The 230,686-nt window shown below is 41.8% G+C and carries 199 protein-coding genes, 3 tRNA genes and 1 riboswitch (2 of these 203 running past the window's edge); of the genes, 85 read left to right on the top strand and 117 right to left on the bottom strand.

Annotated elements, in window-relative coordinates; all coding sequences use genetic code 11:
* Both IQ13_RS07755 and kbl read right to left on the bottom strand, forming a co-directional pair.
* Nucleotides 1-474, bottom strand: partial view of a hypothetical protein gene (locus IQ13_RS07755; protein ID WP_144885654.1) — the 5' portion only. Its footprint begins 48 nt before the window's first position; the window shows 474 of its 522 coding nt (coding positions 1-474); it begins with the start codon at nt 472-474; the stop codon falls past the left edge of the window.
* Nucleotides 474-1,673, bottom strand: a complete 1,200-nt coding sequence (gene kbl / locus IQ13_RS07750; RefSeq protein WP_144885652.1) for a glycine C-acetyltransferase — start codon at nt 1,671-1,673, stop codon at nt 474-476. The genes IQ13_RS07755 and kbl overlap by 1 nt, the downstream gene beginning before the upstream one ends.
* 484 nt (nt 1,674-2,157) lie before the next feature.
* Between kbl and IQ13_RS07745 the strand changes: the two genes are divergently transcribed.
* The 6 genes from IQ13_RS07745 (at nt 2,158) to IQ13_RS07720 (ending at nt 7,668) form a co-directional block, all read left to right on the top strand.
* Nucleotides 2,158-2,643 carry an RNA polymerase sigma factor gene (locus IQ13_RS07745; RefSeq protein WP_144885650.1) on the top strand — a complete coding sequence of 162 codons (486 nt, stop codon included), beginning with the start codon at nt 2,158-2,160 and terminating at the stop codon, nt 2,641-2,643.
* A 97-nt stretch (nt 2,644-2,740) separates the two neighbouring features.
* Complete coding sequence (locus tag IQ13_RS07740) at nt 2,741-3,820, top strand: anti-sigma factor (protein ID WP_144885648.1); 1,080 nt, start codon at nt 2,741-2,743, stop codon at nt 3,818-3,820.
* A 24-nt stretch (nt 3,821-3,844) separates the two neighbouring features.
* Nucleotides 3,845-4,699 (top strand): outer membrane beta-barrel protein, encoded by an 855-nt coding sequence (locus IQ13_RS07735; protein WP_144885645.1) that lies wholly within the window; start codon nt 3,845-3,847, stop codon nt 4,697-4,699.
* A 118-nt stretch (nt 4,700-4,817) separates the two neighbouring features.
* Nucleotides 4,818-5,225, top strand: coding sequence for a DUF4332 domain-containing protein (locus IQ13_RS07730; RefSeq protein WP_144885644.1), 408 nt, complete (start codon nt 4,818-4,820; stop codon nt 5,223-5,225).
* Between the two features lie 172 nt (nt 5,226-5,397).
* Nucleotides 5,398-5,958, top strand: coding sequence for a L,D-transpeptidase family protein (locus IQ13_RS07725; protein WP_144885642.1), 561 nt, complete (start codon nt 5,398-5,400; stop codon nt 5,956-5,958).
* Between the two features lie 66 nt (nt 5,959-6,024).
* Nucleotides 6,025-7,668 (top strand): hypothetical protein, encoded by a 1,644-nt coding sequence (locus tag IQ13_RS07720; RefSeq protein ID WP_144885640.1) that lies wholly within the window; start codon nt 6,025-6,027, stop codon nt 7,666-7,668.
* A 72-nt stretch (nt 7,669-7,740) separates the two neighbouring features.
* Here the strand turns inward: IQ13_RS07720 and acs are convergent, their stop codons facing one another.
* Complete coding sequence (gene acs / locus IQ13_RS07715; RefSeq protein WP_144885638.1) at nt 7,741-9,681, bottom strand: acetate--CoA ligase; 1,941 nt, start codon at nt 9,679-9,681, stop codon at nt 7,741-7,743.
* A gap of 230 nt (nt 9,682-9,911) precedes the next feature.
* Between acs and IQ13_RS07710 the strand changes: the two genes are divergently transcribed.
* The 5 genes from IQ13_RS07710 to IQ13_RS07690 all read left to right on the top strand — a co-directional run bounded on the left by IQ13_RS07710 (nt 9,912) and on the right by IQ13_RS07690 (nt 15,262).
* On the top strand, nt 9,912-11,441 hold the full coding sequence (locus tag IQ13_RS07710; protein WP_144885636.1) for an MFS transporter: 1,530 nt from the start codon (nt 9,912-9,914) through the stop codon (nt 11,439-11,441).
* A gap of 44 nt (nt 11,442-11,485) precedes the next feature.
* Nucleotides 11,486-11,731, top strand: a complete 246-nt coding sequence (locus tag IQ13_RS07705) for a DUF6814 family protein (RefSeq protein ID WP_144885635.1) — start codon at nt 11,486-11,488, stop codon at nt 11,729-11,731.
* Nucleotides 11,732-11,926: 195 nt separating this feature from the next.
* Complete coding sequence (locus tag IQ13_RS07700) at nt 11,927-13,837, top strand: T9SS type B sorting domain-containing protein (protein WP_144885633.1); 1,911 nt, start codon at nt 11,927-11,929, stop codon at nt 13,835-13,837.
* A gap of 47 nt (nt 13,838-13,884) precedes the next feature.
* Nucleotides 13,885-14,778 (top strand): gliding motility-associated ABC transporter ATP-binding subunit GldA, encoded by an 894-nt coding sequence (gene gldA / locus IQ13_RS07695; RefSeq protein WP_144885631.1) that lies wholly within the window; start codon nt 13,885-13,887, stop codon nt 14,776-14,778.
* Between the two features lie 55 nt (nt 14,779-14,833).
* Nucleotides 14,834-15,262, top strand: coding sequence for a DUF3592 domain-containing protein (locus IQ13_RS07690; RefSeq protein WP_144885630.1), 429 nt, complete (start codon nt 14,834-14,836; stop codon nt 15,260-15,262).
* A 5-nt stretch (nt 15,263-15,267) separates the two neighbouring features.
* Here the strand turns inward: IQ13_RS07690 and IQ13_RS07685 are convergent, their stop codons facing one another.
* Entirely contained in the window at nt 15,268-15,834 is a 567-nt protein-coding gene (locus tag IQ13_RS07685) for a DUF4126 domain-containing protein (protein WP_144885628.1), read from the bottom strand.
* Nucleotides 15,835-16,061: 227 nt separating this feature from the next.
* Between IQ13_RS07685 and eno the strand changes: the two genes are divergently transcribed.
* The 4 genes from eno to nth all read left to right on the top strand — a co-directional run bounded on the left by eno (nt 16,062) and on the right by nth (nt 18,739).
* Entirely contained in the window at nt 16,062-17,354 is a 1,293-nt protein-coding gene (gene eno, locus IQ13_RS07680; protein ID WP_144885626.1) for a phosphopyruvate hydratase, read from the top strand.
* 70 nt (nt 17,355-17,424) lie between these two features.
* Nucleotides 17,425-17,718: an FtsB family cell division protein gene (locus IQ13_RS07675; RefSeq protein ID WP_144885624.1), complete on the top strand. Its 294-nt coding sequence runs from the start codon at nt 17,425-17,427 to the stop codon at nt 17,716-17,718.
* A gap of 58 nt (nt 17,719-17,776) precedes the next feature.
* Entirely contained in the window at nt 17,777-18,055 is a 279-nt protein-coding gene (locus tag IQ13_RS07670; protein ID WP_242009498.1) for an anti-sigma factor, read from the top strand.
* 39 nt (nt 18,056-18,094) lie between these two features.
* A complete protein-coding gene (gene nth / locus IQ13_RS07665; protein ID WP_144885622.1) occupies nt 18,095-18,739 on the top strand; it encodes an endonuclease III in 645 nt (214 codons plus the stop codon).
* A 26-nt stretch (nt 18,740-18,765) separates the two neighbouring features.
* Here nth and IQ13_RS07660 read toward each other — a convergent pair whose 3' ends face one another.
* Nucleotides 18,766-19,212: a RidA family protein gene (locus IQ13_RS07660; RefSeq protein WP_144885620.1), complete on the bottom strand. Its 447-nt coding sequence runs from the start codon at nt 19,210-19,212 to the stop codon at nt 18,766-18,768.
* Between the two features lie 103 nt (nt 19,213-19,315).
* On the bottom strand, nt 19,316-21,160 hold the full coding sequence (locus IQ13_RS07655) for a 2-oxoacid:acceptor oxidoreductase subunit alpha (protein WP_144885618.1): 1,845 nt from the start codon (nt 21,158-21,160) through the stop codon (nt 19,316-19,318).
* A 197-nt stretch (nt 21,161-21,357) separates the two neighbouring features.
* On the opposite strand from IQ13_RS07655, the gene IQ13_RS07650 reads away from it, so the two are divergent.
* The 4 genes from IQ13_RS07650 to IQ13_RS07635 all read left to right on the top strand — a co-directional run bounded on the left by IQ13_RS07650 (nt 21,358) and on the right by IQ13_RS07635 (nt 25,662).
* Complete coding sequence (locus tag IQ13_RS07650; protein ID WP_144885616.1) at nt 21,358-21,654, top strand: YtxH domain-containing protein; 297 nt, start codon at nt 21,358-21,360, stop codon at nt 21,652-21,654.
* A 172-nt stretch (nt 21,655-21,826) separates the two neighbouring features.
* Nucleotides 21,827-22,684 carry a polysaccharide deacetylase family protein gene (locus tag IQ13_RS07645; RefSeq protein ID WP_144885613.1) on the top strand — a complete coding sequence of 286 codons (858 nt, stop codon included), beginning with the start codon at nt 21,827-21,829 and terminating at the stop codon, nt 22,682-22,684.
* A gap of 41 nt (nt 22,685-22,725) precedes the next feature.
* Entirely contained in the window at nt 22,726-23,484 is a 759-nt protein-coding gene (locus tag IQ13_RS07640; RefSeq protein WP_144885611.1) for a Bax inhibitor-1/YccA family protein, read from the top strand.
* 120 nt (nt 23,485-23,604) lie between these two features.
* A complete protein-coding gene (locus tag IQ13_RS07635) occupies nt 23,605-25,662 on the top strand; it encodes an OPT family oligopeptide transporter (protein ID WP_144885609.1) in 2,058 nt (685 codons plus the stop codon).
* 89 nt (nt 25,663-25,751) lie between these two features.
* On the opposite strand, the gene IQ13_RS07630 is transcribed toward IQ13_RS07635, so the two are convergent.
* The 3 genes from IQ13_RS07630 to IQ13_RS07620 all read right to left on the bottom strand — a co-directional run bounded on the left by IQ13_RS07630 (nt 25,752) and on the right by IQ13_RS07620 (nt 29,639).
* Nucleotides 25,752-26,804: a glycosyltransferase family 4 protein gene (locus IQ13_RS07630; RefSeq protein WP_144885608.1), complete on the bottom strand. Its 1,053-nt coding sequence runs from the start codon at nt 26,802-26,804 to the stop codon at nt 25,752-25,754.
* A 135-nt stretch (nt 26,805-26,939) separates the two neighbouring features.
* Nucleotides 26,940-28,139, bottom strand: a complete 1,200-nt coding sequence (locus IQ13_RS07625; RefSeq protein ID WP_144885606.1) for a DUF1501 domain-containing protein — start codon at nt 28,137-28,139, stop codon at nt 26,940-26,942.
* 75 nt (nt 28,140-28,214) lie between these two features.
* Nucleotides 28,215-29,639, bottom strand: coding sequence for a DUF1800 domain-containing protein (locus IQ13_RS07620; protein ID WP_144885604.1), 1,425 nt, complete (start codon nt 29,637-29,639; stop codon nt 28,215-28,217).
* A gap of 107 nt (nt 29,640-29,746) precedes the next feature.
* Between IQ13_RS07620 and IQ13_RS07615 the strand changes: the two genes are divergently transcribed.
* Entirely contained in the window at nt 29,747-30,811 is a 1,065-nt protein-coding gene (locus IQ13_RS07615; RefSeq protein WP_144885602.1) for an alkane 1-monooxygenase, read from the top strand.
* 22 nt (nt 30,812-30,833) lie between these two features.
* Here the strand turns inward: IQ13_RS07615 and IQ13_RS07610 are convergent, their stop codons facing one another.
* Nucleotides 30,834-31,487 carry a hypothetical protein gene (locus tag IQ13_RS07610; RefSeq protein WP_144885600.1) on the bottom strand — a complete coding sequence of 218 codons (654 nt, stop codon included), beginning with the start codon at nt 31,485-31,487 and terminating at the stop codon, nt 30,834-30,836.
* A gap of 363 nt (nt 31,488-31,850) precedes the next feature.
* Between IQ13_RS07610 and IQ13_RS07605 the strand changes: the two genes are divergently transcribed.
* Together IQ13_RS07605 and IQ13_RS07600 are read left to right on the top strand one after the other, a co-directional pair.
* Nucleotides 31,851-32,840, top strand: a complete 990-nt coding sequence (locus tag IQ13_RS07605) for a zinc metalloprotease (RefSeq protein WP_144885598.1) — start codon at nt 31,851-31,853, stop codon at nt 32,838-32,840.
* 154 nt (nt 32,841-32,994) lie between these two features.
* Entirely contained in the window at nt 32,995-34,077 is a 1,083-nt protein-coding gene (locus IQ13_RS07600) for a M12 family metallo-peptidase (protein WP_144885596.1), read from the top strand.
* Here the strand turns inward: IQ13_RS07600 and serS are convergent.
* From serS to IQ13_RS07585, 3 genes are all read right to left on the bottom strand, one after another.
* Nucleotides 34,042-35,313 (bottom strand): serine--tRNA ligase, encoded by a 1,272-nt coding sequence (gene serS, locus IQ13_RS07595; protein ID WP_144885594.1) that lies wholly within the window; start codon nt 35,311-35,313, stop codon nt 34,042-34,044. The genes IQ13_RS07600 and serS overlap by 36 nt on opposite strands.
* Nucleotides 35,314-35,465: 152 nt before the next feature.
* Nucleotides 35,466-35,903, bottom strand: coding sequence for a GNAT family N-acetyltransferase (locus IQ13_RS07590; RefSeq protein WP_144885592.1), 438 nt, complete (start codon nt 35,901-35,903; stop codon nt 35,466-35,468).
* A gap of 68 nt (nt 35,904-35,971) precedes the next feature.
* Nucleotides 35,972-37,654 carry an NAD+ synthase gene (locus IQ13_RS07585; RefSeq protein WP_144885590.1) on the bottom strand — a complete coding sequence of 561 codons (1,683 nt, stop codon included), beginning with the start codon at nt 37,652-37,654 and terminating at the stop codon, nt 35,972-35,974.
* Nucleotides 37,655-37,745: 91 nt separating this feature from the next.
* Here IQ13_RS07585 and gldB point away from each other — a divergent pair, with 91 nt between their 5' ends.
* Nucleotides 37,746-38,789, top strand: a complete 1,044-nt coding sequence (gldB, locus tag IQ13_RS07580) for a gliding motility lipoprotein GldB (RefSeq protein ID WP_144885588.1) — start codon at nt 37,746-37,748, stop codon at nt 38,787-38,789.
* Here gldB and IQ13_RS07575 read toward each other — a convergent pair.
* Nucleotides 38,786-39,868, bottom strand: a complete 1,083-nt coding sequence (locus IQ13_RS07575) for a fatty acid desaturase family protein (RefSeq protein WP_144885586.1) — start codon at nt 39,866-39,868, stop codon at nt 38,786-38,788. The genes gldB and IQ13_RS07575 overlap by 4 nt on opposite strands.
* Nucleotides 39,869-39,979: 111 nt before the next feature.
* Nucleotides 39,980-40,366, bottom strand: coding sequence for a Co2+/Mg2+ efflux facilitator ApaG/CorD (gene apaG, locus IQ13_RS07570; protein ID WP_144885584.1), 387 nt, complete (start codon nt 40,364-40,366; stop codon nt 39,980-39,982).
* A gap of 48 nt (nt 40,367-40,414) precedes the next feature.
* Here apaG and IQ13_RS07565 point away from each other — a divergent pair, with 48 nt between their 5' ends.
* Complete coding sequence (locus tag IQ13_RS07565) at nt 40,415-40,693, top strand: (4Fe-4S)-binding protein (protein ID WP_242009497.1); 279 nt, start codon at nt 40,415-40,417, stop codon at nt 40,691-40,693.
* On the opposite strand, the gene IQ13_RS07560 is transcribed toward IQ13_RS07565, so the two are convergent.
* The 4 genes from IQ13_RS07560 to IQ13_RS07545 form a co-directional block, all read right to left on the bottom strand.
* Entirely contained in the window at nt 40,683-40,931 is a 249-nt protein-coding gene (locus IQ13_RS07560; protein ID WP_144885582.1) for a hypothetical protein, read from the bottom strand. The genes IQ13_RS07565 and IQ13_RS07560 overlap by 11 nt on opposite strands.
* 62 nt (nt 40,932-40,993) lie before the next feature.
* Nucleotides 40,994-41,338, bottom strand: coding sequence for a translation initiation factor (locus tag IQ13_RS07555; protein WP_144885579.1), 345 nt, complete (start codon nt 41,336-41,338; stop codon nt 40,994-40,996).
* Nucleotides 41,339-41,341: 3 nt separating this feature from the next.
* A complete protein-coding gene (gene nadC, locus IQ13_RS07550; protein ID WP_144885577.1) occupies nt 41,342-42,202 on the bottom strand; it encodes a carboxylating nicotinate-nucleotide diphosphorylase in 861 nt (286 codons plus the stop codon).
* A gap of 90 nt (nt 42,203-42,292) precedes the next feature.
* A complete protein-coding gene (locus IQ13_RS07545) occupies nt 42,293-42,673 on the bottom strand; it encodes a DUF4783 domain-containing protein (RefSeq protein WP_158637348.1) in 381 nt (126 codons plus the stop codon).
* Nucleotides 42,674-42,852: 179 nt separating this feature from the next.
* Between IQ13_RS07545 and gpmI the strand changes: the two genes are divergently transcribed.
* The 7 genes from gpmI (at nt 42,853) to uvrC (ending at nt 51,765) form a co-directional block, all read left to right on the top strand.
* Complete coding sequence (gpmI, locus tag IQ13_RS07540) at nt 42,853-44,370, top strand: 2,3-bisphosphoglycerate-independent phosphoglycerate mutase (protein ID WP_144885574.1); 1,518 nt, start codon at nt 42,853-42,855, stop codon at nt 44,368-44,370.
* Nucleotide 44,371: 1 nt separating this feature from the next.
* Nucleotides 44,372-44,869: a hypothetical protein gene (locus tag IQ13_RS07535; protein ID WP_144885572.1), complete on the top strand. Its 498-nt coding sequence runs from the start codon at nt 44,372-44,374 to the stop codon at nt 44,867-44,869.
* A 93-nt stretch (nt 44,870-44,962) separates the two neighbouring features.
* On the top strand, nt 44,963-47,236 hold the full coding sequence (locus IQ13_RS07530) for a TonB-dependent receptor (protein ID WP_144885570.1): 2,274 nt from the start codon (nt 44,963-44,965) through the stop codon (nt 47,234-47,236).
* Nucleotides 47,237-47,346: 110 nt separating this feature from the next.
* Nucleotides 47,347-47,931 (top strand): RNA polymerase sigma factor, encoded by a 585-nt coding sequence (locus IQ13_RS07525; RefSeq protein ID WP_144885568.1) that lies wholly within the window; start codon nt 47,347-47,349, stop codon nt 47,929-47,931.
* A gap of 30 nt (nt 47,932-47,961) precedes the next feature.
* Nucleotides 47,962-49,323, top strand: a complete 1,362-nt coding sequence (locus IQ13_RS07520) for a hypothetical protein (protein WP_144885566.1) — start codon at nt 47,962-47,964, stop codon at nt 49,321-49,323.
* 58 nt (nt 49,324-49,381) lie between these two features.
* Complete coding sequence (locus IQ13_RS07515; protein WP_144885564.1) at nt 49,382-49,951, top strand: hypothetical protein; 570 nt, start codon at nt 49,382-49,384, stop codon at nt 49,949-49,951.
* Nucleotides 49,952-49,953: 2 nt separating this feature from the next.
* Entirely contained in the window at nt 49,954-51,765 is a 1,812-nt protein-coding gene (gene uvrC / locus IQ13_RS07510) for an excinuclease ABC subunit UvrC (RefSeq protein ID WP_144885562.1), read from the top strand.
* A gap of 268 nt (nt 51,766-52,033) precedes the next feature.
* Here uvrC and porN read toward each other — a convergent pair whose 3' ends face one another.
* The 8 genes from porN to IQ13_RS07470 form a co-directional block, all read right to left on the bottom strand.
* Nucleotides 52,034-53,119, bottom strand: a complete 1,086-nt coding sequence (gene porN, locus IQ13_RS07505; RefSeq protein ID WP_144885560.1) for a type IX secretion system ring subunit PorN/GldN — start codon at nt 53,117-53,119, stop codon at nt 52,034-52,036.
* Between the two features lie 59 nt (nt 53,120-53,178).
* Nucleotides 53,179-54,702 (bottom strand): type IX secretion system motor protein PorM/GldM, encoded by a 1,524-nt coding sequence (gene porM / locus IQ13_RS07500; RefSeq protein WP_242009496.1) that lies wholly within the window; start codon nt 54,700-54,702, stop codon nt 53,179-53,181.
* Between the two features lie 59 nt (nt 54,703-54,761).
* On the bottom strand, nt 54,762-55,511 hold the full coding sequence (gene porL, locus IQ13_RS07495) for a type IX secretion system motor protein PorL/GldL (protein WP_144885558.1): 750 nt from the start codon (nt 55,509-55,511) through the stop codon (nt 54,762-54,764).
* Nucleotides 55,512-55,619: 108 nt separating this feature from the next.
* Nucleotides 55,620-56,888, bottom strand: a complete 1,269-nt coding sequence (gene porK, locus IQ13_RS07490; protein ID WP_144885556.1) for a T9SS ring complex lipoprotein PorK/GldK — start codon at nt 56,886-56,888, stop codon at nt 55,620-55,622.
* A gap of 165 nt (nt 56,889-57,053) precedes the next feature.
* The gene (locus IQ13_RS07485) at nt 57,054-59,114 is read right to left on the bottom strand and encodes a thioredoxin domain-containing protein (RefSeq protein WP_144885553.1); all 2,061 of its coding nucleotides are present in this window, start codon (nt 59,112-59,114) and stop codon (nt 57,054-57,056) included.
* Between the two features lie 61 nt (nt 59,115-59,175).
* Entirely contained in the window at nt 59,176-59,946 is a 771-nt protein-coding gene (locus IQ13_RS07480) for a uroporphyrinogen-III synthase (RefSeq protein WP_144885551.1), read from the bottom strand.
* Nucleotides 59,947-60,000: 54 nt separating this feature from the next.
* Entirely contained in the window at nt 60,001-60,885 is an 885-nt protein-coding gene (locus IQ13_RS07475) for a DUF4271 domain-containing protein (protein ID WP_158637347.1), read from the bottom strand.
* A gap of 36 nt (nt 60,886-60,921) precedes the next feature.
* On the bottom strand, nt 60,922-62,727 hold the full coding sequence (locus IQ13_RS07470) for a BamA/TamA family outer membrane protein (protein WP_144885547.1): 1,806 nt from the start codon (nt 62,725-62,727) through the stop codon (nt 60,922-60,924).
* 42 nt (nt 62,728-62,769) lie between these two features.
* Here IQ13_RS07470 and hemW point away from each other — a divergent pair, with 42 nt between their 5' ends.
* A complete protein-coding gene (hemW, locus tag IQ13_RS07465; protein ID WP_317129338.1) occupies nt 62,770-63,903 on the top strand; it encodes a radical SAM family heme chaperone HemW in 1,134 nt (377 codons plus the stop codon).
* Between the two features lie 79 nt (nt 63,904-63,982).
* Nucleotides 63,983-64,705, top strand: coding sequence for a DUF6962 family protein (locus IQ13_RS07460; protein WP_144885545.1), 723 nt, complete (start codon nt 63,983-63,985; stop codon nt 64,703-64,705).
* A gap of 199 nt (nt 64,706-64,904) precedes the next feature.
* Here the strand turns inward: IQ13_RS07460 and IQ13_RS07455 are convergent, their stop codons facing one another.
* The 7 genes from IQ13_RS07455 to IQ13_RS07425 form a co-directional block, all read right to left on the bottom strand.
* Nucleotides 64,905-67,394 carry a prolyl oligopeptidase family serine peptidase gene (locus IQ13_RS07455; protein WP_144885543.1) on the bottom strand — a complete coding sequence of 830 codons (2,490 nt, stop codon included), beginning with the start codon at nt 67,392-67,394 and terminating at the stop codon, nt 64,905-64,907.
* Between the two features lie 93 nt (nt 67,395-67,487).
* Complete coding sequence (locus tag IQ13_RS07450; protein WP_242009495.1) at nt 67,488-68,567, bottom strand: NAD(P)H-dependent glycerol-3-phosphate dehydrogenase; 1,080 nt, start codon at nt 68,565-68,567, stop codon at nt 67,488-67,490.
* Between the two features lie 172 nt (nt 68,568-68,739).
* The gene (locus tag IQ13_RS07445; RefSeq protein ID WP_144885541.1) at nt 68,740-70,122 is read right to left on the bottom strand and encodes an efflux RND transporter periplasmic adaptor subunit; all 1,383 of its coding nucleotides are present in this window, start codon (nt 70,120-70,122) and stop codon (nt 68,740-68,742) included.
* Nucleotides 70,123-70,156: 34 nt separating this feature from the next.
* A complete protein-coding gene (locus IQ13_RS07440; protein WP_144885539.1) occupies nt 70,157-71,614 on the bottom strand; it encodes a TolC family protein in 1,458 nt (485 codons plus the stop codon).
* Between the two features lie 97 nt (nt 71,615-71,711).
* Entirely contained in the window at nt 71,712-72,881 is a 1,170-nt protein-coding gene (locus tag IQ13_RS07435) for a trans-sulfuration enzyme family protein (protein WP_144885537.1), read from the bottom strand.
* A gap of 4 nt (nt 72,882-72,885) precedes the next feature.
* Nucleotides 72,886-73,233: a VOC family protein gene (locus IQ13_RS07430; protein WP_144885535.1), complete on the bottom strand. Its 348-nt coding sequence runs from the start codon at nt 73,231-73,233 to the stop codon at nt 72,886-72,888.
* 4 nt (nt 73,234-73,237) lie between these two features.
* Nucleotides 73,238-74,557: an APC family permease gene (locus IQ13_RS07425; RefSeq protein WP_144885533.1), complete on the bottom strand. Its 1,320-nt coding sequence runs from the start codon at nt 74,555-74,557 to the stop codon at nt 73,238-73,240.
* Between the two features lie 206 nt (nt 74,558-74,763).
* On the opposite strand from IQ13_RS07425, the gene IQ13_RS07420 reads away from it, so the two are divergent.
* Together IQ13_RS07420 and IQ13_RS07415 are read left to right on the top strand one after the other, a co-directional pair.
* The gene (locus IQ13_RS07420) at nt 74,764-76,830 is read left to right on the top strand and encodes a TonB-dependent receptor family protein (RefSeq protein WP_144885532.1); all 2,067 of its coding nucleotides are present in this window, start codon (nt 74,764-74,766) and stop codon (nt 76,828-76,830) included.
* Nucleotides 76,831-76,843: 13 nt separating this feature from the next.
* Nucleotides 76,844-77,413, top strand: coding sequence for a hypothetical protein (locus tag IQ13_RS07415; RefSeq protein ID WP_144885529.1), 570 nt, complete (start codon nt 76,844-76,846; stop codon nt 77,411-77,413).
* A 198-nt stretch (nt 77,414-77,611) separates the two neighbouring features.
* Here IQ13_RS07415 and IQ13_RS07410 read toward each other — a convergent pair whose 3' ends face one another.
* From IQ13_RS07410 to IQ13_RS07375, 8 genes are all read right to left on the bottom strand, one after another.
* Complete coding sequence (locus IQ13_RS07410) at nt 77,612-79,048, bottom strand: Gfo/Idh/MocA family protein (protein WP_144885527.1); 1,437 nt, start codon at nt 79,046-79,048, stop codon at nt 77,612-77,614.
* Between the two features lie 175 nt (nt 79,049-79,223).
* A complete protein-coding gene (locus IQ13_RS07405; protein WP_144885525.1) occupies nt 79,224-79,679 on the bottom strand; it encodes a 6-pyruvoyl trahydropterin synthase family protein in 456 nt (151 codons plus the stop codon).
* A 301-nt stretch (nt 79,680-79,980) separates the two neighbouring features.
* Nucleotides 79,981-80,676: a pirin family protein gene (locus IQ13_RS07400; protein ID WP_144885523.1), complete on the bottom strand. Its 696-nt coding sequence runs from the start codon at nt 80,674-80,676 to the stop codon at nt 79,981-79,983.
* On the bottom strand, nt 80,673-81,182 hold the full coding sequence (locus IQ13_RS07395) for a hypothetical protein (RefSeq protein WP_144885522.1): 510 nt from the start codon (nt 81,180-81,182) through the stop codon (nt 80,673-80,675). Before IQ13_RS07395 ends, IQ13_RS07400 begins: the two co-directional genes overlap by 4 nt.
* A 108-nt stretch (nt 81,183-81,290) precedes the next feature.
* Complete coding sequence (locus IQ13_RS07390; protein ID WP_144885520.1) at nt 81,291-82,025, bottom strand: dioxygenase family protein; 735 nt, start codon at nt 82,023-82,025, stop codon at nt 81,291-81,293.
* Between the two features lie 127 nt (nt 82,026-82,152).
* The gene (locus IQ13_RS07385) at nt 82,153-82,905 is read right to left on the bottom strand and encodes a DUF6089 family protein (protein WP_144885518.1); all 753 of its coding nucleotides are present in this window, start codon (nt 82,903-82,905) and stop codon (nt 82,153-82,155) included.
* A gap of 255 nt (nt 82,906-83,160) precedes the next feature.
* Complete coding sequence (locus tag IQ13_RS07380; protein WP_144885517.1) at nt 83,161-83,856, bottom strand: LytR/AlgR family response regulator transcription factor; 696 nt, start codon at nt 83,854-83,856, stop codon at nt 83,161-83,163.
* Between the two features lie 19 nt (nt 83,857-83,875).
* A complete protein-coding gene (locus IQ13_RS07375; RefSeq protein ID WP_144885515.1) occupies nt 83,876-84,961 on the bottom strand; it encodes a sensor histidine kinase in 1,086 nt (361 codons plus the stop codon).
* A 135-nt stretch (nt 84,962-85,096) separates the two neighbouring features.
* Nucleotides 85,097-85,376: riboswitch (cobalamin riboswitch) on the top strand.
* 144 nt (nt 85,377-85,520) lie between these two features.
* Here IQ13_RS07375 and IQ13_RS07370 point away from each other — a divergent pair.
* The 7 genes from IQ13_RS07370 to IQ13_RS21355 all read left to right on the top strand — a co-directional run bounded on the left by IQ13_RS07370 (nt 85,521) and on the right by IQ13_RS21355 (nt 90,999).
* Nucleotides 85,521-87,455: a TonB-dependent receptor plug domain-containing protein gene (locus IQ13_RS07370; RefSeq protein WP_144885513.1), complete on the top strand. Its 1,935-nt coding sequence runs from the start codon at nt 85,521-85,523 to the stop codon at nt 87,453-87,455.
* A gap of 41 nt (nt 87,456-87,496) precedes the next feature.
* A complete protein-coding gene (locus tag IQ13_RS07365) occupies nt 87,497-87,721 on the top strand; it encodes a cysteine-rich CWC family protein (RefSeq protein WP_144885511.1) in 225 nt (74 codons plus the stop codon).
* Nucleotides 87,721-88,746 carry a nicotinate-nucleotide--dimethylbenzimidazole phosphoribosyltransferase gene (gene cobT, locus IQ13_RS07360; RefSeq protein WP_144885509.1) on the top strand — a complete coding sequence of 342 codons (1,026 nt, stop codon included), beginning with the start codon at nt 87,721-87,723 and terminating at the stop codon, nt 88,744-88,746. The genes IQ13_RS07365 and cobT overlap by 1 nt, the downstream gene beginning before the upstream one ends.
* 52 nt (nt 88,747-88,798) lie before the next feature.
* The gene (locus IQ13_RS07355) at nt 88,799-89,575 is read left to right on the top strand and encodes an adenosylcobinamide-GDP ribazoletransferase (protein ID WP_144885507.1); all 777 of its coding nucleotides are present in this window, start codon (nt 88,799-88,801) and stop codon (nt 89,573-89,575) included.
* A gap of 18 nt (nt 89,576-89,593) precedes the next feature.
* Nucleotides 89,594-90,208 carry an alpha-ribazole phosphatase family protein gene (gene cobC / locus IQ13_RS07350; RefSeq protein ID WP_144885505.1) on the top strand — a complete coding sequence of 205 codons (615 nt, stop codon included), beginning with the start codon at nt 89,594-89,596 and terminating at the stop codon, nt 90,206-90,208.
* Nucleotides 90,209-90,258: 50 nt separating this feature from the next.
* Entirely contained in the window at nt 90,259-90,843 is a 585-nt protein-coding gene (locus IQ13_RS07345) for a MarC family protein (RefSeq protein WP_144885503.1), read from the top strand.
* Nucleotides 90,844-90,927: 84 nt separating this feature from the next.
* Nucleotides 90,928-90,999: transfer RNA gene (locus tag IQ13_RS21355), tRNA-Arg, on the top strand.
* Nucleotides 91,000-91,100: 101 nt separating this feature from the next.
* Here the strand turns inward: IQ13_RS21355 and ygiD are convergent.
* The 8 genes from ygiD to IQ13_RS07305 all read right to left on the bottom strand — a co-directional run bounded on the left by ygiD (nt 91,101) and on the right by IQ13_RS07305 (nt 96,988).
* Nucleotides 91,101-91,982, bottom strand: coding sequence for a 4,5-DOPA-extradiol-dioxygenase (gene ygiD, locus IQ13_RS07340; protein ID WP_242009494.1), 882 nt, complete (start codon nt 91,980-91,982; stop codon nt 91,101-91,103).
* Nucleotides 91,983-92,018: 36 nt separating this feature from the next.
* Nucleotides 92,019-92,462: a DoxX family protein gene (locus IQ13_RS07335; RefSeq protein ID WP_144885501.1), complete on the bottom strand. Its 444-nt coding sequence runs from the start codon at nt 92,460-92,462 to the stop codon at nt 92,019-92,021.
* Between the two features lie 21 nt (nt 92,463-92,483).
* Nucleotides 92,484-93,053, bottom strand: coding sequence for a YceI family protein (locus IQ13_RS07330; protein ID WP_144885499.1), 570 nt, complete (start codon nt 93,051-93,053; stop codon nt 92,484-92,486).
* A gap of 39 nt (nt 93,054-93,092) precedes the next feature.
* On the bottom strand, nt 93,093-93,755 hold the full coding sequence (locus IQ13_RS07325) for an NADPH-dependent F420 reductase (protein WP_144885497.1): 663 nt from the start codon (nt 93,753-93,755) through the stop codon (nt 93,093-93,095).
* 117 nt (nt 93,756-93,872) lie between these two features.
* A complete protein-coding gene (locus IQ13_RS07320; protein ID WP_144885495.1) occupies nt 93,873-94,451 on the bottom strand; it encodes a Crp/Fnr family transcriptional regulator in 579 nt (192 codons plus the stop codon).
* A 94-nt stretch (nt 94,452-94,545) separates the two neighbouring features.
* On the bottom strand, nt 94,546-95,262 hold the full coding sequence (locus tag IQ13_RS07315; RefSeq protein ID WP_144885493.1) for a 3-ketoacyl-ACP reductase: 717 nt from the start codon (nt 95,260-95,262) through the stop codon (nt 94,546-94,548).
* Nucleotides 95,263-95,366: 104 nt separating this feature from the next.
* On the bottom strand, nt 95,367-96,332 hold the full coding sequence (locus IQ13_RS07310) for a zinc dependent phospholipase C family protein (RefSeq protein ID WP_144885491.1): 966 nt from the start codon (nt 96,330-96,332) through the stop codon (nt 95,367-95,369).
* Between the two features lie 8 nt (nt 96,333-96,340).
* Nucleotides 96,341-96,988: a DUF502 domain-containing protein gene (locus tag IQ13_RS07305; RefSeq protein ID WP_242009493.1), complete on the bottom strand. Its 648-nt coding sequence runs from the start codon at nt 96,986-96,988 to the stop codon at nt 96,341-96,343.
* Nucleotides 96,989-97,129: 141 nt separating this feature from the next.
* Between IQ13_RS07305 and IQ13_RS07300 the strand changes: the two genes are divergently transcribed.
* The 7 genes from IQ13_RS07300 to IQ13_RS07270 all read left to right on the top strand — a co-directional run bounded on the left by IQ13_RS07300 (nt 97,130) and on the right by IQ13_RS07270 (nt 106,474).
* Nucleotides 97,130-97,759, top strand: a complete 630-nt coding sequence (locus tag IQ13_RS07300; protein WP_158637346.1) for a TetR/AcrR family transcriptional regulator — start codon at nt 97,130-97,132, stop codon at nt 97,757-97,759.
* A gap of 87 nt (nt 97,760-97,846) precedes the next feature.
* Entirely contained in the window at nt 97,847-99,262 is a 1,416-nt protein-coding gene (locus IQ13_RS07295; protein ID WP_144885485.1) for a TolC family protein, read from the top strand.
* A gap of 30 nt (nt 99,263-99,292) precedes the next feature.
* Nucleotides 99,293-100,459, top strand: coding sequence for an efflux RND transporter periplasmic adaptor subunit (locus tag IQ13_RS07290; protein ID WP_144885483.1), 1,167 nt, complete (start codon nt 99,293-99,295; stop codon nt 100,457-100,459).
* Between the two features lie 92 nt (nt 100,460-100,551).
* Nucleotides 100,552-104,121 carry an efflux RND transporter permease subunit gene (locus IQ13_RS07285; RefSeq protein WP_144885481.1) on the top strand — a complete coding sequence of 1,190 codons (3,570 nt, stop codon included), beginning with the start codon at nt 100,552-100,554 and terminating at the stop codon, nt 104,119-104,121.
* Between the two features lie 121 nt (nt 104,122-104,242).
* Nucleotides 104,243-105,040, top strand: coding sequence for a TIGR00266 family protein (locus tag IQ13_RS07280; protein WP_144885479.1), 798 nt, complete (start codon nt 104,243-104,245; stop codon nt 105,038-105,040).
* Nucleotides 105,041-105,272: 232 nt separating this feature from the next.
* On the top strand, nt 105,273-105,605 hold the full coding sequence (locus IQ13_RS07275) for an ArsR/SmtB family transcription factor (RefSeq protein ID WP_144885478.1): 333 nt from the start codon (nt 105,273-105,275) through the stop codon (nt 105,603-105,605).
* A 32-nt stretch (nt 105,606-105,637) separates the two neighbouring features.
* Nucleotides 105,638-106,474 carry an arsenite methyltransferase gene (locus tag IQ13_RS07270; protein ID WP_144885476.1) on the top strand — a complete coding sequence of 279 codons (837 nt, stop codon included), beginning with the start codon at nt 105,638-105,640 and terminating at the stop codon, nt 106,472-106,474.
* A gap of 131 nt (nt 106,475-106,605) precedes the next feature.
* Here the strand turns inward: IQ13_RS07270 and IQ13_RS07265 are convergent, their stop codons facing one another.
* From IQ13_RS07265 to IQ13_RS07255, 3 genes are all read right to left on the bottom strand, one after another.
* Nucleotides 106,606-107,376 (bottom strand): SDR family oxidoreductase, encoded by a 771-nt coding sequence (locus IQ13_RS07265; protein WP_144885474.1) that lies wholly within the window; start codon nt 107,374-107,376, stop codon nt 106,606-106,608.
* Nucleotides 107,377-107,429: 53 nt separating this feature from the next.
* On the bottom strand, nt 107,430-107,870 hold the full coding sequence (locus tag IQ13_RS07260) for a nuclear transport factor 2 family protein (protein WP_144885472.1): 441 nt from the start codon (nt 107,868-107,870) through the stop codon (nt 107,430-107,432).
* A 76-nt stretch (nt 107,871-107,946) separates the two neighbouring features.
* Complete coding sequence (locus IQ13_RS07255; protein ID WP_144885470.1) at nt 107,947-108,528, bottom strand: adenylate kinase; 582 nt, start codon at nt 108,526-108,528, stop codon at nt 107,947-107,949.
* Nucleotides 108,529-108,712: 184 nt separating this feature from the next.
* Between IQ13_RS07255 and msrB the strand changes: the two genes are divergently transcribed.
* The 4 genes from msrB (at nt 108,713) to IQ13_RS07235 (ending at nt 113,306) form a co-directional block, all read left to right on the top strand.
* Nucleotides 108,713-109,282 carry a peptide-methionine (R)-S-oxide reductase MsrB gene (msrB, locus tag IQ13_RS07250; protein WP_144885469.1) on the top strand — a complete coding sequence of 190 codons (570 nt, stop codon included), beginning with the start codon at nt 108,713-108,715 and terminating at the stop codon, nt 109,280-109,282.
* Nucleotides 109,283-109,428: 146 nt separating this feature from the next.
* Nucleotides 109,429-109,677, top strand: coding sequence for a hypothetical protein (locus IQ13_RS07245; RefSeq protein WP_144885467.1), 249 nt, complete (start codon nt 109,429-109,431; stop codon nt 109,675-109,677).
* A complete protein-coding gene (locus IQ13_RS07240; protein ID WP_144885466.1) occupies nt 109,661-109,984 on the top strand; it encodes a type II toxin-antitoxin system RelE/ParE family toxin in 324 nt (107 codons plus the stop codon). The genes IQ13_RS07245 and IQ13_RS07240 overlap by 17 nt, the downstream gene beginning before the upstream one ends.
* A 121-nt stretch (nt 109,985-110,105) precedes the next feature.
* The gene (locus IQ13_RS07235) at nt 110,106-113,306 is read left to right on the top strand and encodes a S41 family peptidase (RefSeq protein ID WP_144885464.1); all 3,201 of its coding nucleotides are present in this window, start codon (nt 110,106-110,108) and stop codon (nt 113,304-113,306) included.
* An 82-nt stretch (nt 113,307-113,388) separates the two neighbouring features.
* Here IQ13_RS07235 and IQ13_RS07230 read toward each other — a convergent pair whose 3' ends face one another.
* On the bottom strand, nt 113,389-117,546 hold the full coding sequence (locus tag IQ13_RS07230; RefSeq protein WP_158637345.1) for a sensor histidine kinase: 4,158 nt from the start codon (nt 117,544-117,546) through the stop codon (nt 113,389-113,391).
* A 435-nt stretch (nt 117,547-117,981) separates the two neighbouring features.
* Between IQ13_RS07230 and IQ13_RS07225 the strand changes: the two genes are divergently transcribed.
* Nucleotides 117,982-119,598: an amidase gene (locus IQ13_RS07225; RefSeq protein WP_144885460.1), complete on the top strand. Its 1,617-nt coding sequence runs from the start codon at nt 117,982-117,984 to the stop codon at nt 119,596-119,598.
* A 79-nt stretch (nt 119,599-119,677) separates the two neighbouring features.
* On the opposite strand, the gene IQ13_RS07220 is transcribed toward IQ13_RS07225, so the two are convergent.
* Nucleotides 119,678-120,850 carry a vWA domain-containing protein gene (locus IQ13_RS07220; RefSeq protein ID WP_144885458.1) on the bottom strand — a complete coding sequence of 391 codons (1,173 nt, stop codon included), beginning with the start codon at nt 120,848-120,850 and terminating at the stop codon, nt 119,678-119,680.
* Between the two features lie 1,076 nt (nt 120,851-121,926).
* Here IQ13_RS07220 and IQ13_RS07215 point away from each other — a divergent pair.
* The 4 genes from IQ13_RS07215 (at nt 121,927) to IQ13_RS07200 (ending at nt 125,991) form a co-directional block, all read left to right on the top strand.
* Nucleotides 121,927-122,898: a M23 family metallopeptidase gene (locus IQ13_RS07215; RefSeq protein WP_144885456.1), complete on the top strand. Its 972-nt coding sequence runs from the start codon at nt 121,927-121,929 to the stop codon at nt 122,896-122,898.
* A 173-nt stretch (nt 122,899-123,071) separates the two neighbouring features.
* A complete protein-coding gene (locus IQ13_RS07210) occupies nt 123,072-123,566 on the top strand; it encodes a hypothetical protein (RefSeq protein WP_144885454.1) in 495 nt (164 codons plus the stop codon).
* Nucleotides 123,532-123,795, top strand: coding sequence for a hypothetical protein (locus tag IQ13_RS07205; protein ID WP_158637344.1), 264 nt, complete (start codon nt 123,532-123,534; stop codon nt 123,793-123,795). Before IQ13_RS07210 ends, IQ13_RS07205 begins: the two co-directional genes overlap by 35 nt.
* Before the next feature lie 42 nt (nt 123,796-123,837).
* Entirely contained in the window at nt 123,838-125,991 is a 2,154-nt protein-coding gene (locus tag IQ13_RS07200; RefSeq protein ID WP_144885450.1) for a TonB-dependent receptor, read from the top strand.
* Between the two features lie 95 nt (nt 125,992-126,086).
* Here IQ13_RS07200 and IQ13_RS07195 read toward each other — a convergent pair whose 3' ends face one another.
* On the bottom strand, nt 126,087-127,913 hold the full coding sequence (locus IQ13_RS07195) for a phosphoenolpyruvate carboxykinase (GTP) (protein ID WP_144885448.1): 1,827 nt from the start codon (nt 127,911-127,913) through the stop codon (nt 126,087-126,089).
* Between the two features lie 300 nt (nt 127,914-128,213).
* On the opposite strand from IQ13_RS07195, the gene IQ13_RS07190 reads away from it, so the two are divergent.
* The 4 genes from IQ13_RS07190 to IQ13_RS07175 all read left to right on the top strand — a co-directional run bounded on the left by IQ13_RS07190 (nt 128,214) and on the right by IQ13_RS07175 (nt 131,159).
* Nucleotides 128,214-128,555 carry a hypothetical protein gene (locus IQ13_RS07190; protein WP_144885447.1) on the top strand — a complete coding sequence of 114 codons (342 nt, stop codon included), beginning with the start codon at nt 128,214-128,216 and terminating at the stop codon, nt 128,553-128,555.
* A 114-nt stretch (nt 128,556-128,669) separates the two neighbouring features.
* Nucleotides 128,670-129,830: a sensor histidine kinase gene (locus IQ13_RS07185; protein WP_199758206.1), complete on the top strand. Its 1,161-nt coding sequence runs from the start codon at nt 128,670-128,672 to the stop codon at nt 129,828-129,830.
* Entirely contained in the window at nt 129,823-130,542 is a 720-nt protein-coding gene (locus IQ13_RS07180) for a LytR/AlgR family response regulator transcription factor (RefSeq protein ID WP_144885445.1), read from the top strand. Before IQ13_RS07185 ends, IQ13_RS07180 begins: the two co-directional genes overlap by 8 nt.
* 56 nt (nt 130,543-130,598) lie before the next feature.
* On the top strand, nt 130,599-131,159 hold the full coding sequence (locus IQ13_RS07175; protein WP_144885443.1) for a 1-acyl-sn-glycerol-3-phosphate acyltransferase: 561 nt from the start codon (nt 130,599-130,601) through the stop codon (nt 131,157-131,159).
* A 56-nt stretch (nt 131,160-131,215) separates the two neighbouring features.
* Here the strand turns inward: IQ13_RS07175 and IQ13_RS07170 are convergent, their stop codons facing one another.
* Nucleotides 131,216-131,716: a DinB family protein gene (locus tag IQ13_RS07170; protein ID WP_144885441.1), complete on the bottom strand. Its 501-nt coding sequence runs from the start codon at nt 131,714-131,716 to the stop codon at nt 131,216-131,218.
* 81 nt (nt 131,717-131,797) lie between these two features.
* Nucleotides 131,798-132,487 carry a helix-turn-helix transcriptional regulator gene (locus IQ13_RS07165; protein ID WP_144885439.1) on the bottom strand — a complete coding sequence of 230 codons (690 nt, stop codon included), beginning with the start codon at nt 132,485-132,487 and terminating at the stop codon, nt 131,798-131,800.
* Nucleotides 132,488-132,582: 95 nt separating this feature from the next.
* Here IQ13_RS07165 and IQ13_RS07160 point away from each other — a divergent pair, with 95 nt between their 5' ends.
* Nucleotides 132,583-134,190, top strand: a complete 1,608-nt coding sequence (locus tag IQ13_RS07160) for an amidohydrolase (protein ID WP_144885437.1) — start codon at nt 132,583-132,585, stop codon at nt 134,188-134,190.
* A gap of 7 nt (nt 134,191-134,197) precedes the next feature.
* Here the strand turns inward: IQ13_RS07160 and IQ13_RS07155 are convergent, their stop codons facing one another.
* The 3 genes from IQ13_RS07155 to IQ13_RS07145 all read right to left on the bottom strand — a co-directional run bounded on the left by IQ13_RS07155 (nt 134,198) and on the right by IQ13_RS07145 (nt 138,835).
* Entirely contained in the window at nt 134,198-134,686 is a 489-nt protein-coding gene (locus IQ13_RS07155; RefSeq protein ID WP_144885435.1) for an asparaginase domain-containing protein, read from the bottom strand.
* A 67-nt stretch (nt 134,687-134,753) separates the two neighbouring features.
* On the bottom strand, nt 134,754-135,389 hold the full coding sequence (locus IQ13_RS07150; RefSeq protein WP_144885434.1) for a response regulator transcription factor: 636 nt from the start codon (nt 135,387-135,389) through the stop codon (nt 134,754-134,756).
* Between the two features lie 17 nt (nt 135,390-135,406).
* On the bottom strand, nt 135,407-138,835 hold the full coding sequence (locus tag IQ13_RS07145) for a PAS domain S-box protein (RefSeq protein WP_144885432.1): 3,429 nt from the start codon (nt 138,833-138,835) through the stop codon (nt 135,407-135,409).
* Nucleotides 138,836-139,118: 283 nt separating this feature from the next.
* On the opposite strand from IQ13_RS07145, the gene IQ13_RS07140 reads away from it, so the two are divergent.
* The 3 genes from IQ13_RS07140 (at nt 139,119) to IQ13_RS07130 (ending at nt 143,997) form a co-directional block, all read left to right on the top strand.
* Nucleotides 139,119-142,163 carry an amidohydrolase family protein gene (locus tag IQ13_RS07140; protein WP_144885430.1) on the top strand — a complete coding sequence of 1,015 codons (3,045 nt, stop codon included), beginning with the start codon at nt 139,119-139,121 and terminating at the stop codon, nt 142,161-142,163.
* A gap of 11 nt (nt 142,164-142,174) precedes the next feature.
* Nucleotides 142,175-143,482 carry an amidohydrolase family protein gene (locus tag IQ13_RS07135; RefSeq protein WP_144885428.1) on the top strand — a complete coding sequence of 436 codons (1,308 nt, stop codon included), beginning with the start codon at nt 142,175-142,177 and terminating at the stop codon, nt 143,480-143,482.
* Nucleotides 143,483-143,598: 116 nt separating this feature from the next.
* Nucleotides 143,599-143,997: a hypothetical protein gene (locus IQ13_RS07130; protein ID WP_144885426.1), complete on the top strand. Its 399-nt coding sequence runs from the start codon at nt 143,599-143,601 to the stop codon at nt 143,995-143,997.
* 5 nt (nt 143,998-144,002) lie between these two features.
* Here IQ13_RS07130 and IQ13_RS07125 read toward each other — a convergent pair whose 3' ends face one another.
* The 11 genes from IQ13_RS07125 to IQ13_RS07075 form a co-directional block, all read right to left on the bottom strand.
* Entirely contained in the window at nt 144,003-144,497 is a 495-nt protein-coding gene (locus IQ13_RS07125) for a SixA phosphatase family protein (protein WP_144885424.1), read from the bottom strand.
* A gap of 156 nt (nt 144,498-144,653) precedes the next feature.
* Nucleotides 144,654-146,501 (bottom strand): amidophosphoribosyltransferase, encoded by a 1,848-nt coding sequence (locus IQ13_RS07120; RefSeq protein ID WP_144885422.1) that lies wholly within the window; start codon nt 146,499-146,501, stop codon nt 144,654-144,656.
* 86 nt (nt 146,502-146,587) lie between these two features.
* A complete protein-coding gene (locus IQ13_RS07115) occupies nt 146,588-147,145 on the bottom strand; it encodes an NADPH-dependent FMN reductase (protein WP_144885420.1) in 558 nt (185 codons plus the stop codon).
* Between the two features lie 57 nt (nt 147,146-147,202).
* On the bottom strand, nt 147,203-148,063 hold the full coding sequence (locus IQ13_RS07110) for a pirin family protein (protein ID WP_144885418.1): 861 nt from the start codon (nt 148,061-148,063) through the stop codon (nt 147,203-147,205).
* A 37-nt stretch (nt 148,064-148,100) separates the two neighbouring features.
* Entirely contained in the window at nt 148,101-148,622 is a 522-nt protein-coding gene (locus IQ13_RS07105; protein ID WP_144885417.1) for a YceI family protein, read from the bottom strand.
* Nucleotides 148,623-148,669: 47 nt separating this feature from the next.
* Nucleotides 148,670-149,383 carry a pirin family protein gene (locus tag IQ13_RS07100; protein WP_144885415.1) on the bottom strand — a complete coding sequence of 238 codons (714 nt, stop codon included), beginning with the start codon at nt 149,381-149,383 and terminating at the stop codon, nt 148,670-148,672.
* Nucleotides 149,384-149,434: 51 nt separating this feature from the next.
* Entirely contained in the window at nt 149,435-149,893 is a 459-nt protein-coding gene (locus IQ13_RS07095; protein ID WP_144885413.1) for a MarR family winged helix-turn-helix transcriptional regulator, read from the bottom strand.
* A gap of 82 nt (nt 149,894-149,975) precedes the next feature.
* Nucleotides 149,976-151,331 (bottom strand): peptidylprolyl isomerase, encoded by a 1,356-nt coding sequence (locus IQ13_RS07090; protein ID WP_144885411.1) that lies wholly within the window; start codon nt 151,329-151,331, stop codon nt 149,976-149,978.
* 95 nt (nt 151,332-151,426) lie between these two features.
* A complete protein-coding gene (gene infB, locus IQ13_RS07085; RefSeq protein ID WP_144885408.1) occupies nt 151,427-154,330 on the bottom strand; it encodes a translation initiation factor IF-2 in 2,904 nt (967 codons plus the stop codon).
* An 85-nt stretch (nt 154,331-154,415) separates the two neighbouring features.
* Nucleotides 154,416-155,663: a transcription termination factor NusA gene (gene nusA / locus IQ13_RS07080; RefSeq protein WP_144885406.1), complete on the bottom strand. Its 1,248-nt coding sequence runs from the start codon at nt 155,661-155,663 to the stop codon at nt 154,416-154,418.
* Between the two features lie 49 nt (nt 155,664-155,712).
* On the bottom strand, nt 155,713-156,186 hold the full coding sequence (locus tag IQ13_RS07075) for an LSm family protein (protein ID WP_144885404.1): 474 nt from the start codon (nt 156,184-156,186) through the stop codon (nt 155,713-155,715).
* A gap of 168 nt (nt 156,187-156,354) precedes the next feature.
* On the opposite strand from IQ13_RS07075, the gene IQ13_RS07070 reads away from it, so the two are divergent.
* Complete coding sequence (locus IQ13_RS07070; RefSeq protein ID WP_144885403.1) at nt 156,355-156,585, top strand: hypothetical protein; 231 nt, start codon at nt 156,355-156,357, stop codon at nt 156,583-156,585.
* Between the two features lie 72 nt (nt 156,586-156,657).
* Here the strand turns inward: IQ13_RS07070 and IQ13_RS07065 are convergent, their stop codons facing one another.
* Nucleotides 156,658-157,269 carry an HAD family hydrolase gene (locus IQ13_RS07065; protein WP_144885402.1) on the bottom strand — a complete coding sequence of 204 codons (612 nt, stop codon included), beginning with the start codon at nt 157,267-157,269 and terminating at the stop codon, nt 156,658-156,660.
* Between the two features lie 124 nt (nt 157,270-157,393).
* Here IQ13_RS07065 and IQ13_RS07060 point away from each other — a divergent pair.
* From IQ13_RS07060 to IQ13_RS07025, 8 genes are all read left to right on the top strand, one after another.
* Nucleotides 157,394-157,467, top strand: a tRNA-Ile gene (locus tag IQ13_RS07060).
* A 147-nt stretch (nt 157,468-157,614) separates the two neighbouring features.
* Entirely contained in the window at nt 157,615-158,361 is a 747-nt protein-coding gene (locus tag IQ13_RS07055; RefSeq protein WP_144885401.1) for a hypothetical protein, read from the top strand.
* A gap of 103 nt (nt 158,362-158,464) precedes the next feature.
* Complete coding sequence (gene hflX, locus IQ13_RS07050; protein ID WP_144885400.1) at nt 158,465-159,655, top strand: GTPase HflX; 1,191 nt, start codon at nt 158,465-158,467, stop codon at nt 159,653-159,655.
* Entirely contained in the window at nt 159,655-160,017 is a 363-nt protein-coding gene (locus IQ13_RS07045) for a Rieske (2Fe-2S) protein (protein WP_144885399.1), read from the top strand. The genes hflX and IQ13_RS07045 overlap by 1 nt, the downstream gene beginning before the upstream one ends.
* Nucleotides 160,018-160,087: 70 nt before the next feature.
* Nucleotides 160,088-160,161, top strand: a tRNA-Asn gene (locus tag IQ13_RS07040).
* A gap of 264 nt (nt 160,162-160,425) precedes the next feature.
* Nucleotides 160,426-160,917, top strand: coding sequence for an RbsD/FucU domain-containing protein (locus IQ13_RS07035; protein ID WP_158637343.1), 492 nt, complete (start codon nt 160,426-160,428; stop codon nt 160,915-160,917).
* Between the two features lie 132 nt (nt 160,918-161,049).
* A complete protein-coding gene (locus tag IQ13_RS07030; protein WP_199758205.1) occupies nt 161,050-163,641 on the top strand; it encodes a GH116 family glycosyl-hydrolase in 2,592 nt (863 codons plus the stop codon).
* Between the two features lie 118 nt (nt 163,642-163,759).
* On the top strand, nt 163,760-164,776 hold the full coding sequence (locus IQ13_RS07025; RefSeq protein WP_144885396.1) for a helix-turn-helix transcriptional regulator: 1,017 nt from the start codon (nt 163,760-163,762) through the stop codon (nt 164,774-164,776).
* Between the two features lie 69 nt (nt 164,777-164,845).
* On the opposite strand, the gene IQ13_RS07020 is transcribed toward IQ13_RS07025, so the two are convergent.
* The 28 genes from IQ13_RS07020 to IQ13_RS06885 form a co-directional block, all read right to left on the bottom strand.
* Nucleotides 164,846-165,349 (bottom strand): thermonuclease family protein, encoded by a 504-nt coding sequence (locus tag IQ13_RS07020; RefSeq protein WP_144885395.1) that lies wholly within the window; start codon nt 165,347-165,349, stop codon nt 164,846-164,848.
* Nucleotides 165,349-165,786 carry a hypothetical protein gene (locus tag IQ13_RS07015; RefSeq protein ID WP_144885394.1) on the bottom strand — a complete coding sequence of 146 codons (438 nt, stop codon included), beginning with the start codon at nt 165,784-165,786 and terminating at the stop codon, nt 165,349-165,351. Before IQ13_RS07015 ends, IQ13_RS07020 begins: the two co-directional genes overlap by 1 nt.
* Before the next feature lie 143 nt (nt 165,787-165,929).
* Complete coding sequence (locus tag IQ13_RS07010) at nt 165,930-167,357, bottom strand: MFS transporter (RefSeq protein ID WP_144885393.1); 1,428 nt, start codon at nt 167,355-167,357, stop codon at nt 165,930-165,932.
* 27 nt (nt 167,358-167,384) lie between these two features.
* Entirely contained in the window at nt 167,385-168,047 is a 663-nt protein-coding gene (locus IQ13_RS07005; protein ID WP_144885392.1) for a beta/alpha barrel domain-containing protein, read from the bottom strand.
* Between the two features lie 127 nt (nt 168,048-168,174).
* Entirely contained in the window at nt 168,175-168,624 is a 450-nt protein-coding gene (locus IQ13_RS07000; RefSeq protein ID WP_144885391.1) for a NanQ anomerase/TabA/YiaL family protein, read from the bottom strand.
* A 77-nt stretch (nt 168,625-168,701) separates the two neighbouring features.
* A complete protein-coding gene (locus IQ13_RS06995) occupies nt 168,702-169,727 on the bottom strand; it encodes a sugar kinase (RefSeq protein WP_144885390.1) in 1,026 nt (341 codons plus the stop codon).
* Nucleotides 169,728-169,767: 40 nt separating this feature from the next.
* Complete coding sequence (gene kduI, locus IQ13_RS06990; protein WP_242009492.1) at nt 169,768-170,673, bottom strand: 5-dehydro-4-deoxy-D-glucuronate isomerase; 906 nt, start codon at nt 170,671-170,673, stop codon at nt 169,768-169,770.
* A gap of 48 nt (nt 170,674-170,721) precedes the next feature.
* Complete coding sequence (gene kduD / locus IQ13_RS06985) at nt 170,722-171,486, bottom strand: 2-dehydro-3-deoxy-D-gluconate 5-dehydrogenase KduD (RefSeq protein ID WP_144885389.1); 765 nt, start codon at nt 171,484-171,486, stop codon at nt 170,722-170,724.
* A gap of 8 nt (nt 171,487-171,494) precedes the next feature.
* The gene (uxaC, locus tag IQ13_RS06980) at nt 171,495-172,937 is read right to left on the bottom strand and encodes a glucuronate isomerase (RefSeq protein WP_144885388.1); all 1,443 of its coding nucleotides are present in this window, start codon (nt 172,935-172,937) and stop codon (nt 171,495-171,497) included.
* A 41-nt stretch (nt 172,938-172,978) separates the two neighbouring features.
* Nucleotides 172,979-174,496 (bottom strand): tagaturonate reductase, encoded by a 1,518-nt coding sequence (locus tag IQ13_RS06975; protein ID WP_144885387.1) that lies wholly within the window; start codon nt 174,494-174,496, stop codon nt 172,979-172,981.
* 54 nt (nt 174,497-174,550) lie between these two features.
* Entirely contained in the window at nt 174,551-175,585 is a 1,035-nt protein-coding gene (locus tag IQ13_RS06970; RefSeq protein ID WP_199758204.1) for a pectinesterase family protein, read from the bottom strand.
* Nucleotides 175,555-177,459: a DUF4350 domain-containing protein gene (locus tag IQ13_RS06965; RefSeq protein WP_144885386.1), complete on the bottom strand. Its 1,905-nt coding sequence runs from the start codon at nt 177,457-177,459 to the stop codon at nt 175,555-175,557. The genes IQ13_RS06970 and IQ13_RS06965 overlap by 31 nt, the downstream gene beginning before the upstream one ends.
* A gap of 5 nt (nt 177,460-177,464) precedes the next feature.
* Nucleotides 177,465-179,117, bottom strand: a complete 1,653-nt coding sequence (locus IQ13_RS06960) for a glycoside hydrolase family 28 protein (protein WP_144885385.1) — start codon at nt 179,115-179,117, stop codon at nt 177,465-177,467.
* A gap of 107 nt (nt 179,118-179,224) precedes the next feature.
* Nucleotides 179,225-179,659: a nuclear transport factor 2 family protein gene (locus IQ13_RS06955; RefSeq protein WP_144885384.1), complete on the bottom strand. Its 435-nt coding sequence runs from the start codon at nt 179,657-179,659 to the stop codon at nt 179,225-179,227.
* 89 nt (nt 179,660-179,748) lie between these two features.
* Nucleotides 179,749-181,149, bottom strand: coding sequence for a Gfo/Idh/MocA family oxidoreductase (locus tag IQ13_RS06950; protein WP_144885383.1), 1,401 nt, complete (start codon nt 181,147-181,149; stop codon nt 179,749-179,751).
* A 26-nt stretch (nt 181,150-181,175) separates the two neighbouring features.
* A complete protein-coding gene (locus IQ13_RS06945; protein WP_144885382.1) occupies nt 181,176-182,780 on the bottom strand; it encodes a glycoside hydrolase family 43 protein in 1,605 nt (534 codons plus the stop codon).
* Nucleotides 182,777-183,820, bottom strand: a complete 1,044-nt coding sequence (locus tag IQ13_RS06940; RefSeq protein WP_144885381.1) for a Gfo/Idh/MocA family oxidoreductase — start codon at nt 183,818-183,820, stop codon at nt 182,777-182,779. The genes IQ13_RS06945 and IQ13_RS06940 overlap by 4 nt, the downstream gene beginning before the upstream one ends.
* A gap of 72 nt (nt 183,821-183,892) precedes the next feature.
* Nucleotides 183,893-184,786, bottom strand: coding sequence for an alpha/beta hydrolase (locus IQ13_RS06935; RefSeq protein WP_144885380.1), 894 nt, complete (start codon nt 184,784-184,786; stop codon nt 183,893-183,895).
* A gap of 18 nt (nt 184,787-184,804) precedes the next feature.
* Nucleotides 184,805-186,103 (bottom strand): nucleoside hydrolase-like domain-containing protein, encoded by a 1,299-nt coding sequence (locus tag IQ13_RS06930; protein WP_144885379.1) that lies wholly within the window; start codon nt 186,101-186,103, stop codon nt 184,805-184,807.
* A gap of 7 nt (nt 186,104-186,110) precedes the next feature.
* A complete protein-coding gene (locus tag IQ13_RS06925) occupies nt 186,111-187,040 on the bottom strand; it encodes an alpha/beta hydrolase (protein ID WP_144885378.1) in 930 nt (309 codons plus the stop codon).
* Nucleotides 187,027-188,019: an alpha/beta hydrolase gene (locus tag IQ13_RS06920; RefSeq protein ID WP_144885377.1), complete on the bottom strand. Its 993-nt coding sequence runs from the start codon at nt 188,017-188,019 to the stop codon at nt 187,027-187,029. Before IQ13_RS06920 ends, IQ13_RS06925 begins: the two co-directional genes overlap by 14 nt.
* Before the next feature lie 36 nt (nt 188,020-188,055).
* Nucleotides 188,056-189,078 carry a pectinesterase family protein gene (locus IQ13_RS06915; protein WP_144885376.1) on the bottom strand — a complete coding sequence of 341 codons (1,023 nt, stop codon included), beginning with the start codon at nt 189,076-189,078 and terminating at the stop codon, nt 188,056-188,058.
* Between the two features lie 5 nt (nt 189,079-189,083).
* Nucleotides 189,084-194,666, bottom strand: coding sequence for a pectinesterase family protein (locus IQ13_RS06910; RefSeq protein ID WP_144885375.1), 5,583 nt, complete (start codon nt 194,664-194,666; stop codon nt 189,084-189,086).
* 35 nt (nt 194,667-194,701) lie between these two features.
* Nucleotides 194,702-195,445 (bottom strand): rhamnogalacturonan acetylesterase, encoded by a 744-nt coding sequence (locus tag IQ13_RS06905; protein WP_144885374.1) that lies wholly within the window; start codon nt 195,443-195,445, stop codon nt 194,702-194,704.
* A gap of 112 nt (nt 195,446-195,557) precedes the next feature.
* On the bottom strand, nt 195,558-196,994 hold the full coding sequence (locus IQ13_RS06900; RefSeq protein WP_144885373.1) for a pectate lyase family protein: 1,437 nt from the start codon (nt 196,992-196,994) through the stop codon (nt 195,558-195,560).
* A 141-nt stretch (nt 196,995-197,135) separates the two neighbouring features.
* Nucleotides 197,136-198,710 carry a DUF5123 domain-containing protein gene (locus IQ13_RS06895; RefSeq protein WP_144885372.1) on the bottom strand — a complete coding sequence of 525 codons (1,575 nt, stop codon included), beginning with the start codon at nt 198,708-198,710 and terminating at the stop codon, nt 197,136-197,138.
* 33 nt (nt 198,711-198,743) lie between these two features.
* On the bottom strand, nt 198,744-200,573 hold the full coding sequence (locus IQ13_RS06890; protein ID WP_144885371.1) for a RagB/SusD family nutrient uptake outer membrane protein: 1,830 nt from the start codon (nt 200,571-200,573) through the stop codon (nt 198,744-198,746).
* 29 nt (nt 200,574-200,602) lie between these two features.
* Nucleotides 200,603-203,824 carry a SusC/RagA family TonB-linked outer membrane protein gene (locus IQ13_RS06885; protein ID WP_144885370.1) on the bottom strand — a complete coding sequence of 1,074 codons (3,222 nt, stop codon included), beginning with the start codon at nt 203,822-203,824 and terminating at the stop codon, nt 200,603-200,605.
* Between the two features lie 375 nt (nt 203,825-204,199).
* Here IQ13_RS06885 and IQ13_RS06880 point away from each other — a divergent pair, with 375 nt between their 5' ends.
* A complete protein-coding gene (locus IQ13_RS06880) occupies nt 204,200-205,231 on the top strand; it encodes a LacI family DNA-binding transcriptional regulator (protein ID WP_144885369.1) in 1,032 nt (343 codons plus the stop codon).
* A gap of 2 nt (nt 205,232-205,233) precedes the next feature.
* Here IQ13_RS06880 and IQ13_RS06875 read toward each other — a convergent pair whose 3' ends face one another.
* From IQ13_RS06875 to IQ13_RS06850, 6 genes are all read right to left on the bottom strand, one after another.
* Nucleotides 205,234-205,611 carry a DUF2116 family Zn-ribbon domain-containing protein gene (locus IQ13_RS06875; RefSeq protein WP_199758203.1) on the bottom strand — a complete coding sequence of 126 codons (378 nt, stop codon included), beginning with the start codon at nt 205,609-205,611 and terminating at the stop codon, nt 205,234-205,236.
* Between the two features lie 289 nt (nt 205,612-205,900).
* On the bottom strand, nt 205,901-206,872 hold the full coding sequence (locus IQ13_RS06870) for an Abi family protein (RefSeq protein WP_144885368.1): 972 nt from the start codon (nt 206,870-206,872) through the stop codon (nt 205,901-205,903).
* A 163-nt stretch (nt 206,873-207,035) separates the two neighbouring features.
* Nucleotides 207,036-208,154, bottom strand: coding sequence for a virulence RhuM family protein (locus IQ13_RS06865; RefSeq protein WP_144885367.1), 1,119 nt, complete (start codon nt 208,152-208,154; stop codon nt 207,036-207,038).
* 1 nt (nt 208,155) lies between these two features.
* Nucleotides 208,156-209,073, bottom strand: a complete 918-nt coding sequence (locus tag IQ13_RS06860; RefSeq protein WP_144885366.1) for an IS1595 family transposase — start codon at nt 209,071-209,073, stop codon at nt 208,156-208,158.
* 94 nt (nt 209,074-209,167) lie between these two features.
* Nucleotides 209,168-209,806 (bottom strand): hypothetical protein, encoded by a 639-nt coding sequence (locus IQ13_RS06855; protein ID WP_144885365.1) that lies wholly within the window; start codon nt 209,804-209,806, stop codon nt 209,168-209,170.
* Nucleotides 209,803-210,456, bottom strand: a complete 654-nt coding sequence (locus tag IQ13_RS06850) for a DNA-processing protein DprA (RefSeq protein WP_144885364.1) — start codon at nt 210,454-210,456, stop codon at nt 209,803-209,805. Before IQ13_RS06850 ends, IQ13_RS06855 begins: the two co-directional genes overlap by 4 nt.
* 320 nt (nt 210,457-210,776) lie before the next feature.
* Here IQ13_RS06850 and IQ13_RS06845 point away from each other — a divergent pair, with 320 nt between their 5' ends.
* The 5 genes from IQ13_RS06845 to IQ13_RS06825 all read left to right on the top strand — a co-directional run bounded on the left by IQ13_RS06845 (nt 210,777) and on the right by IQ13_RS06825 (nt 216,637).
* Nucleotides 210,777-211,121 carry a single-stranded DNA-binding protein gene (locus tag IQ13_RS06845; RefSeq protein ID WP_144885363.1) on the top strand — a complete coding sequence of 115 codons (345 nt, stop codon included), beginning with the start codon at nt 210,777-210,779 and terminating at the stop codon, nt 211,119-211,121.
* An 80-nt stretch (nt 211,122-211,201) separates the two neighbouring features.
* Nucleotides 211,202-211,579, top strand: coding sequence for a GxxExxY protein (locus IQ13_RS06840; RefSeq protein ID WP_144885362.1), 378 nt, complete (start codon nt 211,202-211,204; stop codon nt 211,577-211,579).
* A gap of 9 nt (nt 211,580-211,588) precedes the next feature.
* Nucleotides 211,589-214,063, top strand: a complete 2,475-nt coding sequence (locus tag IQ13_RS06835) for a helix-turn-helix domain-containing protein (protein WP_144885361.1) — start codon at nt 211,589-211,591, stop codon at nt 214,061-214,063.
* 393 nt (nt 214,064-214,456) lie between these two features.
* Nucleotides 214,457-215,953 (top strand): RNA polymerase factor sigma-54, encoded by a 1,497-nt coding sequence (gene rpoN, locus IQ13_RS06830; protein ID WP_144885360.1) that lies wholly within the window; start codon nt 214,457-214,459, stop codon nt 215,951-215,953.
* Between the two features lie 6 nt (nt 215,954-215,959).
* Entirely contained in the window at nt 215,960-216,637 is a 678-nt protein-coding gene (locus IQ13_RS06825; RefSeq protein ID WP_144885359.1) for a hypothetical protein, read from the top strand.
* Between the two features lie 76 nt (nt 216,638-216,713).
* On the opposite strand, the gene IQ13_RS06820 is transcribed toward IQ13_RS06825, so the two are convergent.
* On the bottom strand, nt 216,714-217,487 hold the full coding sequence (locus IQ13_RS06820; RefSeq protein WP_144885358.1) for a murein L,D-transpeptidase catalytic domain family protein: 774 nt from the start codon (nt 217,485-217,487) through the stop codon (nt 216,714-216,716).
* Nucleotides 217,488-217,978: 491 nt separating this feature from the next.
* Here IQ13_RS06820 and IQ13_RS06815 point away from each other — a divergent pair, with 491 nt between their 5' ends.
* A complete protein-coding gene (locus IQ13_RS06815) occupies nt 217,979-219,118 on the top strand; it encodes a cysteine desulfurase family protein (RefSeq protein ID WP_199758202.1) in 1,140 nt (379 codons plus the stop codon).
* A gap of 220 nt (nt 219,119-219,338) precedes the next feature.
* On the opposite strand, the gene IQ13_RS06810 is transcribed toward IQ13_RS06815, so the two are convergent.
* From IQ13_RS06810 to IQ13_RS06800, 3 genes are read right to left on the bottom strand one after another with little or no spacing between them, the layout of a single operon-like run.
* Nucleotides 219,339-220,256, bottom strand: a complete 918-nt coding sequence (locus IQ13_RS06810) for a hypothetical protein (protein ID WP_144885357.1) — start codon at nt 220,254-220,256, stop codon at nt 219,339-219,341.
* A complete protein-coding gene (locus tag IQ13_RS06805; RefSeq protein WP_144885356.1) occupies nt 220,253-221,329 on the bottom strand; it encodes a polymorphic toxin type 23 domain-containing protein in 1,077 nt (358 codons plus the stop codon). Before IQ13_RS06805 ends, IQ13_RS06810 begins: the two co-directional genes overlap by 4 nt.
* A gap of 26 nt (nt 221,330-221,355) precedes the next feature.
* Nucleotides 221,356-222,744, bottom strand: a complete 1,389-nt coding sequence (locus IQ13_RS06800) for an alpha/beta hydrolase (RefSeq protein ID WP_158637342.1) — start codon at nt 222,742-222,744, stop codon at nt 221,356-221,358.
* Between the two features lie 331 nt (nt 222,745-223,075).
* Here IQ13_RS06800 and IQ13_RS06795 point away from each other — a divergent pair, with 331 nt between their 5' ends.
* The 3 genes from IQ13_RS06795 to IQ13_RS06785 all read left to right on the top strand — a co-directional run bounded on the left by IQ13_RS06795 (nt 223,076) and on the right by IQ13_RS06785 (nt 224,841).
* Nucleotides 223,076-223,807 carry an SOS response-associated peptidase gene (locus tag IQ13_RS06795; RefSeq protein WP_158637341.1) on the top strand — a complete coding sequence of 244 codons (732 nt, stop codon included), beginning with the start codon at nt 223,076-223,078 and terminating at the stop codon, nt 223,805-223,807.
* Nucleotides 223,804-224,094 carry a hypothetical protein gene (locus tag IQ13_RS06790; protein WP_144885353.1) on the top strand — a complete coding sequence of 97 codons (291 nt, stop codon included), beginning with the start codon at nt 223,804-223,806 and terminating at the stop codon, nt 224,092-224,094. Before IQ13_RS06795 ends, IQ13_RS06790 begins: the two co-directional genes overlap by 4 nt.
* A 207-nt stretch (nt 224,095-224,301) precedes the next feature.
* A complete protein-coding gene (locus IQ13_RS06785) occupies nt 224,302-224,841 on the top strand; it encodes an RNA 2'-phosphotransferase (protein WP_144885352.1) in 540 nt (179 codons plus the stop codon).
* Between the two features lie 109 nt (nt 224,842-224,950).
* On the opposite strand, the gene IQ13_RS06780 is transcribed toward IQ13_RS06785, so the two are convergent.
* The 6 genes from IQ13_RS06780 to IQ13_RS06755 form a co-directional block, all read right to left on the bottom strand.
* A complete protein-coding gene (locus tag IQ13_RS06780; RefSeq protein WP_158637340.1) occupies nt 224,951-226,036 on the bottom strand; it encodes a nuclease-related domain-containing protein in 1,086 nt (361 codons plus the stop codon).
* Between the two features lie 156 nt (nt 226,037-226,192).
* Nucleotides 226,193-227,293: a PD-(D/E)XK nuclease family protein gene (locus IQ13_RS06775; protein WP_144885350.1), complete on the bottom strand. Its 1,101-nt coding sequence runs from the start codon at nt 227,291-227,293 to the stop codon at nt 226,193-226,195.
* Between the two features lie 48 nt (nt 227,294-227,341).
* A complete protein-coding gene (locus IQ13_RS06770) occupies nt 227,342-227,737 on the bottom strand; it encodes a hypothetical protein (RefSeq protein WP_144885349.1) in 396 nt (131 codons plus the stop codon).
* 16 nt (nt 227,738-227,753) lie between these two features.
* Nucleotides 227,754-228,410, bottom strand: coding sequence for an HNH endonuclease (locus IQ13_RS06765; RefSeq protein WP_144885348.1), 657 nt, complete (start codon nt 228,408-228,410; stop codon nt 227,754-227,756).
* Nucleotides 228,411-228,419: 9 nt separating this feature from the next.
* The gene (locus IQ13_RS06760; RefSeq protein ID WP_144885347.1) at nt 228,420-229,274 is read right to left on the bottom strand and encodes a GIY-YIG nuclease family protein; all 855 of its coding nucleotides are present in this window, start codon (nt 229,272-229,274) and stop codon (nt 228,420-228,422) included.
* Nucleotides 229,271-230,686, bottom strand: partial view of an RNA-directed DNA polymerase gene (locus IQ13_RS06755; RefSeq protein WP_144885346.1) — the 3' portion only. Its footprint extends 1,611 nt past the window's final position; the window shows 1,416 of its 3,027 coding nt (coding positions 1,612-3,027); the start codon falls outside the window, past its right edge; the stop codon is at nt 229,271-229,273. The genes IQ13_RS06760 and IQ13_RS06755 overlap by 4 nt, the downstream gene beginning before the upstream one ends.

Here is a 230,686-nt window from a genome sequence, read left to right as displayed (position 1 = left end):
GTAACTATCGACAGGTGGCATTTCGGCTGAAGTCCCTCCTGTTATTGTAACAGGCTTCGTTGCAAACGTGGTAAAACTAACGAGCAGTCCTTTATCCGTTAATTCGTATTTACTTACAATGGTGCTGCCCGATACAGAAAAAACAGAAGAGAATACATTGCCAATAACATAACTGTCGAGCACAATTGTATTTCGCTCATCTACTTGCCAGTGACCTTTTGCTGTATCAACAGGCTGTAACAAATATGGACGGTTGTCTTGCTGGTTATCGCCATAAACAATTTGCCAGGTGTACCTGCCACTGTCTACGGGCTGAATGTTTAACCGCATTGTAAACTCCTGCGGTTGTTTGCCCGGCCTGATCCAGGTGAGCGTTCCTTTCCAGTTACCAACAAAAGATGCAGGAAAAGAAGATGGTTGTGCAAATGAACACACAACCATCAACAAAAAATATACTGTAAACAGAATACGCATTATGCAGTTACTTCTTTTAATACGCCTAATTCTTTGCCCACTTTTGTAAAGGCAGCGATGGCTTTATCTAAATGTTGCTGATCGTGTGCCGCACTTAACTGTACACGGATGCGTGCCTGGCCTTTTGGTACAACCGGGAAGAAGAAGCCGATGACGTAAATGCCTTCGCTCAGCAATTTCGCTGCAAAGTTTTGTGCCACTACCGCATCGTACAACATAATCGGTACAATCGGGTGATCGCCGGGTTTAATATCAAAACCTGCTGCTGTCATTTTTGTACGGAAGTATTTGGTGTTGGCTTCCAGTTTATCACGCAGCTCAGTTGTTTCGCTCAACAAGTCCATTACAGCAATGGATGCACCCACAATACTTGGCGCCAAGGTATTGCTGAAAAGGTATGGGCGTGAACGCTGGCGCAGCATTTCAATTACTTCTTTACTGCCGCTGGTAAAACCACCGCTGGCACCGCCAAGCGCTTTACCCAATGTGCCGGTAATAATATCAATCTTACCCATCACCCCTCGGTATTCGTGTGTACCACGACCTGTTTTACCTAAGAAGCCGCTGCTGTGGCATTCATCTACCATTATGGCTGCATCATATTTTTCTGCCAGCTCCACTATTTTATCCAGCTGGGCAATGGTGCCATCCATGCTAAAGCTGCCATCGGTTACAATAATTCGGTTACGGGCACCGGCTGCTTCCTGCAGTTTGGCTTCCAGGTCGGCCATGTTGTTATGTTCGTAACGGAAGCGCTGGGCTTTGCACAAACGAACCCCGTCGATAATACTGGCATGGTTCAACGCATCGCTGATGATGGCATCCTGTTCGCCAAACAAAGGCTCGAACACACCACCGTTGGCATCGAAAGCGGCTGCATATAAAATAGTATCTTCTGTACCGAGGAATTTAGAAATTTTTGCTTCCAGTTCTTTATGAATATCCTGCGTACCGCAGATGAAGCGTACACTGCTCATACCAAAGCCCCGCAGGTCGATGTATTTTTTTGCCGCCTCAATTACTTTGGGGTGCGATGACAGGCCGAGGTAGTTATTGGCGCAGAAATTGAGCACAATTTTTCCGTTTACCATGATCTCCGGGCCTTGCGCACTTTCAATGATGCGTTCGGTCTTAAACAGCCCGTTGGCTTTTATCTCATCCAGTTCATTTGCAATTCGTTGCACAAGTTTCGCATTCATACGTCAATAGTTTAGGCGACAAATTTAGGGCGATTCGCCACTCCTTTTATGTGTAACCGATTGCACCTTGGGGATTTTCACATAAATATGTGGGCTAATTGTAACATTTTAGCTCTAACTTCGTCCAACTTCATTAAACAGCTGTTATGCCGCAGGGCCGCAGTACTTGTAAATGAAAAAAGCAACGAACAATCAGATGAAGAAGCAATTAATACTTTTGGCCGCTGTTATTCTTATAACGGTATCTTCTTGGGCTTTGCTTTCGGGTACATCTGCATACAAGAAAATGGCACCTGCATCTCCGGCATGCAAAGAAGCCTGCCAGGAAAAACCTGCCAATACCAACGCTCCCCAAACCGGGTTCTTTATTTTAGATTCGTTTTCAGGATCTCTTTAAAAAATAATTTCATTTCGCTGTAACTTTTAATTCCTGTGTACGTAACACATGTAGTTAAACTTATCATCACGGATCACTAACTGATTTATGACCGCCAGAGAATATAATGATTGTGTGACCCGGTATGCCGATAACGTATACCGTTTTATCCTCAAAAATTTGGGGCACGAGGAAGATGCACGGGATGTTGTGCAGAGTGCTTTCGAAAAATTGTGGGTGAATAAGGACAATGTGGACACCGAAAGGAGCAAATCGTACCTGTTTACGATTGCGTACAATCAAATGATTGACCATATACGCAAACACAAACGGATGACATTGAGAGACGAGTTTGCAGAAGAAGTGCGTATACAGGACCGTCCACAGCACAATATGAAGAAAGTACTGGAAGAAGCCCTGGCCCGGTTAAGTGAAACAGCCCGCAGCCTGGTATTGCTGAAAGATTACGAAGGATACAGTTACGAAGAGATAGGCGAAATAACGGGATTGAACGAGAGCCAGGTAAAAGTGTACTTGCACAGGGCGAGATTGCAATTGAAGAATTACCTAGTGAGTATTGAAAATGTGATGTAGTTAGAAGTTATTAGTCGGAAAGTCAGAAAGAACAATGCTGACAGATGAATAATCTTCCGGACTTCGGTCTTACCGACTTTCGGACAAAAAATAAAAAATGAATATTAACCGCCATAATTACGAAGAATTTTTCCTCCTGTATGTCGACAATGAGTTGACAGCCGGGCAACGGGAAATTGTGGAAGCTTTTGTGGCGGCCAATCCCGACCTGCAGGAAGAGTTCGCTCTCATCAATCAATCTACGTTTACAGCTGATGCCAAACTGGATGATGCATTTATGCAGTCGCTGTTGAAACCGGTTGAAGAAAGCAGTGTAAACGAAGAGCAACTTTTATTGTATGTTGATGAAGAATTACCTGCTGCTGAAAAAGCGAACGTAGAAAAAGAACTGCTTACAAATACCAGCCTGCAAAAAGAGTTGCTTTGGTTACGCCGCAGCCAGGTTAAACCAGATACGTCGATTGTATTTCCTGATAAACAATTACTGTACAAACAAGCCGAACCTGCCCGTGTGTTTTCATTAAGTGCATCGGCAAGGCGCTGGAGTGCAGCTGCAGCTGTGGTTGTATTGCTCGGCAGTGCAATGTGGTTAATGATGGATAAAGAGTATACTCCTGATGCAACAAAAGTTGCAGTAGCTGAACGTACAAATGGACAACAAAAAGCAACGCAATCGCCAAAAACAGTTATAGAAATTTTAGAAGAGGAAAAAAAGAAACAAGATGCAGAAAACGGTTCTGTTGCCGTAAATGAAACAATTAATGCACAAAACAACACGCAAACAAATACGGTTACTGTATCAACAACTGTGGTAAATAACAATACAGGTAACACAACAACCACAACAAAACCAAATGTAGAGGTAGAACCTGTTACTACAACACAACCAGATGTTGCAAAAAATAATTTTGATGTTCCCAGTAACAATTCTGCAACACCAACCGTACAACCTATAGAAACAAGCACAGCAACCAACGCCGCTTATACACTTTACAACAACGATGTAGCTGCAGTTGACAACGAAGAAGACAATGAGCTTCTTACCGAAGAAAGACAACGCAGAAGTGGTATAGCAGGGTTACTTAAAAAAGCAAAACGGACGTTTGAACGTAAAACCGGTATTCAGTCAGGCAGCTCCGAAGTACGCTTTGCTGTGTTTGCAGTAAACACCCAATAACAAAAAACTTTAAACGGAAATTTTATGAAGCAGTCTTTATTCGCATTGCTTGGTCTCATCGTATGCCTTGGCGTTAATGCACAAACCGACACCACCAAACCACAAAGCGCCGACACCATTAAGATCGGCAACATGGTCATCATTAAAAAGAATGATGGCAAAGAAAAAAAAGAAGAGAAGAAAGATGATAACAACGAAGATGGCGGTACAACCGTAGAAATTAAAAAGCGTAAAGAGTACAAAAAGTCGAACGTGAGTACCAACTGGTTGATTGTTGATCTTGGTTTTTCCAATGTAAATGATCAAACCAATTATGCAGCACCTGCAACACAGGCCTTCTTCCCCGGCGGCACCAAAGAACAACTGGATTTACGCAACGGCCGTTCCATTAACGTAAACGTTTGGTTCTTTATGCAGCGTGTAAACATCATTCAACACGTGGTAAACCTGAAATATGGTTTAGGTGTTGAAATGAACAACTACAGTTTCGAAAAAAGTGTGCGTTACAATACCGAGCCAACAACCAACATTACCATCGACAACATCAAGTACCGCAAAAACAAACTGGCTGCCGATTATTTAACGGTGCCGGTTATGCTCGATTTCAACTTTGCACCCAAACGCAAAAGAGGTTATGGCTTTAGTGCAGGTGTAAGCGCAGGTTACCTGTATGCAGCCCGCCAGAAAATGAAAAGCGAACAGAACGGTAAAGAAAAAGTAAGAAGCGACTTTAACCTGGAACCATGGAAGCTTTCTGCAATCGGCGAATTGAACCTTGGTGCAGTACGTCTCTACGGAAGCTATGCGTTGAACGATTTACATAAAAACGGATTACAACAAACACCTTACAACATTGGTATCCGGCTTAGCAGCTGGTAATACAGCTAACGCTGTATTCTCTGGCTGGCCGCTCTCGAAAGGGAGCGGCTTTTTTTATCCCCTCCCGGGAGGGGTTGGGGAGGGTATTTTCCTTAATTTGCTCACTCAAAAAAAACAGATGAGTTATAAAGTAATCGATATTGAAGGTATTGGCCCTAACTATGCAGCAAGGCTTGAAACCATGGCCATTTTTACTACCGATGATTTGCTGGCGCAAGGAAGTACAAAAAAAGGTAGAGTTGGCATAAGTGAAGTGACCGGTATACCCGAAAACCTGATTCTTACCTGGGTCAACCATGCCGATCTGCATCGTATTACCGGTGTTGCCGGACAAACAGCAGAACTGCTGGAAGCTGCCGGTGTAGATACCGTAAAAGAACTGGCGCACCGCAATGCCGAAAACCTGCACGCAAAGCTTGTTGAAACAAATGAACAGTTTGGCTTAACCGGCAAAGTGCCTTCTGCCGAATCGTTAGCAGAGATGATTGCACAGGCAAAAACACTGGAGCAAAAAGTTTTTCACTAAGCATTTTTTCGATCAATAATAAAAAGCCGCCTGATAAAGAGCGGCTTTTTTTATTCCTGTTCAAACACGAATTATCCCCATTGGCATCAATAGTTTGTTAATTAGATTTACCACAGAAAATATGGAATAATTTTTCGTCGTTATATACGTACCATCGAAAACAACGTGTAAAATGAAAAGCCAATCAACCTTGCTGGTTATTTGCAGTGCAGTAATGCTGGCCCTGTCGGGTTTCAGCTTTTTTCATCGAAATAAAACAGCGCAGGTATACAAAAAGCCTGTGCGTACTACTTCTACCTACCGGATTGTAATTGATAAAAGTCATTACGAATTAAAATTATACGATGAAGAAGGATGGGTGTCAACTTACCCGGTTGTTTTCGGCACCAGCGAAATGACCGATAAGATGATGGAAGGAGACCGCCGCACACCCGAAGGCCAGTATAAAATCATTGCAAAGAAGTTGCACCCCGAGTGGGGACATTTTCTTTTGCTCGACTATCCCACACAAACCGATTTAGAAAAATTCAATGCCCGTAAATCGCAAGGCATCATACCTTCCAATGCAAAACCAGGTGGCGGTATCGGCATCCACGCCACACGCCGTAACGAAGACAGGTTTGTTGATTATTATTATAACTGGACACTCGGCTGCATTTCAACCAAACGGGAATATGCAAAAGAACTGTACGACCTGTTACCTGTTGGAACAGAAGTAACTATCCTTCATTAAAATACCCGCTGCACGGTATAGTAAGGCGAAGCAGAAAAAAGTTTCTTTGGTTTCAAACTCCACAACATGAAACCGAAACTCAGCCTGATGCTGGTATTTATCTGCAGCAGCGTCAGTTTAACTGCCCAAAAACTTTCGAAAGAAGGCACACACGAAATTTCCAAAAAAGCAAACAAAGGTTATTTGTATGAGCCCGTTATTGACGAAGGCAAGAACGAGCTTACGATGACTTACGTTACCAAAGCCACGAACAAAAAGGCAAAGTTTGAAACCTATCGCTTCGATCTCGATTTCAACTTTAAAGGAATGGAAGAGAGCGAACAGCCGATGGAAAAAGTGAAAGGATACAAAGTTGATAAAGGGGAGGAATATACCCTCAACTCGCTCACTGTTGAAACAAACTTCATGGGCACATTGGTGCTTCGCCGTAAAATTATTAAACGCAAATGGAACTGGTTCTGGGGTGGCTACGATTCAAAAATTTCTTTGGCCGATAAACTGAAGCCTAAAACAGATGACGGAGAAAAACTGTTTTACTTTGCTCATACCGAACAGGATGAACTGGAAAGCATTTTGGTTATTGCCGGAGCTAAAGGTCCAATGACAAAGGATCCCATGCGCCAGTACAAAGAAATACATGTAATGCGGTTTGATACAGAGATGAACCGCATCGGCGATCAAACCATCAACTTCGATACACCACAATCAATAGCCGGCATCAGCAGTGCCGATAATGATGAAGATGCCAATGCAGAAGATGATATCCTCATCCTCTTTGCACCTATGGGTGGCAAGGGTATGAAGAACATTGCTGACCCCGACCCTACCAATTACACATTTGTGCGTTTGGGTTACGATGGTAAAATAAAAGAACGCATTGCTGTTAAATCAAAGACAGGCATTTTTAACGGCAACATGTTTGTACAAACAAACGATGGCGTATTAATTCTTGGAGCAACAGGCAGCGATGATGATTATTACAATGAAAAATTCACCACGCCACAACCTGCTTCAGATGCAAGGGAAGGACAAAACGATGAGTTTAAAGCAAAAGGTTTCCAGGTAGTGAAAATCAGTAATGGTAAAGTAGACTTTGTTACCAACAATACATTGGATGATTTTGAAGCCAAAGCAAAATCGCCTGCATCACAAAAGAAAAAACCGGAATACACCGGTAAAAAATTCCGAATTGCCGATTTAAAAGTTTCACCCAATGGCGATATTTTTCTTACCGGTCAGAAGTATAAAAAAACAAACGGCCCAAAACTGTTAGGTGGCAGCGGCGGTGCATCCATTAAGTATGAAGATATTATTATGATGCATTTTGGCAGCACCGGTTCGTTAAAAGCAGCCTATGGCGTACGCAGAGAAGAAAATGATAAAGAAGCAAGTATGTCTCCCAACAGCCAGACACTTGTGTTCAGCAACGATGGCAACAAACTCTATTGGATGATTATGGAAATGGCCGGTGTTAAAACCGAACGTGAACTGGGCGAAAGCAAATACAAATTCTTAGTTTATCCCAGTGTAAGTGTAATTGATATTAACAATGCGGCTATTGGAGAGTTTGCACAATTTGGGCAAGGTAAAAGCGATTATTATGTAAATAACAAATACCCCTTCCTGCCAATTGGTAAAGGACAACTTGTTTTTCTTGGCGAAAACAAAAGCGGTAAAACACTGTGGTTTGCTAAAATGCCTTTAGAATAAAAATTTGCAACAGGAGTTTACCCAAAATCCCGTGTTGTAAAAAAGAACCCCGCTTCGGCGGGGTTTACTTTTTTATAATTTACCTTTTACAATTTCATCTACAACACCGGGATCGAGCAGTGTACTTGTATCGCCCAGGCTACCGGTTTCTCCTTCTGCAATTTTGCGTAAGATGCGGCGCATAATTTTTCCACTGCGTGTTTTCGGTAAGCCGCTTACAAACTGAATTTTGTCGGGCTTTGCAATAGGGCCAATTACACGTGTTACTGTTTGCAGAATATCTTTTCGTGTAAGCTCTTCATCGTTGTTGTGCATGTGGCCATAAATCACATACGCATAAATACCTTGCCCTTTTACATCGTGCGGATAACCTACTACTGCACTCTCTACAACACCTGCGTGCATGTTAATGGCGTTTTCCACTTCAGCCGTACCAATACGATGACCGCTTACATTCAACACATCATCTACACGACCGGTAATACGGAAATTGCCATCTGCATCTTTCAACGCACCATCGCCGGTAAAATATAAATTCTCATATGTTGCAAAATAGTTTTGTCTGCAACGTTCATGATCGCCATAGGTTGTACGCAGTATTGCAGGCCATGGAGCTTTTATACACAGATTGCCTTTAATAATACCATCTTCATCGGCCTTTGTTACTTCCTCGCCTTTTTCATCAACTAAGATCGGTTGCACACCCGGCATGGGCAATGTAGCCCAACTTGGTTTTGCTGGTGTAACACCTGCCATGTTTGAAATTAAGCAACCGCCTGTTTCTGTTTGCCACCAGGTATCAACAATGGGGCATTTGCCTTTACCCACATGCTCATCGTACCAATGCCAAGCTTCTTCATTGATTGGTTCTCCAACAGTGCCGAGTATTTTTAAGGAGGAGAGATCTTTTCCTTTCAATGGTTCCAAACCAAAACCCATTAAGCTGCGGATGGCTGTTGGTGCAGTATAAAGAATATTTACTTTATGTTTCTCAACAATATCCCAGAAACGTCCTGCATCGGGCCATGTAGGAATACCTTCGAACATTAACGAAGTACCACCTGCACTCAATGGACCGTAAAGGATATAACTATGACCGGTGATCCAGCCAATATCGGCTGTACAAAAATGTACATCGCCGGGTTTGTATTGAAATACATTTACAAATGTGTAGTTGGTCCACAACATATAACCTGCACTGCTGTGCACCACACCTTTAGGTTTACCGGTTGAACCGCTGGTATATAAAATAAACAGCGGATCTTCTGCATCCATTTCTTCTGCAGGAAATGATACCACACCGTTTTGTTCTACCTGGTGTTCTGCATGTTCCATTTCATCTTCCCACCAAACATCTCTTCCTTTTAACATTGATACAGGCGTACGTGTACGTGTATAAACAATTACTTTCTTCACTGTACGGTTACCGATTAACGCATCATCAATTACACTCTTGAGTGGAATATCTTTATTGCCACGGTAAGCACCATCGCAGGTAACAATGAACTCGGCCTGCGCATCATATAAACGATCGGCAATACTTTGTGCACTGAAGCCACCAAAGATCACACTGTGTATTGCACCAATACGTGCACAACCTAATACGGCATATGCCAGTTCGGGTACCATGCCCATGTAAATACAAACACGATCTCCTTTTTTTACCCCGTTGTTTTTTAACACCTGTGCAAACTGACAAACACGTTTATGCAAACGGTTATAAGTTACAATGCGTACACGATCTTCGGGATTGTTGGGTTCCCATATAATGGCAGGCTTATCGCCCATCGTTGCAAGATGACGGTCGATACAGTTTTCCGTGATGTTGAGCTTTGCGCCGGCAAACCACTCAACTTTTGGTTCTTTAAAATTCCAGTTGAGCACTTTGTCCCACTTTTTGCGCCACTGAAAATTTTCAGCTATATCGCCCCAGAAACCATCAGGGTCATCAACACTTCGCTTATAATCTGCTTTGTACTGTTCGAGAGATGTAATTTGGTAAGGATAACTCATAGCAAACGATCTGTAAAATTTAAGGGTCACAAGTTAGCAAAAATAGCCGTACAGGTTGTTTGGGAACGTTTGCATAGTAAAATTCAAAAAACGAACACCTGTCATCAAAGAGATGACTTATATTTCAAACTCGATACGATTGATCTTGCCGGAGCTGAACTAAGTTTATCTGCTGCATGCAATGATCGGTATGTATTGTTTACAATCACTAACTCAACTACACGAATTGCATGAAGCCTCAGAACAAAGGTATCTGGAAGATTATCGGCGCATCATCGCTGGGTACACTCATTGAGTGGTACGACTTTTATATTTTCGGAAGTCTTGCCACTGTAATTGCCAACCAGTTTTTCCCTAAAACAAATCCAACTGCTGCGTTACTTTCTACACTTGCCACATTTGCTGCAGGTTTTATTGTTCGTCCGTTTGGTGCGTTGGTATTTGGCCGACTTGGCGATATGATTGGCCGTAAGTACACGTTCCTTTTAACATTGGTATTAATGGGTGGTGCTACGTTTGGTATTGGCCTTGTACCTGGTTACGAAAAAATTGGTTTTGCTGCACCCATCATTGTGTTGCTGCTGCGCTTATTACAAGGTCTTGCATTAGGTGGCGAATACGGTGGTGCTGCAACATATGTTGCAGAGCATGCACCTGCAGATAAGAGAGGTTATTTTACTTCGTGGATACAAACAACCGCAACATTGGGTTTATTTGTGTCGCTGGGTGTTATTCTTTTAACCAGACATGGCCTTGACAGCGATCCTGCAAAATCCATTGCCAAGTTTAACGATTGGGGTTGGCGTATTCCGTTTCTTGTTTCGATTTTGTTAGTTGGTGTATCCATCTACATCCGTTTAAAAATGAGCGAATCACCGTTATATGCCAAGTTAAAATCAGAAGGCAAAACATCGGTGAACCCATTAAAGGAAAGCTTTGCGCATAAAGGAAATCTGAAGATGGTGTTGCTGGCATTATTTGGTGCAACCATGGGACAAGGTGTTATCTGGTACACCGGCCAGTTTTATGCACAATCGTTTTTAGAAAATGTATGTAAACTCGATTTTGATCAGAGCCGGACTATTTTAATATGGGCCATTGTTTTTGCCACACCATTCTTTGTGGTGTTCGGCAGCCTGAGTGATAAGATTGGCAGAAAGTGGATTATGATTATTGGTATGCTGGCAGGAGTGTTGTTGTATCGCCCCATCTTCAACATCTTTAAACAGGATACGAATGTAAAAGAATGGTTGCAGCAGGATCTTACGGTGGTAAAGCAAGACAGCAGTACAACAGTTCTCACAGATAAGACATTAGCTGTTACAAAAACAGTTTTTCAAAATCAGGCCAACATGCAGTTTACCGAAATAAAAACCGATACACTGCACACAAACAATATTCGTATTGCAGATACAAAACCTGTGTACACAGCTGTTACATTAAATACATCAACGTACATCAAATTTGCAGCATTGGTTTTCCTGCTCATTCTATTTGTTACAATGGTGTACGGGCCAATAGCTGCATTCCTGGTTGAATTATTTCCAACGAAGATCCGTTACACATCCATGAGCTTGCCTTACCATATCGGCAATGGAGTGTTCGGAGGTTTAACGCCGTTTATTGCAACCTTGCTGACTACTATTTATACCAATGATGCATTGGTTGGTTTATGGTATCCGATTATTGTTGCAGCAGTTTGTATGATCATTGGCGCATTGTACATCAATAATAAAATTGATCCGAACGTAAACGACTAACCCTACAACAACAAATTATTTACTTACGCTTAACAGTAGATGTTATGAATAAATTAAAACGATATGCCGGTATTCTGTGGATAGTACTCGGGCCGTTAACCTGTTACTTCCTCATCAGCACAGCCATTGCCGAAATAAAAAGTAAACCCGTTATTGATACAAAAATTCAATGGGCCGTATTTGTCATTGTGTTTATTCCCATTGCTATTGGTATGATCATTTTCGGATGGTATGCGTTGAAAGGCGAATACGATCACCTGCCGGAAAATTCCGACGAGGTAACCGATTAAAAATTACTGTAACAGTGCAGCGAACTGGTAGGGTTTGTGGTCTAAGTTTTTGAAAGAACGAACGATCCCCTATTGATTCTGTTCGATGTCTGTTCATATGGTTGGTTTTTTTAAGCCCCCTGATCTTCATCAGGGGGCTTTTCTTTCACAGAAAATACAACTGAATAATGGTTACATTTGAGCTTGCTTGAACGTATGGCTACAATTATTCGACTTCTTGTTAAAACAATTTTCTCATTTCTGCTTCTCCTCTGCTACAAAACAGCTACAGCACAATGTACAGGCAACGTATTGTTTTATGAAAATTTTGGCGGAGGCATCAGCTCACCGTTAACAGGCTCGCCACTTGCACCCGGTGTTACAAGCTATGCATTTGATTCACTCGGTGTAATCAACGATGGTGAATACGGCATCCGTAAAACAACAGCCGATATTGTAACGGGAGGCAGACAGTTTAATACCTGGCATATTGGTAACGATCGCTCATCGGGCGGCAATATGATGATTGTAAATGCCGATTATACAGCAGGTAAATTTTACGAAACAAGAGTGAATAATTTATGCTCCGGTTCTCAGCTGTACTTTTCTGCTTGGATTGCCAATCTTATGCCACTTGGTTCCAGCAATCCTTTAGATCCCATCATCCGTTTCGAAATAAGCAGCGCCACTTCGGGTAATGTGCTGGCAAGTTTTCTTACACCAACCATTCCCCGCTTCAGCAATTTTACATGGGATAAGTATGGGTTTCCGTTTTCCTTACCTGCAGGCGAAACTTCGGTTATTCTCCGCATTTTCAATAACCAGGTTGGTGGTTTAGGGAACGATCTTGCATTGGATGATATTGAATTTACATTATGCGGACCGGACATGACAACCACTATAAGCGGCGGTTATCAAAACAGCAGCGATGCATGTATTGGCAGTAATCTGCAATTAAATGTAAATGTGGCAAATGGATTTTATGCTACCCCTGCGTACCAATGGCAGTTTAATAACGGTAACGGTTGGGCGAACATTCCTTTTGCAACAACTACCAGTCTCAATATTACCAATGCACAAACGAGCGACAGTGGTTCGTACCGTTTACTTGTTGCCGAAGCTGTAAACATCAACTCTACCAACTGCAGGGCTATTTCGCCTGTAATGAATGTTAACATTTACCGGCCACAGCCTCCGCAATTACGCAGCAATGCACCTGTGTGCGAACAATTACCGCTGCATATTTCAACACCGGTAACAGCATTGCAATACAATTGGTCCAAGGGTGCTGTGCCCATCAACAATCCAAACGATTCGTTGATCTTTTTTCCTGCAGCTGTAAGCGATGGCGGCACCTATAATCTTCAGTTAATCACCAACGGCGGGTGTGTAAGCAACGGTTCCATTACTGTTGCAGTTCAGCCCAATCTTTTTCAGCAATTAACTCCCAACGATACGGTGTTATGCGATGCACAGGTGTTACCTGTTGATGTACAGCAATCAACTCCTGCAACTTATTTATGGAATGATGGCAATACATCAGCTCAGCGGACTTTATCCAACACCGGCACCTACACTTTATATACTACCAACAATGTTTGCAGCAGGCGGGATACGTTTGATATCGGTCGCAACTTTACACCAACTGTTGCATTAGGTAACGATACATTACTTTGTTTCAGCGAGCAGGTTGTCTTACATGCCAAACATCCATTGGCCGAAACGTATTTATGGAGCAACAACTCTACCGACACAAGTATTACTGTAACCACACCCGGCTTGTACACTGTTGCTGTAGGTAATTTCTGCGGTACTGTAACTGATGCAATCATGATTGATTTTAAAGATTGTGCCGATATGATCTTTATGCCGAACGTATTTACACCAAATGGTGATGGGTTGAATGATGTTTTAAAGGCAAAAGCTTACTTCCGTATCGATTCGTTTGAGTTGCGGATCTATAACCGCTGGGGACAACAGATTTTTGTTTCTCCATCATTAAACATTGGCTGGAACGGCACCATGAATAATCAGAAAGCACCGCCCGGCCAATATGTATGGACGCTTGTATACAAACGCAACGATAAGCTGTATAAACAGAAGGGAACGGTATTGCTGATACCTTAGCTGTAGACTGAAATGATTTTATTTTACTTTTGAACCAAACACAGCGTATGTCGATTGAAGTAAATAACCTGGTAAAAAATTATGGTGAGCAGAAAGCGGTGAACGGTATTTCGTTTAAAGTGAACAAAGGGGAGATCGTTGGTTTTCTCGGGCCCAACGGTGCAGGCAAAAGTACAACAATGAAAATGATCACGGGTTACCTGCAACCCAGCGGAGGCGAAGCGTTGGTATGCAACATTAAAGTAAACGACCAATCGACTGAAACAAAACAAAAGATCGGTTACTTACCCGAAAGCAATGCCTTGTATTACGATATGTATGTTCGGGAATATCTTGCGTTTATTGCCGAAGTTCATCAAATCGAAAATCAAAAATCAAAAATCGAACATGTTATTGAGCAGGTTGGGTTAACACCGGAAGCACATAAAAAAATTGCACAGCTTTCTAAAGGTTATAAGCAACGTGTTGGTTTGGCAGCTGCATTAATTCATGATCCTGAAGTGTTGATACTGGATGAACCGACAAGCGGATTAGATCCCAACCAGATTGTTGAAATACGGAATGTAATTAAAGAGCTTGGCAAAAATAAAACGGTGTTGTTCTCTTCGCATATTATGCAGGAAGTACAGGCACTTTGCGAACGGGTCATCATCATTAACAAAGGAAACATTGTGGCAGATGATCAGCTCTCACACTTAGTAAAAAATATACACTCCGGTTCTGTTACGCTTGAAATTAAAGAAGAAATAGATGAATCGTTGTTTAATCAAATTCAAAATATCTCAAGAGTCAACAGAACTACATGGAACTTTAAAACAGATAACCCGGAGCAGTTAAAAAAACAGTTATTACAGATTTGCGTTGAAAAGAACCTGAATATTCTTTCACTTACGAGTGATACTAATAATCTTGAAGATGTATTTAGAAGTTTAACAGCGTAGCGTTGTCTGCTATTGATAAAATAAGCACCTTCCAAATTAAGCAAATGAAAAACAAATGACTACCCAAGGTTACTTGTACATTATTATCCTGATAATTGCTGACCTCATTAGCTACCGTATTATGTTAAAAAAGTCCATAGCAGATTTTTTCAGGCTTAACAAACTCATTACAAACGGAGACACAGCTACAGGAGAAGTTATTGATATTATTGAACAACCCGATTTAGATGATCGTACTCAATATGCTCCATTAATTCGTTACGTTATCAACGGCATTGAGTACAAGTATCTATCGGATAACTTTTCGTTTAACAAACCAATTTTAGGAAGCGCTGTTAGTATTTGTTACAATAACAATAATCCGTATGAAGTGATCGATTCTCCTAAAACCACTTTATTATTCAAAGCTTTTATAATTATTTTCATTCTGGTAGTAATGGCGGGGATAAACTTTGGGGTTTTATACAATGTGTTTTTTTCTTAAAATCATCACTTCATCAACCTCCCTACTCCCTTCACCAATATCCATCCAATCAACAACAACATCAGCACTGCAATAACAATGGGTGCAATAAAACTTAATGCAGTACCGCTGATGGCTGCTGCATTTTCACTTGTTGAAACAACTACATTTCCTGCACCGGCTGTTGTTTTGGTAGAGAACAAACGCAGCAATCCGGTACCTGCCTGTACTGTACCTGCAGCGCCACCTCCGGCAATAATGGCAAGTATCCATTTCAACAACGGGTTAAAATCGGCGATGGGTAAAAATGAAGCTGCAAGAATAGTTCCTGCAGCAACTGCCAAAGGTGTGGCAATTGTATCGAGCAGATTATCTACAAACGGAATATAGTACGCAGCAATTTCCAAAACAGCAGCAGTAGCAAAACAAAGTAATGCAGGTAACGAACCCATCCACTGCATATCTGCCGGCAATGCATACCATTGCTGCCAGGCTGCAAAACTTGCGCCCAACATCGGCACAAACACCCGGAAACCGCAGCAGGCACTCAATGCAATTCCCATAGCAATGGCTGTAATCAACTGCACGTCCATACAATCGTTTGTTGTAGTTAAAAATAATCAATTTCACTGCTTTTAATCATTGTTCCTCCCGTTGAATGTCTTTTCTTTGCAGCGCAAACAAAAAAGTCAGAAAAGAGAAGAGTCAGAAAGTCCGAGAGAAATGACTCTGCTGATGACAGCTGTTCTGGAACTGATTCTCTTCCGGTCTTTTCTCTTCCCGACTTCCGGACTATACTTTAAACTACAAATTCAAGATTATGAGCTTTATTGCCGACATTCATGCAAGACAAATCCTCGACAGTCGTGGTAACCCTACAGTAGAAGTAGATGTAATAACCGAAAACGGTATCATTGGCCGTGCAGCTGTACCAAGTGGTGCAAGTACAGGTAAACACGAAGCGGTTGAATTACGTGATGGCGACAAAAGCAAATACCTTGGCCGCGGTGTATTAAAAGCAGTAGCAAACGTAAACGATGTAATTGCAGACCAACTCATCGGCATCGATGTTACACGCCAGGCTTATATCGATTCATTATTATTAAAAATTGACGGTACAGAAAACAAAAGCAACCTCGGTGCTAATGCAACATTGGCTGTAAGTATGGCTGTTGCAAAAGCTGCTGCAGAAGAAAGTGGTTTGCCTTTGTTCCGTTACCTCGGTGGTGTTAATGCAACGGTATTGCCAATGCCGTTGATGAACATTATGAACGGTGGTGTACACGCCGATAACAAAATCGATTTCCAGGAATTTATGATCATCCCGGTTGGTGCGCCTTCTTTCAGCGAAGGTTTACGTTGGGGTGTTGAAATTTTCCACAACCTGAAATCGGTATTGAAGAAAAAAGGTTACAGCACCAACGTAGGTGATGAAGGTGGTTTTGCGCCTGAAATTCAGAGCAACGAAGAAGCCATTGAAACTGTACTCGAAGCAATTTCTGCAGCCGGTTACAAGCCAGGCGAAGAAGTAGCCATTGCAATGGACGCTGCATCAAGCGAAATGTATGATGAAGCAACCAACACTTATAAGTTCTACAAGAGCAACCCCGGTAAAGTAATCAGCAGCGATGAAATGGTTGCTTACTGGACTGAGTGGGTAAATAAATATCCCATCATTTCTATTGAAGATGGTATGGCCGAAGACGATTGGGCAGGTTGGAAAAAATTAACCGAAAGCATCGGCAGCAGATGCCAGCTGGTAGGTGATGATCTGTTTGTAACCAACGTAAAGCGTTTGAAAGATGGTATCGACAAAGGAATCGGCAACAGCATCCTGGTAAAAGTAAACCAGATTGGTACTGTAACCGAAACCATCAATGCTGTACAAATGGCGCAGAACGCAGGTTACACATCGGTAATGAGCCACAGAAGCGGTGAAACAGAAGATACGACCATCGCTGATTTAGCGGTAGCATTAAACTGCGGCCAGATCAAAACCGGCTCTGCTTCACGTACAGACCGTATGGCAAAATACAACCAGCTGATCCGCATTGAAGAAATGCTGGGCGGAAACGGTGTATATCCAAAAGGAAAGATTAAATTTGGTAAGTAACACGTTGTTCATGGCTCATAGTTCATGGACATTAACCGTGAACTATGAGCTATTTTTATTTTGATCGTATATGAAAGTTCTGAGTAATATTCCACCGGTATTGAAAAACAAATACGTTTTAACCATTATTGGTTTTGCCGTATGGATGTTATTTGTTGACAGAAACGACTTTCTTACCCAGATTGGCCGTTACCGTAAGCTGAGCGATCTGAGGAACAGTAATACCTATTACAACCAGAAGATCGAAGCCGCCAAAGCTGAGCTGGAAAGCCGCAAAAACGATCCGGCAGCCTACGAGCGCCTCGCCCGTGAGAAATACTACATGAAAAAGGACAACGAGGACATTTTCCTCTTCGACGAATAAAAAAAGTCCGCCCGCACAATACAAGTTTACCAACAGCGTTTAATAGAAAAGCATCCTTATGGAAAGCCACCTACACAAAAAAGGATTGCTTATGACACAAAAATTTACGCCGGAAGACTTGTTACAATATCTCTATAAGGAAACGACCCCAGCAGAAACTGAAGCCATAGAAAAGGCCTTAGCCGAAGACTGGACGCTGAGAGAAAAGTTTGAAGTGGTTAAAAGAGCTGCCAAACAACTTTCACAACTAAACATTTCTCCTAGAACAGAAGCAGTATTGTCGGTTCTTAAATATGCCAACAAAACGCTGGCTACAACAGATATTTCTACCAACTGATCTTTCCCTAATTTCGCCGTCATTCAATTTATTTGCTGAATGACCACAAAAGAGCGTTATCAATCAGTTATCGATTATTTTACGGTACATGCACCCGATGCAGAAACTGAACTCTTGTACGACAACCCGTACCAGTTGCTCGTGGCTGTAATCCTCAGTGCCCAATGCACCGATAAACGGGTGAATTTAACTACCCCTGCCATTTTCAAAAAATACCCCGATGCCGAAGCACTCAGCAAGGCCACTTTTGATGAACTGTTTCCTTTGATCAAAAGCATATCGTACCCCAATAACAAAACCAAGCATTTAATAGGTATGGCTCAAAAACTCGTAGACGAGTTTAACAGCGAAGTGCCGTTAACGGTAGACGAGTTAATTACCCTGCCGGGTGTTGGCCGTAAAACAGCCAATGTTATTACATCGGTTGTGGATGAGCAACCCAACATGGCGGTAGATACGCATGTGTTTCGTGTAAGCAAGCGTATAGGTCTGGTAAAACAATCGGCCACCACTCCATTGGCAGTTGAAAAAGAGCTCATCAAAAACTTTCCAACTGAACTGATTTATAAAGCACATCACTGGCTCATATTACATGGCCGCTATACCTGTTTAGCCCGCACACCCAAATGCAGAGAATGTGGGCTGCAGCATTGCTGTAGGTATTTTGTAAAGAATAACAAGTAACGAGGTTTGTAGAAATAAGAATCCGTTTACTGTTTCGGAAAATGTGCAATCAATTCAATTTCCAGCTTTGCCTCGGGCATGTACAAGCGTGTTATCTGCACCCAGGTAGCCGCAGGAAAATCGCCTTTGTAAAATTGTTTGCGTACATAATTGAATTGCTTCATCGCTTCAATATCGGTTGTATATAAATTCTCTTTTACCACATGCTGAAAAGTTAATCCGTATTGCTTAAGCGAATGTTCCAAACCGCTGTATAAACGCTTTATACCTGCCTCATCAATGGTAAGCGAAACAGTTCCGGAAATGTAGAGCACATCACCCACTTTCAGTACCTGAGCATAACCCGCCGCAGTATCCTGTTTATTGGGATCGCCCCAATGCCATTTTTCTTTTTCTATGGGCGCTTTAGTTTGCTGTGCAGATACTGTAACTGAAAAAAGCAGGCATGCTGTAATAAAGACTATTCTGTTCATGATCATAAGATTTGAAACAAGTTAAGCTTCTTGCAAAAGCTGAAAACAAAAAATCCATCAATGGGTATTGATGGATTTAACTATTTAAGAAGCTGACAGTAATTTACAAATAATTACCAATTTCTTCAATCAGCTCACCTTTTGTAATGGGTACACCTTTGATTTTGTTGTAACCTTTTGCATCCACAAAAAACTCATCACGCAAAATACGAATCAGCTGACCATTGTTGATCTCCGGTACCAACACGGTATCGTAACTCTTCAGTATTTCACCCAGGTTTTTAGGGAACGGACGGATGTAACGCAGGTGTGCATGTGCTACCGATTTACCCTGCGCCTGCAATTCTGTACAGGCACTCTTAATGGCACCGTAGGTACTGCCCCAACCAACAACCAGTACTTTACCTGTTGCAGTACCGCTGTCCAATTTCTGCAATGGTATATAATCAGCAATGTTGTCAACTTTTGCCTGTCTTGTTTTCACCATGTGCTGATGGTTATCGGCATCGTAGCTGATGTTACCTGTACCATCTTGTTTTTCCAATCCACCGATACGATGTTCCAAGCCTGGTGTTCCGGGAATAGCCCAGGGACGAACCAGTTTTTCATCACGCTTATACGGTTGTAATTTTTCTTCGCCTTCGTCGAGTCCTTTTTTGAAGTTGACGGTAATAGCCGGCAAGTCTTCGCTTTTGGGGAAACGCCAAGGCTCTGCACCATTGGCAATGTAACCATCGCTCAGGAACATAACAGGCGTCATGTGTTGCACTGCAATACGTACGGCTTCATACACCGCATCAAAACAATCTGCAGGTGTAGATGCAGAGATAACCGGCATCGGACATTCGCCGTTACGGCCGTAGTAAGCCTGCATCAAATCACTCTGTTCTGTTTTGGTTGGCAAACCTGTAGAAGGACCACCACGTTGAATATTTACAATTACTAAAGGAATTTCCAGCATCACCGCCAAACCCATCGCTTCACCTTTTAATGCAATACCGGGACCACTGCTGGTTGTTACACCCAACGCACCGCCATACGCAGCACCAATGGCCGATGTAATCGCTGCAATTTCATCTTCGGCCTGGAAGGTTTTAATACCAAAGGCTTTGTGGCGTGAAAGTTCGTGCAGGATATCACTTGCCGGAGTAATAGGATACGAGCCAAGGAACATTTGCAAACCGCTTTTTTGCGCAGCTGCAATTAAGCCATAGCTCACCGCCTGGTTACCCATAATGGAACGGTACACACCGCTTTCCATTTTGGCTTTTTCAACCTTATAAGTAGTCGTAAATGTTTCAGTTGTATCACCGTAGTTATAACCCGCACGGAGTACACGGATATTACTTTCGAGGATATCGGGTTTCTTACCAAACTTCTCTTTCAGGAAGCTGATGGTATTCTCCATATCACGGTTGTACATCCAATACAGGAAGCCCAGCACAAACATGTTCTTGGCACGATCCTTTTCCTTCATACCCATGGTAATATCGCTCAAAGCCTCACGGGTCATTTTGGTCACATCCATTTTAATCACCGTGTAGTTCGACAGGCTGTCGTTCTCCAATGGATTTACACCTTCGGGATAGTTGGCCAAACGAAGATTCTTGGCATCAAAACCATCAGTATTCACGATGATCTTACCACCTTTTTTAATTGACTTGAGGTTGGCTTTTAAAGCAGCTGCATTCATCGCTACCAATACGTCGCACTCATCGCCGGGGGTAAACACGCTATCGCTGCTGAAACGCAACTGGTAACCACTTACACCGGCTAATGTTCCTTGAGGAGCACGGATCTCGGCAGGAAAATCGGGGAAAGTTGCCAGGTCAATACCCATCAAAGCGGTATTGTTGGTAAACTGACTACCGGTTAACTGCATACCATCGCCGCTATCGCCGGCGAACTTAATTACTACGTCTTGTAATACTTCCTGGGTTCTTGTCATAACGGAGGCAAAGTTAGGCCGCTCCAAGCTATGAAAAAATTGATATTAATCATTTTTAAGCCACATTTTTTTCAGGCAAACGGGCATTTGTTTATACCCACACAATAAAAGCAGGTAGATACCCTGAGCTTGCTGCATTCTTGTCACCCTGCGTTTTCTGGCACTTCAATTGAATAGCTTTGGTAAAACACACAATTATGGTGAACCCTAAACACATCGCCACCTTCTTACTGGGAGCGGCAGCCGGATACGCTTTGTTTAAATACAACAGCATGAGCGATGAAGAAAAAGAAAAGCTGTACGCCGACTTAAAAGAGAAAGCCAACAACCTGAAAGACGAAGCAGAAAAAGCTGCCGGCAAAGCAGGTGAGTATTTTGAAGAACTAAAAACAAAAGGTGCCGACAGTATGAAAGATTATATGGGCGAAGCAGAATCTTTTTTCAATGATCTATTTAAGAAAAAAGAAACCGGCAGCAGTAACGGTTCAGTTTAACGGAACTGTTTCCTTAAAGCAATTGCATGACTGGTACTATAATAATTTCAAGCGTTTTCATTTAACATGAAAACGCTTTTTTGTTTTATACAATCTTTAACGATGGGGTAGTTGCAAGTGATGTTGCTGCAGAATAATTTCATATCCGAATTAAACAATCAATAAAACTTTTATGAACCAAAATGTATCATCGTCTGCCGACGATGAAGGTGAGCCTGTAAACGCCACCCGCTATCTTCCCCACCTTCTTCTTCTCCTTTTATTCAGCAGCTGCAGTTACAACAAAGTGAATACCGAACTGGTAAATATTGTGTTGCCTGTTGCAGAAAGTAAACCGGTTACAGCAAAGCCCGCACCTCCACCCAAAAAGAAAAAGAAACTTTACATTACGTTTGATGATGGTCCCAACAAAGGCACTCGTAACGTATTACAGGTATTGAACGAAGAACAGATTCCTGTGAGCTTTTTTGTTGTGGGTGAACATGTGTATGGCAGCAGAGAACAACAGGCTACCTGGGACAGTTTGCATCACAACGCCTGGGTTGAAATCTGCAACCACAGCTACACGCATGCACACAACAAGTTTGCAAAATTTTACAGCAACGATACGGCTGTTGTTGCAGACTTTGAACGAACACAAGATTCACTACAACTCAACAACCGTATTGTACGTACACCCGGCCGCAACATGTGGCGAACAAGTACTATTAATGCAAGCGATATTGCGAAAAGTAAAGCTGCAGCCGACTCGTTATACAGCAATGGCTTTGTTGTAATGGGTTGGGATCTTGAATGGCATTACAACGATTCAATGAAGCTGAAGCAAACCAGCGATGAATTGATACTGCAGGTTGACAGCATGTTGCTGCACAACAAAACAAAAACACCCGACCACATTGTGTTGCTTACACACGATCAAACTTTTGTTGACTCGTTGAGTACTGCATCGCTGCGGAAGTTTATTCAGCAGATGAAAACAAAGCAGGAATATGAACTGGAATTCATCAGCCGTTACCCCGGACTGAAGTAAGAAAAACAATGTTTACCTTTATTCTTTAAATTACTTGAATTATGTCTTTATTTAAATCGGGCAATCCTACTCTCAGCGAAAAACAATTTCAACAAACTACTTCGGGCTATAACAGTTTTGAAACCATGACTGTACGGGGAACCATGAACAAATTTGGTTTCCTGATGCTGATGGTCATGGCCGGCGCTGCATTCAGCTGGCAGGCTTTTAACGAAGGAAAAAATATTCTGCCTTATTTGTTGATTGGTGCATTAGGCGGTTTGGTTGTTGCGTTGATTATTACTTTTAAAAAAGAATGGAGTGGCTATTTAGCTCCTGCGTATGGTATACTGGAAGGTGTGTTTGTAGGTGCCATTTCTGCTTACTTCAATTTCCTGTTTCGTGAAAAGTATCCCGATATTATCATGCATGCAGTACTGCTCACATTTGCAGTTGCGGCAAGTATGTACCTGCTTTATTCGTTACGCATTATTAAAGTAACCGAACGTTTACGTTCTGTCATCTTTGTAGCAACGGCCAGCATTGCTGTTTTCTATTTGCTTACATGGATACTTGGTTTCTTTGGCATTCACTTCGCATTCCTTACCACGGGTTCTACATTCGGCATTGTGTTTTCGTTAGCGGTAATTGGTATTGCAGCTTTAAACCTGTTGCTGGATTTTGATATGATTGAACGTGGCAGTGAAATGGGCGCTCCAAAATTCATGGAATGGTATGGTGCATTTGGGCTATTGGTAACATTGGTATGGTTATACCTCGAAATACTCCGTTTACTTTCTAAACTCAACGACAGAAAATAAACTTAGCTTTTCAAATAAATACAACGCCGCTATACAGCGGCGTTTTTTATTGCTGCTAAGCATCAGTAATAACAGTTGATCGTTTTTCCCTATCTTCCTTTTTCTAAATCAACTTACAACATGTCCGAGCAAAAATTTCAACCCTTTGTTCCCGACGACAGTAAGATGCCCGAGTTCACCATTAAAAGTGTACTTGTTGGCGCTGCGTTCGGAATCATCTTTGGTGCCTCCACCGTTTACCTTGCTTTGAAAGCCGGTTTAACTGTGAGTGCATCTATTCCTATTGCTGTTATTGCTATCACACTTGGACGATGGGCACTTAAAACAACCATCCTTGAAAACAACATCATTCAAACAACGGGCAGCGCCGGCGAAAGTATTGCAGCCGGTGTAGTGTTTACCTTGCCGGGCTTTTTGTTTTTGAGTGAGAAAGACAGCTCGCAATTCTTCAACTACTTTACCATTCTTACGCTGGCCATATTTGGTGGCATCCTTGGTACATTGATGATGATACCGTTGCGGCGATCGTTGATTGTAAAAGAACACGGCACACTTCCCTATCCCGAAGGAACAGCCTGCGCCAGTGTTTTAAAAGCCGGTGAACGGGGCGGCTCTTTTGCCAAGACTGCTTTCATGGGTTTAGGGTTTGCCTTTGTGTATGCTATTCTGCAAAAAATCTTTCATGTAATTGCTGAAACACCCTTCTGGATGACGAAGCAGGCCAATAAATTTTTCCCGTCTGCAAAAGTGAGTGGAGAAATTACACCGGAGTATTTAGGTGTGGGTTATATCATTGGTCCAAAAATCAGTGGTGTGCTGGTTGCCGGTGGTGTGATTGCATGGTTTGCATTTACACCATTAATGGCTTCGCTGGTGCCGCCTGATACTATTGCTGCACAGCTGGCTAAACTTGGTTACCTGGCTGATGTTGCCAAACCCGGCGGCCCAGGTGGATGGGATCCTGTAACACATAGCTTCGCCGATTATTCAACAGCCATCTATCGTGCATACATCCGGCAGATTGGTGCAGGTGCTGTAGCTGCAGGTGGTTTTATTACGTTGATCAAAACCATTCCTACCATTATTTCATCCTTCAAAAGCAGTCTTGGTTCTATCAAAAAACAAGATGGTGTTGCAGTTGAAGTAAGAAGAACTGAAAGAGATCTCAACATTAAAATTGTTGGTATCGGCAGCCTGGTATTGATTGCATTGATGGCGGTATTGCCACAAGTGCCCGGCGACAGTATCGGCAGCAAATTATTACTCGGCTTATTGGTGGTGATCTTTGGTGCGTTCTTCGTTACCGTATCATCACGCATTGTTGGTTTGATCGGTTCGAGCAACAACCCCATCAGCGGTATGACGATTGCCACACTCATGGGCACTTGTTTGATTTTTATTGCAGTTGGCTGGACCGGTAAAGTATACGAACCCATGGCGCTTGTTGTAGGTGGTATGATTTGTATTGCAGCTGCCAATGCCGGTGCAACATCGCAGGATTTAAAGACCGGTTATATTGTTGGTGCTACACCAAAAAATCAACAGATGGCGTTGTTCATTGGTGCCATTGTTTCATCCATTGCTATTGGTGCAACCATTAAAGTACTCGATACACCAACAGCAGAAATGGCGGCACAAGGTATTACGCATGCTATTGGTACCGATAAATATCCTGCACCGCAAGGCACATTAATGGCAACACTCATCAAGGGCATTCTTTCATTCAATCTCGATTGGCAGTTTGTATTGGTGGGCGTGTTCATTGCTATTACCATGGAGTTGTGCGGTATTAAATCGCTCAGCTTTGCAGTGGGTTTATACCTGCCTTTATCAACCACTTTGCCCATCTTTATCGGTGGCGCTATTCGTGGTATAGTGGATATGCGTAAAAAGAAAGCAGGCGAAGAATTAAGTGCCGAAGAAGAAGACTTAGGTAAAGGCAACTTGTTTGCGACCGGTCTTGTTGCAGGTGGAGCATTAGCCGGTGTGCTAGTAGCGATACTTTCAGTGAACGATTCTATTGCAGCATCACTTGGCAAAGTAAATGCAGAGCATGGGTTAACAGGCATGCTTGGCGATAATGGTTACTATTTGCTTGGTGCGTTGTTCTTTGTGTTAATGGGTTTTGTACTGTACCGCATCGGTATACAAAAAACAGAAAAGATACAGGAATCGTAATAATCGAAACCTGCTGAAAAATATAAGAGCCTCCAAATGGAGGCTCTTTTTCTAAAACTACAACTATGCGAATGGGTCAGTAAGTACGATTACATTAAACCAAGAAAAGAAGCTGCTGCTTTAGCAGGACCAAGAATAGAAAACGCCTGCTCTTTACGGTTTGCAATTTCTTCGTACAGCTCGGTGTATTTATTGGTTACGTTGGCAATGCTGTATTGATAACGCATTTTCCAACCGTTGTTAATTAACTGATCACGGTATGCCTCGTTTTCAATCACCTTTAATATACCACGACGGATATCGAATACATTGTAAGGATTTACTTTACATGCTGCATCATCTGCAATTTCATCCATCGGCGAAATACGGCTGGTTACCAACGGACGGCCAACAGAACATGCTTCAAGAATTGGTAAGCCAAAACCTTCGTAAGTAGATGCAAACACCACCATATCACTTAGGATGTATTGTTGTTTCAATTCATCAAACGAAAGATTGGTATGTGTTTTAAAATCAATTTTATTTTCCTGCAGCACAAGCTGTGTTTCTACATCAATGCTTCCTACAATATGCAGTTCGCAATTAATGCCTTTTAATGCTTTGGCCAGGTTATGAATATTTTTATTCTCTTTTGTACCGATCTGTAAAATACGAGGCTTTTGTGCGTTGAATTCTTTTGGTGTAAACTCAAAACGTGGATCTACAAAGTTGGGAATCACTTTTACTTTCTCTGCACGTACGCCGGTAAGTGCGATTAATTCACGCTTTGTTTTTTCGCTGATAACCGTAATGGTGTTTGCACGCCACATGGGTAACTGGTACCAGAAAAATTTAAACAACCAGTATTTGAGATTGGTTTTGCTGTACTTCGTTAAGAACACACAATCATGAATAGTAAGAATGGTGTTGCTCTTTTTCAATCCAAGCGATACGTAATGAATGTCACCGGTGATGTGATTAATTTCCGATTGCTGCTTACGTGAACTGAAAATGTTTTGAAATACGTTGCGAATGGAAGGCACTTCAACCTTGCTGGCTTTGAAGTGTGTAGTTTCTGCTACCTGCGCCTGCACATTATTGAATAAGGATTCAATACTGAATGCATGCAATCTTTTTTTACGAAAGAAGTATGCGACTTCCATGGATGTTGGACGATGTTTGGTTTCTCGAATAATTGGACAATACAAATATAAAAGGCTTTGCAACCACCCACAATAGGAGTTACCACCTAATCTTGCTACAGTAATTTTACGGCAGCCAATCTTAACTGCTTGATTTTAAATAAAATCGAGCGGCTTCACCGTTTGCTTCAAAATAGCATCGGCATCGGCCCCCAGCCATTTGTTGAGTACGGTTGCATACACCTGTTTAAAATCTAGCTGGAATTTTACATCGCCATCATCAAGGTTTGACAGGTCGGGCAATGGATTATAAAGGCCCTGCTTTTTTAATCCACCACCGATGAAGAACATGTTGTTTGCTTTACCATGATCAGTTCCGTTGCTGGCATTTTGTGCTACTCTTCTTCCAAATTCAGAAAAGGTAAAAAGCAATACATCATCGAAACGGTTATTTGCTTTGAGGTCTTTTACAAATGCTTTTACTGCATCGTTTAACTCGGTAAACAAACGCTTCTGCTGCCCTTCCTGGTTAATGTGCGTATCAAAACTTCCCAGCGATATGTAATACACTTTTGTATTGATGTCGCTGAAGATGAGCGAGGCGATTGTTTTTAATCCTTTGCCTAAATCTGTTGCAGGATACGATTCAGATGATGGTCGTTGTTTACTCTGTTTAAAAATATAATCGGCACTTGAAATCGTTTCAGCCATGGTTTTGTACAAATAATCAACCGGCTGCTCATGCGCATCGTGTTGATAATTGGCCATGATTTCTTTGAAGTAACGTTCCTGACTGGTGGTGTACAAACGTCTCGGATCTTCCAAAGCAAGTCCTTTAATATTTTCTCCTTTCAATGCAAGACTTAATACATCATCAATTTCCAATGCCTGTGTTGGTTTATCGCAACCCTTGCATTGTGTATCGAGGTAACGACCCACCCAACCAGTGTTCCAGTACTCTTTACTATCGCTGGCAGTATGCCAAATATCCATACTACGGAAATGACTTTTATCGGGATTGGGATAGCCAACACTGTTGAAAATCCCAAGACTTCCATCATCATACAAATCTTTAAATGCAGTAAGCGATGGATGCAAACCTGCTTCATCGGTTAATGATAAGGCCGCATTGCGTTGTATACCCAACTTCGGTCTGTTGCTGTAATACAAATCATTTCTGTAGGGAATCACTGTGTTCAATCCATCGTTGCCACCACTCAGCTGAATGATAACCGTAACCTTATTACCCGGCGGCACCAGCTTTCCTTTTTCAAATGCTTTTAAAAACTGCGGCATCAGCAGCGATGCTGTTGCGAGTGAACCGATCTGTAAAAATTCTTTGCGTTTGATATACATAAAAAAGAGTTGAGGTAAGAAGTAAGATGAAGGAGGTAAGATTCATACCTCGTACTTCTTACTTCCAACTTTGGTTTAGCACATTTGATATTCCGGTGTACACATTAACTGAATAATGGACGTTTGAATGTAGCGCTCCCTTGAGCTTGCATCTACAAACTTTTCAACCATTGCTTTATTAAACTTGCCGGTATTCGTTTGCCACATGAGCGATGCAATGTGTTGCAACAGCTCTTCACGCTTTACTTTTTCTAACTGTTTATTTGCCGGCTCCCAGTTGATGGTTGTTTCCACCACACGGCCAGGCAATTTATTACCACGGCCCATCTCCTGGTCATCATCTGATTTTGCTTTAATATTAAAGGCTTCTTTCGTTGCCACAAGCTGCGGAATACGCATGCGGAACATGAGCGATGAACTGTCGATCCAATTGAAACCACCGGGCCATCCCGCAACATTGGGCGGATAGAATAATACTTGCCCCAAAATTTTTTGTAAATACAGCTGTGCATCTTCATTGGCAATCTGCATCGGCATTGCACGGCGGATGCCCACCAGTAATTCCACCGGCGATTTTACATGTGAGCCAATATTCTTCTCCTCATAAAACCAATCGCTGGTAAAAATATCTTTCAGCAATGCTTTTATTTCGTAACCCGATTTGAAAAACCGATCGGCGAGCCATTGCACATGCTTTTCATCAACCTGTTCATTCACAAAAAAGCGATAGAGTTTTTTTGTAAGATAAACCGCTGTTTGCCTTTGTTCCAGCAACAGATCCAATATATCATCGCCATCAAAATTGCCTGTTTTACCAAGCACTGTTTTTAATCCATCGTCATGTATAGCCGGACGAAAAATAAATTCACCGTTTAACTTAAACTGCCAGCCGGTAAATGCACGGGCTGCTTCTTTAATATCTTTTTCGGTATAGTTGCCACGGCCCATGGTAAACAACTCCATTACCTCCCGTGCAAAATTTTCGTTGGGTTTCTGTTTTCTGTTTTGCTGATTGTTGAGAAAGGCCAGCATAGCTGCACTGCGACTTACTTCTTTCAATAATGTACCAAAATTGCCGAGTGCATTTGCACGGATAACCTGTAATAATTCCTGTTGATAAAGTGCATTCAGATTACGGCAAGCAAAATGTCCGTGCCAGAACAGCGCAACTTTTTCACGCAGCTGCTGCTCACTGTTCACCATTTCATCGAGCCACTCTAAGTTGAGGTTGCGAATTTCTTCTCTCGACTTTTTCTGCATGGCCTGCGCCTGCTCCTTCGTCATTTCTGTACGACGTACGCCATCAACACCATTCATCAACCCTTCTACAAAATTGCTTGCCACCTTTAACGGCAGGAGCTCTTTCTTAGAAGCCTTTTCTAATGCTTCGTAAAGTTTAACAGGTGTTGTTTTTGAAAGATCGCCCCATTGCTCTACTGCCGGACCAAAGCCCGCACGCCATAACAGATGCTGATTTTTTAACTGAACCGATATTGCCATGGAAAAAATTATTTGTTATTGACTCCTTATTCTTGAAAGAGTTTAATAGTAAACGATGAATTTGAAAAAATCGTTTATCGAAACAGCGTTCTTCTTACATTTAAGATATGAACGTACGGCCATATAAATACTTAAGTCCATTTATTGTTTTTGTACTTGCATGGATTTCGCTACAGGCAAGTGGGTGGCTGAGTTTTCTGGCAGTGACCTATGCCTTCGTTTGCATTCCGTTGCTGGAGCTCTTTCTGAAACCCGATCTGTCTAATTTTTCTGTAGCCGAAGAAGAAGTTGCGAAGCGTGATAAGACATACGATGCTATTCTTTACCTCGTTTTACCCTTGCAATACTTTATGCTCATCAGCTTCTTGTTTTCAATGAAGCAAAGCGATCTTTCAACTGTTGATAAAGCAGGGCATATTATAACCATGGGATTGTTGTGCGGTGTATTCGGCATTAATGTAGCACACGAGCTTGGCCATCGTGTAAACAAATGGGAACAGCTGATGGCAAAAGCTTTGCTGTTAACCTCGCTCTACACACATTTCTTTATTGAGCATAACAAAGGGCATCACAAACATGTGGCCACACACGACGATCCATCCAGTGCCCGTTACAACGAATCGATTTTTGCATTCTATCCACGCACCTTATTCTTCACGTACATCAGTGCTTGGAAAATTGCAAACAAAGAGTGTGAAAAGAAGGGAAAGTCTGCATTAAGTCTGCACAACGAAATGTTGCAGCTGCAATTATTACAGCTGGCATTTGTACTAATCATCTTCTTACTGTTTGGTTTAATTATTCTGCTGGCCTATCTGTTAGCAGCGTTCATGGGTATGTTGTTACTAGAATGTGTAAACTATATTGAACATTATGGCCTCAGCAGAAGCAAGAGCAGCAGCGGATTGTATGAACGTACCATGCCGCACCACAGCTGGAACAGTAATCACATCATTGGCCGGTTAATGTTGTTTGAACTTAGCCGTCACAGCGATCATCATTACATGGCCAGTCGTAAATATCAAATTCTGCGGCATCACGAACATTCCATGCAAATGCCCACCGGCTATCCCGGTATGATGTTGCTGGCGCATATACCGCCACTTTGGTTTTACATCATGAACAACCGCATAAAAAAAGAGACGCCTGCGGCGCCTCCTCTTACAGCATAGGTGTTCTTATAATCAGTTTGTATTATTTTAAAATAATGCGGGCTCCGATACCGATACTAGCGAAGTAACCAAGACCAAGGCTTGTGCCAAGATTAAAACTACGATTGATGCTTTTATTTCCCAGCCCGGTTTCATATTCTAATTGCGAATATGTGATGTTTGCCAGATCAGCAAATTCCAATTCTAAAAGAAACCGCTCTTTTATTTTGTAGGCCAGACCCGGACGCAAGGAAACAGATGCTCCGAAATTCTGTTGGTATGCATCATTCAACCTTGCCCGGTAATTCGCTGCATAGAACCCACCTGCTTCCGCTGCGCCAAAAACAAAAAACCTGTTTGCAAGCAATACATATTTTCGTGCAAAATATCCAGCCCTGAAATTAACTTCCTGGTTTTTATTCGTTGTAGCTGATGAAGTATTGTACTGCTTTATTGTACCGTAGCCGGAGCTGATATAAAAGCCATTGAGTCTGCTTTCTGATTTTGCGAAACCTAATTCTGCATTCAGATTAGCGTAATTGTTTTTAATCAATCTTACAGCAGGATCGTACGTTATTTCCCGTGAAGAGCTACCTACACTAAAACCAAAACCCAATACTTTATTTCCTTTTTGAAACTGAGCAGAAGCGTTGAAGGCCAGCAATACAATAACTGAAAGTGTAATAATTTTTTTCATGCGTTAATTGTTGTTTGATTTAGGTCGCATGTTATTCGCCACATTAAAATTTTCATTCCCGGTTGGTAAGAAAATGAATATTTTAATATGGCTCATTTCATAGCATTTAGTTGTTGAAGCACAAGTATAGAATCAGTTATTCGATTAAAATCTTAAAGAAATGTTTCTTAGAGAAATATTAAGAAATGGATGGCTCGTAAAACAACGATTGTGCAACAGCTTATCAACAGTAGATCTACGATAAAACCATTCAAATGCAGCAACGTTTCAAAAAAATATTCTCTTCCGCTAACGGTTGGAAGTAAAAAAACAATAACTTCCGATAGTCATTTTTTTACACTTAAACCAAACTCTAGACAAAGCATGAAGAAATTATCTGTGCTAACAGCAGCTGCATTAATGCTGCTCGTTAGCTGTAGCAAATCCGTATCGGACAAACAACAAGAAGAGGAGAATACAGTAGAGGCAACGACACGCCGTTGCGCCAGCTACGAAGTATTACAGGCAAAATTGAAGGAAGATCCTTCATTGCAAAAACGTATGGATGAAATTGAAGCTTTTACTGCCCGTTATGTTGCACAAAAAAGTGTAAACGGTAAACTCGAAGCAGATGGCATTACAATGACGATTCCTGTATACGTGAATGTATTATATAGTAACGCTGCTGAAAACATTTCTGATGCACAAATCCAATCGCAAATCGATGTGCTGAATGAAGATTATGCTGGTTCAAACGGAGATGTAAATAAAACATCTACCTATCAAACTGTTAAAGCAGGTAACACAAATATCCGTTTTACATTAGCCGGAATTATTCGTAAATCAACAACAATTACATCTTGGGGTACAAATGATGCAATGAAAAAATCATCACAAGGTGGTATTGATCCTACTAATCCTACTACTTCATTAAATATGTGGAGCTGTAATCTTGGAAGTGGCCTGTTAGGTTACGCTCAGTTTCCGGGTGGTTCTACTGCAACCGATGGTGTAGTAATTCTTTACAGTGCTTTCGGCAGCCGTGCCAAAGTTCCTTCAGGCACATTCACATCTACCTACGATTTAGGAAGAACAGCAACACATGAAGTTGGCCATTGGCTGAACCTGCGTCATATCTGGGGCGACAGAAGATGTGGTGATGATTTTGTTGGAGATACACCTGCGCATGATGGTGCAAACTATGGTTGCCCCGCAGCTGGTGCAAAAAGTGCGTGTAGCGGTAAGCCTCTTGAAATGAATATGAATTATATGGATTATACAGCTGATGCTTGTATGTACATGTTTACTGCAGGGCAGGAAACACGTATGCGTGCAACTTTTGCAGCTGGTGGTCCAAGAGCTTCATTAAGATAAGATGATCGCTTTACTATAATCAACATGAGAAAACAGGGTCCCGCCAACTGGCGGGATTCTTTTTTTTGTAAATAATCCGGCAGTATGCTTTTAATCCTGCAGCAAAAATTGTAGTTTATCCGTTGCATTTATTCATCATTCTAAACTACAACACATGAAAACATACTATTTCAGCATAGTATTGCTGCTCACAATGTTCGGTTGTGCTAAAACCGACAGCAAAATAAATACTGCCGAGGGCGAAGAGTTGTTTATTACCAAAGCGCCCGGTAAAGCCTGCCGTACGTACGAAGTGTTCCAGGAGCAACTGAAAGCAGACCCCACTTTAAAAGACCGCATGAACGACATCGAAGCCTTTACCAACCGCTATATACAAAACCCCGCTGCCTATCGAAAAGTAATCAACGGAGTACTTGAATTACCGGTGGTTGTAAATGTGCTCTACAATAAACCCGAAGAAAATATTTCAGACAGGCAAATACAATCGCAGCTAGATGTGCTTAATGAAGATTTCGGAGCAACCAACAAAGATTTGTTTACCACCAGCACCTATAACAGTGTGAAGTCGGGTGATCTTAAAATTCGTTTTATCCTAAAACAGGTAAACAGGAAGTATACAACTGTTACTGCATTTTCTACCAACAATGCTATGAAATCAGCAAGTCGTGGTGGCATCGATGCCACAAGCCCTGAAACAACGATGAACATGTGGGTTTGTAATTTAGGCGGCGGTATTTTAGGATATGCTCAATTTCCCGGAGGTAATAAAGCAACTGATGGTGTAGTAATCAATACACTTGCATTTGGCCGTGGAGCTGCTTATAATCTTTACACAGATTACAACCTTGGCCGTACAGCAACACATGAAGTGGGCCATTACTTTAACCTGCGTCATATTTGGGGCGATCGCCAATGCGGGAACGATTATGTAGATGATACACCGCTGCATTATACGTACAACTTCGGTTGTCCGCCTGCAAATAAAATAAGCAGTTGCGACGGCGGTATTGAAATGACGATGAACTACATATACATACAGACGATGCCTGTATGTATATGTTTTCGAAGGGACAAGCCATGCGTGTACAGGCAACGTATGCAATTGGCGGCCCGAGAGCTTCACTTGCGAATTAAGTTTTGCTGGTACATAAAAAAATGCCCTGATAGTAACAGGGCATTTTCATTTATACACTACTTGATTTTAATTGATCACATCTGCTCCAAAATACGGACGTAATACTTCCGGTATTACAATGCCATTTTCTGTTTGATTATTCTCCAGCAATGCAGCCATGATACGTGGCAACGCCAATGAACTTCCATTTAAAGAGTGTGCTAATTGTGTTTTTCCTTTTTCATCTTTAAAACGAATCTTCATCCTGTTAGTCTGGAAGCTTTCGAAATTACTTACGCTGCTGCACTCCAGCCACTTCTTTTGTGCGGCACTCCATACTTCAAAATCGTATGTTAATGCAGAAGTAAAACTCATATCGCCGCCGCATAAACGAAGAATGCGGTATTTTAAACCGAGATTCTGCAACAGCTTTTCTACATGCGCTACCATTTCATCCAACGTTTCATAACTCTTTTCGGGATGAACCAATTGAATGATTTCTACCTTATCGAACTGGTGTACACGGTTTAAACCACGCACATCGGCACCAAAGCTTCCTGCTTCTCTGCGGAAACATGGTGTGTATGCCGTCATTTTAATCGGCAGTTCATTTTCTTTTACAATCTCATCACGATACACATTGGTAACAGGTACTTCTGCAGTGGGGATCATATAAAAATTATCGGCCTGCATGTAATACATCTGTCCTTCTTTATCGGGCAATTGTCCGGTACCATAAGCAGTTGCTTCATTAACCATGTACGGCGGAATATATTCGGTATAACCTGCTGCCGTATTGTAATCAAGAAAATAACTGATGAGTGCACGTTGCAACTTGGCACCTTTTCCTTTGTACACCGGAAAACCTCTGCCGGTGATTTTTACACCTAATTCAAAATTGACGATATCGTATTGCTCAATCAATTCCCAATGTGGTTTTGCATTGGCAGGCAACACAGGCTCATCGCCGCTTTCTTTTACATTCACATTCTCGTCTGCTGTTTTACCAACAGGTACTAATGTAGACGGCAGATTGGGCAAACGCACCAGCAACTCATTCACCTGCTGTTCCAATGTGCTTAACTGATCAGCAATGTTTTTCGACGATTCTTTATACTGTGCAACCTCTGTTTTCTTTGCTTCGGCTTCTTCTTTTTGTCCTTTACCCATCAGCATCCCGATTTCTTTCGATGCTGCATTTACTTTCGATGCCAGCTCATCATTTTCCAGCTGCGTTTTCCTGCGTTGCTCATCCAGTTCAATAATCTGGTCAACGAGGTTTACATCAGCAAAATGTTTTACGGCCAGTCGTTCTTTCACCAAATCTCTGTTCTGGCGAATAAATGCCAATTGTAACATAACTCAAAAATTTGCGCAAAGATAAGCGGAAGTACGAAGTTAGAAGTACGAGGTACGAAAGCCCCTGAGTCCTGAGTAGTCCTGAGCGATAGTCGAAGGACGGTCAAGCCCATCGAGCGGAGTCGGGATGGGCGTTCATTAGATTTTGTTTTTTATTCTGAGGCTTGTTTGTAAATATCCGGCTTATGTATCTGCATCCAGCGATCGGTAAAAGTCATTGGCCCAAAACCAAACTTTGCATACAATCCATGTGCATCTCTGGTGGCCAGCATAAAGCGACGCAAGCCCTGAATATCAGGATATGCCATAATCTCTTCCATCAACCATTTGCTTAAATCCTGTCCACGATACGCCTCATCAATAAACACATCGGCGAGATAAGCGAAAGTTGCCTTATCAGTTATTACCCTTGCAAAACCGATTTGCTTTCCCAGATGAAAAACACCAAAGCAAAGTGAATTATCAATCGACTTCTGCACCGTTTCAATGGGAATCTTTTCTGCCCAATAAGATGACGACAGAAATGCATGAATGTATTCTACATTAAAGAATTCCTTTTCGGTAGTGATGGCAAAACCTTCTCTTGGCATGATGATGATGTTTTATCGTATAAGGTCTGCAGCGCTGCAAAGCCCCCGGCAGACCCTATAGGAATCGATTAACTTAAATACTTTGCTACAATCGGCAACCTTCTTCCCACACCAAATGCTTTCGGGCTTACACGTATAATGGGACAAAACTGGTTACGTTTGTATTCGTTTACGTTTACCATTTTCAATACACGATCAACCAACGCTGCATCGTAACCCAATGCTTTAATTTCTTTCGGTCCCTGACGTCGTTCGATGTATTGATACAACACTTTATCAAGGATTGAATAATCGGGCAACGAATCAGAATCTTTTTGTCCGGGTCTTAATTCTGCACTCGGTGGTTTGGTGATGATGTTATCCGGAATAATTTCTTCGTTGCGGTTAATGTACTTCGCCAGTTCGTATACCTGCAGTTTATAACAATCGCCCAGCACACCTAACCCACCGGCCATATCGCCGTACAACGTACCGTAGCCAGTTGCCAGCTCACTTTTGTTGGAGGTGTTGAGCAAGATGTAACCAAACTTATTGGCAATCGCCATCAGCAAATTTCCACGGCTGCGGCTTTGTATATTTTCTTCAGCCAATGAAAACGGCAGATCGTTGAAGATCGGTTTCAGTTCGGTTAAGAAGCTGTCGTAAATATTTTTGATGGGAACAATGCCGTAGGGATTGCCCAAGTTCTTACTTAACTGTTCAGCATCACTTACACTATGCTCCGTTGAATAATGCGATGGCATTAAAATGGCACGTACATTTTCTTTACCCAATGCAGTACATGCTAATGCTAATGTAACAGCACTGTCGATACCACCACTGCTGCCGAGGATGGCTTTGGTAAAACCCATTTTACGGAAGTAATCACGTATGCCGAGGATGATGGCATCGTGTATTTCTTTTATGCTAAGGGTTTCATCTAAATGCAAGGGATTCAATTCTTCATTGGGAACTTCCTCTGCTTTCGATTGTACCGGTTGTACAAATGTTCCATCATCTTTCAGCTCTACAGCTACCAATGCTTCTTCAAACAACGGCAAATGTGCAATCATGTTGGCATGTTTATCAAACACCAGCGAACCGCCATCAAACACAATCTCGGTTTGGCTACCTACGCTGTTGCAATACAGCATCGGCAATTTGTATTTCTGTACGTTCAGTTTTACAATCGCCTTACGGTCTTCCACATGCGTGTAATCAAATGGCGATGCAGACATGTTCAGCATCAAATCCGGCGAAAATTTCATCAGCTCATCCATCGGGCAAATGCGGTACAAAGGATTATCGCCCAGGTTCCAGATATCTTCACAAACAGTTATGGCTAATTTCTTTCCTTTAAATTCAACAATGTTCCAATCGTACGCCGGTTCAAAGTAGCGGTACTCATCAAACACATCATAATTAGGCAAGCAGGTTTTATGTACAACCGCTTTTATTTGCTGTTCGTACAAAAAGAACGCTGCGTTGTGCAAATCCTTTCCTTCACGTTGTTTGTTACGATCGGGAGCACCAACCAGCACAGCAATACCATCCGCATGTTGTTTGATCTCGTCAATAGCTTTATACGACTTCTCAATAAAATCGTTGAACTCCAGGAAATCACGAGGTGCATAGCCGCAAACAGACAGTTCGCTGAACAGGATCAAATCGCCACCCTGCCGCTTGGCTTCTTCAATAGCGGTAATTATTTTTTGTGTATTACTTTCGAAATTGCCGATGTGATAATTTTGCTGCGCTAAGAAAATCTTCATTCCACAAATTTCAGGAATTTGCATTTCATTTAGCAGGCTTCTTTTAAGCAGAGGTCAACAACAAACCCAATAATATATCGTTAGAGAACACATGAAAAAATTACTGCCCATTCTCCTGCTCATCGGCTTGGCTTCCTGCAACAGCGGCAACAATGCACCCGATGTTTCGCATATCAAGATCGATTTAAAAACCGAGCGGTTTGAACAGGATTTTTTTGCCATCGACAGCAACAATACCAAAGCCGGCATTTTTCAACTGGAGCAGAAGTACCCTGTTTTTCTTCCCTTGTTTGTAAATCATGTGCTGGGGCTTGGACCGGTAAACGATACCAACGAACTGGCATTTGAAGGAAGCAAACGCTTTCTCAATCTTAACCAGGTGGTGTACAAAGACTCGCAGAAGTTATTTAAAGATTTCAGCGGTACTGCAAAAGAACTGGAGAATGGTTTCCGCTATGTGAAACATTATTTTCCCGATTACAAAGTGCCCACGATTATTACCACCGTTGGACCAATGGATGCACTGGCTCCCATGAGTAATAATGAACCAAGCCCGAATTACATGGGTGAAAATTTCCTGGCTGTCAGCTTGCAATTCTACCTCGGCAAAGATTTCAGTATTTATAACGATCCCGGTTACGTCAGCAGTGTTGCCCCGCAATACAGAAGCGCCCGTTTCAGCAAAGAATATATTGCAAGTGATGTGTTTAAACTGGTGATTGATGATTTGTTTCCCGACAGCAGTAGCCGATACCCGTTAATTGAACGTTTTATTGAAAAAGGAAAACGCTTGTACTTGTTGCAACAGTTTCTGCCAAACAGTAACGACACATTGTTGATTGGTTACACCGGCAAGCAACTCGAATGGTGTAAAGAAAATGAACGCAGCATGTATAACTTTTTTATACAGCAAAACCTCTTGTTCGAAATTGATCCTGCACTAACACAAAACTTTACAACTGATGGACCAACCACACAGGGAATGCCTGAGCAAAGTCCGGGAAATATTGGTGCTTTTCTCGGTTGGGAAATTGTAAAAGCATACATGCAAAAAAAGCCATCTGTTACTGTTGCGCAACTCATGCGCACATCCAACAAAAACATATTTAACGAGGCTGATTACAAACCGCATTAACCCATTTGCGGCTGCTTACCCATCTGCTTCATCATTCTGAAATGTGAAGCAATAGCGCCACGCATGGTTTTAATTGAGTTGTACTGCAGTTGATATTCTTTACATTTCTCACTTACAATTTTACTGATGGCAGGATAATGTACGTGGCTGATGCGTGGAAATAAATGATGCTCTACCTGGTAATTTAATCCACCTGCAAACCAGGAAAGTATTTGATTGCGTGGTGCAAAATTGGAAGTGGTTTTTATCTGGTGTACCGCCCATTCGTTTTCGATGAGTACCTGATCGTTTGGACCTGCATATTCAAACTCCGTTTCTTCTACCACATGTGCCAGTTGAAATACAATAGCCAACACAAACCCTAATACAAACTGCATCACCAAAAAACCAATGACCCATTTTGTAAAACCAAGCACTGCTATAGGCAGTATAGCATAAAAGAAAACATACAGCAATTTGCTTCCCCAGAAAATAATATGATCAGATAGTTTCATTTTCTGCATCACCGTATTGTTTACTTTCTGCTTAAAGTATTTATCAAAATCAAGATAAGCCACCCATGCCAGCGAGGAGATAGCATACAGAAACACCACATAAACATGCTGGTACTTGTGTGCAGGTTTCCATAACTGTGTACTGCATTGGCGTAGTAAGGGGCTACGTGCTATATCATCATCCATTCCATCTACATTGGTGTATGTATGGTGGATAATGTTGTGCTTGAATTTCCAGATAAAAGCATTGCCGCCTAATGCATTGATGGAGTAGCCTAAAATTGTATTTACCCATTTTTTGCGGCTATAACTTCCATGACAGGCATCGTGCATAATATTAAACCCGATGCTGGCAGATACAAAGCCCAGCAAACCGCACAACACTAATGATGTCCACACAGGCATTGAAACGGTTAACAACAAAGTGTAAATAAGAATTGCTGCAGGAATAAGTACGATTGTTTTCAGGTATAATTTGAAATTACCTGTTTTCCTGATGGATGCCTGAGCAAAATACTGTTCTACTGATTGTTTGAGATCTGCAAAGAAAATTGCATTGGAATTGTTAAACGAGACTTTGGCCACATGCTAAATTACTGTCATTTTAAATCAGAACGACTACGACAGTGCGTGAAGATAACGTTTATTGATTAGCAAACAGCTTTAACGAGTAACAATAACAAAGCTTTACAGTAACTAATTAACCTTAAAAGGCGCAATCATTTCAAACATCGGAATGCGCACATCGAATTCCTTTTTGGTATGCAGGTTCTCCATTGTATAGCTGCCTTGCATTTTACCCATTTCGGTTTTCAGGTTGCAGCCGCTTACATACTGGTACTGATCGCCGGGAAGAATAACTGGCTGAACACCTACTACTCCTTCGCCATCAATTTCTTTATACGAACCATTGCTGTCGAAAATATTCCAGTGACGTTGCAACAGTTTAACAGGAAAAGTATTGTTGTTTTCGATGGTAATACGATAAGCAAACATAAACTCAGAAGCTACCGGGTTGCTGTAATCCGGCTGGTAGTAGGTTTCTACACTAACTTTTACTCCTTCTGAAATTTGAAATACCACTTTGCTTATTTGATATAAAAATAATCGAATTTTATAAAATATGTTCACATGGTTGAAGAACGGTTAAAAACACATACCAGTATGTCTAAAACAACACATCACTATTCAAACGGCGAAGTAACCATTGTATGGCAGCCCGAACTGTGTAAACACTCCAAACTTTGCTGGAAAGGATTGAACGAAGTATTCGACCCTGCTAAACGACCATGGATCAATCCAAACGCTGCAACAACCGATGCTATTGTTAAACAAGTGCAACAATGCCCGAGTGGTGCACTCAGTTACTTTTTGAATGAAGAAGCTGGCTCCGGCAACACTACTTCCTGAACCAGTATTCACCAATATTGGTTTTGCTCAGCAACCAAATTACCGACATGCCCGTTACTATAACAGAAGAAACAATCATTAGAATAACCGCTCTTTTCTTTTTACGTTTACGGCTGTTAGAGCCCGAACTTTCGTAAAACAAATAGAAACTCCAGATCAGCATTCCGAAGGAGAAAAAGAAAAAGAATTTAAACAGTTCCAGTCTTGCAGTGTAAGCTCCAAGAAGAATAATAGACATCACGGGCTAGTTGGTTTTTAGAACGTTTGAATGATGGTAAAGATAGTTAAAACGGAAAAGGCTTACCCTGCTTTTTTCGTTTTGGCATAACCGTTCTTCAGCAGGAACTGCAGCACCTTTTCACGATGATCGCCCTGCACAATAATTTCACCATCTTTTACAGACCCGCCGGTGCCACATACATTTTTCAGTTGTTTGCCCAGTTTTTCTGCATCGTCATCGGTGCCAACAAAACCATCTACCAGTGTAACTGTTTTACCTGCACGGTGTTTGGTTTCCAGTTTTACACGCAGGTTTTGCTGTGCTGGCGGTAAGGTTTCCTTTTCTTCACGCACTTCTTCAAAACGAAAATCCGGATCGGTACTAAACACAAAGCCCCTGTTGTCCGGTTTATTTTTCTTACTCATTACTTAACTGTTTATTACTGCTTTTAAACTTAAATCTAAACTGCGTGCCTGGTGTATTAGTGCCCCTACGCTTATAAAATCTACGCCAGTTGCAGCATAGGTTTCAATATTGCTGAGGTTAATGCCGCCGCTGGCCTCGGTTTCTGCTTTGTCGCCAATTAAAGAAACCGCATCCTTTATCAACTCCGGTGTAAAATTATCAAGCATAATCCGATCTGCTTTGCCGGTTGCCAGTACACGCTTCACATCATCAAGGTTGCGGGTTTCCACTTCTATTTTTAAACCCGGCTTTACTGTTTGTACATAGTTGTATGCTTTTTCAACAGCAGCTTCTATACCTCCGCAATAATCGATATGATTATCCTTCAGCATAATCATGTCGTACAATGCAAACCGATGATTGTAACCGCCACCGATTGCTACTGCCTCTTTTTCAAGCAAACGAAAATTAGGGGTTGTTTTACGTGTATCGAGAATGCGTGTTTTGTATCCTTTCAGTTTTTCTGCATACGTATGTGTAAGTGTAGCTATGCCGCTCATGCGTTGCATACAGTTTAGCACTAGGCGTTCGCACTGTAAAATGGTATGCACCGATGCTTCTACTTCAAAAGCAATGTCGCCGGGCTGCATGGTATCACCATCTTTTTTGTAGGCATTAAAAACAATATCGGGCTGCCGATGACGGAAAACCGCTTCTGCCAGTTTCATCCCTGCCAATATACCTGCCTCTTTAATTTTCAACACAGCCTTTCCTTTTGCATCGGCCGATATACAGCTGAGTGTTGAATGATCACCTTCACCGATATCTTCTTTCAATGCAGAAGTAATCAGTTCCTGTAGTAATTCGTTGTAGTTGGCTACCATGCTGCAAAACTAAAGGAATACAGGTGAGCACTAAAATGTAAAAGGCCCGCTGCTCGAAAACAGTGGGCCTCTTCACGCTTGCTTTTCCTCTTATTTCTGTTCGAATTCTACTCCCTGAATTAAATTCTTGTCGCCTTTGGTACGCATATACACAGTAGTACGGTAAGTACCGCCGCTGGTTACCAACGTACCAATAATAAAGTTGGAGGACGGGTTACTGCCCGAATGTTGTAACTCAAAACCTTTTACTTTATTCAGGTTAAAGAAATCTTTAATCACCAGCTCGGCCTGTCCTTTACTGAAGGAATTGCTTTTACCAGGTAAGGTAACATCTACCATGCTATCAAAATACTTCGACATTTTTTCAACGCTTCCGGTTTTCAGCGCTGCAACAATATCATCTTTTTGCGTAAAGGCAACCAAGGCCGTTACCATCAGCATCAAAAAAATCGATTGCAAAAAATATTTCATTTTCATACGTTTCTGTTTATTACGTTTTCTGCATGTATCCGGCTTTTTGGCCATACATCTGTATGCAATGAGTACGAAAAACATGCCACAAACCAACTGTTCAGACGCATAAAGTTGGCTATTCGTTGTCAGCTTTTCTAATCAAATGATTTTGACCCAAATAAAGTAATTTTGGCGGTATGACAAAGAAAAAAGCAATCCTCGTAATAATGGACGGATGGGGACTGGGCAAGGTACCTGCTGCAGATGCCATCCAAAATGCCAAAGTACCATTCGTTAGCAGTCTTTACAGCCAATACCCCAACACAACCCTTACCACTTGCGGCGAAGCAGTTGGTTTACCCGACGGACAAATGGGCAATAGTGAGGTAGGACATTTAAACCTTGGCGCCGGCCGCATTGTGTACCAGGAATTACAGCGTATTCATGTAGCTGTACGCAGTGGCGAATTTGCTGCAAACAAGGTTTTGAACAACAGTATTGATTATGCCATCAGCAACAATAAAACATTACACATCATTGGTTTGGTAAGCGATGGTGGTGTACACTCACACACCAGTCATTTAAAAGCTATTACCACGCTTTGCAAAGAAAAAGGCCTCAGCAATGTATTGGTGCATGCATTTACCGATGGCCGTGATACCGACCCCAAAAGCGGATTAGGCTATTTAACCGATGTGCAGCAGCATCTCGATAAAACAGTTGGCGTTCTTGCAACTGTAACCGGCCGCTATTATGCAATGGACCGTGACAAACGCTGGGAGCGTGTAAAGCTGGCTTACGATGCATTGGTAAATGCTGTTGGTGAACAAACAGATGATATATTGAAGGCTGTTGAAACATCGTACGCCAATGAAGTTACCGATGAGTTTTTGAAACCAATCATCAATACAAAAGTTGAGAACACGAAAATACAGGATGGTGATGCTGTGATCTGCTTCAACTTCCGCACCGATCGTTGCCGTGAAATTACACAGGTGTTAACGCAGCAGGATATGCCTGAGTTCGGCATGAAAAAACTGAACCTGCACTACACTACCATGACGGAGTATGATAAAACGTACCAAAATGTACACGTCATTTTTGCTACCGATAATCTTACGAAAACATTAGGTGAAGTATTGGAGCAACACAACCGTACACAAATACGCATTGCAGAAACAGAAAAATATCCGCATGTAAGTTTCTTCTTCAGCGGTGGCAGAGAAAAACCTTTTGAGGGTGAAAAACGTATTATGATTCCTTCACCCAAAGTAGCTACGTACGATCTGCAGCCCGAAATGAGTGCGGTAGAAGTTACCGATGCCATTGTACCGGAAATACAGGACGAAACAGCTGATTTTATTTGTTTGAATTATGCGAATGCGGACATGGTTGGCCATACGGGAGTTTTCAGTGCAGCAGTAAAAGCGGTTGAAACAGTTGATGCCTGTGTGAAGCGTGTTGTTACAGCCGCATTGGATCATGGCTATACTGTTTTTCTTACAGCCGATCATGGCAATGCCGATTATTTGATCAATGAAGATGGAACTCCGAACACTGCTCATACATTAAACCTTGTTCCGCTATTTGTTATCGACCGCTCATGGAAAGGAACAGTAAAACCGGGCAAATTAGGAGATATTGCACCTACCATTTTAACCATGATGGGCTTGCCCGTTCCGGCTGAAATGACTGGTGACGTATTGATCTCCTGACATGTTTGTACTTAGAACCATAACTGCAGCTGTTTTATTTGTGTGTTTGCTGGTGCCGTTACTCACACCGGTTTACCTGCAACTGAAACAGCTGCATATACAACATGAAATGCTGGAAGAACTGGAAAAGAAAAGTCTTATCAGCATTCGTGTTAAAAAAGAAATGGTTAACTGGGTAAAGCCCGAGAGAGAATGTATGATTGGTGCTGAAATGTTTGATGTAAAATATTTGCAGGAAGAAGGAACCACATTGGTTTTAACCGGTTTGTACGATACTGAAGAAAAACAGTTGAAGAAACTTGCAGCATCCAACTCGCAACAGCAATCTAAACAGGCACGCTACTGTATTAAACTACTCTCATTGGTTGTTTTAATTCCGGACTACCTCTCTACACAACCGCCGATGCTTGTTCTTAAAAAGCGCTATCCTTTATTTCATAAGAGTCGGTATTTTAACCCCTATATCGAATTCCTGAAGCCTCCCCCACGTTTTGCTTAATACAATTGACTGAGTAATGGAAAAAAATACTGCTAACAGTTGCAAAGCATCTGTTAACAGGTATTGGTATGTGTATTTTATTAAACCAAACGAATGAGAAAAATAGCAATTGCATTACTGGCAAATGTAGCCGGCTTATGGGTGCATGCACAAGAAACAGTAAGCGACAGCGCTTTAAAAGAATTGTCGGAAGTAGTCATCAGCGCAAGTAAGTTCCCCGAAAAAAAATTAAACGTAGCACAACGGATTGATGTGATCAGTTCAAAATACATCAGCCGGGTAAATGCACAAAACACAGGCGATCTGCTCATCAATACAGGCAATGTGTTTGTACAAAAAAGTCAGCAAGGCGGCAGTAGCCCGGTTATACGTGGCTTTGAAGCAAGCCGGGTATTGCTGGTGGTAGATGGTGTACGGTTGAACAATCTGATCTATCGCTCAGGTCATTTGCAAAATGCCATTACTGTCGATCAGAATATGTTGAGCAGTATGGAAGTGTTGTACGGACCGGCATCAACTATTTATGGCAGTGATGCCTTGGGTGGTGTGGTTCACTTTCGTACAAAAGATCCGGTTTTATCAACCAACAATACCACATTGGTAAAAGGTTCGGGGTTTGCACGCTACAGTTCGGCCAACAACGAAAAAACCATACACGAAGACATTAACCTTGGCTGGAAAAAATTCGCATGGTTGCAATCGTATACTTACAGCGATTTTGGCGATATGAAAATGGGAGCAAACTATCCATCTGCTTATCCCACATTCGGCCGTAGAGATTCGTTTGTGACACGCATGAACGGCATCGATACCGTTCTGAAAAATGCCAACCCGCAAGTGCAGAAATTTTCGGGTTACAAACAATGGGATATTTTGCAGAAGCTGTTGTTTAAACAATCCGATAACGTAACGCACATACTCAACGTGCAGTACTCTAATACAACCAACGTTCCCCGTTACGATCGTTTACAAGATAAGCGTAATGGTACCCTTCGTTTTGCAGAATGGTACTACGGACCGCAGGAACGCCTGCTTACGGCTTACGAATTACGCATTGCAAAAGCAGGAAGGTTCGACAATATCAACCTTAACCTCAACTACCAGGAAATTGAAGAGAGCCGCTATACACGAGACTATCGCCGTTACGATCGCTTAGACGGTAGAGTTGAAAATGTAAACGTTGCAGGCTTTGTTCTCGATTCACGCAAAATCTGGAACAACAATGAACTTACAATTGGTATTGACGGGCAATACAACACACTTCAATCAACTGCATCGAGAGTAAACATCAACACCGGTGCATCAACCAAACTCGATACACGCTATCCCAACGGAAAAAACAATCAGCTCAACGCCGGCTTGTTTGCACAGCATGTGCACAAATTCAAAAACAAAAAACTGATGTTGAATGATGGGTTGCGTGTGCAAACAAGCCGTTTGCTTTCTACTATTACCGACAACTCTTTTTTCAATCTTCCGTTTACCAAAATTGAGCAGAAGAATACAACTGTTACTGGTAATGTTGGCTTGGTTTATTTGCCGGCTTCAGGTTCCAAACTCAGTGTAAATATTGCCAGTGGGTTTCGTGCACCAAACGTAGATGATCTGGCAAAAATTTTCGAATCGAGCACAGCCGCCCGGCAGGTAGTTGTACCCAATAACAACATTAAGCCCGAACGAACCTACAATATCGATCTTGGTATCAGCCAGAACATTGGCAAGAATATTCGCATAGAAGCCAGTACGTTTTATACCTGGTTCCGAAATGCGTTGGTGAAAGCACCTTATCGTTTAAACGGCCAAGATTCAATTTTGTATAATGGTGTGTTGAGCCAGGTGCTGGCAAACAGCAATGCCAACAAAGCCTATCTGTTTGGTGTATCGGGTGCAGTTTATGCAACCGTTGCAAATTATATTACGTTCAGCAGCCAGATCAATTTTACCAGAGGACGCTTTCAAACCGATAATACAAAAAACTCATCGGTATATGAAAAACAAGCAAACGGATCGTACGCATTGGTGAGTAAAAAAGTTTCATCAAAACCACTCGATCATATTCCTCCTGTATTTGGAAAAACAAGCATCAGCTATCAAAAAGAAAAACTGTTTGCAGAAATTTTTGCTTTGTACAACGGCTGGAAAAAACTCGATCAGTACAATGCCGATGGCGAAGACAATGCCCAGTATGCAACTGCCGATGGTATGCCGGGCTGGGTTACGTTTAACCTGCGTACTTCTTACAGTTTCAAACCTGTAACCTTACAGTTTAGCATAGAAAATATCTTCGACCGCAATTACCGCTACTTTGCCTCGGGTTTTTCGGCACCTGGCAGAAACTTCATTCTGGCAGTAAGAGTGGAATTTTAAGCGCTTTAGATCCTCATTTACCTACTGCTGCTTTTCTGCTTTTTTTGGCAGGAAAGCAGCAGTTTTTTCATGGAATTTGTCTAAATTCAGGGTTGCAAACCCATCTGTGAATGACTGAGGAAGCAATCTTACAGGGATGTCTTAAAAATCAACCTGCCGCACAACAGGAACTGTACAGTAAGTACAGCCCTAAAATGCTGGCCGTTTGTTATCGTTTTGCCCGTAACCGGGAAGATGCAGAAGACATGCTGCAGGAAGGTTTCATCAGGGTGTTTACACAAATTCATCAGTTTCAAAGCAAAGGCTCTTTTGAAGGTTGGATCCGGCGCATCATTGTACACACCTGCATTAATCATCTTAAAAAGCACAAGAAGTTTAATGACAGTGTGGACATTTCCCAAGCCCATACATTACAGGTAAGGGAAGATAGTGTTCCTTCGATAATCCAGGCCAAACAGGTAGTAGAATGTATTCGTATGCTACCGATTGGTTACCGAACGGTATTAAACCTTTTTGCGATTGACGGTTACACGCATCGTGAAATTGCACAAATGCTGGATATTGAAGAAAGCACAAGCCGTTCGCAATACACAAGAGCCAAAGCCATGCTGGAGCAGATTTTAGTTCAAAAGAAAATTATTATCCGGCCGCAGAGACAGGATGAATGGGTTGCAGCAGCCCATGTTCGGTTTTAAATGTCCGTACAACCAAACCAAAAACTGATTATGGAGCGCTTTATGTACCAGGATGATTCATTTGAAGGAACGCTTAAGGAAAAGGCTGACCAGTATCGCATGTACCCGTCACAGCAATCGTGGGAGCATATTCAAAAACAAATCCGACGCAGCAACCGCACTTTCAATTTCAAATCTTTTGGTTTAAGCACTTTACTCCTGTTGGGTTTTGCCATTGCTACAGGTGACGATGAACGAACAAATAACGAATTACTTACTTCAAATACAGAACAGCAGCTTATTGATAACGATGCAGATGAACTTACTGCCGGCAATGAAACTCCTGTAATTTCGATCAGTAAACGTAATTATAGTAACAACACAATAACAGGCACACAGGCTGGTTTAGAAAAGAATACTGAAACATTTTCAACTGAACAGGAACAGGTTGTAACTGCAGAAACAAATACGGAAGTACTTACTGTACAAGATGCACAAACAACCGCAGCTGATGACACCCGTTCACTTGAAAAAATTTCTGCTGAAAACAGGTTAATGTCTGTTGATCCTGCACAACGTGTTCCGCAAATAAAACCAACTTCACCTGAAATAATTGTTGCACCTGCTGAACAGGCTCCTGCAACCGAAACGGCAGCTACTTCTGCATTAACTGATGCAGAACTTAATTACGAAGTAAAGGTTCCTGTTATTGTAAAACAACCACTGAAGAAACAGGTTCAGTTTTATCTTACATCAAGTGCAAGCTACAGGGTATTGTATAGCGATAATCGCTTAACATTTGGTAATCTTCAAAATCAAAACCCGGAAAATGTTGCACGGCATACCCCTTCTGTTGGTATGGAAGCCGGTGCTGCCATACTATTCCCGGCTTCAAAAAACGTTCGCTTCCGTACAGGTTTGCAGTTAAATTATACCCGTTATAATGTAGAAGTATTCAGGTCTAATCCGCAAGTGGCAACGATCTCTTTTGGTTCTTCAGGAACTGTACAACGCATTTCTGCTTTGAGAGCAGACTCAGGCTTTTTGAGCGTGGTTAAAAACGAAACATTCCAGTTGGCAATACCGCTTGGCTTTGAATTTAAACTGGCTGGTCAACGCAACCTGCAGTTGCACATGGCTGCCAATTTGCAACCAACCTACTTACTTTCTGCTTCCGGATATTTCCTTACCAACGATCTTAAGAAATACGTTAAAGCTCCGGATTTGCTCAGTAATCTGAATTTAAATTCTTCACTGGAAACATTCCTTCGCTGGAACATGAAAGACTTTCAGTTGCAGGCGGGCCCTCAACTCAGGTACCAGCTTTTCTCTAACACCCGAGGCGATTATCCGATCAAAGAACATTTGGTTGACTATGGCTTCCGGATAGGCTTGGTTAAAACCCTCCGATAAATATAACGGAAGTTAACCGCCTTCACCATTACACCGTAGTTTTCAATATTTTTACAGCATGAAGCATTTATTATTCGTTGCTGTAACAATTGCTGCAATCTTTTTTTTAGGAAGTTGTAAGAGCAAACCAAAAGAACCAAAAGATTATGTTGATGTTTCGTCTTACCTGAAAGGACAACTGAAATATATTGACACTGTTCCTTTTGCCTTTTTAAAAGTGGTACAGCAAGACAGTGTTTACACCGATTCACAGTTTATCAGCAAAGAACAGGTGAAAGCAATTCTGCAGCCATTCCTGGTAAAGGAAATTGAAAAGAAAAATTTTGAAGAGGACTTTAAGGAAGTAACGTTTGCAGATGAAACGATCGAATCGCTCACACTTAACTACGAATCAATAAATGAAGATGTGCCAGTAACACGGGTGGATATTTATGTAAACCCCGAAAAGGAAACTATTACACAACTGTACCTTGTTCGTCACGAAGAGAAAGGCGATTCATCCATTGTACAGCAGCTACTCTGGAAACACAATAAAAGTTTAGTACTCATTACTTCTAAAGCAAAAAAAGATCAGCCGGAAAAAACAATTACAGAGAAAGTAATTTGGGATGAACGTGAAGAAAACTGATTATGACCGAAGCTGAATTAAAAAAAGTTTTGCCGGGCATTCCTGCACAACCCGGAATTTACAAGTATTACGATGCTGATAAAAAGTTATTGTATGTTGGCAAAGCCAAGCATCTGCGTAAACGTGTTTCCTCTTACTTCACAAAAACACTTCAATCATACAAAACGCAGGAGCTCGTTCGCCGTATCAGAAGCATTGAGTTTACAGTTGTTAATTCGGAACAGGATGCGTTTTTCTTAGAAAACTCACTCATTAAACAGTTTCAGCCTGTTTTTAATATTGATCTGAAGGATGATAAAAGCTACCCGTTTATTGTTATTAAAAACGAACCGTTTCCGAGAGTTTTTCTTACAAGGAAAAAAATAAACGATGGCTCCACCTATCTTGGCCCATTTACATCTGTTGCCAAAGTAAGAGACCTGATTGATTTTATTCGCCAGCATATTCCTATCCGTAACTGTAAATTAAACCTGGCAGAAACGCAGCTGAAAAAAGGGAAATACAAAGTTTGTCTTGAATATCATTTGGGCAACTGTAAAGGCCCTTGTGAAAGACTGCAAACAGAAGCCGACTACAGGGATAACCTTGAACAGGTAAAAAATATTTTAAAGGGAAATCTGTCACCTGTTATCCGTCATTTGAAAGAAGAGATGAAACAGTTTGCTGCTGATCTGAATTTTGAAAAAGCAGAGATCAACAGAAAAAAAATTGAACACCTCGAAAACTACCGGGCTACATCAACGGTAGTTAACCCAAAACTTGGAGATGCAGATGTTATTTCATTGGTGATTCATGAAGAAAAAGCGTTTCTTAATTACATGATGGTGCAGAATGGCAGCATCATCCAAACAGAAAATCTGCAACTCGAGAGCAGGCTGGGCGAAAATGAAAAAGAAATTCTTGAGTTTGCAGTAAGCTATATCCGCAACAGATTCGAAAGCATCTCACCGGAGTTAATTGTTCCTGTTGAAATTGAATTACTCGACGAACAGTTAAAAATAACGGTTCCCAAAGCAGGCGAAAAGAAAAAACTACTGGAACTTTCGCAAAAAAACGCAGCCATTTTCTTTGAAGAATATAAACGTAAGAAAGCACTGCAGTTACTCGATCGAAAAAAAGAAAACAACCTGCGCATACTTGAGCAGCTTCAAAAAGATCTTCATCTTCCGCAATTACCATTACACATAGAGTGTTTCGATAACTCCAATTTCCAGGGTTCTTATCCTGTTTCTGCAATGGTTTGTTTTAAAAACGGAGAACCCAGTAAAAACGATTACCGCAAGTTTAATATAAAAACAGTGCAGGGTATCAACGACTTTGCTTCAATGAAAGAAGTGGTGATGCGTCGCTATAAACGTTTAACAGAAGAAGATGAACCGCTTCCACAGCTTGTAATTATCGATGGTGGTAAAGGGCAGCTTTCATCTGCAATGGAAAGCATCAAAGCTTTGCAGCTTGAAAATAAAATGACCGTTGTAGGGCTTGCAAAAAATGTAGAAGAAATATTTTTTACAGGCGATCAACAATCGCTGAAGCTCGATTACAACGGCGAGAGCTTACGTCTTATCCGTAGTATAAGGGATGAAGTGCATCGGTTCGGTATTACCTTTCACCGTGCTAAACGAAGCAAAGGCACATTTAAAACAGAACTCGATACGATTAATGGTATTGGCGAGGCAACTGCTACACTACTGTTAAACACATTTAAATCGGTTAAAAACATACGTACAGCATCTGTTGAAGAATTGACTAAAGTTGTAGGTGAAAGCAAAGCAATGCTTGTGAAAAAAGCATTAGAAGATGCGGAAATTTAATTCACTGAAAAGGTAAAAAAATGGGGCCAGGATAGAAATCCAGCCCCGTCTTTAAAATCCAATATCCTATGAAAAACCGAGGTAAAGATACAAACTCATACCAGAAGTGCAATACCCGGAATCGAGTATTTTTAAACCTTTTCATATTTGTTTTGCCTACTGTTTTGAACCGCAGCTGTTTAAAATATTGATGCTCAGTTTTTACTGACCATAATCATACAAAAAGGGCCGTCTTGTTAAGACGGCCCTTTTTTGTAAATCGATATTCTTAGTACGACCACAGATCTTGTTCGTAGTTAAATATTTTTTCTTTGATATTTTCACCTTCAAGTAAACGAAGGATCGGGTCTTTGATGTAATCTTTCAAACGGCGATCGTAAGGATTGTCCATTGTAGACTTGGTAATATAGCTGCTGAACATTCGGTTTTCAAACAGCTCTTCCCATGTCATACGTGCTCCAAAGTTTTTACCGTTAAATGCTTCGTAGCGTGAAAGAACACCACGGGCATCGGGATAATAAATCCAAAACATCGGGAACATTCCTACAAACGTACCTTGCGTTGTATAAACCGGTTTTACAGGACAAATACCCAGAATGCGTACAAACATGCGTGACGATTCTTTATCGAACACCCATTCTTCTTTCATCCGAAATTGATAAATACTGTCAGGATCAAACTCACGTGTACGAACTTCGTAACGTTCTATATTACCCTGCATATCATACACAGGAACCGTATCAACCCCACCCGCAAATGCTTCCATTACTTTTTGAGGCGTGAGCGGTGTTGTAAAACGATCGTCATTCGCATCAAATGCTGTTATTTCTCTGTCTTTAATTGCTTTTAAGATAATAGCGATGAAGCGTTGGTTACCATTGTCTTCATCTGCCGAATAACGGAAAGGCAGATTCATTTTTTCACGTGTATCGATTTCTCTCCAAACACGCTGACGGTAAACCGCATCGTCCTCACGAATATGCTCATAAGCTAATGGCTGACGGTCTTTGATGAGGTTACGTTCAATTGCCGCATCGTTTCGCAATGAAGGAATAACTGTATCTAAAGAATTGTTTCCTGACTTAGGGACAACAACAATTGGAATATTGGCTTGCGGCTGATTGGATTGCTGCTGCTGGTTATTATTACCGTATGCAGAATTTTGTGGCTGTTGTTGCGTATTCGAAGGAGTATTGCCATAGCCAGAATTGCCATAGCCCGAAGAACCATATCCGGAAGACTGCTGCTGTGTAGTCGTCTTTTTGGTTGTTTTCTTCCTTTGCTGAGCAACAGCACCACCTGATACAATCAGGAACAGCGCTAACATTCCAATACCCAGGTTTTTCATTTTCATTTTGTCCGTTTTATTCTGATTAAACGCAATTTTCGTTGAAATAATATACTGCCGCACAATTAATACAGGTTAAAGAATATTCCTGGAATTCTTCTCCTACCTCCGGGACCTTGTACCTGCACCTCATCCAGCGTAACTGTTGTACCCGGTTTAGCTTTGTTGATGAGATCCTGTACAGCAGAGAATGTATTTCCACTCACCTGGCGGAATTGAGGATCAGGGAAACCAGCACCAGTCATGTAAATAACATATCCTGTAACAGTATACTGAACTCCTTCAAATACAAAGTTTTCTAATTCAGCTCGAACACCTTGTTGTGCCTTAAACACATTCGACTGCATACGACCACCCTTGCTTGGGCCAACCATTGCAACAGGATCAGGAACTGATTTTACACGGAACTCGAAGCTGCTTGGTTTGCCATCAGCATTTACGGTGACGATTGCTTTACCAGGCGAAGCAGGTTTTGCTACATAACGGCCGGGACCAATTTTTGTTAAGCTACCGTTGTTGATACTAACACTTACTTTTTCGTCGCCTACGTTACCACCGCTAACAGCGAGTTCGTTATCTAAACCAATGTATAATACTTTTACTTTTTCGGCACTTACAAACGCACCGGTTGCGGTACCAACTGTATAGTTTATTTCGGTTTCTTTTGTTTGAGGATTACCATCCTGGTCGGTGTAGTTTACAACTACTTTAACCGAACCGCTTGTACTACCCACTTTAAATTTCTTAATGGCCAATCCTTTCTCATTTAATTCAACTGGCGCACCAGCAATAGATACCGTAGGAAGTTTTTGCTTACTGAATGCACCTAAGCCTGCAGTAATTTCCATTTCCTGACCAGGGAAAAGATAGGTTGTGTTAGAGCCAACAATTGGTTCAAACGCATCGAAACGAACTACTACCTGACCTACACGGTTGTGAAACTCATTTACAAGGCGGCTTTCAGTTGTTTTAACGTCGTTCTGGAACTTGCTCAGCATGGTTAATGCTGCAACAGTTGGTGTCATGTGGAAATAGGCATACGCCCATGTAACATTACCGATTTTGCTGTTCTTCAACTTTGGAATTTCAGTGTTGATCGGGAGGTTAGTGGCAAACATTTTTCCAACTTCTGGATCAAGCGCAAGCATTTTTGCTTTGTATTCGTCCAGTTTTTTACGCAGCTTCTCACCTTCACCTTCTTTGTCCATGATGCGGGTGGCAATATCGATATTATCTTCTTTAAACTTCGATTCAGGATCGTTTGGATTATATCCTGCTGCTACTTTAATTTTTGTTTTAATCTGCTCAATATAGTCACTCATCTCTTTTGTGAGCTGAACTGCAGTTTGTGCTTTTGGCATCCACACTTCTGCTTTCGCTTTGGAAGTAGGATCCTGCATTTTCAGTTTAAATGACTCCATAATTGTTTCCGTAGCACGGTTAACAACTGCGTTTGTAGTGGTAAGGCTATTATCGACTACTTTAAATGCATTGATGATTTCTGCTGATACGTTGAGTGCCAACAGTGCTGTTAACACCAGGTACATCAGGTTAATCATCTTCTGCCGGGGCTCTTTAGGTAGTGCCATCTTTTTCGGATTTTGGTTTTAAATCAGGAATAAGTTTTGGTTCGTCTGTTGTTTCATTATTAACGGCCCTGCATTGCATTGATCATGTTACCATAGATGTTGTTCAAGGTGCCGAGGTTCTTAGCTAATGAACCAATTTGCTCTTGTGCTTTTTTAGCATCATCTACACTACCCAACATTGCTTCAGAAGCTTGTGTAAGGTTACCGTAGAACTTATTCATTGCTTTAAGATGATTATTTGTATCCTGTAATTCGAGTTCATAAATTGTATTTAATGAACCGAGGTTTTTCGTCATTACCTGTACTTGCTCGTGGTATGCTTTTGTACCTTCTGCAGCGAGGTTGAACGATGAAACGGTTGATGCAGCTTGTTGGTAAGCATCTTTCATACCGCTTAACACTTTCGCAGCTTCTTTTGATGATGCGCTGAGTTCGCCTGTAGAAGCAACAACATCGCTTACATCTTTAATACCACCAACTGTGCTGTTCAGCTTCTGGAAGTTTTCGCCCAGGCTTTTTAAGTTGGCAGGTGTAATATCTGCTTCGTGTAACATTTTATCTAAAGAGGCCAGCGCAGGAGTTCCTGCAGCACCGGCTGCCGGGGCATGATCATCGTGCAAACCATAACCTTGCGTTGCCAGATAAGCATATACAACGAAAATGCCTGCCTCAGTTAAAAGTCCTACTGTAAGCATCATATCAGCAAAAGAGAGGTGTAAGATTTTAGCCCATGCGCCAAAGATTACTACGGCTGCACCTGCTGATACGATGATGTTTGTGATTTTTTCGGTTGATTTAGAAACTGCCATAAAAGTTGGATTTAAAAAGGTAAATGATGGTTTGAGATTAGCTCAAAAAGCAACGCTTTTGTTCTAAAAAATAAATATTGGGTTTAAAAAATTAAATGCTGTTTAGTATTAACGCTTGCGCATCATTGGAGGAAGGTTAATTACACAACGGAAACCGATGTAAGACTTCGCTGTATCCTGGTACTCGTAGTTACGTGTACTTGTTTGCAGGAAGTAACCAACACTCTGCCAGCTGCCACCACGTACCACTTTACGTTTCATACGGGGAGGATCACTGTCTTTGGCGTTGTAACGGATATCGGGGTTCATGTCATGTGCAAAGTTGTATGCACCTTCATAATATAAAGAACCTGTCCACTCTGCAACGTTACCAGCCATGTTATATAAGCCGAAATCGTTTGGCCAATAAGCATCGGCACGTACTGTGTAGAAACCACCGTCTTCAGGATAGTTACCACGGCCGGGTTTGAAGTTGGCCATTAAACATCCTTTACGGTTACGGAGATAATAGTTACCCCAAGGGAACATTGATTGCGAACGACCGCCACGTGCTGCGTATTCCCACTCAGCTTCAGAAGGCAAGCGGTAGCTCGATTCTGTTGCATATCCTTTTGAATCGTTGTAATCGTTCAGGTAACGGGTACGCCAGTTACAAAACGCAGTTGCCTGTTTCCAGGTAACACCAACCACAGGATAGTTAGCAAATGCAGGGTGTGCAAAATAACGTTGGCTCATGGGCTCGTTGTAACTGTAAGAGAAGTCACGCACCCATACCAATGTATCGGGATAAACCTTTACGGGGTTTTTAATAATAAATTTAGAACGGGGTTCGTTTGGCTTACGGTAAGCAGCAGCTTTGTAATCTACATACTCTTCCTGGTAAATTAATTTATCAGGATCGATTTCCATTTTACCGAAAATACGATCATCCGGAGCCATCATCATCTGACCGAGTTTTTCAAATACATTCTTCTCTTTCCAGATGCCTGCAGCTTTCTTTTTATCGATGCTGTTTGTTTTGGGGTCGATATAACCAAGAATTGTTGCCGCAATAGAATCACGTACATAATATACAAACTGCTTGTACTCGCTGTTGGTAACTTCTGTCGCATCCATCCAGAAACCGCTGATCGATACCTGGCGGTTACGTGCAGTATAGGCATAGTTAATATCTTCATCGCTGGGACCCATGTGAAAAGTACCCTGCGGAATCATTACCATTCCGAGATGAGTATTGTTGTTTTGCTTAGCTCCATAAGCAGCACCAACAAGTTGTCCGTTGTTTGCAGTTTTGGAAGAAGACTTAGACTTACCGCAGCTTACTGCCAGTACGGATAGGGCGGCGATTGTTAGGCAACTTAACAGTTGGTTCTTCATTTGTTAAGAATTTAATTTTCTTGATTAAGGTATTGGACAAATTTAAGTACTCCGCCTTGGAGATTAGCTTAAAATTCATCGCAATGCTAATAATTAATTTTTAATTATTCAAAATGTTTTTAGGCATCAGAAGCATAACGGGGAATTGATTTTTTTATTGTTTTATCAGGATGCAGAACTTAAGAGTGCCTGTATTTCCTGCATTTCAGCAGTAGGCCTGAGGCAGGCATACTCCCTGCATAGATAGAAAAGCGTATTCCCTTGGGGTGTTTCCCTGTTAGATAATAGCGGGAAAGTACGATTGTTTCCTGCGGAAGACTGCAGAATTACGTGAGGTCGGAAAAGCCTGAGAATTTCATCTCGTTTAGTTTCAAAGTCCGGCCCAACTACCGCCAGTTCGGCAAAACCTTTGCTTAATTTCAGCTGAAGCGACGCCCATATGCCGAAAGAGCCCGGGTACTGTACAAACGTATCCTGTAATCCTAAAACCATTTTAGCGCTGCGTTCCCGCCATTCAGGCAAATCAAACAGGATTCCCAGCCGGGCAAGGTTATCGGCCATTACCGCATTGCCGGAAGGTACGGCTCCGTCGTACACCTCTTTTTTTCGGACAACAATGTCGGGTTGTCCTTCTGCGGTAAAGAAGAAATAGCCGGTTTCCTCTTCTCCAAACTGTGCCAGCACATATTCGCACAGCGCTTTGGCTACAAACAGGTAATCCTGGTTGGATGTTATTTCCTGCAACTGCAACAAAGCATTGATAAAAAATGCGTAATCATCTAAAAATGCCGGGAATTTTCTCTCGCCTTCTTTGTACACATGCCAACAGCCGGTTTCTTTCCGGAAGGTTTGTAACAGAAAATCCATGTTGGCAATTGCTTTCTGCCGATATGCTTCGATACCCAATGCTGCAAAAGCCGAACTGTAAGCTGCATTCATCAGCACATTCCAGCCCAAGATAATTTTATCGTCGAGCAAAGGCCGTATCCGTTGCGCACGGGCAGCAAGCAATTTTGCTTTGCACTCTTCCATTATGCTGGTAAATTCCGCTTCGCCCAATCCTTGTTGTTGACAAAAAGCAGCGGCAGTAGTTCTGGTGTGCGGAATATTGACTTCCTCCCAATTACCAGCTTCAGTAATGTTGTAATAATTGCAAAATAATGCTGCATGCTCCTTTAAAATCGCTTCAATTTCAGCTTTACGCCAAGTGTAAAATTTCCCTTCCACCCCTTCGCTATCAGCATCCAACGCAGCATAAAAGCCATTTTCGGGCGAAGTCATTTCCCGTTCTGTAAAGGCAAGCGTTTCTTCAATGGTTTTTTTGTACAGCGGATCTTTTGTTACCTGGTAGGCTTCGCTTAAAACTGTTACCAGCAAGGCGTTGTCGTACAACATTTTTTCAAAATGCGGAACAAGCCATTCCGTATCGGTGCTGTACCGGGCAAAACCTCCACCGATATGATCGTATAAACCACCGGCAATCATTTTATTTAAACTGAGACAAGCCTGGTTTAACGCCTCCGGCTTGGCTGTGAAGTAATGATATTTTAAAAGATACCCGATGGTAAAGGTCTGCGGAAATTTAGGTGCTCTGCCAAAGCCTCCCCATTCTGTATCGGCCGTTTTCATAATGGCTTCAAACATCAAATCGTTGTGCCTGGCAGGAAACAGTTCTTCGGCTGGTAAATCGAACTTCAATATTTTTTGTGTGCCAAACGAGTTTGCGTTCTGCAGATGCTGCACCAATTCTGCTGCCTGTTGTTCAATTTCATCTCTCCTTTCTTTAAAGGCATTAGCAATGCCGTACAACACTTCCTTCCAAGAACTGCGGTTGTATGCACGTACCGGTGGAAAATAAGTGCCGCCATAAAAAGGTTTCAGATCGGGTGTTAAAAAAACATTCAATGGCCAGCCGCCGCTACCCGTCATCGACTGCACCGCATCCATATAAATATGATCAAGATCGGGGCGCTCTTCCCGATCGATCTTGATGTTGATGAAGTGCTTATTCATAATGTCTGCAGTAGCCACATCTTCAAAACTTTCCCGCTCCATTACATGACACCAATGGCAAGACGAATAACCAATACTTACCAGCACCGGTTTATCTTCTGCTTTTGCTTTTTGCAACGCTTCATCTCCCCATGGATACCAATCGACAGGGTTATGGGCGTGTTGTAATAAATAGGGACTGTTTTCTTTCGAAAGCCTGTTAGTATGTTGCATAACAATTTAAGCCATGTTTGAATCAACAAAGCTCGTTCCTTTCACTAAAGAAAATGCAGAATTATTTTGTGAGCTGAGCCAGGAAACGGTCGAGTGCAGAAACCATACTTGGAGCCTGCGGTTCCGGTGCTTTGATCTGTAATTGCAAGCCTGCTTCTTCAACCGCCTTAAATGTATTTGCGCCAAAAGCACCGATAAACGTTCCGTTCTGCTGGTATTTTGGTAAGTTCTCGAACAAACTCTTTACACCGCTTGGAGTAAAAAAGCAAATCACATCAAAGCCGCCTTCTGTAACCAATTCTTTTACATCGTTACTCACGGTTTTGTAAAGAATTGGTGTAGAAAATTCGCAGTTGTGATTACGTAACCAGGTGGTTATTTCGTTGTCAATATTTTCGCTGCAGGGGTATAAAAACTTTTCGTTGCTTTTGTGCTTATTCACCACATCAAACAAACTCTTGTTGGTGCCATCTGCACCATAAAATACTTTCCGCTTACGATAGAGGATAAACTTTTGCAGATATAAAGCAACGGCTTCGGTAATACAGAAATACTTGGTTTCCTGAGAAACAGAGATCCGCATTTCTTCACAGATACGGAAAAAGTGATCGATCGCATTACGGCTGGTAAAAATGACAGCAGAGAAAGCGGTAATATCAATCTTCTGTTTTCTGAAATCTTTTGCAGGAATACCTTCAATCCGTATAAAGGGCTGAAAGGAAAGCTCAACGTTATATTTCCGGGCAAGCTCATAGTATGGTGACTTGTCGGATTCGGGCCTTGGCTGCGTAATGAGGATGCTTTTAATAGCTTTTTCTTTTTGTGGCTTCATACCGTTTTTTCCCATACGTACTTGGAAAATTTCTGCAAAGGTAAGTACAATTCTTTACAAAAATCCAAGCACCAGCTTGTAGATCACCAACAAAGGCGCCACCTCAAAGGCTAAAAAGAATAAAAAGAAATGAAACCTGCCCACCTTCACATCGGACTGAACGGGACTGTATGCCCGGAGAAAACGATATAAGAAAAGCCCGCCCACAATAACCAAAGAAATAGTTATGGCAATGCCCGCCAACTCCCTGTTTGCAAATGCAATGATAAACAGGAACGGCAGCAACAAAATACCAATGATCTTATTGATCAAAAACACAATGAACGAATAAGTACTGGCAGCATTTTTAATACTGAACAACCATCCGCTGAACTCCAGGAAAAGATATTTAGCGATGTACAGCACCGCAACAACAGCAGCTGTTATTAACGGTATAAACACTTCGGGCAGCTGTATGGATACTTTAAAATAACGGATGAGTAAATACACATAAGCGCCGGCTACAATGGCAAACAAACAATTAAACAGCAACGACTGCAGCCCCGATTGCACCAGCTGCTCCCGAATTTGATTTACCCGCAGTGATGTACGGAAAAACACACGGAACATATCGTTGAAATAACGGAGATAGCTTAAACGGAGTAATCCAAACATGAGGGCTATGCCCAGCAAATAATAAAACAACCACTCCTTTTTTTCTACCTGTTTTTCTTTCTCTATCTGAAACTCTGCTTTGGCAAATAATTGAAGCCTGGATGTTTGCAGTACTGCTTTGAAACAGGAATCAATGGCAACCAACGGAATTGCTTTCGTTACAGAATCGACTGGCTGCGTTGCAATTTTCAATGCACTGTCTGCCTTTTGTTGAACAACAGCACTATCCTGTGCCTTTGCAAGCAAACAAATGAAGATGCCGATGAAAAAAATTGTAAAACGCATGGGTTGTTTGCAAAAATACTTAAGCACAATCATCCATCAGAAAAAATTCACGTAACCAAAATGGATTTTACTTTGGCGGAGATTAAACGGTAAGTCGTTGCGTTTACCTGCAGCAAAAGCAATATTAAAAATACCAGCCTTGGTTTCGAACGCCATGCCAAAGCCTGCGCCGAACAGTTGGCTGTTTGTGTTGGCAAACTGGCTGTTGTTACGCACCAAACCACCATCGGCAAAAGCATACAGGAAACTGTTTAAACCCAGCAGTATGCGGTACTCAGTTGTAAGCACAGCATAAGCCGAAGCAAAAATGCTTTCTTCATCGAAACCACGCAACAAACGAAAGCCACCGATTTGGTACAACTCGTTGCGGAAAATGCGTGGACTTTGCACCATGCCTGCATTGATTGCTGTTTTGAATGTTGTTTGTTTACCGGTTTTAAAATAGCGGGCCACACTTGCTTTTAAGCGAAAAGTATATGCCCTTGTGCCAACTGAATCATACAATGCCTGATAATTGAACACCGGATTAAGCGGATCTTTTAAAGATGTAATGTTGTTGTTGGCTCTTATTTTACGAATACCTGCAGAGCCGGTGAACTTCACATCAAAACCTTTTCTGGGGTTAAACCGGTAATCGGTATTGTACCATTCGTATTCAAGACCGATGTTGGATGTTGTCTGATCGATCTGATCGGGCAAACGTTTGCTGTTACGCACAGCAATCGTATCTACCGTTAACAGATTTGATATGAACTGCTGGTAAAAAATCTTTGCACTTCTGTTTCCGCCAAATGCATACAAAACGCCTATCTGCATATTAATGTTTAGGAAGCTGCTGTCCTTTTTCAACCCATCAAAACTCACATCCACACCAAATGGCGAACCAAACAAAAAAGGTTGTTGATAGCCTAACTGTAAACGTGGCGACTGCACCTGTATTTGCTGAAACTGCATGGTTAATGCTTCGCCCAAACCAAATCCATTTTTGAGGTTAAGATTGAAATCGCCTGTAACCAACAATTTATTTCTGCCCGCTTCATCGGTAGCAGGTAAAAAACCAACTAATCCGTTTACCTGGCTGCTTTTCCTTTCCTTGAGGTAAAGATTCACAATAGAACCTGTGCCGAGATAAGTCATGTTCCATTTCTGTTCTTCGTACAGATAGGGCAGCTGCAACAAACGGGAAGAAATAGTCAACAGCTTTTGTTTCTGATAAATAGAACCATCGGATATTTCGAGATAACGCTGCAGAAAACGATTGCTGATTTTCACATCGCCAAAAACTCTTATACTATCTACTTTGTACTCCGGTCCTTTATCAACTTTTAAAACAGCGGTAACATCACCATCCTGTATGGCAAAACTGTCGAGGTACACATTCGCAAATGGATAACCGGTATTTTCCAGTTTATCAAGAATTTTTACCTGCAGCTGTTGTATAGCAGCATAATCGAGCGCTTGCTTGGTATAGTTGCGATCTCTGTAACCTGCTGCGTTGAGTAATTCTGTTGGTACCGATGATGTGGTAAGCTTCGCCCAACGCCAAGGCTTTCCGAGATACAGCACCACCATTGCCTGTGCTGAATCCATTGTTACCGTATCAACCGATGCGGCAATAAACCCTTTTTTCTGTAACAGCGCCGGCAATTCAAAAATGTATTGTGAGCAGAGATTTTTATCATCAAACTCCTTTTTCAATCCCATTGCGGTAGATACATCTGCAGTATCGGTAAAACGATAGTTGAGCAAATACTTTGTTTGTGCATGGCTGCATAGCAATACCACGCAGGCAACTGCAGTTAATATTCCGGTTTTATAAACAGCTGAACGAAGTTGATGCACGAACGGTTAGTTTTGCAGAATCGAAATTAAGGTTTCGGGTTGATGATGGCAGGCATTTATATTCATATTCCATTTTGCAGACAGGCTTGTAATTACTGTAATTTTCATTTCAGTACCAGTTTGCATTACAAGAACGATTTTGTTGCGGCTTTATTGAATGAGATACAGCTGCAAGCTGCTGCGAACTATTTACAAGACCAGTCTATTGCAACCATTTATTTCGGCGGCGGTACCCCCAGCCTTTTAACTGTTGAAGAACTGCAGCAGATCATGCAGGCATTGCAGCAGCATTTTACTGTTACAGCCGATGCTGAAATAACGCTGGAAGCAAACCCCGATGATGTAACAGACGAAAAACTTGTAGGCTGGAAAACCTTAGGCATTAACCGCCTCAGCATCGGCATTCAATCGCTGTTTGAAGAAGACCTGCAATGGATGAACAGGGCACACACTGCCGAAGAAGCCAAACAGGTAATTACCAAAGCAAGGGCTGCAGGCTTTAACAGCTTTACAGTTGATCTGATTTATGGTACACCGGGATTAACCGATGAAAAATGGTTGAGCAATATAAACTGGGTGTTGCAGCAAAACATCAATCATCTTTCTTGTTATGCATTAACAGTAGAAGAAAAAACGCCGCTGGATAAACTCATCCGTCAACATAAAAAAACAGATGTTGATGCAGAACAACAAAGCAGGCAGTTTATTTTATTGATGAACGAATTGCAAAAAGCGGGTTTTGAACATTACGAAATTTCCAACTTTGCCAAACCGGGTTACCGTAGTAAACACAACAGCAGTTATTGGAAGGGTGTACATTATCTCGGTCTCGGACCATCAGCACATTCGTTTAACGGCATCAGCAGGCAGTGGAATGTTGCCAACAACCAGCAATACATTCAGGCATTACAACAACATACTATTCCTTTCGAAAAAGAAGAACTTACCAAAGAACAACAGCTCAACGAATACATCATGACCAGTCTTCGCTTAATGGAAGGATGCGATCTGCACTATGTTGAACAACGGTTTGGTATTGCTGCTGCTAATCGAATACGAACAGAAGCAGTTGCATTTGTAAGTAAAGGATTACTTACAGCAGCAAACGATCATCTTATTCTTACGCAACCCGGTAAATTATTTGCTGACAGCATTGCTGCTGACCTGTTTGCTTAAAACAAGCTTCACTTTTACATTTCTTCGTTGTACATTGTTTAAAGAATTTCGGTTGCTTTCACCAAAAAATTGCAGCACTATGATGGAGCCGAATATTGACTTTACAGATATGCCTTTCATGCATTTGTTTGGCATCAAAATTCTTGAGCCCTTTACGGTTCTTACAAACATCTTTATTGCTGCAGCCTGCTTTTACGCCTGCTTTCATCTTCGTGCAAAAAAATTAAACCAAACGCTGCCGCAACGTTTACTGTTCCTTTTCTTTTTGTTAATGGGAATATCTACTCTTGCAGGCGGTGTAATAGGTCATGCATTTTTATACGCAACTGGGATGTATGGAAAAATTCCCGGCTGGTACACCGGCATGGCGGCTGTAGCTGCATTTGAAAGGGCCGCAATCATTCACAGCCGTCCATTGATGAATAAACAAATCGGTCGTTTTTTCTCGTGGTTTAATTATGCCGAGATACTGACGTTTATGATTCTTTCGCTTATTACATTACGTTTCTTTTTTGTAATCCTGCATGCAATGTATGGTTTGCTGGTAGTTGTTTTCTGCTTCGAACTCTATGTGTACAGCAAAACAAAAGATGCGGCATTAAAACATATTTTTTATGCAACCGCATGGGGCGCAGCGGCATTGCTTTGTCATGCTTTGCAATTAAGCATCCATTACTGGTTTAATTATAACGATGTAAGTCATATGGCTATGATTGCCGCCATACTGCATTATTACAAAGCAGCCGCAGGTATGCAAACCGAACTTAAAAATGAAGAGATAATTCCTTTACAGCAGCATTAACGCATTAATGCGAAGATGTTTTTGTACGCCTGCTGCTTACAATGTGCTGCACAATACCAATTGCCAGCATCAGCAAAAGTACCCAACCGCCAAAACCTGTAAATGAAAGAGGCATCGTTGTTTGTTTGTATAAAGTTACAAAGAGATGTTTGCTGATGTGCGCCAGCCATCAACTTTAACACTAAGTAACAGGAATACCTTACTGCTGCAACACATATTCTGCCGGAGAAAGCTTCCATTGCTGATCGAAAAAGCCGGCAAGCTTGATTGCTTTGTCATCGCCTTTCAGCATATCGCTGTTAAAGATCATGAAATCGGGGAAACCGCTTCCGCCTGCAAAATACTGGTTGGCATAGGCCGCTTTCATTCCCGCTGTGCCGGTTGCTGCCACTACACCTGTAAGCAAGGTTGGATCTTTCTGTGGCCAAATAAAATATGCTGCAAGATTGTTTCCTTTCCAACTTGCATCACCTGCTTTTAGTTCATTGTTGTTTACTTGTATAGGACAATTGCTGAGCAGAGTTTTCCATGCAGCATTGGTATTCGCATTTCCGTAGAGTATAACATTTCGTCCTGCATACTTCGCAGGAGAATATTCTTTGTCGGTAATAATATCAACCGCACCGTTACCTCGGTAATACCAGGTTTCAGCATCGTACACAGCTTTGTTCATCACTGTTTCTTTTTCCTCTGCAGTTCCGCCGGTTGCAACAACAAACAACATGTGATGATTGAATGCTTCCTTAAACGTACCATAACGTACAGGGTTTTTCTCATACACATCCGGCTTTGCGGCAACAACCCATTTGCCGTTTTCTTTTCTTACAAAAATTGTATCATTTGCAGAAGATGTTTTATACAAAACAGCATTAGTACTGTCCAACACAATCTTCACTTCTGCAGCAGCACCAAAATTGTTCAACGCTAATTGCAGCAACAATACATTTTCTGTTGAACCGGTAATGGATTTTGCTGCACGGTTTCGTTGCAGTTGAATACGGCTGTACTGTAAAGGATGCAGCTGTTGATAGATTGTTGCCCAACGATACGTTGCAGCAATACCCGGACTTGAAGTTGTAAAGTCAATTGTGTTAACAACTGTATCATGCGGAATACTGTGCCACTTAAAAAAGCTGAAGATGTGTGGCCAATCTACACTCTGGTCGCCAAACCAATGTTCACCACCGGGATATTCATAGTAGTTATAATCACTGTGAAAATCGGCGAGTACTTTGCGCATTTGCCGTGCATACGTTACAGGCACAACTTTATCCGAATCGCCATGCAAAATGTATACGCCAAGCGGTTTATAATTGAATGCAAGCTTGGGCACATCGCTTTGATTACCTGCACGCAGTAGTATTTTTTCCGAAGCACTTCTGCTGCTGTCAGGTATGCGTCCGTCGGCAGAGCCATAATCTTTCAACGAAGCATAACCTGCTGCCGGAGCAATGGCTGCCCATTTATCAGAATAAGTTGCACCAAGAAACCAGGTACCATGGCCACCCATTGAGTGACCGGTTAAATAAACCTGTTGAGGATTAGGTTGAAAAGTTTGCCTGGCAATTGTCAACACCTCTAATGCATCCAATCGTCCCCAATCTTCCCAGTTAAACCCACGTGGCCTGCGGTTGGTTGCTGCCACCAATGTGCCCCAGTCTTTTGATTTGTAAGCACGTGCCTGCCCTATTGCTTCCACACCTGCACCATGCACCGAAAGAAATAACGCTGCATTACTTTTCCAGCCGCCAAGTTGTGGTGTAACGGCATAGTATTGCAAGCTGCCGTCGATTGTACTGATGAATGTATTGCTGTAGTGACTTCCGTTTTCTACTGCTTCCAATGTGATTGTTTTTTCATCTACCGCTTTGCCGTTCTGCAACAACAAAACCTTGCAATTGTATTTGCCTTTTGCTGTAATAGCTGATGCATCTGCTTCGATGATTATTTTTCGTGTAACAAATGCAGGAACAGATGGAATTACTACTGTTATTTCTTTGCCGGCTACAAATGTTTGTACCTGCATATTCTTTACTACAGATGCAGAAGTGTTCGCCACAACCAACGCTGCGTTTATTTTTTTATTTGGTTGGCTTACATCAATAATTGGTATTGTAACATCGTTGGTTAAAAGCTGTACAGGCTTAACATTAAGAATAAGCTCCGGTAACACATTGGCAGCACGCACATAAAATTCATTCAAACCCTTTTTAAGAAGTACAGGCACATACATATAACCTGCACTGTACGGATCGCCCATGTGTGGTGCCCCGTTTACATATACCGCACTGTTGCCCATAATATTCAACAACGCCGGTTGTGCTTTCGTGCTGTTGTAAGTGAGATATAAATAATCGCTGCCTCTGTCTGCAGAACCCGGATTTAAAAACGGATTGGTACTGCGTTGAAAGTTTCGGCCAAACACACGAAAACGTCCGCTGCTGTCTGCAGTTATTTCACGCCAAAGGATTTGTTCGCCCTTTTCAGTGGTTGTAAAAACAGCGTTGACTGATGGTTTTACCAATGTGCCGTTATACATGTTCCATGCAAGCAGATCGGTATAAATTGCTTCCCGCCCGTAACGACTGCCGCTTGCAACGGCAAGGCCTTTCGTGAAACGAACAGTATCCTGTGCAAAAACTCCGCTAAAAAAAAGAAAGAATAGAATAACTATAATTGAACGTACCATCTTCGTTTGAATTAGTTGAAAAGAGCAATGCAGAATATGAGCAGAAGAGTAAACTAAAAATTATATCAGACGTATTTCAAGATGTCGATTACATTAAATCAGCACCTGCTCCAACTGCTCAAATGCTTCGGCGGGTTGTACACCTTCCCATAAAATTTTATAGATAGCAGTAGCAATAGGCATATCGGCACCTACTTCCTGGTTGATCTGATAAAAACATTTGCTGGCGTTGTAGCCTTCGGCCACCATATTCATTTCAAGCTGTGCTGCTTTTACACTAAAGCCTTTACCGATCATATTACCAAACGTACGGTTACGGCTGTACAACGAATAACAGGTTACCAGCAAATCGCCCATGTACACGCTGGCTGCATAGTTAGCAGATTTACGTAGCGATGTTTTTAATAACTGTACACCGGGTATGGGTTCCTTGTGCACACCCACTTCAATATTACGGATACCCACTTTGCGTAAAAAGCCGGCCATTTCATCGGCAGCATTTGCAATTAACACGCTTAAAAAATTATCACCGTATTCCAGCCCGTGTGCAATACCGCTGCCGAGTGCATAAATGTTTTTTAAGATGGCTGCAAACTGCACACCATATACATCATCGTTGGTAACGGTATTGATATAATGATTGCGGAACTGATCGGCAATCCATTGTGTGGTGGTTTGATTTAAACCGGTAAAAGTGAGGTATGATAATTTCTCCGATGCCACTTCTTCTGCATGGCAAGGCCCCATGATGGTGTAATAATCGTTGGCATCAAAATCAAACTCCGCTTTCAGGTAATCGTTCAGCAGCATGTTGCGTTTGGGCAAAATACCTTTGATTGCAGAAATAATTTTCTTCCCTTTAAAAATATCTTTTGGCAATGCTGCCAGTATATCTTCAATATAAGCTGATGGTACAGTAAGGATAATAAAATCAGTTGCACGGATGGTTTCTTCCATGTTTGTACTCAGCTGCAATAATGCTACATTAAACGTTGCCGAACGCAGGTAACTCGGATTGTGCCCATACTTCTGCAAATGATCAATGATGTGTTGATTACGTACGCACCAGTGCAACGCATGCCCGTTGCCATTAAGAATTTTTGTAAGAGCGGTAGCAAAACTGCCACTGCCAATAACCGACATCTTCTTTGTATTATTCCCTTCCTTTTTCAAGCAAATAGTTTCTCGTGTTTAATTGATTGGCATTTACATGCCGCCGGACTATCCATAAAAATAAACATCCTTTCCCAATAAACGCATGCTGTTCTTTCTACCAATAGTTCAACGCTCTAAAATAAAGAATCCCGCCTCTCAGCGGGATTTTTCCTGTTGCTTTTTTTATGAATTATTTTCCGTCGTACACTTTGTCTTTTGGAACAACTGTCACTTTCATACCATCCTTTAGTGTTTTACTGATGGTATTGTACGGTGCGCTGATCACTTCATCACCTTCTTTAATACCACTCAACACCTCAATGTATTCGTTATCCTGGATATTGGTTTTAATTGCAACTTTTTTCACGGTTCCATCTTTCTGCATAATAAATACCACTTCTTCCATTTCGTCGGTAAGTACGGCATTCGCTGCAGTTGTTGTTTCCTGGCCCTGTGCTTTCTTTTTATCTTCTTCTTCTTTCGCCTTGGCCTTAGAAGTTTCTTCGTTTTTATCTCTTGTTGTAACTGCAAGAATAGGTACTGCAATTACATTCACTTGCTTCGTTGTCATAATATCGGCACTTGCACTCATACCCGGACGGAAAGGAAGATTTTTTCCTTTTGCCGGATCGATGAGATCTGCATACGAAGCAGGATCGATACGGATGTACACTTTATAGTTGGTAACATCGGTTGATGTTGCAGCTGCCTGTGTTTGTGCCGATGTGCTGCTGCTGGAAATTTGCGTAACAACACCTTTAAATTTACGGTCGTTGTAAGCGTCTACTTCCACAATAGCACTGTCGCCGATTTTTACTTTCGGAATATCGTTTTCACCAACATCAACCCGCACTTCAATTTTACTCATGTCGGCAACACGCATAATTTCTGTACCAAGACTGAAACTGTTACCTGCCACACGCTCACCTTTCTTTACAGCCAGCAATGAAATGATGCCATCCATGGGAGATACAATGGTGGTACGAGATAAATTCTTTTCTGCTTCGGTTAAGCTTGCCTGTGCACTTTGCACACTTGCCTTACCGCTGCGGATGGTTTGACGGGCAGCATCCAGATCGGCCTTTGCTGTTAAGTATGCACTTTCTGCCGTTTCAAACTCAGCTCTTGAGATAACTTTATCATCGTACAGTTTTTTCTGACGGTCGTAAGCAAGCTTCGCCTGGTTCAGCCTGGCTTCAAATGCACGCAACGAAGCTTCAGTATTACCTACCTGCGCCTGCTGTTGATTAACAACTGATGCCGCACGGTCCTTTGCAGACGTTAATACATCGGCAAATACTCTTGCCAACAACTGACCTTTGCGTACGCTGTCGCCTTCTTCTACATACATCTCCACAACTTCACCGCTAACATCGGAGCTTACCTTACGCTCATCTTCAGGATAAACTTTACCGCTTGCACTTACGGTTTCAATAATTGTACGGCGGATGATTTTCTCCGTTGCAACTTTTACCGCTTCTTTCTTACCAATTATTTCTTTCTTTTTAAGAACAATCAAAACAATTGCCAGTACCAAGAGGATACCAAGAATCCACCATATTTTCTTACTCATATATTTCTGTTATTCCGGTTGTAAATGATGATAATTATAATTTCAGGCCCTGTCCTTTGTAAAACTCCAGCACTTTCATACGAAAAACATAATCATACTGATCGGCTAAGTTTTGAATACGTGCACGGAACAGGTTATTCTGGTTGGTAATTAGTTCAATTGTTTGCAGCAACCCGGCTTCGTATCGTTTCTGCGCAAGTACACTTGCACGTTCCGATACTTCCAGTGTTTTCTTGCTGGCATTGTAACGTTGCAATGCGTTTACTGCTGCATTGTATGCCTGGTAGATGTCGTTCTTCAGTTGCATATCGGCCTGCTCTTTTACCAGTTTTGCATTTACCAGATCGAGCTTGCTGCGGTTGTAATTGGTACGTACCGTTGCGCCATTGAAGATGGGTACCGATATTTGGATACCGACGTTCTGCCGGAAGTTCTGGTTCAGTTGGTTGCCCCAGCCGGTCCACATCTCACCCAAGTTCTTTTTGCCTTGCTGTACCTGTACATTCGGTGTTTGAACAAAATAATCAGTACCGGCAACATTTACCTTTCCTAACGTATTTTGGTAACCGAGAAATTGTGTGCCTGTAATTTTCAAATTAGAACTCGCAAAGTTGGTTCCTAAGCCCCCAAAAGCAGAAATAGAAGGATATAGCTGACCCCGAATAGATTTAATATTCGCATCAATAGCTTTAATGCGCAGATCGTTTACTTTTTGTTTGGGTTGCGTTTGCAACGCAAGACCGTAAACAACATCGGGCTGCAAATCTGCAATCGGTTCTACAGGAATCATCGATACCGGTGGTTCCGTAATATCAAAAGGTTGTGCTGCATCCAGGTTAAGCGTAGCCTTTAACGTTAACAACGATTGTTGCGAAGTTGTAAACGCATTAATATAGGTGGCACTGTCGGCTGCATATTGCGACTCCAGTTCCAGTGCATTTAATTCAGGTAACGATCCGGCTTCAACCCGCTTCCTTGTATCCACAAGCCTTGCTCTTGTTTGCTGCATCTGCACCTGCGCTATGCGGGCCTGTTCCTTCGCAAGCAAAGCCTGCAGGTAGGTTGTAGCCACGCTCAACGCAATATCATTCTTGGCACTTTCTACACTTGCCTTGGAAGCGGCCAGGTTGTATTGCGCACTGAGAATGCCGTTCTTCACACTGTTCCAGTTAAACAATAGAGCGTTTACGTTTAAATTATACTGTTGGAATAACAACGTCGTATTTTCAAACAGGTTGGTAGTGGGGTTTACCGCACGGCCAAAGTTAGTACCGGTTGAGGTATTGAAATTGGCATTGGGATAGCGGCTCAGTTTATTCTGCTCGTACGTAAGATTGAAGATACGTGCCTGCACATCGGCCTGGCGAACGGAAATATTATTGGCAATAGCATACTCTACACATCGCACCAGATCCCACTTCTCCTGTGCAAGGATCCGGGTTCCGGTTAAAAGGAAGATGGATGATAAGATTACTGACAGCGTTTTTTTCATATATCAAATTAATGACAATATAATGACCTTGGGGCCACGAATTTATTGATTTTTGATTAGCGGGACGATGCTGTTATGAAGTTTTCGTCTTCTGCAACTATTTTAAACCGGCTTTTGCAAAAGCCTGATCAAGGTCAGCTATTATATAAGCGGCATCCTCCAGCCCAACGTACATCCGCATCATCTGGTGTTCGGCATTAGTAGCATCAAATTCTTCATCCTGCATTCCTGCACACTTGGGCAGCAATAAACTCTCGTGCCCGCCCCAGCTAACGGCCATCTGTATATGTTGCAGGCTTTCGCAGAATGTTACAATCTGCTGCCTGCTTTCGGCCTGTACATACAAGGAAAACAGCCCGGGTGCTTCTTTCATTTGCTGCCTGGCCAGTTGGTGCTGCGGAAAACTTTCATCGAAGGGATAAAGCACCCGCTTCACCGCCGGATGTGCTTTTACAAAAGCAAGCACTTCTTTGGTTGAACGGTTAATGCGTTCGAGCCTGGTGGGCAACGTACGTAAACCACGAATGAGCAACCAGGCATTGAACGGCTGTATACCGCTGCCGATATTGAGGTATTCACTGTCGAAAATGCGTTTGATCATTTCTTTGCTGCCACTGAGCACACCGCCCAACGTGTCGCTATGTCCACCAATATACTTGGTAGCTGTTTGCATGGCCATATCAATACCCATCGCAATCGGCTGCTGGTACAACGGTGTACAGTAACTGTTGTCAATTAAGGTAACAATGTTGTGCTGTTTGGCATATGCTGCAATAGTTGCAATATCCTGCAAAGCAAAATCCCAACTGTTCGGACTTTCCAGGTAATAAAAAGTAGTGTTGGATTTTGTAGCGTTGAAATAGTTGTTGGCATCTCTTCCATCAACATACGTGGTGCTAACGCCAAAGCGTGGAAGTATAACATCGAACATGCGTTGTACCCAGGTATAGGGCTTGCTTACACTTACAATATGATCGCCTGCTTTTACATTGGCGAGTACCGCAGCAAAAATGGCTGCAGCACCGTTGTTGAAAATGAGACAATCTTCTGCCCCATCCAATGCAGCTAACTTTTTCCGCAGAATATCAACTGTTGGGTTTAGGCCACGGCTGTAGAGATAGGTGCTCATTTCATCGGCAAATGCAGCACGCAGTTCATCTACTTTATTAAAACGAAAATTACTTGTTTGCATAATGGGCGGTGCAATGGCATTGAAGTAATGCGCACGGTCTTCGCCCAGTTCGTTGAGAATGTATGATAAGTCCATAAAATTAAGCGCCTGTAATAAAACCAATATGATTGCCGAACGGATCGGCCACAATTGCCACTTCAATTGTGCCGCCAACATTGTGCACGGCATCAACTACTGTCGCACCAATGGCTGTTGCTTTGTCCACTGCTGCACGAATATCTTCTACTGCCCAGTACGCTGTACTGTGGTTGCCACTCTGTACATTGCTCATATCCGGATCAAGGCCTAACTCAAACCCGTTGATGTCAAAGCCAACATAAAACACTTCGTCAAAGTATGGTTCTTTACCGGTAAGAGATGTGTACCATGCTTTGGCAGCAGCCAGATCGTTGACATGATAAATAACAGTGCGGAGTTTTTGCAGCATAAGGTTATTTTTTACGATGAATGATAAAATAGATGATCACAAACCCTGCCAGTACAGCAAGCCCGGTTAAAGCAGCAGCAGGATCATCAATAGCAATGCTGGCACCTACAAATACATAAGCTGCCATAAAAATCAACGGCATTAATGGAAACAGTTTCATTTTATAAATACCTGTACCATCGAGATTCTTTGTTTTTTTCCGGAACCAGAAAATGGTCGCACTGCTCAAGATCATACCGAAGCAATCGAGAAAAATGGAGAATGACAGAATTTTTTCAAACTCCTGTGCAAAGAAGAGAATCACCATACAAATGGCAGCAAACACAGTGAGTGAAAACGTAAGCACATTTGTTTTCTCATTCTGCTTTGCAAAAATCTTCGGCAGACTTCCATCATCGCCCATGGCATACATTACCCGTGGATTGCTCATCAACAGTCCGTTCACATACGCCAGTACACCTAAAAATAAAAAGGCCGAGAAAACGGTAGCACCTGTTTTGCCGAATATTTTATCAATCACTACATAAGCAATTTCACGTTCGCCTTTCATCTGGTTAAAGCCAACCAAATTGTAGTAACTCATGTTCACCAGCAAATACAAACCAATAATAATGGCAATACCCATGAAAATACCACGGGGAATATTCTTCGTTGGGTTTTGTACTTCATTGCCAAAGTTGATGGTTTGCTGGTAACCGCCATAGGTAAACGATACCGCAATCAAACTCACACCTAAACTCTTGATCCAATCCATAGTACTGAATGTTGAAGTTGCAGAGGTTGTTTCCTGTACCGCATATTCATTGGGAAAGAACAATGCCGCAATGAGCACCAGTATCATCCCGATCTTGATGATCATTAAAATATTCTGTGCCATGGAACTCAGCTTGAGCCCACGCAGATTAATAAAATAAAAAAGAAGAATGGCGCCGCAGCTTAGCAATGCTTTGTGTGTATCGTTCCAATCGCCGGGAAATAATTTGAGCAAATACCCACTGCCGATCAATGCCACACCACTTAAGCTGGCAGCATTACTCACTAATATTAAACAGTTAATGGCAAAGGCAATACTTGGGTGATAAGCCTGTGCAAACACTTTGTAATAACCACCTGTTACCGGAAATCGGCTGCCGATCTCCGCATAGGTTAATGCGCCACACAACGCCACCAAACCACCTACCAGCCATGCACTGAAATAAACGGAGGGATCAATGGCATCTTTGGCACTTGTTGCAGCTGTACGGAAAATGCCCATGCCTATTACCAATCCCACCACAATCATGGTAAAGGAAAACAAGTTGAGTTTGTTGTTGGAAGTCTTCATGCTTTTTCTTGGGCTTTGAAGATAGGGAAGATGACGGATTTATGATGGATGATGTAGGATTTGTTGCTGGTTGCATGTTTCCGGTTGCCGGCTTCTTGTTCCCTGTTGGGTTTTGTTTTTGGCCTTTGGATTTTTTTTCTTTGACTTGCTTTTAGGCCTTTCACCTTGTTACTTGCCTCTTGTTCCTTTCTCCTTATTTTTACGCTATGAAGAACCAATTACTAACCATTCTTGCTGCAATAATCTTTGCAGTTCCTGCTTTTGCACAAACCCCAACCGATTCCACCAAAGAATTAGGAGAAGTAGTCATCACAGCGTTTGAACAGAACCGTAAGTTGATGGATGTTCCGGCTGCAATCAGTTACATCGGCAATAAACAACTCAACCGTTTCAACCCTGCATCTATTGTTTCGGCAATGAATACCGCACCCGGTGTGCGTATGGAAGAGCGCAGTCCCGGCAGTTACCGGTTGAACATTCGTGGCAGTTCGTTGCGTTCGCCTTTTGGTGTGCGTAATGTGAAAGTGTACCTTAATGATATTCCGTTTACCGAACCCGGCGGCTCCACCTATTTGAACCTGCTTGGCTTTTACAATATCAACGCTGTTGAAGTGTTGAAAGGACCATCGGGCAGCTTGTATGGTGCAGGCAGTGGTGGTGCAGTATTAATCAAAACCAACAACAGCAATCAACCTGCAGGTGTTGGTATAGATTATACCTTCGGCAGTTTTGGTTTGCACAATACCAATGTGTATGCACGTATTGGTGAAGGCAAAAGTCAGCAAACAATTGGCTTTACCAAACTGCACAGCGATGGTTACCGTGACTGGACAAGACTCGACCGCAGTGTGTTCACGTGGGACAGTCGTTTTACCATCGATGAAAAGCAAAGCATCCGTACTTATTTAATGTATGCCGATCTTTCGTACCAAACACCCGGCGGTTTAACTGCAGCTGAGTTTGCTGCTAATCCCGAGCAAGCCAGGCCAAGAGTTGGTGCAACAGCATCCAGTGCACAAGCGAATGCAAGCGTAAACCAAAAAAGTTTTCTAACAGGTGTGAGTTATGATTACAACTTCTCCTCCAATTTAAAAAATACCACTTCGCTGTACGGTGCATTTTCACAATTTGCCAATCCAACCGTTCGCAATTACGAACGCCGCAGCGAACCACATACCGGCGGCAGAACAACGTTTGCTTACACTCCTGTTGTTGGTTTGGGCGAATTGAAACTGGTGGCGGGAGCAGAGTTGCAACGTGGCTGGTACAACATCCGTGTTTATAAAAATGTAAACGGCACAAGCGATAGTTTGCAAACAGAAGATGAAGTGAACCCGTTTTTGTGGAGTGTGTTTGCGCAGGCCGATTGGAAATTACCGAACGACTGGATTATTACTGCAGGTGCCAGCAGTAACCAAAACCGCATTGAAATTACAAGGCTGAATAAATTTCCGTTGAGTCCGCAACGAAGAACCTATGCCAATGAAATTGCACCACGCATTTCATTGCTCAAAAAATTCCGCAACAGTTTATCGTTGTATGCATCGGCGGCAAAAGGTTTTTCTGCACCTACTTCTGCTGAAGTATTACCAAGTACGGGTGTGATCTCAACCAATCTGAATGCAGAAGAAGGCTGGAATTACGAAGCAGGTGTACGTTACAATTACCAACAGAAGCTGTTTGTAGATGTAAATGCATTTTACTTTCAACTCAACAACACAATTGTACAACGAAGGGATGCAGGTGGTGCAGATTATTTTGTAAATGCAGGCAGCACCAAACAGCAAGGCATTGAAGCGAATGCCCGTTATATTGTTGTGGATGATGCAAAGCAGTTTGTATCAAATCTTTCTGGATGGACAAGTTACACCTTGAATGATTTTAAGTATGAAGACTTTAAACAGCTGACCAACGATTTCAGCGGTAAACATTTGCCCAGTGTACCCAATAACATATTTGCTGCAGGTATTGATGTGTTGTTGAAGCCGGGCATTTATGCCAACCTCACCTACACCTACAACAGCAAAACACCGTTGAATGATGCGAATACATTTTACGGAAATGATTTTCATTTACTGGCTGCTCGTATTGGTTTTAAACAGGTATATGCAAAAGATTTCCGTTTCGATTTGTTTGTTAGCGGTGATAATTTGCTGAACGAAGTGTACAGTTTAGGCAACGACATTAATGCAGCCGCCAATCGCTTTTACAATGTAGCACCGGGAAGAAATTATGCAGTTGGGGTAGCGATGTTTTGGGGGAAGAGGAAATAAAAAGCTTAGGGAATTGAATAAAATAAAAACATTACATTATCTCGTCATCGGAATATTATTCTCGGCAATGAGTATTGTCGGTATCAAAAATGGTTTTCTATTTGGCTGGGTATCGTTTATGTTCTTCAGTATTGGCAGTTCCTTCTTTTTGATAAAACTTTTTTACCCTCCATTTAAATGGGTAAATGATCCAACCCCTAAGAGCGAAGAGTTCTTCGAAAAAGCGAAATCAGATTTTGAAGAAGAATATTCAGATTATGGCCCATTTTCTTTTGCAGACGAAGGGTTTTTCATTCAATCAAAAGATGAAAACAGGTTTATTAAATGGAGCCAAATACAAAGATTAAGTGGCTTTAAAAGAGACTATTTAACTACTGATTGTATTTGTTTATTGGTTGAATACGACCCAGACCTTCATTTTGAAATTACTGAAGAACATGCAGGATGGTATCAGTTTTTAAACCGCCTACATGAAGCATTTCCTTCAATTCAAAAAAACTGGGATATAGAAATAACTACGCCTGCTTTTGAAACGAATTGGACTATTTTGTATGAACGAGACAAAATATTTCAACCTAAATGAAAAAAATACGTAGTACTTATGAGCAGATTCCTCCTTCGTCGGAACGACAACGCTGCTGAGCATAGTACTTTCGTCTATCTTCAGTACAAAGCCAACTAAACTTGTCATCCTGAGGCACGAAGGATCTGCCCAACAAACTTTCTCAACAATAAAAAAAGCCGGAACAATTGTTCCGGCTTGCATTTTTAAAACTCAGGGTTACGACTTCTCTACTTTGCGAACGGTAGTGGTACCTCCGCCGTTCAACGTAAGATCAACGGGCTTGTTGGTTTTCCATGCACCTCTTGTAAAATCGGGAATATCCACTGTTCTTGATTTGTTGTTTACCGATCTTCCGCTCAACGGAATGACTGCACTCCACGCAGCCGCATCGTACACATCCTGGTCGAGTGGCAACCCGTTACGCAAACAATCGATCAGGCGCCAGTCCATAATAAAATCCATGCCTCCATGACCGCCTACTTCCTTCGCTATTTCGCCGATATGCTTTACAATTGGTGGTGTATATTTTTTGTATAACTCGTCGAGCTCTTCCTTTTTAATCCAGCTATGACCGAACGCAATTTTCTCCGGACCGGGATATTTCTGTGCAATACCCTTTGTTCCGCTAAGCGTATGCAAACGTGAATACGGACGTACGGTTGATACATCGTGCTGCAGCATAATGGTTCTGCCCTTATTGGTGCGGATGATGCTTGTATTCATGTTGCCACGGTAAGGCTTATCCACAAACTCGTTAAAGAACGCATCTTTTGCCGACATTTCTTTTGCAATGGAATTCAATGTAAAATCGTTGCTGCTCATACTCACCAGGTGATCCATTTTATCGCCACGGTTAATGTCCATGCATTGTGCAATAGGACCAAGACCATGCGTAGGATACAGGTTACCGTGCAACGCATAGTTTTGTTTCAGGCGCCACATATCGGTGTAAGCATTCTTATTAAAAAGATAACTTCTGCTGAGGTCGTGGATGTATGCTCCTTCGCCATGCACTATCTCACCAAACAAACCATTGCGGGCCATGTTGAGTGTGAGCAGTTCAAAAAAATCGTAGCAACAGTTTTCCAGCATCATCATGTGCTTACGGGTTTTCTCCGATGTTTCCACCAACTCCCACAACTGATCGATACTTAAGCCTGCATTTACTTCCGATGCAGCGTGTTTACCATTCTTCATCGCCAATAAAGAAATGGGCGCATGCAAATGCCAGGGTGTAGCATTGTACACCAGATCAACATCGTTACTTTCGCACAAAGCTTTCCAGCCTTCTTCGCCACTGTATTCTTTTGCTTTCGGACGTCCTTTTTTCTCGAGTGTTTTTTGTGCTTTGGTTACACGATCAGGATACTTATCGCACAGTGCAGTTATTTCTACACCGTCAATGTAACTCAACCGGTCAACAGCACCGCTTCCACGCATACCCACTCCAACAATGCCAACACGCACCACGGGAAGTTTTGGTGCAGCATAGCCGCACATATTAAAACGTTGTTTACCCGATTCGAAACGGTTCGACCGTTCTACTTCTTCATCGGTTGTTGCAAAATTGCCTGCAAATGCAGGTAAGCCTGTTGCCAGTAAGCCGCCGCCCACTGAAATACTGCGTAAAAATTTTCTGCGATCTGTTGCCATGCTCAACGCTGTTTTTTGTGTTTGCAATTTCTCTAATTAATCAATTACAAACACAGCAAAATCAAATTGGCGCAAACGGTTGATCGGCCGTTTCAGCAACAAAAGGAACAAACAGTAGCCCTTGGGAGCAAACGGGCAGGTTGATTTTGTGCCCGGTAAAACAAGTAGTGATGGATTACCAGATATCGCCCTGGTACACTTCTACTTCTTCTTTCCAGGTGGCGTACGAATTTTTGGTTTCGTACAAACGTAATTCCACCAGCTTCATATCGGTAGGCAATTCGTCCTGGATAGCCCATTTAATAAAGAGTAATAAATTTTCGGCAGTAGGTTCTGCATCCCATGAAACAAGGTTTTCCTGTTCCAGCACTTCGGGATGTTGTGCAATATAATTATGCGAAAGCACCAGCTTATGATCGAACAGATCAACCACTGCTTTTTGTACAATCGTTTTCAGATCTTTAAAATCGAGCAAAAAACCGGGCGCCGGTAAAAATGCATTTTCATTTACAATAGATCCTACTGTTACATGCAGTTCGTACGAATGGCCGTGAATATTTTTGCATAGACCGTTGTAACCATCGATTGCATGCGCTGTTTCAAAATCGAAAATTTTTGTGAGTAGTAACATAGCTGCCGTTTTTAAAACGGCACAAAATTATTTGTGTATGCTGTGTTATGCAGATTTAGACGGCTGATGTTCGTCAGGTTTTGGTTAGAGAGTGATCATTAGAAAACTATTACGGGTTAAGAGTTACGGTTACCCACCCCTGCTGATTCGGTTACAAGTTTAACTTGGTTCTGCCCCTCCGGGGAGGGGATAAATATGCTGATGGTTTAACAGGTTTTCAATCCATAACCGCCGGCAGCGTCTTCAACTTCCGCCTGCATTAGGCAGGGTTGTTGGGGTATTCAACCAAAAACTATAAACTTCAAAACTCAACTACGGCAATCAACGCATCGTTACTCAATGCTTCCATTTCAATACGCTCTATTCCTTCCAGTGCCAGCCCATCTCTTGCATGCAGCAACCGCCCTTCTACTTCAAATGCTCCTGTAAGTACAAATACAAACACACGATTCTGTTCATGCAACAACCTGTAAGTTGTTTCAGCTCTGCCATCGAACTTACCTACATGTACTGTTGCAGGTAATTCATAACGGCCGGTGAGGGTACGCACCAGGCCGTTGGGTCTTTCAGTAACATCGTACGAGTAAATAAATCCGGATGGCAACTGGTACGCTTCATTTATTTTAAATGCCAGTACCACAACGTTCACGAGTGCCTCTTCGAAAATATTGGTGAGCGTGAAAGTTGTAGCTGCTGTTTTTTCCAACATCAATGTTTGCCCCGCAATGATGAGCCTTTCTTTATTATCACCATTCTTATATTCTACCACACCCACTACTGGTAATACAATTACAAACGAATTAGCTTCTACAGCAACTGTTACAACTCCTGCGCCATCAAGTGTATAATCATTAAGCAAATACAATTGTCCGAAAGGCTGCCGGTGTTCATTGAAGTTTTCTGCGCTACTGAACAATGCACTGTTACGCCATGCATTTGTTTCAGTAACGGTATGAGTATCGCTTAAAAATATTTTTGCGGTTACTTGTGCAATCATGTTGTTACAGTTTTGTATGAATAAATCTCAATTGACGGCTGCAATTGCAATAGCTGTGTTAATGCACCATCTTTGGTTGGAGGTTCGGCTGCGGGAGAAAGTAATAACGTGTCGCCAATTGTCTCGTGCCAGATAAGCGGATCGCTGTAAAAAGTAACCTGTATTTCGAATGTGTTTTTATCAGCAAAGTCTGCATCAATTATTTCAAACTTAAAGTCATTAAAAGGCAGGAACGGTACGCCCCTTTTGCTGTAAACATCGGGAACAATACCGTTTAACTGCCTTAGATATCCAACCACGGATGTACTTACCAGAAAATGTAACTTTTCGGCCGAGGGAACCTGCTGCACAAGTTGCCTGAATGTTGTATGCTGTTGTTGGTTGTAAAATTGAGCTTGCATCAGTAACTCCTGCCAGCTGCTGTTCAACACATGCTGATCCCACAGCGCCGTATTGCTGCTGTTGATGCGTTTTGTATAACTGATGCGAATTACTTTCTGCTGCATAAGAATGGATAAAAGCAGACGCCGGTTTTGCTGCCGTGCTCCGCCGACGTCTTGCGTACACATGAAAAAACAAGTATGAGAAAAGGATACGTTACTGTTTTGTACTACTTAGCCCGCAACATAAATATTACTCGTTAACACATATCCTGCCGATAAACTTCCGGTTATTGAAGCAAGCTGTTTACCTGCAGTATCATCACTAAAAACATTATCCGCTGAATTGTAGGTATAACCGTTCATACCTTTTGTATAACCATACGCTGTAGCTGCGTTTACTGTTGCTACAGCACTTCCGCTACCTTCAGGAAAAGCAATCTGCGTTATTAACAACGAGGTGCCGTTTGCTTTGTACACATGCACATGTATATGTGTTGCACGGCCGGTATACCAACCCGGAAAGATGGAAGTAAACTGTACCACCCCGTTTGCATCGGTTGTTTGACGGCCACGTAAAAAATGCACCGCCGTATAATTCACCGATTGCATGCCTGTACCACCATACTCGGAATAATAACCATCTTTATCGCAATGCCAGATATCAACAATAGCACCCTGCAATGCTGCACAACTGTTGTTGGTATTGAGAATATTTATTTTAACAGTGAGGGCTGCACCTGTTCTGTCGTCACGGATATCGGTACGCACCAGCGATGATGGTGTGATGGTTGGAAACGGACCTGCTGTTTCCGTTGGTGAAACAGAACAGGTTGATGAACCAGAACCGCTCCCCGAACCGGAGGTTGACCCGTTGCTGCTTGCAGATGATTTTTTGCAGGCAGCTAAAATAACAGGAGCCGATGCAGCACCGATGAACATGTTTTTTAAAAAGTGTTTGCGTTCCATAATAAATGTGTTTGGTGGTGATTGAAAATCGTTGTTCACTGTTTCTGATGTAAAACTATTTGTGGGGTTTAAAGAAGTTGTTTATCTGCCGACCAACCGGTACGATGCATCGGTGAATGCATAACAGCTACCGCACAGGTGGACATTTCCAGCTGTTGCTTTTACCAAATTTGAAAGTGGCTCCTACTGAAATATTATAGTATTTGTCTTTACGATTTGGATTTGCAGCACGGCTAAACCCATCAATATAATCGCTGAAACTGTAGCGATACGTTGTTTCAAGATGCAGAAACCATTGATCGGTTAATCCGTATTGTACACCTGCACCAACAGGTATAACAGGAAGCAACCGGGGAGTGCGTCGTGCAAGGTCTGTAGCAAGACCAGTAATTACAGCCGGCTCTTCGGCAAAGTAAGCAGCATTAAAAGCGGATGCATCTCTGCGAACACGTAACATACTTACACCTGCGCCGCCAAACAAATAAGGCGATAAAGTTCCTTTCCCTTCTTTTACATAATTATCTGCAAATGGTTTCCACACAGCCACTGCAGATAATTCAAGTACAGGTGTGCGGAAATTAAAATTGCGTTGTTGCCGGTATGCAGGTGTATTGTATTTGGCATCATCTCCTTTTAACCTTGCAAAAGAAAGATTAGCCCTGATGCCCCAAGATGAAGAAAGATAACGTGTGCCATACAAACCCAATCCCGGCTGCATCGTTTTTAACGATCCGAAACGGTTGGGCGTAAGATCGCCCTGGTAAATGTAAGTGCCGATATTGGCGCCCACTTCATACTTCGATGTGCGTAACTGTGCGTTGGTTTCGGTTGCTACCAATACCATCAACACGAAAGACAATGGTTGGAATGTTGCTTTCATTCGATGAATGTTTAGTCTTGAAAAATGAAAGCAGAATAGTTTGGTTGAAATGCGAATGAGGTGGTTATACGGTGTGTTGCTGTAAACGCTGAAAATGAAATTTCATTTTACATAGTTTGTTAAAGCATTTAAAAACCGAACCGTGTGGATGTTTTAGAATTGGGCCATCTAATGAAGTATTGTACGTATGAAACTAAAGCAAAAATTAAACCGTTTAAATTAAGAATCGGTGAACAGGAATTTTGTACCGCTGAATCAGGCTTGCTTCCACTCTTTAATTACATCGATGTATGTTTCGCTTACCGGCAACTCAACATCTGATGTGAGTTTTAGTTTTCGGTTAACTGCCGATTTTATTTTGCTGCTATTAACGATATAGCTGCGGTGTATGCGTTTAAATGTAAGAGGAAGTTTATCCAGTACTGCCTTTAATGTCATTAAAGTCATTACGGGTTTTGTGTTGCTGCTATGGATGCGGATATAATCGTCGAGACTTTCAATGTACTCAATATTACTGCAATTGATTTTTATCAATTGGTATTCCGAAAAAACCATGAGTACTTCTTCAGCAGCAACAGCAGGTTTGCTTTTGTAATTATAATAATCGGCGGCTTTTTGCACTGCTTTTGAAAACCGTTCGAAACTAATAGGCTTTAGTAAATAATCAACTGCATCCAGTTCAAACCCATCAATCGCAAATTTTTTATACGCCGTTGTAAAAACAATCATGGGTGGATGTGTAAGCGATCGTACCAGATCGAGCCCGGTTATATCGGGCATATTAATATCTACAAACAATAAATCAATACGGGTGTGTTTAAGATATTCCGATGCCGATACCGCATCAGTAAATGTTTGCAGCAACTGCAGCTGCGGATGATCTGCAATATACTTCTGCATCAGCTGCAGTGCAGGTAATTCATCGTCGATAGCAACACATTTTAACGGCATAAATGCAGAGTTTAACGGCTTACGCCTGTAAAGATAATTTAACAGTATAAAAACCACCGTTGCTGTCGATACTGATGGTATGTTTCGACGGATACATGTGCTGTAAACGCTTCAATGCATTTTGTTGACCAATACCTGAACGTTCCAGCTGTGTTTTCTTTTCATAGAGTTTGTTCATTGTTTCAAAGTGCAGTTCTTTTTCGCTTGCATCAATACGTATTACAATCGGCGAAGGTTCGTGATTGCTTACACCATATTTAAAAGTATTCTCCACAAATGTCATTAACAGCAATGGTGGAATTTTTTTCCATTGCAGCTCCCCGTTTGCTGTAAACATTACCTGTGCATTTTTGCCTAAACGCAGTTGCTGCAAATCAATATAATCACGAATACAGTCTACTTCCTGCTGCAGGTCTACCTTATCTTCCCGTGCATCATCGGTGATATACCGCATAATGTTCGAGAGCTTCATAATACTGTCGGCTGTATGTTCGCTCTTACTTACTGCCAGCGAATAAATATTATTGAGCGTATTAAACAGGAAATGCGGATTGACCTGTGCTTTTAAAAACGAAAGCTCGGCATTTGCTTTTTCTGCTTCGGCCTGCAGCGCACGTTGCTCCGTTAAACGCCATTGGCGAAAAATAAACATGGCCGATGAAAGCAACCACACCAGCAGAAACAGGATGATGCTCATGATATCGAAATGCGATTCGCCCCGCATCGGGCCGGGCATTTCGGGCCGATCCTTAAAGAAATCCTGTTCGGTCATTTGTTGCGGAGGCCCTTTATGACCCTCCCGGGCAAGACTCATCACCGCATCAAAAGGCTTCAACCAAAACATCAGCAACAGGAGTGCAACAAATACCAATGCATACAGCAGGTAGCGTTTCTGCTCAAACAGGCAGGGAATCAATACAAACCGGTTGCAATAAAAAATAGTGGGGAAATGAATAAAAAAGAACAGCACGGGCCGGGCAAATACATCGACAGCGGAACCGGAGCCATCTGGATTGCCATTGGCTATAAAAAAAAGGATGATGCTGTAAAAAAGAGCCCAGCCAATAAAGTGTAAGCCTGCTGTAACTGCCGTAGAACGATTCATGTGCAAATGAAGTTCGTAAAAAATAAGTAATGCACAGTGTATCGGTGAGTAATCACTATGAACAGATGAACGCCTTTGTTTTGTAACACAAACAGATGTGCAAAAACTTATTTTGATGAACAAGTACTGCTCCCCTACTTTTGCTGCGGTAACGGTTTCCGGCGTTCATAGCCGGAATTAAAAGGGAAGTCCGGTGTAAATCCGGCGCTATCCCCGTAGCTGTAAGTTCTGTTAGTGAATGGTCAATTGTGAATGGTGAATGTTTCTGCTTCGGCAACTCCACTCGCCACTTCCTACTCTCCACTCACCTGCTGATTTCCATATGCCACTGTTCATGAAAGGTGTTTGCCACTTGAACGGGAAGGTGCATCAGCAGCGAACAAGCCAGAAGACCTGCCGGTACTTCCGATAGTTATCGGAATTCATTAATCATTTGCTTTCGGGTGAAAGGCAGGAGGTGTAACAGCACAGCGCTTTTATATTTCTATCACGCCGTTGTTGGTGTCCCCACCGACAACATTCTTCGAAAGCAGTCACAACAAAACCCTTTTTTCAACAAATGAAAAAGAAATTCATTGTCGTGGCTGCTGCATTCGTTATCAGCAGTCAGCTACATGCACAAAACGACAGTAGTGCAAAATCGTTAGAAGAAGTAATTGTAACGGCCAACCGTTTACAGCAGAAACAAACACAAACCGGAAAAGTAATCACCGTTATTGGTCGTGATGTACTGGAGAAAAGTGCCGGCCGCTCCGTTGCACAAGTGTTAAACACACAGGCAGGTATTACCATTAATGGCGCTCTCAACAATTTAGGTACCGTGCAAACTACGTATATGCGTGGTGCCAACAGTGGCCGGACACTGGTGTTGATGGATGGCATTCCGGTAAGCGATCCTTCACAAATCAACAATGAATTTGATTTAAACCTGTTACTGGTAAATGATGTGGAGCGTATTGAAATTGCACGTGGTGCACAATCAACTTTATATGGCAGCGATGCTGTGGCCGGTGTAATTAATATCATTACCAATAAAACCAATGTAACAAAACCATTGAATGTAAAAGCTACTGCAGTTGCGGGCAGCTTCAATACGTATCGTGGCAACGTACAGGTATACGGTAAGGCAAATAACTTTTCGTATACCGTACGTTCTGCAGCCATCAGCAGCAAAGGATTTTCTGCTGCAAAAGATACAGCAGGCAACAAAGGTTTTGATAAAGATGGTTTCCTTGGTTTTACCAACAGTGCAAACGTAGAATACAAAGCAAGTGAGCAATTACAGCTGCGTAGTTTTGTGCAATACAATCAATACAAAACAAGTGTAGATGAAGGCGGCTTTCGGGATGATCGTGATTTTACCCAGCGCAGCCGCACATTCAACACCGGTGTTAGCTTTCGATTTCATAACAAAGCTGTAAGTGTTGCAGGTAATTATATGTATAGTGAAAGCTACCGCAACTTTTTAAACGATAGTACACATGCACCCGGTTTTTCAAAATATGCACAGGATGATTATGCAGGCAAAAACCAGTTTGTAGAATTGTTTGCAACTATTCAGTTGGGTAAAGGATTTACGTTGTTACAGGGAGCCGACTATCGTTTCAATTCATTCAACAGTCAGTTTTTATCCATCAGTTCGTTTGGTCCGTACCGTAGTAACTTCAGGGATACAAGCATCAGTCAGCAATCGATGTATGCATCTTTGTTGTACAATGGCATAAACGAAAAGTTGAATATTGAGTTGGGCGGACGTTTAAATGTACACAGCCAGTATGGTACAAATTACACATACACCATCAACCCGTCTTTTGCAATTACCAATCAACTGCGTGTGTTTGGAAGCATTGCCACTGGCTTTAAAGCACCGAGTTTATACCAGTTATTTTCATCGGCAGGAAACCCAGAGCTGAAAGCAGAAAAAAGTATCAACTACGAAACAGGTATACAGTATAATGCAAAAAATATCCGTCAGCGTTTGGTTTATTTCTATCGTGAAATTGAAACGGGTCTTGATTTTGACTATATCAGTTTTGTGTATTACAATATTCCCAACCAGGTAGTACGTGGTGTTGAATATGAAGTAAGTGTTACACCGGTGCGTAATCTCAGCATTACCGGTAATTATACCTACCTCAACGGAAACGATTTTGTACAGAGTCGTGTTACAACAACTGATACTGCTTACAGTTACTTGCTCCGTCGCCCTAAACATCATATCAATCTCAACATTGGCTACCAGTTCAGCAATGGTGTTTATATTGCACTGCAAGGAAAATATCTGAGTAAACGATTCGATGTGGGTGGCTATCGCAAAGCAGATGTACTGTTGAAAGATTATTTTATTGCCGGTGCGTATGCAGAATACAAATGGAAAAAGCACATTCGCTTTTTTGCAGATGCACAAAATATCGGCAACAGCAGATTTGCTGATCTGTATGGATTTAACAGCATGCCGTTTGCCTTACACGGAGGCGTAACGATTGATCTTTAAATTTTAAACAACCCGCTGCCCACCGCAGCGGGTTTTCTGTTATGAACAAACACGAAGAAAAAACATGCGCCCGTTGCAATGCAACGTTTGAATGCAAACCGGGCGATATTGTGCACTGCCAGTGCTACGGTATTGAGCTGAGTGCAGAAGCTGAAGCATTCATTCAAAAGCAGTACAGCGATTGCCTGTGCAGGAACTGTCTGTTACAATTACAGCAATCATACTTTTTATTTCAATCGCAACCGGAGCGTTTTAAAAACCGCTGATGACTATGACCATTCAGGAACAACTGCAACAAAAAATCAACAACAAAACAAAACCCATTGGTGCATTGGGCATGCTGGAAGAATTGGCCTTAAAGATTGGTACTGTGCAACACAGTTTATCGCCCGGCATCAGCAATCCGCATATTGTGGTATTTGCAGGCGATCATGGTATTGCTGCAACAGGAAAAGTAAATCCGTATCCGCAGGCAGTAACAGCGCAAATGGTTTTGAATTTTGTAAATGGCGGTGCAGCTATCAACGTGTTTACAAGGCAACACAATATCGGCTTAACGGTTGTTGATGCGGGTGTGAATGTTGATTTCGATTTCTCACTTCCCATTATTCATGCAAAAATCAATCATGGTACTGCCGATTACAGTTTGAACAATGCCATGAGTATTGACGAAGTAAATGCAGCAATAGAAAAAGGAAGAAACATAGTACACGCATTGTACGATGCCGATTGCAATACGATTGGCTTTGGCGAAATGGGTATTGGTAACACTTCATCTGCTGCACTTATCATGCATCATTTATTACATCTGCCATTGAAAGAATGTGTTGGAAAAGGAGCAGGTGCAAACGATGAGCAGCTGCAACGAAAACTCGAAACACTTGAAGAAGTAAGCCGGTTGCATGAACTGAACCGTTACGATATTACGCCGCATCAACTGCTTTGTCGTATTGGTGGTTTTGAAATAGCGATGATGGCCGGTGCCTATCACAAAGCAGCAGAATTAAATATGTTGATTGTAGTAGATGGGTTTATTGCAACGGCAGCTTTACTGGTTGCAGAACAATACAACCACAGCATCAGCAATAATTGTGTGTTTGCGCATTGCTCCGATGAAAACGGTCATCGTAAAATGCTTGAACATTTTGCTGCAAAACCTGTTTTGCAATTAGGAATGCGTTTGGGCGAAGGAACAGGTGCAGCGTTAGCCATACCTGTTTTGCAGAGTGCGGTTGCTTTCCTCAATGAAATGGCGAGTTTTGAAAGTGCAGGTGTAAGTGGTAAAGAGTAGACTTGCCTGCATTTGTTTATAATCGCAGTTCAATCATTTATCTTGCAGCAACATGAGAAAGCAAATTGAAATATTTTTTACTGCATTGATGTTTTACACCAGGATTCCCTGTCCTAAGTGGGTAACACATGATCCGGAGTATCTCAACAAAGCCACCCGTTATTTTCCATTGATGGGCTGGCTTGTTGCGGCTGTTTGTGCATTGGTATACATGGGTACCGAATTTTTTCTTGGATCATCCATTGCTGTTTTACTATCGATGATTGCGGGTATATTAACAACGGGTGCTTTTCATGAAGATGGATTTGCAGATGTATGCGATGCATTTGGTGGCGGCTGGACCAAAGAAAAGACCCTCGACATTATGAAGGATAGCCGTATTGGTGCATACGGCGCCATTGGCATTATGCTGTTATTGCTGTTGAAGTTTACAACGCTTAGTGCCATGCCGTTTACACAAATGTGGATGATCTTGCTTGCTGCACACAGCTTCTCCCGTTTATGTGCCGTGTCAGTTGTAGCAACAAGTCAATATGTACGGGAGAACGATGATGCAAAAGCAAAGCCATTGGCAAAGTCCATTACAGCAAAAGAAATTATTCCTGCTGTGCTGTTCGGATTACTGCCGCTGCTCTTTTTTCAACGCATTGAAATTATCTATGCACTCATACTTCCCTTGCTCGGTACATTTTTTTTAAGAAGATATTTTCACAAGTGGATCGGTGGTTACACCGGCGATTGTTTGGGTGCTACGCAACAGGTAGCCGAAGTGTTGTTTTACCTGAGCTTACTCGCCTATTGGAAAATTGAGTTTATTCTTTTGCAATAACATAAACCGCAAAGAAAAATGAGTGCAGAAATCTATCTTATCCGTCATACAACGCCTGCTGTTGAAAAAGGAACCTGTTATGGACAGGCCGATCTGGATGTAACAGAAAGTTTTTTTGATGAAGCGGCCCGAATCAAAGAATATTTGCCTGCACATATTCAAACGGTTTATGCCAGTCCGTTGCAGCGCTGCAGTAAACTGGCGCAATATTTATTTCCATCGCACAACATTTTATTTCATGATGAGTTGAAAGAAATCAATTGCGGTGACTGGGAATTATTGAAATGGGATGATATTCCGCAGGAAGTTGTAATGCCATGGATGAACGATTTTGTAAACGTACGTATACCGGGCGGCGAAAGCTATCTCGATCTGCTGGCACGCACCACAACCCTGTTTGAAAAAATTACAGCACAGCAGGAACATGCAGCCATTGTGTCGCATGGCGGAGTTTTGCGCAGTATTCTTTCGCATCTTACAGATACGCCGCTTATCGATTCGTTCAATGTATTTAAACTGCAATATGGCTGTGTGGTTAAACTAACCCTACAGGAAAACGGGTTTGTACACGAAATACTGCACAATGTGCAAAGCACATCGGAACAACACAAGCCCAGCATCAGCAAACAGTAATTTCATACGGAATTACTACGGCAAAAATTATCTTTGTCAAAACAGCACACATGAACTTCCACTTTACATGGGATCAGTTACTCACTGTATCGTTTACTCTTTTTGCCGTAATTGATATTATCGGGTCTATTCCTTTGTTGATTGCCATGAAGGATAAGATGGGCGCCATTCGTGAGTTTAAAGCCACACTTATTTCCGGTGCACTCATGATCCTGTTTTTGTTTGTAGGCGAATCGTTTTTGCAGATGCTGGGTGTCGATCGTCGTTCGTTTGCTGTTGCCGGTTCGATTGTGATCTTTGTGTTGGGATTGGAAATGGTGCTTGGACATGAGTTTTTTAAAAGCGATAAAGATGCTAAAAGCGGAACCGTAGTGCCCATCGCCTTCCCCATTATTGCCGGAAGCGGTACACTTACCACCATTATGTCTCTCGGCGCCAACTATTCCGATTTTATAATACTTCTGGCTATACTGCTCAACCTCGTCGTTGTATTCATTGTACTGAAATCGTTGAAGCATATCGAAAAATTATTGGGGCCTGCCGGTTTACTTGCTGTAAGAAAGTTTTTTGGTGTAGTTTTGCTGGCCATTGCCGTAAAAATATTTGCAGGTAATGCAGGTGGATTGATCAAGTAGAAAGATCCAAAACCCAATAAACAAAATCCAAACAAGCAGGTTTCATTTCCTTATTTGAGCCCTGGACTTTGGATTTTACCTAATGGCCTCGTAGTACAATGGATAGTATAAGAGTTTCCGAAGCTCCAGATCCTAGTTCGATTCTAGGCGAGGCTACATAAAGATTCCCTGTCTGCCGACAGGCAGGGATTCCTGTCGAGGCTACAAAAAAAAAGAGTCGCATTGCTGCGACTCTTTTTCATTAAACCTTATCATCATCAACCTATTTTAACCGATGTCATCGTTAACGATCCGCCAACAGCTTTATCGTTAAAGAATGAAGCATCTTCTTTGTCGTTTTGTAAACCCAACGTATACAACAGTGGCAAATAATGTTCGGGGGTTGGGATAGATAACTGTGCTTCTTTCCCCAGCAATGAATAATGAATGAGCTTATCGTGTGTTTTATTTCCAATTAACTCTTTAAATGTATTATTCATTTGCAAAGCCCAATCATAACCATATTCAGGTTCATCTAATTTATCCCAGGCAACCATTCGTAAATTGTGCACCATATTTCCGCTGCCAACAATCAGCACACCTTTCTTACGCAAACTGTACAACTCTTTTGCAAGATCATAATGGTATTGCGGTCCTTTCGTGTAATCAATACTTAATTGTAACACCGGAATATCTGCTTTGGGATACATGTGGCGGATGATGGTCCATGTGCCGTGATCCAATCCCCAGTCGTGACTCAATCCAACATCAGCTGAATGAATCAATGATTTTGTTTCTTGTGCCAATGCAGGAGAGCCTGGTGCAGGGTATTGCACATCGAACAATGCTTGCGGAAAACCTCCAAAGCCGTGGATGGTTTCCGGAAAATCCATTGCGGTGATATGTGTACCTTTCGTAAACCAATGTGCCGATACCACCAACACTGCTTTGGGTGTTGGAATTTCAGTGGCCATCTTCGCCCATCTTCTGCTGAACGCATTATCTTCAATTCCATTCATGGGCGAACCATGTCCAATAAACAATACCGGCATCAATTGATCTTGTTCCGTAAGATCATCTGTAAAACGATTGAACGCTGCCAAGCCTGTCATACCTGCTGCTCCTGTTAACACTGTTGTTATAAATTGTTTTCGTTGCATGAACGATTGCTTTCCTTGCTTTCTTTACGACTGCGCTTATCGGTTTATCCAAACTATTCCTGCCTGTTGCTTACGTTGTAAAAGATAATCAACAGAATATTTACCGCTGCCTGTAATAAACAATATTACATACAGAATAAGGTATTGAATACCGGGTTCCTGCTTGGCAAATGGATCGGCCGAATGAATGAGCAATACAGCTACAAGCATTGTAATAATTAATGGAATTACTGCAAGCCGTGTACCTAAGCCGAATAAGATAAATACTGAACAGATCACTTCTGCAAATACGGTGAGCATCAACGATACGTCCGAACGCATACCAAACACTTCGGGAAACTGTATCGGGCTGCCTGAAAATAAATAACTCAACTTCGGTAACCCATGCGATAACATCAATGCCGCTGCTGCAATACGTACAAACAATGCTGCAAGATGTAATGCGTTACCACCAGCTTCTACACTTAATAACTTCTTCATATTCGCTATGCTTAAAATTTATTATTGTGCAAATTCACCATCTGCTTTTATCACCACTTCATCGCTGATCATTGGAGCAGGAAAACCGTTACCCAATGCAAAATCAGAACGCTTAAGAACACCCGCTATTTGAAAACCTGCAGTTGGTTTTTTGCTCATTGGATTTTCAATAACACCTCTGTACACAAGATCCAGAGTTACAGGCTTGGTAACATCTTTAATTGTAAGATTACCGCTGAGTTTGTATTTGTTCTTACCTACATTTTTAATGCCTGTGCTTTTAAACGTCAGCTCAGGATATTTGGCTGCATCAAAGAAATCGGCACTCTTTAAATGATTGTCTCGCATTTCAACTCTTGTATCGATTGATGCCACTTTTGCTGTAAGTGTAAACGATGCGTCACTGAAATCGGGTTTTGAAGATTTTACTTCCACATCAAAATCGTTGAATGTACCTGATACATCAGAAACACCCAGGTGTGTTACTGTAAACGCAAGCTGTGAATGTGCTTTATCGTTTTTCCATACCGCAACAGTAGTAAATGCAGTTGCTAAAAAAAATACCGAAAGAATAATTGCTACCTTTTTCATTGTTGATCTTTGTTTGTTTTATTTTATTTGATTGTTCACTTATTGATGCAGAATTTTCCAACCGGCCAGCCAGTTGTAATTGTATTTCATCGTCAGCTGTATCAGTAACAGCTGCATAGCTTCCAACGTACGGCTTACTGAAAGTTTACCGGCGATGATGGGATTAAAACCGGTTGTTTTTACCAGCTCTGCTGTTGTTTCCAAAGCGGCTTCATTGTCGCCCGCAATAAATGCATCAGCCTGTTTACCATCGATAATTGGTTGGGCAAAATTTGCTGCGTAGGTTGTATTAAATGCTTTTACCACTTTTGAATGAGGTAATAAAGCCTGTAATTCTTCTGCTGCACTTTTGTTGGGGTTGGTAACCAGTGCATCGTATGTTGTATTCAACGGATTAGCAATGCTGATCACAATTTTTTGACTTGCCACTTCACGAATTTTCTCCGCTATATCGGCTTGTGCTTCGTAAGGTGTTGCGAGTATAATAATATCTGCTTCCCAACTTCCGTGCATGGCACAGGACATACCTTCCACATCAGCCAAAGGATGTTCGTTTGTAATTGCTGCTTTCAATACCTCCAACTTCTCTTCTTCTTTGCTGATGAGCAATAAACGATCATTTCCTTTTGCAAGAGCCTTTGCAATAGCAGCGCCCATGTTACCGGATGCTCCTATTATTGCGATGGTTCTTTTTGTTTGCATATCAATGAATTTGATACTGCAAAACTACCCTCAACCAAAGCCCTGCTCCAATGATATGTGATAAGAAAAAGCATTGACATATGATAAGAGAAATCTTGACATATGTCAACGAAAAAATTAACGGGAAGCTATTTGCTTGCGTATACGACTGAGTGTTTCAGGGGTTATACCTAAATACGATGCAATTAAATGCTGCGGTACACGGTTTATAATTGCCGAATACTGCTCTGCAAATTTGGAATACTTTTCTTCGGCAGTTAATCCAATCGTTCCTTCCAGTCGTTGCTGCAAGGCAACGTATGCATTCTGGTATAATATGCGGGTGTAGGTTTCGTACTGTGGTACGTTCTTTAACAGGTATTCGTGTTGTTCATGATCCAGCAGTAACAACTCACAATCTTCCAGTGCTTCAATATTCAGTTTCGATTCTTCTCTCGTAAAAAAACTGTACAGATCAGAAATCCAGAAACCTTCAAAAGCAAACTGCATTACACGTTGCCCGCCTTTGGCATCGGTAGTGTAAGAATACATCGCTCCCTTTTCAATAAAGGCCGTGCGGTTGCATACATCTCCCTCCTGTAACAGAAATTGCTTGCGACGTAACCGCTTTGGTGTAAAATGCGATTTACATAACTGCAGCTCCTCTTCGGTAGAAGGTACTTTGGCCTGTATACTTTTTATCAGAAGTTCGAACATAAATAACCTGTTGCGTTTTCAAATGTACAGCTTTGCATGTTGTAGTAAAAAGGAGCTGCAGCAGTGCAGCTCCTTTTTATTAATGCTACTGTTATTAAGGATTGGTAGAAAACAAACTTGCTTCTTTCAGCAGCATGCGTGGATGCAGCTTTAATTGTGCAATAATAAACTCCGCAAAATCTTCGGGATGCATTACACGTTCTGCATCGCCTTTAATTAAATCGGCACTGTATGCAAGATCGGTAACAATGGTACTTGGCGCTAATGTGGTTACACGAATGTTTTGTTTCCGTACTTCCTGCATTAAACTTTCGCCCAAGCCAAACACGCCAAACTTCGATGCACTGTAGGCGCTTGTTACAGCCGCACCATTCTTTCCCGCAGTGGAGGATATATTAATAATATCGCCCGCCTGCCTTTCCAGCATTTGCGGTAACACTGCACGAATGGTATAATAGGTACCAAACAGATTTACTTTTATCTGTTGCTCCCACTGCTCGGGCTCCAGATCAAGAAACTTACCAAAGGTGCCTGTGCCTGCATTGTTAATTAATATATCAATGCTGCCCAATGCAGCCGTAATTGTAGCAACAGCAGTTTCCACTTCTGCACGGTTACTGATGTCTGCTGTAGCAAATGCTACGTTTACACCTGTTGCTTTTATTTCTGCAGCCACTGCCTGCAAATCTTTTTCAGTACGTGCAATTAAACCTACGTGTACCCCTTCGGCTGCCAATGCCAACGCCACAGCTTTTCCAATTCCCTTACCTGCACCTGTAACAAGTGCTGTTTTGTTTTTTAATGATTGCATATGTCTTTTTACTTTTTTAAAAAATGGACTGCAAAGCTACAAGCAAGCAGCAGTGTTACAACGTCAAATCGTTGTCATCTTTCTGTAAAGGAAAATGTAAGCTGCTACTCGTGTTCTCTGCCGGCAATTTTCCCCTTTCGCCAGTTGTTGTTTAACTCTTCAAACTCTTTTAACTCTTCAGCAGTAAATTCTTTGTTGTTGAGTTTATTGAGATCGGGTTGGCCTGCGTTAACCCATGCAGTGTACCAAAAACTAGCTACGGCATAAATGCTTTGCCGTATACGGCGTTCAACCATGCCGTTTAGTTTTGTATTGTATGCAGTTGTAAACGAAGTGGAGTAGGTACGAATGGTGATACCATTCCTGTTCTCGAATGAATATTTCTGATCAGGCGCTGTTATTTGTGTTAACTCTTTTTCGTATCGCAGCACGGTATCGGCTGCAGCTGCGCTTTCCAGCACTCTTGCCCAAATGAACTGACCTGGATTTTTGATATGCTCTGCTTTGCCGATCCAGAAATCAAATTCCTTTTCGGCCAGCAGTTCGGGTACACGGCTTTCCCAAAAACCATGTATACCCTGTTGATTGGTCAATTGCCCGTTATGATTGTGCGAAGCATGCAAGGGCACATGTGCATCGGCTATGTAATGTCCTATTTCTGCACTCAGCTTTAAAATTTTTGCCTGGTTTTTTTCTTTAAAAGCATTGGTTAAACGTCCCAACATGATTTGTACCCACCAGGGAACAATGCCATACGCATTTACTGAATCAGCACTAAACTTTGCAACAGCACTGTCGTAATTGCGTGGCAGATTGCTGTACGGATAAGTACCGTAACGATCAATATCGATGTAATGCCGGGCACCCTCTTCAGGCAGGGCATAGCGGCGCTTATCCGGATCGACTGCATGTTCGGTTAAAAAATCGATATGTGTTTTGTAAAACCCGATCATTTCGGGTGGTAGCAGAAATACAGCGTGATAATTAATTTTCCGGTGCCCGAAAAAGCCCCAGCAAAAACATTGCTGCGCCAACAGTAACAATGCAAATACAAATAAAGCTTTTTTCATACACTTTATTAATTCACTGCTTCATCCTCCTTTTTAATTTCTTCTTCAATTTCTTCATCCATCTTGGTAACACCACCACTAATAGCAAACTTCATTGCCTCCGTTCCGGTTAAATGACCTTCAAGCGACTTTATTCTGCTGGAAGGAATGAGGTACACGTTACCTGCAATGGAATAACTCATGGGTACATACACCGCCACATAATCTTTCAACCCAAATTCATCCGCTTCATCACGGGTTAAAAAACCTACACGCCAAACATCGTTATCGTCAATGTTTGCCAGCACCGGACGGTTAAACTTTTTCTTCTCTCCTGCAAAGGCTTCAAAAAAATCTTTAACTGTTGTATAAATAAACTTAATGCCGGGTACTTTTTCCAGCCAGTGATCAAACAAATTAAAAATACGGCTCTGGATAAAAAAGGTACTGAGGTAACCCACCAGGCAAATAGCACCAACAATTAATACAAACCCCAACCCAAAATTCCGCACAGTTACTTTTCCTGTTTCATCGGTAAAAGTAAAAATGGGTATCAGTTCGTCTATGCTCGTAACAATCCAGTAAATAGCATAAGCTGTAACAACAATGGGTGCTAACACCAGTAAGCCTTGGAGAAAATATTGAAATAACCGCTTATAATTAAAGGATTTAAACATGCTCATTGATTTATCGTTATCAAAAATACAGCTTTCGGCTGCGGCTTGCCATGGTTAATTTTTTGTGACGAATGGCAAAAAAAGAAGATGGAAACTTTGGCAACGATAAAAGTTTCCATAGTTTTGCACCCGATTTTCGGTATGGAAACAAAAGAAAGAATACAGAAGAAAGCGCATGAACTCTTTTTGCGGTACGGCATCCGGTCGGTTTCGATGGATGATATTGCTGCACAGCTGGGCATGAGCAAGAAGACCATTTACCAGTTTTTTTCGGAGAAAGATGAACTGGTAACTGCCGTGATGGATGATGAGGTAAACTATACCCAGCACAAGTGCGAAATGTGTAAAAACAATGCACGCAACGCTGTTGAAGAAATTTTTCTTACGCTGGAGCGCATGTACGAACAGTTTGCCAACCTGAACCCGGTAGTGTTGTACGATGCAGAAAAATTTCATCCAAAAGCATTTGAACGGTTCAGGAAAATGAAAGAAGTATTCCTGTATGAGATTGTTGCGCATAACATCCGCAGAGGAATTGAAGAGGAATTATACAGGGAAGATATATCGGTAGAAGTAATGAGCCGCTACCGGGTAGAAACAATGATGATACCATTTGCAATGGCCGCATCTGCACCCGGCAAGTTCAACCTCATTGATCTGACACGTGAAACAATGGAACATTTTCTGTTTGGCTTATCTACATCAAAAGGACATAAGCTGATTATGAAATACAAAGAAGAGTATAAAAAGAAACAACATAGTAAACCTTAACATCCATACTAACCAAATTGCTGAGCATACTTATAGCTGAGTTGCCGGGCAAATGGTTATATGGCTATCACTAACTAAAGACAAGCGATGAAAAAAACAAAAAGAAACAAGTGGCTCCTGTTTGCACTGCTGCTGCTTGGTTTCCAAACAACCAAAGCGCAAACAGAATACAGGCTCACCGTAAAAGATGCCGTAGATCTTGCATTAAAAAATGTAGCCGATCTCAAAAACCTTCGCATCGATTCTGCAAAGCAGGAAGCACAAAACAAAGAAATTGTTGGCTCCGCTTTACCACAGGTAAGCGGCAGTGCGCAAGTAGCACATTATCTCACATTGCCGAAAGTATTATTCCCGAGTGCCGGACGTACAGACATTTACCGTGTACTAAACCAGGAAGGAGTAAAAGACGGCAGCGGCAATACCATTCCGGCAAAACAGGAATTTACTGTACAGGAATTTTCTTTTGTACAGCCCTGGAACGTAACTGCTGGTGTAAGCTTAAACCAGCTTTTATTTCAACCTGATGTATTTGTAGGACTGATTGCCCGCAAAACTTCTATTGCGTATGCAACAGAAAACATCAAAGTACAGGAAGATAAAACCCGTGAGCAGGTGCAGAAAGCCTATTACCAGGTGTTGATTGCCGAGCAGCAACTCGAAGTACTGCAAGTAAGTCTGCAACGTTTTCAAAAATTACTGAGCGACCAGGAGCAACTCTTCAAAAACGGTTTTATTGAAAAGCTTGATATTGATAAAACAACCGTAAGCTTTAACAACACCAAATCAACCGAAACGCAGCTGAAGAATATGATTGAGCTGGGTTATGCTGCTTTAAAATTCAGCATGGGTTTAAGCCAGGGCGATAAAATTGTTTTAACTGAAAAACTCTCTACTCAAACAGTAAAAGAAAACATCCTCGATGATGGTTCGTTCAATTACAACAACCGCAGCGAAGTACGTTTACTCAACACGGTACAAAAACTGCAGCAGTTGGATGTCAAACGTCAGAAGTTGGGGTATGCACCTACGCTGGCATTCTTTTACCAGTTTCAGCAACAGGGTCAGCTTAACAAAAACTTTTCTGCTTTCACCGGTCAAAACTGGTTTTGGTTCAACTCCAATCTTATTGGTTTAAACCTGAGTGTACCCATATTCGATGGTATGCAGCGCAAGTATAAAATTCAGCAGGCAAAATACACGCTGGATAAAACAACCAACACACTCGACAATGTAAAGAAGGCGATCGATCTTGAAAAAACATCGGCACAGATTAATCTGCGCAATGCTATTTTAAATATGGATGCACAGCAGAACAATCTTGAGTTGGCCGAACGTGTGTACAATACCACCAAGAAAAAATATGAGCAAGGCGTAGGCAGCAGTTTTGAAGTATTACAAGCCGATACAGAATTACAAAGAGCACAAGGCAATTACTTCGATGCATTGTACAATGCCGTTGTTGCACGTATCAATTACTTTAAATCCATTGGCCAATTAAACTAATCATCAAACCATTACTATAAACAACAAAATATGAAACGCATATTTCAATACACAATCATCGCAGGATTTGCCGTATTGCTGGTAGCCTGCGGCGGCGGAGCGAAAGAGAAAAAAGGTTCACTGGGCGATAAAAAAGCACAGCTGGAAAAGCTGAAGACAGAGCAGGTAACACTTGCTACAAAAATTAAAACACTGGAAGAAGAAATTGCCAAGCTGGATACCGCAGCCGGTAAAAGCGAAAAAGCTAAGCTGATTGCAGTACTGCCTGTTGTAACTGAAGATTTTTCGCACTACATCGATCTGCAGGGAAAAATTGATGCAGACGACATTTCGTATGTAGCTCCTCCCAACGGACAGGGCGGTGTTGTTACTGAATTGTATGTAAAGCAGGGGCAAAACGTAAAGAAAGGTCAGCTGCTGTTAAAGCTCGATGATAAAGTACTTCGTCAGCAAGTAAAGATTTACGAAACACAATTATCACTGGCAAAAGAACTGTATAACCGTACAAAGAATTTGTGGGATCAGAACATTGGATCGGAAGTACAACTGCTCCAGGCAAAAACACAGGTAGAAGCGTTGGAGAAACAAATTGCAACTGCAAACGAGCAAATTAAACTCTATACTGTTTATGCTCCTGTAACCGGTATTGCCGACCAGGTGAATATCAAAGTAGGCGAACTGTTTGTTGGTGCAAACGCAATGGGTCCGCAAATACGCATTGTCAATAACAGTACCTTAAAAGCACTGGTAGAAGTTCCTGAAAATTACATGACACGTGTGCGTGTTGGCAGTCCAGTGATCGTTACACTTCCTGATGTTGGAAAGTCATTCAACTCTACTGTAAGACTTGCATCGCAAATCATTAATCCCAGCTCACGCACATTTACAATTGAAGCTGCGGTACCGGGTGGTACTATTCGTCCGAATTCTGTAGCTGCAGTACGTATTAAAGATTACGATGCGCCAAATGCAATTGTTATACCTGTAAACCTTGTACAAACCGACGATAAAGGAAAGTATGTGTATGTAGTGGAGAAAGACAGCAAGGGTCGCAACGTTGCCGTAAAGAAACCAGTTGTAGTTGGTGAATCGTATGGCGATAAGATTGAGATCAAAGCCGGTTTGCAGGCAGGTATGCAACTTATTTCCGAAGGTTATCAAACCGTGTACGATAAACAAGTTGTAACTATCGGATAATTTCACTGCAACAGCAGATCACGGTATGTTTCATTGTACCTGTGTACACTGTTGTTCTTAACCAAATGCTGACTATATAATCTTATTATTATATGCAATCAAACTTAATAGAAGGGCTCAGCAAAAAGTTTAAAGAATTTAAACCCACCAGCTGGAGTGTTGATAATCGCACGGCGATCTATATCATCACCATCCTTATTACGGCTTATGGTTTGTTTAAATTCAATACGCTGCCCAAAGAACAGTTTCCTGATATCGTGGTACCAACCATTTCGGTGGCTACCATTTATGTAGGTAACTCCCCTGCCGATATTGAAAACCTGGTAACACGCCCCATCGAAAAGCAAATCAAGAGTATCAGTGGTGCACGTGTTATTAAGGTACAATCTACTTCACAAACCGATTTCTCATTAATTGTTGTGGAGTTTGATACAGACGTAAAAACCGATCTCGCCAAGCAAAAAGTAAAAGATGCGGTAGATAAAGCAAGAACCGATTTACCGCAGGATCTTACTGCAGAACCGGATGTACAGGAATTTGCATTCAGCGAAATGCCGATTATGTATGTGAATGTGAGTGGCGATTACGATCCTGTAAAACTGAAACAGTATGCAGAAAAAATGCAGGACCGTTTTGAAGAGCTGAAAGAAATTACACGTGCTGATATTGTGGGTGCGCCTGAACGTGAAATACAGGTAAACGTAGATCCTTACCGCATGGCAAGTGCACGTATTACGTTTGCAGATATTGAAGGTGCCATTGCCCGTGAGAACAATGATATCACAGGTGGTTTAATTGAAATTGGTACACAAAAACGTACTGTACGTGTACGTGGTCAGTTCAACAGCTCTTTCGATCTGAACAATATCATTGTAAAAGGTGTAAACGGTGCGCCTGTTTACCTCAAGGATATTGCAAGCATTAAAGACACTGTTAAAGAAAAAGAAAGTTTTGCCCGTTTAGACGGTAAGAATGTAATTACGCTCAACATTATTAAACGCAGTGGTGAAAACCTCATCAGCGCAGCAGATAATGTAAAGGCTTCGGTAGAAGAAATGCAGAAGAACGACATCTTACCGAAAGACTTAAAAATAACATTCACCGGCGACCAGAGTAAGCAAACCAAAACATCGTTTAACGAATTGGTGAACACCATTGTTATCGGCTTTATTTTAGTATTGCTTATCCTTATGTTCTTCATGGGTGTTACCAATGCCTTCTTTGTGGCATTGAGTGTACCGTTGAGTGTGTTTGTGGCCTTCCTGTTTTTACCGGTAGCGGATTACATTGTTGGTACAGGCGTAACGCTCAACTTTATTGTGTTGTTTGCGTTACTGTTTGGTTTGGGTATTATTGTGGATGATGCGATTGTGGTAATTGAAAATACACACCGTATTTATCATAACGGTCGAGTACCGGTAATACGCAGTGCAAAAGAAGCAGCAGGTGAAGTATTTATTCCGGTGTTGGCAGGTACTGCTACAACACTTGCGCCATTCTTCCCGCTGTTGTTCTGGAAAGGTATCATTGGTAAGTTTATGATTTACCTGCCGGTGATGCTCATTTTAACACTGGCTGCATCATTGATTGTTGCGTTCATCATCAACCCTGTATTTGCGGTAAGCTTTATGAAGCCTGAAGGCCGTGAATACGATGAAAGGAAAAGTGCCATCTTCCGTAAATGGCATTGGTGGGCATTCTGGATTGTGGGTATTGCCAACCATGTTTTAGGTAACCACGGTACCGGTAACTTCCTGTTCTTTATGGCTCTGGCGGGTGTGCTTAACCGTTATGTGTTGCGTGATACCATCTATTTCTTCCAGGAACGTATTCTCCCCGGTTTAATGAACCGTTACGAAAAACTCCTGCGTTGGATATTGAAAGGAACAAGACCTGCATGGGCATTGGTATCGCTGTTCGTATTGTTCCCTATTTCGGTTGCTTTACTGTTGGCAAGAGGTAATTCTTCTACCTTCTTCCCAAGTGGCGATCCGAACTTTATCTATGTGTATTTGAAATTGCCTGTTGGTACAGACGTTAAGTATACCGATTCAGTAACCACTTTACTGGAAAAGAAAGTGTACAAAATTCTAGAGAAAGAAAAACCAGGTGAAGAAGGTTCAATTGTTGAAAGTATTATTACCAACGTTGCGGTAAGTGCCAATAACCCACGTGATAATAACCGTAGTACACAAGCCAATCTTGGACGTATACAAGTGTCGTTTGTGGAATATGAAAAACGTCATGGCAAATCAACCCAGGTTTACATCGATGAAATCCGTAGGAGTATTAAAGGTATTCCGGGTGCAGCTATCAGCGTTGAAAAAGAAGATGGTGGTCCGCCCACAGATCCTCCGGTAAACATTGAAGTAGTAGGTGACAACTTCAACAATATTGCGAAGGTTGCAACAGAGTTGTACAACTACCTCGATACAAACCGTGTGGAAGGTATTGATAACCTGCAGATGGATGTTGATCTGAACAATCCTGAAATTACCGTGCATGTTGATCGTGAGCGTGCATTGATTGAAGGTGTTAGTACTGCACAGGTAGGTATGGAATTACGCACTGCCCTGTTTGGTAAAGAAGTAAGTAAGTTGAAAGAAGGCGAAGATGAGTACAAGATTCAGTTGCGTTACAACGAACTGCAACGCAACAACATCGGCGACCTGATGAACATGAAGATCACATTCCGTGATTTTAATACCGGACAAATTAAGCAGGTGCCCATCAACGCAATTGCAAGCTTCGATTATACCAGCAGCAGTGGTGGTGTAAAACGTAAGAATCTGAAACGTACCATTCAGTTACAATCAAATATTGCTGATCCTACACAGGCAGCAGCAATTAATGCGCAACTGAAAACAAAGATTGATGACTTTAAAAATAAAGTACGTATTCCGGAAGATGTTACCATTCGCCAAAGCGGACAAAGCGAACAGGAAGCAGAAACCAATGCGTTTCTTGGAACAGCGTTGGTAATTGCCATCGGTTTAATCTTCCTGATACTTGTATTACAGTTTAACAGCTTAAGTAAACCATTCATTGTAATTACTGAAATCTTCTTCAGCATTATTGGTGTGTTGTTGGGTTATGCATTAACCGGCAAAACCATTGCAACAATCATGTTGGGCGTAGGTGTAATTGGTTTGGCGGGCATTGTAATCAAGAACGGTATCCTGTTGATTGAGTTTACCGATGAGTTGCGCCACCGTGGGTACAAAACACGTGAAGCAGCTATCCAGGCAGGTAAAATCAGGATCATACCGGTGTTGCTTACTGCCCTTGCTACCATGCTTGGTTTGTTACCGCTGGCTGTTGGTTTCAACATCGATTTCGTTTCGCTGTTCCAGCACCTTAATCCAAAGATTTTCTTTGGTGGTGACAGCGTCGTATTCTGGGGACCATTAAGCTGGACAATCATTTATGGTTTGATCTTCGCTTTCTTCTTAACATTGATTATGGTGCCAAGTATGTACATCATTTCTGAACGTTTAAGAAGACCAATGGAACAATTCTATGGTACGAAGTACATAGCACTGCTTGGTTTCCTCGGTCCGTTCTTCTTCATCTTTGTAGGTATCATGTACCTCGGAAGAGCAATACAAGGAAAGAAAGTATGGCTTGGTAAACCACGTAAAACAGTTCCTACTAAAATATAATTGATAAAAACACCTCCTGCAAAAACCCTCTCAAAACCGAGAGGGTTTTTCTTTTGCGTTTAACAAAATAATTCAACCGGCATATTCGTCTTAAAAGTAATTTCACATAAAAATTATCATCATGGCACAGGCACACGAAATTGATTACCGTATTGTAGGTGAGGAAATGCAGTACGTAGAAATTGAACTAGATCCGAACGAAACAGCCGTTGCAGAAGCCGGCAGTTTTATGTTGATGGATGATGGCATACAAATGCAAACCATTTTTGGCGATGGCAGCGCCAATGCACCAACCGGTGTGTTAGGCAAACTCTTCAGTGCAGGTAAACGCCTACTCACCGGTGAAAGTTTATTCATGACAGCATACACGAATATTGGTCATGGAAAAAAACGTGTAAGTTTTGCTGCACCTTATGCAGGCAAAATTATTGCACTTGATCTCTTACGTTTGGGCGGTCCGGTTGTTTGCCAGAAAGATGCCTTTCTCTGCGCAGCAAAAGGTGTAAGCGTTGGTATTGCACTGCAGCGTAAACTCGGTACCGGTTTGTTTGGTGGCGAAGGTTTTATTATGCAAAAACTGGAAGGTGATGGAATGGCCTTTGTACATGCAGGTGGTCATGTATTTGAACGTGAACTGCAGCCGGGTGAATTGGTGAAGATCGATACCGGTTGTGTTGTTGCCTATACACATACTGTTGACTTCGATATTCAATTCGTAGGCGGAATTAAAAATACCATCTTCGGTGGCGAAGGTTTGTTCTTTGCAACACTGCGTGGACCGGGCAAAGTATGGATACAAACCTTGCCTGTATCAAGATTAGCCAGCCGCATTCTCTCCTATGGTACAACCAACAGGAAAGAAGAAGGTAGTCTCTTAGGTGGCATTGGTAATTTACTGGATGGAGATGGATTTAGATAAGTAAGTTCATTGATCCTGTCATCCCGACGAAGGAGGGAACTGCTGAACAGGTGCACAATAGCCGGGCAGATCCCTCGTTCCTCGGGATGACGAAAACAGAAGCCGGAAAAATTTTCCGGCTTTTTGTTTGGAAATCTAAACCCACTAATCGTATATTTGCGATATAAGTTTAAAGACGATCCGATTCGTCTTTTTCTTTCACCTTATTAATCGTATAAAAACGATAAAACAAATGGCAGTTCATAAAAAAGAAGAGTTCAGTACAAAAGAGCAAAACCTGGCAGCTTTTGCTAAAGCAATCAGTCACCCGGCACGTATTGCGATTTTAAGTGTACTGGCCAAACGTAACCAATGTATTTGCGGCGAAATTGTAGAAGTATTACCGTTGGCGCAAAGCACGGTTAGCCAGCATTTGAAAGAATTAAAAAATGCAGGACTCATCGATGGTGAAACCGATGGCCCACGCAGCTGCTACTGCATCAACTGGAAAGCATTCGAAAAATTTAATACCGATTTTAATTCGCTTTTTGAAAAACTGAAAGAAGCGAACGCCAAGTGCTGTTAATCATCAACCTTCATCATTAAAAAACAAACAACATGACAAACGATGTACAACTGAAAGAAATTGTAAGGCAGAAGTACAGTGAAATTGCTTTGCAAGACAAGGAAACCAATCAATCATCCTGCTGTGGTGCAGGTGGTTGTTCTACCGAAGTGTATAACATTATGAGTGATGATTATACCAATCTGAAAGGTTATAACCCCGATGCAGATCTTGGTCTTGGCTGTGGTTTACCAACACAGTTTGCAAAAATAAAACCCGGCGATACGGTGATTGATTTAGGCAGTGGTGCAGGTAATGATTGCTTTGTTGCAAGAGCAGAAACCGGTGCAAACGGCAAAGTGATTGGTATTGATTTTACACCTGCCATGATTGATAAAGCAAGAGCCAATGCAGAAAAGCTCGGCTTTAACAATGTGGAGTTTCGGCAAGGCGATATTGAACACATGCCTGTTACAGCAAACACTGCAGATGTAATTGTAAGCAACTGTGTACTCAATCTCGTGCCCAACAAAGACGGTGTGTTTAAAGAAATGTTTCGTGTATTGAAAGCAGGCGGCCATTTCAGCATTTCGGATGTGGTTCTTGTTGGTGCATTGCCCGATGCCTTACGTAAAGATGCAGAAATGTATGCAGGCTGTGTAGCAGGTGCTATTCAGAAAGAAGTGTACTTAGAACTGATTGCACAAAATGGTTTCACCAACATTACCGTACAAAAAGAAAAAGCAATTATAATTCCCGATGATATTTTAAGCAACTACTTAAATGCAGAGCAACTGGCCTCGTTTAAAAACGGAACAACAGGTATCTTCTCCATCACCGTGTATGCACAAAAACCAGCTTGTTGTGCACCCGGCAGTGGTTGCTGTTAATTCTTTTTTTCACAATTAAACCTTAGCATCATGAACACAAATCAAAATGATCCCGGCTGCTGCGGCAGCGAATGTTGTTAAAACAAACGGAGCGCTAAAAGCGCTCCGTTGCTATTTACGATAAAGTGTATTTATAAAGTAGACCGTACGGCTCCACCATCCACCATCATTGTTTGTCCGGTTACAAACCCACTGTGCTTACTCAGCAACCATAAAGCCAGCGATGCAAAATCATCCGCATCACCTAAACGGCCAACTGGTATTTGTTGTATGGCAGCTTGTTTCACTGTATCAAAATCCAAACCAGTCTGTTCACTTTTTTTGTGATACAACCTGTCGATAGCGGGTGTATTATGACTACCCGGACCAAGTATATTCAATGTAACTCCGCTTTTGGCTATTTCCTGGCTCAATGTTTTTACAAAGCCAACGACAGCTAACCGAAGCGATGTACTCAACACTAAATTTTCAATGGGTTGTTTCACACTGCTGCTTTCAACATACACAATACGGCCATAGCCTGCATTGATCATGGCAGGTACAAATGCCTGTGTCAATTCCACTTTCCAGCGCAATATTTTTTTATAAGCATCATCCCAATCGGTGAGTGTTGTTTCCAACACTGTTTTTGCAGGTGGGCCGCCGGCATTAACCAACATTCCATGCAGCTCCCGATCGGCAACAAGATATTTTAAAGCTTCAATGGTGGTTGACTCAGTTATATCGCCCACCACAACTTCTGCATTGCTGTGCATATCGTACTGCTCGTGTAATTGTTCTTCGCCTCTTGCAACTGCAATCACATTTGCACCTTCGTTGAGTAATGCATGTGCTACTGCTTTACCAAATCCACTGGTTGCGCCACCAACGATAAACAGCTGATCGTTTAAATAAAGATTCATGTTCTATTTTTTATTTCAGGTCTGGCCGCTTTGAGCGGCCTGACTTTTACATTCTACTGCAATTTATTTGCATGCCGGCTTACCAACAGCCATCCGTTTTGGCGCTTGGCATAAACTTCGGTATACAGCAACGAAATATCCAGCGGCTTGCCGTCCATGATACCACTGAAGATGCCTTTGCCGTTTACAATCACAAATCCTTTGTATACCCGTGCTTTCGCCTCTGTTACTTTTACATTCGTCATTGTAAGTTTACCCGACCGGATATCTTCAATTACTTCTTTTTTGTTTTGTATCCATCCGTTCGAATGAACGTACTGTACACGCTCATCGAGCATGTTGTTTAACGAATCGAGCCGTTTGTTCACCATCCAGCGAAACTTTGCTTCATGCAGTTTCAATACAAATTTTTCGGTTGCCGATTCATCCATTGCTTTTTGTGCAGATGCATGTACTGTACTAATTAACAGTAAAAGGAATAGAAGTCTTTTCATATACTGAAGATAGTGAGAAGTTGCTGACACAAAAAAGCCCTTCGTAAAACGAAGGGCTCACTTATTTCAACGAAGCTTATGCTTCCATATAAGCATCAATTTCTTTTTGCAGTGCTGCAAAAATTTCATCAATGGTTCCTTCACCTTTTACTTCAGCAAACTTATCAAACTGCTTATAGTAATCGGCCACCACCGATGTTTTGTTGCGGTATTCTGTAATACGTGCACGAATCACTTCTTCGTTGGTATCGTCGCTGCGGCCGCTGGTTAATCCACGGTTGAGCAAACGCTTCACCAGTTCTTCTTCACTTACCAGCAAAGCAATCATGGCAGAAATCTGTGTGCCTTTCAGCTTTAATAATTTATCCAATGCCTCGGCCTGTGCCACCGTACGTGGAAATCCATCAAACAAAAAGCCTTTTGCCTGCGGGTTAGCATCCAATGCCGAACTGATCATACCAATCACTACTTCATCGGGCACCAGCTGACCTTTGTCCATCAGCTTTTTAGCCTCCATACCAAGCGGTGTTTGTGCGGCTATTTCGCTGCGCAACAAATCGCCTGTGCTCAAGTGCTTGAGACCATATTCAACAATTAATTTCTCGGATTGCGTACCCTTGCCGCTACCGGGAGGGCCAAACAGAATCAAATTAAACATAAGCACGTAACTACCTTAGTGAGGCTGTAAATATAGTCAGCATCGTTTAAAAATCTGCAAACTGAACTTATTTTGATTGGAATTTGTTTAAAACAAAGGTTTGTTAAGAGTCGGTATCTGTCGTTTAACAGACATCCGTTAGTATAAGAACCTACGTAACTTTATTCAATCAAATGAAATTGGCATGAAACGAATTGTTAGTATGCTTGTATTGCTGAGCCTGGTACTGGTAAGTTGCGAAGCACAAACAAGTCAACCGAACGTAAAAAAGAATACTATGAGTGAAGCGAAAAAACCGGGAAACCCTGTTTATTCCAAAACAGATTCCAGTAAAGTAAACATGAGCGAAGAAGAATGGAAAAAAATTCTGCCTTCAGATGTGTATTATATTGCCCGCCAGAAAGGTACGGAGCGCCCATGGACCAGTAAGTTTGAAAAATTTGATGAAGTGGGTACGTATTATTGTGCGGCCTGCGGCAATGCATTGTTTAAGAGCGATACAAAGTTCGACAGTGGTTGCGGATGGCCGAGCTTTTATGAACCCATCAGCAAAGGATCCATCATTTACACACCCGACAACAGTCATGGTATGCAGCGTACCGAAGTGCAATGTGGCCGTTGCAAAGCGCATCTGGGTCATGTGTTTGAAGACGGTCCGCCACCAACAGGTTTGCGTTACTGCATTAACGGTGTTATTCTGGATTTTGAAAAAGCAAAAGAAACCGAGAAGAAGTTTAATGAGAAGAAAGGATAAGTACTGTTAGAGATAATTATCAACGAAAGCGAATCTGTATGGGTTCGCTTTTTGTTTTTTGAACTACAAAGGAACAAAGACAGAAAAGAAACAGGAAGGCTTTTTTTTATGCTGGAAGAGAGGTAATTTGTATAAAATTCAGTCAGATGAGTATTAAACAAATGAAAAGTGAGTTATTAAAGGAACTAGATAAAGCTGATGAAAGTACCATCAAAAGCATGTACGATGTATTTAAAATGGTAAGTCAGCAAAAAGGCAGTCCTTCATGGGTTGATTTATCAGCTGAACAAAAGAAAAAAATTGATCTTGGTATCAAACAATTAAAAGAAGGTAAAGGAATCAGTGCCAAAAAAGTAACTGCATCATTAGCAAAAAAATATGGCATTAAAGCCTAAGCAAATAATTCTATCACCATTAGCTGCCAAAGAGCTCGATGAGCTCTATCTATACCTGCAAACAGAATTCGGTCAATCTGCTGTCGAAAAATTTCATAAAAAGTGGATTGCTTTTTTATCTGTCATAGCAAATCAACCACGCCTTTTCCCAATCCTTAACAAACGAAAGAATCTCCGCAAATACGCAATTCATCCGAAAACGCTTATCATCTACAAGCCATCAGTAAGAAACATAGAAATCATCGCAATTTTCAACAACAGGCAAAACCCTCAGAATCTTAAGTCTGTTATCCGTAGAAGAAGATAAACTCCAATCTTTAGGTCTTTATCCCTTTCTCTCTCTTATCGCTTAGCCCACAAGCCACCCATCAAATTCTCTCCACGCATTTTGTTTTCCCTTTATCTTTATCACTTAAGCAAAAAAGTTTATGAGAAAATTTCTGGCGCTGAGCATTTGTCTCACAGCACTTGGCTTTTTAAGCAAAGCCCAAACTCCTTCCTGGTTAAGGTATCCTTCAATTTCGCCCGATGGTAAAACCATTGTGTTTACGTACAAAGGCGATTTGTACAAAGTAGCATCCACAGGTGGTACTGCTACTCCGCTTACCATGCACGAAGCACACGACTTTATGCCGGTGTGGAGTAAAGATGGTAAAAGCATTGCCTTTGCCAGCGATCGTTACGGCAACTTCGATGTGTTTCTGATTCCGGTTGAAGGTGGTGAAGCCAAACGTCTTACTTATCATTCAATGGCGGAATACCCGTACAGTTTTACCAACGATAACAAGGCAGTTGTATTTGGTGGTACACGGATGGATTTACCAACCAACCGCCAATATCCTTCCGGTTACATGACGGAGCTTTACAGTGTTTCAATCAATGGCGGCAGAGTGAATCAACTCTTTACAACACCTGCAGAAGATGTGAAGTTCAGCAAGGATGGCAGCAAACTCATCTATCACAATAAAGTTGGCGGCGAAAACATCTGGCGTAAACATCATACATCGGCTATTACAAGAGATATTGTGCTGTACGATTTTAAAACCAATACACACAAACAAATCACTTCGTTTAATGGTGAAGACAGAAGCCCTGTGTTTACAACCGATGAAAGCGGTTTCTATTACCTGAGTGAAGAAAGCGGCTCATTCAATATTCACAAAATGAGTATGAGTGGTGGCAAATCGGAGAAACTCACTTCGTATAAAAAACATCCGGTACGTTTCCTCAGCAGCAGCAACGATGGTTTGCTGTGTTACAGTTACGATGGCGATATCTATACAATGAAGCCCGGCGCATCTGCACAAAAACTCAACATTACTATTTTAGCCGATGCACGCAATAACCGTGAGCAGGTGTACCGTGTTACAAGCGGCAGTGGTATGAGTGTTGCCCCCAACGGAAAAGAAATTGCCTTTGTATACCGTGGAGAAGTATTTGTTACCAGTGTAGATGGTGGTATAACCAAACGCATTACCAATACACCCGAAGCAGAAACAGCTGTAAGCTTTGCTCCCGATGGAAAAAGCATTATTTATTGCAGCGAACGTGATGGCAAATGGAGTATTTATGAAACCAGAATGGAACGCAAGGAAGAACCTTATTTCTATGCGTCTACCCTTTTAAAAGAAACAGCTGTACTGGAAAATAAAAATACCAATACACAACCTTTGTACTCGCCCGATGGAAAAGAACTGGCGTTTATTGAGAACCGTAATCAACTGCGCATTTACAATCTTGCAAGCAAGCAAAGCCGTACCATTTTAAGCGGCGATCATTTATTTGCATGGACAGAGAATGATCAATACTTCCAGTGGAGCCCCGATGGTAAATGGTTGTTGTTTGATTATGCAATGCCGGGCAGTGCTGTTGGCGAAGTAGGTATTGTAAGTGCCGATGGTAAGAAAATTGAAAACCTTACACAAAGCGGTTTCGGCGATTTTAATGCCAAATGGATTATGGGTGGTAAAGGCATGCTGTGGTTCAGCAACAGAGATGGTTTGCGTGGTGCAGCTATGAGTGGTGGTTCGCAGGCCGATGCCTATGCGATGTTCTTTACACAGGAAGCGTTCGATCGTTTTAAGTTGAGCAAAGAAGAAGCTGCTTTGTTAAAAGAAACGGAAGAAAACAAAGCAAAAGCAGATACCAGCAAAAAGAAAACTGCAGCAAAAGATTCTGTTGTGATTGATTGGGATGGCTTGAGTTTGCGTAAAACAAAACTCACCATTCACTCCTCTTCAATGGGCGATGCATTGGTAAGTAAAGATGGAGAAACACTTTACTACCTGGCACGTTTTGAACGTGGCATGAATTTATGGACCACTAATCTCCGTACCAAAGAAACCAAAATGCTGGTGCCGTTGAATACCGGTTTTGCCAGTATGGTATGGGATAAAGAACAGAAGAGTATTTTCCTGAATGCCGATGGTGGATTTATGAAAATTGATCCGGCCGGTGGTAAACAAGACCGCATCAGCATCAATGGAGAAATGCTGGTAGATGGATTGAAGGAACGCCAGTACCAGTTCGATCATGTATGGCGCAGAACAAAAAATACATTCTACACCAAATCATTCCACGGTATTGATTGGGATAGCTACAAACCTGATTACGAAAAATACTTACCGCATATCGGCAACAACTATGAAATGAGTGAAATGCTGAGTGAGTTGCTGGGCGAATTAAATGTGAGCCATAGCGGTGCTGCATACAGTGGCAACTTTACTGCCAATGCAGATGCTACTGCCGCACTGGGTATTTTCTACGACTTTACACACAAAGGCAACGGTATTAAAATACTGGAAGTAATTAAAGATGGTCCGTTAGACAAAGCAGGGATGAATGTAAAAGCAGGAACCATTATTGAAAGCATCGATGGTGAAGTTATTACAGCAGATAAAGACATTGCACAATACCTCAACCGCAAAGCAGGAAAGAACACATTGGTTGTTTTGGTTGAAGGAAATACAAAACGTGAACTCATTATTAAACCTGTTTCGTTAGGCGAAGAAAACCGTTTGCTGTATGCACGCTGGGTAAAACGCAATGCTGATGAGGTTGATAAGATGAGCAACGGCACATTGGGTTATGTACATATACCGGGTATGAACGATGGTGCTTACCGTACAACCTATGAAGAAATCATGGGTAAGTATTTCCAAAAGAAAGGTATTGTAGTGGATACCCGCAACAACGGCGGTGGCGACTTGGTTGCAGATTTAGCGATGTTCCTCAGCGGCAAAAAGTTTATGGACTATGCTACTGATACACGCAGCAATGGTTACGAACCTAATTTCCGCTGGACCAAACCCAGCATTTCATTAGCGAATGAAGGCAACTACAGCGATGGTCATTGTTATGCATACATGGTGAAAGAAGTAGGTATTGGTAAATTAGTGGGTATGCCTGTACCGGGCACCTGTTCGTTTGCTGCGTGGGAGGCACTGATGGATACCGGTATCCGTTGGGGTGCGCCTACTGTTGGTTGTAAAGACAGTAACGGCAACTACCTCGAAAATGCACAAACAGAACCGCATGTAAAAGTGAAGAACGAAAATGAAAAAGTAAGTACCGGCAGCGACCAGCAATTGGAAACAGCTGTAAAAGAATTGATGAAAGAAACAAAATAAGTACGAGGCACAAAGTTAGAAGTACGAACAACGCCACTACAAAATGTAGTGGCGTTGTTGTATCAGTAAGTATCAATAAACATCAATACTGCGCCAACGGCATTTCAACCAGCAGTGCAAATCCTTTACCCGTTGCCGATTCAACTACTGCCGTTCCATCCAGTACCGTTAAACGGTTACGGATATTTTTTAAACCAATGCCTTCTTCTGCTTTTCCATTTTTCAAACCAATACCATTATCTGCAATACGCATTTTAAATAACGAGTTGGTAGTGGAAAGTGTAATTACCACCTTTTCTGCTTTGGAATGCTTTAGAATATTTGTGCACTGCTCCTGCACAATACGGTATGCTGTAAGTTTTTGTTCGTCGCTCAACAAATCATCAGAAAAAGCTTTGTTGTTGATTTTAGTTTTCAGCCCAACACTGTTTAACATTGTTTGTGTAAGCCTGGTTATCTGCTGCAAAATTGTTTCTGTAACACGGTTCGGTGTAACCAGCTCATGGGAGATCCGTCTGTTTTCATTTACTGCATGGCGTATGTTTTCAATACATTTTGGTAAAAACTCCTCCAGCATCGACCGGTTAGCGCTGATCATCGATAACAGCATATTGGTACCTACCAGAATCTGGTTAACGTTATCGTGCAGTTCTATACCAATGGTATTGCGTTCTTTCTCCTGGCCTTGCAGCATTGCTTGTGTTATTTTTCGCTGCTCGTCGATCTGGCTTTTCAATCGTTCCATCTCCAGTCGCTTTACCTCTGTAATATCAATGTGCATTACAACAGCTCCTTCAAATCCGTTACCACGTAGCGCTGTTACAATCATCCTGAACCAGCTTTTATGATTTTGTAATTCGCAGGAATGCTCCATTACAAAATCATTTTTTGCACCACTCAGCACAGCTCTTATTCCAACAACCATTTCCTTTACATCAACTGTAGAATTTTTAGACCGGCCTTTTGCAGATAAATAGTTATCGCCAACAGTATACTTCCCAATAATCGGACAAAGTCTTTTATTGCTTTCGTTCCATGATTGATTTACATCCTGAATAATTCCTTTTTTATCGATCAAAGCAATATTGGCCGGCAGTGTATTTAAGATGGTTGACAATCTGGAAGCCATGATACTGTTTTCTTCCAGGCTTTTGCGTAATTGCTCTTCAGCTAACTTCCTCGCTGTAACATCCTGCTTCGATCCAAACATCTTTATGGCTGCACCATCTTCATCACGGGTAATAGAAAAGCGGTCGGAGATATAAGCATACTCTCCATTAGCTTTCAACAACCGGTATTCTACATAACCCTTTGTGATGCGTTTATTATCTCTCGCCCTGTCTTCTTCCTTTACAACACGTTCTCTATCGTCGGGGTGAATTCGTGATTCCCAAAATTTCAGATCGTAATAATCGTTCACAATCGGGTAGCCAAACAGATTTTTATATCCGTTACCAAGTACAAATGTTTTTCCGGTTCTGTAATCGTGCTCCCACATTGCATCGCTGGTGGCATTTGCTACCGATTCGTAACGCTCATTCGAATGCTTAATTTCTGCTTCTGCATTTTTCCGGTCTGTTATATCCAAATGAAAGCCGTCCCACACGACTGTATTCTTATCAACTTCTCTTGGTGTAGAAACAATATTGAGCCAACGTATTTCATTTTTATAATTACGGCTGCGTACTTCAACATTAAATGTAGTCTTATGTATATACGAATCAATTTCTGCCTGTTCCATAACAGCCCTGTCTTCTTCAAGAATACTGTTATACAGAATGAATGGATTGTCCATTACTTCCTGTGGCGAACAACCCGTAATGCGGGTCACCTCTTTGCTTAAGTACGTAAACTTTCTGCTTTCCAAAGAAGTGCCTGTTAATTGATAGATCATTACACCTGGCAGGTTATTACTTAACGTATGAAGCTGTGCATTTTGTTCAGTAATTTTTTGCTGTGCTTTTTTCTGCTCGGTAATATCCATGATCATCCCATGCCACACTGTACTGCCATCTGCTTCACGCATGGGCATTGAACTTCCGTTATGCCATACCAATCCTTTTTCCGGATGATTGTACCGATGCTCTACCTGCCATGCCGTAAGATTTTCGGCAGATGCTGTTATTTCACGAAAGATCATTTCAGCATCTTCGGGATAGATGCGATCGAAGATCGGCTGCGGATTATTTTTGAGTTGCTCGAATGTAAAGCCATAAATTTCTTCTACTGCATTATTGGCATAAGGCATGGTAAACGATCCATCGGGCGCCATACGGAACGAGTAGATTAACCCCGGTACAACTGCTGCAATACTTTCCAGTTTACCCCGTTCTTCTTTTAATGCTTTTGCTGCTCTTACTTTATCTGTAATATCAACCGACAGAATAAAAATACCTTCCGGCACAGGTTGCAGACTCAACTGAAACCAGATTTGAAAACCACCCGGAAAAATAAACATGTTTTCAATCTGCATCGATTTCTGCTCTGCCATACACTCTTCTGCCAACTGGTAAATACGATTTTCGCTCATGGCAGGAACAAGTTCGAGCAGGTTGCGGCCTATCAACGCTTCTTTCGGGATTCCAATTTGTTTAGAAAACGCATCGTTTACATAGATATACTTTTTATCGTAACCGATAATCTGTACCCCTTCAATCATTGTGTCGAGTGAATTACGGTAACGCTCTTCACTGATTTTTGCTTTTTCCTCTGCTTCTTTTTTTTCTGATACATCCCGATAGTTGAATACGATGGATTGCACATCTGCATCGTGCAGCAAATTGGTTGCAGTACCTTCCATCCACAAATACGTACCATCTTTCTTTTGATACCGAAACAGGCATTTTACTGTACTGCCGGGAGCATGCATCAGTTCCTTTATTGCTTTACCAACCTTCTCAATATCCTCCGGATGTATAAATGCCAATGCATCTGTACCAATGGTATCTTCATCGGTACGGCCCGTTGTTCGGTTAACCGATGGGCTGCGATAAGTAATTCGAAACGATGCATCGAGCAGTACAATTAAATCAAAACTATTTTCAATTAATGATCTGAAACGTCTTTCACTGGCCTTTACTACATTTTCTGTATGCACTTTGTCTGTTACATCTTCCAGCAAGGCAAGCCTGGCTTCGATTCCATCAAACATTATTGTTTGTGCCCATGCCTCCACAAGTATTTCGTTACCCGCTTTTGTAATATGTTTCCACACCCCACGATTTTGTGAGCCTTCAAAGCTTTCGATCAGCGGTTCAATACCCTTCAACCGCTCATGCTCTTCTTCCGGACGAATGTCGTAAAGTGTCATGCCAATAAACTCCGCCTCACTGTAACCATATTTCATTACTGCCTGCCGGTTTACGGCCAGAAAACGAAAGGTATGCGGATCAAAAATCCACATGGGCAACGGGTTATTTTCAAACAGGTTCCGGTATTGTATTTCACTCTTTTTAATTTCTTCGGTACGCACTTTTACTTTCTCTTCCAGATCATTATTAACAGCCTGTAATTGCAGGGCCAATGATTCCAAATCTTCCTGTGCTTTTTTACGTTCGGTAATATCCCGAACTGTTACCATCATGTAATTACCTTCTTCACTTCGCACCGGCGCCAAGGCAATATCTGCGGGAAAAATATGCCCGTCTTTACGTACGGCTTTTAGCTCAATACCTGTTTGCATGGCACGCATCCGTTGTTCCTTTACGAATGTTGCACGCTGTTGCTGATGTTTTTCCCGTAACTGTTGCGGTATCAGCATCTCTACTGTACTGCCAACCATTTCCTGTTTTGTAAACTGAAATACCTGTTCGGCTTTGGTATTTACAAATTCGATGATTCCTTTATCGTTACTGATAATGATGGCTTCGGGTGCCAGATCGAGCAATACCCGGAATTTATCATACCTGCCAACTTCAGGTATTTGCTCAACAGTGTAGATCAACGCCTGCAGTTGTCCATTTTCCATAACAGGCTTGCAGGTATGTTTACAATTAATGAATACGCCGGTTAAAAATTTTACAGAAGCCTCTAAGCTTTGTTGTTGATTGGTTGCCGTTGCATGACTGATGAGGTTTGTAATACTTTCTATTTGGTTGTTACCCACCTGCAGAACAGCCGAAAGTAAACGACCTTGCACATTGTTGTCTGTACCGGAAGCTAAACTGCTGCAGTCTGCGGTAGCTGCGAGTATGCATCCATCAGGTGTAAGTATGAAACTACAGCCAGGCAATGCCGACATAAGCAATGGTAAAGTGGAAGTGGGGATCATAAAATTACTACTGTCAAATATTCTTATTCAACACATGGGGCCTGTTCTTTAAGAGTCGATGATGGGTAGTAGTAATGTGTATGCGCCAGAGACTCGCAAACAAGCTATTTCAATATAGACACAAGATAGAAGCGACTTGCTGATTATCGTCAGCTAAGTAAGTAATCTGCCGGAGAATAGGGGTAATTACCTAACCCCTTTCCTTTCTACTACTCAGATTTTATGCTTACCACTACAGAAAAAATTATTGAGCAATTGTACACTATCAGCATTCGTTACCAGCTGTAACAGCGCACCGGGTTTACGCTAAACTCCACTCATCAAACAGCCATCTGCAAAGGCTCCACACTGCACTGTTTGTAGCTGTTTCGGCTGTATATTTAAACAACCACTTAACTATTGCATATGAAACGCAGAGATTTTCTCCGTAACAGTACACTTGCAGGTGCCACTACATTGGTAGCCGCAGCCTGCAATCCATCCACAACAAAAACAACATCGGATAACGCAACAAATGAAGCTGCCGATACATTTGCCTTAAACGAATTAACCATTGATGATCTGCAGGCAAAAATGAAAGCAGGCAATTATACATCTGAACAAATTACGCAGCTGTATCTCGACCGCATTAACAGCATTGATAAAAACGGACCTAAACTGAATGCCGTGATTGAAATGAATCCTGATGCGATCAGCATAGCACAGCAAATGGATGCGGAACGTAAGGCCGGTAAACTGCGTGGACCTTTGCATGGCATTCCTGTTTTGATTAAAGACAATATTGATACGGCTGATAAAATGATGACGACTGCGGGTTCGCTTGCATTGATGGATCATATTGCGAAAGCGGATGCTTTTCTTGTTAGCAAGCTGCGTGCTGCAGGTGCGGTGTTATTAGGTAAAACCAATTTATCGGAATGGGCCAACTTCCGTTCTTCCAATTCCTGTTCGGGATGGAGCAGCCGTGGCGGACAAACAAAAATGCCGTACATACTCGATCATAATCCCTGCGGTTCCAGCTCCGGTTCGGGTGTTGCTGTATCGGCGAATTTATGTGCTGTTGCCATTGGTACCGAAACCGATGGATCCATTACCTGTCCTGCATCGGTAAATGGTACAGTAGGTATAAAACCAACAGTTGGTTTGGTAAGCCGCAGCGGTATTATTCCTATTTCGGCAACTCAGGATACTGCAGGGCCGCTTACACGCACTGTAAAAGATGCCGCCATTCTTTTATCGTGCATAACAGGTGTTGATGCGAATGATGCAGTTACAAAAGAAAGCGAAGGAAAGATTGCAAAAGATTATACCGTTTTCTGCAAAGCAGATGGCTTGAAGGGGAAACGTTTAGGTGTTGAAAAAAAGAAATACGAGAACCAGTTTTTAAACCGCTTGCTTGAAAAAGCGATTGCTGATTTAAAAGAACAGGGTGCAGAAGTTGTTGAACTGGACTATCTCGATAAATTAAATGACTTAGGTGGTGCAGAATATGAACTGATGAAGTTTGAGTTTAAAGATGGATTGAATAAGTACCTGTCGGCCTCAAATGCAAAGCTGAAAACAATTGATGAAGTGATTGCATTTAACAAAGCCAATGAAGATAAAGTGATGCCTACGTTTAAGCAGGAGAACATGGTAGCCAGTGCAGCAAAAGAAGGACTCGACAGCAAAGCATACAAAGAAGCTTATGCCAAAAGTCATCTTGGTTCGAAGAAAATCATTGATGATGTATTACAGCAAAATAAACTAGACGCATTGATTGGTTTAACCATGGGGCCATCGTGCAGTATTGATGTGATTTACGGTGATCGCTGGGGCAATGTATTTCTTACGGGTCCTGCTGCTATGAGTGGTTATCCGCATATTTCTGTTCCTTGTGGATTGCTGTATGATTTACCGGTTGGTCTTTCATTCTTCAGTACAGCATATACAGAAGGTGAGTTAATCAGTTTGGCTTATGCGTATGAGCAAGCCACCAAACATCGTGTACAACCATCGTTTAAAAAAGCATTTCTGGCATAAAATAAATCATGCTCCTTTGTAACGTTCGTACAAAGGAGCATGATCAACTATCAACAAGAAATCAAAAACGATCAATCCTTTAATTCACATTCATCTTAAAACGCTTCACCTGTTCTTTAATGATGCGTTCCACTTCTGTTTCCATTGTTGACACCGTTGCATCGGCACCTTTCTTTTTCTGCTCATTGATGTATTGCTGGCGTTGCCGGTTGAGTGCAATCATTTTTGTTTGAATTGCTGCACGCTCTTTCTGCTTTTGTACAATGATTGTTTTTAACTCTGCTGTTGATTTATTCTGCAAACTGTCGGGCAATGTTTTCTTATCGATCTTTTGAATTTCTTCTTCCTTTCCTGCAGTACGGTCTACCAAATCCCAATCAGCGTTGTTATAGATCATATTATTACTTTTTGCTTCTGCCCGTTTGATGCCGGCTTTTTTACTCATCATGGTATTGGCCTGATCCATTTTCTGCTGCTTTTCGTACAACGCCTGTCCTCTTGCGCCATAGCTGATGTAGGTGCTGTTGAGTTGTTCGTTGAGTTTAAAAATTTCATCATCGTAAGGTGTGGCAATGTCTTCAATTTTATAATCCTGGTTGATGTTTGTAAAACTGCCGTTGCCACATTCGCCCATCAGGTTCCAGAACTCCCGTATGCCTTGCTGTCTTTCGCCGCAGTAAATGGTATTCACAATAACGCCTTTGCTTTTTGCAGCTGTACAGGCTTGTGTAAAACTGACATTCCCCTGGCGGAAACTTTCATTGCCTGCAATAAAAATTACTTTGTACGAATTGGGATTACTGTCCCACTTCAATTCATTAATGGAGGAATAGATAACCTGACCACAATACTCATCGCCACCGTTGGTGGTTAGTGCAAACAGATTTTGTGAGAGCGAATCGAGGTTGGTCATAAAATTATTGATCTGGCGGATGTATCCCTTCCGCACATCGTTGCGTGGGGTACCATACTCGTACAAGGCAATTTCAATTTTGGGATTGGCTTTGTTATCGCAATGCACACGGCCGAGTGTGTTGACCATGGTCCACAGTTGTGCCTTGGCCTGGTCGATGAGGCCATCCATACTGTTGCTGACATCGAGCAGAATAGCCACCTGTATTTTTTGATCGGTTGTTGGCGGAGGTGCTGTTGTTATTTGTTTTTGTTTATGGGGCTTACAAAAAGCAAATGCGAGCAGAGCGGCTGTACATACTGTTGCAACAGCCAGCAATGGTTTACGGTTTGTTTGCATAACGTTGATTTTGTGGTGGGATGCAGCAGGTGCTGCAAATACACAGGTACTCTGTTTGCTTTGGGAATGTTTTAACAGAACCAAAGAGGCCTGTTGTGGTGTAACTATTCGGCTTTTGTGTTCGTGCACCCACCCTTTTGAACGCTTTTAACTGCCTTGAAGGTGGGCTAAGCCGTGCTTTATCTGTGCACTACCTGTCGGGAGTACCGGCTATTAGATGTGCTCAAAAACGGCAAAAACGCTCAAAAACGGCATAAATGGCCGTTGGATTTTTCAGTCGCAGACTTGTTTTCTATTTTGTGTGTATGGCACAACAAATGGGGTTACTGAAGATAACGGGAACGATTGGCGGTGTTTGTTTTTACTGCCTTGACGGGGTGTATTATGCAAGGGCAAAAAGTTCGCTTACGGGGCAACGAGTAAAGCGTGATCCGGCATTTGCAAAGACGATGCAGCATGCGGATTTGCTTGGAAGAGCGGCGAAGATTGCCTCTGAACGCTATCGGCGAACGGTGCCGAAAGCGGAACGGAGCCGGGGTAAGTACCGGGAACTGGTGGGTGTGGTGTTAAGGGAGCTACGGGAGGAGGCCACGGAGGCACAACGAAAGATACCGCAAGAGAACCACGAACAGCACGAATGGACACGAAGGTTTAGCAGCCACAGATTGACACGGATTGTCTCGTCCTGAAATAGGTTGACAACAAATCAACCATTTATTCTGAGAAACGTCTCCCGCAGGGGACGTTTCGTAACAAGATAGCCCTACTTTAATTTTAGCTGACTTCTTTATTTTGTAAACCCAGCAACAGCCAAACAGTTATAACAGGTAGTGGTGCGGTGCTTTACGCTTGTGAAAAGAGTACGTGCTGGATGACGGTTGTATGGTTTCGGGGACTGTTGCAGGAGACGACGGAGGAACGAATTGTATTTGCTAACGATTTTTGAGGGGAAACAATATTTTAAACTGATTGCAAATTAGCAATGAGCAAAAAAATGCGAAAGTTTGCAGGGATGAAAGCTTCGTATATTTATGCGTTGGCTCTAATTATACCAGACCTCACAAAATTCTAACAGTATGAAAAAATATTCAGTAACAATCATCTTGACAACGTTTATAAATTTTGGATTTGGACAGACAGAAAAAATAGTTAACAAAACTGTTGCTGACAGTTTTGAGATGAATTATAATGCAGACAATTTTGACGCAATATTTTCAAGTTTCTCCACAGAAATGCAAACAGCATTACCACTTGACAAAACGAAAGAATTTTTTACAGGGCTGAAAACACAAGCAGGAAAAATTACAAAAAGACAATTTGTAAAATACGAGCAGACTTACGCCTCATACAAGACACATTTTGAAAGAGCATTATTTGCAGTCAATATTTCAGTTGACAACAATTCAAAAATCAACGGACTGTTTGTGAAGCCCATCAAAGAAAGTAATTTGCAAAAATCAGTTCGTAACACAACAAAACTAATTTTACCATTTAAAGACGAGTGGACAGTAATTTGGGGTGGCGACACAAAAGAATTAAACTATCACGTTGAAAGCGAAGCTCAAAAAAATGCCTTTGACATTGTAATAACTAACGACAAAGGAAATTCATACAAGACAGACGGGAAAACCAATGAAGATTATTATGCTTTCGGAAAAGACCTCATTGCACCTTGTGATGGAGAAGTTGTTTTAGTAGTTGATGGGGTTAAAGACAATGTGCCAGGAATTTTAAATCCTGTTTATGTTCCAGGCAACACAGTTATTATTAAGACACTAAAGAACGAGTATTTATTTTTTGCTCACTTTAAACAGCATTCAATAGTAGTTAAGCAAGGACAAAAGATAAAGCAAGGACAACTGCTTGGACTTTGTGGAAATTCAGGCAATTCATCAGAACCGCATTTACATTTTCACATCCAAAATGTAGAAGATATGAATTCTGCAACAGGCGTTAAATGCTACTTTGACAAAATACAAGTAAACGGACAGACTAAAACAGATTATTCTCCAATTCAAAAAGATAAAATAAGCAACGAGAAAAAATAACTACAGCCAACAAATGGCTTGCCGCAAGGCTGGCGGACGGAATAATCCCGCATCTGCGGGATACTACTATCAGCTAATATCGGGCTTGACCGAATTCTACCTGGCTTTTAGTTGTTAACTTCAACTTCAATTTGTCTCGTCTTGAAATAGGTTGACTGCAAATCAATCATTTTATGGATTTAAAAGAACAGATTATTAAGGAGTATCTGGAAACAGATTGCGGTTACCGGAGTCTTCAATCAAAGTATGGCATCAGCCGCACTACTATTTGCAAATGGGTGCAAATTTACCATGGTGTTTATGGATTAGGAAGAACAGCTAAACAACAAAACCATTATCCTGGAGATATGGATGATTGGAACAAAAAACGCTTACCCAAAAGCAAATCACAACTAAAAGCTGTTACACCCTACAGCATTATAAACTGCGAAAGAACTAAGCTAGTTAATAAATTACTTCGGTATTTGTTATTGTTATTTGGGCTCAGTGTTCTAGCTTCGCTACGATTGAAAGTAAATTACAGGTTTTTTGCCTGCTGTCAGGAATATTTTTCTGCCGATTCGTTTCATGTTTTAGTTTTGCAGCGTGAAATTGTTTACACAGCTGCTTATTGTTTACATTCTGCTGTTGAGCATGTTTCCTTGTCCGGAAGATGTGTTTACTGCTGATAAGGATACAGCTACTGTTGCACTTACCCAAACAGCAACAGATGATGATTGCAAAGATGATTGTCCACCATTTTGCGCCTGTTCCTGCTGTGGTATTCAACTGATGCGTAACTGCAATTGCATACATATAAAAACACCGGTGCAGCTTGCAGTTTATCATCCTGTTGTACAAACATTAGCCCTATCCGATGTTTACCGCCCCATCTGGCAACCGCCGCAACTGAGTTAAGCGCTTCGTACTATTTCTTAACTCAACCATTTAATTTTATTTATGCAAAAAATTCTTTTGCTGTTCCTGCTTACATGTATTTGTAGCAGTGTTACAGCGCAACATACCTTATCGTTTACAGTAAAAGATAAACATACCAATGAAGTATTATCAGCCGCTACTGTGCAGCTTGCACAACGTAGTACCGTAACCGACAGCAGCGGTAAGGTCAGCTTCACCAATCTTCAACAGGGCGTTTACAAAGCAACCATATCACATGTTGGTTATTCCACACAATCCATTACCATTACGGTACCACTTGCAAACAATGAAGCAGTTGTGGTGCTGCTTGAACGGGAAGAAGAAGAGGAAGAAGAGATTATCATTACCTCTACCCGCAGCACACGGACTTTTCAGAATATTCCGACCCGTGTAGAGTTTATTGCAGGTGAAGAGCTGGATGAAAAAGCAAATATGAAACCGGGCGATATCCGCATGTTGCTGAATGAAAGCACCGGCATTCAAACACAGCAAACATCGGCCACATCGGCCAATGCGTCTATCCGCATACAAGGTTTGGATGGTCGTTATACGCAAATACTCAAAGATGGTTTTCCATTGTACAATGGCGCAGCAGGTGGATTGGGGTTATTACAAATTGCACCGCTCGATCTAAAACAGGTAGAAGTGATTAAAGGTTCTGCTTCCACATTATATGGCGGTGGTGCCATAGCAGGTTTGGTGAATCTTATTTCAAAAACACCCACAGCAGAACGGGATTTTAAAATTCACCTCAACGGTACAACTGCAGGCGGAATTGATGCAAACCTCTTTTATGGCAAACGTATCAATAAGTTTGGCCTCACCGTTTTTACATCACGAAACAGCAATGCAGCCTACGATCCTGCAAAAATTAATTTATCTGCTATTCCTGCATTTCAGCGTTACACTGTTAATCCCCGTTTGTTTTATTATCCTTCAGCAAAAACAAAATTGATATTGGGTATAAATACTGTTGTTGAAAACAGGCTTGGTGGCAATATGGAATACATCAAAGAAAATACAACAGCCGGTTATTACGAACGTAACAAATCGCAACGGTATGCTGCACAGTTTTCACTCGATCATGATTTTGGAGAAGCGAGTCGTTTTACATTAAAACAAAGTGTAAGTTATTTCAACCGTAAACTAAGTACACCCGGTTATGTATTTGAAGGAAAGCAACTGAACAGTTTTACAGAAGCCAATTATTCACATCATGGGGAAACTGCAGAATGGGTGGCGGGTGTTAATATGTGGAACGAACATTTTAATGAAGTGCCGCACAGCAATACTGCAGTACGCAGTTTTAAACAAAATACTGTTGGTGCGTTTGTGCAAAATACATTTAAAGTAAACGAATGGTTACATTTTGAAAGTGGTGTACGTGGCGACTACGTCAACAATTATGGTTTTGCTTTTTTACCACGTGTAGCTGTTTTGTTTAAACCTTCCGCTTCCTTCAGCTCCCGTATTGGTGGTGGTATGGGTTACAAACCGCCTACCATTTTTACAGAAGAAAGTGAACGTTTACAATACAGCCAGGTTCTGGGTATTGATGCCTCCAATAAACTTGAAAGAAGTTATGGCTTTAATGCCGATGTAAACTATAAAACCAAGTTATTTGATGCAGTAAGTTTCAGCATCAACCAGTTGTTCTTTTATACCCGTATTAATCAACCGTTGCTGTTACAAAGCACACCCAACGGCAGAAAGTTCGTAAACAGCAGTGGCCATATTGATACAAGAGGTATTGAAACCAATATCAAAATCGGTTACGAAGATTTTAAACTCTTCCTTGGTTATACATTTACCGATACGAAAATTCATGAAGGAATCAACAAGCGTGTTAACCCGTTAACAGCACGCAACCGCATCAATGCTGTATTAATGTATGAAGCAGAAGAAAAATGGAAAGCAGGACTTGAGGCTTATTATTTCGATAAACAATTACTTACCGATGGCCAAACCGGTAAAGCGTACTGGATCTGCGGATTTATGGTTGAACGTTTGTGGGAAAAGTTTTCACTGTACATCAACTTCGAAAATTTTCTTGATGCAAGACAAACACGCTTCGACAGTATTTATACCGGCAACATCAACAATCCTGTTTTTCGTGATGTATATGCACCACTCGATGGCTTTGTTGTAAACGGTGGTTTAAAAATAAAACTGTAATACAGCAGCATTTCATTTACAACTTTTAACGTGCATAAAAAAAGAGCCACTACGCAACAGTGGCTCTTTTTATTCATCACCAATCAAAACAAATATTAATGATGTTCGGGAGCTAGTTTTACATCATCGGGGCTACGCCACAATGCACTCAGCAAGAGTTCACGCATAAAGAAAAATTCTTTGGGTAAACGGTCATATGCTTTTTCAAACAACTCTTCATGACCCAGTAATTCTTTCTTCCACAGCTCACGGTCTACATGCATAATATTGTTGAAATCGTCTTTGCATAATTCATCCATACCTGTCCAGTCCAGATCACGGTAGCGTGGTCTCCAACCGATCGGACATTCAACAGCACTTGCTTCGCCTTTGCTGCGTTGTACAATCCATTTGAGTACACGCATGTTTTCTCCAAAGCCGGGCCATGCAAATTCGCCTTTTTCATTTTTGCGGAACCAGTTAACACCGAAAATGCGTGGTGCATTGGGCAGATCACGACCAAACTGTAACCAGTGGTTGAAATAATCGCCGAGGTGGTAACCAAGGAACGGCAACATGGCAAACGGATCACGACGCACTTTGCCTAACTCACCAAATGCAGCAGCTGTCATTTCGCTGCCCATTGTTGCAGCAAGGTATACACCAAAGTTCCAGTTGAACGATTGATAAACTAATGGTACAGCAGAGCTTCTTCTTCCACCAAATACAAATGCGGTAATCGGCACACCTTCGGGATTATCCCAATCGGCATCAATTACAGGATTCTGGTAAGCAGGCGCTGTAAAGCGTGCATTGGGGTGAGCCGCAGGTTTACCACTTGCTTTATCGTACAAGTTTCCTGTCCAGTCAATCAAACCTTCGGGTGCTTCTTTGCTCATGCCTTCCCACCAAACATCACCATCAGGTGTAATACCCACGTTGGTAAAAATGGTGTTGGCCCGTATGCTGTCCATTGCATTGGGATTTGTTTTGCGGTTGGTACCCGGTGCTACACCAAAGTAACCGGCTTCAGGATTAATCGCATACAAACGGCCATCCTGTCCTTTATGAATCCATGCAATATCATCGCCAACGGTTGTTACTTTCCATCCATTTAAACCTTCCGGCGGAATCATCATGGCAAAGTTGGTTTTGCCGCATGCGCTGGGGAAAGCAGCAGCGATATAACTCTTCTCTCTTTCGGGCGATTCTACACCAAGTATCAGCATGTGTTCTGCAAGCCATCCTTCATCACGTCCCATGACACTGGCAATACGCAATGCAAAACATTTTTTACCCAGCAAGGCATTACCACCATAACCGCTGCCGTAAGAAATGATCAACCGCTCTTCAGGGAAATGTGTAATGTATTTTTCGTGCGGGTTACAAGGCCATTTTACATCCAGCTGTCCTTCGTGTAAAGGCGCACCCAATGTGTGCACGCATTTTACAAACGAATCGTCGATGAAAGGCATTACCTGGTCGCCCATGCGTGTCATAATACGCATGTTGATGACAACGTATTCACTATCGGTAAGCTGTACCCCGTAACGAGAGAGGGATGAGCCAACCGGGCCCATGCAAAAGGGAATTACATACATGGTTCTTCCCTTCATACTTCCTTTGGTTAAACCTTCCAGTAAGGTTTTCATCTGGTTCGGCTCCATCCAGTTGTTGGTAGGGCCGGCATCTTCTTTTCTGCGGCTGCAGATATAGGTACGATCTTCTACACGGGCTACATCGCTGGGATCGCTGAAGCAAGCATAACTGTTAGGGCGTTTTTCGGGGTTGAGTTTAATAAATGTACCCTTGTCTACCAGTTGCTGGCACAATGCATCGTATTCTTCCTGTGAACCGGTGCACCAGTGTACGTTTTCGGGCTGAAAATGATCCTGCATTTTAAGGACCCACTCTTTCAATTCGGTTTTGTCGGGGGCAATCATCTTGTTTTAGTTTTAGTTAGACAAACATAATATCCTTTTCTTCATATGCAAGTAAGCTGTAAACTGTTTTTTAGCGAATGATGAATATAAGTGTGCTGTCCAATCTGTATCAGCATTTTACTTGCACGCTAACTTTTCGTTAGTAGATAAACGTTTTGTTTGTATCGACCAACAAGCAATTCGTTGTTTATCGATAAAGAAACTCCTTCTGTTATCAAAGCAACTGTGCTCATCGCTTTATGGTTTGTACAGCAATTGCAGGAATTAGTTTTATGTTCTTAACTATTAAATCTTATCATCATGCTACAGTATTTTAAACAGCTTACGCTTACAGCCATTATCATTATTGCCGGCTTCACTGCATCTGCACAACATCAGCTACAACCACTTGCAAAAGACGAAGGTTACTGGGTTATTGAAACCAGTGTTCAGCAACCTAAACAGGCACGGGTAGTCTTTTACAATCACCTGCACCAGGTAGTGTATGCAGAGCAGGTAAACGGATTCGTACTCCATATTGAACGTACAAAAGTTCAACGAAAACTTAACAAAGCGTTGAAAGAAGCACTTACCGCATCCGAACAGGGAACTCTTGCTGCCAACGAAAACCGTGTGGTTGCTGCCTATTTCAGAAAAAAATAAAGAGTTGCAGCTGCCTGTCATCGGCAAAGGCCGTTTGTCGACAGAATTAAATCGTTTGTCTATACATGCTTCGTAAAGCTTTCAAATCTTTACGAAGCACTGTAACTTTAAAGAATGATGATTGAGAAATATCCCTTTTTATTTTCCGACAGCAGACGTTACCAGCTTGCCCGCCATGCAAGTTACTGGCTGTTCTGGATGGTATTCCAGGGGTTTCTTTACTCGTTTGTTGCCGTTCGCAGAGGGTTTCTTTACTGGCCCCGGCTCCAATCGTCGTTTGTGGAATCATTGATTTACCTGATTCCGCACATGTTTCTGTCGTACATGCTCATATACTTTGTTATTCCCCGTTACCTGTTAAAACAAAAATATTTTGCAACCATTGTATGGGTGCTTTTCCTGTTTTTTCTTTCGGCACTGATCTCCTCTTTTTTATCTGTTACGCTTATTGAAAGTACCCGCCTTTATTTTATGAGCAGGGATTATATTTCTGCTTTGCGAGACGACGGAAAAGGGCTCACTATCTTCCTTGGTTTAATGGCAGGATTTCGTGGAGCCATTACCATTGGTGGCATTTCGGCAGCCATTAAACTTATGAAGCATTGGTATGTAAAAGAACAACGCAACCTTATTCTGCAAAAAGAAAATATGGAAGCCCAGCTGAAAGTGCTGAAGGCGCAAATACATCCCCACTTTTTATTCAACACGCTCAACAATATTTATTCTTATACCCATAACAGCTCGCCTGCAGCATCGAAAATGCTGATGGAGTTATCGGATATACTGCGTTACATTTTATACGAAGGCGACCAGCAACGGGTACCCTTAAGTAAAGAATTAAAACTGCTGCGTGATTATATTGAACTAGAGCAGTTGCGTTATGGTAATAAACTGGAAGTTACAGTCAGCTATCCTTCTAATGCTGAGCAGTATACCATTGCTCCGCTGCTGCTGCTGCCTTTTGTAGAAAACTGTTTTAAACATGGAACAAGCACAATGCTCGAAAATCCGTGGGTAAGTCTTCAGCTACACATCAGCAACGATACCTTGTATATGAAACTGCTTAACGGAAAAGCAGAACAACCTGTTGCACACCAATCGGGTATTGGTTTGCAAAATGTAAAAGAACGTTTGCGTTTGCTGTACCCGGGCGAACACGACTTGCAAATTATGAATGAACCTGATGTGTTTATTGTGAACCTGAAAATAAAGCTGGAGCTGATACCTGCCACGCAACCTGTTATCGTAAAAGAAAAAACACTTACGCATGCCTGATGCACAAAAAATACGCTGCCTGGTTGTAGACGATGAGCCGCCTGCCCGTGAAATTATTAAGCAATACATTGCCGATACACCTATGCTGCAATTGGAAGGTGAATGTGGTAATGCTATACAGGCGATTAGCTTTTTACAGCAACAGCAAGCCGATCTTATTTTCCTCGACATTCGCATGCCACAATTATCGGGTACGGATTTTTTAAAAACATTACCACATCCGCCCAAAGTAATTTTTACTACTGCCCATGCAGAATATGCATTAGATGGCTACGAACTGGATGTGGTTGATTACCTGTTAAAACCAATTCGCTTCGATCGTTTTTTAAAAGCTGTCAACAAAGCGTACCAGTACAGCAGTTTGAAAACAGCTGTTGAAAAAACAATTCCTGACCAGGAAAAAACAGATGCCTTTGTTTATTTCCGAGCCGACAGAAAAATGATTAAAGTAGTACTTGCCGATATCCTCTACATCGAAAGCATGAAAGATTATGTAAAAGTTGTAACCACACAGGAAACAATTATTACCAAACAATCCATCAGTTCGGTAGAAGCCATGCTGCCGGAAAATCAATTCATCCGTTCGCATCGTTCGTTTATTGTTTCCTTACAAAAAATAAAGTCGTACACAAGTGAGTTGATACAGATTGGGAAAACAGAAATTCCTATCGGCAAAATTTACCGCAGCCATGTTTTAAAACTTTTAAGCTGAGTTTGGTTTTTGCATCCTGCAATTTTCATCCTACCTTTTCTACCTAATTACAGCGTATGGTAGGATGGATTACTTCACTTTGGTTTAAACTGCGGGGCTGGAAAGTTACCGGTACTTTCCCGAACGATGTTCCTAAAATGGTATTGGCTGTTGCACCGCACACCAGTGCATGGGATATTGTTGTGGGTTTAGCTGCACGCTATCTTATTCCGATAAAGCATGCTTACTTTCTTGGTAAAAAAGAATTATTCGACGGGCCGTTTGGCTGGTTCTTTCGTGCCATTGGCGGTACACCGGTCGATCGTTCTTCATCGCAGGGATTGGTGAAACAGGTTGCAGATAAGTTTGCGCAACACGATGTTTTCCGTATTGCTATGAGCCCGGAAGGAACAAGAAAGAAAGTAGATAAACTCCGTACAGGTTTTTATTACATTGCCAAAGAAGCCAATGTACCCATTCAGTTAGTTGGTTTCGATTTTACAAAACGGGAAGTAATTATGGGGCCACTCATTTATCCTTCGGCCGATGAAACCAACGACTTTAAACAGATCCTTTGCTTTTTTGCAGCTGTTGAAGGCAAGCACAAAGAAATGGGTATACAACACCTGCTGCACTAAAAAGTGCTATGCCCTATTTACTACGGCACAGCACTTGCTAAATCATCGATCAACCTTTAAAAATTTTGATCGTCGGCACTTGGGCCGTAACTACCGGGAATAGGAATGTTGAGCAACCGCAGGTAAACACCCAACTGTGCACGGTGGTGTGTGGTTTGTGCAAACGAATGACGGAGTGCTTCATACTTCGTCAGATCAGCCAGCACGGTGTCGCCCATACACATTTTCCAATGTTTGTTTACCAGCGTATCATCATCCGTTTTTTCAAGTAGAGATTTTCCTTTGCTGTACGATTTTTCAAGCAAGTCCAGTAACTCTTTGTTATTGCTTACAGGAGATGGCGTGTACGGCTGTGCTGCAAAGTCGAGTACTTCATGCTCCAGAATATGTTCGGGCCAGCCGGGTATTTCTGCAATATGAATGGCCAGGTTTTTCATAGGCATACTTTTTTCATGTGGCTTCCAGTCGAACTTATCGTCGGGAACTAATGCAAGCATTTTACGTGTGGTAGCAATTTCCTGCTCCATTTCTTTAACGAGCAATTGTGTAAGATTCATAGCTGATTGTTTTTAGAATTCAAAGAAACAACCGGCCACTGACAACCCTATGGCAGTGTACTTTTTGCGTCTGCAAAAAAATTAATAATTCACCGGCAGCTGCTTCATGTAGTCGTTAATATCAATATGGTTGCTTTTGGAAAATGTAATGCCGGTATCTTTTACTTTCAGTATGCGTGAAACCCTGAAATCACGGTAGTCGTTTCGTACATGGCACCAGGCAGCCAAATGCCAGTTGTAAGCATAAAAGATTAAACCAATAGGCTCTACTTCCCGTTTACTTACTTCGTTGTTATTGTTTTTATAATCGAGCAGCAGTTTTGTTTTGGAAGAGATGGCTGTTTGCAAAACAGAGAGGTGTTCAAAATCGGTATAGCCCGGATACATCGTTTGGAATTTTGTTTGCTGATGCAGGCGCTCCAGCTTTTCTTTTTGCGAAGGCCGCATCACCGCTTTTACTTTGTCGAGTGCTGCCGTATAATGTGTAAGAATGGATTTATCGGCAAAGCGTTCTACAACTGTCTGCATTAACAATAACGCATTTGCTTCCTCACTGGTAAAACTTACCGGTGGCAGAAAAAACCCATCTACTAAAAAATAGCCACGGTGTTGCTCAAAACTTACAGGTATTCCCTGTTCGGCGATGGCCTTCATATCTCTGTAAACCGTACGTACACTGATGTTATACTTGGCAGCAATTTTTTCGGCAGTTACAAACTTTTTCGTTTGCAAAGTTGTAATAATGCCCAACAGGCGGTCAACACGGTTCATAATAAAAAATAGATTCATTCAAATGTAGCAATTCCCATTCCAAGTAAAAAGCGCTGATTTTGTGTTAACTTCCTTCAACCAAAAACTCTAACAGCATGAGATTCTTTTCAACCGCATTCCTTCTGTTTGTATGGATGCACACAAATGCACAAACAAAATCTGTTGCCAATCCTAAAGCAGAAGCCTGGAAAAAAGAAGTAATCAAAGCCATTGATGGCCGTGCAAAAGATGCACAGGTAATGGTTGATATGGTGTTCAGTTTTTCGGAACTTGGTTTTCACGAAACAGAAACAGCCGCTTACCTCACAAAAATTCTGGAAGAAAACGGATTTACCATTCAACGTGGTATTGCAGGCATACCAACTGCATGGACAGCAACATGGGGTAACGGCAAACCATTTATTGCCTTAGGCAGCGATGTGGATTGTATACCCAAAGCTTCGCAAAAACCGGGTGTTGCATTTAAAGCACCCATTGTTGAAGATGCGCCGGGCCATGGCGAAGGACATAATTCCGGTTTGCCCTTACTTATACTTTCCGCCATTGAAGTAAAGAAAATTATGGAGCGTGAAAAACTACCGGGTACACTGATGATATGGCCGGGAGTTGCTGAAGAGTTGGTAGGAAGTAAAGCCTGGTATATACGGGATGGTTATTTTAAAAATGTAGATGCCTGCATTTTTACACACGTGGGTAACAACTTAGGTGTAAGCTGGGGCGATGCCGGTAATAACGGTCTTGTTTCAGTTGAATTTATGTTTGAAGGAAGTGCCGCACATGCAGCAGGTGCTCCCTGGCGTGCAAAGAGCGCATTGGATGCAGTAGAGTTAATGAACATTGGATGGAATTATAAACGGGAACATTTAAAACCCACGCAACGATCGCACTATGTGGTAACCGATGGAGGTGATCAGCCAAATGTTGTGCCGTCTAAAGCTGCCGTTTGGTATTATTTTCGAGAGCGTACGTACGAAGATATTAAAGCTATGTACGATGATGGTATCCGCATTGCCAATGGTGCAGCAATGATGACCAATACAACAGTGAAGTATCGCTTGCTGGGTACTGCATGGCCAGGCCATTTCAATAAAGCCATTGCTGAAGCGATGTATAAAAACATACAGACTGTTGGCTTACCCACCTGGAGTAACGAGGACCAGGCACTTGCAAGAGCAGTACAGAAAATAAGTGGTGCTCCAAAGAAGGATATGCGTGGTAATGCGATTGATGGTTTGGCTGTGAAACTTGATACACTTAACGGGCCTGTACAATTTTCAATGGGCGGTGGCAGTGATGATATTGCAGACATTGCCTGGAATGTACCAACAGTTGTGTTACGTTTTCCCGGCAATATACCCGGCACACCGGGGCATAGCTGGGTAGATGGTATTGCAATGGCTACGCCGATTGCACATAAAGGAGTTGTTGCAGGAAGTAAAGCAGTAGCTGCAACGTTAATTGATATGCTTACCAATCCGAAGATTATTGCCGATGCATGGACTTATCATAACAATTTACAAACAAAAGAAGTGAAGTATAAACCGTTTGTAGATGCAGATACAAAGCCTGCTGTATTTCTGAATACCGAAATCATGCAACAGTACAGGCCAAAGCTGAAACAGTTTTACTACGACCCATCAAAATACAATACTTACCTGGAGCAATTAGGCATTACCTACCCAACATTGGAAGAAAAGAAATAAAGCTGCTTTACTTTACTTCTTCAAACATGCCGGTTTGTTTGTTCTTCCGCACATTATCGGCATGGAAGTAGCGGCCATTCATCGCTACGTAAACGCCGGGAGGAAGTGTTTGTGCAAAGGCAATGGCGCTGCCAAGATTAAAAAGCCCATCGCTGCTACCGAACTTAATGGGAATCATGGCGCCGGTGAGTACAATGGTTTTATTGCTGATTTTTTGTGCAATAATGCGGGCAGTTTCGCTCATGGTATCGGTACCGTGGGTAATCACAATCCGGTCTTCATCGGCATTGGCACACTGGTGAACAATAAGATCCCGGTCTTCATTCGTCATTTCAAGACTGTCGATCATCATTAACGTACGTATTTCAACAGGCACACGACACCTGCCCATATCGAGCAGGTCGTGCATATGTGTATCGTTAAAATAAAGCTGACCGGTTATTTCGTTGTACTCCTTATCGAATGTACCGCCCGTAATAAATATGCGGATTGCCATGAAATGCTTTTTTACAGATTTACTGCAAAGAAAAACAATCCAACGGTAATACCGAAGAGGCCGAGAATTAAATTACCAGGCCTGATGAGTTGATATAGTTTACCAACGCCGCACTGTTCTTTAAGTTGAGCTTCTTGAGAATGTTGTGCCTGTGTACCTCCACCGTTTTCAACGAAATGTTGAGCTCAGCAGAAATTTCTTTCGATGAAAGGCCCTGCTTGATGTACTTGATGACATCCAGCTCACGTGCCGATAACGTATTGGCACCGGTGCTTTCTTCTTCGAATATCTGTTCGCTTAAAATTGTTTTTACTTCTGCGCAGATATAGCGTTTGCCTTCGCTTACTGCAACAATTGCATCAAACATTTCCTGCTGTGGTGAGTTTTTGGTTACATAGCCCATTGCACCAAGCTTCAGCAGCTTTTTAACATAAGCCGGTTGCGAATGCATGGATACTCCAATAATTTTTGTTGTTGGAGAAAACTTACGGATCTGCTCAGTAGCTTCAATACCGTTTACAGGAGCCATGTTAATATCGAGCATTGCAATTTTTGGACGTAATTTTTGCGCCAGTGCAATCGCTTCTTCTCCATTACTGCATTGTGCAACAACTGTAAAACGTGGATCGCTGTTTAAAATGAAAGTCCATGTTTCTCTAATCAGCTTATGATCATCGGCAATTAAAACAGTAATCTTTTCCATGGTAATGTAGTTTTTGTTTAGTTTTTATTTATTGGAATAAGCACGGATAATTTGCATCCTTGTCCGGGATTCGTAGCAATCTCTGCCGTTCCCGCATGTAATTCTGCTCTGCTTTTTATATTCATAATACCTTGCCCTTTTCGAATAGTCCGTAAATCGAACCCTTTCCCATCATCTTCAACATAGAGTAACACTTTATTGTCTGAGACGGAAAGTTTAATGCAAACATTCCTTGCTTCTGCATGCCGTACAACATTGTTCAGCTTTTCCTGAATGATGCGGTAAATCGTAAGCTGCAATGTATTATCAATAATCTCTTCAATTTCGTCTGCAACGGAAAACTCAATTTCAAGCGTTCCCAATAACCTGAAACTGTCAACCAAATCGCTTATCGATGCAATCAGTCCCAGGTCTTTCAAGCTATGTGGCACAAGTGAGCGGGAAAGACTGCGCACTTCATTAATAACCGAGTTGATATGATTCGTACTTCTATCGATCAGAGCAGTTGGGTTTTCCTGGTTATTCTTCAGCATTTCAAGATAGAGTTTCGTAGTGGTCAGTAACTGACCAATATTATCGTGTAACTCTTTCCCTATTTCGGCACGTTCCTTTTCCTGTGCAAATACTACGGCCTGCGCAATCTGATTCTGACGGCTCTTTTCTTTTTCAATAATTTCTTTTTCAAGATTCTTTTGACGTGTTATATCCTGCATTGCGCCTACCACACGAATCGGCTTACCTTCATTATTGTATATAAGGTAGCACTTATCTGAGACAAAAGAAAACGATCCGTCTTTTTTTCTGAATCTGTACTCACATTCCCAGAAGTGAGTACTCCGTTCGGTCAAAAATTTATTAAAACTTTCAACAACATTTGCCTTGTCGTCCGGGTGTATATTTGTTGCCCAAAAATCATTTCCGGCTTCCTCATCTTCAAATCCATGGCCAAACAGTACACGGTAACCATCACTCCAGGTAATATCTTGCGTTTCAAAGTCAAGATCCCAAATGGCTTCTCTTGTGGCATTGGCTACTAACTTGTAGCGTTCGTTACTGAGACGTAATTTTTCAGCAAATAATTTTTGTTCCGATATGTCCTGCATTGCACCCACAAACCGTATGGGCAACCCATCACCATCGTGAATTTTAAACCCTTTATCGCTTACGTAAGCGTAAGTATCATCACTCTTCAAAAAGCGGTATTCGCATTGCCACTGGTTTGTTACCGATTGACTTAAAAAACTTTGCAGTTGCTGTTTGGTCCGTTCCCGGTCTTCCGGATGAAGTTTGGATTCCCAAAAATCGAGACTTGTATTTTCGGCATTCGGATCGTACCCAAAAAGTTGTTTGAAACCTTCGCTGCGAAGAATCACATTTTTCTTAATATCAAAATCCCAAATGGCCTCGTTGGTTGCCCGCTTTACATATTCGTACCGTTCGTTACTTACCGCCAATGCTTCCAGCATTTCTTTTTGCGTTGTAATATCTCTGTGCGAAGCAATGATGATTCCTTCATCAATGAGTGGTGTTGCTGTCCATGCAATCCATTTGGTAGTGCCGTGCTTAGTAATAATTCTGTTTTCAAAATAATCTACCCGCTTACCCTCACTTAATTCAAGTAGCTTCTTGTAAACTGCCGGCTTGTCAAAATCGTGTACATAGCTCAACGGATGAATGGATTTCGCTTCTTCAGCAGTATACCCGCTGAACTCGATAAATGCAGGATTTACCCGAATGTAGCGGCCGTCTAAACCAGCAATGGTTAAAATATCTCTGCTGATGAGGAAGAAATTGTTGAGCATGGTGCTGTTCATTTGCTTCGAAACTTCGGCAGCAAATAAATTAGCCATCGTACTGATGAGGTTTAGCTCATGGCGGTTATACTTTTTAGGAGTACGGCTCATTAAAGCCAGGCAGCAAACAACTTTATTGTCGGCTACAACAGGAATCATTAAGGCTGTTCGTAAACCGCAGTTCTGCATCTGCTCCAGCCGTTTAAATTGCAGCTTTGCTTTTGTAATATCTTCAATCCAGCTCGAACGAACTGTGTTGATTTGATCACTATCGAAATAATCGGCTGCAGGAAAAACAAGTTGTTTTGTAGCAGCAAAATATTCTTCCAATGCAGTTTTATCCAGACTTTCATCAACATCCACCACTTCACTTTTAAGGTAAAGCCCATCGAAACTTGGCAGCCAAAACTCGCACAAATCCCAGTTGGTAAACCTGCGCAGCTTTTGCAATGCCAGTTGCAGATTTTCTTTTAAAGCACGTGGCTGTATTAACGTATCTGAAATTTCGAAGCCCAACTCGTTTTCCTGTTGAGTGCGATAGGTTTCTGTAACATCTGTTACCTGCAGCAGATAACCATTGGTAGAAGCAAACGCTACTTCGTGACGGGAAATACGTACTAAAATCTGTCCGCCCACTTTTGTACGGTGCTCTACCACTTTGTTGCTCTGATAAATATCGTTTAGTTGTTCGCAGGTTACTTCGTGTACAAACAGATCCCGGATATTGATGTTTTTAAACTCGGCCTCTGAATAACCATAGCAGTCGATTGCCTTTTTATTGACATCGAGTATTTGAGTGTGATCTTTGCTTACAACAAACAACGGCAAAGACAGGTTGTTGAAAAATGCTTTGTAGCGTTCTTCATTACGCTTTACTTCTTCTTCAGCCTGCTTTCTTACGCTGATATCGTTAAGGTTAATCAGCATTGCATTGATGTGGGGATTACTAAAGAGATTCTTGCCCTTTACTTCTGCCCACAGCCAGCTGTTATTTTTATGCTTAAACCGTATATCAACTGCAGCATTCTTGCCCGGATTAAGCAGCTCTGCTTCGAAAACAGTTTTGGCCGTCATCAAATCTTCGGGATGAACAAGTGCAAAACCGTTAGTGCCAAGCAATTCTTTTTCGTTATAACCCAATACCTGTTCAATATTCGCAGAGCAATAGGTTACTGTATTTTCTGCATCAACAAGTATAAACACATCTACACTGTTGCTGAGCATCTGCACAAGCATTTCCTGCTTTGTATCAATTAATACATTTGCCTCTGCCAGCTGCCTGGTTTTATTGGCATTTTCGGTACTGTCGAAACCAATACATTGGATGTATGCAACTCCATCAACAGCTTTTATATAGGTAAACTCCCATTTTGTATAAATGTAATTACCTAGTGCAGAAGGTTTACGTACTTCAATAGGAAAACTACGTCCGGGTTGTTGTATGCATTGTTCTACAACTGCTGCGGTCAATGTATGATCAGCCGGGTGTACACTTTCAAAAGAATGTAGTTTAACAAGAACAGTATCGGGTGTTGTAAAACGTTCGAGGAAATAATCATTTGCAGCGCAGTAATAGCCATCCATTCCAATCAATACGTAGTATAATTGACGGCTGTTCTGGAAGATATCGGGTATGAGTTCTGCGCTGTTCATTAATATTGGATACACATCAAAAGTAAACTAAAACACTTACCGAAATTGTAGTACAAAGCCTCATTCACTTGCAGTAACAATTTCGTATAAATACTAATATCTGCGGTTACAACAGTATAGAATCTGTTGTAAATAAACGTAAAAAAACGAAGTGACCAATACTACTTTAAGGTAGTTACTTAGTGTTGCTACATGATTAACATTAAAAACCTCCATTCATCCAAACTTTTGTTTCTGTTTGGTCTTTTAACCTACCTTACCGGTTCTTAAATTAAACCACAGCATGAGAAAATTGGTCCTCTTTGCCTGGCTGTTATTCCTTACAATAACAACCAGGGCACAGGAAACATTTCCTGTAAACGGCGTAGCCGAACCTAAGGCAAGCTGCTATGCATTTACCAATGCAACAATTGTAAAAGATGCCGCTACAAGCATCAGTAACGCCAGCATGATTATCCGTGATGGAAAAATCACTGCAATTGGTACAGCAATCAGCATCCCTGCTGATGCAATGGTGATTGATTGCAAAGGCAAATTCATCTATCCATCGTTTATTGATTTGTATGCCGATTACGGTATGCCTGTTGCCCAGCGTACACAAGGCGGCTTCAACTTTAATGCACCGGCACAGCTTGCATCCAATCAAAAAGGTGCTTATGGCTGGAACCAGGCCATCCGTACCGATGTACAGGGTGTACAGATTTTTACTGCCGATAATGTAAAGGCAAAAGCATTAAGAGAAAGTGGCTTTGGTGCTGCACTTGCGCACCAGCGTGATGGTATTGCACGTGGTACAGGTGTGTTTGTTACACTGGCTGATACAAAAGAAAATAAAACAATCATTAAAGAAAAAGCTGCTGCGCATTATTCGTTCAGCAAAGGCACATCTATGCAATCGTACCCAAGTTCAATTATGGGTAGTATTTCATTGCTGCGCCAAACTTACCTCGATGCACAATGGTATAAAAATAATCCGTTGGCAGAAGGTGTAAACCTGACGTTGAAATATTGGAACGAACAACAAAATCTGCCCCAGATTTTTGAAGCAAACGATAAATGGGCTGTAGTACGTGCCGATAAGATAGGCGATGAATTTGGTGTGCAGTTTATAATGAAAGCAGGCGGTAACGAGTACCAACGTATAACCGATATGGCCGGCACAAAGGCCACGTTTATTCTGCCGTTGAATTATCCTGCAGCAATGGATATTGAAGATCCGCATGATGCACGTTTTGTTTCGCTCACCGATATGAAGCATTGGGAAATGGCTCCGGCTAATGCAGCCATGTTTGAAAAAGCAGGTATCAACTTTGTACTTACTACATCCGATTTGCGTGATCCACGCCAGTTCCTCACCAACCTGCGCAAAGCAATGGAGTATGGTTTAAGTGAGAGTAAAGCAATGGAAGCTTTAACCAAAGTACCGGCTACTTTACTTGGTGTGTACGATGTGGTGGGCAGTCTCGATGCAGGTAAACTGGCGAACTTCCTCATTACATCCGGTCCGATCTTTTCAGAAAAAACAACCATTTATCAAAACTGGGTACAAGGCGAAAAATACAGTGTAAAAGATGAGTTGTGGAACGATGTAAAAGGTGTTTACAACTTAACTGTAAATACACCCGGCGGTGCTAAAACATTTACACTTGATGTAAAGAACAGCACGACAGCAACGGTTATTGGAAAAGATACACTCACCGGACGTTTTACATTTGATGGCAAACAGGTTCGCCTCAACTTCCCCGAAGCAAAAGGCAGCCGTAACAATATTCGTTTAAGCGGTATTGCAAACGACAATCTCTGGAGTGGTGTGGGCGATGATGTAAACGGAAATCGTTTTACATGGACCGCTGTTTACAGCAAAGAAACAATGGTGAAAGCTGACAGCACCCGTAGCAAAGCACCGGTGAAAATCGGATCCGTAACTTATCCGTTTAATGGATATGGATATACCGAAATGCCAAAGCAGGAAACTATTCTTATTAAAAATGCTACCGTTTGGACCAATGAAAAAGAAGGCATTTTACAAAATACCGATGTACTGATTAAGAATGGTAAGATTACTGCTATTGGTAAAAACCTCAGCGATGCAGGTGCAAAAGTAATTGATGGTTCAGGCAAGCATGTTACTGCCGGTATTATTGATGAGCACTCGCATATTGCTGCAGCTTCTATTAACGAAGGCGGGCAAAGTGTTACATCGGAAGTACGTATTGCCGATAACTTAAACCCGGATGATATTAATATCTATCGCCAGTTAAGCGGTGGTGTTACATCCTCACATATTCTGCATGGTTCTGCTAATACCATTGGCGGACAAACACAACTCATTAAACTCCGTTGGGGTGCCAATGATGAGGGTTTGAAATTCCAGAACTGGCCGGGCTACATCAAGTTTGCATTGGGCGAAAACGTAAAACGTACTTCATCTCAACAAAACAACCGTTTCCCCGATACCCGTATGGGCGTAAGCCAGGTATTGATAGATGCATTTACACGTGCAAGAGATTATGAAGCTGCATGGAAAAAGTTTGATGAAGAGAAAAAGAAAAATCCAAAAGCAACAGCCCCACGTCGTGATCTGGAGTTAGATGCATTGGTAGAAATTCTCAACAAAAAACGTTTTATCACTTGTCACTCTTATGTACAAAGTGAGATCACCGATATGATTCGTGTTGCAGACAGATTTGGTTTTACATTAAACACCTTCACACATATTCTGGAAGGTTATAAAGTAGCCGATAAAATGAAAGCACATGGTGCCAACGCTTCTACCTTCAGCGATTGGTGGAATTATAAAATGGAAGTGGTTGATGCTATTCCTTACAACGCTAACCTTATGCAGAAAGTAGGTGTTAATGTTGCTATCAATTCAGATGATGCTGAAATGGCCCGCCACCTGAATCATGAAGCAGCAAAGAGTGTAAAGTATGGTAGTATGAGCGAAGAAGATGCGTTGAAAATGGTTACACTCAACCCTTCAAAAATGCTGCGTGTTGATGACCGTGTAGGTAGTATTAAAGTGGGTAAAGATGCAGACATTGTATTGTGGAGCGATCATCCGTTGAGCATTTATGCAAAAGCAGAAAAAACAATTGTAGATGGTATTGTTTATTACGATCGTGAAAAAGACAAACAGCTGCGTGTTGATATTGCCAAAGAACGTGCCCGTTTAATGGCAAAGATGATTGGCGAAAAACGTTCGGGTATGCCAACAGTTCCGTTTGCACCAAGCATGGAAATTATGCACACCTGTTCCGATCATAATCACAGTCATGGTTTACTGGTAGTAGATGCCGATGAACTGAATCAAAACAGCAACCAATAAAACTTACTGCAATGAAGAAACTAATTTTAAGTATACAACTTTTACTGGCAGCTGTTTTTGCATCTGCACAGGAAACAGTTTATCCTGCCGGTAAACAAACCGAAACAATAACCATTACCAATGCTACTATTCATGTTGGCAATGGTACAGTTATCAGCAATGGATTCATTACGTTTGAAAACGGAAAAATTAAAGCGGTAGGTCAAACTGCTCCTGCAAGCGGTGGGAAAGTGATTGATGCCAAAGGCAAGCATGTATATCCCGGTTTAATTCTTTCGTCTTCGCAACTGGGCCTGGTAGAAGTAAACAGTGTACGTGCAACGATCGATCATACAGAAATCGGTTTGTACAACCCCAACATCCGTTCGATTGTTGCTTATAATACCGATTCAAAAGTAATCGGCACTTTACGCAGCAACGGCATCCTGTTTGCCAACGTTGTACCGCAAGGTGGCACCATCAGCGGTTCATCAACTGTTGTGCAACTTGATGCATGGAACTGGGAAGATGCAATTTATAAAGCCGATGGACAAATGCACATCAACATGCCGTCGTTACTTCCCCGCCCTTCACGGTTTGGTGGTTTTGGCGGTGGCGCAGAAACAAGAAGCAGTGCAGACAGAGTAAAAGAAGCATTGGCCGAAGTAGAAAACATCAAAGACTTTTTCCGTGAGGCAAAGGTTTATCTGAAAGAAACGACACACAGCAAAACAAATTTGAAATACGAAGCAACAAAAGCATTGTTTGAGAAAAAACAAAAGCTGTTTGTGCATTGCGATATTGTAAAAGAAATGCTGGTAGCAGTTGATTTTGCAAAAGAGTTTGGCTTTGATGTGGTGATTGTTGGCGGTAGTGAAAGCTGGCAAATTGCAGATTTACTGAAGCTGAATAACATTGCTGTAATACTTGCCCAACGCCATGCATTGCCAACCATGACGGATGACGATGTGGATCTTCCTTACAAATCGGCTACTTATCTGCAGGATGCAGGTGTGCTGTATGCTATTAACGATGAAGATGGACAAACCAGAGGACGCAATCTTCCATTCAATGCAGGTACGGCAGCTGCCTATGGTATTACCAAAGAGCAGGCACTTACGGCTATTACATTAAATGCTGCAAAAATCCTCGGTATTGACAATGTTACCGGTTCCCTCGAAGTAGGTAAGGATGCAAATATTGTTATTTCTGAAGGGGATATCCTGGATATGAAATCGAGCATTGTTACAACGGTGTTTATCCAGGGCCGCCAATCAAGCCTTGACGATAAGCACAAACAACTGAACGAGCGCTATAAGTATAAGTACGGGATAAAGTAATACAAGCTACTTAGCTTAATAAAAAAGGTTACCGTAAATCGGTAACCTTTTTTATTACGTACTTAAACAGTAAGAAAAACGTTTATATCTTCACATTACCCAAACTTGAAATCACCATGAATAAGCTTCTGCCGGTTTTGTTGCTACTAGGTGTGTTCGGCTCCTGCAGAAAACCCCAAGATACCCCGCCGCTGCAAAGCATTCTTACAGATGGCGTATGGCGTATTTCCCTGTACAAACAAAACAATAATAACTACACGTATCTTTATTCCGGCTGGCAGTTTCGTTTTAACAACGATAAAACTGTAAACGTAAGTAATGGCACCCAAACCTTTGCAGGTACATGGAACGAAGACCCACGGGCCGATAATTTTACTATCAACATCACCAGCACCGAACAGGAGTTATCAGAAATAAGTCATCTTTGGTTTAACAAGCTGCTTACTTACAAGCAGGTATTGTTTCATAACGACAGAGCCAATCCTACCAAAGAATTACAGTTTACAAAACTGTAATTGTATCAACCAATTAATTTGGGATAATCAACAAACCAGAAGTTCTTCTTTGCTTTTGCAAATTTGCTCCAGCTGTCGGTTTCAATTTTAACTGCAAAAATGCAGCAGGTAGGCATGTTGTCAATTTTTGCACTGCTTAATTGATTTGCAAATTCGGTGATGCCATTGTTGTGCGAGAAAATTGCAACGGCGTCGAGGCTGTCGGGCAGCGAGCTAATTGTTTCTTCAAATACAGAAGGTTCCGGCAGGTATAGCTGCGACAATAATTGGATATCGGCTTTGCTTTTATCAAATGCCTCCACGAAGAATTCGCAGGTTTGTTTTGCCCGTACTGCCGGACTGCTGATAAATGCATCGATCTGTACATTCCGATCGAACAGCTTTTTTGCCATTACCGGAGCATCTTTTATACCTCGTGCATTCAGCGGCCGGTCAAAATCGTTTTGCTGAGGGCTATCCCAGCTGCTTTTTGCATGGCGAATAAGAAACAACGATTTCATCTTCTGAAAGTAAGCATTCAACCGCAATAAAAAAACCACCTGTTGTTCCAGATGGTTCTCTCTTCAGTATTTTTCCGGCTCGATATTTTGATTTTAAAGACGGACGTTTTAGTACAACAAAAATTTTACCAAAGACGAAAAACTCCGTGGGTATTTTTAATAACCACGAACATTTTTTCCATCGAGGAAGTTCAACAAAGCTTTGTTACAAACCCTGTTACCACCCGGGGTAGGATAGTTACCTGTAAAATACCAATCGCCTGTGTTTGTAGGACAGCTGGCGTGCAGGTCTTCAATGTTCTGGTAAATTACCTGTACAGGAATTGAAAATCCTGCAGGTGTAATCAACTGTGCAATTTTATCGCTGATCTCTTCTGTTGTAAATGGCTTATAAATACGGCGCACCACGTTTTCGGTATGCAGCTGGTTATTGCGTTGCAATTCTTTAATGGTATCGTGAGCCTCTGTAATTACATGTTCCATTCCCCGCTCCTTCAGTAATTCAATGGCCGCACGAAATGCAACAAAGTCGCCCAGCTTGCTCATATCAATACCGTAACAATCCGGGTAACGGATTTGCGGGGCACTTGATACAACAATAATTTTCTTTGGACCCAAACGACCTAACATGCGTACAATACTTTCTTTCAGCGTCGTACCACGTACAATCGAATCGTCGATTACCACCAAGGTATCTTCTCCACGACGAACGGTGCCATATGTAACATCGTACACGTGTTGTACCATTTCGTTGCGACTGCTGTCTTCGGTAATAAACGTGCGCAGCTTCACATCCTTGATCGCAATTTTTTCCTGGCGGATCTTGCGGGTAATCATCTCATTCAGCTTCTCTTCATCAAAATCATTTCCCCAGCTGAGGATACGCTGTACTTTGATCTGGTTAAGATAATCTTCCATACCTTTTACCAAACCAAAAAATGCAACTTCGGCTGTATTGGGAATATAAGAGAAGATGGTATTCTTTAAATCGTAGTTGATGTTTTCAAGAATACGTTTGCTGAGTTTATAACCAAGTGTAATCCGCTCACGATAAATTTTTTCATCGCTGCCACGGCTGAAATAAATACGTTCGAACGAGCAGGCTCTTCTTTCTTTCGGTTCAATTACCTGTTCAATATGGTATTGACCGTTCGACTCAACAATTAACGCCTGGCCGGGCATTAATTCCAGCACTTCGTTTTCGCCCACATTAAAGGTGGTACGAATAGCTGCACGCTCACTTGCAGCCACAATCACTTCCTCATCAATATAGTAATAAGCCGGACGGATACCATGTGCATCACGCATTACAAAGCTGGCTCCATTACCCGTCATACCACCAATAGTGTAACCACCATCAAACAACGGCGTTGCTTTTTTCAGCACATTCAGTACCGACGGATTGTTTGGGTTGATCTCATCTTCCTTTACAAGAAAATGATGCACCACTTCCATCATGGCTGCCAAATCACTCTGGCGCTGAAACTCACCCGGGTCAATATTCACCAATCCGAAAAGTTCATCTGTATTGACAAGATTGAAGTTACCTGCGAGGGCGAGGTTACGGGCTGTATTGGTATTGCGTTTAATAAAAGGATGACAAAACTCTACGTTGTTCTTTCCCTGTGTTCCGTAGCGGAGATGCCCCAACATCAGCTCACCTAAAAAAGGCAAATGGCCTTTCATTAAGCCAGCATGCTGTTTAATATCGGGTTGATATTTTTCCAGCTCCTGCACTTCCTGTCCTACTTTAAAGAACAAGTCGGCAATTGGTTGGGGTGCACTGCTGCGTAAACGGTGCAGGAAAGGATAACCCGGTTCAACATCCAGCTTAACGGCTGCTATACCGGCACCGTCTTGTCCACGGTTGTGCTGCTTTTCCATAAGGAGGTACAGCTTGTTAAGGCCATACAGCACCGAGCCATATTGTTTCTGGTAATGCGAGAAGGGTTTGCGTAAACGAATGAAGGCAAGGCCACATTCGTGTTTTATTTCGTCGCTCATGATTGTTGTATCAGAAATCAACCGCCGTTTTCTTAACTACGGTTGTGGAAGGCGCAAAGGTAAGAACCTGTTGCAACATTCCTGCATTAATTCAACACCGTTTCGGGGTAAAGGCTTTCGGCCAGCCATAAAAATTCCCTTATAAAAACATCAACATTTTTCTGAAATGATTGATCTACAAGGTTTCCGCGCTCATCAAATTTCTTATCCACACCACCCACAATTAACATATAAGGACTGGCTATACCGAATAAAGCATTAATCAGCAATTGCATTTGCTGCGTTGCCCGAATACCGCCTAAAGGACCAGGGCTTGCTGTAACAATACCAAACGCCTTGTGTGTTTGTTTGGGATAATGATCAAGCAGGTTTTTCATGGCAGGTGTATAACTACCATTGTATTCGGGTGTTACAAGGATAAACGCATTGGCTGCGAACATCCGTTTGCTTAAAGGCTTAAATTCTTCAGGAGTAGCATCTACCGATACAAACACGTCCTGTAAAAGTGGAAGGTTCCACTCCCGCACATCAATAATGTCAACGGTGTGCGTTGTATTTTTTTCAAGAAGCTGTTTGAGAAAGATGGCTACACGGTTGGTTACGCTGTTTTCTCTGGGGCTTCCTGTAATAATTTCAATATTCATAATAGTATTCCTCCTTTCCTTTTCCGCTGTTGCATTAAAGTTCAAAAATAGTCTCTCCTAATTGAGATGTCCGAATTTACCGGCATTAAAATCATCAATCGCCTCAATAATTTCCTGTTGCGTGTTCATTACAAAAGGACCATACGCTGCTACCGGCTCATTAATCGGCTCACCACTTAACAATAACAAATGTGTTTCATTATTTGTTTGCACGTGAATGGTAGCACCAGCATTGTCGAACAGGAGCATATCACCTTCTCTTGCCGTTTTTTCATCGTTGATGAGTACGGTGCCTTTTAAAACAAGTACCGTAGTATGATCGCCCTCTGTTACGTTAAATTCAAAAGCGGCGTCGGCATGCACATGTGCATCAAAAATATTAATACGGGTAAATGTGTTGGCAGGGCCTTTTACGCCATTCATTTCTCCGGCAATGATTCTTATTTTGCCTTTTTCATCCGTTAATGTTATTTCCGGAATATTGGTTGATCGTATATCCTGGTAGGCCGGCGCTGTTGCTTTGTTTTTTGCCGGAAGGTTTACCCAAAGCTGGGCACCGTGCAATACACCGCCTTTTTTGCTAAACTCTTCTTCGTGAAATTCTTTGTGTAAGATGCCGGCACCTGCTGTCATCCACTGCACATCGCCTGCAAATAATTTGCCCTTACCACCGCTGCTGTCTTCATGCGCCAATGCACCTTCCCATAAAATACTCACCGTTTCAAAACCTTTGTGCGGATGTACATCTACACCACGGGGATGATCGGTTGGTAAATAATTGGTGGGTTCAATGTAATCAAGCATCAGGAAAGGGCTCAGGTCTTTCCACATCGCCGACGAAATAAACGTTCTCACTTTAAACCCATCTCCTACCATGTGTGGGGGAGCCGCTCTCCTGATGTACTTGATCTGTTTCATAACTGTTTTTCTTAAAATGCTCTTACGATTGCTTTACTTATTGCTTCACAAACTGAACATGGAACTGCAGTTTTACATCGTCACTTACCACTACACCACCAGCTTCTGTAACTGCATCCCAGCCCAAGCCAAATTCTTTACGTTTGATTTTACCTTCTGCTTCAAAACCAACTTTTGTCTGACCCCATGGATCTACCATTAAACCTGCATACTCAGCTTTCAGTTCAATTGGTTTTGTTACATCACGGATGGTTAAGTCACCTTTCACCACATAACCATCATCGCTTTTTGTAAATGATGTAGAAGTAAACTTCAGTTCAGGATATTTTTCTGCTGCGAAGAAATCATCGCTTTTCAGATGACCATCACGTTGCTCGTTACGGGTGTCTACGCTGTTAATGTCTGCTGTAAAGGTTACCACTGCATCAGAAAAATCTTCTGCTTCTGCAGTTAATGTAGCATCAAATGTTTTAAACTGACCTGTAACTGTTGTAATCATCAGGTGTTTTACTTTAAAAATAATGTCGCTGTGTGCTGCATCAATTTTGTACGTTGCCATTGTGTTTAGATTTTGTTTTTTGTTTAAGTATTTGTTTTAAAAATTGTCTATTTCAACATAGGTACTTCCATCAGTAATAATCGTGCGTCAGCATCTGCCTGAATATTTAGTACATCTGTTTCGCTGATGCCAAGTCCGTCTCTTTTGTTAAGTGCTTCACCATTAATGGTAACATCACCTTCAAGAACAAAAGCATACACGCCGTTCTCAGCAGACTTCAATTTATACTCGGCTGAAAATCCTTTTTCCAGATTGCCAAGGCTAAACCATGCATCCTGGTGAATCCAAACACCCTCGTCATCTGCATTAGGACTAAGCACCTGCAGCAGATTATTTTTCATTTTACTTTCATCGAGAGTTATTTGTCCGTAGCGGGGCTCTACATTTTTCTTGTTGGGGAACACCCATATCTGTAAAAACTTTACCTCTTGGTCTTTACGTGCATTCATTTCGCTGTGCGCAATACCTGTACCTGCACTCATCACCTGGATATCACCCTGTTTAATAATGGCTTCATTACCCATACTGTCCTTATGCTTCAGGTCGCCACTTAATGGAATGGAAATAATTTCCATGTTATCGTGCGGGTGCGTACCAAAACCCATACCTGCTGCAACAGTATCATCATTCAAAACCCGTAAAGCACCAAAATGAATGCGCTCGGGATTGTAGTAACCGGCAAAACTAAAGCTGTGGTAACTGTTCAGCCATCCGTGATTGGCATGGCCCCTGGTTCCTGCTTTGTGTAATACCTTTTTCATACTTACTCCTTTTTATATTACATGTACATACATGTATTTGTTTAAAAAAAATCAACTTTCCTGTTGTCTGATGATTTCCAGCAATTCGTTCAACTTGGCTGCATCGTTTTCGTTCAGCTTCACATGCTGGTCAAATACGCTGTTAATACGTTGCGTACTCAGCTCAAGAATATTTAAGCCAGCAGCTGTAAGTGCCATTACGGTATGGCGCTTATCATTTGCATCGGTCGTTCGCTTCACCAGCTTTTTCAACACCAACCGATCAATAATACGTGGCACATTTGAGCTTTTTTCAATCATACGTCCTGCAATATCCTTTACACACATTTCTTCCGGCGACTTGCCCTTCAAAATACGTAACACATTGTATTGCTCATGCGTAAGCCCAAACTGCTTCAATTCCCTGCTCATCATGGTTTTTAACCACCAGGCAGTATACAACACATTCAACACTGCTTTATGATTTTCGTTTTTGAAATTTGTGCTTTGTATGGCTTGTTCCAGTTTCACAATGCAAATATATGTACATACATGTAATTTTCCAAATACAAAAATCCCTCCGGCTGGCGGAGGGATGGTTTATAACATTTCTTTAGTTTTTGACTGTTTCGCCGAGGATGATTTTGATGGCAGAACAGCTGCGGTACTCATCTTCAATTTGCACATAAAAGGTTTTCGAGTTTTTCAGAAACCACTTCTGCAATTCCTTCTCCTTCTTCTCTTCTAATGCACGACCTGCAATTTTGCTGTAATCATCTGTAATGTTTTCTCTGTGCGGAGCTGTACGGCTTACCAGGTAAATTAAACGAACGCCTTTTTTACCCTGTGGATCGGTAAATGTAACAGGCTGTGAATAATCGCCCGGTTTCAGCTTTTCCAGCAAAGGCACCATGTCCTTATCCAGTTCATCGATGGTGATAATGGCTGTACCATCTTTTCCACGCATCATACCTGCAGTAAACTTCGAGTTGTCATCATCCGAATACTTATTCACCGCTTCACCAAACTTCATAGAACCGGTAATGAGCTTTGCACGAACTGTATCGAGTTTGTTGATTGCATCTTTAATATCGGGCTCATTAATACGTGGTATTTTGAGAATATGACGTACCGTTACCTCATCGCCGTTACGGGATAAACACTGGATAATATGGTACCCGAATTTGGATTTGATCACACGTGAAATCTGTCCCTCTTTCAAACTCATAGCCGTATTGTAGAAAGTAGGATCCCATTGGTTATCGCCACGGTTTAATACATACATACCTGCGTTTTCTTTTGCACCGGGATCATCGCTGTACTGCGATGCAAGGAATTCCATTTTTTTGGTGCCTGCCTCAACCTGCCGTTTAAATTCTTTCAGTTCTTCTTGTGCATACTCCTCCATTTCACGGCCCGCTTTGGGATACACGATTATTTCACCGATTTCTAATTCTGTTTCATAAAAAGCCAGACTATCTTTCGGAATCTTATTAAAATAAGCACGCACCTCTGTTGGAGTAATTTTTACATTCTCAACTATTTTACTACGCATAGCACTCGCCAGCTTATTTTCCTTGATGGGGTCACGCATTTCTTCACGAAACTGGTAAATGGTTTTACCCGTAATCTGCTCAATCACTTCCTTTGAACCGTATTGTTGAATGAAATAACGGATACGGTTATCTAAGTCCCCTTCAATTTCTTCATCACTCACAGGCAATGAATCTTTCTCTGCCTGTATCGCCAGCATTTTATTAATTACCAGCTGTTGCATCAAATAACAGGGAGCATCGGGTGGCAACTCATACTCTTTACTTTTTGCATCGTTGATCTGGTTGTCGATATCAGACTTGAGTACAATACGATCGCCAACAACAGCAATAATTTTATCGGCAGTAACTTTTTTTACCTGCGCCTGCGCTGCAAAGGCTACGAGTACTGCTAAAACCGTTAATACTTTTTTCATTATTTAAGAAAGATGAGGATCAAAAGTAACAGAGATGACTGTTGTGTGTACACAGTCATCTCTGTTTTAACATTCTGTTTCTATACTTTACGCTTTTACAGTGTGCGTTTTACTTCTTCCTGTTCAAAGGCTACGATGGTATCGCCAACGTTCAGATCTGCAAAGTTTTTAATGGTTAAACCACACTCCATATTTGAAGCCACTTCTTTTGCATCGTCTTTAAAACGCTTCAAGCTGCCGAGTTCTGCAAAACCACCTTCGGTACGTGGGTACACCAACACACCATCACGGAAGAGACGGATCTTGGAATCACGCTTCAGCTTACCCTCCAGTACATAACAACCGGCAACAGTTGCTTTATCGAACTTGTACACTTCACGTATTTCAACTGTGGCAACTTCTTTCTCGGTGATCTTCGGTTCCAATAAACCTTCCATCGCACTCTTCACTTCCTCAATGGCATTATAGATGATGGAGTAGTTCTTGATCTGTACACCTTCCTGCTCTGCCAAACGTGCCGCCTGTAATGAAGGACGTACGTTAAAACCAATCAGGATTGCATCTGAAGCGCTGGCCAATGTTACATCGGCTTCAGAAATCTGACCCACAGCTTTCAACACAACATTCACTGCAATTTCTTCTGTAGAAAGTTTCTGTAACGAATCGGTTAAGGCCTCTACCGAACCATCCACGTCACCTTTAATGATAAGGTTAAGTTCTTTAAAGTTGCCGAGTGCCAAACGGCGACCGATTTCATCCAGCGTAATATGCTTCTTGGTACGTATACCTTGTTCACGCAATATTTGTGCACGACGGCCGGCAATTTCTTTAGCTTCGGCTTCATCCTCATACATTTTGAATTTCTCACCCGCCTGCGGTGCACCATTTAAGCCGAGTATCTGTACGGGAGTTGAAGGACCTGCAACATCAATACGCTGGTTGCGTTCGTTGAACATGGCTTTAACACGACCGTAATACTGACCCGATACAATCAAATCGCCTTGACGGAGTGTACCATTCTGCACAAGTACCGTTGCTACATAACCACGGCCTTTATCAAGCGACGCTTCGATAATTGAACCGGAACCCTCTCTGTTGGGGTTAGCCTTCAGTTCGAGCAATTCTGCTTCAAGCAATATTTTTTCGAGAAGCTTATCTACATTCAACCCTTTTTTAGCAGAGAGTTCCTGGCTTTGGTATTTACCGCCCCACTCTTCTACAAGGATGTTCATTTGCGATAACTGCTCGTAAATTTTTTGCGGGTTGGCACCGTCTTTATCGATTTTGTTGACTGCAAAAATCATTGGTACGCCTGCTGCCTGTGCGTGGCTGATAGCCTCTTTTGTTTGCGGCATCACCGCATCATCGGCCGCAACAACAATAATTGCAATATCCGTCACTTTTGCACCACGGGCACGCATGGCCGTAAATGCTTCGTGACCCGGTGTATCGAGGAAGGTGATTTTTTTACCTTCTGCATTGGTTACTTCATACGCACCAATGTGTTGGGTAATACCTCCGGCCTCGCCCGATACTACGTTTGCATTACGGATATAATCGAGCAATGAAGTTTTACCGTGATCTACGTGACCCATGATGGTAACAATAGGTGCACGTGGTTGCAGGCTTTCTTCATCATCCATTTCCTCTTCTTCTTCCATTTCGGCCTGCTTCTCCATATCGATGAACTCTACTTCAAAGCCAAATTCACCGGCAACAAGTTCAATTACTTCTGCATCCAAACGCTGGTTAATCGACACCATCATACCAAGGCTGAAACATTTTGCCACAACATCGGTAGCAGAAACATCCATTAAGCTTGCCAATTCGGCTGCACTCACAAACTCAGTTACCTGCAGTTTGTTATCTTCTGCACCTTCGGCCATGTTATCGGCCATTTCATCACGCTTCAGCTTACGGTATTTTGCCTTCAGGCTCTTACCACGACCACCTTGTCCCGCAAGTTTCGCCTGCGTTTCACGGAGTTTTTCCTGAATTTCTTTTTCGTCAATCACCTTATCTTCTCTTCTCACCTGGATGCGGCCACGATCGTTGCGGTTACCACCCTGGTTAGGACCACCCGGGCCTCTGCGTTGCTGACCACCTTGCTGTTGTCCGCCACGGTTTTGATAGCCGCCTTGTTGGCCTCCTTGCTGCCCCTCGCCTTGTGCAGGTTGCGATCCTTTTTTATCAATAGGAATACGCTTGCGCTTGCGCTTTTCTTTATCTAATGCAGGTTTAGGTCTAGTATCAGGATTAACGGGCAATTCAATTTTGCCGAGAATTTTCGGACCTTCCAGCTTTTCGGCCTTGATATTTTCGATCACCACTTCTTCTTCCTCTTCGGTTGCAGGTTGCTGCTCAACAACTGGCTGAGGTGCAGGTGCTGCAGCCTCTTCCTTCTTCACGATTTCAATGCGTGGTTCGTCTTCTTTCTTACGCTTCTCAACTTTTTTGGGCTTGGTTGAAGAATCGATTTTATCCAGATCAATTTTTGCAATGATCTTCGGACCCTCTACTTCCGGTGCTTCAATTTTAATTACCTCAGGCTCTTTCGGAATTTCCTTTTCTTCTTCTTTCGGCACTTCTTCTTTTGCTACTACAGGCGCCGGTGTTTCTTCCACCACAACCGGTTTCACTTCTTCCACAACCGCTGCCGGTTCTTCTTCCTGTACAACCGGTTTTGCTTCTTCTACCTTCGGCTCTTCCTTCTTCTTAACAACTTCTTTCTTGAAAGAAATTTCTTCCTCTTCTTTTTTCTTTTTCAGATCGGACATACCACCTTTCGGAATTTCGATCTGATCACTTTTTGCTTTCGCCAGTTTATCAGATGAAAACTCCGACTGCAAGGCACGATACATTGCTTCTGTAAGCTTTGCAGTAGGTTTTAAATCGTCTTTACTGAAACCTTTTGCGGCCAAAAAGTCGATAAGGGTATCCTTACCAATATTAAACTCCTTGGCAGCGGCCATTAAACGTGGTGTATTACTTTCTGACATAATTTCTTTCCCTGCACTTGCTTGCAATGAAGGGAACAACTTGTTTAATTGTTTAAATAAATCTTATTGCGATAACCTTTAAAGGTTATTCTTTTTCGAATTCTTCCTTCAACACTCTGCGTACTTCTTCAATGGTTTCTTTTTCGAGATCTGTACGGCGTTCAAGCTCTTCGGTAGTAAGCTCCAGTACGCTGCGTGCAGTATCGCAACCAATACGCTTCAACTCATCAATTACCCAACCATCAATCTCATCTGTAAATTCATCCAGATCGATATCAAATTCGTTGGTTTCTTCTTCCGTATCACGGTATACATCAATTTCATAGCCTGTTAACTCGCACGCCAGTTTAATGTTTACACCACGCTTACCGATAGCCAGAGAAACCTGATCGGGTTTCAGATAAACTTCTGCGTGTTTACCATCCTGGTCAATATCCATGCTGGTAATTCTTGCAGGTGTTAAAGAACGTTGAATGAGCAGGTTGATGTTGTTGGTAAAATTAATTACATCAATGTTCTCATTCTTCAGCTCACGTACAATACCGTGGATACGGCTACCCTTCATACCAACGCAGGCACCCACCGGATCAATACGGTCGTCGAAGCTTTCTACAGCAACTTTTGCTCTTTCGCCCGGCTCACGAACGATTTTGCGGATAACGATCAAGCCATCAAAAATTTCAGGCACCTCAATTTCAAGCAATTTAGCAAGGAACAACGGACTTGTTCTTGATAAAATGATTACGGGTGCATTATTTTTTAATTCTACTTTCTTAATAACGGCACGGATATTTTCGCCTTTCTTGAAATAATCCTGCGGAATCTGTTCGCTTTTAGGTAACAACAGTTCGTTGCCTTCTTCATCTAACAGCAATACTTCTTTCTTCCATACCTGGTAAACTTCTGCAGAAATAATTTCGCCGATACGATCGCCATACTTTTTAACCAGTACGTTTTTCTTTAAATCGCCGATACGGCTTGCCAGTGTTTGCTTTGCAGCAAGAATAGCACGGCGGCCGAAATCGTGAATATCTACATCTTCGTATAATTCTTCGCCTACTTCGTAGTCAGGTTCAATCTTAACAGCATCGCTGTATGCAATCTGTGCCAATGGATCTTCCACCTGTCCGTCTTCCACGATTGTACGACGACGCATGATTTCCAAGTCACCTTTTTCAGTGTTTACAATTACGTCGAAGTTATCATCGCTTCCGTATTTTTTACGAAGCAAGGTTTTAAATACATCTTCCAGCACCTTCATCATCGTGGGGCGGTCAATATTTTCCGCATCCTTAAACTCCTGGAAACTCTCAATAAGATTGATACTTGCCATAACTCTGTTTTTTAAATACAACGGTTGTTTTCAATGTTTGCAACCGAAATCAGTTAAATACAATTTGAATTTTAGTTGATTTAATATCTGCATACGCAAGTGTGTGTTGCAACACCTCCTGCTTTTTCCCTTTTCCTTTGGTTTCTTCTACCGTTACTTCGGTTTCGCCTGCCGCAAGCAATTTGCCGTTTACTTTACGTCCGTCTTTTAAAATTACTTCTACCGGCCGGCCTACATTTTTGAGGTATTGGCGGGTAAGCTTAAGCGGTTCTTCCAGGCCCGGCGATGATACTTCGAGCGAAAAATCGCCTTCACTAAACATAGCCGCTTCTTCAATTTGCTTGTACAACGCTCTATTATAAGCAATACAACGGCTGATAGGCATTCCTGCATCGCCATCAACAAATATCTGGATGTTGTTACCCGGTTTCAGCTTTAGATCTACCAAAAACGCATCAGCATCGTTGCTGATGAGTTCTTCGGCCATTTGCCTGATGGTTGCTGCTTTTTGTTCTAAATTCATGTAAGGAAAATAAAGAAGGGAACGTATCCGTTCCCTTCCACTGCTTCTTTTATCCGGTGCAAAAGTAGCATAATGCCGATGAATTGAAAAATTAATTTTAACCGGTTGCGAAATGGCTTTAGGGGATTGTTCACAAAAGCTGCTTCCGGATTCGTTTATCTTTGCAGTATGATACGCTATTTGCTTTTCGGACTTCTTATTTATTTTTTATACCGGTTCATTTTCAACTTTATTATACCCGTTACAAGAGCTACCCGTGAAATGCGGAGTAAAATGACCGAATTTCAAAACCGTATGCAGGAGCAACAGCATGGTTTTGCCACACAACGCCCCGAACCGGTAAAGGAATCACCCAAAGCAAAAGAAGGCGATTATATTGATTTTGAGGAAGTAAAATAATTTAAACAAAGCTCAGGGCACAACATCCAAATTCCATGCAGGTTGGTTGAGACTATTTTGGACATTGGATTATTACAAACCCAACGCCTCCACCCTCATGCCCGGCTGCAGATGAACAGTTTGCATACCCAGTGCTGCTGCAGCCTCAATATTATTAATACTGTCATCAATAAACAAGGTAGCAGCAGCATCGAGCGAATGTTTATTTAATACATACTCAAAAGCTGACGCATTGGGTTTGCGATGACCAATGCGGTGCGAATAATAGGCTGCATCAAATAAGGCATCGAATGCTTGTTCTTTTTTCAACAACCCATATCTGCGCTGAAACTCCTGCAAATGAATTTCATTGGTATTGCTCAACAGGTAGAGCTCGTATTTGCTGCGTAGCTGAGGTAATACGGCCAGGCTTTCCAACCTGAAATCGAGCAACAAAGCATTCCAGGCATCACGTATCTGTTCGTCTGCTAACAACATCCCGGTTTCCGACCGGAACTCATCATAGAACAACTCTTCGTCCACTCCCGTTTCCAGCTTTTTAAACAATGCGTTGCTGTGAAACTGGTTGAACAGACTTGCAAAATTGTTCACGCCCAAATCTGCGAACGCTTTTTCCGTTAACCTGAAATCGATATCGAGTAAGACGCCGCCCAAGTCGAAAATAATTGCTGTAACTGTTTGCATGTTGCAAAGAAAATATATCGGCAGCAGTATTCGGCAAACAGGTTTTGTGTACCTAAAAATTAGCTTATAAATAATCCGCTTACGATACACCTATTTTTCTATCTTTGCCCCCGCCCAAAAGGCCGGATCCTTAGCTCAGACGGTTAGAGCATCTGACTCATAATCAGAGGGTCGTAGGTTCAAATCCTACAGGATCCACAAAACAATCCTTTTAATTGCCGGTAAGACAGGAAGACGGAAAGCAAGCGTAATACTTCCCGCCTTAACATCTTTCCGGCAGTTTTTTTAAAAACGGCTTTAACCTTTGCTTAACCGATAAGCAAATACATTTGCCTCTTTACAATTATGAAGAAATTATTACTGTTCACGTTGCTGGCTGTTACGGTTGTATCGTTACAGGCGCAGGAAACCGAAACAAAAAAGAAAAAGAAAGACTGGTCGAAAGTAAATCTTGGTAATCGTCCAAAAGATCATCTTATTTTCCAGGTAGGTTATTTAAACTGGCTACAAAAACCAGATACCATTGCTACTGCCGGTTTTGCCCGTTCGGTAAACGCATACTTTTCGTTCGACTTTCCGTTTAAAACCGATCCCCGTTTCAGTGTTGGGTTAGGTGCAGGTGTTGGAGCCGATAACATGTTCTTTAACAGAAATGCAGGCCGCAACCTGAATATCGTTAGCACCAATGGTTTCAGCTTTGCAAAAAATACAGGTAAGGACACGGTCATCCGCTATAAGTCTATTAAGCTGGCTACGGTATATTTAGAAGCACCGGTTGAACTTCGCTTTATGGTTGACCCGGCGAACCCTAATAAAAGTCTCAAGTTTGCATTGGGTATGAAGATTGGTACCATGATCAGCGCCACCGACAAAACAAGATTTACAAAAGACGCTGCGGGTAATACTGCTTATACATTAAAAGAAAAAAGCCGCAACAATTTTAATAACCTGCGCCTTGCAGCTACTGCAAGAATCGGATTCGGCAACTTTGGTGTTTTTGCTCAGTACCAGTTAAACGATATGATTAAAGAAGGACAAGGCCCGAACATGATCCGCCCAATGACTGTTGGTATTACATTAACCGGTTTGTAAGATTTTTTTTTGATCGCAATACAAAGCCTCTGCACACGCAGAGGCTTTTTTGTTAGCCATACCCGCCAACTTAGTTACCTTTGCCCACTGAATTTTATACAACGTGATTGATCGTAAACAGGAGATACAGAAAGAAGAACGTGCCGTAATTGTTGGCGTGGTTCAAAAAGGACAAACGGACCTGCAGGTAGAAGAGTACCTGGATGAACTTGCTTTTTTAGCCGAAACAGCAGGAGCAATTACCGTAAAACGGTTTATGCAAAAACTCTCTCACCCCGATAGTAAAACCTTTGTGGGTAAGGGTAAGTTGCAGGAAATTAAAACCTATGTGCAGGAGCGCAATATTACACTGGTCATTTTTGACGATGAGCTTACAGGCGCACAAATTATGAATATTGAAAAGGAGCTCGGTATTTATACCATCGACCGAAGCGATCTGATCCTCGATATTTTTGCACGCCGTGCTAAAACGGCACAGGCCAAAACACAGGTTGAGCTGGCGCAGTATCAATACATTTTACCAAGGCTGAAAGGGATGTGGAAACACCTTGAGCGGCAAGGTGGTGGCGTAGGTACAAGAGGCCCTGGTGAAACAGAAATTGAAACCGACCGTCGTATTGTAAAAGATAAAATTGCGTTGCTCCGTAAACGTTTGGCCGAAATTGATAAGCAGGCTTTCACCCAACGAAAAGACAGAGGCGAATTTATTCGTGTGGCATTGGTGGGTTATACCAACGTGGGCAAAAGCACACTCATGAATATTTTAAGTAAGCGTGATGTGTTTGCAGAAAATAAACTGTTTGCTACGCTCGATACAACCACAAGTAAAGTGGTGTTTGAAAACACGCCTTTCCTGTTAAGCGATACGGTCGGGTTCATCCGCAAACTGCCGCACCATTTGGTGGAGAGTTTTAAAAGTACCCTCGACGAAGTGCGTGAAAGCGATGTACTGCTGCATGTGGTAGATATTTCGCATCCACAGTACGAAGACCATATGGCGGTTGTAAATAAAACGCTGCAGGATCTGAAATGCCACGACAAACCGGTTATCACCATTTTCAACAAAATGGATCTGTATGAAAAATCTCATTTCGACGAATGGCTGGAAGATGAAATAAAAGAAACCATTTTGCAGGAGCTGAAAGAACGCTGGGAAAACGACACACAAGGACAATGTGTGTTTGTATCTGCAACCGAAAAGCGCAACCTCAACGAACTGCGTACACAAATTCTGGAAAGTGTACGCCAGCTTTACAAAATCCGTTATCCGTACAAAACAGAATACTTGTATTAATGCCTGCCGAAAAAAAATATACCTGGCATAAAATTGCAGAAGGCCTTCATGATTTTCCGTGGACTGACAACAAACTCTGCGAAATAGAAGTAAAAGGTAAAACCATTTGTATTGCACAACATAACCAAGAGGTTTATGCCTGCGCACATAAATGCCCCCATGCCGGTGGCCATATGGCCGACGGGTTTCTGGATGCATTGGGCAATATTGTTTGTCCGCTGCACCGCTACAAGTTTAATGTAAGCAACGGACGTAATGTTAGCGGCGAAGGATACTACCTTAAAACCTATCCGGTTGAAAAAAGAGAAGACGGTCTTTATATAGGCCTGGAAGAAAATTCTTTTTTCAGCTTTTTTAAATAAAAAAAGTTTGTCCGAATAACAAACAAAAAACCAAATTCCCCTATTTTTGCATCCCCGAAAGGGAAAGTATTCCTCCTTAGCTCAGTTGGTTAGAGCATCTGACTGTTAATCAGAGGGTCTCAGGTTCAAGTCCTGAAGGGGGAGCAAAAAGTTAAGCAGTTGTGGATTATTTCACAACTGTTTTTTTTGTGCATATAGGGAACTTTCAAATCAAATGTGGGGTACTGGCATGTCAAAATCCTGCAGCAGAAAACATAAACGGTCTATTACTTGTAAATTCAGCCAAAACAAGCGGAACTTAATTGAAGCTATATAAAAGATGAAATTATGAGGACCAGAGTAACACTTATTTTACTGTTGAGTGCATGCTTATCCTGTTCAACGCCACACAACAAACAACAAAAAACGATGGTAACGTCAGAAACAAAGGATTGGAAATCCGAGATTGAGAGCACATTAAATTTATATGGTCATCGAAATTGGATCGTGATTGCAGACGCCGCTTACCCACAACAAAGTAATCCAGCCATTAAAACAATAAAAATTGATGCCGATCAGACAGAAGCTGTTGCGTTTGTTTTACAGTTAATTGAAAAAGCGAAACATGTAGATGCGAACATTATTATCGATAAAGAAATGGCATTTGTTCCTGAGAATGACGCTGCTGGTATCGAAGCCTATCGAACGAAGCTTAATAAACTATTGCAAGGTAAGCCAGTTAGAAGCATGCTGCATGAGGATATCATTCATGAACTGGATGCAGCTGCAAAACTGTTTAATGTACTCATCATAAAAACAGATTTGGCATTACCTTATACGTCCGTTTTCTTTCAGTTAGAATGCGGTTATTGGAATGCAGAAGCAAAAAAAAACTTAAGAACAAAATTAATTACCAAGTAAGCAACCTAATGCCCCTACATATTCAGACCCTGGTGAAACACGAAAAGCTACTTTGACTTACGTACTAAATAACTGCAGAAAATGACAAATAAAATTTGCTTGCCCCCAATCCAAAACCTGATCAAAATTTTATTGCTTTTACTAGTTGGTTTACCGGTTCGTGTAAAAGCCCAACACAAACCACTGAGTGAGGGCATAACAGTTTTAAAAAAATATGATAAGGAGCATCTTTACCGTATTGCCATGCCAATAGGTGGCATTGGTACGGGAACAGTATCACTGGGGGGAAGTGGAGAATTCAGAGACTGGGAGATTATGAATGTGCCCGCCAAAAATTACAGTACAGTAACCACCGGTAACGACGCCCCTTTTTTTTCGATCTATACAAAAAAGAAGGATGAAGCTCCAAGGTCAAAAGCGCTGTTAGGCCCGATACATTTTGCCGATTACCAACATTACGAAGGCCGTTCTGTTAATCATCATGGATTGCCCCGGTTCAGAAATGCTTCTTTTGAATCGACCTATCCTTTTGGTATCGTAACCTTATCAGACGGCACAATGCCGGTTAACATTAAACTGCTTGCTTACAATCCTTTTATACCAGGCAATGCAGATGCTTCAGGAATTCCAGTTGCCATCATCAAATATGAGGTGGAGAACATCAGCAATGAAACCGTTGAGATATCCATATCAGGAAACATCCGGAATTTTATTGGTAAAGACGGCAGTGAATATACATCAGACTGGAAAGGTGATTATATTCCAACGGGCGCAAAAGAAAACAAAAATGTATATCGCTCCGGTAATAATTATTCGGGCATTTATATGTACTCAGATGGCGTTGATAAAGCATCTCCTGCCTGGGGAACAATGGCACTTACTACACCGATTGAAGAAAATGAAAAAGTTAGTTACAGAACAAGCTCTGCGCAAAATGAATGGGGAAATGCCTTGCTCGACTTTTGGGATGATTTCTCTGCAGATGGAATGCTGACTGAAAAAACGAAATTGATTGACCAAGACCCTATGGCTTCACTTGCTGTTTCAAAAACGCTCAAGGCCGGGGAGAAAAAAACATTCACCTTTTATTTAACATGGCATTTTCCTAACCGGTTTGCATGGTCAAAATCAAACGTTGGCAACTACTACAGCACACAATATGCAGATGCATGGAATGTAATGGAAAAGGAAGTTGACCGGTTGCCAATCTTAACACAGAAAACAATTGAATTTGTAAATGCTTTGATGAGCAGCAGTTATCCGGATGTCATTAAAGAAGCTGCTTTATTCAATTTAAGCACCCTACGTTCACAAACTGTATTTCGCACAGAAGACGGAAAAATGTTTGGATGGGAAGGTGTGATGGACAGATTTGGTTCCTGCAAAGGCTCTTGTACGCATGTTTGGAATTACGAACAAGCCACGCCTTACCTGTTTAATAGTTTAGCCAAAACAATGCGTGAGGTTGAATTTAATTACGCTATGAGAGAAAGCGGGCATATGGGTTTTAGAACTAATCTTCCATTGGTAGAAGCCGGTTCCGGCATTAATGTAGCAGCTGCAGATGGACAAATGGGAACCATTATGAAATTTTATCGTGAATGGCAGCTCTCCGGTGATAAAGACTTTCTGATGAAACATTGGCCGAAAATTAAAACAGCCTTGTCGTATGCATGGATCGAAAACGGCTGGGATGGAAACCAAGATGGAGTGATGGAAGGCGTTCAGCACAACACCATGGATGTTGAATATTTTGGCCCGAATCCGCAAATGCAACTGTGGTATCTCGGAGCATTAAGAGCAGGTGAAGAAATGGCGACCTATTTGAAGGATGCCGCTTTTGCAAAAAAATGCAGAACGCTGTTTCAAAGTGGTTCTAAGTGGACAGATGAGCACCTGTTTAACGGAGAATACTATATTCAAAAAATTCAACCACCTGTAAGTAAAGCTTCTATTCCGAAAGGACAAATGGCAGGAATGGGTACCAAGCAAATTGATAATCCCGATTATCAGTTGGGGTCAGGCTGTTTAGTCGATCAGTTGGTAGGGCAATACATGGCCCACATTTTGGGACTGGGTTACCTGGTTAAGGAGGAACATATCAAGACCACTTTGCAGAGCATCCTGAAATATAATAAGCGGGAAACGATGTTCGAACACTTCAACAATATGCGCTCCTTTGCAATGGGTGAGGAAAAGGCATTACTGATGGCCAGTTGGCCCAAAGGGGGTCGTCCTGCAATTCCGTTCCCCTACTGGTCTGAGGTAATGACCGGATTTGAATACACAGCAGCTATTGGTATGATGTACGAGGGGATGCAACAGGAAGGTCTTGATGTGGTGAAGAATATTCGTGATCGTTACGATGGCCAAAAAAGAAATCCATTCAATGAAGGAGAATGCGGTCATCACTATGCCAGAGCAATGGCTTCCTGGGCAGGCATCATTCAACAGAGCGGCTTTCATTTTTCGGCTGTTGATAAATCGATCAGTTTCACTAATACAGCCGGTAACTATTTTTGGTCAAACGGGAGTGCCTGGGGTATGTGCACGATTGTAAAGACAGACAAAGGTTACCAGGCAAATCTTTCCGTGAAATATGGAAATATAGAATTGAAAAAAATTACGCTTGGAAAAGCGCTGGTTAAAGAACTCAAAGCTGCTGTTATCATAAAAGAGAACGAAAGCTTAACGTTTGAATGGCCAACAGGCACCCGCAATTGATGCCGGGCTTTGCGTGATTTTTTTTCTACGTAAATAAAAAGCTACCTTATTAAATGGAAGCAGGCATTTACATAGAAGCAGTTTTTGAAAATCATACTCCTTCCTGCAACTTTGTAACATGCCTGTAAATAAAAGTGCCGCTATTCGTTACCGCATCATTGATCGTTGCCTGCGTAACCGGCAGCATAAATACCCCAGCAAAGAGTTCATTCGTCAGCGCTGTATGGAAGAGTTGTATGGCGATATGGCCGATGATCTTTCTTTATCAACCATTGAAAAAGATATTATTGCCATGCGGGATGATGCGGGGCTGGGTTACTTCGCCCCCATCAAATATCATCGTCTGCACAAAGGTTATTACTACGAAGACGAACATTACAGTATTGATGCAGTGGGTTTGAACGAAGAGGAAAGTGAAGCACTGCGCAGTGCAGCACATACACTCAGTTTATTTGCGGATGTACCGTTGTTTGAAAACCTGAAAGAAGCAATAGAAAAAATCAACACCCGTCTTTCACTTTCGGCAAACCTGGAAGATCCATCCATTAACCAATATGTACAATTTGAAAAACCGGTTACACAAAAAGGGAAAGACTGGATTAAACCATTGTACGAAGCCATTGTAAACCGGTTGCCGATTACATTTACTTACTTCAATATTTATAAAAACGAAACCCGTACACACGAGCTGGAGCCTTACCTGTTAAAAGAGGTACGCAATAAATGGTACTTAATTGGTTGGACGAACAAACACAACAACTTTACAACCTATGCCCTCGACCGGATTACAGGTATGGACAAGGGTACAAAAGCATTTAAATACCGCCGGGAATTTAATGCAGATGATTTTTTTAAATACTCCACCGGTATTATGGAAGGACCGAAGCCGAAAGAGAAAGTGGTGCTGGAAGTGTATGGTCCTGCTTCACGTATGTTGCAGGTAAGCCCCATGCATCATACCCAAAAAATCATCAAAGATGCAAAGGATCAATTAACCGTTGAGCTGGAAGTAACAGTAACGGAAGAGTTTATTCATCAACTGTTGAGTATTTGCAACGAAATGAAAGTAGTAAAACCTGCATCGCTGAAAAAACGTATGAAAGAAGAACTACAGAAAGCGATGGGATATTATTGAAATTGCACAGCACTTACAGTTAACAATATTCGTATTCGCATTTTCATGTGTCAGACGCTTTTCGAGACGTCAGACACGACGCTTCTTCCTCCACTCCCATGGCGCAACGGGATTGCTTAAACTCCATAAACCGATTTTTTGTTTTCGTGCCAGCTGTTCTGCTGCTGCCAGTTCTTTATTCTTCGAGTATTTTACAAAATGCCAGGCCATTCCTTTTGCAATCATTTCTTTGTTGACCCATCTTTTATTTGCTGTATACACTTCTGCAATTTTACGTTTGTTCCGATCGGTATCGGTTACAACAACAGTAAGCACTTCACCTGCACACAATGTACCCAGCAGTTGTTTAGATGCGGTGCCGAAATCCTGACTTTTCTCCGGTGCATCAATACCGGCTAAACGAATGCGGTGCGTAGTTTTATCAACCAGCAGATCAAACGTATCACCATCAACAATACGAACAGCTTTTCCTTTAAGTGTATAAGATGGAGGTGTTAAGGCCAGCAACGGCAACAAAAATAAAATCACTGCAATACAAGAAAGTGTGCTGTACTTCATGCAACACAAACGCATTAACTGATTTTTTGTTTTTGCAGAAATGCAAAAGAAGTAAGCTTTACTGCATGCTGTTGTTCACGGATGTTCCATTTTTTACAGAAACCAACGGGCACAAGAACAGCATACGCACAATCGATAAAGAATTGTACAAACAAGGCATCACCCTCTCTGCGTTTCGGCATTACAAATGTTTTGCTGATGGTGCCTGTTGCATCTACTAAAATCACTTCCACATCAAAACTATAGCCGAACCAAACCGCACTTTGCTGATCAACACCCGGGAAATGCAATACCAGTGGTTTACGAAACTGGTGCCGACTTCGGTAGTTAAGCGACTGGTAAATTTCGGCTGCAGTAACTGCTTCTTCTGCCTCAACAGGTGCATAACTGCGGTTGCCTTCGCAAATACTGAAATAACATTTGTTGCTGAAAGGAAATGAAAGCTGTTGCATTGTTTGTTCTTTAGAATGTAAAAGAACAAACTCACTTTGCAGTGTATTTGTGGAGTGAACAGAGGCCTAAAAAAAGTTGCCAACCTCATCCTTCAACAGGATTACAAGCTGGCAACCTTACATTCTTGCGTATATCTTTTAGCTTACATATCTGTAATGAGCTTATACTTTGGTACGAGGCTCTTCATGATAACCCAACCGATGAGATAAGCCACAGCACAAAAGCAGAAAATGATAAAATAACCGGCTGGTTTACCCTCAAATCCCAAAAACTGCATGTTCGTTTCACCGGCATATACAAAGAGCTTACCGGCAGATTTTTGCAGCAGCATAGAACCAAGTCCGCCAGCCATACCACCAATACCGGTAACGGTAGCGATAGCCGATTTTGGAAACATATCGCCCACGGTAGAAAAGATATTGGCCGACCAGGACTGGTGCGCCGCACCTCCCAAACCGATCATAATAACCGGCAACCAGGGCGAAATGGTGCCCAACGGTTGTGCCAGCAATACAAGCAACGGTATGAAAGCAAAAATGAGCATGGCTCTCATACGTGCAGCGTATGGATCACGTCCTGTTTTGTGAATGATAATTGAAGGCAGCTTACCGCCAAAAATCGATAACATCGTAATAGCATAGAGCGTAAATACCAATGCAATACCCAACCCCTGCGATGTTTTAATGCCAAACTGTGTATTGAGATACGATGGTGTCCAGAAAAGGAAGAACCACCATACACCATCCGTCATAAACTTACCAACAGCAAACGACCATGTTTGCTTGTACTTGAAACAATCTGCAAGTGTTACTTTCTTTTTGTTGGGATCTTCTGCTTTTTCCGCTTCACCATTTTCATCTCTGTCAGAAAGAATGTATTCCAGTTCTTTCGCATTAACTTTTGGGTGCTCTTCCGGCTTTTTATACATGAATAACCAAAAAGCCATCCACACAAAGCCCAATGCACCAATGATGATGAAGGCCATTTCCCAACTAGTGGCTTTGGCCAATGGCGGAATACTCAATGGAGCCAACAAGGCACCAACCGATGCACCTGCGTTGAAAATACTGGTAGCGAAGGCCCGGTCTTTTTTCGGAAAATATTCTGCAGTTACTTTAATAGCGGCAGGAAAGTTACCCGCTTCGCCAATGGCCAAAATGATACGGGCCACAATAAACGCATACATGCTTACCGTAGAAATAATGACTGCAGTATCGCCAACTGCCTGCATCAATTCCGCAGCTGTATGCAAGCCCACATATTGCTCGGTTACAACTCCGCACAAAGCATGTATACAAGCACCAACAGACCATATACCAATTGCCCAAAGAAACCCTTTCTTCGTACCCATCCAATCGATAAATCTGCCGGCGAACAGCATAGAAACGGCATATACAATAGAAAATATCGAAGTGATGGTACCGTAGTGGTTTTCATCCCAGTGAAATTCCGGTTTGATGAATTCATCCCAGGTTAAGGACAACACCTGTCTGTCGAGGTAGTTAATGGTAGTTGCTACAAACAGGAGTGCCACGATACTCCATCTGTAATTCGACATTTTAGTAATCATATACAAGCTTTAGGTTGAATAAGTAAATCAAGACTTAACGGCCTGAATTACTTCAAGCACCTGTTTTGTTGCTGCTTCAATGGTTGCGTAATCTTTTGCTTCCATTAATTTTTTGCTGATGAGTTTGCTGCCCATACCTACTGCACATACACCGGCTTTGTACCAGCTTTCAATACTTTCTTTCGTTGTATCAACACCACCGGTTGGCATAAACAACAATTTAGGGAAGATATCTTTAATGGTAGTTAAAAACTCTGTACCCAGCATATTACCGGGGAATAACTTAATGAATTTAATACCTGCATTTTCAGCTGCAATAATTTCACTCGGCGTCATACAACCGGGAGCATAGAAAATATCATTCGCAACGCAATACGCTGCCACATCGGGCACAAAACCCGGACTTACTAAAAAGTCGGCACCTGCAGCCATGTAGTCTGTTGCGTGCTGCATATTCTTAATCGTACCAACGCCCAATAATAAACCGGGCATTTCTGCATTACGCAGTTGTACCATTTTGGTAAAGTTGGCCAATGCTGCATCACCACGGTTGGTATACTCCACTGCTTTGATGCCTGCCTTGTAAATCGCTTTTAATACTTCAAGACTCACTTCTTCGCTTGGATTAAAATACAAAGGAAGAATGCCTTGTTGTACGATTGCATCTGTTATTTGTTGTGTCTTGCTCATAATTTGATAGAAACGCTGACAACGCTGGTTAAAGCGGATAAGCGCAGATTTTAATTTATTAATCAGATAACGTGGTTGAACAGATAAGTTCCGTGAATATCCGTTTCAATCTGTGTTATCCGTGTTTCTATTTCTTCACCTTAATCACCAACTTCTTAATTTGTCCTTCACCGATCATGGGTGCATGTACATCTTCAGGAAAGAAGATCGCAAACTGTCCATCGGTGAGTTGAAAATACATATCGGGTGCATCATCATAAAACAACACATCCTTTTCATCGTTGTACTCACCTTTGGGTGATACACATTTTTCTCTTGGTTTCCAGCCAATGGTTTCCACACCGTTGATGCAAAGCTGTATGTCGATATTCTTATTATGACATTCAAATTTCTGCAGACTGGTTTCTTTTGTTTTACCGGGTGCATTGCTGATGATGGCTTTTAACCCTTCTGCAAGCTCACTCTTCCCATCGGCAGCATTTGCCAGGTCGGTTTGCTGAATGTATGCAAACGCTTTGGCGAACAAGGGATGAATGCTGAAGTATTTGTGTGCATTCTGAATAGTATCGATTATCATGGTTTGAAGTTTATGGTTTTAGTTTATAGTTTATGGTTCGCCACTTCAAACCATAAACTATAAACCAGAAACTGTTATTAACGTTGTACACGGCCGCTGCCATCGCCTTTCATCAGGTCTTTTACTTCACCTAATGTTGCGTGGTTAAGGTCGCCGGGGATTGTGTGCTTCAACGCACTTGCAGCCACACCAAACTCAGCAGCTTCGCCCATTGGCATACCTGTTACCAAACCGTAGATCAAACCACTTGCAAATGAATCACCACTACCTACACGGTCAACAATACGTACGTTGTACTTCTTGGTGTGATAGAAATCTGTGCCATTGTACACCAATGCACTCCAGCCGTTGTCACTTGCACTGTAGCTTTCTCTTAAAGATGAAGCAACATATTTGAAGCCGAACTTCGCTACCATCTGTTTCATGATATCCTGGAAGCCATCGAGGTGTAATTCACCTTTGGTAACATCAGTTTCACCAGGTTTAAAGCCAAGTGTTGTCTCTGCATCTTCTTCGTTACCGATACATACATCCACCCATTGGCAGAGATGCGTCATTACCTTTTGCGCTTTCTCTTTGCTCCACAATTTTTTGCGGTAGTTGAGATCGATACTTGTAGTAATGCCTTTTGCTTTTGCAGCTTTCAATGCAGCTTCTGTTAACGCAGCAGCTTTATCGCTCAATGCAGGTGTGATACCGGTAGTATGGAACCAATCTGCACCATCAAAAATTTTATCCCAGTCGAATTCGCTTGCTTCCACTTCTGCAATCGATGCACCTGCACGATCATACACCACTTGCGATGCACGCATCGAAGCACCTGTTTCGAGGAAGTAAATACCTAAACGATCACCTCCTCTTGCAACAAACTGCGTATCCACACCATAACGACGTAAATGGTTAATGGCCGATTGACCAATTGGATTGTTGGGAACTTTAGAAACAAAGGTTCCGTTTAAACCATAGTTACATAATGCAGCAGAAACGTTTGCTTCACCACCACCATAGGTGATATCAAATGTATCGGCTTGTACAAAACGTTTAAAATCGGGTGTTGACAAACGCAACATAATCTCTCCGAGAGTAACTACTTTCTTTGACATGATTGGTTGTATTATTGTTTTAAGAAATTAATGAATGAATTTATTTTAAAGTGGCTACAGGAGCAGGATCCATATCGGTGTACACTAAATTTTCTCCTGCCATTCCCCAAATGAAACCATAGTTGGTAGTACCGCAACCGTAGTGTGTACTCCACGGAGCAGAGATCACCGCTTCGTTATTGGTCATAACCAAATGACGTGTTTCCATTGGGTTGCCCATGAAATGGAACAAACGCTGTCCTTCCGGTAAATCGAAGTACAGGTACACTTCCATTCTGCGTGTATGTGTATGTGGCGGAATAGAATTCCATACACTGCCGGGAGCAAGTACTGTTAATCCCATCACCAGTTGGCAGCTTCTGATACCATCGAGGTGAATGTATTTATACACGGTACGTTTGTTGGCTGTTTCCACTGCACCCAACTCTACAGGTGATGCCTGTTCTTTTGTGTACAATGTATTTGGATAAGTTGCATGCGCCGGTGCAGATAATAAATAAAACACAGCAGGGTTCTTCTTCGATGAAGAAGTAAAACTTACTTTCTGTGTTCCTTTACCGAGATACAAACAGGAAAGTTTATCCAGCTCATATTTCTTACCATCGGCTGTTACAGTTCCTTTGCCACCAATATTGATGATGCCGAGTTCTCTTCTTTCTAAAAAATAATCCGCTCTCAATTCAGGATGATTGGTGAGCGTGATGGCTTTTGCAACGGGCACTGCACCACCAATGATCACACGATCGTAGTGCGAATACACGAGCTTCAGTTTATCGGCCACCATCAAGTCCTTCACTAGGAAATTATCGATGAGTTGCTGTGTGTTGAAGTTCTTTGTTTCTTCCGGACCAACAGCAAAACGAATTTCCATATCGCCATCCATGTACGTATTGCTGTTGTAATCTTTTAACTGCAAAGCAGGAGTTTTTGCTTTTTTTGTTGCCATGTCTTTCTTATTACTAATGACTGAATACTGTTAACACTATCGGCTTTCTTATCGAGCCATCCATCCACCATCTACAAACAATACAGTTCCGTTTACATAGTCTGATGCTGATGAAGCAAGGAAGGTAACCGGTCCTTTGAAATCGGCAGGTACACCCCAACGGCCAACCGGAATACGTTCGAGGATCGATTTGCTTCTGTCTGCATCTTCACGCAACGCCTGTGTGTTGTTGGTTGCAATATAACCGGGCGCAATGCCATTTACGCAAACACCTTTACTGCCCCACTCGTTACCAAATGCACGTACCAAACCTGCAACAGCCGATTTACTTGCCGTGTAGCCCGGTACATTGATACCGCCCTGGAAGCTCAGCAACGAACAGGTAAAGATAATCTTACCGCCGCCTTTTTCAATCATGTGCTTACCAAACTCACGACCAAGGATGAACTGTGCATTGAGGTTAATGTCGATCACTTTATCCCAATATTCATCCGGATGTTCTGCAGCCGGTTTACGCATAATGATACCGGCGTTATTTACCAGGATATCGATGCGTTCGTTCTCTGCTTTTACTTTATTGATGAAAGCATACAATGCTTCTCTGTCTGAAATATCAACACGGTGATAGGTGAATTTTCTTCCCGTAGCTTCCACAGCAGCTTTTACATCGCTGTAATCTTCAACAATCGATGCACCAATGATGTCGGCACCGGCTTCGGCCAATGCAGTTGCCATACCCATACCTAAACCGGTATCGCAACCTGTTACTACTGCGGTTTTACCTGCGAGATTAAATAGATCCAATGTTTGCATGTTCTTAATTATAGTTGATTAGTAGTTACTGTTTGTGCAGCATCTAAATACTGCAGGTTGAAATATTCTTTTGCGTTGTTGTAGCAAATATCCTGGATGGTTTTACCGATCAATGCAAGATCGTTCGGCAATTCACCATTCTCCACTTCTTCGCCATACATGTTACACAATATGCGACGGAAATATTCGTGGCGTGGGAAGGAAAGGAAACTGCGGCTATCGGTTAACATACCCACAAAGCGACTTAGCAGACCCATGTTACTGAGGGCATTGATTTGTTTGATCATTCCATCTTTCTGATCGAGGAACCACCAGCCACTGCCCCATTGTACTTTACCCGCCACAGAACCATCGTTGAAGTTGCCGATCATGGTTGCGAACAACTCGTTATCGGCAGGATTCAAATTGTAAATGATGGTCTTTGCCAGTTTATCATTTGTATCTAACCGGTTGAGGAATTTTGACAGTGCACGTGCCTGCGAAAAATCACCGATGCTGTCCCAACCGGTATCTGGACCTAATTGCTTTAACATACGGCTGTTGTTGTTACGCAATGCACCCAAGTGATATTGCTGTACCCAGCCTTTTTCATGATCCCATTCTGCGAAGATCACCAGCATAGCACTCTTGAATTTTTTCTTTTCTTCGAGTGTTAAGTTGCCACCACTGCGTACCTGTGCAAAAATGCCAACGATCTCTGTTTGCGTATAATCTTCTGCATAGATCTCTTCCAACCCATGATCAGATACAGCACAACCATTCTCCGCAAAATAATCATGACGTTTTTTTAACGCTGCTAAATAATCGTTGAAAGTGCTGATAGAAATATCGGCTGCCTTTTCCAGTAAAGTGAGATAATTATTGAAGGTGATGGTATCATCCACATTCATCGCTTTATCCGGACGGAAAGCAGGATTCATTTTTGGTGAACCACCTTGTGCACGGTATTGCTGATGATATTTTAAATCATCAACCGGATCATCGGTTGTGCAGATGAGTTTTACATTCATCTGTTGCAGCAACCCCTGCACACTATGTGATGCGTTTTGCAATTGTGCCGTCGCATCATCGTAAATACGTTTAGCACTGTCTGCGTTCAACACTTCTTTGATGTTGAAATAACGTTGCAGCTCCAGATGCGTCCAGTGATAAAGTGGATTACGCAATGTATAAGGAACAGTTGCCGCCCATTGCTCAAACTTTTCCCAATCGCTTGCATTACCTGTAATGAATTTTTCGTTTACACCGTTTGTACGCATGGCTCTCCATTTGTAGTGATCGCCATATAACCAAACTTGCGTAAGATTTTCAAAGTTGATATTGTTGGCCACCTGGTCGGGTAACAAATGGTTATGATAATCGATGATGGGCATTTGCTTCGCATACTCGTGGTAGAGACGCTGTGCTGTTTTACTTTGCAGTAAAAAATCTTCGTTTAAAAACTGTTTCATACTAGTTACTGTTTGCCGCAACGGATTGCAGCGGTGATCAATTATAAAGCCACGTTTGCATTTTCCAGTTCGGCTACGGTTTGTGCAACGCCTTTAGTAAGCATACTGTTCAGCTGCTCTTCAACGGCATGTAAAAACCCGGGATATTGTGTAATATCTGTATCCCACAATGCAGTGTTCTGCATCACTACAGCTGGCACTGCAGCTGCTTCGTGTTGCTGCCATACATCGTAGAAATAAGCAGCGCTGTCGTCTTTAATTTCATACTCCACGCCATTGCGTTCGCCAAAATATTTATTCTCCTCCTTCCTTGTTGCTTTCATAAACAACAGGAACGCAGCAAAGCCAGCCGCCATCCGTTGTGGAGCACTTGTGCCCAATTCGTAATGGCGTTGAATAAGTGGCAGGTTACGCATCTTCATCTTAGATGTATACTGCACGGTTATACTCAACAACTGGTGGTCAATCGCCGGATTACAGAAACGATCGAACGTACTGTTCGCAAAATCTTCTTTCTGTTTTACCGGAATATCAAACGGAATTGCCGGAGCAATTTCTTTGTGCATCAATGCTTTTGTAAAACGCCCGAACACCTCATCCTGCACTACTTCACGTGTTATATTGAAACCTCCTAAAAATGAAATACCGCAGTTGAAGGTATGGGTACCGTTGAGCAAACGCAGCTTTAATTCTTTGAACAACGTAATATCAGCAGCAATAACAACAGCAGGATCTACCTGCGCAAATGATAATACGTCTTTTACTTTTTCATCGCCTTCAATAGCCCACAACCGAAACACTTCGCTCATGGTTAACAAGTGATCGGCGTAACCCAATTCATCTTCCAGCTTCTTTAACTCTGTTGCATTGGGTTTGCCCGGCACAATACGATCCACCAATGAATTGCAGAACGTATTGTGTTGTTCCAGCCATTCAATAAATGCAAACTCAAGTTTATTTAAATGTGCCAGCTCCAGTACAATGCTTTCGAGTTTGGTGCCATTGTCGGTAATCAGTTCAGTAGGCACAATCACCAGTCCGCTTTCAGGTGTGCCGCCAAACGCTTTAAAACGTTCGTATAAGAACGCTAATAATTTTCCGGGGAATGATACCGGCGGATCGGCCTGGATATTATCTTCCACTAACTGAATACCTACTTCTGTTGTGTTGGAAAGCACAACCTTCAGATCGGGATTGTAAGCGCATTTTAAAATGATCTGCCATTCGCTTTTTGCACTCAACACACGACTGATAGAAGCGTTGACGATATTCTCTTCAACACTCTTTCCGTTTTCAATACCCCGTACACAAACAGTGTACAGGCCATTTTGCAGATCAAATGCAGTGCTGTCGCTTTCGGTCGATTTCACTACGACAATCCGTCCGTTAAAAATTCCTTGCTTATTGGCTTTGTCTACAAAATAGTCGGGTAATGCACGAAGCAATACCCCTGTACCAAACTGCAGAATTTTTTCGGGCAGTTCGAAGAGCTGATCGGCAGGAACCTGCAGACCGGTTTTAGATTGCAATTGCTTGCACGTTTCTCTCGTTAATTGCATAACGCTATCGATTGTTTTGCAACACCGGTTTTGCCGATGCCTGTTTTATGGTTGTTAGGGTGCAACAGGTTTCCAACGATCGCCGAATACCCATTGTACATTTATTTCAGTTGCTGTTTCCTTCGAAATATTATTGGCAAACCAGCTGTAATTGCCGGCTTTGCGTATACAGTTGTAATAAAAAATACGTTCGCCCCACTGCAGGTTATTGTTGCCTGCTTTGTAAATGGGTGCATCTTTCATATTGTCTGCAAACAAACAATTGATCAGATAGAATTGTGCTTCACGGTGATAACGACCCAGTAAAAAACCATCATACCCTTTAAAGCGGCAATTGAGCAATACTGTTTTGGAATCTTTGTGTTTCGATCCATCATGCCAGATAGCAGCGCTGCCTGTATGTGCAATAAACTCACAATTCTCGGCCCATGCCCAACCGCGAGGACAATAAAAATCAACACCACCTTCCATTACACAATCTTTGAAATACCACATACCATTCTCCACATCCCACGGACTTACCGTATCACCTGCATAAGCTTTGAAATGACAGTTGATGGCTTTTAGCCTTGTGCAATGCATGGTACGCAAGGCCATCTGGTGACTGCTGCGAGAAATGGTTTTTTGTTTGCTGATGGTATCCTGCGGACAGTTGACTACACGATCATTTACATAATCAAATCCATACGTATTGTTAATGGTAAGATTTTTAAGTGTAATGTCGTTGGCGCTCACATTCATCGTGGCAACACCCCAGTCATCGTTGTGTTCGCAACGCCACTCATCTCTTGCAATTGCAGCGGTAATGATGGTAGACGTTCTGTCTTCGCCTTCGAAAACAATATTGTGTTTTTCGATATAGAGCTTTTCTTTATAAACACCCTTCTTAATAAAAATGATCCGGGCTGTTGCAGCCGAATCACTTAAACTGTTGATTGCTCCCTGTATGGTTTTATAATCGCCTTTTCCTTTTGCATCTACAATAATCTTCTTCTGCGCCTGTGTTGCTATGCAACAAAGGAACATCAAACCCATCCATCCATATCGTAGCAAGGCCGTCACTTCTTCGTTGCTGTTTGCAGCAACCACTTCGCAAGATCTTCGGCTGCTTTATAGTTTTCAAAATCGGCCGGTAATAATTTCCGGTTGTCGATGTATTCGTTGTAAATCCAGGGATCACCTACTGCAAACACAGTTCCTTTACCATATTTTGCAACAGCAATGATGGCTGCATTTTCTTTTGTTACAATGGTTGTTGCAGGTGCTTTCACCTTCAGTTCACTGATTTCTTTCAGGAACATTTTTTTTGTTGTTTTGAAAACAGGGTTGTTAGCGCCAGGTAATACTTCGCCCTGCACATAGTTGTCATTCTTCACCATGTTTAAACTGTTATCGGTAAACGTAATACCAAACTTGTTGGCCAACAGATTGAAATGTTTCAGATCGCAGTTGTTGCTGTCGTTCGCCAGTAAGATCAATACACCGCCTGCTTTTACCCAGTTGCTGATGGTTGTTACATCAGTTGCAGTGACATAATTCGGGTTGGGATTATCTCGCACATGATCGGGATCAACGATGATGTACACCGATGCTTTGCTGAGATTACTTGCTGTTGGCGCAACATCCAGTGATTTGATAGTAGCACCATAGCGTTCAAAAATGGTTCCCCATGTATAATACCCACTATGACTTCTTTCTTCCCAAGTGTAATGCCAGTAACTCATCTGGTCACCTGCATCTTTCTTCTTCTCACTGTTAAACCAGCGGTCGAGTAACACTGTTTTTCCTTTACCAATATGCTGTGTTGGCAACTGCTCCATTTCACCGGCAGCCAATAAAAATGCACCTACACCTTTGGCATCGTTGACGATTACATCTTCGCTCATGTAATACGCAAAGCTGCCATCACGGTAAGGTTTGCCACCAAGGCCCGATACTTTTACCGTACCGTGCAAATTGGTTTGTCCGTTTTCTTCTTTAATGAAACGCTTTACAATACCATCGTATCCCTTCTTCGCAATAGCAAGTTTTGCAGCAGGTAAATATCCTTTGCGCACACCTTTCGCCACAGCATATACAAATTGCGATGAAGCAGATGCTTCGAAATAATTTTTCTCCTTACCTGGTCCGTTGTAATTCATTACATCGTACCACAAACCTGTTGATGGGTCTTGCTGTTTTTCAATAGCATTTACTAAACGGTTGAGGATGGCAATCAGGTCTTTGCGTTTTGGATGATCAGCAGGGAAGTAATCCAATGCATCAACCAATGCATCGGCATACCAGCCCATAGCTCTGGCCCAGAAATGTGGTGATGTACCGGTTGTTTTATTAGCCCATTGCTGCTGTTTGCTTTCATCCCATGCATGATAGAGTAAGCCCGTTTTCGGATCACGTGCGTGTTTTTCCATCCAAATAAACTGATTGGCAATATCGTTGAAGGCTGTGTCTTCGTGAAAAAGCATGGCATACTCTGCATAAAACGGAGCACCCATGTACAAACCATCGAGCCACATTTGATTGGTGTAAATTTTCTTATGCCAGAAACCACCTTCGTTGGTACGTGGGTGTGTACGCAACTGATCACGCAGGTGCATGGCTGCTTTCTTATACTTTTCTGCACCGGTGATACGGTAGAGCATTAATACCAGTTTGCCATTGTTTACATGATCAATGTTGTATTCTTCCAGTTCATATCCTTTGATGCTGCCATCGTTCTGCACAAAATAATCCATGCGGTTTTTGATGGAGTTGTAATACGCTACATTACCGGTGCGCATCCAAAGGCTTTCAAAACCTTTCAGCACCACACCCATGTCGTAGCTCCATTTGGTACGACTTCCGATGGGCAAACTGTCGGGCCATATTTTATCAACCGTGGCAGCAACTTTTTCGCTCCACATTGTTTGTGCAGATGACTGCAATGCAATAAACAGCAATACGATCGTTGTCAATTTTTTCATAGTTGTTACCAGTTGATTTGTTTTGCATCAGCTCCAAATTCACTTACCAGTTTCTCTTTTACCTTGGACGCATCTGTGTTTTTGATGAGAATATTTTTTGTACGCTCGCCGGCTGCACGGAAAAGCAACTGGCTTCCCTCTTTGTATTTCAGGTTATCGAATACGAGGTTGTCGCTGTTGATGATGTCTACCACAGGATTGGTATCCGCCGGAATAATGGTGATATTGCGGAAGGTAATATTGCTGGCTTCCTGCACATCAATGCCTTTATCGGCCTGCAGTACCATATTCTCCAGTACAATATCTTTTACATGCATTTCGGGTACGCCACGCAGGAAAATACCTTTCTCTGCTCCGTTGCAGTACACATTGCTGATGTGGAAGTTTTTAAACACCGGAGTAGTTTCATCAACCGGTTTAAATTCCACTTTGGGTAATTCTCTTTTTTCACCTAAAAGCGGAACAGGATCTTTGGCCATGTAATACATATCGAAGAGGATGGCTTCGGCAGCAATATCTTTCATGTAAATATCCTTGATGAAAATATTTTCCACCACGCCGCCACGGCCACGTGTAGTTTTAAAACGTAAACCAATATCGGTTCCGATAAACGTGCAGTTGCTGATGTACATGTTTCTTGCACCACCACTCATTTCACTGCCAATTACAAAACCGCCATGCGATGCATACACGGTACAGTTGCGGATGATAACGTTCTGAGTTGGCATACCACGTTTGCGACCTGCTTCATCTCTGCCACTCTTCATACACAACGCATCATCACCAACATCAAATGTTGAATTTTCGATGAGTACATTGCTGCAGCTTTCCACATCAATACCATCACCGTTTTGTGCATACCATGGATTTTTTACGAAAATGTTGCGGACAGTTAAATGCTCACTCATCAACGGATGTAAGCACCAGGCTGCAGAATTTTGAAAGGTAACACCTTCCAGTAAAATGTATTTACAGTTGGTAACAATGAAAAGATTGGGACGAAGAAAATCTTTGATGTTTTCGAAATAAGCAGCATCACGCTCAGGTTTAATTTCGCCGGGGTTGGCTGGTCCCTTGCTCGCTTTCATAAACGCTTCAGAAGGATACCATGTTTTTTTATCCTCACTCACCACACCGCCTGATGCGACTAATTTTTTCCATTGACCTGCAGTGAGCTTATCGCTTTTAACCGAACGCCACACATCGCCATTGCCATCAATAATTCCTTTACCGGTAATAGCAATGTTGCTTGCATCTGTTGCAGAAATGGGCGATTGGTTACGCATTTGCGGTAACCCTTCCCAGTTTGCTTTTACTAAAGGATATTGCGATTTATCGGCTGTAAACAGCAACGTAGCACTTGCTGCAATATGCAGGTTGATGTTGCTCTTTAACACAATGGGGCCTGTTAACCACAAACCTGCAGGTACCAATACCACACCACCACCACGTTTGGCCAATGTTTCAATGGCGTTGTTGATGGCTTTTGTATTGATTGTATTACCATCGGGCACCGCACCAAATTTTACAATGCTGACGGTATCTTTTTTAAACTTTGGTGAAATAACAACCGGTAGTTTTTTATTCCACTGTGCTGTTGCAGCAAATGCTGCAAGCAACAGCACGGCAAGAGAAGATATTTTTTTAAATGACAGCATACTTGTTCGTTGTTTTTGAAACAGGCCACAAGTTAACCTTGATAGACGGGCTTACCCCCCTTACGGAGCGGTTTATTTACGCAATCGTTTTCGACTGCTTCTGATTGTCAGGGAGTCATTTTTACCGCCTGGCGAGCGAGTAATTTCCACTCTTTTCCCTCTTTGAGCCACACGAGCAAAATACGCAGGTGTACTTCGCCGGGTTTGTTGTTATCATTGTTGGTTGAATGCAGTTCGTGGCGAACAATGGCCACCTTACCGGTAACATTGATGGTTTGATTTTTTAATTCAATCGTAATAAAATCCGACTGACCACTCTTCAGTTTTTCAATAAACTGTTCCTGGTTTTCTACTGTACCGCCCGAATGGCCATAGCTGAGCTGTGTACTGGAAATTGAACGCAGATCATCGGGGTTGGCCGAAATCATTGCCAGGCGTAATTTCTCTACTGCTTTTGCTACTGCTGCTTCCTGTTTCGATTGAGCATTTGTTTGCAAAACGGTAAAGAGTAAAGCAAAAAAAGGAACGACTATTTTTTTCATCTGAAATAATTTACTTGTGGTTACTGATACAGCATCAACCCGGTAATCAATAGAACAACCGTTTACCGGGTTTATTATTTTCTATTTGTTTATACATCATGCCTGTTTGCTTTTGGCACCAGGTCGGTTAACTCTGAAATTTTTACCGGGCGCTTCAATGCAATACTCTTACGGGCAGCAATACCAATTAAAATACTCATGGCACCATCACGTGTACCGGCCATAATATGGTGAGGGTTATCATTGGTATCAATAAACATTCTACGTTGCATACGCACATCGCCACCACCATGTCCTGCTTTGATAATGGGTGTGGTGTATACTTCAAACTTCTTCGCAAAATTATCCATGGCAATAATTTCCCTTACTTCGCCTTTAACCCCATCATCCGCTTCGCTCATTTCTACTGCGTGCTTTTTGGATTGATCTTCCTGTACCTTTTGCATAAACGGAATATCTTCCCAGGTATCGAGTCTTCCTTTTGTTCCATTGAATGCAATTTTCCAGCCTTCATACGGTGAGTATGTTGTAAGCGAATAGTTCACTGTTACTCCATTTGCATAAATGATCTGCGCACTCATCTTATCAAAAATGTCGATCTCGTTGCTCCATACGCAACCATCACGCAGGTAACCATCGTACTTTTCATTTTCTGCATAAAGGCTCATCAGTCGTGCATCTTTGGTCATATCCCAATAGAATTTACAATTGCCTTTATGTTCGCAACTGCGGCAGTTGGTACCACGGAATGCATTGTTTTTTCCATAATGATCGAGGCTGCCATAAGCCGATACTTCCACCGGTTCAGAATTGAGCCACCAGTTCAATAAATCGAAATGATGCGTGGCTTTATGCACCCAAAGCGATCCGCCTTTATTCATGCGGCCATGCCATCTTCTGAAATAATCAGCACCATGATATACGTTGAGGTACCAATGAAAATCAACTGAAGTAATTTTTCCTACACGTTCTGCTGCGAGTAATTCTTTCAGTTGCATATTGTGTACACTATGCCGGTAATTGAATGCAACAATTACTTTTTTGCCCGAACTTTTTTCAGCATCAATAATTTCCTTGCACTTTACCTCATCGGTGGTCATTGGTTTTTCTGTAATTACATTGAAGCCTTTTTTCAATGCCTTTACAATAAACTCATGGTGTGTTGCATCAACCGTAGTTACAATAATATAATCTGCACTAACCTTTTCGAGCATTTCATCAAAACTGGCAAATGCCTTTACATCGGCACCATAACGTTTCTGTGCACGCATCATACGGCCGGTGTTACTATCGTGTACACCTGTAAACTCTATATACTCTCCAAAATTTTTAATTAAGTCTTCGCCCCAGAAACCACTTCCACGATGGCCGGTACCTGCCTGTGCCAATTTTATTTTTTTACCTGTGGGAGATGCAAGTGATGCAAACGGATGCAGCATAAGCGATGCGCCTGCAGCTGCAGTGTACTTAACAAAGGATCTTCTTTCCATATGGCAATTGTAGTTTTTAAGAATCGTTATTGTTCGATGCGGAACCAATCAATATCTGTTATGCCGGCATCGTTTGTTTTGTTACTGCGGTTGAAGAAAAAACCAAGCTTGGCACCAACCCATCGACCAGGCTTTGCAGTTAACGCTTCACCTATCGTTTTAAAGTTTATTCCATCCTCGCTGTAACTGAATGTGCAAATAGCTTTTTTACTCACCTGCACACGGAAATAAATATCCTTACTCTTCAGTTTTTCACCATCCTGCACTGTTTCTTTTCCCTTCCTGTCTGCATCCACAGCTTTTACATAGCTGATGTAGTTACCATCGGCTCTTTTTTCTACAGCGATGTACGCATAACTGGCACCATGCACCATTAAGGCAAACCGTTCCTTTTCGTGCTTGGGTTGAAAGGAGATTTTTGCTGTTGCAGTAAAAGCTTCTGTCGGGAATTTTTGTGCCAGCAGATTCGGATAATCCCAGGCCGTTTTGATACTATCGGGCAAGAGTGCAGAGAACATCCTTAATACACCTTCAGCAGTTGGAAAAGCCCAGCCCTGCTGCGGGTTGGCCTGCCATTGCCATTGCAAACCGAGTTTTGTTGTATTGAATTCATCACTATCAGTAACTGTTACCACAGGATATGTTTTGCCGACATTGGGTTTTTTGTAAACCATCACCGGTTCACCTTTTCCATCAGCATCTTTATCCACACCAATTACCGGCCAATCGTTTTTCCATATCATCGGTTGTAAATGCACCACTCTTCCATACGCATCTTTATCCTGAAAATGCAGAAACCAATCTTCACCTGTTTGCGTGTTGACCCATGCGCCCTGGTGCGGACCGTTAACCGGTGATGAACCTTGATCCATCACAACTTTACGTTCATAAGGGCCATATACATTTTTTGAACGAAGTACCAATTGCCAACCGGTGCTTACACCACCGGCCGGTGCAAAAATGTAATAGTACCCATTGCGTTTATAAAACTTCGGTCCTTCCAATGTTGGATCAGTTGCATGACCATCGAAGACCAACACAGGATCGCTGATAACTTTTGTGCCTTCTTTGTTGAGTTCTTTTACAACTAGAATGGATTTAAAACCAGCACGACTTCCTGCATACGCATGTACGAGATAAACTTTACCATCTGTATCCCACAACGGACAAGGATCAATCAAACCTTTTCCTGCTTCAACCAGCACAGGTTCGCTCCAGGGACCGGTAATGTTTTTTGCTTTGGTGAGATAAATTCCAAGATCAGGATCGGGATAGTAGATATAAAATTCGCTGTTGTAATAACGGATGGATGGTGCCCACACACCGCCACCATGTTGCACGGCAGAAAAATGATTGAACGGTGGTTGCCGTTTCAGTGCATGACCAATCAGCTTCCAGTTCACTAAATCTTTCGAATGTAAAATCGGCAAGCCGGGAATATGATTGAACGATGAAGAGATCATATAAAAATCATCACCAACACGAATAGCATCGGGGTCACTGTAATCGGCATCGATCACCGGATTTTTATAGGTGCCGTTTTTCTGATCGCTTACCCAAACGTTTGAAACGGTTTGCGCACCCGCATGCATGCAAATAGAAACGAAACCGATTACCAATAATTTCTTCATAATTTAATTATTCTTTTTTCTAAGTTGCTTCTGAAAGCTGCTTCTATAATACGTATCACATCTGTTCCTTCTGCTGCTGTTACAGGTAAAGGTTCATTGTTACGGATAGCTTGATAAATACCTTCATAATACGCTGTATAATTTCCTTTTTGAGAAGGGATATATTCTCTGATGATGTTGCCATTTGTTTCTGTATGCAATAATCCTTTTTCCGTTTCCTGTTCAATACCATAAGCAACATCGGTCGGCAGCATGTGTGCCTGCAGTTGCGCTTCCTGCATATCTGTTTTTGGTTTAATGAACGAACCTTTGCTGCCATGCAATACATAGCCGGGCAATGCTTCACGCACCTGGTAACTGCCTTTAACACGCACTCTTGATGAAGGATAGTACAACAGCACTTCAAAATAATCGTCCACCTGCGATACGGGTCGCATGATAGCGATATCGGCAAAAACAGCCGTTGGTTTGCCAAACAATTGCAATGCCTGGTCGATGAGATGCGAACCAAGATCGTACAAGGCACCGGTACCTTTCATCGCCACTTCTTTATGTGCTTTCGGGCTGATCTCTTCTTTATATCGATCGAAATGAAACTCTGCTTCTACAATGTTGCCCAACAGTTTTTGATCAAGCACCGATTTGATCGTTTTGTAATCACTGTCATATCTTCTGTTTTGGAAAACAGAAAGCTTCAGATTTTTTTCTGCTGCCAAGGCTATCAACTCTTCTGCTTCACTTACTTCAACCGTAAAAGGTTTTTCGCACACCACATGTTTACCAGCCAGCAATGCTTTCTTTGCATAGTCGTAGTGCGTGATGTTCGGAGTGTTCACCACTACCAACTCAACGTTTTCATCCATCAGCATTTCTTCGAGCGTTCGGAATGTTTTTACCGATGGATATTTTTCCTGTGCCAGATTTTTTGTGCGTTCCCATACGCCATAAAAATTGAAGCCGGGATGTGTACTGATGAATGGCGCATGAAACACCCAGCCACTCATACCGAAAGAACAGATTGCTGTATTGATCGGTTGCATAAAATATTTGTTTCTGGTTACAGGTTGCAAGTTACCGGTTACCTGAAACCTGTAACTTGAAACCGGCAACAATTATAAAGTTGTCAGCCAGTTCTTCAATCGCTCCATCCAGTTGTCACTTGTTGTTTTATTATTCAGCCCAAACCCATGTCCGCCTTTTGGATAGAGATGCATTTCAACCGGCACTTTGTATTTAATACAGGCCTGGTAATAACGGATACTGTTCTCCACCGGTACCGCACCATCATCACCTGCATGTACTAAAAACGAAGGAGGCGTTTTCGCATTTACCTGTAATTCGTTTGAGTACAGTTTAATTATTTCTGCCGATGCCGTTGCGCCAACTAAATTATTTCTCGATCCTTTATGTGTGATGGTACTGTCGAAACTGATAACAGGATAAATGAGGATCGCAAAATCAGGACGAACAGAACTTGTGTCTTTGTTAGTAACATCTGCGTTACTGGAAAAATGTGTGGCAGCAGTTGAAGCTAAATGTCCGCCGGCTGAAAAACCCATGATGCCGATCTTGTCTTTCTTCAATCCCCATTCTGTCGCTCTGCTGCGCACCAAACGAATGGCTTGCTGTGCATCCATCAATGGAGCAATGCTGCGGTCGATATTCGTTGTATCATCGGGTAACCGGTATTTCAACACAAATGCAGTAATACCCCACTTGTTCATTTCTTCGGCCACACGGGTACCTTCTTTATCAAACGCTAAAATGCCGTAACCGCCACCCGGGCAAATGATCACCGACATCCCATTAGCGTTTTCCGGTTTATACACCGTAAGTGTGGGCACACTTACTTTTGAAATACGCAGCACGTTATCCTTCGATACGGCACTTTCTTTATTTGCTGCCTGCTTTGCATTTGGAATAGCGCTACTATACAGCGGCATTTCGGTTTGTGCATTTGTTTTCACTGCAGCAAAAATAGCGATGGCTAAAATCAGCTTCTTCATAAATATTATCTTACTGGTTTAGTTTTCCTGTAACCACTTCCAACGCTTTGCCCAATCTAACAACACATCGGTTCTCCATTTCAACACTGTTTGTGCTCCTTGCGAATCATCATCAAAAAGTTTTGGATCACTACGATCAGTAAACCAGTTTGCACCTAATTGATAATCTGTTGAGCGTTGTTTACCCGGCCAAACATTATCCACTACAAATTGTCCGTTCCTTTCTTCAAATCCTTTTACAGGTGATGTGATGCTGTAAGTGATCATCTCTGTCTGCTTCGGACAATACCTGATCACATAGTCACCATTACCCAAATAAAACCCCGCCCACTTCTGTTCACCGATCTTTGCTTTCACGCTCATAGTAAAACATGCAGAGTCGGGAGGGATGTTGTTATCAACCGGTCCCTTCAAATGTAACTCAACAACAGAATAAACTGTTACTGTATCTGCAAGTGTAGGATTTCGGTTAAATACTATTCTTGGGCTATGTGTAAACTTTTCAAAACTTCCGCCCCAACTTTCTTTGTAAGGGTTATTTGGATCGCCATCCATTAAATAGAGTAATGCCGGTGTATCACCCATTTTGATGGCTCCTTTGTAATAGTTCTTATAATCTTTCCCTAGATACCCCGCCGCTTTAATAAACCGATCATAATAATTACGATTGCGTAAGCTATCGGGTACTCCATTATTCGAAAAGAAACCATCGTATGAACTGTTGGCTTCAATAAACCAGAGCTTCGGAAAGTTTGCAACAATATATGCATAACTGTTGGCGCTCCATTTTTTGTTTGGTCCGCCGATCCAGTACACTTTAATGTTGCTTTGAATTTCAGGTGCATCATGCAAAGCCTGTGCAAGATCATCTAACCCGCCCCATACTAAAACCCACAGCGGCAGTTTACTTTTTTTCTTTGCGCAGGTAATGATCCAGTTCGATCCTTCAGTTGCCGTTGTATATCCTGCAAATGGGGCTGCACCTGAGCGACCCTGTTTGCATACTGCTTTTAATGATGCTGGTGTTGGATAACCTTTCTGATGTTTTTGCAGAAGTGGCAGATCTTTTTCATACAGATCGATCATACGCAACAATTCTTTCTTGCTTCCTTGCCCGTACGATGGAGAAGAAACAAGTCCTTCTGTTTCAAACAGGTGACTGTACATTAAATAATGGGTGATGGATTGATTATCGTCGGGGTCTGTACCACCAATGTCAGTACTAATAAGCAAGCGTGGTTTTACAGTCACAGGTTTTTGCGCAAACAAAACAACAGCACCAACGCTAAGTAACCATAGTAATACAATTTTTTTCATTCAAAGATTATTTAAACGAAAGGGGATTAATAAACTTCATTTCTTTCAGCCATGCTTCTACTAAATTCAGCCATTGATCGGTTGATCCGGGATTTTCATCTAACCGGATACCATGACCACCTTGCGGAAATACATGCAGACTGGCACTGATCTTTTTTTCAACTAATGCCTGGTAGAATAACAAACTGTTCTGCACCTTTACTGCGCTGTCGTTTTGGGCATGCACCATAAATGTTGAAGGCGTAAACTCACTCACCTGTAATTCGCTTGAATAATTTTCGATGTTGGCTTTTGTAGTATCAGCACCTATAAAATTTTTCTTGCTGCCCCCATGCGCAAATTTGCCCATAGTAATTACAGGCGAAAGCAGCACCATAAAAGAAGGACGGAAACTATATTGATCAACAGTATCCTTTATTGCACTTTCATCTTTTGCATGTGTGCCGAGCGTGCTTGCTACATGACCACCTGCACTAATGCCCATCACTCCGACATGCTCTGTTTTGATATTCCATTGCTGTGCATTTGCACGAATGATGCGCATGGCCCGTTGTGCATCCTGCACAGATGCCAGTTGTTTGTTGATGAGGTCCTGCTGATGGGGCAAACGATGAATGAGGACAAAAGCATTTACACCGATGGTATTGTACCACTTCGCTAAGTTGAAACCACTGTATAAATGAGAGAGCCGTTCGTAACCTCCACCAGGAATGATCAACACTGCTGTGCCGTTGTTCTCTGCTTTTGGTACAACAAAACAATAGATGCCCGGCGTTGCCACTCGCCAGATGCGTTCGTTATAGATGCTATCGGTAATTTTTTTGCCGTTATTGTTTGGTTTTTTTCCTGCAGGCCATAACGGAACAAACTCCTGCGCCTGCATTGATGCTACAAGGAGAATAAACAATACTATAAAAACTATTTTAGTGCTGCGCATCAGGAAAAATGTTTTGCAGAAATGAAGTGATATAGTTAACTGTTGGGGTAAACCAGGGTTCGAACAAACAAAACGAATGTGGTGAATTTTCAAACGTGTGTACTTCTGTATAAATCTTATGCTGCTGCAGAATGCTGATATAGTCTTCTCGTCCTGCATGCATACGCTCGACAGAACTGTTGAGAAACAAAGTAGGTAACGAGTTTGCACCCGCATGTGAAAGCGGCGAAGCTTCTTTCCACAACTCCGGATTTTCGGTGGTATTATAACCCAACCAATATTCTGATGCACCGATTGTTGGCGAGGGTTTGGTTTCGCTTGATTGCGGATGGATAAATGACAAGGTTCCATCAACATCTACAATGGCCTGTACGTTGGTACTTGCTTTGAGGTTTGTAAGTGGTTCAAATGGTTGATAGCCGTTTGTGTTACCTACTAATGCTGCTAACTGTCCGCCTGCCGAAAAACCCATCACCACTATTTTAGTTGTATCAACAGCATATGTTGCTCCTTTGGTTTTAATCCATTGCACAGCAGCTTTAATATCCTGCACTGCTGCCGGATAAAAGGCCTCGGTTGACAACCGATATTCAGGTGTAAAACAAGCATACCCTTTTCCTGCAAGAGCAAATGCCAGTGCATGATGTTGTGTGCGATTGCCCGAGCGCCAGCCACCGCCATGAATGATGATGATAGCAGGATGCAACTTTTTATGCCCCTTATTTTGCTTTGGAAAGAAGGCATCTAACTGTAAAAATCTGTTCGTGGGCTTATAGTAATTGATACCCTTTATTTCTTCAATAAATGCACTGCGTTCATCTGCAGGCAATACAATGAAAGGATATTGTTTCTTTACCTTCTCCTTTTCCTTTGTAAGATTGAAAGAAGTATCAGGCACATTGGTAATACCATTGACTGTTTGTGCGTTTGCTGCCATACAAAACAGCAGACCATGTACTATGTAAAACAATCTTTTCATGTGTGAACCTTATGCCTTTTCGCTTTTGGATTTTGCTTATTGGGTTTTCCCGCTTGTCCATTCAAACGGTTTGCTGCGTGATTGCATAAACCAACCACTTTCATCTTTCACCAGGCTGTTGTTGGAGAAAATACTCTCCAGCGTATATGCTTTTGCTTCTTTATCGCTCAGTTGTTTGCTCCAAGCAACACGTTTGCCGGTGGCAGCACCTTCGCCGGTGCATTGATATTCTGCATACAATACAGTTTGTTCATTGGCAGGGTTACCCCAGTTGCTCCAGCCTTCGGGTGCAATTTGTTTGGGCATTTCGCAACGGATGAAGACTGTTTTTGCATGTGCACGCCAAGGTCTTCCTAAATAAAGTTTTGTAACGGACGAATCAGCAACAATCTTACAATCGAGAAAAACGTAACCAAATTGTTTACCGGGTGTGGTGCTTGCTGCCGTGATGTAGGAATTTGATTTTGCTTTGATGCTACAGTTTTGAAATACTGCTGTTGACGGACCAAAAATGAAATCGGTTGTGCCTTCGATATAACAATCCAAAAACAATTGGCGGGCATTTTCACCTGCTGCAAAAATCGTATCCTGGTTGCCAAGGAACTTGCAGTTTTTGAATACGGCTTTATCTGCATCAACATACAAGGCCAGTGCTTGTCCCACCGGACCGGCACTGTTGGCGAACGTAATATTCTCTGCATAAAAACGGTTGCCCGAAATTTTTGCAGTATAAGAAGTAAAGGTTGTATGCTTCCCTCTTCCCGAATAGTCATTAAACGTAATGATCGTCTTCTCCACACTTTCACCAATAAAGGTTACATCGGTATTCGTTGCCGGCAGTTCTATCTTTTCATTGTACACACCATTCTTAATGTAAAGTGTAATTGATGCTAAGGGATACACACGCATGGCATCAATGGCATCCTGTATATATTTAAATTCGCCACTGCCATCTTTGGCAACAGTGAATACATACTTGTATTGTTGCGGATTGCCTGTTTGTGCAAAAGCGAAACTGCAACTAAAGATCAAAGCAATCAAAAATATAGTCTTGTTCATATCAATTAATGTACGACGATGCATTTTAAAACAACATTGTCTTTTCCTGAACTGTACTGAATAAAATATTGCCCCTGTGGTAACGTCTGTACATCCACAGACGTTTGTGTTGTGTTGGGCGTTGCTTTCCATTCGGCTATTTTAACGCCCAACATAGAATATAAAACAATATTTGTGTTGTTTCCGCTACGTGGATGTTTAATATAGATCGTGTTTGCTGCAGGATTCGGATAGATTGCAAATCCTCTTGCAGCAATATTATCAAGCACACCTGTTGTTACATTTTGTGTGGCGATACCTTTTGCAATAACATCTTTCAACTGGGCATAACGTCCTGCACTTGTGCTGCCGCAACTGAAATAAAGACGGACGCTGAGTGTTTGTCCTTCGGTTAACGTAACACCCGTTGAACCGTTTAATGGAAAGCGATATACTGCAGAAGGACCATTGTTATCCTGGGTTAATGCCTTTTGCGTTGCAAATTCATAACCGGTTACTTCTGTTGAGTCGCTTACAAATCCACTTCGGGAATACACAACAGCAATTTTAATGTTACTGTTCGACCCGTAAAATGCATTGTTGAACAGCAGACTGTCGATACGTGTTGTATAACCTGCTGCTGCAGTAAGGGTAAATTGTTCGTAATTGGTGCGGTTGAGGTTACCACCGGGTCCACCCGATCCACTTGTCCAGTAACCATCTGCAGTTGCAGCAAACACCTGTCCTCTTGTTAAGGAGTAAGGCAACATACCGGCAACGGTTACAGCATCCGATACAGCAAACTTGCTGAACGTTGGCGCACTTGCAACAACACCTGCCGAACGGATGGCCGCACTGTCCTGATTGTTTTGTGTAAACGGCCAATGCTGCAACACTGCAGAAATCTGTACAGGCTGCGATTGAATGGTTCCTCTCACTGCAGTCTTCACCGTATCGGCTAATGTTGCACTATGGACAATGTTATCGTTGTAATTGCCAACAGCAGTGCCGTTTAATCGCAATGTTAACGTAGTATTGGTAACAGTTCCATTTGTTGGTTTCAGGCCAAGCGATTTGCTGTTGTTATACCAGGTTGTTCCTCCATCGGCAGATACCTCATAATTAAGAGGCGGAGTAATTTTAATACTGTCAATAATATTCAAACCCGAAACAAGGTAGGTTTGTGTTGTTGAGGGCGTGCCAATGCCTTGTAAAAAATCAGACAAGGCAGCAGTTACTGTTATCAGTGGCTTGCTTGATACATAGGCTGTATCTGAAGTTGTAGTGGTGAACCCTGCTTTCGATAAACGAACAATATAATAATAGCTTGTACCGGCAGCAGGCGCATTGTCAACGTAGCTGAAGTTGGCAGCAGAATCTTCGCTGCTGTGCTGCGTGCTGATCAATGTAAAATTCTGTTTGTCTGAACTCCTGTAAAGATCGCATTGAATACCTGTCATTGGCCAGGTAATATTCCACGTAACATTCACCGTTGTTGCAGTTGCATTTGGTTTACGTGCTAGCACATTTGATGCGGATAATTCAGGAACAAATGCAGTAGTTAATTCCGGCCATGTACTGTATGGATTCCAAGTAGCCATTGCCGGTGTGTTGGCGTTTACAAACACCGTATCGTTGTTATAATACTTTGCTGCTTCAGCTGCAGTTAATTGTTTACTCCAGTTTACACGGCCGCTTATATCTTTCAATGTACCATCATAGTTCTTCGTATTGTACTCAGCATAAGTAATGTACGATGTATTTGTTCCTGCATCCCATGCACTCCATCCTTCGGGTTTGATTGATGCACCCATGAATGAATTGAGGAATACAGTTTTGTTGCGTGATTTTGATGCATCTGCTGTGCCGGCATCATTCTGCCAAGGACGACCTAATGTATAAAATGTAGTACCCCGGTTTTTGGTGAGCTTACAATCACGAAATACATAACCATAACCTGATTCAAGTTTTGTATTAGCAGCCGTTACATAACCACCGGTTCCGTTATCCAATCGTGTACGTGGATAAATAACACATGTATCGAAGATGATGGTAGATGAGCCAAAGATGAAATCCGTATTGCCATCAATATAACTGTTCTTCATGTACACACGTGTACCCCTGTTGTTACCGCCGTAGTACGTATCCTGTCCGCTGTTCATGCGGCAGTTAAAGAACACAACACGATCAGATGTTGTGTATACAGCCACGGCTTGCGGACCATCGCCCGGTGCAGGAACCAGTGCATTGGCATTAATACCATAGCCTGTTGCATTTTCAACCGACAGATTCATCAGCATTACATCAGCTGCATTAATAATCATGGTACCGCATGTTGAAGTGCCATATGTACCACCTGCTGGATTTGCTTTGCCCGAATAGTTATCATAAGAGATAATTGTCTCCGCCATGTTTTCACCAATCAACTGCATGAAAGGTTTGTTGGATGGAATGACAACTGTTTCCACATACTTTCCTTTCTTGATAAAAATTCTCCACGGCGTAGTACGGTTAGTTGGTGCTGCAGTGATAGCAGCTTGTACCGATGTATAATTACCTGAACCATCCTTTGCAACCAATACATCATACACAGGAGTTAGCACAGGGTTTGATGCCACACCTGTTACTGTTAATGTTTTGGTAGTGGCGCCCCCACCTGCAACAGAAATCGTTCCGGCATATGTTCCTGCACTTACTGCATTTAAACGAACAGAAATTTCAGTTGATCCAATAGTCCCTGATGTTGGAGATAATGTAACACTGCTTGTCCATGTTGTTCCGTTTAATGAAACCTGGTAATTTGATGGGGCCGTTATTGTAACATCAGCAGTAAGATTTGTTCCGCTTACGGTTGCTTTTTGCACAGCTGATGGCGTACCGATGGTTTGTGTGAAATTGGTAAAACTGGCTGTTGCAAGAAGAGTTGGCGCATTGGAAGTATTTGCAATAGCCGATAGGGTTGCAACAGGTGAATAGTTAAATGCCTTATCGGCCGTAAATACGTGATAGTAATAAGTTGAACCTGTTGTAACAGTACCATCGTTAAAAGATGTACTTGTACCCGTATATAAAACAGTATAATCTGCACCAATGGTATTGCCCGCTGCATAAACTCCTTTTGTATTTAAAGCAGGTGCCGCACTTACTGTACTTCTTACAACAATGTAACCGCCGTTATCAATACCTGTTGCGGGTGCCGACCATGTTAATGCAATGGCATTTGCAGAACCTGCTGCTGCCAGATTAGTGACTGCATCGGGTGCCGTGTTGTCCACGGCAGTACCGGGATAGGCTACATAATCATCAATATAAAAATAAGGCGACTGCGGATTGGAAATCTTCATTCCGAAGTAGGTACTGGTTGGAGTTGTAGCTGCTGTTTTTAATGTGCCTGTAAACAATTGCCAGTCTTGTGGTGTAGATGCATCTAAAGTAGCAGTGGCTGTTGTTAACGAAGTACCTGTTCCACCTGTTGCTCCTACAACAGTTGCCGATCCGTTTAATACGGTTGATGCAGTTAATGTTCCAACAGGTTTATACCAAAACTGAATTACATAATCTGTATTCTGCGTAAGTGCAGGATTGGTTAACACCGGAGAGAACATATACTTTACACTGGTGCTTGCCTGTTTGTAAAACATAAGTTTATTTCCGGTGCGGGCTTCAGCTCCTTTAATTTCCCAGGCAGCCGATACTTCCCAATTGGTAGTGGATGAATGTGCTGTTACGGTTGAATAAGAACCGACAGTCTGGTTTTCAAATCCACCATCAATACCGGGAAAATAACCAATAGCTGCATCCTGCAGGTTCTGCGAAGCATTTCCTGTTACTGCGATCGACAGATTGGTTGCACCTGTACTGCTGCCAACAAGATTGCCTGCAAATGCGCCGGCTGTTGTTGCATTCAACCGAACATAAATGGTTGTTGACGTAACACTGCCATTTGTTGGAGTAAGTGAAACACTGTTGTTCCAGGTTGAATTATCGGTTGATACTTCGTAAGAAGCAGGTGCTGTAATCGTTAGAGCAGCTGTAAGATTTAATGCAGAAACCGTAAACGACTGCGATGCAGAAGGAGTACCTACTGTTTGCGTAAATGATGTAAATGAAGAAGAGCTGTAGATGGCAGGTGATGTATTCTGCTGGGCCGTAATAATAGAGTTGAGATAATTTTCTAAGTTGGTATAACCATTTGCCGCAAAAATTCCACGATCACTTGCATCATTTGGATTTAAACCATTTGCAGTTTCCCATGCATCGGGCATACCATCATGATCGGTATCGGTTGGTGCCGTTGTTGAACTCAACGCAGGCCATGCATTCACCGTGTTTGCATAAGGCGTACCATGTGGAAAGCCACCCTGCACATCAATGATTTTTCCTGTGCGGTTGCGTACATCGTTGGTAACACGTTCATCCAACGTATCACGTTTTAAGCTGGCACCCGCATATTGCAATACCAGGTCGTATGCTTCCTGTGCCGTATGTGTTGTGGTTAAATTGTAATTGGATAAGAAAGGAGTTACTGATTTTGACTTAACCGTATCAGCAGCAACACCTGTGTTCATACTTGCACCAGACCAGTTGTTGTTGGTATTGGTGGTTGAACCATCCACATAGTTACCCGAAAGAAAATATTTTGCATAACCAAACTCAGCAGTACTGTCAACACCAACAATTCTGTAACGTACACCACTGCTTGTATTTGGCCCATACTTGTAATAGTTGTTTACAATATTGTATTGTCCGCCATCGCCGCCATAAATCGTATTGATGCCCCAGTTGTAAATAACATTGTTACGAAAATCAGCACTTTCAACCGAACCTGCAGGATAAGTACTGTTTCCTGCAAAACGTGGATTCCTGTTGCGGCAATGCGCAATCAGGTTGTGATGAAAACTGCCATGCAAAGAACCCCAGATACCACCATATCCATGATTTTCAAAATCGGTATCGCCTGTTTCAAAGTGGTAAGAATAGTTCAATGGCTCCGAAATAATATTCCATTGCAGCGTAACACTATCACCCCGATAAACGGTTAATGCTTCATCGCTGCTCCAGCTAACACTGCAATGATCGATGATGATATTTTTGTTACCAAGATTACCCAATGCATCATCGCCACCGCTGCCATCCAAGGGCATACAGGCTGCTGTAAACGGAGCAACAGGTACACCGCAGTTGGCAGGTGAAGTTTTCAACTGATTCTTATCGCCCATACGGCAACGGATATAACGTAAGATCACATTATCGCCACTGATCACGACCGGGTAATCAGCCAAACAAATACCATCACCCGGTGCTGTTTGCCCGGCAATGGTTGTATTTGCACGAATGTTGAGTTTGGATGTAAGATGTATGGTACCTGATACACGAAACACAACGGTACGGTGTGTGGCGGTTTGTGTTAAGGCATAACGCAAACTGCCCACACTGTTATCATCGTTGAGATGTGTTACTTCAAATACAGTGGTAGGAACACTTACCGTTCCTCTGCCGCCCGAAGTAAAACGGCCGGCACCTTCCGCACCGGGGAAGGCGATCTGCTGTGCATGCATGACAGAACCACAAAACAGCAGAGAGAGAAAAGCAACAATTCGTTTGGGCAAGCAAAGGTTTATACGCATTTTCATTGTACGATCAGTTATTCTTTTGCATTAACAATTCTTGATGCGAGTTCGGGCAGTTGTGCACGAATTTCTTTCAATACCAGTTGTGCAACCAGTCGGGCTCCAAACTCATTAAAATGTGTATTATCATCTTTCCCTTTCGGATGATTGGGATGTTCGCCTGGTTTCAGCTGCATAAAGAGTAAGGCAGAATTATCCGGGCCAAACTGCTGATAGAGTTGTTGCGTAAGCACATCCATATCCAGCAGAACAACTTTTTCTTCTGCAGCAACAGCTCTTGTAATCTTCATATAATCATCATGCGTACCAACGATCTTACCTGTACTGTCGAATTTTCTACGGGCCATGGAAGTAAGCAAAACAGGAATGGCTTTCTTTTCTCTTGTTTCGGTTACAAATTTTTTGAGATTGTTTTTGAATTGTTCCGGCGTGGTGGCTGTTTTCTTGGTAGGTACTTCATCGTTATGTCCAAACTGGATGAACACATAATCCCCTTCACTTACCTCATCCATAATTTGTTTCCACAAACCTTCTGTTTGAAAAGAAGAAGTACTTCTGCCGTTTTTTGCTTTGTTGACTATAGTTACAGTTGAATCCCAGAAATATACAAAAGGCATTCCCCATCCGTTTTCAGGATAAGCTTTTACCTCTTTAATACTGGCAGTGCTATCGCCTGCAATAAAGAGTTTGATCTTCTTTTTTGGCGGCAACATCAAAGCAAACAGCGGCAATGCAAACAATAAAACAACTTTCTTCATCTTACTTAATTAAACAGCCTCACCCTCGTTCCTCTCCAAAAGAGAGGGAGGCCAGGCTATCGTATTTTAATTATACAATAGTGCTAACTCATTTTTCTTTTTACAATCCTCATCAATTCGTTTTCACCAAGCTATTAATGTAAACTTCAATATTGGTATACTGCTGATGAAGTTTGTATTGACTTGCATCAGCTGCATCCTTTGCATTTAACCCATTTTTCTTTTCCCATTCATCGGGCATACCGTCTTTATCGGTATCAACAGCAGCTGGTTCGGATTTCAAAACGGGCCATGCATTGGTGGTGATTTCAAAAGCTGAGTGATGCGGATAATGTCCCTGCACATCAATAATTGCACCGGTACGATTGATGACATTGTTGATGATGCGTGCATCCATCGTATCTCTTTGGAATGAAGCCCCTACTTGCTGCAGAATAATTCTATAAGCATCTTCTGCTGTTTGTACCGGAATAGCAATTGTTGGGAATGCAACAGTTTGCACAACTGTTTTTCTTTCTTCTTCAGTTCCTTTCGGATCGGGATGTACACCTAATAAATTATTGCTTGTTACATCGGGTGCACCATCCACATAATTGCCTTCTACATAAAACCGGCCGAAAGGTTGTTTGTCTAGTTTGGAAGGATTAACAATTCTACTGCGAACATTTTTATTGGTAACCGGACCATACTTGTAATAATTGTTCACCATATTATATGTACCACCTTCGCCGCCATACACATTATTGTGCTGCCAGTTATAGATCACATTGTTGCGGAAATCAACAAACTCTGCATCGGCTCCAAGTCGTGCACCATTGAAGCGTGGGTTACGGCTTACACAATGTGCAAATAAATTATGATGGGCAGATAAATGTTGTCCGCCCCAGATACCACCATAACCATGGTGCTCCCAGTCCTTATCACCTGTTTCAAAATGATACGAGTAGTTGAGTGGTTCGGTAATGATATTCCATTGCAAGGTGGTACTATCGCCTTTGTAAACCGAACATACTTCATCGGTACTCCAGCTGAACGAACAATGATCGATGATGATATGCTTGCGGCCCGATGCGCCAAATGCATCATCGCCACCACTACCATCCACCATTCCTTTTTGTCGCTGGTATTTATCGCCCATGCGTACACGGATGTATCGAACAATGATATTATCACCTGCTAAACTCACTGGTTGATCGGCAAAACAAATACCATCGCCCGGAGCTGTTTGCCCGGCAACAGTAATATCGCCTTTAATAAACAATTTTGTTTCGAGATGAATGGTTCCTGATACGGCGAACACCACCATGCGTTTGCCTTTTGCTTCTGCAGCTTCACGAAAACTACCTGGGCCATTATCATTGAGGTTAGTAACGATCATTACTTTACCACCACGGCCACCGGTTGTGTATTTGCCAAAGCCTTCCGCACCGGGAAAAGCAATAGCTGCTGTTTCTGTTTGAATAGAAATTTGTTTCTGTTGAGCACAAGCGTAAAAGGAAGCGCATACGAATACGGCTCCAAGTACTGTCATAAACTTATTCTGTTTCATCCTGTTTGTTTAATCAATTACGCAAAGCATTTCAATAGAAATACGTTGCAATTTTTTTGCAGCAGCTTCTCGTTAACAACAGGTTTTGGGAAAAACGCCGCAGTAGATGTTTATACTGCGGCGTTAAATGGTTTTACTTCCTTACAGTCTCCAGCGTGGATCGCCCGAAGTACTTCTGCCCGGAAATGTATTATCGATAATTTTAAAATTTCCCGTAGCAGGATCTTGCCAGATCTGTGCTGCGGTTTTTGTATAGGTAATAATGTTTGGCAAATCGTTACCAGCCGATAAATGATCGGATGTACGGTAATTGTTGCTTGCGTTTATGGTTGTTGCAGCATTGGCTCGTACATCACGCACCGTAAAAGCACCTGAGCTGCTTTTACCAATACCAAAAATGCAGTTGTTAACGGTAATACCATTGGTTACATTATTGGTACCCGATGTACTGTAGTCTACATAGTATGAAGAACTGTTACCTGCAGGCGCTTCGTTAAACGTACAGTTTTCAACCAAAACCGAGATGGAATTATTTCTGCTGGTAATTACTTTCTCTACTTTATAAATTGTACTGTTGGTAAGCTTAATATTATCTGCACGGCTTGTTGCCACATCAATATTAAATATACCGTAGTTCGAAATACTGTCTACAATACAGTTGTTCATTTCGAGGTTTGTAATAATAGCCGGCTGACTTTGTGTACGCAACACACCCCTGAAAATTTCCGCTACGCAGTTTTCGAAACGGATCTTACCAATATTGCAGGCAGTGTTGATGTTGAATACATACTTGGATGCATAATCGCTGCCACGCAACACCACATCATTAAACACAATTGAATCGATAGTACTGCCTGATGTAATGTTGAAATTGGCAGGCATGTAAATAACCGGCTTATTCGGGTTCAACAAATCGGCACCCGCAAGGAACGTAAGTGTTTTGTTGATGTTGGTGGTAGAGCTGATGTTATAGGTTTCACCACGCTTCAATAAAATAATACTGCCCGATGCAACAATGGGGATTGTATCCTGCAAAACACTTGCTCGGCCGGTAATGCCACGCAAATCAATAATTGCACCTGTTAGCGGGGCTTTTGTAGTAAAGTTTGCCCAGCCACGCACAGTAGCTCCGCTGTACAGGAAAATGATGTACGATGTAGAACCACTTAAACCCGAGATGATCTTGTATGCATTGGTAATATCCGTTGCATTTAAAGCTGTTGTACTCACTACAGAGCTGTCGGTTGCAAGCAGTATTTTAATTTCGGTTACTGCTGCACCGCTGTTTGTCCAGCTAACTTTCACCGAGTTGTCGTTTACATCACTTAAGCCCGGCACATTTAAAATAGTGGGGAAGCGGGCTGTTTTAATAGCGCCTAAATCTGCAAACTTCGAACTCTTCGATGTATCGGCAGCATTGGCTTTAACCCTTACCTGGTATACTTTTTCCCAGTAGAGATTTTCAAACAAATGCACATTGGTATCAATTTTTACACTGGCGGCAATGGTGCGGAAACTGTCCACACTTATTTCAGCTGTGTAAGAAGCAGAACCGGTTACAGCCTGCCAGGATACTTTGATCCAGTTACCGTTCGATTCCAGTGCATCTTTAATCACCGGACGGAACAGGCGTGGCGCCTCACCCGGATCATCCATTTTTTTGCAGGCAAACAACACTACCATTGCAGCCAGCGATATAAAAAGTAATTTCTTCATTGCAATTTTTTTTAGAATGGCCAATGAGTTTTATCAGTAACCATATTGGTTTTGTAATACACCAAGACTGCTCGAAATAACCGAGTTGTGCAAAGGCAGAATATAACGTAATGACGATGCTCCCGTATTATCGGTATAACCACGCCAGGTCCATAATACATAGTTGGCAGAGCCACTGGTGGTGGTGTTATACATCGCTCTTGTCCAGGCAATACGGGTGTAACCATCGGGGTTACTGCCAACAGAAGGCACATCTTTTAATGGTGGTTCTACAGCCGGTTTTTTAAACTTGTTGTACCAGCTGATGGTACCATCGCTGTTACGTTTGTAATACAGGTAATCGGGCAGTTGTGCATAGGTACCTGTTCCTGCATTACCATCAATACCCATTTGTGCAAGTGTATTTCGTGTGTCGGCTACTTTTTTACCAAACAGGTTCCAGCGTGCCAGATCGTATTTACGCAAGCACTCACCACCAAACTCCCATGCACGTTCGTTTACAATGGCATTGAAGAAGGTTTGTTTATCGGCAGCTACTGAATTAATGTACGCCGTTACTTTTTCACCCCATAATGCTTCCGGGAACGCACGCTGACGAACAAGACGCAATGCATCCTGTGCAACAGCTGTAGGTCCGTTCAATTCATTTTCACTTTCTGCCAACAACAACAGTACATCTGCATAACGCATCACCGGCCAGTTAATACCTGTACCTTTTGCCGATGCAGAACCTAAAGGCGTTGGCACCAGTAATCTGTTCCATTTACCGGGAGCAATTGAGGTGGCACCGGAAGGTTGCTGTAAAAGATCTTTATCGTAATAAATAATAGAACAGGTAACAGGCAAACGTTTATCGGTTGTATCGAAAGAATGATAATACGTAATCGGAAATGATAAATAGTTAGAACCTGAACCGTATGGATGTGTGCCTGCATCTACACGCACACCATTGTTCCAACCCACATCACCAAAGCCGGGATGAAACGCTACTTCGTACAATACGTCGCTGTTAACAGGTTTGATGTATTTGTTCTCGTTCATGAATACTGTTGCATAATCGGGTAAAGCACGAGGCTTCAGATCGATCAGCTTTTTTGCATACGTATTCGCAATCTGGTAGTATTCACGATAATCATCTTTACGCTTCATCGTTAAATCGGGTTGCAGCGAATAACCGCCACGCATCATTGCCAAACGTGCAATAAATCCAATCACAAACTCACGGTTGATCCGTTCAATACCGTAATCCAGTTCATCAGCCCAGGCCATCTTTGGCTCTACCTCCATCAGATCCTTGATGAGAAAAGACAGAATCGTATCCCTGCCTGTTCTTGGTAAATAGAAATTATCACCCGCACGTGAAGGTTTGGTTTTAAATGGTACATCGCCCCAGTGATTAATGAGCCAGTAATACCACAAAGCACGCAGTGCTCTTACTTCGCCCAACAGGTTGTTCATAACTTTGCTGTTGGGTTCTTTTACCAGGCCCACTTCCAGTAAACCTTTTTCGCATTCGTTGGCACGGTTAATGGCATTAAAACCATTGTTCCAAACCGTTAATAAATCGGCATTGGCCGGTGTACATTCGAACGACCAGATATCACGACGTGAGTTATCGGGCGATGCAGAAACACCACCACATTCAATATCGGTGTTACCCGCAAAGTTGTTCGACAATCTGGAGGTATACGCATCCTGGTTAAACAATGCATACACACTGTTCACCGATTTTTTTGCATCGGCTTCACTCGCAAACACATACTCGGGTGTGAAGTTGGATGGCGAATCGGCTGTTAAAAATTTCTTGCACGATTGCAGGATACCTGCAGCAAGAACAAATAAAATGACATATAATTTTTTCATGGCAATTTCTTTTGTTTGATCAATACAGGTTAGAATGTTACATTAATACCGAGCGTGTAGTTGCGGCTCTTTGGATAAGCCGAATAATCAACACCGGGTGTTAACTGTGAGTAACCATCACTTCTGGTTGAACTTACTTCCGGATCGTAGCCGGAATACTTCGTCCATAAGAACGCATTGTACACGGTTGCGTATACACGCACCTTGGTCATACGAAGTGAAGAAATCATATTCTTAGGTAAAGAATAACCCAATGAAAGATTGTTTAACCGCAGGAACGAACCATCTTCCACCGCCCACGAATGAAACACGGGAACAGCTGTACCAAAAGAGAAAGGCGACCATATTTTTGCGTTCGCATTCAGCTTGCCTAACTCAGTAAGATCGGTAACAAGATTACCGGCTGCATCAATATACTTAAACCGGTTATCAGAATTAACAGTGTTAAGCATGTTACCATAGCTGGTGCGGTAAAACTGATTGAACGAAATTTTACCGGTATTGTAAATATCATTCCCTACAACCCAGTTAAAGTTTGCACTCAGGTCGAAACCTTTATACACGGCACTCAAACCAAAACCACCTGTGTGCCTGGGTAATGCACTGCCGATTACCTGGCGATCGGCTGCTGTAATAACACCATCGCCATTGAGATCTTTCAGTTTCATTACACCCGGGCGAACACCAGCAGCACCACCAAGGAACGAACCAACATTAACCACACCTGCTTTCAAAGCATAGGTTCTGGTAATAGGGTTGTACGAATCAAAATCGTTAACTGTATACATACCATCTGTTACATAACCATACATTAAACCAATAGTACGGCCAACATACACACGGTAATCGTCTTGTGTTTTCAGATCGGTACCGGCCCAGTTAGAGGAGAATGGCTTTTCGTTCACACCATCCAGCTTATCAATTTTCGATTTATTGATACCGATATTGAATGTACCATTCAGTTGAAAATTCTTCGACTGTACAATGGTACCGGTTAAACCCAGCTCAATACCTCTGTTAGATGTTTGGCCGATGTTACGTTGCTGTTTAGAGAAACCGGTGATCTGCGGAATATCTGATTCTACTAACAGGTCTTTCGTCGTGTTCCAATACACATCGAACGAACCGGATAAACGTTGTTTAAATAATGTAAAATCTAAACCGGCGTTACGGGTAACGGTTGTTTCCCATTTAATATCCGGATTAGGTAATAACGAGGATGCATAACCGTAGTAGGGATTAGCAACATCGCCAAAACCAATGGTACGGAAGTCGGTTGGCGCAAATTGTACTCTCCACAAATCGTTTGGAATACGGTTGTTACCCGCCTGTCCGTAACTTAAACGTACTTTCAGATCGTTCACAAATTTTACATTGCTCATGAACTCTTCCTGCGATACTCGCCATGCAAACGCTGCAGCAGGGAACAAACCCCATTGCTTGCCGGGTGCAAACTTGGTTGATCCATCGGCACGTGCTGTGAGTGTAAGTAAGTAACGGGAGTCGAACTGGTAGGTAACACGTCCGAAGAATGAAGCAATACGCTCACCTGCAAATACAGTGGTCGTATGACGGTCTTGTGTACCAAGCGTCATGTTGGCAAACATTTTTTCGGGCTGAATATTTTCGGCAAAGAATTTTGCACGGTTAAACTCAGAAAAACCTCTGTTGAGTACATTGATTTCCTGACCGGCAAGGAAAGTAAAATCGTGTTTGCCGATTTCTTTTTTATAGTTCAATGTATTCGTCCAGCGATAACCATTCGAGTTGGAATTGGTTAACTCGCCAAGTGGTAAGTTACCACCAACGTTTCTTGATTCACCGGTTAACGGACCGTAGTAACGTTTATTTTGTCCGAAACCAAGATCGAGACTGAACTCGGTACGGTAAGAAAGCGCAGGAACAATATTCCAGGTAGCAGCAAGGTTGGTATTGAATGTATAATTCAAACGCTTGCGATAATCCTGTGCAATGAGTTTAGATGGATTGATTAAACTTTTGAGGAACTGCTCATAATCATCATCCGTACCTGTAGGATCTAATGTAAAGATATCGGCCAAACCATTTACAGGGCGTGTGGTAATGGCATCGCCGATACGGAAGCTCGATGAACCGGATGAACCTGCACCATCAATTACCGTATGCACAAAACGAGTTGCATAATCGAAACGCAATGCTTTTGAAACTTCGTGGTTTAATTTAAAGTTTACATAGTTGCGCATGTAACCCGAACCTTTAATTAATCCCTGATCGGTATTGTTGGTAGCGCTTAAACTGAATTTTGTTTTTGATGTTCCGCCTGTAATACTCAGGTTATGTTGTTGCGAGTAAACAGGTTTACCAAACAATTCCTTTTGCCAGTTGGTACCTTTCTGGTATTTGTACAATTCCAAATCTTCGTACACACCAAAAAACTTGGTGAAATTATCTACCGCACTCTGATTTTGTATACGGGCATACTCATAGTTAGCCAAAACAAATTCGTAAGGCGATAATACATCGAGTGTGCGGGGTAAAGTACGTGCAGTACCAAAAGAATTGATAGAGATAGTTGTTTTACCTGCCTTTGCAGATTTCGTGGTAATGATCACTACACCATTTGCACCACGTGCACCATAAATAGCAGAAGTAGCCGCATCTTTTAAGATATCGATGGTAGCAATATCTGCAGGCGCAATATCATTGATACTGTTTACCGGAAAACCATCAACGATATATAAGGGCGAGTTATCCTGTGTTACAGAACCGCCACCACGTACACGAATCACAATTTCAGCACCGGGTGCGCCATCGGTTGTAGTAACCTGTACACCGGGTAAACGGCCTGTAATTGCTTCTGCAGCACTGGCAACAGGTATCTTCGATAATTCAGCAGAGCCAATAGAAGAAACAGTACCGGTAAGATCTTTCCGTTTAATAGTACCATAACCGATCACCACCACATCTTCCAATGCGGCTACATCTTTTTCAAGACTGATGTTTACTTCCGATTTACCATCGGTTTTAATGGTTTGCGGTTTGTAACCGGAATAGCTGATGGTTAAGGTTACTGCACCGGTACCGGGTGCAGCAATAGAAAAGTTACCATTTGCATCTGTTTGCACACCGTTATTGGCGCCGCTCAGCAGCACACTTACACCTGCTAAACCGGCACCGGTTTCATCGGTAACCTTGCCTTTAATCTGGCGGGTTTGGGCAACTGCAATCGTACAACACATGCAAAGCAAAAACAGGGAGAAAAACTGTTTCATACTGTGTTTAGTTTTTAAATAATCAATAGACTTTTACTGCAAGGGGATGCAATAAAAAAGTTGAATGTTTTGGTGATTGTTTTGAATCGTTAACTGGTTAATGGCCGATGTAAAATCTTATGTTTTGGTTTCGTTCAATACAAGCAAATCCGTTCGTTTAACAAAACAAGTCTACCTACATTTTAACGAATCGTAAAGGCCTGCAGAAGGGTTTATTTACGCAATCGTTCCCGAGAACGATGCCATTTTTCCGCAACTATCCTGTGCTGTCTGTTTTTTGCTTTTTAATGATTCACAATTGGTTATGCAAAAACTGAAGAGGGCCTCCTGTCATTTAAGATTTTTATCATCTATCTTTAGCGCAACATTGCAGTTATGAAATTTGAAGCTGTTACCATTAAAGATATTGCCAAGGCATTGGGACTTTCTACCTCTACTATTTCACGTGCATTGCGTGACAGTCATGAGATCAGTGCCGAAACAAAACAACTGGTATTGGAGTGTGCCGAAAAGCTCAACTACAAGCCCAACCCCATTGCATTAAGTTTAAAAGAAAAACGCAGCCGCTCCATTGGTGTGGTGGTATGCGAAATTGCCAACAGTTTTTTCTCGCAGGTCATTAATGGTATTGAATCGATTGCATACGATCGTGGTTACAATGTCATCGTATCGCAAAGTCATGAGAGTTACGATCGGGAAGTAGTGGATCTGCAGTTTCTTTCCTCCCGTTCGGTAGATGGATTGATTATTTCACTTGCAACAGAAACAACCGATCTCAGTCATATTAAAGCATTGCACGATCGTGGTATGCCCATTGTGTTGTTCGATCGCATCACTGAAGAGATCAATACACACAAAGTAATTGTTGATAATTACCGGGGTGCATACGATGCTACAGAACATTTAATTAAAAATGGATTTAAACGGATAGCTGCATTGGCAGGCTCCGAGTTTTTATCCATCACCTCCGAACGTTTAGCCGGTTACAACGATGCCTTAAAAGCACACGGACTGGAATACAGCAAAGAATATGTACAGCATTGTTATTATGGCGGAATGGTTTTTTCGGAAGTAGAAGAAGCCGTCAACAAATTGCTTACACTCAAGAAACGACCCGATGCCATTATTACCACCAGCGATAAATTAACCACCGGCTGTTTGCGTACATTGAAACGCAGAGGCATTTCTATACCCGATGAAATAGGGATGATAGGTTTTTCGAATTACGATATTGCTGAATTGGTAGATCCTCCGCTTACGGTTATCCGTCAACCTGCCGAAGAAATGGGCAAAGCTGCTACAGAGTTGTTACTGCAACTGGTAGAAAGTAAACGGCCTGTAAAAGAATTTGAAAAACGTGTGCTTACACCCGAGTTACAGGTGCGTGCATCGGCCATTAAACGATAACACTACTCCTCCTTTTTCTTTACAACCAGGTACCAATCGTTTTCGAGCGGCAGATAACCATAATCGTAACAATAGAAATACGTCTTGCCGTTTTTGGTCGTGTAGAGGTGTGTGATGTATTTGAAATGAAAACCCATGCGCTGCAGTTTATCTTTTGTGGCTTTTGCTGTTTCTTCTGCTTCGGGTAAAATACTTTCCAGGATCTTTCTGTTCTTCAGTAACGTGTTGTTGATGTTACGCACCAGGCTGCTGTAATTACTTTTGGCTTTTTGCTGGTTGTTATAGTTATTCCGGCAGTAATCATCACAAAACTTCTTATCAATTCTTCCCTTTAACGGCTTGCCACAGGCCAGGCAGGTTTTGGTTTCCAGTGCAGTCATAGTAAAGCATTTAGACAATAAGATACAATTAATTTATCCGTGTGCAAACGTTTCTACACGCTTAGCTTCGGATAGAAACGGCAATAATATACCTGTTTACACCAGACAAAACGGAAAATCTATGTAGTTGAAAATGAACCTCAATTTGGCTTTCAAGTCTCGAAATACTTGACTGGTAGAAAGGATGCTAACCTGCATCAAAAACCAAATGAGTAAAAGAAAGAACAGAACAAAACCACTTTTCGCTTTGTGCTACTGGTGCGGTATAAGTAAAGGTATTAAATTTAAATTATGCTAATCGTTTTTCGATTTTGATTGCATTTATACAGCTAAAAATAACAATTCTAATTTTGTGAGTAAAAGGCGATGATATGCTTTTCCAAAATGGATCGGACTGCCAATTTTTATTAAATCCAGCAGCATTTAAGTCAATATTATTAAACCTTTTTATTAGACTTCTAATTTTACCAGCAAATATTGAACTACTATTAACCCTTTCTAGTAAATAAGCAGCTATACATATAGTAGTATAAATTTTGTCTGGTTTTGATGGTGGGTATGAAATCCAAAGTTCACTTGCCTTAGTAGGTATGGTTGCTTTCACTGTCATAATTCTATTCCATAATCTACTATGGTGAGCGCAAATGTTTCTAATATAAACTAAATGCTCAAGCCAAGATTCTAAAACAGAAGGGCTTACTCCAAAATGACGTGCAACAGCCTTCTTTGCATCGTTATTATGAAGATTCTTATACATTATTGAAATTTGCCCGAAAGACAAAATCTCCATAGACATCCATGCGGGAGGATGTTGCGGAACGGTATATTTTGAATAATAATGTGAAATAAATACCTCTTTTGAGTTGCCTAATTCGGTGTGAACTTTTTTCAGAAATTTAGTATGCTCTCTTATAAATAAAGATGGGTCTTCATACCAATTGTTACCGTGTCTATGACAATACTCGTAAACGATTCGACATCTAAGTGCGACCTCTATTCTTTCTATTGCATCTAAAAGAATACTTCTTAACTCTCTGTCAAAAATATAAAGTTTTTCTACTTTTTTAAAGTCTGCCCACGGCATAAAATCATGGCTAGGAGAACCAAATTTTTGAAACGATAAAAAATAAGCACTAAGCCTGTAATAGCTGATATTGTTCAGAGTTTTAGCCGCAGAATTATCATTAATAATTTTTAATCCTCTTTTTTTTAATAGGGCTAATTGTTCTGGGATGGTTGTGGCGTTTTTGGGGAATTTCATACTCTATAAAAAACAGAAAACTCGCCCGGGTGCGCTGTTCTGCGGGAAGCGTGGCGAGTATTATTACTACAAATGTATAATCTTATGCCTGTATTTGCAAGCGTCTTAGGTATAAGACTAAACACTTTAACATTAATCGAGTGTTTTTACTAAGAGTAAACACTTATTTTTTATTGTCTTTCGTTGGTGGCGGAGTATTTAGTAGCCCTTGCAAGTGCTTATCAAAAGAACTTACGATTTCCTTTTGCTTTTTTACATCTTCTTCTGTTGGTAAGTTAGCAGGGTCTTTGATTTGATCGAGTAAATTATTGAAATCTGATTTAAAATTATTATCCTGAACAACTCTAAACTTTATGTATTCATTTTCTGCAAAATTATCTGCCACGTCTTTCCTTATCGTTCCTGCGTTCTCTAATACTTCATATTCATTAAACTTTAAAAATGCATCTAATCTTGAAGACCAGTCTTTCATAGTCATTAGTTTATTCCTTTCCACCTGTAGCTCGGCATAATCTAAGTACATGTTGACCAGTGTATTCAATTTTCTTATCTCTTCTTCGTGTAAATAATTTTTAGCAACTGTAACATCTAATTTTTGAACCTTGCCTTGTTTTCCTGCATTTTTCCAAGTTTTTAATCCCATGTTTGGAAGCGTTGCATTTGCCCTTGTTTTTATTATTTCGGCAGATGTTTTACCAACAATTGCATATTCTAATTTATTTTGAACTTTAGCAAAAAACTTGTGTGTTTCTGGGTCTGACTTGTTATAATCTACAGCAGTAGCATAAAGGTCTGTTATCTTTTCATAAAACATCCTTTCTGATGCCCTAATCTCCCGTATTCTCTCTAATAATTCTTTGAAATAGTCTTTGCCAAATAGCTTATTGCCCTGTTTCAATCGTTCATCATCTAAAACGAACCCTTTTACTAAATACTCTTTTGTGACTTTATTTGCCCAAATTCTAAACTGAGTTGCCTTGTAAGAACTTACCCTATATCCTACGGCAATAATTGCATCAAGGTTGTAAAAAGACGTTTTATATTTTTTACCATCATCGGCAGTATGTTCCAAAATGGAACTAACTGACTCTTCGCTTAATTCGCCTTCTTGAAATATATTTTGCAAATGTTTTGTTATGGCTGGTCGTTGAACTCCAAAAACTTCTGCCATTCCTTTTTGACTTAGCCAGACTGTTTCATCGCCAAGTATTACTTGCGCCTGAATCTTCCCGTCTGCACCATTATAAAAAAGAAATGCACCTTGTCTACTTAAATCTATCATTTTATTTGATTAAATTTTTATATGTTAAACGCCTATTCGCAACTCCTGAAAGTACAAAATCGAATCTACTTTGGGTATCTAATTTACGTGTATTAAACCGCAAAGTAAATTCATCGACGTAAGCCTGTAAATGTTGATTGCTGATTGAATGATAAATGCCATCAATACCACGCTTCAAATGTGACCAAAAGTTTTCGATACCGTTTGTATGCGCCATTTCGTTTACATACTGTTTTGCGCTGTGATTTACTGTGTGGTGTTGAAAATGATTTGAAAGGTCATTATAGCCGCTATAATCGTCTGTCATTATCACGCTGTTAGGTTCAACTGTTTCGTGAATGATTGGCAATAAAGTATCTTTAGTTCTGTCTGATACCACTTTTGCAATTACATTGCCGCCTCTCTCCCTGAAACCTAATACAGTTGTTTTTGTGCTGATGGTATTACCTTCTTCATTCTTAGTCTTTTTGCTTTCGTGCTTGTTAGATGAATCACCACCAATTCCGCTTTCATCAATCTCAACAATATCGCCAACTGTCTTTTTGAAATTTGGATGGTCAAAAGCATAACGCAAACGGTGCAACATGAACCATGCAGATTTTTGAGTTACAGATATATCCTTTGCTAACTGGTGGCTGCTGATTCCTTTCTTATGTGAACTAAAAACATATAAGGCTAAGAACCATTTCTGTAAAGGAATCTTTGTATTGTCGAAGATGGTGTTTGTACGAACGTTAAAGTATTTACCAGTATTCTTACACTTGTACTTGTTTCCGGCACATTTGTAAACCTTAGACGATTCGTCAAAAGGAGAAACTACAATCCCTTCCCAGCGCAAACCTTCCAAATGGTCAATGCAAGATTGCTCAGTAGGAAAGGCTTTCAGTAAATCGAAGATGCTTTTAAACTCTGGTAACATATCCTTTAATTATAGTGTAAAGATATGCTCAATAAATTAAAAACACAAGATTTAGTGTAAAAATCTTCTCGAATTGTATTATTATTTCGGCAGGTTACAAAATCTTGTGAAAAGTCTTTCCAGAGTCAGGAAAATATAATACGTTGCTATGCTTAGGATTTATGACATTCTCGATGTTGGTAAAAGTATTTGTACGAATTAAGCCAAACAGTCCAGCCGTAACGTTTGGCAATGCCTCCATGACTCTAAGAGAACACGCAGCAGACATCCTTCCTTGCGTTATTACGTCATCAACCAATACTATAGTTTCTATTGAGCGAGTAAACAAAGGTTCATCCTCAAAAACAATAGAATCGTAATGCGTTTGCACAGTAGGTCTATCCTCTGAGCCGTGTTGAAAAGCGGCTTTAGGAACAGCTTTAGTTCTTTTTAATAATGGCTTATAATTTTTCCCGAACCCATTTGCTATTAGTATCTCGCATATATCTCTTCCGGGCCATTGTGCATTAGTAACTAAAGGCGCACTTTTTGGTAAAGGAATTAAAGTTGCATTTGGAGGAATAAGTTTTGACAACGAATCTCGGATGGAAACGTCCATAGTTTCGTTCAGGTATTTTTCAAAAAAGCTAAGACGGCAGGCTTTTGTATTGGCTATAATGCTTTTAGAATTGGTAATTATTTGCTCTTCGCCCCTTTTGCCACATTCATATATAGAAAACGCTCCTATTGTCATAAAGTAATCTCTAAATGGAACTCGGCGATAGAATCTAAGATGTAACCGTAGTTATCCTTTGTTAATACTACGGCTCCATATTCTAACGCTTTATGAGCCCATTTAATGTCTGACTTAATGATGTTTTCCATTAAGAAAACCTGCCTTCCAAGTCTTATAGCTTCCCAAGCTTGGTGCTGTGTACCAGAACGCTCGGATGCTTCAATTATAATAGTAGCATCAGTTATTAATGCCATGGTTTTATTACGAGCAGGGAAGTTAGAAGGATATACTTTACTTCCTTCCTTAAATTGTGTAATTGCTAAGTGATTCTTCTTAATCTCATTAAGCAATTCAGTATTTGATACAGGACTTGCCATACTTATCGGAGTTCCAAGTACTGCAATTGTCTTACCCGATAAAGCGGTAGTGTGAGCAATAGTGTCAACGCCTTGTGCAAGGCCACTTACAACTGTAACGCCCCTGTTAACAAGCTCCGTTGCGATCATCTGAGTTCTTCTAATTCCATCATTACTGACTTCTCGTGAACCAACAACAGCGACTTTAGGGCTTTTCATTAACAAGTCAAAATTACCTTCATGAAATAACTCTTTGGGAGCAGCTTTTAACTCGGCTTGGCTCAAAAAGGATAAGTAGCGTTCGTAAGACATAACGGTGAAGCAAGTTTTTGGATGTAACGTTGGTTGTTTCAAAAATAGAGTAACGGTAAATTAAGAACGTGTAATTCTATGGGATATTGTTTGATAAACATAGGGAACTAAAAATAAGAAACTAACCTATCCATATTACAAAATTAAGCCTTTCTGCTGGTGTAAACAAGTATATTATTGCCATAGAAACGGTTATCAACCGACTGGCACTTTGCTGCTGTAACAACTTTGTGCTGTCAACGGCAATCAACATCCGCTGACTGAGATAACAAATTTTACAACCTCGTCTGCAGCAATTGCAGGCGGCAAATTTCAACACTATGTACGCAGTAAAAAACAAAGTGCAGCTGATTGGTAACCTCGGCAATGCTCCCGAAGTAAGAACACTGGAAAGCGGTAAAAAAATGGCCCGTTTCAGTTTAGCCACCAGCGAAAGCTACCGCAATGCCAAAGGTGAAAAAGTAACCGAAACCCAATGGCATACCTTGGTGGCCTGGGGTAAAATAGCAGAGATTGCCGAAAAATATTTAGCCAAAGGCAAAGAAATCCTGGTGGAAGGCAAACTCATTAACCGCAGCTACAACGATAAAGACGGTAACAAAAAATACATCTGCGAAGTGCAGGTAAATGAGTTGTTGTTGCTGGGGGAAAAAACAACCGCTTAATTGCAAACCACTAACTGCACGAATTACACGAATGAAATTCGTGTCGTTCGTGTAATTCGTGGCCTAACTAAATCAGTTATATGGCAGATCTTTTATACAAAGTAGACGTATACAACATCGTTGCTGTTTGCCTGGAAGTTTATCGAACACTTGGTTTTGGATTTTCAGAAGTGGTGTATAAAGATGCGATAGAAATTGAGTTCAAAGCAAGGAACATACATTACTTACGGGAAAATGCAATCGTTGTACTGTATAAAGACACTCCATTGAACCGCAGGTTTAGAATTGACTTCAGCGTATTCGATAAAATCATTGTAGAAGTAAAAGTGAACAAAGATGGCATTACGGATGCTGCTGTAGCGCAAACGCTCAATTATTTAAAAGCTTCCGGAATGAAGTTGGGCCTGGTTGTTAACTTTGGCGGAACATCGCTTAATTACAAACGTCTTATTTATTAATTACAGACTATGCAATCTGTGGAACGCAACGAACGGTTTGAACTGGCTTATCGCTTTGTAACCGAAACGCAGGAAAGTATTTTCCTTACCGGTAAAGCAGGTACAGGTAAAACCACTTTTCTCAAATACCTCAAAGCACACAGCGCCAAGAATACCATTGTTGCTGCACCTACAGGTGTAGCTGCCATCAATGCCGGTGGTGTAACACTGCATAGTTTGTTTCACCTACCCTTTCATCCGTTTTTACCAACCGCTGCAGGTAAACAGGAACTACTGGCCAAAATCCGTTACAACAAACAACGCCTGCAACTGCTGCGTAAAATGGAAGTATTGGTCATTGATGAAGTAAGTATGGTGCGTTGCGATGTAATGGATGCGATTGATACCATTCTACGGAGTGTGCGTTGGCAACATGAGGTTCCGTTTGGTGGTGTACAGTTGCTATTCATTGGCGATCTGTTTCAGTTACCACCTGTTGCACAAAATCAGGAATGGCAGGTATTACAGGAATATTATAATTCTACTTTCTTTTTTGACAGCAAGGTGATACAGGAACAAATGCCATTGTTGATCGAACTCACTACTATCTACAGACAAAAAGAAGAGTTGTTTGTAAAGCTGCTCAATAAAGTACGTAACAACCAGCTCGAAGCGGAGGATCTCGAAATATTGAATGAACGGTATAGCCCGGGCTTTCAACCCGATCGGGATGAAACATACATTACACTCACATCGCATAATAACCAGGCAGAGCTCATCAATCGTCAGCAGTTGCAACGTTTAACTGCCCCACCCTATACCTACACTGCAAAAATTGATGGCGACTTTCCCGAGAACAGTTATCCTGCTGATGCCGAACTCGTATTACGTGAAGGTGCACAGGTGATGTTTTTAAAGAACGATACACAAGGCAGACGATTCTTTAACGGCAAGATCGGTGTAGTGCATTCGTTAACCGAAGAGGAGATTGTGGTACGCTGCGGCAAGGAAAACATCCGGGTAGAAAAAGAGACCTGGGATCACTCCCGTTATACCTTAAACCGTGCAGATGGCAAACTGGAGCAGGATGTGTTGGGTACGTTTGAACAATACCCGTTGCGGCTTGCCTGGGCCATCACCATTCACAAAAGCCAGGGGCTTACGTTTGAAAAAGTAATGATCGATGCCGGTCTGTCTTTTACCAGCGGACAGGTGTATGTGGCACTGAGCCGTTGTACCAGCCTGGAGGGTATTGTACTGCTGTCGAAAATTCAACCATCGGTTATCTTCAGTAACCAACAGGTGGTCGACGGACAAAAAGCCTTACTGCCCAAAGGTTCTTTACCCCAACGTTTTGAAGAAGCACGCAAAGTATTTGTGCAACAATTACTCGAAGAGTTGTTCTCCTTTGCACAAACCAATCTTGCAGGCAAACAACTGCAGCAAAGTATTACCAAACACAAGTTCGATTTACAGGAAGATGCCGAAAGCTGGATCAGCAACTGGCAGCAACAATTACTCAACCTGAATAGGCTGGGACAAAAATTTCTGCTACAACTGAATGAACTCAGCAAGCAACATCCCTTGGTAGAAGAAAATACTGCTTTGCAAAAACGGGTACAGGATGCGAGTAATTATTTTATTCCACGGCTGGAAGAATTGCAGCAACAGTTGAAACAACATCCGCTCATTACCGAACACAAAACCGTTGCCGACGAAGTAAACGAATACCTCAATGCACTTTTTGTTGCACTGCATACCGAAATCTATAACCTGCAATCGGGCAGAGAACCCTTTGGTATTACCGCACACCTGCAACACAAACTAAATCTCACCCTACCGAGGGCAAATCTTACGAGCTATGCTGCCAATAAAAAGCAAACTGCTGCCGGCCTCGTTCACCCCGAACTGTATTTTCTGTTAAAAGAATGGCGTGACCGTGTGTGCGACGAAAGCAACCAACCCATTTACATGGTTGCCAACAGCAACAGCCTGCAGGATATTTGTACCTATCTGCCTTTTACGAAAGAGCATCTCCTGTTGCTTTCCGGTTTTGGCAAAGCCAAAGTAGAGAAGTATGGCGATGAGATTCTGGAACTGGTAACCGATTACTGTACAGAACACAATTTATCTACCAATATTGCCGCCAAGCAGGCAAGCCCTAAAAAAGAACGGCAAGAAAAATCAACAGCACCCAAAGTAGATACCAAGACCATTACGCTTACTTACTTTAACGAAGGAAAATCCATTACAGAAATTGCGGCTTTACGCAACATTACTCCGGGAACCGTTGAAGGGCATTTGGTAGATCTTGTAAAAACAGGCAGCGTAAAAGTGGAGCAACTTTTAACTGCAGAAAAGCTGCAAACCATTCTCAACCACATTGAACTCTACCCCGAACAAAGCAATACCGAACACAAACTGGCATTAGGCGATGCCTATAGTTTTGCCGATGTACGTGCCGTACAAAATCACCTGGCCTATTTAAAAGAAAGTGAAGTATAAGCTTACCGTTTCCCTTCCAGCTTGTTCACATACTCCAGCGAACCCAGCCGTAAACGGAGCGGAAGACCCGTCTTTTGTTCGAGTTTGTATTCGCCTACGCACATAAAACCCCAATGCGCAAAAGGACTTCCAAAATTTATTTGAATTTTTTTACCCGGTTCGGAGTTGAGCGGTAAAAATGAACCGGAACTGTTAAAATGCTGAAAAACTGACGGATTCCTTACAATTGGTTTAACTTTAACAGAATCAGCGTTTTGTGCAGCTAAAGGAGCCCAGTACAGCAAGCAGACCAGTACCAAACAGCAAAAATTGTTCCAATTTTTAAAACAGGTGTGATTTTTTCCTAATTTAGCCATACGAACATTGCATTGTAAACCTAAATGTATTGAGAAAATGGCACTGAGTCAGGGACTACATCAAAAATTACTGCAAAAATTATCGCCCCAGCAAATTCAGCTCATGAAGCTGCTGCAGGTACCTACGGCAAATCTCGAAGAACGGATTAAGGAGGAGCTGGAAGAGAACCCTGCGCTGGAACAATCGAACGAAGAAACCGACGAGCAGGTGCTGGATGAGCCCAGGGATGAGTTTGATTCGTCTGACGAAGAAGACTATGAACTCGATGGCAGCGAAGATGAGTACGACAATATTGATATTGCCGAATACGTAAGCGACAGCGATGACGATGTTGCTGATTATCGTACACGAGATGATAATTATGGCGATCATGAAGAGCAAAAGACAACCCCCGTTAAACTGGAGACCAGTTTTTACGAACTCCTGTTACAGCAGCTGGGCATGCTGAAGCTGGATGAAAAGCGCAGCGTGATTGCCGAGCAGATTGTTGGCAGTATTGACGATGACGGTTACCTGCGTCGTGAAAACAGTGCCATCGTGAATGATCTTGCTTTCCGGCAGAACATTGAATCGTCGGAGCAGGAAGTGGAAGACATCATTCACCTGATCCAGCAGTTTGACCCGCCGGGCATCTGTGCAAGAGATCTGCAGGAATGTTTACTCATCCAGTTACGGCATAAACAGAAAACGAACAGCTCAAAAGATATTGAGCAGGCCATTGTTATTCTCGAAAAATACTTCGATGAGTTTACCAAGAAGCATTACGAGAAAATACAACGCAGTCTCTCGTTGAACGATGATGATCTCAAAGCCATCATCCAGCAAATCATTAAACTCAACCCCAAGCCGGGCGGCAATGTAGGGGAAGTCAACAAAGCGGAAACCTATATCGTTCCCGACTTTTTTATCCTCAACAACAACGGCAAGCTGGAACTTACGCTCAACTCCCGCAACGCCCCCGATCTGCGCATCAGCGAAGGCTACCGGGATATGCTGAAGGAATACGACCGGGGCAGTAAAAAAGACAAGCGTCAGAAAGAAGCCGTTCTCTTCATCAAACAAAAGATTGATGCGGCCAAATGGTTTATTGATGCCATCAAACAACGGCAGAACACCCTGCTGCACACCATGAATGCCATCATGTATCACCAGGAGGAGTTCTTCCTCACCGGCGATGAAACCAACCTGAAGCCGATGATCTTAAAAGACATTGCTGAAAAGACCGATCTCGATATTTCCACCGTGAGCCGTGTGGCCAACAGCAAGTTTGTACAAACCGAGTTTGGCACGTACCGTTTGAAATTCTTCTTCAGTGAATCATTGAGTACCGAAAGCGGCGAAGAAGTATCGACCCGTGAGGTGAAAAAGATCCTCTTCGACCTGGTGGAAGCAGAAGAAAAACGCAAGCCGCTCAGCGATGAGCGTTTGACTGAGTTACTTCAGGAAAAAGGCTATAATATTGCACGACGTACGGTAGCCAAGTACCGTGAGCAACTGAATATACCGGTTGCCCGTTTGCGTAAACAATTATAAGCTGTTATGGAACAACTGGTGGTTACAGAAGAAGGGCATCTTGATGTAAAAGACAACAAGACCAACCCTGTTGTAAAAGCGTTCGCTGTCTTTTTCTCGTACTTATTTCATCCTGTATTTGTAATTGCATGGGTTGTATTGTTTCTGCTGTACAGGAACAACACCGTGTTTGTGGGTATGGAGCAGGATATGCGCTTAACGGTGTTCCTGCGTGTGTTCAGCACCAGCATTTTCCTGCCACTGGTTACCGTGTTGCTGTTGAAAGGACTGGGCTTTATCCAGTCGATACAACTACGCACGCAAAAGGACCGCATTGTACCCTACGTAGCCAGTATTACCTTTTTCTTCTGGAGCTATTATGTTTCCAAACAACTCAACGATCCCTTAGCCCTCCGTGCCTTTTTGTTGAGTGCGTTTATTGCAGCTTCGGCTTCCTTGCTCATCAACAATTATATGAAAGTAAGCATGCATGCAACCGGCGTGGGTGGTATGCTTGCCTTGATGCTGCTGTTGCTGTTCAGCAACCAGCTTGATGATGCCTTGCCCTTGCTGGTAGCTATCCTCATCACCGGTATTACCTGTACCAGCCGTTTACTGGTAAGCGATCACAGACCGGCAGAAATCAGCGTTGGACTGCTGGCTGGCGCCCTGATCCAGTTGGTTGCCTGGATGATTGTGTACTAAACAACAAACCCCGGCAAAGCCAGGGTTGTCATCATCAGCAATTCCGAATCTTACAGGTTAATCTTTTATTACAACATCAACTGTTGAGAATGGTTGATTTGCTTTTGTATTGTGCTGTTGGATGGTAAATAAACAAGAGGCTGCCATCTTTAATGGTGTTGATGATGGGCTTTGTCTGGTTCATGGGTACCGCCGGGCAACCGAGGCTGCGGCCGAGGTAACCGTTGCTGTTCAAAAAGCTGGAGGTTACATAATCGGAGCCATGAAATACGATGGCCCGCTGGTAAGCCTTGTCGTTGATGCCTTTTTCCAACCCTTCCAAACGCATGGCATAGCCCTTATCGCCGTAGTACGACTGCAGGGTACGGTAAAAACCCAGACTGCTTTTGTTGGATTCGGGCTTGTTGGAAAACTCTTTGGCGTAAATCAGTCCGCTGTTGCGGCCATGTGCCACCAGTGTTTGAAACAGGATCTTCCCTGCTTCCATATCCAGCACAAAGAGGCGCTTGGCGGAGGAAGGTTGCGAAAAATCGGCAATGGTTAACACATCCGTCTTGCTGATCTGTCCCAGTTCTTTCAGTTTGTAATAGCCTTTATAGGCCAGTTCAAAGGCTTCTTCTTCCAGACCGGCATGGAGCAGGTGCAGGGTATCGTAGATGCTGTCGGCCGTTTGCAGCAACCGTTCTTCGGCACTCAGTACCGGAGCGGCGGCCTCTTCGGCTGCGGGTTTGTTGACGAAATGCAACAAGGTACCTGCGTCGGGACTGTTACCGGCAATAGCAATGGGAATCTGTAAAGTAATGAGGGCAGTGATCGCAATGTAGAGTACGTTGGTACGTAACAGTTTCATAGAATAGGTTTTAAACGGATAAAGGATACGTAAAATTAATAATTTGATTTGGTTCACCAAATGCATAGCTCTAACGATTTTAAGTGTTGAATAGTATCTCTCGCAGCAGCAGAATTGGGAAACTAAGTGTTTCTATGGCTTTGGATGGTGAAGTGCTGCAAAGTTAGGCCGAAAGCTTTGCGCAAAATGTTAAAAGACGGGCCGGATGCGACAAGAATCTGCCTGTATTGGGTGGGGAGAGGTGGTGAGTGGTGAGTAGTGAGTGGCGAGTAGTGAGTTTCTTAACTGTGCTTTTGTACTCCGAGGGTTTGCCGGGACAAGAAGGGAAAACCGTCCTTCGACGCTCTCCTTTACTGCGTTGCGGAGAGCAGGGCGCTCAGGACTTGCTTCATGCTTCGAAACCCATCCTTCGACGGCGCTCAGGCTTGGGTAAACGTCCTTCGACTTCGCTCAGGACTCACGTAATAAGCCGTAATTTGCAACCACTTACTATGCAGTTACCTGTTTATCTCGATTACAATGCCACTACGCCCTGCGACCCGCAGGTGCTGGAAGCGATGCTGCCCTGGTTTACCCAAAACTTTGGCAATGCCGCCAGTAAAACCCATGCCTATGGCTGGGTGGCCGAAGAAGCGGTGACCATTGGCCGGGAGCAGGTGGCGCATTTACTAAAAGCCGACGCCAGCGAAATTATTTTCACCTCCGGGGCCACCGAGGCGGTGAACCTCGCTATCCAAGGGGTGTTTCATACCTACCACACAAAAGGCCGGCATATCATTACCTGGCAAACCGAACACAAAGCGGTGCTGGATACCTGTGCTGCCCTGGAAAAGCAAGGTGCCGAGCTAAGCTATCTGCCGGTGAACAACGAGGGACTGCCCGACCTGGACCTGCTGGCCGAAAGCATCCGTCCCGATACGGTGCTGATTGCGGCGATGTATGCCAACAACGAAACAGGGGTTGTCTTCCCCATTCAGCAAATAGGAGCGCTGGCCAAAGAAAAACAGGTGCTCTTTTTTACCGATGCCACACAGGCAGCGGGCAAACTGCCGATGGATGTACAGGCCGACGGCATTGACCTGCTGGCCCTTTCGGCGCATAAACTCTACGGACCCAAGGGTGTGGGCGCCCTCTATGTGCGCCGCAAAAATCCACGGGTGAAACTGAAGCCCCTGCTCTACGGCGGCGGTCATGAAAAAGGACTGCGCAGCGGCACCCTTAATGTGCCCGGTATTGTGGGCCTTGGCAAAGCCTGTGCCCTGGCAGGACAGCTGCTGCACAGCGAAACCGAACGGCTTTCGGCCCTGCGCAATCAGCTACTCGATGGACTGCTGGAAACGGGCAGTTGCAGCCTCAACGGTAATCGATCGGCCTTGTTGCCACATGTGGCCAATCTCTCTTTTTCCATCCCGGGTGCCAATCAACTGATTACCCGCTTACAGCCGCAGCTGGCCCTCTCTTCCGGCTCGGCCTGCAGCAGTGCCTTAGCCGAACCTTCGCATGTGCTCAAAGCTATGGGCTGCAGCGATGCAGCGGCGGCGGGGAGTATCCGCTTTAGTTTGGGACGGTTTACAAGGGAAGAGGAAATTCGATTTGCGGTGGAGGCGGTGAAGAAGCTGATGGGGAATTAGGGATTGGGAGTTGGGTTTTGAGTTTTGCTTTGGCGCAGAGATGGAAGAAAAAACTCAACATATCATAAGTAAACTAAAACATTAGTATCGTGAGTTGGAGATCGTCCAGTCCCTTACAGAGATTTGCCTGAGAGGAAAAGATTCATAATATTCCGGCACTTTGATTCCTAAACAAAGTCTCCAGGCTACCTCTTATGCCTTCAACTTTAATGGTATCAGATCAATTCGTAAAATAAGGCTCAGCATATATAGAGCCATTTTCAAATACAACAAACGGGTTCATCCCTAAAGGAGGGTTTGTTAATTGAAATACCAAAAACCATTGTTTATTATACCTGTAAAGCTTCATCGTTTGTCCCGTTATTTCAGAGCTTTTTACATTTTCTGGATTATTTGCAAAGCCTTTGCGATTATCTTTCAATACAAAATTGAAATTATTGATTCTTCGGAATTTCATATCAAAAGGATAAGTTGGTCTTATTTCTTGTATATCCTCATTAAATGAATCTTTTTGGGCGAATCTTTTCAGGTAAATTGCTCCTTCGATTGTGTCTTTTTTTAAATACCAAACATGATCTTTCTTGAAATCCAGCACATCATGGAAAGTATAAATAGATGAATCTTTTCCCACCTCCATAATATTCCCAAATCTGAATTGATTAAATCTCCAGATATCATAAGTTAATATTGTGTCAACTTTTTGGGGGTCTTTCGCTTTAGATGTGCCTTTACCGTCTTTAGCCTGTTTCAAATCTTTCTCACTAAATAGCTTTTCAAAGTAATTTGGTACGTTGTTTATTATTAGAACTTTATTAAGTTTCCGATTATAAAGCAAATATTGTTCTTCCACAATTTTAGTAGTACTATCATATTCTACATTGGATTCCAGATTTTTCAATTCATAAAAAACCCCATATTTATCCTTAGCCTTTTGATATTTTACAATCTGCTTTACAGACCTAACTTTCACAACCGTACGCACATATAACTCCGTAGTTGTAGTATCAAATGAAAACTCATTAACCCTGTCACCCATTTGATCAATTTCAGCCTGCGTTTTTTCTACAAATTTCTTTTGTGTGCCACATGAAACAAACAAAAAAACAATAATAGCATATAGTAGATAATTTATTTTCATTGTAATCCAAGTTTTAAATGATTCATATAATATAGGGGCGCTATAGAAACAAACTTTTCATTAGGAACAGCATGTAGCGGATACTTGTTTGACAGATGAATCATATGTTGAACATCCAACTTCGGGAAATCATTAAAACTTAGTGATACGCCTGCGTTATTCCGTAAACTCGCTACGTTTATATAAATTCTTCCTTTGTTATAAAATTGTTGTGCTGAATCCTGGTGATAGACAAACCCGTTGCCAAGACGATTACCTAGTTCATAAGCATTTTTGCTATATCCTGTGAATTTGTCAAAGCCTACTTCAACTAAACTTATAAAATCGCTTTGTCTTCCATGATAACTGATATATCCGCCTCCCGTATGCAATCGGTCATACTCATCCCCAAATGGCATTTTAAATGGAGGTCCATCGTTGAGATAGGAAAGTTGAATCCGGTTCAGGTTCAGGTTTAAAAAACCTACCCTCTGAAATTTAGTCTCCTTCCTTGTAGGAAACCAAATCATATTTCCTCCAAGTGTAACAGAATAATCAAAGGGGTTTTGAAGTGTTGGTTGATTAAATGTATTGAAATAGTAATAGGGCTTATTGATAAATGTTTTTTCATTAAACCAGTTTCGCCTAAGCCGGTGATTAATGCCTCCGGTTAAGGAATAAGATCCAATAATTTCTAAATCATTTTGGAACATCCAGGATTTACTTCTTTTATGTCCCGGCCATTTACTCCCAATTCCTCCCTGATACCACATAAAATCGATATTAAGCGAGGGATAAAACCAGTTATTATCTCCTGCAAACGAACCTACGCCGGCAGATGCTCCTATTCGCCAGTTCATATACTCACTCAGCGAATTTTTAATCTTTACCTCTTCTTTTTTAGATTTATTGCTAATAGTATTTCTTCTTTCCGGATTAATAACACCAATACCAACCAGCACCTTCAGGCTAAAGCCATATTGCAACGATGATTTACTACTGTACGTTACAAGTTTACTTTGAGCAGCAGCCTCATTGAGGTTGAGCAACAGCATTAACAGGGTAAAAATTTTCCATTTGTTTTTTTGAAGCATCTGAATAGTTTTGGTTATTTGTACTGCTATTTCAAGCTATGTAAATAGGTAATCAAAAACTGTCTGTATTGTGGTTGCTGTACATAGCAAAAAAAATCGTGTTCTTTATCATTGCTTGTTCGGGCTTCGTAAAAATGATCACTTAACATCTCTCTCGCAAACAGATGTTTTACTTTACTCACTTCCTTTCTGTAGTTACAACCCAACGAGCTCGAATTTTTTGTTGTGGGAAACCGTATCAATGGAATAAATGCTTTCAATAACGTTTTATCCTTCCTGTTGTGTCCTATATAGAAATAATGATTTTGATTTTTTTGTTGATTAATTTTTGAAAACGTTGAAACACCCGGCATTCCTGCTGCATTCATAAAAAAATGAAGTTGGTGCTTAGATAAATCCTCAGACTCCTTAAATGCTTTTAATAATTCCGAATTAAGAGGATAAGCTTGTTGTCGCTCAGAAATTTTAGGCTTTGGACATAGAATTGTAGAGCTCGCAACCACCGATCCGAATGAATGCGTCATGATTTGAATGCTTACCTCAGTTGGAAACTTAGCAATAATGTTATTCAATGTATTACCGGCTAGGTATGCACGATTAGTGCCAAAATAATACGCCTTTGATTTATGTACCTTAAGCTTATTATTTGTTATATCGCACCGGTTGTTCATAAAGTCAGATTTTTTCTCCGAAAGCGCTGGCCAAAATACACGTACAAAGAGTACTTCATCAACGCTGATGCTTTTGGGCAAATTCTCTATTATTTCCTTAAACATTCTATTCCCTTGCAAATGTGCAAGGGCATAGGGCACATTAAATCCATGTATAAAAAAGAAAACATACTTAACCGGGCTGCTTTGTATTTGCGCTTTAAAAGCCCGGTCAATTTCGGGCAAATAATAAGAATTCCATGTCTTCCTGAAAGCATATATCTCTTTTGCTCCGCTTTCATTGCGTTCTATACTTTCTCGTTTTCCAACAATTGTTTGAACCAGGTTCTCAGAAAGTATTCCAGGAAGTGCCTTGCGAAATTTGCCATCAACCGTATCTGAATAATACGAGTCAAAAAAACTCAGCTTGGTATAATCACGTTGATCTTTCTGATTATTCAAGAACAGGGCTCTATATGCTGTATCGTTTATAAAAGATGGATAGATGCACCCAATACCATCAAATCTTAAACTTATTACACGGGTCTTAATATTTTTATCTATAGGAAACTGATCATTCAGATTTTCCCCCGAAAAGTCGTTCCAGTTATCTAAAAGAATTTTCTTTTCAGATTCGGAATATTTTTCACCTATGATAGACAAACACAATTCGGTTTGGTCGCATACTGTCTGTTGTCCTTTTACAAAGTCTGAACAGATAACAAGAAAAAATAGATTGTATAATAGCAATTTTGGAACTAACAAGGTGGATGTTTTGAATAAGATACATTCCTCAATACTTAAGTAGAAATTTTTTGTCCCTTTTTTTTTCTGAAACAAAAAAATACTCCTTTATTGGTATGCATTTTTCCTGAGGCGATGTCTCCTGCAAAAAACTCGCCGTTACGTCATAGCGACGCAGGAAGCAATCTAAAACGGCACAAACATTCCGCCTTTCGCCTTTTGCCTTTACCTTGAACCTTGTTTTTTGTCCCTTGGATTTTCTTCCTTGTCCCTTGTTCCTTCTCCCTTGTACCTTTACCCCATGTGTTACTACAACGGCTGCCGGGTCACCCGCTCAGAATACATCCGCCTCATGGCCATCGAAAAGGAAATCAAGAATCTTCTTTTCCTCAACCGCCCCGTGCAAAGCGGTTTTGAGTACAAAGATTGGCCCGTACTTGTTGCAGCAAACAACGGCACCGATGTCGATATCCGCCTGATGCATTGGGAATACATCCCCGACAGTATACACGATGCCGATGAGTTAATAGCTGCCCGTAAAAACTTTACCTGGCTCAACGCCAAAGGTGAGAACATTCTGGTCAACGAAAAAGGAAATCATTCCATGTACAGGGAAGGCGCTATGCTCGGCCGTATCCTGGTACTCTCCACCGGTTTTTACGAATGGCAGCATGTGCCAAAACTGGGTAAACGTGGACAGGCATTAAAAGCCACCGAAAAAATTCCGCACTACATCACCGTCGATGGACCGGAAGAATATTTCTTCATGGCAGGTGTCTCCCGTGTATGGCACAACCTCGAAATGGATCAGCGTGCCCCCACCTTCGCCGTGGTAACAACAGAGGCAAACGAGCTCATGCAGAAAATACACAATACCAAGCGCCGCATGCCCGTCATACTGCCCCCCGATCTGGCGCTGGAGTGGTTGCAGCCTAACCTCAGCGAAGAACGCATACAACAACTCGCCACCTATCGCTTTCCGGCAGATAAAATGAAAGCATGGCCCGTGGCAAAGAATTTTCTGCAGAGCAGCGATCCCGAAAAACAAGCACCACCGCCCCAACAGCAGCTATCCTTGTTATGAGCAGTAACAGTTTCCATATCATGGTTGAAACGAAAACCAAAGGCAAATTCCGCATGGAAGTGGAACACTATTACAGCAGTGCGCAGGTCGAACGCTTCAAGATCAAAGGCAAAAACGACCGCTATATTTTAATGGAAAAAAGACTAGACCTTAAACGCCAGCCTTGGAAAGTCACCAAGGTCGATATCAATACCAGCAATTACCAGGAAGCTGCCATGGCGTTACGGGATATGCAGGATGCCATAGATAGTTATTTAAATCAAAAAGGCAACAAAAAAGAACCTTAACTGCTTCGGCCTAACCTATACCCCTCCGGTCGGCCCGGCTCCGCTGGTCTGAACAATTGACAACCTCTTCTTCATTATCCAATAGGTACAAATTGTATCCTTTAGATTTGAATTGCATTATGAACGCATCCAATAACAACATCTATCTTGCTTCAAGTTCACGTGCATTTGTGTAACCATACGGTTTAAATTTGCAAACCATAAACCATGGAAAAAAACCTGAAACATCTCAGCAAATTTCTCAGCCTCATCCTTCGTCACAAGCCCGAAACCATCGGCCTACAACTAAACGAAAACGGCTGGGCCAATGTACAGGAGCTCATCAGCAAAATCAATCAACACAATACAGCATTAGATAGTGAAACCTTGAACCATATCGTTGAAACAAACGATAAAAAACGCTTTGCTTTTAATGAGGATAAAACCATGATCCGTGCAAGCCAGGGGCATAGTGTGGAAGTAGAATTGAATTTAAAAGAAATGCAACCACCGCAGTTCCTGTATCACGGAACTGTTCAGGCATTTATGGAAGCAATCCAAAAAGAAGGGCTAAAGAAAATGAGCCGTCAGCATGTGCATTTAAGTAACAATCAAGAAACCGCAACCAAAGTAGGCAGCAGGAGAGGAAAGCCGGTCATCTTAATAATCAACGCCGCTGCAATGCATGCCGATAGTTACGCCTTCTTCTTATCCGATAACGGAGTATGGTTAACCGATCACGTACCTGCTCAGTATATTCAGCTTTAATCGCTATTAGCACCCGTCATTGCGAGGGGAAAGGTCTGTGTGCTGTTTTGCGCCGAAGCAATCTCAACTATAAGTAGCCTCATTATAGTCATCATCTTCTTCTTAGCGTTTAGCGCTTCCGCTCGTTCAACCCTAACAGGTAAGTTGAAATGGCTTCTGTTTCTTTACTCGAAAACACAGGCTTGAAATACTTCACATAGCTAAGTAGCTCATCCAAAGTCAAAATCTTTACATACTGAAATTCCTCGTTTGGCTTTGAATTGGTCAATACAATCAGATTTCTGATGGGTATTTTCCGGTCTCCCCAATGATGTTGATTAAGCTTAAATTTATGGCTGGCAATACCTTCAGTCAATAGTCTGAAGAGAGCGAAATTTGTTCTTTTTACTTGTTGTACAGGAGATCGCAAATCCAATCTGTTCAATGACTTTTCACTCCAGTTTTTTGTCTCAATCAGAAAGATGCCCGAAGTTGTTATAAGCAAGTGGTCAATTTGAATGGTCTTTATATAATCGTTTTCTTGCCGGTTATAAATAGCTGGCTGAAAGGTTAAAGCAAAATCATTGATCAAAATATTTTCGTCTGATAGACTTTCTAATTCTTTAACGACCTTATGTTCTCCCAATGCACCATAAATGGAGTTTTTTACTTCATCAATTACTCGTAGCTTCTTTTCAAGCTGCGTAAGTTCGCTTGAACTGCTCTCGTTAACAGCGCCTCTGAAATTGGAACTGATAAAATGAGAACGATTCATTTTATCTTGATATTGTTGAACTAATTCGCTGACAGAGTCGTTTACATTAAAATCCAGATTGAATTCCAAATCCTCAATTTTCTTTTTATAGGACCTTTGTTTTACATAGTTCACAATTTGCTTGATATAATTAAACTGGCCCGGAGTTGATAAGCCGTTTAGCTTTTGTTTAATGTCTTCAATCTCCTTACGTAAATAGTTCTCAAAGTAAGCTCTGTTCGCCTGAATAGCTTTGTCTAACTGTAAAATGTCTGCATCAAGTATAGCCTTTTCCTGCTCAATGAATTGCTCATGATTGGAAATGATTTGATTTCTTAAAGCCGAAAAGTTATGCTGAAAATCCAATACTTCTTTTAAAGAGGTAAAGTCATGAATATTGTTCCGCTTTAAGTGCGATTTCACAGCGGTTAAGCTGCCAATAGAATTATGAACCTTGCACATTGAATTGTTACGTGTTATTGTTGATGCGTGAAACGAAAAGCAAATCATCATCCTTGATATGTAAATGCCCCCGACCTATATTTAACTAAAAAGGAAACGCAACAAAAGATCACATCGTTCCGGATAATCATAATAACAAGCTAGTTTATTTCAGCGCTATTCTTCACTCGCAACTTTTCTTAAACTAACCTCTTCCTGCTTTATTATGAATTGCTCATATGAAAAACTCCTTAGATGATCAACAAATGCTTCGTAAAACGATTCTAATCGCTTTAAAAAAAGTATTGTTTGATTTAATTCCACAGGTTCACTTAGATCGCCCAACCAATTTTCCGACTTGATTACACCAATAGCCCGGTAGGCTCCTCGGTGTTGCATGTATGGCGGATATTCTACTTCAGCAAATCCACTTTGTTTTCCAAATGCCAAAAGCTTGTCATGAATAAAATTTTGTACTGCATTTTTATCTATTTCATTATCCTCTAAACCTGTTTCATTTTCAGATAATGCAACTTTAAAAGTAATCTTACGTTCTTCAATTTGAGTGTACACCGGAATATCATCCCAGGTTTTCCAGTTTAAAGATAAATTCCAGAATCCGCCTCCTGGATTATTTACATAATGCCACATATTTACTGGTATCATTGATTCAATATGTTGGTAGAATCCAACCCAACATGCACCATCCCAATCTTTAACTGCTTTGGTTTTGTATTCATTTTGCGTGTCTTCTAATTTTTGCAGGTAATTAACGTAGTCAGCAACCAATGGATGTTTGCAATGCATTGTTGAAAAGAATTGTAACAACGCTTGACGATGCACCGTTTTGTATCCTTTTTCTTGAATAGCAGTGATAAGCTTTTTTGTTTCACTACCTACTTTCACATAGGCACACGAGAGCTCAAATCCCTGTTCCGCACAAAACGTTTCGCCAGTTTCTTTATAACGTAGTAATTGGTTTGAATGCTCAACTGTAAAAGTTTTATTCTCAACAATCAAAAGGATTTTTGTATTACTGCAAAATATCTCTACCCAAACGTCAATATTTTTCCATTGCCTTACTGCTTTTATAGATGAAAGAGTATTAATCTCTTCCGCAAATTGATCATGTAGCAATAGTTTTATAAAGCTCTTCCCCAATAAATGAAGTTCTTGATTCGTATCAGAATGCTTTGGATCGGCCCATTGCAATAACCAAGTAAAAAAAGCGTCATGCGATAATTCACTGGTAGCAACATAAAAGATGTTAGGATTCATGGTTTTTTGTTTGCTTGTATTTTGTATAAAGGTGTAAATAATAGACTACTATTTTATCTTATCCCATCTCCCCAAGTAATCTTCATTGTTCAAAGTTGAAAGATCAATAATACCTCTCGTTGTGTATTGCTTTACTTTAGCTTTAGCTTCCTTCCCTGTAGCTATAAAATAATCGGGAGTACTCATTTTGTCACCGTTAAGATTCACAAACACATAAAGAATATTGATATTCACTTTGTCCTTCATCATTGGCCAGCCAACATTCTTTTTCTTGTAAATTGATTTAACCTGGATAATGAACTGTTTATTATCTTTTTCTGCAAGGATATCAATGGCTTTGGCATTACCCATGGTAATACCAACACTAAAACCTCTGCGTAACAGTTCGGCTGCTACAAAATACTCACCGGAAAGCCCGGTACTGCTTGGTTGAATTTCAGGCATGTTTATTTGATTTTTATTAAAAAAGAATATGAAATTTTTTCCCGTTTAAACTTCCCTTAACTTCTTTTGCACTAATTACCTCTATCTCCCGTGCGCCATAATCAAATTCTTTATGATGATTGGGGCATAATACTAACAAGTTGCCTGCTACACTTTTACCGCCTTTATGTACAGCTTTAATATGGGCTACCTCAACATACAAATCACCATTTACCTTTTTAATAATTGAATTGCAATTTGGAAACTGGCATTTGTAATGATGCTTTTGCTTTAACGCTTTGATAATAGGTGAATCGTTTCGTATGGTTTGTTCAACAAGGATTTTTTTAGTCTTAGGGGCATCTGCACTTAATGTTTCAAGCGCACTAAATAAGCGTTCAGAAATTGTACCCTTTTTATTGGCATAGTTGTCTAAACGATCGCTTCGTCGAATAACAATGAAATCTCGTTTCAAAAATCGAACTGCGGCGGTAGAAACAAACTTATCATGCGACCAGAACACTTTGTTTCTAGAAAATAAATTTGCAATAGAGATAAGGTATTTGGGAGGATAGGCTCTGTCTTTATAAATCAAATCCCAATCTTTAGAAACACGCATTTTGGGTACACCATATTGATCAATATAGTGAATAGCCTGCAGTATGTTTTGTTTAGTGATTTCCTTAGGTATCATAGCGTGTAATTATTCTTCCAGTTGTTTTAACATTACCCCCTTTTCTGTTTTCCATTCTGTCCGCCCGTTCGATGAACGCCCCAATACCATCGCAGCTGCACGGGAAGATGAGGTAAACGTATAATGACGGGTTAAACGCAACAACTCACCTTCAATACTAAAGTAACCATCCTCTATCATCTTGGCCTTTTCAAGTCGTATACTTTCGTTAACTGAGGTCATATGTTCTTTCAGAAACAAGGAATCTTTAAATACAATAAACCCTTCGGTAGATGGACTGCCTGTTGCATTGGCTCCGGCTGCATTTTTACAGTAAAAAAGTTGAGTTACGTTATCTGCAGTTGTTTCCAACGTGTCTTCAATCGCTTCAAACAATTTATGACCAAGAGTGGAAGTAAGCAGTTTAATATTTGAAAGAAACTCTTCAAGCTCTGCTTGCTCTGCTTCCGACAGCTCAGATCGTGTTGGCGTATTACCGTTTAAAAGCTTTACTCGTTCGGCTTTAATGGCCGTATCATGTAAACGATGCTCTAAATATTTTACACTCGCTTTGTTTAGATACTTATCCTTACTTGTAAAGAAGACGACTTCATTCCAGAACTCTTTCGTTGCAAGATGGCTATTTAAACGGTCTGCAATAACTTCCGCCTCACCAATATAGGCAGCTTCATTATTTGCTTCATCTTTTCCCAAGAGAATGTAAATACCTGGCTTTTGAAACTCAGGGCGCTTGCTGCTATCCTTTACTTTTATGCGGGGTACTTTTATACCAAGGCCTGTCCAATTACTAAGTTCGGCAGTTGTTAGTCCGTTTGGTGTACCTTCGCTTAGGAATAATCGAATTGTTTTTCCGTAAGTTTTCATTGCTTATGTTTATAGTGCCTTCTTTCATCTGATATTTCATATCCAGTAGGCACAGGCTTAAACTTTCCTTTTGGAGAGGATCGAAAATCTCTTTGAAATTCACGTAAACTTTCCACCTCAATCTTAGACACAACAAAATAATCAATTTCACCTCCCTTTATTCTAACCACATCTCTCATATAGTGTTCCTTATAGGGTGCTCGTATTCTGGTATCACCATACAATCGATCATTTACTTGAATAACAAAACAATGCAAATCATTTGCTGTAGCTTTTATTAAGCCATCATATGTTTCCGTATCGGGATTCCATTCAACTAAAACAAGGCAATCTATTTCGCCTCTAAGCGGGTATCGGTTATTAATATTTAAAACATCATTACAAATTAGACCCGATAAGTATAACCCGTCATGATTAATAATGTATTTCTTATCTGAATGAGGGATTAGAATTTTCCCTCCTACTTGCATAAGATTACTTTCTTCATGTATGGCAGGAAATACCTTTTCCTGTATTATTGAGATTTGTTGCTCTTTATCACTACTTCCAATATTTAAAATATAGATCAGTTGATTTGATACAGATCCTTTTAATGGTTGTAATTCATTTCTTAATTCTTTTTTTTGATAACCAACCCCCGCAATTAATGAGATACCCTTGTTTTTTAATTTTTTTGCAACATAACTAATTTCACTTCTGGGCAAACTCAATTCAGGAAATACGATATAATCGATTTCCTTTTCCTTCACCCTTAGCACATTATTAATTAATCTATAAAGCCTTTGCAATCGACCGGTATCGGGCTCCTGATGATCATCTCTCACATCTGCAATCCAGCTATCCTCACTCGTATAAAAATTACTCAAACAAAAATATCTGTCAATAGTCTTATACTCTGCTTTAATATCAACATACAAATAGTTTGCAAGTTCTTTATGCTGTCTGGGTTTCTTTATGTAGCCTTCAATTTCTGGGTTGCCAAATATTCTATTAAGCAATAACAGTAGATCGAATTTCGATTCATTAGTTAACCAGTCACTAAATAGAAGTGTTAGTTCAAGTGTATCAAAAGGTCTGGTGTAATAAAAAAGAGCACTGGGAAATCCAGCATTAGTTCGTTTAATGTAAGTATACCAAAATTCAAGTAATGAATTGAATTGATGAGACAGTTTGCTATTATTACTTAGCACCGCACTATCTAAAACAAATTTATCATGCTTCAATCCACTTTTTCTAAACTCAATATCATCAATTAAAAAACGTTTATACGGAACTACATGCCAATCTGAGTAGATCGCATATCTGTGATACTTTACAATTTCATTACTGCTCTGGTTAAGCATTTTAAACAATGGTTCATATTGCTCATATTTTTTACCAGCCAACAAATCTGGGTTTAGTCCCGTTATAAT

The organism is Lacibacter cauensis, from assembly GCF_007830055.1.
Classification (GTDB): domain Bacteria; phylum Bacteroidota; class Bacteroidia; order Chitinophagales; family Chitinophagaceae; genus Lacibacter; species Lacibacter cauensis.
This window is presented reverse-complemented; position numbering and strand designations above follow the sequence as displayed.

What these genes read in the sequence shown, in the direction of transcription:
- IQ13_RS07670 (WP_242009498.1), top strand. Translation starts at nt 17,777, where the DNA reads ATGGAAAGCCACCTACACAAAAAAGGATTGCTTATGACACAAAAATTT.
- IQ13_RS07165 (WP_144885439.1), bottom strand. Translation starts at nt 132,487, where the DNA reads ATGAACCGTGTTGACCGCCTGTTGGGCATTATTACAACTTTGCAAACG.
- IQ13_RS07230 (WP_158637345.1), bottom strand. Translation starts at nt 117,546, where the DNA reads ATGTCGGCATTGCCTGGCTGTAGTTTCATACTTACACCTGATGGATGC.
- IQ13_RS06900 (WP_144885373.1), bottom strand. Translation starts at nt 196,994, where the DNA reads ATGAAACAGAATAAGTTTATGACAGTACTTGGAGCCGTATTCGTATGC.
- nusA (WP_144885406.1), bottom strand. Translation starts at nt 155,663, where the DNA reads ATGGCAAGTATCAATCTTATTGAGAGTTTCCAGGAGTTTAAGGATGCG.
- IQ13_RS07365 (WP_144885511.1), top strand. Translation starts at nt 87,497, where the DNA reads ATGAACAAACACGAAGAAAAAACATGCGCCCGTTGCAATGCAACGTTT.
- IQ13_RS07180 (WP_144885445.1), top strand. Translation starts at nt 129,823, where the DNA reads ATGCCTGATGCACAAAAAATACGCTGCCTGGTTGTAGACGATGAGCCG.
- IQ13_RS07155 (WP_144885435.1), bottom strand. Translation starts at nt 134,686, where the DNA reads ATGGCAATCCGCATATTTATTACGGGCGGTACATTCGATAAGGAGTAC.
- IQ13_RS06915 (WP_144885376.1), bottom strand. Translation starts at nt 189,078, where the DNA reads ATGAACAAGACTATATTTTTGATTGCTTTGATCTTTAGTTGCAGTTTC.
- IQ13_RS06890 (WP_144885371.1), bottom strand. Translation starts at nt 200,573, where the DNA reads ATGAAAAAATTATATGTCATTTTATTTGTTCTTGCTGCAGGTATCCTG.
- acs (WP_144885638.1), bottom strand. Translation starts at nt 9,681, where the DNA reads ATGAGTTATCCTTACCAAATTACATCTCTCGAACAGTACAAAGCAGAT.
- IQ13_RS07090 (WP_144885411.1), bottom strand. Translation starts at nt 151,331, where the DNA reads ATGAAAAAAGTATTAACGGTTTTAGCAGTACTCGTAGCCTTTGCAGCG.
- IQ13_RS06780 (WP_158637340.1), bottom strand. Translation starts at nt 226,036, where the DNA reads ATGTGCAAGGTTCATAATTCTATTGGCAGCTTAACCGCTGTGAAATCG.
- IQ13_RS07745 (WP_144885650.1), top strand. Translation starts at nt 2,158, where the DNA reads ATGACCGCCAGAGAATATAATGATTGTGTGACCCGGTATGCCGATAAC.
- IQ13_RS07325 (WP_144885497.1), bottom strand. Translation starts at nt 93,755, where the DNA reads ATGCAAACAAAAAGAACCATCGCAATAATAGGAGCATCCGGTAACATG.
- IQ13_RS06760 (WP_144885347.1), bottom strand. Translation starts at nt 229,274, where the DNA reads ATGAAAACTTACGGAAAAACAATTCGATTATTCCTAAGCGAAGGTACA.
- IQ13_RS07725 (WP_144885642.1), top strand. Translation starts at nt 5,398, where the DNA reads ATGAAAAGCCAATCAACCTTGCTGGTTATTTGCAGTGCAGTAATGCTG.
- IQ13_RS07425 (WP_144885533.1), bottom strand. Translation starts at nt 74,557, where the DNA reads ATGAAGACTTCCAACAACAAACTCAACTTGTTTTCCTTTACCATGATT.
- IQ13_RS07705 (WP_144885635.1), top strand. Translation starts at nt 11,486, where the DNA reads ATGAATAAATTAAAACGATATGCCGGTATTCTGTGGATAGTACTCGGG.
- IQ13_RS07655 (WP_144885618.1), bottom strand. Translation starts at nt 21,160, where the DNA reads ATGACAAGAACCCAGGAAGTATTACAAGACGTAGTAATTAAGTTCGCC.
- nth (WP_144885622.1), top strand. Translation starts at nt 18,095, where the DNA reads ATGACCACAAAAGAGCGTTATCAATCAGTTATCGATTATTTTACGGTA.
- IQ13_RS06875 (WP_199758203.1), bottom strand. Translation starts at nt 205,611, where the DNA reads ATGACTGCACTGGAAACCAAAACCTGCCTGGCCTGTGGCAAGCCGTTA.
- IQ13_RS07025 (WP_144885396.1), top strand. Translation starts at nt 163,760, where the DNA reads ATGCCTGTAAATAAAAGTGCCGCTATTCGTTACCGCATCATTGATCGT.
- IQ13_RS06820 (WP_144885358.1), bottom strand. Translation starts at nt 217,487, where the DNA reads ATGAAACTGTTACGTACCAACGTACTCTACATTGCGATCACTGCCCTC.
- IQ13_RS06840 (WP_144885362.1), top strand. Translation starts at nt 211,202, where the DNA reads ATGGCAGATCTTTTATACAAAGTAGACGTATACAACATCGTTGCTGTT.
- IQ13_RS07275 (WP_144885478.1), top strand. Translation starts at nt 105,273, where the DNA reads ATGGCAGTTCATAAAAAAGAAGAGTTCAGTACAAAAGAGCAAAACCTG.
- msrB (WP_144885469.1), top strand. Translation starts at nt 108,713, where the DNA reads ATGAAACGAATTGTTAGTATGCTTGTATTGCTGAGCCTGGTACTGGTA.
- IQ13_RS07055 (WP_144885401.1), top strand. Translation starts at nt 157,615, where the DNA reads ATGAAGAAATTATTACTGTTCACGTTGCTGGCTGTTACGGTTGTATCG.
- eno (WP_144885626.1), top strand. Translation starts at nt 16,062, where the DNA reads ATGAGCTTTATTGCCGACATTCATGCAAGACAAATCCTCGACAGTCGT.
- IQ13_RS07210 (WP_144885454.1), top strand. Translation starts at nt 123,072, where the DNA reads ATGGATTTAAAAGAACAGATTATTAAGGAGTATCTGGAAACAGATTGC.
- IQ13_RS06925 (WP_144885378.1), bottom strand. Translation starts at nt 187,040, where the DNA reads ATGCGCAGCACTAAAATAGTTTTTATAGTATTGTTTATTCTCCTTGTA.
- IQ13_RS07195 (WP_144885448.1), bottom strand. Translation starts at nt 127,913, where the DNA reads ATGATTGCCCCCGACAAAACCGAATTGAAAGAGTGGGTCCTTAAAATG.
- kduI (WP_242009492.1), bottom strand. Translation starts at nt 170,673, where the DNA reads ATGGCAACAAAAAAAGCAAAAACTCCTGCTTTGCAGTTAAAAGATTAC.
- IQ13_RS07720 (WP_144885640.1), top strand. Translation starts at nt 6,025, where the DNA reads ATGAAACCGAAACTCAGCCTGATGCTGGTATTTATCTGCAGCAGCGTC.
- IQ13_RS07645 (WP_144885613.1), top strand. Translation starts at nt 21,827, where the DNA reads ATGAACCAAAATGTATCATCGTCTGCCGACGATGAAGGTGAGCCTGTA.
- IQ13_RS06870 (WP_144885368.1), bottom strand. Translation starts at nt 206,872, where the DNA reads ATGAAATTCCCCAAAAACGCCACAACCATCCCAGAACAATTAGCCCTA.
- gldA (WP_144885631.1), top strand. Translation starts at nt 13,885, where the DNA reads ATGTCGATTGAAGTAAATAACCTGGTAAAAAATTATGGTGAGCAGAAA.
- IQ13_RS06960 (WP_144885385.1), bottom strand. Translation starts at nt 179,117, where the DNA reads ATGCTGTCATTTAAAAAAATATCTTCTCTTGCCGTGCTGTTGCTTGCA.
- porL (WP_144885558.1), bottom strand. Translation starts at nt 55,511, where the DNA reads ATGGCAGTTTCTAAATCAACCGAAAAAATCACAAACATCATCGTATCA.
- IQ13_RS07075 (WP_144885404.1), bottom strand. Translation starts at nt 156,186, where the DNA reads ATGAATTTAGAACAAAAAGCAGCAACCATCAGGCAAATGGCCGAAGAA.
- IQ13_RS07585 (WP_144885590.1), bottom strand. Translation starts at nt 37,654, where the DNA reads ATGAAGATTTTCTTAGCGCAGCAAAATTATCACATCGGCAATTTCGAA.
- IQ13_RS06895 (WP_144885372.1), bottom strand. Translation starts at nt 198,710, where the DNA reads ATGAAGAAATTACTTTTTATATCGCTGGCTGCAATGGTAGTGTTGTTT.
- IQ13_RS06815 (WP_199758202.1), top strand. Translation starts at nt 217,979, where the DNA reads ATGCAGTTACCTGTTTATCTCGATTACAATGCCACTACGCCCTGCGAC.
- IQ13_RS06785 (WP_144885352.1), top strand. Translation starts at nt 224,302, where the DNA reads ATGGAAAAAAACCTGAAACATCTCAGCAAATTTCTCAGCCTCATCCTT.
- IQ13_RS07300 (WP_158637346.1), top strand. Translation starts at nt 97,130, where the DNA reads ATGGAAACAAAAGAAAGAATACAGAAGAAAGCGCATGAACTCTTTTTG.
- porK (WP_144885556.1), bottom strand. Translation starts at nt 56,888, where the DNA reads ATGAAGAACCAACTGTTAAGTTGCCTAACAATCGCCGCCCTATCCGTA.
- IQ13_RS07110 (WP_144885418.1), bottom strand. Translation starts at nt 148,063, where the DNA reads ATGAAACAGATCAAGTACATCAGGAGAGCGGCTCCCCCACACATGGTA.
- IQ13_RS06865 (WP_144885367.1), bottom strand. Translation starts at nt 208,154, where the DNA reads ATGATAGATTTAAGTAGACAAGGTGCATTTCTTTTTTATAATGGTGCA.
- IQ13_RS07485 (WP_144885553.1), bottom strand. Translation starts at nt 59,114, where the DNA reads ATGCAACATACTAACAGGCTTTCGAAAGAAAACAGTCCCTATTTATTA.
- IQ13_RS07740 (WP_144885648.1), top strand. Translation starts at nt 2,741, where the DNA reads ATGAATATTAACCGCCATAATTACGAAGAATTTTTCCTCCTGTATGTC.
- gpmI (WP_144885574.1), top strand. Translation starts at nt 42,853, where the DNA reads ATGACAAAGAAAAAAGCAATCCTCGTAATAATGGACGGATGGGGACTG.
- IQ13_RS07600 (WP_144885596.1), top strand. Translation starts at nt 32,995, where the DNA reads ATGAAAACATACTATTTCAGCATAGTATTGCTGCTCACAATGTTCGGT.
- IQ13_RS07535 (WP_144885572.1), top strand. Translation starts at nt 44,372, where the DNA reads ATGTTTGTACTTAGAACCATAACTGCAGCTGTTTTATTTGTGTGTTTG.
- IQ13_RS07205 (WP_158637344.1), top strand. Translation starts at nt 123,532, where the DNA reads ATGTTTCCTTGTCCGGAAGATGTGTTTACTGCTGATAAGGATACAGCT.
- IQ13_RS07555 (WP_144885579.1), bottom strand. Translation starts at nt 41,338, where the DNA reads ATGAGTAAGAAAAATAAACCGGACAACAGGGGCTTTGTGTTTAGTACC.
- IQ13_RS06860 (WP_144885366.1), bottom strand. Translation starts at nt 209,073, where the DNA reads ATGTTACCAGAGTTTAAAAGCATCTTCGATTTACTGAAAGCCTTTCCT.
- porM (WP_242009496.1), bottom strand. Translation starts at nt 54,702, where the DNA reads ATGGCACTACCTAAAGAGCCCCGGCAGAAGATGATTAACCTGATGTAC.
- IQ13_RS07190 (WP_144885447.1), top strand. Translation starts at nt 128,214, where the DNA reads ATGCTACAGTATTTTAAACAGCTTACGCTTACAGCCATTATCATTATT.
- IQ13_RS07430 (WP_144885535.1), bottom strand. Translation starts at nt 73,233, where the DNA reads ATGCTGCAAAAACTCCGCACTGTTATTTATCATGTCAACGATCTGGCT.
- IQ13_RS07700 (WP_144885633.1), top strand. Translation starts at nt 11,927, where the DNA reads ATGGCTACAATTATTCGACTTCTTGTTAAAACAATTTTCTCATTTCTG.
- IQ13_RS07265 (WP_144885474.1), bottom strand. Translation starts at nt 107,376, where the DNA reads ATGAATCTTTATTTAAACGATCAGCTGTTTATCGTTGGTGGCGCAACC.
- IQ13_RS07270 (WP_144885476.1), top strand. Translation starts at nt 105,638, where the DNA reads ATGACAAACGATGTACAACTGAAAGAAATTGTAAGGCAGAAGTACAGT.
- IQ13_RS07405 (WP_144885525.1), bottom strand. Translation starts at nt 79,679, where the DNA reads ATGTTACTACTCACAAAAATTTTCGATTTTGAAACAGCGCATGCAATC.
- IQ13_RS07125 (WP_144885424.1), bottom strand. Translation starts at nt 144,497, where the DNA reads ATGAAATCGTTGTTTCTTATTCGCCATGCAAAAAGCAGCTGGGATAGC.
- IQ13_RS07375 (WP_144885515.1), bottom strand. Translation starts at nt 84,961, where the DNA reads ATGAATCGTTCTACGGCAGTTACAGCAGGCTTACACTTTATTGGCTGG.
- IQ13_RS07285 (WP_144885481.1), top strand. Translation starts at nt 100,552, where the DNA reads ATGCAATCAAACTTAATAGAAGGGCTCAGCAAAAAGTTTAAAGAATTT.
- IQ13_RS07520 (WP_144885566.1), top strand. Translation starts at nt 47,962, where the DNA reads ATGGAGCGCTTTATGTACCAGGATGATTCATTTGAAGGAACGCTTAAG.
- IQ13_RS07280 (WP_144885479.1), top strand. Translation starts at nt 104,243, where the DNA reads ATGGCACAGGCACACGAAATTGATTACCGTATTGTAGGTGAGGAAATG.
- IQ13_RS07240 (WP_144885466.1), top strand. Translation starts at nt 109,661, where the DNA reads ATGGCATTAAAGCCTAAGCAAATAATTCTATCACCATTAGCTGCCAAA.
- IQ13_RS06790 (WP_144885353.1), top strand. Translation starts at nt 223,804, where the DNA reads ATGAGCAGTAACAGTTTCCATATCATGGTTGAAACGAAAACCAAAGGC.
- kbl (WP_144885652.1), bottom strand. Translation starts at nt 1,673, where the DNA reads ATGAATGCGAAACTTGTGCAACGAATTGCAAATGAACTGGATGAGATA.
- IQ13_RS06940 (WP_144885381.1), bottom strand. Translation starts at nt 183,820, where the DNA reads ATGCAACCGATCAATACAGCAATCTGTTCTTTCGGTATGAGTGGCTGG.
- IQ13_RS06855 (WP_144885365.1), bottom strand. Translation starts at nt 209,806, where the DNA reads ATGACAATAGGAGCGTTTTCTATATATGAATGTGGCAAAAGGGGCGAA.
- IQ13_RS07685 (WP_144885628.1), bottom strand. Translation starts at nt 15,834, where the DNA reads ATGGACGTGCAGTTGATTACAGCCATTGCTATGGGAATTGCATTGAGT.
- IQ13_RS07200 (WP_144885450.1), top strand. Translation starts at nt 123,838, where the DNA reads ATGCAAAAAATTCTTTTGCTGTTCCTGCTTACATGTATTTGTAGCAGT.
- IQ13_RS07315 (WP_144885493.1), bottom strand. Translation starts at nt 95,262, where the DNA reads ATGCAATCATTAAAAAACAAAACAGCACTTGTTACAGGTGCAGGTAAG.
- IQ13_RS07370 (WP_144885513.1), top strand. Translation starts at nt 85,521, where the DNA reads ATGAAAAAGAAATTCATTGTCGTGGCTGCTGCATTCGTTATCAGCAGT.
- IQ13_RS07290 (WP_144885483.1), top strand. Translation starts at nt 99,293, where the DNA reads ATGAAACGCATATTTCAATACACAATCATCGCAGGATTTGCCGTATTG.
- ygiD (WP_242009494.1), bottom strand. Translation starts at nt 91,982, where the DNA reads ATGCAACGAAAACAATTTATAACAACAGTGTTAACAGGAGCAGCAGGT.
- IQ13_RS07440 (WP_144885539.1), bottom strand. Translation starts at nt 71,614, where the DNA reads ATGAAAAAAACGCTGTCAGTAATCTTATCATCCATCTTCCTTTTAACC.
- rpoN (WP_144885360.1), top strand. Translation starts at nt 214,457, where the DNA reads ATGGCACTGAGTCAGGGACTACATCAAAAATTACTGCAAAAATTATCG.
- IQ13_RS07100 (WP_144885415.1), bottom strand. Translation starts at nt 149,383, where the DNA reads ATGAAAAAGGTATTACACAAAGCAGGAACCAGGGGCCATGCCAATCAC.
- IQ13_RS07150 (WP_144885434.1), bottom strand. Translation starts at nt 135,389, where the DNA reads ATGGAAAAGATTACTGTTTTAATTGCCGATGATCATAAGCTGATTAGA.
- IQ13_RS07160 (WP_144885437.1), top strand. Translation starts at nt 132,583, where the DNA reads ATGAGATTCTTTTCAACCGCATTCCTTCTGTTTGTATGGATGCACACA.
- IQ13_RS07225 (WP_144885460.1), top strand. Translation starts at nt 117,982, where the DNA reads ATGAAACGCAGAGATTTTCTCCGTAACAGTACACTTGCAGGTGCCACT.
- gldB (WP_144885588.1), top strand. Translation starts at nt 37,746, where the DNA reads ATGAAAAAATTACTGCCCATTCTCCTGCTCATCGGCTTGGCTTCCTGC.
- IQ13_RS06850 (WP_144885364.1), bottom strand. Translation starts at nt 210,456, where the DNA reads ATGTCTTACGAACGCTACTTATCCTTTTTGAGCCAAGCCGAGTTAAAA.
- IQ13_RS07070 (WP_144885403.1), top strand. Translation starts at nt 156,355, where the DNA reads ATGATACGCTATTTGCTTTTCGGACTTCTTATTTATTTTTTATACCGG.
- IQ13_RS07730 (WP_144885644.1), top strand. Translation starts at nt 4,818, where the DNA reads ATGAGTTATAAAGTAATCGATATTGAAGGTATTGGCCCTAACTATGCA.
- IQ13_RS06995 (WP_144885390.1), bottom strand. Translation starts at nt 169,727, where the DNA reads ATGTCAAAGAAAGTAGTTACTCTCGGAGAGATTATGTTGCGTTTGTCA.
- IQ13_RS07565 (WP_242009497.1), top strand. Translation starts at nt 40,415, where the DNA reads ATGGTTGAAGAACGGTTAAAAACACATACCAGTATGTCTAAAACAACA.
- IQ13_RS07735 (WP_144885645.1), top strand. Translation starts at nt 3,845, where the DNA reads ATGAAGCAGTCTTTATTCGCATTGCTTGGTCTCATCGTATGCCTTGGC.
- IQ13_RS07545 (WP_158637348.1), bottom strand. Translation starts at nt 42,673, where the DNA reads ATGAAATATTTTTTGCAATCGATTTTTTTGATGCTGATGGTAACGGCC.
- IQ13_RS07475 (WP_158637347.1), bottom strand. Translation starts at nt 60,885, where the DNA reads ATGCGTTTTACAATTTTTTTCATCGGCATCTTCATTTGTTTGCTTGCA.
- nadC (WP_144885577.1), bottom strand. Translation starts at nt 42,202, where the DNA reads ATGGTAGCCAACTACAACGAATTACTACAGGAACTGATTACTTCTGCA.
- IQ13_RS07660 (WP_144885620.1), bottom strand. Translation starts at nt 19,212, where the DNA reads ATGAACAGAATAGTCTTTATTACAGCATGCCTGCTTTTTTCAGTTACA.
- IQ13_RS07620 (WP_144885604.1), bottom strand. Translation starts at nt 29,639, where the DNA reads ATGGCAATATCGGTTCAGTTAAAAAATCAGCATCTGTTATGGCGTGCG.
- IQ13_RS07690 (WP_144885630.1), top strand. Translation starts at nt 14,834, where the DNA reads ATGACTACCCAAGGTTACTTGTACATTATTATCCTGATAATTGCTGAC.
- IQ13_RS07135 (WP_144885428.1), top strand. Translation starts at nt 142,175, where the DNA reads ATGAAGAAACTAATTTTAAGTATACAACTTTTACTGGCAGCTGTTTTT.
- IQ13_RS07460 (WP_144885545.1), top strand. Translation starts at nt 63,983, where the DNA reads ATGATGGAGCCGAATATTGACTTTACAGATATGCCTTTCATGCATTTG.
- IQ13_RS07115 (WP_144885420.1), bottom strand. Translation starts at nt 147,145, where the DNA reads ATGAATATTGAAATTATTACAGGAAGCCCCAGAGAAAACAGCGTAACC.
- IQ13_RS06965 (WP_144885386.1), bottom strand. Translation starts at nt 177,459, where the DNA reads ATGAAAAAATTGACAACGATCGTATTGCTGTTTATTGCATTGCAGTCA.
- IQ13_RS07515 (WP_144885564.1), top strand. Translation starts at nt 49,382, where the DNA reads ATGAAGCATTTATTATTCGTTGCTGTAACAATTGCTGCAATCTTTTTT.
- IQ13_RS07395 (WP_144885522.1), bottom strand. Translation starts at nt 81,182, where the DNA reads ATGCAGCAGAAAGTAATTCGCATCAGTTATACAAAACGCATCAACAGC.
- IQ13_RS06825 (WP_144885359.1), top strand. Translation starts at nt 215,960, where the DNA reads ATGGAACAACTGGTGGTTACAGAAGAAGGGCATCTTGATGTAAAAGAC.
- IQ13_RS06775 (WP_144885350.1), bottom strand. Translation starts at nt 227,293, where the DNA reads ATGAATCCTAACATCTTTTATGTTGCTACCAGTGAATTATCGCATGAC.
- IQ13_RS07215 (WP_144885456.1), top strand. Translation starts at nt 121,927, where the DNA reads ATGAAAAAATATTCAGTAACAATCATCTTGACAACGTTTATAAATTTT.
- IQ13_RS06835 (WP_144885361.1), top strand. Translation starts at nt 211,589, where the DNA reads ATGCAATCTGTGGAACGCAACGAACGGTTTGAACTGGCTTATCGCTTT.
- IQ13_RS07410 (WP_144885527.1), bottom strand. Translation starts at nt 79,048, where the DNA reads ATGGCAACAGATCGCAGAAAATTTTTACGCAGTATTTCAGTGGGCGGC.
- IQ13_RS07480 (WP_144885551.1), bottom strand. Translation starts at nt 59,946, where the DNA reads ATGAAGCCACAAAAAGAAAAAGCTATTAAAAGCATCCTCATTACGCAG.
- serS (WP_144885594.1), bottom strand. Translation starts at nt 35,313, where the DNA reads ATGTTACAATTGGCATTTATTCGCCAGAACAGAGATTTGGTGAAAGAA.
- porN (WP_144885560.1), bottom strand. Translation starts at nt 53,119, where the DNA reads ATGAAAATGAAAAACCTGGGTATTGGAATGTTAGCGCTGTTCCTGATT.
- IQ13_RS06950 (WP_144885383.1), bottom strand. Translation starts at nt 181,149, where the DNA reads ATGGAAAGAAGATCCTTTGTTAAGTACACTGCAGCTGCAGGCGCATCG.
- IQ13_RS07385 (WP_144885518.1), bottom strand. Translation starts at nt 82,905, where the DNA reads ATGAAAGCAACATTCCAACCATTGTCTTTCGTGTTGATGGTATTGGTA.
- IQ13_RS07305 (WP_242009493.1), bottom strand. Translation starts at nt 96,988, where the DNA reads ATGTTTAAATCCTTTAATTATAAGCGGTTATTTCAATATTTTCTCCAA.
- IQ13_RS06770 (WP_144885349.1), bottom strand. Translation starts at nt 227,737, where the DNA reads ATGCCTGAAATTCAACCAAGCAGTACCGGGCTTTCCGGTGAGTATTTT.
- IQ13_RS07175 (WP_144885443.1), top strand. Translation starts at nt 130,599, where the DNA reads ATGGTAGGATGGATTACTTCACTTTGGTTTAAACTGCGGGGCTGGAAA.
- IQ13_RS06920 (WP_144885377.1), bottom strand. Translation starts at nt 188,019, where the DNA reads ATGAAAAGATTGTTTTACATAGTACATGGTCTGCTGTTTTGTATGGCA.
- IQ13_RS06880 (WP_144885369.1), top strand. Translation starts at nt 204,200, where the DNA reads ATGAAATTTGAAGCTGTTACCATTAAAGATATTGCCAAGGCATTGGGA.
- infB (WP_144885408.1), bottom strand. Translation starts at nt 154,330, where the DNA reads ATGTCAGAAAGTAATACACCACGTTTAATGGCCGCTGCCAAGGAGTTT.
- IQ13_RS07335 (WP_144885501.1), bottom strand. Translation starts at nt 92,462, where the DNA reads ATGAAGAAGTTATTAAGTGTAGAAGCTGGTGGTAACGCATTACATCTT.
- IQ13_RS07390 (WP_144885520.1), bottom strand. Translation starts at nt 82,025, where the DNA reads ATGGAACGCAAACACTTTTTAAAAAACATGTTCATCGGTGCTGCATCG.
- IQ13_RS06955 (WP_144885384.1), bottom strand. Translation starts at nt 179,659, where the DNA reads ATGAAAAAAATAGTCGTTCCTTTTTTTGCTTTACTCTTTACCGTTTTG.
- IQ13_RS07330 (WP_144885499.1), bottom strand. Translation starts at nt 93,053, where the DNA reads ATGAAAAAGGTAGCAATTATTCTTTCGGTATTTTTTTTAGCAACTGCA.
- IQ13_RS07045 (WP_144885399.1), top strand. Translation starts at nt 159,655, where the DNA reads ATGCCTGCCGAAAAAAAATATACCTGGCATAAAATTGCAGAAGGCCTT.
- IQ13_RS07590 (WP_144885592.1), bottom strand. Translation starts at nt 35,903, where the DNA reads ATGCCAAGAGAAGGTTTTGCCATCACTACCGAAAAGGAATTCTTTAAT.
- IQ13_RS07455 (WP_144885543.1), bottom strand. Translation starts at nt 67,394, where the DNA reads ATGGTACGTTCAATTATAGTTATTCTATTCTTTCTTTTTTTTAGCGGA.
- IQ13_RS07105 (WP_144885417.1), bottom strand. Translation starts at nt 148,622, where the DNA reads ATGGCAACGTACAAAATTGATGCAGCACACAGCGACATTATTTTTAAA.
- IQ13_RS07640 (WP_144885611.1), top strand. Translation starts at nt 22,726, where the DNA reads ATGTCTTTATTTAAATCGGGCAATCCTACTCTCAGCGAAAAACAATTT.
- IQ13_RS07035 (WP_158637343.1), top strand. Translation starts at nt 160,426, where the DNA reads ATGGTAACGTCAGAAACAAAGGATTGGAAATCCGAGATTGAGAGCACA.
- IQ13_RS07120 (WP_144885422.1), bottom strand. Translation starts at nt 146,501, where the DNA reads ATGAGCGACGAAATAAAACACGAATGTGGCCTTGCCTTCATTCGTTTA.
- uvrC (WP_144885562.1), top strand. Translation starts at nt 49,954, where the DNA reads ATGACCGAAGCTGAATTAAAAAAAGTTTTGCCGGGCATTCCTGCACAA.
- IQ13_RS07015 (WP_144885394.1), bottom strand. Translation starts at nt 165,786, where the DNA reads ATGCAACAGCTTTCATTTCCTTTCAGCAACAAATGTTATTTCAGTATT.
- IQ13_RS07355 (WP_144885507.1), top strand. Translation starts at nt 88,799, where the DNA reads ATGAGAAAGCAAATTGAAATATTTTTTACTGCATTGATGTTTTACACC.
- IQ13_RS07605 (WP_144885598.1), top strand. Translation starts at nt 31,851, where the DNA reads ATGAAGAAATTATCTGTGCTAACAGCAGCTGCATTAATGCTGCTCGTT.
- IQ13_RS07020 (WP_144885395.1), bottom strand. Translation starts at nt 165,349, where the DNA reads ATGCGTTTGTGTTGCATGAAGTACAGCACACTTTCTTGTATTGCAGTG.
- IQ13_RS06945 (WP_144885382.1), bottom strand. Translation starts at nt 182,780, where the DNA reads ATGAAGAAATTATTGGTAATCGGTTTCGTTTCTATTTGCATGCATGCG.
- IQ13_RS07675 (WP_144885624.1), top strand. Translation starts at nt 17,425, where the DNA reads ATGAAAGTTCTGAGTAATATTCCACCGGTATTGAAAAACAAATACGTT.
- IQ13_RS06975 (WP_144885387.1), bottom strand. Translation starts at nt 174,496, where the DNA reads ATGCAATTAACGAGAGAAACGTGCAAGCAATTGCAATCTAAAACCGGT.
- IQ13_RS06845 (WP_144885363.1), top strand. Translation starts at nt 210,777, where the DNA reads ATGTACGCAGTAAAAAACAAAGTGCAGCTGATTGGTAACCTCGGCAAT.
- IQ13_RS06765 (WP_144885348.1), bottom strand. Translation starts at nt 228,410, where the DNA reads ATGATACCTAAGGAAATCACTAAACAAAACATACTGCAGGCTATTCAC.
- IQ13_RS07710 (WP_144885636.1), top strand. Translation starts at nt 9,912, where the DNA reads ATGAAGCCTCAGAACAAAGGTATCTGGAAGATTATCGGCGCATCATCG.
- IQ13_RS07625 (WP_144885606.1), bottom strand. Translation starts at nt 28,139, where the DNA reads ATGTATATCAAACGCAAAGAATTTTTACAGATCGGTTCACTCGCAACA.
- IQ13_RS06810 (WP_144885357.1), bottom strand. Translation starts at nt 220,256, where the DNA reads ATGAAAATAAATTATCTACTATATGCTATTATTGTTTTTTTGTTTGTT.
- IQ13_RS06795 (WP_158637341.1), top strand. Translation starts at nt 223,076, where the DNA reads ATGGCCATCGAAAAGGAAATCAAGAATCTTCTTTTCCTCAACCGCCCC.
- IQ13_RS07245 (WP_144885467.1), top strand. Translation starts at nt 109,429, where the DNA reads ATGAGTATTAAACAAATGAAAAGTGAGTTATTAAAGGAACTAGATAAA.
- IQ13_RS07400 (WP_144885523.1), bottom strand. Translation starts at nt 80,676, where the DNA reads ATGATTGCACAAGTAACCGCAAAAATATTTTTAAGCGATACTCATACC.
- IQ13_RS07650 (WP_144885616.1), top strand. Translation starts at nt 21,358, where the DNA reads ATGGTGAACCCTAAACACATCGCCACCTTCTTACTGGGAGCGGCAGCC.
- IQ13_RS06935 (WP_144885380.1), bottom strand. Translation starts at nt 184,786, where the DNA reads ATGAAGAAGCTGATTTTAGCCATCGCTATTTTTGCTGCAGTGAAAACA.
- IQ13_RS07220 (WP_144885458.1), bottom strand. Translation starts at nt 120,850, where the DNA reads ATGCAAACAAACCGTAAACCATTGCTGGCTGTTGCAACAGTATGTACA.
- IQ13_RS07005 (WP_144885392.1), bottom strand. Translation starts at nt 168,047, where the DNA reads ATGAGCAAGACACAACAAATAACAGATGCAATCGTACAACAAGGCATT.
- kduD (WP_144885389.1), bottom strand. Translation starts at nt 171,486, where the DNA reads ATGCAAACATTGGATCTATTTAATCTCGCAGGTAAAACCGCAGTAGTA.
- IQ13_RS07635 (WP_144885609.1), top strand. Translation starts at nt 23,605, where the DNA reads ATGTCCGAGCAAAAATTTCAACCCTTTGTTCCCGACGACAGTAAGATG.
- IQ13_RS07255 (WP_144885470.1), bottom strand. Translation starts at nt 108,528, where the DNA reads ATGTTTAATTTGATTCTGTTTGGCCCTCCCGGTAGCGGCAAGGGTACG.
- IQ13_RS07235 (WP_144885464.1), top strand. Translation starts at nt 110,106, where the DNA reads ATGAGAAAATTTCTGGCGCTGAGCATTTGTCTCACAGCACTTGGCTTT.
- IQ13_RS07525 (WP_144885568.1), top strand. Translation starts at nt 47,347, where the DNA reads ATGACTGAGGAAGCAATCTTACAGGGATGTCTTAAAAATCAACCTGCC.
- IQ13_RS06885 (WP_144885370.1), bottom strand. Translation starts at nt 203,824, where the DNA reads ATGAAACAGTTTTTCTCCCTGTTTTTGCTTTGCATGTGTTGTACGATT.
- IQ13_RS06930 (WP_144885379.1), bottom strand. Translation starts at nt 186,103, where the DNA reads ATGAAAAAAATTGTATTACTATGGTTACTTAGCGTTGGTGCTGTTGTT.
- IQ13_RS07610 (WP_144885600.1), bottom strand. Translation starts at nt 31,487, where the DNA reads ATGAAAAAAATTATTACACTTTCAGTTATTGTATTGCTGGCCTTCAAC.
- IQ13_RS07445 (WP_144885541.1), bottom strand. Translation starts at nt 70,122, where the DNA reads ATGAGTAAGAAAATATGGTGGATTCTTGGTATCCTCTTGGTACTGGCA.
- IQ13_RS07130 (WP_144885426.1), top strand. Translation starts at nt 143,599, where the DNA reads ATGAATAAGCTTCTGCCGGTTTTGTTGCTACTAGGTGTGTTCGGCTCC.
- IQ13_RS07530 (WP_144885570.1), top strand. Translation starts at nt 44,963, where the DNA reads ATGAGAAAAATAGCAATTGCATTACTGGCAAATGTAGCCGGCTTATGG.
- IQ13_RS07380 (WP_144885517.1), bottom strand. Translation starts at nt 83,856, where the DNA reads ATGCCGTTAAAATGTGTTGCTATCGACGATGAATTACCTGCACTGCAG.
- IQ13_RS07185 (WP_199758206.1), top strand. Translation starts at nt 128,670, where the DNA reads ATGATGATTGAGAAATATCCCTTTTTATTTTCCGACAGCAGACGTTAC.
- IQ13_RS07000 (WP_144885391.1), bottom strand. Translation starts at nt 168,624, where the DNA reads ATGATAATCGATACTATTCAGAATGCACACAAATACTTCAGCATTCAT.
- IQ13_RS07145 (WP_144885432.1), bottom strand. Translation starts at nt 138,835, where the DNA reads ATGAACAGCGCAGAACTCATACCCGATATCTTCCAGAACAGCCGTCAA.
- IQ13_RS07260 (WP_144885472.1), bottom strand. Translation starts at nt 107,870, where the DNA reads ATGAAAAGACTTCTATTCCTTTTACTGTTAATTAGTACAGTACATGCA.
- IQ13_RS07140 (WP_144885430.1), top strand. Translation starts at nt 139,119, where the DNA reads ATGAGAAAATTGGTCCTCTTTGCCTGGCTGTTATTCCTTACAATAACA.
- IQ13_RS07435 (WP_144885537.1), bottom strand. Translation starts at nt 72,881, where the DNA reads ATGGACTTATCATACATTCTCAACGAACTGGGCGAAGACCGTGCGCAT.
- hemW (WP_317129338.1), top strand. Translation starts at nt 62,770, where the DNA reads ATGATGGCAGGCATTTATATTCATATTCCATTTTGCAGACAGGCTTGT.
- IQ13_RS06805 (WP_144885356.1), bottom strand. Translation starts at nt 221,329, where the DNA reads ATGCTTCAAAAAAACAAATGGAAAATTTTTACCCTGTTAATGCTGTTG.
- IQ13_RS07065 (WP_144885402.1), bottom strand. Translation starts at nt 157,269, where the DNA reads ATGCAAACAGTTACAGCAATTATTTTCGACTTGGGCGGCGTCTTACTC.
- IQ13_RS07420 (WP_144885532.1), top strand. Translation starts at nt 74,764, where the DNA reads ATGAAGAACCAATTACTAACCATTCTTGCTGCAATAATCTTTGCAGTT.
- IQ13_RS07560 (WP_144885582.1), bottom strand. Translation starts at nt 40,931, where the DNA reads ATGTCTATTATTCTTCTTGGAGCTTACACTGCAAGACTGGAACTGTTT.
- IQ13_RS07310 (WP_144885491.1), bottom strand. Translation starts at nt 96,332, where the DNA reads ATGAAAAAAGCTTTATTTGTATTTGCATTGTTACTGTTGGCGCAGCAA.
- IQ13_RS07010 (WP_144885393.1), bottom strand. Translation starts at nt 167,357, where the DNA reads ATGATTACTAAAATGTCGAATTACAGATGGAGTATCGTGGCACTCCTG.
- IQ13_RS07345 (WP_144885503.1), top strand. Translation starts at nt 90,259, where the DNA reads ATGAACTTCCACTTTACATGGGATCAGTTACTCACTGTATCGTTTACT.
- IQ13_RS07170 (WP_144885441.1), bottom strand. Translation starts at nt 131,716, where the DNA reads ATGAATCTTACACAATTGCTCGTTAAAGAAATGGAGCAGGAAATTGCT.
- IQ13_RS07615 (WP_144885602.1), top strand. Translation starts at nt 29,747, where the DNA reads ATGAACGTACGGCCATATAAATACTTAAGTCCATTTATTGTTTTTGTA.
- IQ13_RS07295 (WP_144885485.1), top strand. Translation starts at nt 97,847, where the DNA reads ATGAAAAAAACAAAAAGAAACAAGTGGCTCCTGTTTGCACTGCTGCTG.
- IQ13_RS06905 (WP_144885374.1), bottom strand. Translation starts at nt 195,445, where the DNA reads ATGAAGAAAGTTGTTTTATTGTTTGCATTGCCGCTGTTTGCTTTGATG.
- IQ13_RS07320 (WP_144885495.1), bottom strand. Translation starts at nt 94,451, where the DNA reads ATGTTCGAACTTCTGATAAAAAGTATACAGGCCAAAGTACCTTCTACC.
- IQ13_RS07630 (WP_144885608.1), bottom strand. Translation starts at nt 26,804, where the DNA reads ATGGAAGTCGCATACTTCTTTCGTAAAAAAAGATTGCATGCATTCAGT.
- cobT (WP_144885509.1), top strand. Translation starts at nt 87,721, where the DNA reads ATGACTATGACCATTCAGGAACAACTGCAACAAAAAATCAACAACAAA.
- cobC (WP_144885505.1), top strand. Translation starts at nt 89,594, where the DNA reads ATGAGTGCAGAAATCTATCTTATCCGTCATACAACGCCTGCTGTTGAA.
- uxaC (WP_144885388.1), bottom strand. Translation starts at nt 172,937, where the DNA reads ATGAAACAGTTTTTAAACGAAGATTTTTTACTGCAAAGTAAAACAGCA.